This window comes from Flectobacillus roseus (genome assembly GCF_030056595.1).
Classification (GTDB): Bacteria; Bacteroidota; Bacteroidia; order Cytophagales; family Spirosomataceae; genus Flectobacillus; species Flectobacillus roseus.
The window spans coordinates 1-230686 of record NZ_JASHIF010000008.1 but is presented as its reverse complement, the minus strand read 5'-3'; the positions used below and the strand labels follow the sequence as shown (position 1 = coordinate 230686).

162 protein-coding genes (1 of these 162 cut by a window edge) are annotated in these 230686 nt (G+C 37.6%); 77 read left to right on the top strand and 85 right to left on the bottom strand.

Annotation, left to right across the window (positions count from 1 at the left end; all coding sequences use genetic code 11):
• Nucleotides 1-1525, top strand: partial view of a Tex family protein gene (locus QM524_RS09890; RefSeq protein ID WP_283344446.1) — the 3' portion only. Its footprint begins 593 nt before the window's first position; the window shows 1525 of its 2118 coding nt (coding positions 594-2118); its start codon lies off the left edge, out of view; it ends in the stop codon at nucleotides 1523-1525.
• A 220-nt stretch (nucleotides 1526-1745) separates the two neighbouring features.
• Nucleotides 1746-2378, top strand: a complete 633-nt coding sequence (locus QM524_RS09885) for a LysE family translocator (RefSeq protein WP_283344445.1) — start codon at nucleotides 1746-1748, stop codon at nucleotides 2376-2378.
• 76 nt (nucleotides 2379-2454) lie between these two features.
• Here the strand turns inward: QM524_RS09885 and QM524_RS09880 are convergent, their stop codons facing one another.
• The 3 genes from QM524_RS09880 to QM524_RS09870 are packed head-to-tail and all read right to left on the bottom strand — an operon-like array spanning nucleotide 2455 to nucleotide 6153.
• Complete coding sequence (locus tag QM524_RS09880) at nucleotides 2455-3321, bottom strand: DUF4249 domain-containing protein (protein WP_283344444.1); 867 nt, start codon at nucleotides 3319-3321, stop codon at nucleotides 2455-2457.
• A 34-nt stretch (nucleotides 3322-3355) separates the two neighbouring features.
• Nucleotides 3356-5698 (bottom strand): TonB-dependent receptor, encoded by a 2343-nt coding sequence (locus tag QM524_RS09875; protein WP_283344443.1) that lies wholly within the window; start codon nucleotides 5696-5698, stop codon nucleotides 3356-3358.
• Between the two features lie 5 nt (nucleotides 5699-5703).
• Complete coding sequence (locus QM524_RS09870) at nucleotides 5704-6153, bottom strand: hypothetical protein (protein ID WP_283344442.1); 450 nt, start codon at nucleotides 6151-6153, stop codon at nucleotides 5704-5706.
• 202 nt (nucleotides 6154-6355) lie between these two features.
• Between QM524_RS09870 and QM524_RS26010 the strand changes: the two genes are divergently transcribed.
• The 6 genes from QM524_RS26010 to QM524_RS09845 all read left to right on the top strand — a co-directional run bounded on the left by QM524_RS26010 (nucleotide 6356) and on the right by QM524_RS09845 (nucleotide 11453).
• The gene (locus QM524_RS26010) at nucleotides 6356-6550 is read left to right on the top strand and encodes a helix-turn-helix domain-containing protein (protein ID WP_374761212.1); all 195 of its coding nucleotides are present in this window, start codon (nucleotides 6356-6358) and stop codon (nucleotides 6548-6550) included.
• 26 nt (nucleotides 6551-6576) lie between these two features.
• Nucleotides 6577-7338 carry an AAA family ATPase gene (locus QM524_RS09865; RefSeq protein ID WP_283344441.1) on the top strand — a complete coding sequence of 254 codons (762 nt, stop codon included), beginning with the start codon at nucleotides 6577-6579 and terminating at the stop codon, nucleotides 7336-7338.
• Nucleotides 7339-7681: 343 nt separating this feature from the next.
• Nucleotides 7682-8236, top strand: coding sequence for a C40 family peptidase (locus QM524_RS09860; protein ID WP_283344440.1), 555 nt, complete (start codon nucleotides 7682-7684; stop codon nucleotides 8234-8236).
• 168 nt (nucleotides 8237-8404) lie between these two features.
• A complete protein-coding gene (locus tag QM524_RS09855) occupies nucleotides 8405-8908 on the top strand; it encodes a DinB family protein (RefSeq protein ID WP_283344439.1) in 504 nt (167 codons plus the stop codon).
• A gap of 242 nt (nucleotides 8909-9150) precedes the next feature.
• Nucleotides 9151-9522 (top strand): BlaI/MecI/CopY family transcriptional regulator, encoded by a 372-nt coding sequence (locus tag QM524_RS09850; RefSeq protein WP_095163991.1) that lies wholly within the window; start codon nucleotides 9151-9153, stop codon nucleotides 9520-9522.
• A gap of 2 nt (nucleotides 9523-9524) precedes the next feature.
• Complete coding sequence (locus QM524_RS09845) at nucleotides 9525-11453, top strand: M56 family metallopeptidase (RefSeq protein WP_283344438.1); 1929 nt, start codon at nucleotides 9525-9527, stop codon at nucleotides 11451-11453.
• Between the two features lie 124 nt (nucleotides 11454-11577).
• Here the strand turns inward: QM524_RS09845 and QM524_RS09840 are convergent, their stop codons facing one another.
• On the bottom strand, nucleotides 11578-12474 hold the full coding sequence (locus QM524_RS09840; RefSeq protein WP_283344437.1) for an EamA family transporter: 897 nt from the start codon (nucleotides 12472-12474) through the stop codon (nucleotides 11578-11580).
• Between the two features lie 330 nt (nucleotides 12475-12804).
• On the bottom strand, nucleotides 12805-13740 hold the full coding sequence (locus QM524_RS09835; protein WP_283344436.1) for an AEC family transporter: 936 nt from the start codon (nucleotides 13738-13740) through the stop codon (nucleotides 12805-12807).
• A gap of 256 nt (nucleotides 13741-13996) precedes the next feature.
• Between QM524_RS09835 and QM524_RS09830 the strand changes: the two genes are divergently transcribed.
• The gene (locus QM524_RS09830; protein ID WP_166578856.1) at nucleotides 13997-15211 is read left to right on the top strand and encodes a saccharopine dehydrogenase family protein; all 1215 of its coding nucleotides are present in this window, start codon (nucleotides 13997-13999) and stop codon (nucleotides 15209-15211) included.
• A gap of 477 nt (nucleotides 15212-15688) precedes the next feature.
• Here QM524_RS09830 and QM524_RS09825 read toward each other — a convergent pair whose 3' ends face one another.
• From QM524_RS09825 to QM524_RS09810, 4 genes are all read right to left on the bottom strand, one after another.
• On the bottom strand, nucleotides 15689-16816 hold the full coding sequence (locus QM524_RS09825; RefSeq protein ID WP_283344435.1) for a hypothetical protein: 1128 nt from the start codon (nucleotides 16814-16816) through the stop codon (nucleotides 15689-15691).
• A gap of 181 nt (nucleotides 16817-16997) precedes the next feature.
• Complete coding sequence (locus QM524_RS09820; protein ID WP_283344434.1) at nucleotides 16998-19616, bottom strand: right-handed parallel beta-helix repeat-containing protein; 2619 nt, start codon at nucleotides 19614-19616, stop codon at nucleotides 16998-17000.
• A 123-nt stretch (nucleotides 19617-19739) separates the two neighbouring features.
• Nucleotides 19740-20174 carry a nuclear transport factor 2 family protein gene (locus QM524_RS09815; protein ID WP_166578859.1) on the bottom strand — a complete coding sequence of 145 codons (435 nt, stop codon included), beginning with the start codon at nucleotides 20172-20174 and terminating at the stop codon, nucleotides 19740-19742.
• Nucleotides 20175-20384: 210 nt separating this feature from the next.
• A complete protein-coding gene (locus QM524_RS09810; RefSeq protein WP_283344604.1) occupies nucleotides 20385-21407 on the bottom strand; it encodes a LacI family DNA-binding transcriptional regulator in 1023 nt (340 codons plus the stop codon).
• Nucleotides 21408-22173: 766 nt separating this feature from the next.
• On the opposite strand from QM524_RS09810, the gene QM524_RS09805 reads away from it, so the two are divergent.
• From QM524_RS09805 to nspC, 10 genes are all read left to right on the top strand, one after another.
• On the top strand, nucleotides 22174-24516 hold the full coding sequence (locus QM524_RS09805) for a glycosyl hydrolase family 28 protein (protein WP_283344433.1): 2343 nt from the start codon (nucleotides 22174-22176) through the stop codon (nucleotides 24514-24516).
• A gap of 130 nt (nucleotides 24517-24646) precedes the next feature.
• The gene (locus QM524_RS09800; RefSeq protein ID WP_283344432.1) at nucleotides 24647-26575 is read left to right on the top strand and encodes a glycoside hydrolase family 88/105 protein; all 1929 of its coding nucleotides are present in this window, start codon (nucleotides 24647-24649) and stop codon (nucleotides 26573-26575) included.
• Nucleotides 26576-27141: 566 nt separating this feature from the next.
• The gene (locus QM524_RS09795; protein WP_283344431.1) at nucleotides 27142-28674 is read left to right on the top strand and encodes a tagaturonate reductase; all 1533 of its coding nucleotides are present in this window, start codon (nucleotides 27142-27144) and stop codon (nucleotides 28672-28674) included.
• Between the two features lie 254 nt (nucleotides 28675-28928).
• Entirely contained in the window at nucleotides 28929-30563 is a 1635-nt protein-coding gene (locus QM524_RS09790) for a UxaA family hydrolase (RefSeq protein WP_283344430.1), read from the top strand.
• A gap of 338 nt (nucleotides 30564-30901) precedes the next feature.
• Complete coding sequence (uxaC, locus tag QM524_RS09785) at nucleotides 30902-32302, top strand: glucuronate isomerase (protein WP_283344429.1); 1401 nt, start codon at nucleotides 30902-30904, stop codon at nucleotides 32300-32302.
• A gap of 52 nt (nucleotides 32303-32354) precedes the next feature.
• The gene (locus tag QM524_RS09780) at nucleotides 32355-33377 is read left to right on the top strand and encodes a sugar kinase (protein ID WP_283344428.1); all 1023 of its coding nucleotides are present in this window, start codon (nucleotides 32355-32357) and stop codon (nucleotides 33375-33377) included.
• An 82-nt stretch (nucleotides 33378-33459) separates the two neighbouring features.
• On the top strand, nucleotides 33460-34128 hold the full coding sequence (locus QM524_RS09775) for a bifunctional 4-hydroxy-2-oxoglutarate aldolase/2-dehydro-3-deoxy-phosphogluconate aldolase (RefSeq protein WP_166578865.1): 669 nt from the start codon (nucleotides 33460-33462) through the stop codon (nucleotides 34126-34128).
• A 5-nt stretch (nucleotides 34129-34133) separates the two neighbouring features.
• Nucleotides 34134-35417: an MFS transporter gene (locus QM524_RS09770; protein WP_283344427.1), complete on the top strand. Its 1284-nt coding sequence runs from the start codon at nucleotides 34134-34136 to the stop codon at nucleotides 35415-35417.
• Between the two features lie 402 nt (nucleotides 35418-35819).
• Nucleotides 35820-36158, top strand: a complete 339-nt coding sequence (locus QM524_RS09765; protein ID WP_283344426.1) for a cupin domain-containing protein — start codon at nucleotides 35820-35822, stop codon at nucleotides 36156-36158.
• A gap of 211 nt (nucleotides 36159-36369) precedes the next feature.
• The gene (gene nspC / locus QM524_RS09760) at nucleotides 36370-37503 is read left to right on the top strand and encodes a carboxynorspermidine decarboxylase (protein ID WP_095164008.1); all 1134 of its coding nucleotides are present in this window, start codon (nucleotides 36370-36372) and stop codon (nucleotides 37501-37503) included.
• Between the two features lie 70 nt (nucleotides 37504-37573).
• Here the strand turns inward: nspC and QM524_RS09755 are convergent, their stop codons facing one another.
• The 3 genes from QM524_RS09755 to QM524_RS09745 all read right to left on the bottom strand — a co-directional run bounded on the left by QM524_RS09755 (nucleotide 37574) and on the right by QM524_RS09745 (nucleotide 41079).
• A complete protein-coding gene (locus QM524_RS09755; RefSeq protein WP_283344425.1) occupies nucleotides 37574-38065 on the bottom strand; it encodes a DUF4199 domain-containing protein in 492 nt (163 codons plus the stop codon).
• A gap of 327 nt (nucleotides 38066-38392) precedes the next feature.
• A complete protein-coding gene (locus QM524_RS09750; RefSeq protein ID WP_283344424.1) occupies nucleotides 38393-39277 on the bottom strand; it encodes a pirin family protein in 885 nt (294 codons plus the stop codon).
• An 89-nt stretch (nucleotides 39278-39366) separates the two neighbouring features.
• Nucleotides 39367-41079, bottom strand: coding sequence for a cellulase family glycosylhydrolase (locus QM524_RS09745; RefSeq protein ID WP_283344423.1), 1713 nt, complete (start codon nucleotides 41077-41079; stop codon nucleotides 39367-39369).
• Nucleotides 41080-41478: 399 nt separating this feature from the next.
• Between QM524_RS09745 and QM524_RS09740 the strand changes: the two genes are divergently transcribed.
• Nucleotides 41479-44370 (top strand): triple tyrosine motif-containing protein, encoded by a 2892-nt coding sequence (locus tag QM524_RS09740; RefSeq protein WP_283344422.1) that lies wholly within the window; start codon nucleotides 41479-41481, stop codon nucleotides 44368-44370.
• A 143-nt stretch (nucleotides 44371-44513) separates the two neighbouring features.
• Here the strand turns inward: QM524_RS09740 and QM524_RS09735 are convergent, their stop codons facing one another.
• The 11 genes from QM524_RS09735 to QM524_RS09685 form a co-directional block, all read right to left on the bottom strand.
• The gene (locus QM524_RS09735; protein ID WP_283344421.1) at nucleotides 44514-45386 is read right to left on the bottom strand and encodes a glycoside hydrolase family 16 protein; all 873 of its coding nucleotides are present in this window, start codon (nucleotides 45384-45386) and stop codon (nucleotides 44514-44516) included.
• A 336-nt stretch (nucleotides 45387-45722) separates the two neighbouring features.
• The gene (locus QM524_RS09730) at nucleotides 45723-47252 is read right to left on the bottom strand and encodes a RagB/SusD family nutrient uptake outer membrane protein (protein ID WP_283344420.1); all 1530 of its coding nucleotides are present in this window, start codon (nucleotides 47250-47252) and stop codon (nucleotides 45723-45725) included.
• Nucleotides 47253-47563: 311 nt separating this feature from the next.
• Complete coding sequence (locus QM524_RS09725; RefSeq protein WP_283344419.1) at nucleotides 47564-50677, bottom strand: SusC/RagA family TonB-linked outer membrane protein; 3114 nt, start codon at nucleotides 50675-50677, stop codon at nucleotides 47564-47566.
• Between the two features lie 313 nt (nucleotides 50678-50990).
• Nucleotides 50991-51443, bottom strand: coding sequence for an SRPBCC family protein (locus QM524_RS09720; RefSeq protein ID WP_283344418.1), 453 nt, complete (start codon nucleotides 51441-51443; stop codon nucleotides 50991-50993).
• A gap of 359 nt (nucleotides 51444-51802) precedes the next feature.
• Nucleotides 51803-52075: a hypothetical protein gene (locus tag QM524_RS09715; RefSeq protein ID WP_229363134.1), complete on the bottom strand. Its 273-nt coding sequence runs from the start codon at nucleotides 52073-52075 to the stop codon at nucleotides 51803-51805.
• A gap of 59 nt (nucleotides 52076-52134) precedes the next feature.
• Nucleotides 52135-52878, bottom strand: coding sequence for a helix-turn-helix domain-containing protein (locus QM524_RS09710; protein ID WP_283344417.1), 744 nt, complete (start codon nucleotides 52876-52878; stop codon nucleotides 52135-52137).
• Nucleotides 52879-52913: 35 nt separating this feature from the next.
• Nucleotides 52914-53438: a DUF6630 family protein gene (locus tag QM524_RS09705; protein ID WP_283344416.1), complete on the bottom strand. Its 525-nt coding sequence runs from the start codon at nucleotides 53436-53438 to the stop codon at nucleotides 52914-52916.
• A 253-nt stretch (nucleotides 53439-53691) separates the two neighbouring features.
• A complete protein-coding gene (locus tag QM524_RS09700; protein WP_283344415.1) occupies nucleotides 53692-54207 on the bottom strand; it encodes a hypothetical protein in 516 nt (171 codons plus the stop codon).
• A 277-nt stretch (nucleotides 54208-54484) separates the two neighbouring features.
• Nucleotides 54485-54904, bottom strand: coding sequence for a hypothetical protein (locus QM524_RS09695; protein ID WP_283344414.1), 420 nt, complete (start codon nucleotides 54902-54904; stop codon nucleotides 54485-54487).
• Between the two features lie 466 nt (nucleotides 54905-55370).
• Complete coding sequence (groL, locus tag QM524_RS09690; protein WP_166579917.1) at nucleotides 55371-56996, bottom strand: chaperonin GroEL; 1626 nt, start codon at nucleotides 56994-56996, stop codon at nucleotides 55371-55373.
• Between the two features lie 157 nt (nucleotides 56997-57153).
• A complete protein-coding gene (locus QM524_RS09685; RefSeq protein ID WP_095164021.1) occupies nucleotides 57154-57432 on the bottom strand; it encodes a co-chaperone GroES in 279 nt (92 codons plus the stop codon).
• Between the two features lie 456 nt (nucleotides 57433-57888).
• Between QM524_RS09685 and QM524_RS09680 the strand changes: the two genes are divergently transcribed.
• Nucleotides 57889-58605 (top strand): hypothetical protein, encoded by a 717-nt coding sequence (locus QM524_RS09680; RefSeq protein WP_095164022.1) that lies wholly within the window; start codon nucleotides 57889-57891, stop codon nucleotides 58603-58605.
• Nucleotides 58606-58984: 379 nt separating this feature from the next.
• Here the strand turns inward: QM524_RS09680 and secG are convergent, their stop codons facing one another.
• From secG to miaB, 5 genes are all read right to left on the bottom strand, one after another.
• Nucleotides 58985-59344 (bottom strand): preprotein translocase subunit SecG, encoded by a 360-nt coding sequence (secG, locus tag QM524_RS09675; RefSeq protein WP_095164023.1) that lies wholly within the window; start codon nucleotides 59342-59344, stop codon nucleotides 58985-58987.
• A gap of 190 nt (nucleotides 59345-59534) precedes the next feature.
• Nucleotides 59535-60323 carry a hypothetical protein gene (locus QM524_RS09670; RefSeq protein WP_283344413.1) on the bottom strand — a complete coding sequence of 263 codons (789 nt, stop codon included), beginning with the start codon at nucleotides 60321-60323 and terminating at the stop codon, nucleotides 59535-59537.
• 157 nt (nucleotides 60324-60480) lie between these two features.
• Nucleotides 60481-61002: an LptE family protein gene (locus QM524_RS09665; RefSeq protein ID WP_095164025.1), complete on the bottom strand. Its 522-nt coding sequence runs from the start codon at nucleotides 61000-61002 to the stop codon at nucleotides 60481-60483.
• Nucleotides 60983-62353: a sigma 54-interacting transcriptional regulator gene (locus QM524_RS09660; protein ID WP_095164026.1), complete on the bottom strand. Its 1371-nt coding sequence runs from the start codon at nucleotides 62351-62353 to the stop codon at nucleotides 60983-60985. The genes QM524_RS09665 and QM524_RS09660 overlap by 20 nt, the downstream gene beginning before the upstream one ends.
• A gap of 129 nt (nucleotides 62354-62482) precedes the next feature.
• Nucleotides 62483-63901: a tRNA (N6-isopentenyl adenosine(37)-C2)-methylthiotransferase MiaB gene (gene miaB / locus QM524_RS09655; protein ID WP_283344412.1), complete on the bottom strand. Its 1419-nt coding sequence runs from the start codon at nucleotides 63899-63901 to the stop codon at nucleotides 62483-62485.
• Between the two features lie 556 nt (nucleotides 63902-64457).
• Here miaB and QM524_RS09650 point away from each other — a divergent pair.
• Nucleotides 64458-66365: an AAA domain-containing protein gene (locus tag QM524_RS09650; RefSeq protein WP_283344411.1), complete on the top strand. Its 1908-nt coding sequence runs from the start codon at nucleotides 64458-64460 to the stop codon at nucleotides 66363-66365.
• A 196-nt stretch (nucleotides 66366-66561) separates the two neighbouring features.
• Here the strand turns inward: QM524_RS09650 and QM524_RS09645 are convergent, their stop codons facing one another.
• The 11 genes from QM524_RS09645 to tamL form a co-directional block, all read right to left on the bottom strand.
• Nucleotides 66562-66990 (bottom strand): hypothetical protein, encoded by a 429-nt coding sequence (locus QM524_RS09645; protein ID WP_095164029.1) that lies wholly within the window; start codon nucleotides 66988-66990, stop codon nucleotides 66562-66564.
• A 176-nt stretch (nucleotides 66991-67166) separates the two neighbouring features.
• Nucleotides 67167-67595: a hypothetical protein gene (locus QM524_RS09640; protein WP_283344410.1), complete on the bottom strand. Its 429-nt coding sequence runs from the start codon at nucleotides 67593-67595 to the stop codon at nucleotides 67167-67169.
• A gap of 346 nt (nucleotides 67596-67941) precedes the next feature.
• The gene (locus tag QM524_RS09635; protein WP_283344409.1) at nucleotides 67942-68184 is read right to left on the bottom strand and encodes a hypothetical protein; all 243 of its coding nucleotides are present in this window, start codon (nucleotides 68182-68184) and stop codon (nucleotides 67942-67944) included.
• Between the two features lie 332 nt (nucleotides 68185-68516).
• Nucleotides 68517-69881, bottom strand: coding sequence for a c-type cytochrome domain-containing protein (locus QM524_RS09630; RefSeq protein WP_283344408.1), 1365 nt, complete (start codon nucleotides 69879-69881; stop codon nucleotides 68517-68519).
• Between the two features lie 235 nt (nucleotides 69882-70116).
• On the bottom strand, nucleotides 70117-71226 hold the full coding sequence (locus tag QM524_RS09625) for a twin-arginine translocation signal domain-containing protein (protein ID WP_283344407.1): 1110 nt from the start codon (nucleotides 71224-71226) through the stop codon (nucleotides 70117-70119).
• A 26-nt stretch (nucleotides 71227-71252) separates the two neighbouring features.
• Complete coding sequence (locus QM524_RS09620; RefSeq protein ID WP_283344406.1) at nucleotides 71253-72755, bottom strand: DUF1501 domain-containing protein; 1503 nt, start codon at nucleotides 72753-72755, stop codon at nucleotides 71253-71255.
• Nucleotides 72756-72898: 143 nt separating this feature from the next.
• On the bottom strand, nucleotides 72899-76120 hold the full coding sequence (locus QM524_RS09615; protein WP_283344405.1) for a DUF1553 domain-containing protein: 3222 nt from the start codon (nucleotides 76118-76120) through the stop codon (nucleotides 72899-72901).
• A 474-nt stretch (nucleotides 76121-76594) separates the two neighbouring features.
• The gene (locus QM524_RS09610) at nucleotides 76595-79165 is read right to left on the bottom strand and encodes a phosphatidylglycerol lysyltransferase domain-containing protein (protein WP_283344404.1); all 2571 of its coding nucleotides are present in this window, start codon (nucleotides 79163-79165) and stop codon (nucleotides 76595-76597) included.
• A 98-nt stretch (nucleotides 79166-79263) separates the two neighbouring features.
• Nucleotides 79264-80703 (bottom strand): AcvB/VirJ family lysyl-phosphatidylglycerol hydrolase, encoded by a 1440-nt coding sequence (locus tag QM524_RS26070; RefSeq protein WP_283344403.1) that lies wholly within the window; start codon nucleotides 80701-80703, stop codon nucleotides 79264-79266.
• 379 nt (nucleotides 80704-81082) lie between these two features.
• Nucleotides 81083-81568, bottom strand: coding sequence for a PH domain-containing protein (locus QM524_RS09600; protein WP_283344402.1), 486 nt, complete (start codon nucleotides 81566-81568; stop codon nucleotides 81083-81085).
• A gap of 109 nt (nucleotides 81569-81677) precedes the next feature.
• Complete coding sequence (gene tamL, locus QM524_RS09595) at nucleotides 81678-84155, bottom strand: translocation and assembly module lipoprotein TamL (protein ID WP_283344401.1); 2478 nt, start codon at nucleotides 84153-84155, stop codon at nucleotides 81678-81680.
• Between the two features lie 60 nt (nucleotides 84156-84215).
• Here tamL and QM524_RS09590 point away from each other — a divergent pair, with 60 nt between their 5' ends.
• A complete protein-coding gene (locus tag QM524_RS09590; RefSeq protein WP_283344400.1) occupies nucleotides 84216-84953 on the top strand; it encodes a TrmH family RNA methyltransferase in 738 nt (245 codons plus the stop codon).
• A gap of 58 nt (nucleotides 84954-85011) precedes the next feature.
• Here the strand turns inward: QM524_RS09590 and QM524_RS09585 are convergent, their stop codons facing one another.
• Nucleotides 85012-85887 carry an aldo/keto reductase gene (locus QM524_RS09585; protein ID WP_095164042.1) on the bottom strand — a complete coding sequence of 292 codons (876 nt, stop codon included), beginning with the start codon at nucleotides 85885-85887 and terminating at the stop codon, nucleotides 85012-85014.
• Nucleotides 85888-86210: 323 nt separating this feature from the next.
• On the bottom strand, nucleotides 86211-87251 hold the full coding sequence (locus tag QM524_RS09580) for a DNA/RNA non-specific endonuclease (RefSeq protein WP_283344399.1): 1041 nt from the start codon (nucleotides 87249-87251) through the stop codon (nucleotides 86211-86213).
• A gap of 241 nt (nucleotides 87252-87492) precedes the next feature.
• Between QM524_RS09580 and QM524_RS09575 the strand changes: the two genes are divergently transcribed.
• A complete protein-coding gene (locus QM524_RS09575) occupies nucleotides 87493-88713 on the top strand; it encodes a BaiN/RdsA family NAD(P)/FAD-dependent oxidoreductase (protein WP_283344398.1) in 1221 nt (406 codons plus the stop codon).
• 309 nt (nucleotides 88714-89022) lie between these two features.
• Here QM524_RS09575 and QM524_RS09570 read toward each other — a convergent pair whose 3' ends face one another.
• The gene (locus QM524_RS09570; protein ID WP_283344397.1) at nucleotides 89023-89406 is read right to left on the bottom strand and encodes a LytR/AlgR family response regulator transcription factor; all 384 of its coding nucleotides are present in this window, start codon (nucleotides 89404-89406) and stop codon (nucleotides 89023-89025) included.
• A 306-nt stretch (nucleotides 89407-89712) separates the two neighbouring features.
• Here QM524_RS09570 and QM524_RS09565 point away from each other — a divergent pair, with 306 nt between their 5' ends.
• Complete coding sequence (locus QM524_RS09565) at nucleotides 89713-92742, top strand: sensor histidine kinase (RefSeq protein WP_283344396.1); 3030 nt, start codon at nucleotides 89713-89715, stop codon at nucleotides 92740-92742.
• Between the two features lie 26 nt (nucleotides 92743-92768).
• Nucleotides 92769-93602, top strand: a complete 834-nt coding sequence (locus QM524_RS09560; RefSeq protein ID WP_283344395.1) for a LytR/AlgR family response regulator transcription factor — start codon at nucleotides 92769-92771, stop codon at nucleotides 93600-93602.
• Between the two features lie 230 nt (nucleotides 93603-93832).
• Here QM524_RS09560 and QM524_RS09555 read toward each other — a convergent pair whose 3' ends face one another.
• From QM524_RS09555 to QM524_RS09545, 3 genes are all read right to left on the bottom strand, one after another.
• Nucleotides 93833-95098, bottom strand: a complete 1266-nt coding sequence (locus QM524_RS09555; RefSeq protein ID WP_283344394.1) for a hypothetical protein — start codon at nucleotides 95096-95098, stop codon at nucleotides 93833-93835.
• 116 nt (nucleotides 95099-95214) lie between these two features.
• A complete protein-coding gene (locus QM524_RS09550; protein WP_283344393.1) occupies nucleotides 95215-95592 on the bottom strand; it encodes a hypothetical protein in 378 nt (125 codons plus the stop codon).
• Nucleotides 95593-95800: 208 nt separating this feature from the next.
• The gene (locus QM524_RS09545) at nucleotides 95801-96130 is read right to left on the bottom strand and encodes a tetratricopeptide repeat protein (RefSeq protein WP_283344392.1); all 330 of its coding nucleotides are present in this window, start codon (nucleotides 96128-96130) and stop codon (nucleotides 95801-95803) included.
• 182 nt (nucleotides 96131-96312) lie between these two features.
• On the opposite strand from QM524_RS09545, the gene QM524_RS09540 reads away from it, so the two are divergent.
• From QM524_RS09540 to QM524_RS09485, 12 genes are all read left to right on the top strand, one after another.
• Nucleotides 96313-97047 (top strand): electron transfer flavoprotein subunit beta/FixA family protein, encoded by a 735-nt coding sequence (locus QM524_RS09540; RefSeq protein WP_283344391.1) that lies wholly within the window; start codon nucleotides 96313-96315, stop codon nucleotides 97045-97047.
• A gap of 153 nt (nucleotides 97048-97200) precedes the next feature.
• Entirely contained in the window at nucleotides 97201-98166 is a 966-nt protein-coding gene (locus tag QM524_RS09535) for an electron transfer flavoprotein subunit alpha/FixB family protein (RefSeq protein WP_283344390.1), read from the top strand.
• Between the two features lie 331 nt (nucleotides 98167-98497).
• Nucleotides 98498-99088: a bifunctional nuclease family protein gene (locus QM524_RS09530; RefSeq protein ID WP_095164053.1), complete on the top strand. Its 591-nt coding sequence runs from the start codon at nucleotides 98498-98500 to the stop codon at nucleotides 99086-99088.
• Between the two features lie 168 nt (nucleotides 99089-99256).
• A complete protein-coding gene (locus QM524_RS09525; protein WP_095164054.1) occupies nucleotides 99257-100141 on the top strand; it encodes a cell division protein FtsX in 885 nt (294 codons plus the stop codon).
• 87 nt (nucleotides 100142-100228) lie between these two features.
• Nucleotides 100229-100432: a DUF3098 domain-containing protein gene (locus QM524_RS09520; RefSeq protein WP_095164055.1), complete on the top strand. Its 204-nt coding sequence runs from the start codon at nucleotides 100229-100231 to the stop codon at nucleotides 100430-100432.
• 150 nt (nucleotides 100433-100582) lie between these two features.
• Entirely contained in the window at nucleotides 100583-101386 is an 804-nt protein-coding gene (locus QM524_RS09515) for an undecaprenyl-diphosphate phosphatase (RefSeq protein WP_095164056.1), read from the top strand.
• A 169-nt stretch (nucleotides 101387-101555) separates the two neighbouring features.
• Entirely contained in the window at nucleotides 101556-102263 is a 708-nt protein-coding gene (gene truB, locus QM524_RS09510; protein ID WP_283344389.1) for a tRNA pseudouridine(55) synthase TruB, read from the top strand.
• A 62-nt stretch (nucleotides 102264-102325) separates the two neighbouring features.
• Entirely contained in the window at nucleotides 102326-103252 is a 927-nt protein-coding gene (locus QM524_RS09505) for a bifunctional riboflavin kinase/FAD synthetase (protein ID WP_283344388.1), read from the top strand.
• A 511-nt stretch (nucleotides 103253-103763) separates the two neighbouring features.
• Nucleotides 103764-105119, top strand: a complete 1356-nt coding sequence (locus tag QM524_RS09500) for a Gfo/Idh/MocA family protein (RefSeq protein WP_283344387.1) — start codon at nucleotides 103764-103766, stop codon at nucleotides 105117-105119.
• A 439-nt stretch (nucleotides 105120-105558) separates the two neighbouring features.
• On the top strand, nucleotides 105559-108729 hold the full coding sequence (locus QM524_RS09495; protein WP_283344386.1) for a SusC/RagA family TonB-linked outer membrane protein: 3171 nt from the start codon (nucleotides 105559-105561) through the stop codon (nucleotides 108727-108729).
• Between the two features lie 100 nt (nucleotides 108730-108829).
• A complete protein-coding gene (locus QM524_RS09490) occupies nucleotides 108830-110323 on the top strand; it encodes a RagB/SusD family nutrient uptake outer membrane protein (protein WP_095164062.1) in 1494 nt (497 codons plus the stop codon).
• A 270-nt stretch (nucleotides 110324-110593) separates the two neighbouring features.
• A complete protein-coding gene (locus QM524_RS09485; RefSeq protein WP_283344385.1) occupies nucleotides 110594-113683 on the top strand; it encodes a lantibiotic dehydratase in 3090 nt (1029 codons plus the stop codon).
• Nucleotides 113684-113897: 214 nt separating this feature from the next.
• Here the strand turns inward: QM524_RS09485 and QM524_RS09480 are convergent, their stop codons facing one another.
• Together QM524_RS09480 and QM524_RS09475 are read right to left on the bottom strand one after the other, a co-directional pair.
• On the bottom strand, nucleotides 113898-115646 hold the full coding sequence (locus tag QM524_RS09480; RefSeq protein ID WP_283344384.1) for a cytochrome-c peroxidase: 1749 nt from the start codon (nucleotides 115644-115646) through the stop codon (nucleotides 113898-113900).
• 95 nt (nucleotides 115647-115741) lie between these two features.
• Nucleotides 115742-117229, bottom strand: coding sequence for a PhoX family protein (locus QM524_RS09475; RefSeq protein ID WP_283344383.1), 1488 nt, complete (start codon nucleotides 117227-117229; stop codon nucleotides 115742-115744).
• Between the two features lie 338 nt (nucleotides 117230-117567).
• Here QM524_RS09475 and QM524_RS09470 point away from each other — a divergent pair, with 338 nt between their 5' ends.
• The 6 genes from QM524_RS09470 (at nucleotide 117568) to QM524_RS09445 (ending at nucleotide 123718) form a co-directional block, all read left to right on the top strand.
• On the top strand, nucleotides 117568-118728 hold the full coding sequence (locus QM524_RS09470) for a homogentisate 1,2-dioxygenase (RefSeq protein ID WP_283344382.1): 1161 nt from the start codon (nucleotides 117568-117570) through the stop codon (nucleotides 118726-118728).
• Nucleotides 118691-119575, top strand: a complete 885-nt coding sequence (locus QM524_RS09465; RefSeq protein ID WP_283344381.1) for a phenylalanine 4-monooxygenase — start codon at nucleotides 118691-118693, stop codon at nucleotides 119573-119575. Before QM524_RS09470 ends, QM524_RS09465 begins: the two co-directional genes overlap by 38 nt.
• Nucleotides 119562-120692: a 4-hydroxyphenylpyruvate dioxygenase gene (gene hppD / locus QM524_RS09460; protein WP_283344380.1), complete on the top strand. Its 1131-nt coding sequence runs from the start codon at nucleotides 119562-119564 to the stop codon at nucleotides 120690-120692. The genes QM524_RS09465 and hppD overlap by 14 nt, the downstream gene beginning before the upstream one ends.
• A gap of 141 nt (nucleotides 120693-120833) precedes the next feature.
• Nucleotides 120834-121280 carry a MarR family winged helix-turn-helix transcriptional regulator gene (locus tag QM524_RS09455; RefSeq protein ID WP_283344379.1) on the top strand — a complete coding sequence of 149 codons (447 nt, stop codon included), beginning with the start codon at nucleotides 120834-120836 and terminating at the stop codon, nucleotides 121278-121280.
• 224 nt (nucleotides 121281-121504) lie between these two features.
• On the top strand, nucleotides 121505-122773 hold the full coding sequence (gene fahA / locus QM524_RS09450; protein WP_283344378.1) for a fumarylacetoacetase: 1269 nt from the start codon (nucleotides 121505-121507) through the stop codon (nucleotides 122771-122773).
• Nucleotides 122774-122881: 108 nt separating this feature from the next.
• On the top strand, nucleotides 122882-123718 hold the full coding sequence (locus QM524_RS09445; RefSeq protein ID WP_283344377.1) for a flavin reductase family protein: 837 nt from the start codon (nucleotides 122882-122884) through the stop codon (nucleotides 123716-123718).
• Between the two features lie 283 nt (nucleotides 123719-124001).
• On the opposite strand, the gene QM524_RS09440 is transcribed toward QM524_RS09445, so the two are convergent.
• On the bottom strand, nucleotides 124002-124718 hold the full coding sequence (locus QM524_RS09440; protein WP_095164170.1) for an SDR family oxidoreductase: 717 nt from the start codon (nucleotides 124716-124718) through the stop codon (nucleotides 124002-124004).
• 239 nt (nucleotides 124719-124957) lie between these two features.
• Here QM524_RS09440 and QM524_RS09435 point away from each other — a divergent pair, with 239 nt between their 5' ends.
• From QM524_RS09435 to QM524_RS09425, 3 genes are all read left to right on the top strand, one after another.
• Nucleotides 124958-126076, top strand: coding sequence for an alpha-amylase family glycosyl hydrolase (locus tag QM524_RS09435; RefSeq protein ID WP_283344376.1), 1119 nt, complete (start codon nucleotides 124958-124960; stop codon nucleotides 126074-126076).
• Between the two features lie 95 nt (nucleotides 126077-126171).
• The gene (locus tag QM524_RS09430; protein WP_283344375.1) at nucleotides 126172-127461 is read left to right on the top strand and encodes an MFS transporter; all 1290 of its coding nucleotides are present in this window, start codon (nucleotides 126172-126174) and stop codon (nucleotides 127459-127461) included.
• A 1303-nt stretch (nucleotides 127462-128764) separates the two neighbouring features.
• Nucleotides 128765-131563, top strand: coding sequence for a TonB-dependent receptor (locus QM524_RS09425; protein ID WP_283344374.1), 2799 nt, complete (start codon nucleotides 128765-128767; stop codon nucleotides 131561-131563).
• Between the two features lie 388 nt (nucleotides 131564-131951).
• Here the strand turns inward: QM524_RS09425 and QM524_RS09420 are convergent, their stop codons facing one another.
• Nucleotides 131952-132593, bottom strand: a complete 642-nt coding sequence (locus QM524_RS09420) for a response regulator (RefSeq protein WP_283344373.1) — start codon at nucleotides 132591-132593, stop codon at nucleotides 131952-131954.
• Nucleotides 132594-132621: 28 nt separating this feature from the next.
• Between QM524_RS09420 and QM524_RS09415 the strand changes: the two genes are divergently transcribed.
• The 4 genes from QM524_RS09415 (at nucleotide 132622) to QM524_RS09400 (ending at nucleotide 139404) form a co-directional block, all read left to right on the top strand.
• The gene (locus tag QM524_RS09415) at nucleotides 132622-134340 is read left to right on the top strand and encodes an ATP-binding protein (protein ID WP_283344372.1); all 1719 of its coding nucleotides are present in this window, start codon (nucleotides 132622-132624) and stop codon (nucleotides 134338-134340) included.
• Between the two features lie 281 nt (nucleotides 134341-134621).
• Entirely contained in the window at nucleotides 134622-137009 is a 2388-nt protein-coding gene (locus tag QM524_RS09410) for a glycoside hydrolase family 31 protein (protein WP_283344371.1), read from the top strand.
• A gap of 53 nt (nucleotides 137010-137062) precedes the next feature.
• Nucleotides 137063-138796 (top strand): glycoside hydrolase family 9 protein, encoded by a 1734-nt coding sequence (locus QM524_RS09405; RefSeq protein ID WP_283344370.1) that lies wholly within the window; start codon nucleotides 137063-137065, stop codon nucleotides 138794-138796.
• 206 nt (nucleotides 138797-139002) lie between these two features.
• A complete protein-coding gene (locus QM524_RS09400; RefSeq protein ID WP_166578027.1) occupies nucleotides 139003-139404 on the top strand; it encodes a hypothetical protein in 402 nt (133 codons plus the stop codon).
• A gap of 205 nt (nucleotides 139405-139609) precedes the next feature.
• Here QM524_RS09400 and QM524_RS09395 read toward each other — a convergent pair whose 3' ends face one another.
• Nucleotides 139610-140653, bottom strand: a complete 1044-nt coding sequence (locus QM524_RS09395; RefSeq protein WP_283344369.1) for a hypothetical protein — start codon at nucleotides 140651-140653, stop codon at nucleotides 139610-139612.
• A gap of 161 nt (nucleotides 140654-140814) precedes the next feature.
• Nucleotides 140815-141750 carry an AraC family transcriptional regulator gene (locus QM524_RS09390; RefSeq protein WP_283344368.1) on the bottom strand — a complete coding sequence of 312 codons (936 nt, stop codon included), beginning with the start codon at nucleotides 141748-141750 and terminating at the stop codon, nucleotides 140815-140817.
• Nucleotides 141751-142093: 343 nt separating this feature from the next.
• On the opposite strand from QM524_RS09390, the gene QM524_RS09385 reads away from it, so the two are divergent.
• The 3 genes from QM524_RS09385 (at nucleotide 142094) to QM524_RS09375 (ending at nucleotide 144813) form a co-directional block, all read left to right on the top strand.
• On the top strand, nucleotides 142094-143614 hold the full coding sequence (locus tag QM524_RS09385; protein ID WP_166578030.1) for an aldehyde dehydrogenase family protein: 1521 nt from the start codon (nucleotides 142094-142096) through the stop codon (nucleotides 143612-143614).
• Nucleotides 143615-143742: 128 nt separating this feature from the next.
• On the top strand, nucleotides 143743-144078 hold the full coding sequence (locus tag QM524_RS09380) for a DUF779 domain-containing protein (protein ID WP_283344367.1): 336 nt from the start codon (nucleotides 143743-143745) through the stop codon (nucleotides 144076-144078).
• Nucleotides 144079-144399: 321 nt separating this feature from the next.
• Nucleotides 144400-144813: a type II toxin-antitoxin system VapC family toxin gene (locus QM524_RS09375; protein ID WP_283344366.1), complete on the top strand. Its 414-nt coding sequence runs from the start codon at nucleotides 144400-144402 to the stop codon at nucleotides 144811-144813.
• 275 nt (nucleotides 144814-145088) lie between these two features.
• Here the strand turns inward: QM524_RS09375 and QM524_RS09370 are convergent, their stop codons facing one another.
• From QM524_RS09370 to QM524_RS09335, 8 genes are all read right to left on the bottom strand, one after another.
• Nucleotides 145089-146105: a zinc-binding alcohol dehydrogenase family protein gene (locus QM524_RS09370; protein WP_283344365.1), complete on the bottom strand. Its 1017-nt coding sequence runs from the start codon at nucleotides 146103-146105 to the stop codon at nucleotides 145089-145091.
• 178 nt (nucleotides 146106-146283) lie between these two features.
• The gene (locus QM524_RS09365) at nucleotides 146284-149250 is read right to left on the bottom strand and encodes a TonB-dependent receptor (RefSeq protein ID WP_283344364.1); all 2967 of its coding nucleotides are present in this window, start codon (nucleotides 149248-149250) and stop codon (nucleotides 146284-146286) included.
• 330 nt (nucleotides 149251-149580) lie between these two features.
• On the bottom strand, nucleotides 149581-151224 hold the full coding sequence (locus QM524_RS09360; protein WP_388045047.1) for a M1 family metallopeptidase: 1644 nt from the start codon (nucleotides 151222-151224) through the stop codon (nucleotides 149581-149583).
• 283 nt (nucleotides 151225-151507) lie between these two features.
• A complete protein-coding gene (locus QM524_RS09355) occupies nucleotides 151508-152875 on the bottom strand; it encodes a M56 family metallopeptidase (RefSeq protein ID WP_283344363.1) in 1368 nt (455 codons plus the stop codon).
• A gap of 174 nt (nucleotides 152876-153049) precedes the next feature.
• Complete coding sequence (locus tag QM524_RS09350) at nucleotides 153050-153412, bottom strand: BlaI/MecI/CopY family transcriptional regulator (RefSeq protein WP_095164088.1); 363 nt, start codon at nucleotides 153410-153412, stop codon at nucleotides 153050-153052.
• Between the two features lie 125 nt (nucleotides 153413-153537).
• A complete protein-coding gene (locus tag QM524_RS09345) occupies nucleotides 153538-154032 on the bottom strand; it encodes a hypothetical protein (protein ID WP_283344362.1) in 495 nt (164 codons plus the stop codon).
• A gap of 156 nt (nucleotides 154033-154188) precedes the next feature.
• Complete coding sequence (locus QM524_RS09340) at nucleotides 154189-155514, bottom strand: rhamnogalacturonidase (protein WP_283344361.1); 1326 nt, start codon at nucleotides 155512-155514, stop codon at nucleotides 154189-154191.
• A 393-nt stretch (nucleotides 155515-155907) separates the two neighbouring features.
• Nucleotides 155908-156849 (bottom strand): hydrogen peroxide-inducible genes activator, encoded by a 942-nt coding sequence (locus QM524_RS09335; RefSeq protein WP_095164091.1) that lies wholly within the window; start codon nucleotides 156847-156849, stop codon nucleotides 155908-155910.
• 196 nt (nucleotides 156850-157045) lie between these two features.
• On the opposite strand from QM524_RS09335, the gene QM524_RS09330 reads away from it, so the two are divergent.
• Together QM524_RS09330 and QM524_RS09325 are read left to right on the top strand one after the other, a co-directional pair.
• A complete protein-coding gene (locus tag QM524_RS09330) occupies nucleotides 157046-157597 on the top strand; it encodes a peroxiredoxin (RefSeq protein ID WP_095164092.1) in 552 nt (183 codons plus the stop codon).
• A gap of 355 nt (nucleotides 157598-157952) precedes the next feature.
• A complete protein-coding gene (locus tag QM524_RS09325; protein WP_283344360.1) occupies nucleotides 157953-158537 on the top strand; it encodes a carboxymuconolactone decarboxylase family protein in 585 nt (194 codons plus the stop codon).
• 278 nt (nucleotides 158538-158815) lie between these two features.
• Here QM524_RS09325 and QM524_RS09320 read toward each other — a convergent pair whose 3' ends face one another.
• The 10 genes from QM524_RS09320 to QM524_RS09275 form a co-directional block, all read right to left on the bottom strand.
• Nucleotides 158816-159850: a hypothetical protein gene (locus QM524_RS09320; RefSeq protein WP_283344359.1), complete on the bottom strand. Its 1035-nt coding sequence runs from the start codon at nucleotides 159848-159850 to the stop codon at nucleotides 158816-158818.
• A gap of 25 nt (nucleotides 159851-159875) precedes the next feature.
• The gene (locus QM524_RS09315) at nucleotides 159876-161282 is read right to left on the bottom strand and encodes an MBOAT family O-acyltransferase (RefSeq protein WP_283344358.1); all 1407 of its coding nucleotides are present in this window, start codon (nucleotides 161280-161282) and stop codon (nucleotides 159876-159878) included.
• 78 nt (nucleotides 161283-161360) lie between these two features.
• Nucleotides 161361-164009, bottom strand: a complete 2649-nt coding sequence (locus tag QM524_RS09310) for a hypothetical protein (RefSeq protein ID WP_283344357.1) — start codon at nucleotides 164007-164009, stop codon at nucleotides 161361-161363.
• Between the two features lie 204 nt (nucleotides 164010-164213).
• On the bottom strand, nucleotides 164214-165605 hold the full coding sequence (locus QM524_RS09305; protein ID WP_095164097.1) for a protoporphyrinogen/coproporphyrinogen oxidase: 1392 nt from the start codon (nucleotides 165603-165605) through the stop codon (nucleotides 164214-164216).
• Nucleotides 165606-165746: 141 nt separating this feature from the next.
• A complete protein-coding gene (locus tag QM524_RS09300; protein ID WP_095164098.1) occupies nucleotides 165747-166487 on the bottom strand; it encodes a glycosyltransferase family 2 protein in 741 nt (246 codons plus the stop codon).
• 249 nt (nucleotides 166488-166736) lie between these two features.
• Nucleotides 166737-167849 (bottom strand): acyltransferase family protein, encoded by a 1113-nt coding sequence (locus QM524_RS09295; RefSeq protein ID WP_283344356.1) that lies wholly within the window; start codon nucleotides 167847-167849, stop codon nucleotides 166737-166739.
• A 327-nt stretch (nucleotides 167850-168176) separates the two neighbouring features.
• Entirely contained in the window at nucleotides 168177-170156 is a 1980-nt protein-coding gene (locus tag QM524_RS09290) for an OmpA family protein (protein ID WP_283344355.1), read from the bottom strand.
• Between the two features lie 51 nt (nucleotides 170157-170207).
• Entirely contained in the window at nucleotides 170208-172142 is a 1935-nt protein-coding gene (locus tag QM524_RS09285) for an OmpA family protein (RefSeq protein WP_283344354.1), read from the bottom strand.
• 458 nt (nucleotides 172143-172600) lie between these two features.
• Nucleotides 172601-173260 carry a ribulose-phosphate 3-epimerase gene (gene rpe, locus QM524_RS09280; RefSeq protein ID WP_166578047.1) on the bottom strand — a complete coding sequence of 220 codons (660 nt, stop codon included), beginning with the start codon at nucleotides 173258-173260 and terminating at the stop codon, nucleotides 172601-172603.
• A gap of 48 nt (nucleotides 173261-173308) precedes the next feature.
• Nucleotides 173309-173863 (bottom strand): porin family protein, encoded by a 555-nt coding sequence (locus QM524_RS09275; protein WP_283344353.1) that lies wholly within the window; start codon nucleotides 173861-173863, stop codon nucleotides 173309-173311.
• A gap of 210 nt (nucleotides 173864-174073) precedes the next feature.
• On the opposite strand from QM524_RS09275, the gene ligA reads away from it, so the two are divergent.
• From ligA to QM524_RS09255, 4 genes are all read left to right on the top strand, one after another.
• Nucleotides 174074-176077, top strand: a complete 2004-nt coding sequence (gene ligA, locus QM524_RS09270; RefSeq protein ID WP_283344352.1) for an NAD-dependent DNA ligase LigA — start codon at nucleotides 174074-174076, stop codon at nucleotides 176075-176077.
• A 68-nt stretch (nucleotides 176078-176145) separates the two neighbouring features.
• Nucleotides 176146-177027: a 4-hydroxy-tetrahydrodipicolinate synthase gene (gene dapA, locus QM524_RS09265; RefSeq protein ID WP_166578050.1), complete on the top strand. Its 882-nt coding sequence runs from the start codon at nucleotides 176146-176148 to the stop codon at nucleotides 177025-177027.
• Between the two features lie 166 nt (nucleotides 177028-177193).
• Nucleotides 177194-177496 carry a Dabb family protein gene (locus QM524_RS09260; RefSeq protein WP_095164106.1) on the top strand — a complete coding sequence of 101 codons (303 nt, stop codon included), beginning with the start codon at nucleotides 177194-177196 and terminating at the stop codon, nucleotides 177494-177496.
• Nucleotides 177477-177971 (top strand): hypothetical protein, encoded by a 495-nt coding sequence (locus tag QM524_RS09255; protein ID WP_283344351.1) that lies wholly within the window; start codon nucleotides 177477-177479, stop codon nucleotides 177969-177971. The genes QM524_RS09260 and QM524_RS09255 overlap by 20 nt, the downstream gene beginning before the upstream one ends.
• Nucleotides 177972-178083: 112 nt before the next feature.
• On the opposite strand, the gene QM524_RS09250 is transcribed toward QM524_RS09255, so the two are convergent.
• The 9 genes from QM524_RS09250 to QM524_RS09210 all read right to left on the bottom strand — a co-directional run bounded on the left by QM524_RS09250 (nucleotide 178084) and on the right by QM524_RS09210 (nucleotide 192718).
• Entirely contained in the window at nucleotides 178084-179010 is a 927-nt protein-coding gene (locus QM524_RS09250; RefSeq protein ID WP_283344350.1) for an alpha/beta hydrolase, read from the bottom strand.
• 290 nt (nucleotides 179011-179300) lie between these two features.
• A complete protein-coding gene (locus tag QM524_RS09245) occupies nucleotides 179301-180377 on the bottom strand; it encodes an adenylate/guanylate cyclase domain-containing protein (RefSeq protein WP_283344349.1) in 1077 nt (358 codons plus the stop codon).
• A gap of 61 nt (nucleotides 180378-180438) precedes the next feature.
• A complete protein-coding gene (locus QM524_RS09240; RefSeq protein WP_283344348.1) occupies nucleotides 180439-181782 on the bottom strand; it encodes a TolC family protein in 1344 nt (447 codons plus the stop codon).
• On the bottom strand, nucleotides 181772-184882 hold the full coding sequence (locus tag QM524_RS09235) for an efflux RND transporter permease subunit (RefSeq protein WP_283344347.1): 3111 nt from the start codon (nucleotides 184880-184882) through the stop codon (nucleotides 181772-181774). The genes QM524_RS09240 and QM524_RS09235 overlap by 11 nt, the downstream gene beginning before the upstream one ends.
• Nucleotides 184883-184890: 8 nt before the next feature.
• Nucleotides 184891-185910, bottom strand: a complete 1020-nt coding sequence (locus tag QM524_RS09230; protein ID WP_283344346.1) for an efflux RND transporter periplasmic adaptor subunit — start codon at nucleotides 185908-185910, stop codon at nucleotides 184891-184893.
• 231 nt (nucleotides 185911-186141) lie between these two features.
• The gene (locus QM524_RS09225) at nucleotides 186142-186522 is read right to left on the bottom strand and encodes a hypothetical protein (RefSeq protein ID WP_283344345.1); all 381 of its coding nucleotides are present in this window, start codon (nucleotides 186520-186522) and stop codon (nucleotides 186142-186144) included.
• 96 nt (nucleotides 186523-186618) lie between these two features.
• Nucleotides 186619-187179 carry a Crp/Fnr family transcriptional regulator gene (locus tag QM524_RS09220; protein WP_283344344.1) on the bottom strand — a complete coding sequence of 187 codons (561 nt, stop codon included), beginning with the start codon at nucleotides 187177-187179 and terminating at the stop codon, nucleotides 186619-186621.
• A 484-nt stretch (nucleotides 187180-187663) separates the two neighbouring features.
• The gene (locus tag QM524_RS09215; RefSeq protein ID WP_283344343.1) at nucleotides 187664-190234 is read right to left on the bottom strand and encodes a glycoside hydrolase family 2 protein; all 2571 of its coding nucleotides are present in this window, start codon (nucleotides 190232-190234) and stop codon (nucleotides 187664-187666) included.
• Between the two features lie 18 nt (nucleotides 190235-190252).
• Entirely contained in the window at nucleotides 190253-192718 is a 2466-nt protein-coding gene (locus QM524_RS09210; RefSeq protein ID WP_283344342.1) for a glycoside hydrolase family 95 protein, read from the bottom strand.
• A gap of 214 nt (nucleotides 192719-192932) precedes the next feature.
• Between QM524_RS09210 and QM524_RS09205 the strand changes: the two genes are divergently transcribed.
• On the top strand, nucleotides 192933-197087 hold the full coding sequence (locus QM524_RS09205) for a hybrid sensor histidine kinase/response regulator transcription factor (protein ID WP_283344341.1): 4155 nt from the start codon (nucleotides 192933-192935) through the stop codon (nucleotides 197085-197087).
• A 354-nt stretch (nucleotides 197088-197441) separates the two neighbouring features.
• Nucleotides 197442-198308 (top strand): AraC family transcriptional regulator, encoded by an 867-nt coding sequence (locus QM524_RS09200; RefSeq protein ID WP_283344340.1) that lies wholly within the window; start codon nucleotides 197442-197444, stop codon nucleotides 198306-198308.
• 275 nt (nucleotides 198309-198583) lie between these two features.
• Here the strand turns inward: QM524_RS09200 and QM524_RS09195 are convergent, their stop codons facing one another.
• Nucleotides 198584-200128 (bottom strand): RagB/SusD family nutrient uptake outer membrane protein, encoded by a 1545-nt coding sequence (locus QM524_RS09195; RefSeq protein WP_283344339.1) that lies wholly within the window; start codon nucleotides 200126-200128, stop codon nucleotides 198584-198586.
• 16 nt (nucleotides 200129-200144) lie between these two features.
• A complete protein-coding gene (locus tag QM524_RS09190) occupies nucleotides 200145-203261 on the bottom strand; it encodes a SusC/RagA family TonB-linked outer membrane protein (RefSeq protein WP_283344338.1) in 3117 nt (1038 codons plus the stop codon).
• A gap of 651 nt (nucleotides 203262-203912) precedes the next feature.
• On the opposite strand from QM524_RS09190, the gene QM524_RS25990 reads away from it, so the two are divergent.
• The 6 genes from QM524_RS25990 to QM524_RS09165 all read left to right on the top strand — a co-directional run bounded on the left by QM524_RS25990 (nucleotide 203913) and on the right by QM524_RS09165 (nucleotide 209079).
• Complete coding sequence (locus QM524_RS25990; RefSeq protein ID WP_388045141.1) at nucleotides 203913-204143, top strand: DUF5958 family protein; 231 nt, start codon at nucleotides 203913-203915, stop codon at nucleotides 204141-204143.
• A gap of 172 nt (nucleotides 204144-204315) precedes the next feature.
• A complete protein-coding gene (locus QM524_RS09185) occupies nucleotides 204316-205044 on the top strand; it encodes a CPCC family cysteine-rich protein (RefSeq protein ID WP_283344337.1) in 729 nt (242 codons plus the stop codon).
• 36 nt (nucleotides 205045-205080) lie between these two features.
• The gene (locus QM524_RS09180) at nucleotides 205081-205617 is read left to right on the top strand and encodes a hypothetical protein (protein ID WP_283344336.1); all 537 of its coding nucleotides are present in this window, start codon (nucleotides 205081-205083) and stop codon (nucleotides 205615-205617) included.
• 374 nt (nucleotides 205618-205991) lie between these two features.
• Nucleotides 205992-206828 carry an FEKKY domain-containing protein gene (locus QM524_RS09175; protein ID WP_283344335.1) on the top strand — a complete coding sequence of 279 codons (837 nt, stop codon included), beginning with the start codon at nucleotides 205992-205994 and terminating at the stop codon, nucleotides 206826-206828.
• Between the two features lie 239 nt (nucleotides 206829-207067).
• On the top strand, nucleotides 207068-208024 hold the full coding sequence (locus QM524_RS09170; RefSeq protein WP_283344334.1) for a hypothetical protein: 957 nt from the start codon (nucleotides 207068-207070) through the stop codon (nucleotides 208022-208024).
• 47 nt (nucleotides 208025-208071) lie between these two features.
• Entirely contained in the window at nucleotides 208072-209079 is a 1008-nt protein-coding gene (locus QM524_RS09165; protein WP_283344333.1) for a hypothetical protein, read from the top strand.
• 843 nt (nucleotides 209080-209922) lie between these two features.
• Here QM524_RS09165 and QM524_RS09160 read toward each other — a convergent pair.
• From QM524_RS09160 to QM524_RS25985, 5 genes are all read right to left on the bottom strand, one after another.
• Nucleotides 209923-210573 (bottom strand): GIN domain-containing protein, encoded by a 651-nt coding sequence (locus QM524_RS09160; protein WP_283344332.1) that lies wholly within the window; start codon nucleotides 210571-210573, stop codon nucleotides 209923-209925.
• Nucleotides 210574-210581: 8 nt separating this feature from the next.
• Entirely contained in the window at nucleotides 210582-212384 is a 1803-nt protein-coding gene (locus tag QM524_RS09155) for a serine hydrolase (RefSeq protein ID WP_283344331.1), read from the bottom strand.
• 533 nt (nucleotides 212385-212917) lie between these two features.
• Nucleotides 212918-214552, bottom strand: a complete 1635-nt coding sequence (locus QM524_RS09150; RefSeq protein ID WP_283344330.1) for a serine hydrolase domain-containing protein — start codon at nucleotides 214550-214552, stop codon at nucleotides 212918-212920.
• 79 nt (nucleotides 214553-214631) lie between these two features.
• Nucleotides 214632-215828, bottom strand: coding sequence for a helix-turn-helix domain-containing protein (locus tag QM524_RS09145; protein ID WP_283344329.1), 1197 nt, complete (start codon nucleotides 215826-215828; stop codon nucleotides 214632-214634).
• 786 nt (nucleotides 215829-216614) lie between these two features.
• On the bottom strand, nucleotides 216615-216710 hold the full coding sequence (locus QM524_RS25985) for a glycosyl hydrolase family 95 catalytic domain-containing protein (RefSeq protein ID WP_388045032.1): 96 nt from the start codon (nucleotides 216708-216710) through the stop codon (nucleotides 216615-216617).
• Between the two features lie 251 nt (nucleotides 216711-216961).
• Here QM524_RS25985 and QM524_RS09140 point away from each other — a divergent pair, with 251 nt between their 5' ends.
• The 9 genes from QM524_RS09140 (at nucleotide 216962) to QM524_RS09100 (ending at nucleotide 229693) form a co-directional block, all read left to right on the top strand.
• A complete protein-coding gene (locus QM524_RS09140) occupies nucleotides 216962-217579 on the top strand; it encodes an RNA polymerase sigma factor (RefSeq protein WP_283344328.1) in 618 nt (205 codons plus the stop codon).
• 68 nt (nucleotides 217580-217647) lie between these two features.
• Nucleotides 217648-218748 (top strand): FecR family protein, encoded by a 1101-nt coding sequence (locus tag QM524_RS09135; protein WP_283344327.1) that lies wholly within the window; start codon nucleotides 217648-217650, stop codon nucleotides 218746-218748.
• Between the two features lie 75 nt (nucleotides 218749-218823).
• Nucleotides 218824-218982 (top strand): hypothetical protein, encoded by a 159-nt coding sequence (locus QM524_RS09130; protein WP_283344326.1) that lies wholly within the window; start codon nucleotides 218824-218826, stop codon nucleotides 218980-218982.
• Between the two features lie 4 nt (nucleotides 218983-218986).
• Complete coding sequence (locus tag QM524_RS09125) at nucleotides 218987-222388, top strand: SusC/RagA family TonB-linked outer membrane protein (protein WP_283344325.1); 3402 nt, start codon at nucleotides 218987-218989, stop codon at nucleotides 222386-222388.
• A gap of 26 nt (nucleotides 222389-222414) precedes the next feature.
• A complete protein-coding gene (locus QM524_RS09120) occupies nucleotides 222415-224076 on the top strand; it encodes a RagB/SusD family nutrient uptake outer membrane protein (protein ID WP_283344324.1) in 1662 nt (553 codons plus the stop codon).
• A 66-nt stretch (nucleotides 224077-224142) separates the two neighbouring features.
• Nucleotides 224143-225921, top strand: coding sequence for a hypothetical protein (locus tag QM524_RS09115; protein WP_283344323.1), 1779 nt, complete (start codon nucleotides 224143-224145; stop codon nucleotides 225919-225921).
• 3 nt (nucleotides 225922-225924) lie between these two features.
• Nucleotides 225925-227085 (top strand): glycoside hydrolase family 88/105 protein, encoded by a 1161-nt coding sequence (locus QM524_RS09110; protein WP_283344322.1) that lies wholly within the window; start codon nucleotides 225925-225927, stop codon nucleotides 227083-227085.
• A 143-nt stretch (nucleotides 227086-227228) separates the two neighbouring features.
• Complete coding sequence (locus tag QM524_RS09105; protein ID WP_283344321.1) at nucleotides 227229-228341, top strand: SGNH/GDSL hydrolase family protein; 1113 nt, start codon at nucleotides 227229-227231, stop codon at nucleotides 228339-228341.
• The gene (locus QM524_RS09100; protein ID WP_283344320.1) at nucleotides 228338-229693 is read left to right on the top strand and encodes an alpha-L-fucosidase; all 1356 of its coding nucleotides are present in this window, start codon (nucleotides 228338-228340) and stop codon (nucleotides 229691-229693) included. Before QM524_RS09105 ends, QM524_RS09100 begins: the two co-directional genes overlap by 4 nt.
• Nucleotides 229694-230686: the final 993 nt, after the last annotated feature.

Genomic DNA, 230686 nt, shown 5'->3' with positions numbered 1-230686 from the left:
AGGTGTCAAGTACAAAGATTACTACGATTTTAGCGAACCTCTCAAAAAAGTACCTTCACACCGTCTATTAGCCATTCGTCGTGGTGAGGAAGAAGGTATTTTATCTGTTTCTATTTCGCCAGATGAAGATAATGCTTTGGGCGCTCTCGACCGTATATTCTTGCGAGGAATGTCTGAACCTAAAAAGCAGGTGGAAGATGCTATTACTGATTCATACAAACGATTGATGAAGCCATCTATCGAAAATGAGTTTTCTAATTTGTCTAAAGAAAAAGCAGATAGCGAAGCCATCAGAATTTTTGCTCAAAATCTTCGTCAACTATTATTGGCTTCTCCGCTTGGACAAAAACGTACTTTGGCCATTGACCCTGGGTATCGTACTGGTTGTAAGGTTGTTGTATTAGATGCTCAAGGCAACTTGATTGCTGATACAGTTATTTACCCATTTGATAAAACAATGGAAGCACAGCATACGGTGTTGTCTTTAGTTGAAAAACATAAAATCGAAGCAATTGCCATCGGTAATGGTACTGCAGGTCGTGAGACGGAGGCTTTTGTAAAAAAACTAACTTTCTCGACACAACCACAAATCTTTATGGTCTCGGAGCAAGGAGCGTCTATCTATTCAGCGTCAGAAGTGGCTCGTGAAGAGTTTCCTGATAAAGATGTGACGGTTCGTGGTGCTATTTCTATCGGTCGTCGCTTGCTCGACCCATTGGCTGAATTAGTAAAAATCGACCCAAAATCTATTGGTGTGGGTCAATATCAGCATGATGTAGACCAACCTTTATTGAAAAACTCCTTGGATTCGGTAGTAGAAAGTTGTGTAAACACAGTTGGGGTAAATATTAACACTGCCTCAAAACACTTATTGAGCTACGTAGCTGGTTTAGGACCAAGTTTGGCGGCTAACATTGTTAAATTCCGTAAGGAAAATGGAGATTTTAAATCAAGAGCACAAATCAAAAAAGTACCTCGTTTGGGCGACAAAGCCTTTGAGCAATGTGCTGGTTTCTTGAGAATTCCTCAGTCAGATAATCCGCTAGATAATTCAGCAGTTCACCCGGAGAGTTATCAAGTAGTAGAACGTATGGCAAAGGATTTGAAATGTACCGTAAAAGATTTGATGACAAGTGCAGAGCTTCGTAAAAAACTCAACTTGCAACAATATATTGGTGAAAATACAGGTTTGCTCACACTTCAAGATATTTTGAAAGAGTTGGAAAAACCTTCGCGTGACCCACGTGAGCAACTCACTGCTTTCGAGTTTGATGCCAATGTAAAAACGATTGAAGATTTATACGAAGGAATGGTTTTGCCGGGTATCGTTACTAACATCACAGCATTTGGTTGCTTTGTGGATGTGGGAGTAAAACAAGATGGGTTAGTCCATATCTCGCAACTAGCTAACCAATATGTCTCTGACCCGAATCAAGTGGTTAAACTACAACAACAAGTGCAAGTAAGAGTCGTAGAGGTAGATATTGCTCGCAAGCGCATTGCCTTAAGCATGAAAGCGGTTTAGGAGAGGAAAGGGAACAGGCACAAAGGCATAGAGTGTTTTTGAAGTGGCAGAGGGAACGGGCACAAAGGCACAGAGTGTTTTTTAAGTGGTAGAGGGAACAGGCACAAAGGCACAGAGTGTTTTTTTTAGTGGCGCAGGGAAATATTCTCTGTGCCATTTTTGTAAATTGTGAATATCTATATGCACACAACTCAACATTCACTAAATAAATAATAGAGATATGCTGACATTTCAAGAATTACTTTTATTTACTTTAGCAGCGTTTGTGCTGGTCATTAGTCCAGGACCGAATATGATTTATCTGATTTCCCGCTCGATTACCCAAGGACGAATGGCAGGCTTACTTTCGTTGGCAGGCGTAATGGTAGGATTTTTATTTCATATCATTATGGTATCATTTGGCTTGACGGCTATTTTGGCAGAAGTCCCTTTTCTATATGAACTAATCAAATATTTGGGAGTTGGTTATTTGCTTTACTTAGCTTTTCAGGCGATAAATCCCAATGGAAAATTTGTGTTTGAAGCTCGTCAAGATTTGACCAATGATTCTCCCAAAAAGCTTTTTACGATGGGACTACTCACCAATATGTTGAATCCCAAAGTGGCGATGTTTTATCTATCATTTTTCCCACAATTTATCAAACCAGCGTATGGAAATCCTCTTTTGCAAAGCTTACAATTGGGCATAACTCAAATGCTCGTAAGTTTTTCCGTCAATTTCTCTTTAGTGCTCACAGCATCACAGATGTCTCATTTTTTTGCACAAAATCCTTTTTGGATAAAAATACAAAAATGGTTTATGGCAAGTATTTTGGTGGCATTGGCAGTGAGGATGGCGAAAAGCAAAGCTTAGGGGATAGGGGTGAGGTAAGGAGGCATTAGTCATAATTTTAAAATACTATACCCTAGTGCCTCTTTGCCTTACCCCTCTACCTAAAATACGTCACCGCCTTGGTATATCCTGCCATTACGCCGAAGCCTCCTTTGATGTTGGAGTATAGCAATACTGGCTCAGAAAAAGGATTTTCGTCGGCTTGTTTGGCTATTGCATAGTCTTTGTGGAACTTATAAAAATGAATATCAGTATTGAGAACCTGTACTTGCCAAATATAGAGACGGTCTTTCGCAGGAGAGTTGGGTTTAGTTAACAAAAGCGATTCCTGGGTTCCTACTGTCAAACCATCTCTTTCGACATCATCTATACCATGCAGGTATCGCTCATTGTTTATTTCTGCCGTTTTTTTTGTCAAATCTTGTAGCTCCGAAATCGTATAAACCGCATAATAATTGACTTGATTGGGAATATCTTTCCACGAAATCAGATAGCTTGTATTCATATTTGAGGCATTCCCAGAGACTAATTGGTAAGATATACTGGTCGTATCCACTACGCCTGTCGGAATCGTGCAATTCGCTTCTGCTTTTTTGCCATCAAATGTGCTTACATTCAGGTAATAAGTTTTTCCTGATTCTACTTTAAAGTTTTTGGCACTGATTTTAAAAACGCCTGTTAAAAATGAGTCTGGAATGAGTTTTACCGTTTGAGTACCATTGCTTAAGGTAACCGTCGATTTTCCTACATTTTGTTGCCAAGTAGCATAAGGATTATTTCCAGCGGCTGGTCGGGTATGATATAGTGTTACTGTATGGACGGTGTCTTGTGGACTCAAAAAAGCGGTAACAATGGGCGCATCACTACTCCGAATTACCCCCGTTTCTTCTACTGTCAGAAAGTCTCCGCTACAACCCCAACAAAATAGTAGCATCGAACATATATAGATAAATTGTTTTTTCATAAAATCATTTGAAGTTTCTAGGAAGGTTTTTTTCTTAAAACTTAAAGCTGTAGGTAATTGATGGAACAATAGGGAATAGTCCTTTTCTGTATAATTTACTATCTCCCATTTGTCGTGTGGATGCATCATACACTTGATTAATTTGATAGTAAAAAGGATTCACGCGATTGTAGGCATTATATACGCCAATTTCCCAAGCTCGTTCTCCATGTTTTTTCTTTTTACTAAACTTCATCGCTAAATCTAGTCTATGATAAGCTGCTGCCTGAAAAGCATTTTGATTATCATACAACGAAATTTGTGAATTAATACCTGTGTGGTCAAGTCCATTAAAATTTCCTTCAGCAATAGGCACATTCAAATGATTTCCTGTACCATATACCCAAGTCGCTGAGAAAGTTACCATTGGTTTTAGTTGATAAATTCCCACAATCGAAATGTCATGGCGACGGTCGTAACGTGGCAAAAACTCTTTTCCGTCATTCAGTTCTGCAAATTGGTGTGTTACTTTTGACAAAGTGTAAGCAATCCAACCTGTGAGTCTACCTGTTTTTCGTTGTAACATCAATTCTAGTCCGTATGCTTTTCCTTGTCCTGAGGTGACATTCTCTTGCCAATCTATCGAATTTATTTTTTGAGGGTCAGGTCCAACGTCTAGCAACAAGAAACTAGCGCCCTGTTTGTAGCCAATGATGTTGTCCATTTTCTTGTAATATCCTTCAATGCTTAAAGAAAAATTCTTTTCGGAAAAGTCTTTTACATATCCTAACGCAACTTGCTGTGAAGTTTGCGGAGGAACTCGGTCTGTCGCCGAAACCCACAAGTCAGTTGGCAAACCAAGTCCAGAATTAGATAATAAATGAATGTATTGATTCATTCGAGCAAAAGACGCCTTAATCGCGGCATCATTTGGTAGCCTGTATGCCGCCGAAAATCTTGGTTCAAGATTCAAATAGTTTTTCTGGTTTACTGAAAAATGACTCAATCTTAGACCCGCATTAATACTGAGTCTTTCATTAATTTTCCATAAATCCTCCACATAAACTGCCGATTCTAAGGCATTGATATTAGTGCTTTGAACGGAAGCTGTATCCACCCTAGAGTCTTTGAGAACCAATGCTTTCGGGGAAAAACGATGTGCAGTTACCAAAAAACCTGCTTTGATACTATGCTGATAATTAGGTAAATAGTCAAAATCAGTTTTCAAGGAAAAATCCCTAATTCCTGATTCATATTGGTAAGAAAAAAGTCCTTTGTTGGATTCCTCCGTATTAAAAACCTTGAAGTCGAAATTGGTAAAAATGAGGGATGTATTGCTAAATAATTTTTCATTGAAAAGGTGATTCCAACGCAAGGTCGTGGTTATATTGCCCCAATTAAAGCCATTCTCATTTTGGGTGGCATAATTGTAATTTTGTTCTTTTGAACTAAAGGCATCTCTTCCTAAATACCCACTCAAGTAAATCTTATCTTTTGCGCCGAGGTCATAGTTAATCTTCATATTGAGGTCATAGAAATACATATTTGGAAATTCGCCTCCACTGATGGGTCGCAATAGCGCATCGGCGTAGGTACGTCGTGCAGCAATCAAAAATGAGGTTTTTTCTTTCTTGAGAGGACCTTCCAAGGTCAAACGGCTCGACAATAAGCCAATGCCAAATTCACCCGTAAGTTTTTCTTTATTCCCTTCTTTCATTTGCATATCAATAACCGATGAAAGTCGTCCGCCATATCGTGCTGGAAAACCGCCTTTGGTCATCTCAATGCTTTTGAGGGCATCGCCGTTAAATACCGAAAAAAAGCCAAACAAATGATTGGCATTATACACCGTAGCATCATCCAAAATCAATAAGTTTTGGTCGGGGCCGCCACCACGTACATACAAGCCAGTAGAGCCTTCACGTCCTTTTTGTATCCCTGGAAATAACTGTAGGGTTTTCAACACGTCTTTTTCTCCCAAAAATGCTGGTACTGCTTTTACTTGTGTGACAGGTAAAGAAATAAGACTCATTTGGGTTTGCTCACTCAATTTCTCTTGTTGAGAGCTATTGACTTTGACCTCCTCCAAAACCACATTTTTGACACTTAACTCAACCGTAATTTGTTGGCTTTTTTGTGCACTGATACTGATTGTTTTGACTTGGTATCCTACCTGAGAAATTTCCAAATCAAGTTGTTCCTTTGCAGGAATTGTCAAGGAAAAAAAACCGTAAGCATTGGCAGAGGTTCCGATATTGAGAGTGGGAACTCTCACCGAAACATAAGGCAAAATCTCTTGACTTCCTTTTTCACGAACAAAACCACTGATGGTAATTTTTTGTGCAAATAAAGTACAGGAGCAAAGCGTAAATAGTAACAGGAGGTAGACTTTTTTCATAAGGATTATTTATACAATTGAATTTTTATTTTTTGACCTTTATAGTCTATGATGTTTTCTTGAGGTCCACTAAGTGTCATTTGATTTCCAGAACGAGTTATGGTGTAAGCTCCTCGTAAATTGATGAATTTGGGAAAAGACGACATTATACTAATAAAGGTTTGATTTCTAGCTGCGTTGGCATTGTAGACGATACTTACCACTTCACTATTTACTAATTTGTAAAACCCTGAGCATTCTCTAATGCTCCCAGTGAGCTGACAATTATCAAATTGCAAAACACCCGAAGGATATTTTACGACTGAATCTGGCACAGCGTAAGGATAGGAGGTGTAGGTGATTTGATCGACTTTCCATACGCCAGAAATATTGTTGAGGAGTTCTTGGTTGGCATCTTTGCAGGACAATAAGCTAGATACCAAAGATAAAATGCAGAAATAGGAGAGTTTTTTCATAATAAGGTGATGTTGTATGTGACAAACGCTTAAAGATATAGGTTAGAAGAGACGAAATAAGTGTTTTTAAGCAAAACTTTATGCGTATTTGAATAAAATTTATTTTTATATTTACACAATATCAAAACGCTCAGTGTATTTTTTACGCGCAAGTAACCTATTATAATGCTTTATCGTTTTTGTTTCTAAATCTAATAAATGTATGTTCAACCTAAATAAACTCCGTCAAACGCGCCTAGCACTTGGCTTTAAACAAAGCTACATTTCACATCTGACAGGCATTCCACAATCCACAATTTCGCGTATAGAGAAAGGTGAACGAAGCCCGACAATAGACGAGGTCGTCAAAATCATGCAGGTGCTAAATATGAAACCAGTTGAAATCTTGCAAGCCTAATTATTTATCCTAATACAACAAATTTTATGTACAATAATGGTGCAAGTATATCTGAATTAGAATTCAGTTTTGACATTGGATTGAGAAATCAGTATCCATTCAATATTCCTGCTCTTTCAGGTTTAACAAAACTTCAATTACATCCACAAGTAACCTTTTTCGTGGGCGAAAACGGTACAGGAAAATCAACGCTGATTGAGGCAATTGCCGTAGCATTAGGATTTAATGCTGAGGGTGGGACAAAGAACTTCAATTTTAGCTCACGAGCTTCGCACTCAGACCTTTACAAATATTTGAAAGTTCCATTTAGAACCAAGCGACACAAAGATGGTTTTTTTCTACGAAGTGAAAGTTTTTTTAATCTAACAACCCAAATTGAAGATTTGGATAGGGAGCCCTCTGCTGGTAGGAGAATTATCGATTCTTATGGAGGCAAGTCCTTGCATGAACAGTCTCATGGAGAATCCTTTTGGGCTTTATTTCTTCATCGGTTTTCGGACGATGGATTGTATATTTTTGACGAACCCGAGGCTGCTATGTCGCCTTCAAGGCAAATGGCGATGTTGTGTCGGATGCAACAAATGATAGAAAATGGCTCACAGTTCATTATTGCAACACATTCACCGATATTAATAGCCTATCCGAATGCTTTGATTTATGAATTTAGTCAAGATGGAATTGTGACAAAATCTTATAAGGAAACAGAATTATTTAATTCCTATTATCATTTTTTACATGATAGTGACAATTTTATGACTCATTTACTTCACCTTAAAGAGGAGGACTGAGTTTGAATGGGAATGCTTATCTACTAACAGATTCTAATCATGATATTGTAGTAAAACACAACTGGCTTGTAAGAGGCAGTTCTGTTTAGGGTATTTGTTGGAGGTCTTACTCATATTTAATTAACAGTAAGGCAGTATACTTTCTTTACCATCGAAGAGTTGCCTCGATCAAAGCAAGCTCATCAAATACAAGATTTATTTGAGACATTTCGTTAGAAACTCAACCAGTCTTGCCGAATGATAAAATACCATGCACTTGTGGTGGAATTACGCTTGGTGAAAATGGGGAATTTTGTAAATTGCTCTTAGAAAAATTTACCCAGATTAAATCCTTACCAATCTCATGAAAACGACTACCACATCCATTTATGCCAAGCTTTTACTGATTGCAATACTTCCAGTTTTATTAGATTCTTGTGCACTTTTTCGCAAAAAAGAAGCTACTAAAACCACGACTACCACCAAAAGACCTACAAGTCCGAGCAGACCTGTAGTTATTTCGTCGAAAGAGGTCAGAAGGTTAGTTGATGCATCAAGGCAGTATTTGGGAGTTCCTTATCGTCCAGGCGGTATTGATTCCAAAGGGATGGATTGTTCGGGGTTGTTGTTTGCCACTTTCAAAGAAATGGGCGTAAATATTCCAAGAAGGGCTGTTCAGCAATCAGGCTATGGAAAAGAAGTGAAAGATTTGGACCAGTTGCGTCCAGGCGATTTGGTATTTTTTGTTACAGATAAAGGCAATGTTGCAGAAGTTAATCATTCGGGTATGATTACCGAAATTCGTGGTCCAAAAGAAATCTATTTTATTCATGCTTCATCCTCAAAAGGCGTTCGTGAAGATAACCTCATTTCGACCTATTGGATGGGCTGCTATGCCACCGCAAGAAGACCCTTCTGATTTGGGATTGCGGATGTTGGATTGCTGAATATACATTAATCAACAACGTCATTACTAGTTCAAGACTTAGTCTTGGACTTATTTTTTTTACAGTTTTAAACTGAAATATAATATTTCAAATTTTCAAATCCCCAAATTTTCAAATTCAAACAAATCTTCAATTTAAAAATGTCTGCTCCCTTAGAAGTTTGGATGCGAGGACCTATTGATGGTGTCCCTGCCTTATTACAACCCGCAGCCCATGCTGTGTTACAAGTTCAGGAAGAATTACATGAGTTGTTGAAAGACTTTTCTGATGATTTACTTTGGGAAAAACCTCATGGTGTAGCTTCTATTGGTTTTCATTTACAACATCTTGCAGGTGTTTTGGATAGATTACAAACCTATGCCGAAGGCAATACTTTATCCGCAGAGCAATTTGATTTATTAAGTCTTGAAAAAGTAGCTCCGCAAGAAAATCAAACAGTTGCTACCTTTCTAGATCGATTTGATTTACAAGTAGAAAAATATATATCCTATCTCAAACAACTTTCCGAAGCAGACTTATTACAACCCAGAGGTATCGGTCGCAAACAAATTCCTACCAATGTAATAGGATTGATTTTCCACGCTGCTGAGCATACCACTCGCCATTTTGGTCAGTTATATGTGACTGCCAAACAGTTGGTATAAGAGTAACAGGCAATAGGCGTGAGGCGCTAAGCATTAGGCAAATAATTTTTTGAGAGAATCACATCCTGTTTTTTACTAAAAGCTCAAAGCGGAAAACCAATCGCTAATTTTTATTTTTTATATAATAGTCTGTCTTACAATTCATTGTATTTATCTACGAAAAATTTCGTAGATAAATTTGCAATTACGAATCTTTTCGTAGTATCTTTGTTACGAAATATTTCGTAGTAAACTTTTTTATCATGATAAAGCCAACAGAATCAGAATTAGAAATTTTACAAGTATTATGGGCGCTAGGCCAAGCAACCGTAAGACAAGTAAACGACGAACTCAACAAAAAGCGAGAGATAGGATATACCACCACGCTCAAACTCATGCAAATTATGTTTGAGAAAAAGCTGGTCACACGTACTGAAGAAGGTCGTTATCATTTATACCAAGCAGCAGTTAGCGAAGATGAAACCCAACAACAGCTACTTGATATTTTCGTGGATACTGCTTTCAAAGGTTCAGCGATGAAGCTAGTGATGCAAGCTTTAGGAAATCATCAATCTTCGGCAGAAGAGCTCGACGAAATCAAGAAACTCATTGCACAACTTGAACAAAACAATTAGCCATGCAATACTTTGAATCTCCTTTGTCACCACAAACGATTTATGCCTTGGCATGGACCTTGGTGCATTCGCTATGGCAGCTAAGCCTATTCTTTTTTCTTTATAAATTCATCAGTTCTTTTTTTCGTCAAAATGCTTCAGTGCGTTATTGGACTGGAATTGGTGTATTGTTGGTGCAATTTTTGGTTTCTGGTATCACTTTTTGGAAAAATTATCCTAGCGAAGCGCCAGTAAAGGCGATGAATTTCTCGGTACAAAATTCTCCAATCGCAAATAACCTTTCAACCTCTGAACCTATCAATCAAGCGCCATTGGCTCTGAGTTCTATATGGGAACAAACGGCTATTTGGCTTAATTTACATCTCGATTGGCTGGTAATGTTGTGGATTCTTGGCATGTCCATTATGACCATAAAATTAATTGGAGGCTATTTTTATGTGCAAAAACTGCGCTGGCAGTGTACAAATCTAGTAGAAACCGATACAGAAAACCTCTTTAAACAACTTCTTAATCAATTTGATATTTCTCGAACCGTCGAAATACGTGAATCTCAGTTAATAGAATCACCACTTACGATAGGTTATTTACAACCTTTGGTACTTGTACCGATTGGGCTTCTAACAGGTTTGAGTCAGGGAGAAATTAAAGCGATTTTTGCACATGAATTAGCGCATATCAAGCGCCACGATTATCTTATCAATATTATCCAGTCAATGATCGAGATTCTATTTTTCTATCATCCTTTGGTTTGGGTTATCGGTGAATCTATTCGCCAAGACCGTGAAGACTGTTGTGATGATTGGGCGTTGGAGATTTGTCAAAATAAATTGTATTTGGCAAAAGCCCTAACGTTTGTAGAAACCTTTAGACAACAATCAAAAACATCATTGACTATGGCTTTTTCAGGCAATAAACCTCAGTTATTGGGTCGCATCCAACGTATTTTGGGTGTGCAACAAAAGGAAACTACCAATCCCGTTGGTATCATTAGTTCGGTAGTTGTATTAGCGCTAGCATTTTGCTGTCTCAATTTTACGCAAGTAAAAGCTCAGGCAAGCAAATTATTTAACAAGTCGATAAAAACCTTAGCACAAACTTCTAAAGAAATTCTTTCTTCAGAAAGCATATCGACTAGCAATGTAGAAGAGACCAAAAGTATTGCACCATCTGGGGAAGAACCAGAAGAGAATAAATTATCTCAACTGCCTACTATTCAGAATGATTATAGTGATCCTGATAGTTTAAAAGTAGCTATGCACGAGCAAGAAATTGAAAAGTTGCAAAAGAAAATGGATCCATATTTAAAACAAATCCAAGCGCTCTCTGCTCAAATGGGTGTTTTAGGGGCAAAAATGCAACTCGAACAAAAACCATTTCAACAGTTTTCTGAGCAAATCGGAAAATTGGGGGGAGAATTGGGTACCTTAGTAGGTAAACAAGTACAGTTGGAGATGACAGTTGCTAACCTTGACAAAAAATCTGATGAATATAAAAAGGTTCAGAAAGAGTTGAGTGCTATAGAAAAACAGCGAGTAGAAATTGAGAAAAGGATGGAAAAGGCTTCTAAAGAAATGGAGTCAATGTCCAATAAAATGGAAGTCCATTCTGCCCCAATGGATAGTCTAGGAAAAGAAATGGATAAGCTTTCAAAGCCTATTGAAGAGATTGGTAAAGAGATGGAAGTGCACGCCAAGGCAATTGAGGAAATAGACCCAGAAGGTAAATATTGGTCAAAAAATAGACATTATGGTTCAGGGTATCGCTTGCCAAAGCCTCCTAAACCTCCCAAAGCGCCTAAGGCACCAAGTGCGTCTTCAGCACCAAAACCACCAAAAGCTCCAAGCGCTGCTTCAGCACCAAGTTTGCCACCGCCACCAACGCCACCGTTGGCACCCGTAAAATCGGATAAGAATCAGGACAATAATTGGTAGGAATGGGTTTAGGAGTCATTTTAAATTTAGTGAATGGTGGTTGAGTGATTTAGTGATTATTTTAAAAATAACTCAATCACTCAACCGCTCAATCACAATTCACTAAATCATAGCTAAGTCTATCTTAGTTTTTTCTTCCAAACAATGCCAGTACACCAATCGTAAGCATAATCATGAAGCTTCCGAGCATATCTATTTTACCAAATGGAGTGTTTAACCAGAAAATAGCCATTGCTGTAGATGAAAGTGGCTCTGCGCAGGCAAGCAAACTACTCGTTTGTGCGCCAACTATTGTCACTGCTTTCAAAAAAGCATAAAATGCTGCCAAACTCCCTAATAGTAAAATAAAGCCTGTGTAGGCAAAAGACTGCGAATCCCAAGTTCCTGATACCTTCCAAGGCGCAAATACACAACTGAAAATGATACCTCCTACAAACATCGCCCAACCAATTACAGTAGTCACTTCGTAGCGATTCATCAAGCCGACTGGTAATAAACTATAAACCGCCAAAGCAACTGCGGAGGCAATTCCCCAAAGAAGACCTTCGGTAGAGATGGCTAAACTGCCAAATTTGCCATGTGTAACCAATAAAAATGTACCTGAAAGTGCTAAGATAATCGCCACAAATTCGATAAAATTGGGTAATCTTCTTTGTTTAAAAGCCATATAAATCGCTATAAAGACAGGTCCCATATATTGTAAAACGGTAGCAGTGGCAGCATTTGACTTATGAATTGCCTCAAAATAAGTGTATTGCACCGCTACCATTCCGAGCACACTAAATGCCAGAAGCAATAGGGTATCGCGTTTATTACTCCATATTTTCCATAAATCTAAGCCACGAAAAAGGGCAATCATCAATAAAATACTACCCGCCACCAACAAACGTAGCGTTACGAGCCAACCGGGATTAATACCTCGTTGACTAAATAAAAACTGTCCAAATGTTCCTGAAACGCCCCATGTAATGGCGGCAAAAATGGCTAATCCAAACCCTGCGATTCTTTGCTGACTATTCATAATGTAAGATTTGTCTGTTGACAAAAGTATTTTGAGGTCGCAAAATTAGAGTTATCTAGTGGTTTATACTTAATAGTTTTAGAAAAATCCAAAAACAAACTCTAATAGTAATATTTCAAGTTGAAATTAGTGATAAAATCACTTAAACGTCTGTTTTTCAGGAAGATAATTTAAGGAGTAGGGTGGATTTCTGATTACTGGACAAAATTGAAGTTCCTAGTTCAAGACTTAGTCTTGTACTTACTTTTTTAAACAGTTTTAAACTGTTTTTCAAAATTCAGTGAAAAAGGACAAAGGACAACTCCTCACTCAAAACTCCCAACTCAACACTCATCTCAGTCCCATGCCGAGTACCAAGCCCCACATCAATACAAAGCTGATAATCATCGAAATATTGACTAAAAGCCCAGCGATTTTGGAATCATATCCAAGTTCATCAGCAAATGGGAGTAGTGTCATCCCTACTGGCAGAATCATGCAGATTAATACAATGCTTCTGTAGAGTGGTTCAAAAGGAAGATTGTAATATAGAAAAAAGCCTAGTGTTAAACCAACAGCATAACGGATAACCAATACACTTACGATTTTTTTGAAGATTTCTGGTTTTAATTCAATGCTCAAATAAATACCCATAATGAGTAATACAAGTACCTTATTGCCCTTTGCCAAAATATCAATAATATTGACCAGTACCTCTGGTAATTCAATTTTAGTTAAGTTAACAAACAAGCCTAATAACATCGCTTGAAAGGGTAGGAGGGTAAAGATTTTGAGAAATGCTTTTTTGAGTTTCTCCCTTTTTCTTACTACTTGAGCCTCATTGGTTTCTGCAAAAATGACGCCTGTTCCATATACCATACAAAAAACCACAATAGAGTTTCCTATATCAAATAGCGCAGCAAAGACCATCCCTGCGGGTCCCCAAATACCTTCTATCAATGGAAAAGCAAATAACCCTAAGTTAAATCCACCACTTGCCATGGTCAATAAACCACGAAGTCGTTTGGTTTGACTTTTAAAAAGCAAGCCTGCAATCGTCATCGAAATAGCACTGAAACTGATACAGAAAACAGGAAGCAATAATAAATCTGCCTCGATTTTTACTCGCATAATAGTCACGAAAACCAGCGCAGGAAAGGTGGTATGTACCAGAAGCTTTGTGATAATTTTACCTTCTTTCTCAGTTATAATGCCTTTATATTTGAGGAAGAAGCCAAGCCCGATAATAGATAAAGCAGTTATAAAAACAGCATTAGTAGGATTCATTGCGAAGGGGATATATGTCTTTTATGCTAAAAAGACGCAAAAGTAAGGGATTTACTGGTAAAAATTGTACCTCAAGGTATCTCTGGGTTGAGCATCATGGACATTTTTAGAAAACTGGTACAAATTGCCTTGAATAGGAAACACTTTTTCCAAAAACAAATTTAACAAGCTCTTAATGCGAAAGCTATCTTGAAATTATGTAATTTTACGCCAATATTTTCATTCATAACTCAATCATTTACATTTACATTAAGGAATGGGCAAGAAAGTTTTAATCATTGGTGCTGGTGGTGTAGGAAATGTGGTAGCGAAAAAATGTGCCATGAATCCCGACGTGTTTTCGGAGGTCGTATTGGCGAGCCGTACCAAGAGTAAATGCGATGCCATCGCAGAAGAATGTGCTAAAATAGGTTTGCCAACACCTGTGCAAACTGCACAAGTAGACGCTGACAACGTACCTGAATTGGTTGCACTTATCAACGAAGTGAAGCCTTGGATGATCATCAACGTGGCATTGCCATACCAAGATTTGACCATTATGGATGCTTGTCTTGAAACAGGCGTACACTATATGGATACCGCTAATTATGAGCCAAAAGACGTAGCTAAGTTTGAATACTCTTGGCAATGGGCTTATAAAGAGCGTTTCGAACAAGCTGGTTTGATGGCTTTGTTGGGTTGTGGTTTCGACCCAGGTGTAACACAAGTGTACACTGCCTATGCCAACAAGCATCATTTCGACGAAATGCACTACTTGGATATCATCGACTGTAATGCTGGTGACCACGGTAAAGCATTTGCTACTAACTTCAACCCTGAGATTAACATCCGTGAGATTACTCAAAACGGTCGTTATTGGGAAAATGGAGAATGGGTAGAGATTCCACCAATGTCAATTCACAAGGCAATTGATTATCCTGGTATCGGTCCGAAAGAATCGTATGTATTGTACCATGAAGAGTTGGAATCTTTGGTGAAAAACTTCCCAACGATTAAACGTGCTCGTTTCTGGATGACTTTCGGTCAACAATATTTGACTCACTTGAACGTACTTCAAAATGTAGGTATGACTTCAATCGAGCCAATTAAATTTAAAGGTATTGATATTGTACCTTTAGAGTTCTTGAAAGCGGTATTGCCAGAGCCAGGAACTTTAGGAGAAAACTATACAGGTGAAACTTCTATTGGTTGCCAAATCAAAGGTATCAAAGATGGTAAAGATAGAACTTACTATGTTTGGAACAACTGTAAGCACCAAGACTGTTGGAGCGAAGTTCAAGCTCAAGGAGTAAGTTATACAACAGGTGTACCTGCTATGCTTGGCGCTATGATGATGATTACAGGCGAATGGTTCAAACCAGGCGTTTGGAACTGCGAGGAAATGAATCCAGATCCATTTATGGCTATGTTGAACGTTCACGGTTTACCTTGGAACGAATTGGTTGACATAACACTTCCACACGAATATTAGAATTAAAAAATCCCTTCAGCTTCAAAACTGAAGGGATTTTTTTTCAATTTGAAAATAGGTCGATTTGAAAATTTGAAAATGTGCTGTTTTGAAAAAAGTATAGATTTGAAAATTTGAAAAAAGTGTAGATTTGAAAATTTGAAAAAAGTGTAGATTTGAAAATTTGAAAAAAGTATGGATTTGAAAATTTGAAAAAAGTATAGATTTGAAAATTTGAAAAAAGTATAGATTTGAAAATTTGAAAATTTGCTGATTTGAAAATGGTTTTGATAATCAATGGCATTAAAAATATTTTGCTTTCAGCCCTAGGTATTTGGCAAAAATATATCTATCGTTACTAAAAACAATTTAACACTCTTTGCCTTGTGCCTGTTGCCTTGTCCCTAAAATAAGATTTGACCAATTGAAGATGTAAGAGATTGGTAATTAAAATTTTACATTCACAATTCATCACCCACAATTCATCACTCATAATTACTAAAGAATGGCTTTTTGGAAAATTCTATACTTTTTATAAACCTTCCCATTCAATTTTTCAGCCTCCCCGCGCATGGTATGATTTGTTTCCAAAATCAAATGCGTATCCATAAATTCCATTTTCCGTTTTTGCGCAGCTTGTATCATGCTTACGCCCAAAAGCGTAGTTAATCCCAAACCTCTGTAGTTCGGTTTTACAGCACCTAACAACAAATCCAATTGCTTGTTGTTTCGTGCATCCAACAGAATATGAATAAAACCAAAAGGAAATAATCTGCCTCGCGCTTTTTTAAGACCTTTACTCATATCGGGTAATCCTACCACAAAAGCAATAGGCTCATTTTTTTCATCAACTATAATTTTGACAAAATCAGGGTCTAGGATTGGAAGATATGCTTTAGCAATTTTTTGCATTTCGGCTTCCGAGAGCGGCACAAAGCCCAGCAAGTCTTTGTAGGTTTCGTTGACCAACCGAAATATTGGCACTACATAAGGTTTTAGTTCTTTTTTGGAAGTAAAATTAAGGAGCTTTATTTTGGGGTTACGCTGTGCTCGGTCGAAAATTCTTTGATAAAATGGAGGTATTTCAGCAGGAATGTCAATTTTATAAACCACACAATCTGTCAATTTATCAAAACCTAATGTTTCTAAGAATTGAGGTAAATAAGGTGGGTTTGTGGCAGTAGCGATGACAGGTAAATATTCAAACCCTTCTATTTGGAAGCCCTGTGGGTCTTTTTCTGAAAAGCCAAACGGACCTACTAAGGTTTCCATTTGCTGAGCTTTAGCCCAACTTTGAATAGCATCAATGAGCAGTTTTACCACTTCGATATTTTCAATACTATCCAAATGAAAAAAACGAGCCTCTTTAATCTGCTGAAGTTCGTTGTATTCACGATGAATAATACCCATAATCTTGCCGACAGGTTGATTATTGATATAAGCCAAAAACAAAATTGTATCAGCCACTTCGTAGGCAGGATTTTTTTTGTGATCAAAGAAAATCCATTCATCTGCATAAATCGGAGGAACCCAATTGGGGCGATTCTCATGTAGCTTTTCAGAAAGATAGACGAATGTTTTGAGTTCGCTTGGACTTATAACTTCTTTGATAACAATATTTTGCATGCGTGAGTTAGGAAATTCAAAAGATAGACAATTGTTACTTTTTTGTTAAAAGTCAATAAAAAAAATCATTTTCCCAATATTTAAGAGATGATACTTATCTCTTTTTACATAAAAAATCCTCATGTTGTGACATCAAATCCAATCACAACATGAGGAAAAATGGGTCTATTTACCCAAATTATCAACCTCCCGGAGGAATCAATTCATATGCACCAATGTCATGCGAACTACCATAAGGTCTTACGTTATTATCTCTATCAAAAGAGATACCCCAATTTAGAAGGTTTTCACCTGTATTGACCAGCGGTGAACCAACAATAGGGTAGTAGTTACCATTACTAGGATTGTTGAGTTGTGCTTGACTTATATCCAAGGTTTTGAAATTATTACGCTCGTTGACAATCACAGGGCTGCCCAATTTAACGATATATTTTCCAGTGGCTGGATTAGTAATCAAATTATTGACTACCTCGTGCGTATGTATCAAACTGTATAACTTAATAGCATCGCTGGTAGAACCAATGATTGAATTATTGGCTATTCTTAAATAGGTATTAGGGATAGAACAAGAACGAGAGTCTGCAAAAATACCATTATAGCCCGAATTGACTATGACATTATTGAATACAGATTGGTTACCCAAAAATCCTACCATAATAATACCTGTTCCTCTGGCATTCACGACTTTATTGTTATAACATAGTCCGCCTGAACCTCCGCCTATCTGTATACCATTAGCCTGATAAGCATCAAATGGACTAATACCTGTATCTATCATAGTATTGTCATGAACTAAGGCATCCACCGAACATCCGTATTGAATCCCTTCACATCCCGACCGTTCGATTTGGTTATTGTAGATTTGTAAACCATAAATATCGTGTGGGAACATGGCTTTGCTTGTACCATTACAAGTTACAGTCATACCATTGGCAGCAAATGAATTGCCTATATACAAGCCTTCTCCAGGGACATCATGAATATAGTTATCATGAATTTTGACATTATACATGGTGAAGTTACCCTTCCAAGTCGTCGAATCGCAACTTGGGTCTGTTTTGGCCATAATACCCGCAAAACCAGTATTAGAAATTTCAACTCTTTCAATTTCGCAATCACTACTTTTTCCTCCAACAGTAATACCCATGCCTCCCGAGCCTGTTTTGGCTACTTTTAAGCCATAATAAACATTTGGGTCGCCAGTGCCTGTTACTTTGAAGTAGCGGCAGTTATCAAAATTTATCCCGTTTTGGTTGTTGGTTGTATTCTGAAAAACTACCTGACCACCAAGGTTTCTGTAAATAATTGGTTCGCTAGGACTACCATTTAGACCAATAAATTTGAGACCAGTGTAAGTTCCAGCCTGAATACAAACAGTATTGCCAGGTCCTGCACTTAAATTCAATGCCGAATAGTCACCGCTTTGAATAACGGTATAATCGCACGAGCTTGGTACATAAGTAGCCACCGCCGATGCCGATTCAAAACAGCCAATATCAAAGTCCCCACCGTTTGGTCGAGGCTGGTCGGTGATATCAGTTGTAATGCCCCAAGCGCTTAAGTTTTCACCTTTATTGATCACAGGAGCTTGACTGAGTGGACGGTAATTTTCAGCAGCAGTATTTTCATAAAATGAAGCATCCACTACACCATTGAGGTAATTTTTGCGAGCATTTATTCTTACAGAGGCGGAAAGCGGAGAGATGAATTTTCCTACTCCTGAGTTCAACATAATATTATTGACAATCTCATAATTATGGATTGAGCTATACAGTTTCAAAGCTTCCGCTTGAGGCGAAATAATCGTATTTTGAGCAATTCGCAAATAAGTATCAGGTATTGAGCCGGGGCGTGAGTCTGAGAAGATAGCATTGCCTTTTGGTCTGACAATAAGGTTGTTATAAATCATTTGGTTGCCCAAGAAACCAAACATTACAATGGCGGATCCTTCAGCATCCAAAATCGTATTATTGTAGAAATTCCCTCCAGCTCCGCCATTAATCGCTACGGCATTGTTGAGAGTGCTTGAGCTCGGTACTTTCCCACAATTTTTAATCATATTGTGATGAACCTGAGCATCGGGAGAGTTGGCATATTGTATGCCTCTACTACCTGTACGTTCAAAGATGTTATTGTAGATTTCAAGACCTACAATGAGGTGAGTAAACTTGGAGATACTTACGCCATTACAAGTTATCGTCTTGGGCGTGCCATAAGAAGGCTCACCAACTGAAATACCTTCTCCAACTACATCATGTACATAATTATCATGTATTTTGATAGCATTCATAGTATAATAATCTCTCCAAGTGGTGCTATCGCATGCTAGCTCAGTACGCGCAACTATACCCGCACCTTGAACATTTTGAATTTCAACTTTTTCTACTTCAATATTACTACTTTTATCTGCTATATTGACGCCTCTACTGTTATTACCTGTACCTGCTACTTTGAAGCCATAGTTAGCACTGGCGTCACCAGTTCCTGATAGCTTGATAAATTTACTCTTTGAGAAGTTGATAGCTACAGCATTGGTTGTATTCTGAATGACTACTTGCCCACCGCAATTTTTAATAAGGATGGGTTGACTAGCTGATCCTTGAAAGCTATTAAATGAAAGGTTTGTATAAGTGCCAGCTTGGACGCAGATAGTTTGCCCGGGTTGAGCATTGAAATTACTTGGACTGTAAGCCCCGCTCTTGGTAATCGTAAAATTACATCCACAGGATTGAGCATATACGGAAAGCGAAGATAGCCAGCTACAGAGTATAACCAGCAAACCAATATATAGTGTTTTCATTAGGTATGCTATTGATAATTATGAGTTTATCAAAGTTACTTGATTTTTGGAAAAGTGTTGACTAAAAACTAAAAAAGCCATGCTTTCGAAGGCATGGCTTGATATTCTATGGGCGAGTATTTTTTAATTCAAATTTTTTACTGCTTGTCGAGCAAGTAATTTCCAACCTCCTTTTTCCTTACTCCAAACCGTCAATATAAATAATTTCACTGTTCCAGGTTTACCACCATCTAGGGTTTCAGCCGCTAAACTATGACGAACGATAGCTGTTTTGCCATGAATACTGATCGTTTGGTCTGTCAATTGAATCGATTTGAAATCTGATTTGCCACTTACCAAAGCTTCTACAAATTGCGCTTTGTTTTCGATTTTACCCCCCGAATGTCCATACGATAAATCCTCTGTAGCTATACTTTCGAGAGCTTCTTTGCTTGGGTCAATCATTGCTAAACGTAATTTCTCAACAGACTCAGCTACTGCTTTTTCATCTTTTGACTGTGCGATGCTTCCCAAAGTTGCCATAACTAATAATAGAAGTGTGATGCTTAATTTTTTCATGATGTTTAGATAAAATGGGCTTTGACAGCCTATGAAGGTAAATACTCGTTTCTAATTATTACTCAACGAAGAAAGAGGAGGATTCTTTTTTTCTACTTTATCAAATGGAAAAATAAATAGAAATACCAAATTATGAACAAAATTAAAAGGGACAAAAGCATTACCGATGAGGTGTTTTGCTTTTGTCCCTTTCATGTCAATATTGGGCTATTACTCAGATGCTGTTTTAGTAGAATCGCGAATAACCAACTCTGTAGGAAGTGTAACGGTTTGATAAGCAGGTGATTTGCTTTTCTTTTCTACTAAGTCTAGTAGTAGCTCTGCTGCTCTTTGTCCCATTTCCAAAGCTGGTTGAATCACCGATGTAAAAGATGGGGAAAGTAATTCTGCCACTTTCAAATTGCTAAAGCCCATCAGTGCCATGTCTTCAGGAATGCGGATATTACGTTTTTTCAAAATCTTTAAGCATGCCATCGCTAATCGGTCGCTTACTGTAAAAATGGCTTCAGGAAGAATCGGTTGTGACAAAAGTTCATCAATAACCTTTTCCATGTCCTCAATGCTAAAATTGCAGTATTTAACAAAGTCCTCGTTGTAAGGAATACCGTGCTTTTCTAAGGCTGCTTTGTAGCCACTAATACGCTCACGAGTGATAGAAAGCGTAGGAGATGCCGCTAGATGCGCAATGTGTTTTTTACCAGAATTAATCAAATGCTCTGTTCCTTCAAATGCACCTTGGTAATTGTCAGCAACAACTTTATGAGTATTAATTTCGTCCGAAAATCTATCGAAAAAGACGATAGGCATTCCTTTAGTGTGTAACTCTTTGAGATGCTCGACATGGGTTGTTTGTCCAGAAAGAGAAATCAATACACCATCTACACGACGTGACGCAAGGTGTTGGATATTAACTACTTCACGGTCATAAGATTCATGACTTTGAAAAATTACAACATGATAACCACGATTATAAGCGATAGCCTCAATGCCATTGATAGCTTGAGAAAAAAATGGATTGTCGATTTCGGGTACTACTACACCAATAGCACGGCTACGGTTTTCTTTGAGACTTAAGGCAATAGGGTTGGGGCGATAGTTCAGTTTTTCGGCACATTCCAATACAATTCTTTTTGTTTCGGGGTTGATTTCATAACTGCCCCTCAACGCTCTTGAAACAGTGGAGGTCGATAAATTAAGTGCCTTTGCAATATCTTTTATAGTTGCGGTTTCCAAAGCTAATCTTGTTTTTGTACAATTTTTCACAAAGATAACTTGCTTCTCTGTAAAACTATTCTAATCTACGATTTTCAAGGTAATATCCCAAATATTATTAAATAAATCAAAAATCCTGATAGATTGACAACGTTACCGACAACGATTGCGTAAATATTTTCCTGTAAAAATTTGCCCTTAGATTTGGACAATTCTAACTTGACACCGTCTTACAGCAACTATATAGTAGAATTGTTACTACTATTTCCCTGAAAAAGTCAAAAAGAAATATTCAGAGATACAGTGTTCTTTAGGGAACAACTCAATAGCCATCGTATGTATAATTAGTTTTTGGATAGATAGTTTGAACCCTCTAAACCTCGACCCTGCTTCTCCCTTCTCTTGGGAGGGAGGAAGCTAAGGGAAATTAAGTAATTCTGACTAAAATTTTGAATTAATATTTTCTGAAAAAGCCATTTTGAATCACATACATTACTTAGAGAATGTTTAAAATTTCTAAGTTATTAAAAATGAAAGAGTTTGTTTTTTACTGAAATCCTGTTGTTTGAGCCGTAGGCGAGGTGGGTCGCCACTCCGATTAGGATTTCTTGACTTTCTTTTGCGGCCGCCGCGCGGTTACTTTTCTTGTGTCAAGACAAGAAAAGTAAGGAGTGGCGAATGGAAATTTCGTTTTTTATGTGAACTGAATAAAATTATTAAACATACTCAATTGCCAGAAGAACCCCTAGGGTTAGCTCCATTAGGAGTTTCAAATAAACAATAACTAATGAAAAAAGTCCTTTTATTTACCTTCACGCTTCTTACCATATTTAGCTTCAAGCTCGAAGATACTCGTACTACTATTTTTTTGTGTGGAGACTCAACCATGGCTGAAAAGGCTGCAAATGCCGCACCCGAAACTGGTTGGGGAATGGTTTTACCAGAATTTTTTACGAATGAAATCAAAATTGAAAACCATGCCGTAAATGGTCGTAGTACCAAAAGCTTTATTAACGAAGGTCGTTGGAAAACAGTAATAGAAAAGGTAAAAAAAGGTGACTGGGTTTTGATTCAGTTTGGGCACAATGACCAAAAAGTGAACGATACGACTCGTTCTGCTCCTTCACAAACGCTTTACAAACAAAACTTGACGCGTTTTGTCAATGAAACTCGTGCTAAAGGTGGCAACCCAGTGTTGATTACACCTGTGATGCGTCGCAAATTTGATGAAGCAGGAAAGTTTGTTGACCAACACCAAGACTACCCAGATGTTGTAAAAGCTTTGGCAAAAGAGTTGAAAGTACCCATGGTTGATTTACACCAAAAATCGCAGAAAGTGATTGAACAACATGGTGTAGCTGGGTCAAAGAAACTTTTCTTACATTATCCTAAAAATGTATATGCTCGCTATAAAGAAGGTGCATCTGACGATACACATTTCTCTAGATACGGTGCTGAAGTAATGGCTAGCTTGGTTTGTGAAGATATGGCATCTTTAGGTTTACCACTGAAATCGTTTTTCAAAAAGTCGGTATATCCAACCAAATTTATTTACGAATTGCCAAAGGTATCAACGCCAGTTTTCAAGAAAGATACTTTTAATATCATAAACTTTGGTGCCATTGCAGATGGACAAACACTAAATACGAAAGCTATCAACAAGGCGATTGTTACTTGTAGCGAAGCTGGTGGAGGTACCGTAATTGTACCATCAGGCGTTTGGTTGACAGGCTCAATTGTGATGAGAAGTAATGTTAATTTGCATTTGCGTAAAGGTGCATTGATTCAATTTAGCAATCGTTTTGAAGACTTTGATTTGATTCGTACTACTTACGAAGGCTTGACTGCTGCTCGTTGCCAAGCACCTGTGTATGGTATTGACTTGGAAAATGTAGCGATTACAGGTTTTGGTGTTTTGGATGGAGCAGGCGATGCGTGGCGTCCAGTAAAACGCTCTAAAATGACCCAAGGCGCTTGGGAAAAACTCATTGCATCAGGTGGTTTGTTGAGTCCTGACAAAAATAATTGGTATCCAAGTCAGAAATCATATTTAGGTTCTACAGTACAACTGCCAGGCGTATTGAAAGATGGAAAAGAGGTTAAAGATTTTGAATATATCAAAGATTTCCTTCGTCCAAACATGTTGTCTCTTACGCGTTGTTCGAACGTGTTGCTCGAAGGGATTACTTTCCAAAATTCACCTGCTTGGTGTTTGCACCCATTGTTGTGTGACAATATTACTTTGAAGGGTGTGAAAGCTAAAAACCCTTGGTACGCACAAAATGGAGATGGGATAGATTTGGAATCTTGTAAAAACGCTTTGATTGAAGATTGTACTTTTGACGTAGGCGACGATGGTATCTGTATCAAATCTGGGCGTGATGAGGAAGGTCGTAAACGTGGTGTTCCTACCGAAAATGTATTGATTAATAATTGTTTTGTGTATCATGCTCATGGCGGTTTTGTGATTGGAAGCGAGATGTCTGGCGGTGTCAAAAACATGTTTGTCAACAACTGTACATTTATGGGAACAGATATTGGTTTGCGTTTCAAGTCAGCGCGTGGTCGTGGAGGAGTAGTGGAAAATATTTATATAAGCGATATTGGAATGACCAATATCCCTGGCGAAGCAATTTTGTTTGATATGTACTATGCTGCTAAGGATCCAGTGCCTGTGTATGGCGAGAAGACAGATATTCCTGAGATTAAATTTGAGCCAGTTGGAGCAGGAACACCACTTTTCAAGGATTTCTACATGAAAAATATCGTATGTCGTGGTGCCGAAAAGGCGTTGTTTATTAGAGGTTTGCCCGAAATGCCTATCAAGAATGTTTGGTTAGAAGATGCTATTTTGGAATCTGATAAAGGAATGATTTGTACAGAAGCTGAGAATATCAATCTCAAAAATGTGAGTATTCTTTCAAAGGATGCTACAACAATTCAAATTCAGAATGGACAGCAAATTACCTTGGACAATATTCAGTATAAAGGTGCTTCGACTGACTTATTATTGAAAATAACGGGAGAACGTAACAAAAGTGTTCGTTTGGTTAATACAGATACCAAGCAAGCTAAAAAAGACGTTGAACTTGGAGAAAAAGTGCCTTCAAGTGTTCTTTTGAAGAAATAAACAAAAGATTGATAAGATGTTATAAAGAGTATCTTATTTCGGAAAGATCCTCTTTATGGAAACTAAAGTCTCAACGCTTTGAAAGAACGTATCTCTCAAAACATTCTAAAACATTCAAAAAACAAAACCTATGTTCAAAACAACTGCAAAAATATTGACAGTTTGCGCATTGATGGCGAATTCGGCTTTTGCTCAAGTACAGCAGTCGTTGCCTTGGTCAGAACGAATGGCAAATACAATGCTAACCGTTCACAAGGATACCATTACTTACAGTGCTGAAAAGAAAAATGCTCATTGGGAGTACGAAATGGGCTTGATGATGAAGTCACTCGAAAACGTTTGGTATCATACAGGCGACGCAAAATATTTCCGTTATATCAAACAGGTAGTTGACCAGTTTGTAGACGACAAAGGGAACATCCGTACATACAAACTTGATGATTACAATCTTGACATGATTACACCTGGTCGTTTGTTGTTGACAGTGTATCATGAAACAAGTAAAGAAAAATATCGCTTGGCTGCAGATAATTTAATGAAGCAGTTGCACGAACAACCTCGCACTAAAGAGGGTGGTTTTTGGCATAAAAAACGCTATCCAAACCAAATGTGGTTGGATGGATTATACATGGCTGAGCCTTTCTATGCAGAATATACGGCAATGTTTGGCCCTTCCAAAAACTTTGATGATATCATCAATCAGTTTGTTTGGATGGAAAAAAATGGTCGTGACGATAAAACAGGTTTGCTATATCACGGATGGGACGAAAGCCGTGAGCAGATGTGGTCAGATCCTAAAACAGGTAAGTCTCCAAACTTCTGGAGCCGTGCAATGGGCTGGTACACAATGGCTTTGGTAGATGTTTTGGATTACATCCCTGCCAGTCATCCACGTCGCGGGGAATTAGTGGCTATCTTACAACGTATCATTCCAGCCGTTATCAAGTTCCAAGATCCTAAAGAAGGTTGTTGGTATCAGGTAACTGACAAAATAGGTGGTAAAGGCAACTACTTAGAAGCTTCTGGTTCTTCGATGTTTGTGTATTCGATTGTGAAAGGTGTTCGTTTAGGCTATTTGAGTCCAGCCTACATGGTAGCGGCACAAAAGGGATACAATGGTATTTTGAAAAACTTTATTTCTACAGATGCTAATGGTTTGATTCACCTAGAAAAAACAGTGCAGGTGTCTGGTTTAGGTGGCACCCCTTATCGTGACGGTAGCTACGAATATTACTTAAGTGAAAAAATCCGTCAAGACGATTTAAAAGGCGTAGGTCCATTCATCATGGCAAGTGTGGAGATGGAGACATTCCCTACTTTGTCGATTGGCAAAGGGAAAACAGTTATGTTAGATAACTTCTTCAACCGTGAATATCGCAAAGGATTTACTGGTGAAAAAGAAACCTATCACTATACTTGGTACGACCGTAAGGATTCTGGTTACTCGCTTTGGGGCAAAATCTTTAATGAATATGGCGCTAAATTAGGTACCTTAGAAGAAGCTCCAAGTGCTCAAAATTTGAAGAATGCCAGCGTATTTATCATTGTTGACCCAGATACACCAAAAGAAACGCCAGCACCAAACTATGTTCAAGAGAAGGATGTAAAAGTAATCGCTGACTGGGTAAAAGCAGGTGGTGTATTGGTCTTGTTGGCCAATGATACCTCTAACGCAGAAATTAGGCATTTCAATCAATTGACGAAGGCGTTCGGTATTAGTTTTACCAACAAAAACCGCAATATGGTGAAGAATGACCAATTTGAGCAAGGTAAATTTGAATTCAATAATCATCCAATTTTCAAGGATGTGAAGAAAATTTATGTAAAAGAATTGGTAACCCTAGAAACAAAAGCACCAGCAAAACCGATCTTGGAAGAAGGTGGCGATGTGATTATGGCAACAGCCAAAGTTGGTAAAGGTACAGTATTTGTCCTTGGTGATCCTTGGATTTATAACGAATACCTCAATGGCAAACGCCTTCCTTTGCAATACGAAAACTTTAAAGCTGCTAAATACCTAACAGAATGGCTTCTAAAACAAGCCACCATTAAAAAGTAAGTCGAGGGCGGTGGTGAGAATATCTTACTACCGCCTTTTTTTTGAGTGCAGAGTTGTGAATTATGAATTGTGAGTTAGTATTGTAAGGAGGATTTCCAACAATTGCGGATTTGGGATTTCTGATGTCGGAAATAAATTAGAATACCTTTATTTTTTACAAAAATAAACAATTACACTTCCAAAATCCCACAACCGATATCCGAAATAGACAGTTTTTGAGTCCTTCGCATTGTTCCAGTGCTGAGTTGTGAATACGAATGTTGATAATACTTAACATTACTACTCAAAACTCCTCACTCAAAAAAAACCAACAGTTTCTATTCTTAAAAAAATACAAATCCTACTTTCTGGACGATTAAGTGTAATATCTCTGAGTCATGGAAAATTGACGGAGGGAATAATTTTCGGGAACGATGCCGAAAACGATTGCGTAAAAACATTCTCCTATTCACTTGCACGAGCTAAACATTTGACATAAACTTATTTTACAAAACTATATAGTTTTAAACGTATCCTTGGAATAATATCATTTTTAGGCATAATGCCTTTTGAATAAAACGACTGCTATGAAAGATATTTCATTTTCACAATTGGATTCAATTGTGCCTCAATGTGCGGTGAATTTACCAAACCTTAACGACCTCAATCTTCCAGAAAAGGTATTGCAATTTGGTACAGGAGTATTACTCCGTGGTTTACCAGATTATTTTATTGACAAAGCCAATAAGCAAGGCGTTTTTAACGGCCGCATTGTGGTGGTAAAATCTACATCAGGGGCATCCGATGAGTTTGACCAACAAGATAGCTTATACACGATTTGTGAGCGCGGGGTACAGGCAGGAGAACAAATTGAGTCATACACTTTGAGCTCGGCTATTAGCCGTGTGATTTCAGCGCAATCAGATTGGAAAAAGGTGTTGGAATGTGCGCATAATCCTGAAATGCAAATTGTCATTTCAAATACTACCGAAGTAGGTATTCAATTAGTGCAAGACGATATTAATAACAATCAACCTCCTGTGTCATTCCCAGGAAAGTTACTAGCGTTTTTGTATGAAAGATATAAGGCGTTTAATGGCGACAAATCAAAAGGTTTGGTGATTGTACCTACGGAGTTGATTCCTGACAATGGTAAAAAATTGGAATCAATTGTGTTGGAATTGGCACATTTGAACTCTTTGGAAACCGACTTTTTGGATTGGTTAGAAGTATCTACCACTTTCTGTAATTCGTTGGTAGACCGTATTGTACCTGGCAAACCAAAACCAGAGGTGAAAGAGGCGATTGAAGCTCAATTGGGTTATACAGACCAATTACTAATTGTTTCTGAGGTTTACCGACTTTGGGCTATTGAGGGTAATGAGCATGTGAAAGAAGTTCTTTCGTTTGGACAAGTAGACGAAGGTGTGATTGTTGAGCCCAACATTGATTTATACCGTGAGTTGAAACTACGATTATTGAACGGAACCCATACTTTAAGCTGTGGACTAGCATATTTGGCTGGTTTCAAAACAGTATCTGAAGGTATGGAGGACGAATATTTAAGCACTTTCGTAAGTAACTTGATGTTGGCTGAATTAGCGCCTTCTATTCCATACAAAGTGTCAATTTTGACAGCAGAACGTTTTGGTCGTCAGGTACTAGACCGTTTCCGTAACGATAGTATCCAACACAACTGGTTGAGCATTACAATGCAGTATACTTCTAAAATGAAGATGCGTAATTTGGCAACCTTGTTACAGTATTATCAAAATTTCCCGTGTGTTCCTGAATATTTTTCGGTAGGATTTGCAGCTTATTTGCTTTTTATGAAAGCAGAACTTGCTGCAGATGGAAAATATTATGGTACAAGCAACGGAGAGAAATACCTTATTCAGGACGACAAAGTGGCTTATTTTGCTGAAAAATGGACTTCATTATCTCCCGAAGAATTAGTGGAATCTGTACTTTCTGATAAATTTTTGTGGGGAACAGACCTTGCGGCACTCAAAGGATTTTCTGCTATGGTCACAGAGTACTTATGCAAAATGACTAACGAAGGTGTATTGAGTACCCTGAAAATATTTGTACGTAAAGGTGAAGATACCTTGGTAAGTTAAGTATTAGTGCAGAATTATGAGTTGTGAATGTAAAATTTTAATTATCAATATCTTACATATATAATTGATTAAATATAATTCTGCACGATTACTTAAGTTGATGGGTAAAATTAGATTAAAGTTGTCAGGCACTGGCAATATGCACAAGGCAAAGAGTTAAGGTAAAGTGTTGTAAGTTAATATTTCACATTCACAATTCGCAACTCGTAATTCCTCATTGTCCTTCTTCTGTAACCAGTAAACATTCTCAAAAAATGAAAGCAAAAGCTATCAAAATCAATCCTAGCGACAATGTCTATGTAGCTTTGACAGACCTCAAAAAAGGGGAGGTGCTAGAAGGAATAGAATTAAAAACAGATGTTCCTGTTAAACATAAATTTGCAGAATTTGACTTCGCTATAGGCGATTTGTTGAAAATGTATGGTCTTACCATTGGAAAAGCAGCTCAGCCTATTCAACAAGGAGAACATATTACTACTTTCAATGTAAAACACGTAGCCGAATCATATGGAGAGCGTGTGCCTAATTTGGAGTGGCAAAAACCAGATATTTCAAAGTTTGAAGGACGTACTTTCAACGGTTTTCATCGTGCAGATGGTCGTGTGGGTTCTGCTAATTATTGGTTGGTAGTACCAATGGTGTTTTGTGAAAACCAAAACGTCGAGGTAATCAAAAATGCGCTTTTGAATGAATTAGGATATGCTAAGGCATCACAATTCCAAGGATATACGCAAAGCTTGATTAATGCTTACAAAAACGGAGTAGATGTTTCGGCATTAGTTTATGAAGAAACCGAACAAACTGAAGATGGGCGTGGTAAATTATTTCCACAAGTAGACGGTATCAAATTCTTGACACATACTGGTGGTTGTGGTGGTACACGTGAAGATGCACAAGTATTATGTCAATTGTTGGCAGGATATATCACGCATCCAAACGTAGCTGGTGCAACGATTTTGAGTTTAGGTTGTCAAAATGCGCAGGTAAAATTATTGCAAGATGCCATTGCTAAAGTAGACCCTCAATTCTCAAAGCCTCTTTATATTTTCGACCAACAAGCTATCGGAAACGAAGAGCAAATGTTGCGTCAGGCTATCAAACAAACCTTTATTGGATTAACTATCGCTAACCAAGCGAAACGTGAACCTGCACCACTTTCACACATTACTTTAGGGGTAGAATGCGGTGGTTCAGATGGTTTTTCAGGAATTTCTGCTAATCCATCAGTAGGATATTGCGCTGATTTGCTTTCTGCTTTAGGAGGAAAGGTAATGTTAGCTGAATTCCCAGAATTATGTGGTGTTGAACAAGAACTTATCAATCGTTGCGTGAGTGATGATTTAGCAGATAAGTTTACCACTATTCAGGCAGCTTATGCACGCAGTGCGGAGGCGGTTGGTTCTGGATTTGATATGAACCCTTCTCCAGGAAATATCAAAGATGGCTTAATTACTGATGCGATGAAATCGGCAGGTGCCGCTAAAAAAGGAGGAAATTCTCCTATTTTTGACGTATTGGATTATACTGAACAAGCGACTAAGTCAGGCTTAAATTTGCTTTGTACTCCGGGTAACGATGCCGAATGTACGACAGGTTTGGCTGGTTCGGGTGCCAATGTAATCATGTTTACAACGGGCTTAGGTAATCCAATGGGTAATCCTATTTGTCCTGTTTTAAAAATTTCTTCTAACTCTGCTTTAGCAGAAAGAATGTCTGATATTATTGATATCAACGCAGGAACGGTTATTACAGGAGAAAAGACTATTGCCGAAATGGGCGAGGAGTTGTTGGAATATTGTATCAAAACTGCCTCGGGTGAGTACACGCCAAAGGCTGTTGCTCTTGGACACGACGACTTTATTCCATGGAAACGTGGAGTTTCTTTGTAAGTGTTGAGTGTAGAGTTTTGAGTGCGGAGTTTTGGAATTTCTAAAACCATTTCTAAAAGCTGATAGCTCACAGCCGACATACTTGCCCTCGTTGGAGTTTTCTCCAACGAGCTAAGCGCTAACTATAGAGCATTGTTTTTTGCTTACGCGAACGGCTTCTGAGTGCTGAGTATGGAGTTTTGAGTGCGGAGTTTTAGATGACTGAGCCTCCAAAACCTCTGCCGACAGCTCAAAGCCGAAAGCCGACAGCTCACAGCCAAAATATTATCCAAATACAGTCTCTTGCTTGAGTCAGCTAACTTTAAGCAATTTTTTTGAACTACTATCAATTTCAAAAGATGAAAAACTTCTTAGACGACAATTTTCTATTACAGACTGAAACAGCTCGTACTTTGTATCATGAGTATGCGAAGCAAATGCCAATTATTGACTACCACTGCCATCTCCCACCAGACCAGATAGCGGAGGATAAGTCATTTGAGAACCTTGCCCAAATTTGGTTGTATGGCGATCACTACAAATGGCGTGCTATGCGTACAAATGGCATCAACGAAGCTTATTGTACTGGAGATAAGTCGGATTATGAAAAATATGAACAGTGGGCAGCAACGGTACCTTATACCATGCGTAACCCTTTGTACCACTGGACCCACCTCGAATTACAGCGTTATTTTGGGGTAAATGAAATTTTGAATCCATCGACTGCCAAGGATATTTACGAAAAATGTACTGCCCTTCTTCAAACACCAGAATATTCGGTGAGAGGTTTGTTGAATAAAATGAATGTAAAAGTGGTATGTACAACCGATGACCCGATTGATTCTTTGGAATATCACCAAAAAATCAAAGCTGATGGTGTTGAGGTAAAAGTATTGCCTACTTTCCGTCCAGATAAGGCAATGGCGGTTGAGAATGTGGCAAATTTTGTGGCTTATGTGGCAAAATTAGAAACAGTTGTAGGTCGTAGTCTTTCCACTTTGGAAGAATACCTAGGTGCTTTGAAAGAGCGCCATGATTTCTTTGCTGAAATGGGTGGCAAACTCTCTGACCACGGTCTTGAGCAAATTTATGCGGAAGATTATACTGAAGATGAAATTGCTGCTATCTTCTTGAAAATCAAAGGAGGAAGTGAGTTGACTTTAGAAGAACAATTGAAGTTCAAGTCTGCAATGTTGATCCATTTTGCTATTTGGGACTGGGAAAAAGGCTGGACTCAGCAATTTCACTTAGGTGCATTGCGTAACAACAACCTTCGTGCGATGCGTGAATTGGGCCCAGATACTGGTTGGGATTCAATTGGTGATTTTGACCAAGGTAGAGCCCTTTCGAAATTTTTAGGTAAATTAGACGAAAACAACCAATTGGCTAAAACTATCCTTTACAACTTGAACCCTCGTGATAACGAATTGATGGCTACTATGATTGGTAACTTCAATGATGGTTCTGTAGCTGGAAAAATCCAATTTGGTTCTGGTTGGTGGTTCCTCGACCAGAAAGATGGTATGGAAAAACAAATCAATGCGCTTTCAAATTTGGGCTTGTTGAGCCGTTTTGTAGGTATGTTGACAGACTCTCGTAGTTTTCTTTCTTTCCCTCGTCATGAGTATTTTAGACGAATTTTATGTAATATATTAGGTAACGACGTTGAAAATGGCGAATTACCTAACGATATTCCTTGGATTGGAAAGATGGTTCAAGATATTTGTTACAACAACGCCAAAGAATACTTCGGATTTTAATTGACTCGGCTAGGTATCTCAGAGGTATCTAGCCGCTTTTTAAAATAGATATATGCAAAAAATAGTGTGTTGTTTTGGAGAGATTCTTTTACGTTTTTCTCCTCAGTTGGGTGGTGAATGGATTAAAAATGCCACAATGCCCGTGTTTGTTGGTGGTGCCGAATTGAACGTAGCCACAGCTTTAGCTAATTGGAATGTGCCTGTGCAATATACAAGTGTATTGCCTGACAACCAGCTTTCGGTTGAATTGAAGCAGTATATTGAAGAAAAAGGTATTTCTGCTGATAAAATGCCTTGCTTCGGTGACAGAATAGGTACTTATTACCTTCCACAAGGTGCTGACCTCAAAAATGCAGGCGTAATTTATGACCGTGCTCATTCTGCTTTCTGGACTTTAGCACCCGGTAAAGTAGATTGGGATAGCATTCTCGAAAATGTCTCTTGGTTTCATTTCAGTGCTATTAGTCCAGCTTTGAACGAAGACGTAGTGGATGCCTGTGAGGAGGTTTTGAAAATTGCTAAAAGCAAGGGTATTACCGTATCGGTTGACCTCAACTATCGTGCAAAGCTTTGGAAATACGGCAAACATCCTGTCGAAATCATGCCTCGCTTGGCGAAATATTGCGACGTCATCATGGGTAATATTTGGGCGGCTGATTGGCTATTGGGTATTCCTGTAGATGCAAGTATCAACCCCGATTCAACACAAGAAGAGTATTTAGCGCATAGCATTCGTACTGCCGAAGCTATTCAACAACAATACCCTCAATGTTCTGTGGTAGCGCATACGTTCCGTTTTGATGCTCCTCCGAAAGGCATTTTGTATTATACCACACTTTTTACCAATGGTCAACAATACGTTTCTCCGACTTTCACAATTGATGAAGTTGTAGATAAGGTAGGCAGTGGTGACTGTTTTATGGGAGGATTGATTTATGGTTTATACAATGAAAAATCACCTCAAGAAGTAATTAATTATGCAGCTGCAGCGGCATTTGGCAAGCTGAATGAGTATGGCGATGCTACCAAACAAAGCGTATATCAAGTAGAAAATCTACTGGCTAGGTTTTTATAAGCATAGAAATCACTGAGAAAATGATCTCGGTGATTTCTATTATCTTTTATTGTTCCTCTCAATTTTAATTAAGAAATATAAAATGGCCCTTTTTAATAGTGCAACGGTTGATCAACTCATCGCAAATTATCCCGTTGTTCCCGTTTTTTATCATGAAGATTTAGCATTAACACAAGGTATCATTAAAGCTTGTTACGATGGTGGAATGCGTGCATTTGAATTTACTAATCGTGGTGAAAGTGCCTTGGCAACTTTTACGGCTTTAGTGCCTTTTATTCGTGAAAATTGCCCAGATATGGCAATTGGTATCGGTACAATTTTCAAAGCTGAACAAGCTGCAAAGTTTATTGAAGTAGGCGCAGATTTTGTGGTACAACCTGTCACTACTGCTGAAGTTGGTGCATTGTGCCAAGAAAAAAATATTGCTTGGTACCCTGGTGCTTGTACCTTGAACGAAATTTATCAAGCAACAGAATTAGGTGCTACTGTGGTTAAAATCTTCCCGGGTAATGTTGTTGGTCCAGGTTTTGTAAAATCTATGAAGGGTCCAATGCCGAAGGTGAAAGTAATGGTAACAGGAGGAGTAGAACCTACAACTGAAAGTCTTACAACATGGTTTAAAGCAGGTGTAACTGCTGTTGGAATGGGTTCACAATTGTTTCCAAGTGCCGTTTTAGCAAATAAAGATTTTAATCAAATTCAACAAACCGTAGCTAGCTTGATGGAAACGGTGGCAAGCTTATCTAAATAAAAACTATGGAAAAAAAGGTAGGAAGTTATCGTTGGGTCATTGTAGCCCTTTTGTTTTTTGCAACAACCATCAGTTATCTTGACCGCCAAGTAATTGCTTTATTAAAGCCAACCTTGGAAAAAGAATTTGACTGGAATGAAAAAGATTATAGTAACCTAGTGATGGCATTTCAAGCTGCTTACGCGATTGGTTTGGTGTTATCTGGTAGTATTATTGATAAAATTGGTACGAAATTAGGCTATTTGGTAGCAGTAATTTGGTGGAGTGCTGCAGGTGTTTTAACTGCTGCTGCTACCAGTACCTTTGGTTTTGGTGCATTCAGAGCTTTATTGGGCTTGGGCGAGGGAGGAAACTTCCCTGCAGCTATCAAGAGTGTAGCTGAATGGTTTCCTAAAAAAGAACGTGCATTAGCAACGGGTATTTTTAACTCTGGTGCTAATATCGGTGCTGTGGTAGCACCATTGATGGTACCTTGGATTTTGGCCGTCTGGGGTTGGCAAGTGGCGTTTATGGTAACGGGTGGTGTAGGTTTTATCTGGGTGATTTTCTGGGTAATGAGCTACGACAAGCCAACAACGCATAAATCTGTTACGCCTGAAGAATTAGCTTATATCCAGAGTGATGAAGATGAAGTTGCCGAATCGGATGAGAAACCTGTAAAATGGGCTCAATTGTTCGGTATTCGTCAAACTTGGGCTTTCGTTTTTGGGAAAATGTTAACTGACCCAATTTGGTGGTTCTTCTTGTATTGGTTGCCTTCATATTTTGCTGAGACTTTCCAATTAGACTTAAAAAAGCCATCATTAGAACTTATTATTGTTTATACTGCAACAACTATTGGTAGTATCGGTGGTGGATATGTATCTGGTTTCTTGATCAACAAAGGGTGGCCAGTTTTCAAAGCACGTAAAATTGCGATGTTGAGTTTTGCCTTGGCTGTTGTGCCAATTATGGCTGCTCAATATTGCTCAAATATTTGGCAAGCGGTAGTATTGATTAGTATTGCGGCAGCGGCTCACCAAGCGTGGAGTGCCAACATTTTTACGACAGCTTCAGATATGTTCCCTAAAAAAGCAGTTTCTTCTGTTGTAGGTATCGGTGGTATGGCTGGGTCTGTTGGTGGTATCCTTTTTCCATTAATGGTAGGTACTATTTTGGATTCATACAAAGAAGCTGGAAATATTACAGCAGGTTATAATATCATCTTTATTGTGTGCGGTTTTGCCTATTTATTAGCATGGGGCTTAATGCACTTGTTTGCTCCGAAAATGGAGAAAGTAGAATTGTAAAAAGCAAGTGGACAAAGTTTGATTTAAGGTGTTAGGCTATAGGTAAAGAGTGTTAAAATGTTTTTTTATTAACGATAGATATATTTTGCCGAATGCTCAAAGCTGAAAGCCGAAAGCTCAAAAATTAAATTTTACTTTGCCCATTAACTTAATAAAATCTTGTTAAAAACGTGAATGGATTAGCCAGTGATGCTTGTATGTGTTGCTGGCTAATTTTGTAAAAGGGCAATGTTACTATTTCGGATATCGGATGTTGGATTTCGGAAGTGTAAGAAGACCATATTCCATGGTAAATAAAGATATTTTACTTTATCTCCGAAATCAGAAATCCCAAATCTGAAATTGTGAGAAACCCATCTGTCACTACTTATTCACCATTCAAAATTCACAATTAAATCAGCTATGTCACAATTTGAAAAAAGATTTGTTCATGACGAAGACCTTGCCTGGGAAACAGTAGGTGAGGGGTTACGTCGTAAAATTATGAGCTATGACAATAATGTCATGATGGTAAAAGTAGCCTTCGAAAAAGGTGCTGTAGGTTCGTTGCATAGCCATTATCATACGCAAATTAGCTATGTCGAAAGTGGAGCTTTTGAGATAACCATTGAAGGTAAAACCGAAGTGCTTAAACAAGGCGATACTTATTATATTCCGCCTCATATTGTACACGGGGCAGTGGCTTTGGAAGTAGGAGTGTTGGTGGATGTATTTGCACCGTTTCGAGAAGATTTTGTTTAACATATTGTTAGTTACTCAGGGCGAAATCTTCGCCCTTTTGTTTTGATTTTCATCATTTTTCAAATTCTTAATCTAAGGTTCATAGATTCTTGGTAATTTTGCACCTTATTAGCAATTGGGTACTGAACTAATTTAGTTAAAATAGGTTTATCAATTGAAACCAATAGTTCAGTTCAACAACAAACCATTTCAACCAAGAATATCTTATCAGATGATTGATTTTTCACAAATTCCTTCGCCTTGTTATGTAATCGAAGACCAACTTTTGAGAAAGAACCTTACACTTCTCAAATATGTACAGGAGCAAGCAGGAATCGAGATTATTTGTGCGCTTAAAGGCTTTTCAATGTATAGCACTTTTCCAATGGTACGTCAGTATTTGGCTGGTGCTACGGCAAGTTCACTCAACGAAGCCCGTCTTTGTTTTGAGGAAATGAAAGCGAAGGCTCACGTATATGCCCCCGCTTATTTGGAACGTGAATTTGACGAATTGATGTCTTATTCGAGCCATATCACTTTCAACTCGTTGAATCAATATAATACTTTTGGGGATAGAGCACGTGCTAATGGTATTAGCTGCGGTTTGCGTATCAACCCTCAATACTCTGAGGTTGAAACAGATATGTATAATCCATGTATTGCTGGTTCGCGATTGGGAATTACTCGTAATCAATTAGGAGATACTTTGCCAGAAGGTATTGAAGGTTTGCACTCACACACCCTCTGCGAAAATGATTCATATACATTAGAGCGTACTTTGAACGCTATTGTAGAACGTTTTGGCGATTTATTGGAACAAGCTAAATGGTTGAACTTGGGTGGAGGACACTTAATTACTCGTGCTGATTATGAGCCAGAGCATTTAATTTCTGTGTTGAAAAACCTTAAAGCTCGTTTTCCACATCTAAAAATAATTCTAGAACCTGGCTCGGCTGTAGGTTGGAGAACAGGTTATTTGACCTCAACGGTGATGGATATCATTGATTCGCAGGGAATTAATGCTGCCATTTTGGATGTGAGTTTTGCAGCACACATGCCAGATACCCTAGAAATGCCTTATAAACCAAGAATTTTGGGAGCTCACCACGAACCTGTGGAGGGCAAACCAACATATCGTTTTGGCGGTATGACTTGTTTGGCAGGTGACTTTTATGGAGATTACTCGTTTGACCAAGAATTGAAAATTGGAGATTCTATCGTATTTGATGACATGATTCACTACACGATGGTAAAGACAACGACTTTCAATGGCGTTAACCTTCCTTCAATTGGTATTTGGAGAGAAAACGATACTTTTGAATTGGTTAAATCTTTTGGTTACGAAAGCTTTAAAGATAGATTGTAAGTTCGAGTAACGGAATTACTTTTTAGAGAATTTTGAATAATGTCAAAGCCCAAAGCTTTGACATTATTGTTTAAACCCTTTCTTGCTTTGTCCCTTTCACAAAGAAGCCTACAATAGCCGTAGTCATCATACCCATAATCGGGGCACCAACGACACTCTGAATCATATAGTTTTTCTCATTGAATTGATTCAAAGCTTCTTCCTTTGTCATCATATTGTGAGAAATGACATATCGAATGACATTTGGAAAAAACTCTGGTGTGATGATATGCGTCGTAATCCACTGTGTTAGTGGTGCCAAAATCGTAACCACCAATGTAATATAAAATCCACTCATCAAAGCTTGTTTGTAGGTCATATTACCTCCAAAGTCTTTGAAACGTTTTTCTCTAAGGGCAAATACGTAAAGCGTTATGGCAGGAATAGCAATGAAGTTGGTATAAATCGGATGCTTGTCGATATATACATCGTGCAAGCCCGCAACTTTTTCGAGCGTCATCCATAACAGAGTCATTAACGAAAAATAAATACCCCATTTGATTTCAGTAGAGATAGCTTTCATATCGAGATTTAGTTTTATTTCTCTTTAAGTTAAACTAAAATATGAAAGATTTCAAGTAATTGCTTATTTGGGGTTGCTGATTTCGGAGTTTAACTTATGATTAGCAGAAAGGATTAAATCAATTGAATGTCTGAGGTGTAGTTTGATTGTAATGTTTTGATTATGAGGGTATTCAAATAACAATTGTACGATTAACCAATAACCTCTTCTGATTTAATGAAATAACTTCCTAGTTCAAGACTTAGTCTTATTTTTTTATCAGTTTATAAACTGAAACAAAAGTTAGTCCGAGACTTAGTCTCGAACTAGGCAATTCATCATAAATACTTAAGAAACTTTTCCAATCACAGGCAAAGGAACAAAGCCTGTTTCGCCTTCTATTTTGGGGAATAACTGGTCTTGCCAACGTTGTTTAGCCTCTTCTAGCATTTCTTTATCACTTGCTACAAAATTCCAAAACATAAATCTTTCTTCTGGAAATGGCTCTCCACCAAAGATATAAATGGTTGTATTTTCACCTATCGTAAATTCACAAAGTGAAGCATCTTTGGCCACTAGAATTCTTTTGGGTTCATACACATTCCCTTCGCTTTCCACACTTCCCTCCAAAATATACATGGCTGCCTCGCCAAAAAGAGAACTACCGATTTTGACCGTTTTTTTAGCTGTAGATTTGATTTCTAGTAAAAAAAGAGGACTATATACTGGTACGGGAGATTGATGCCCTAAGGCTTCGCCTGCAATGAGTTTGTATTGTACGCCATCTTCTTCCCATGCTGGTAAAGTGTCGGCTTCGGCATGGAAAAAGCTAGGCTCCATTTGTTCCAAATGTTTGGGTAATGCCACCCATATTTGTAATCCATGCAAAAATTTAGGTGAATTTCTTAGATAATCTGGCGTGCGCTCGGAGTGAACAATTCCGTTGCCTGCGGTCATCCAATTGACTGCACCTGGTTGAATTTCCATCTGCGTTCCTAGGCTGTCTCTGTGCATTATACTGCCTTCAAAAAGATAGGTGAGGGTAGACAACCCAATGTGAGGATGCGGTCCGACATCGAAGTTTTCATAATCTTGGAGCTGTGTTGGCCCCATGTGGTCGATAAAAGTAAAAGGACCCACCATTCGCTTGGTACGAAATGGAAGCAATCGACCTACCCAGAAGTTCCCAACTTCGTGCGGTCTTTCTTCGATAATATGGCTTAGATTTGACATATACAAAGATAAGTTTTTGCCTTATTTTACAAAAAATAAGCCAGTCCAAAAATGAACTGGCTCGACATAGAACGAAGGGTTATTAAGTATTAATTGAGTTGGATAGTTCTAAATAAAATATTTCCTTTCACAAATTTGATTCGAAGCTGCTGGGTACCTTTATTTAACGGGATATTACCAGCTTTCACCCATTTCCAATTTTTGTCATTGCCTGTAGGTTTGATTTTTGTAGTAGACAACAATTGATCATTGCTCCATATTTCTATTTGACCTTCTGCTTCTTTTGAGGCTACTTCTAGATTTATTTGATATTTTTTGGCTTTTTCTACCTCAATCGTATAGCCCAACCATTCATCATTTTCAATCGAAAATACCTGATATTGCCCATCTTCTAATTGAATGTCTACACCATCGTTGCGATATGCTTTTCCCCGATTTCCTTGTGTATTGACGCCTGGGGTATAGTGATAACTAGCAGTATCTTTATCATAATACCCAATTCGTTGCCCTCCTAAGTCAAAATCAACCGCAGGAATGGTAACCGATGAGCCGATGCGATGTGTTTTGAAAGCCACAGCTTTATGCTCTTTTACTTGTCTAAACATCGCATCAATCACGTCGGCGTGGGGTTGGTTATTAGGAAGTTGGATGAGTGAAATAAGTTCGTCTAAAGAGGTTTGTGCTTCTTCTTTGCTCGGCTTAGGACCTTTGTTGTTCCAGTAATCCAAAAGCTTTTGGTAAGAGGGCGTTATTTTGATTTCCCAAGGGTTATTAATTCCCATTTTCTTGGATTGCCACCATGCCCAACCAATATCATTGGATTCGACCAAACGGATCGCTTCAGTAAACCAGTTGTTAGAGTTTTCGCCCGATTCGCCTAACCAAAGCGGTACATTGTATTCCTCTCTAAGATTCAAGAAATTTTGAATAGCGGCCTTGGTATTAAAATTTCCATATTTGTGAAAACTCAATACCATATTATTGTCCCACGTAGGCAGAATTCCACGGTAATTATTCCCAAAACCATTTCCTTCAATAATGATAATATGATTGTTGTCTACCTCACGGATGGCTTTCGTAATTTCTATCATCAGGTTTCTTAGTGGAAGATTGAGTTTTTCTTCTGTTCCTCTAAAATCCTTTGCATCCTGAAAGCCCCAATTGGGTTCGTTGATAATGTCATAACCTCCAATCCAAGGTTCGTTGGCGTATCTTTCTGCTAGCTTTTTCCAAAGTGCAATTACTTTTAATTGATTATCACGACTCTCCCACAAGGAAGGCAAACTAGGATTACGATCAGAAATAGCTAAGTCATTCCCTTGTCCGCCAGGCGCTGCGTGTAAATCTAAAATCAAATACATTTTATTGGCTTTGCACCAAGATAATAGGCTATCAGTCATGGCAAAACCCTTTTCTATCCACGTGTTTTGTCCTGCAATGGGTTCTTTTTCTACCGAAAGGGTATATAAATCATAGTGCATCGGCAACCTGATAGAGTTGAAGCCCCATGCTGCCATTGAATCAATATCTGCTTTTTGGGTATGTTTTTCGAGCCATTGTTGATAAAATTTATCAGTGGCGTCTTGTCCAACAAGCTCCTGAATTCGGGCTTTGATTTGATATTGCTGACCAATATTTCCAAGTTTAAACATATAGCCTTCTTGCAACATCCAGCCACCCAGCCCCATGCCTCGTAAGATTATCTTGTTCCCGTTCGAGTCGGTGATAATTTTTCCTTTAGCTTTCAAAAATCCTTGAGCCTGAGCGATTACCGAGATAATCGCTAGGACAAGAGTTAACATACACTTTTTCACTGTTTTGTTCTGAAGGGTTATTAAATCCTTATGTTTTGGGGCTAACTATGAATTAAAACCCTAATCTCCAACTAGAATTAACGCCAGAAGACCCAAATCATAATGACAATGAATTTATAGTTTTTAAAGAAATTGGATATATAAAAAATTAGCAAAACTTATTTTCAAGATTTTAAACAGGAGTAAAGGTTAAAACACTACAGATATATTTATTGGAATAGGTACTAAAGTAATTGTTTGTCAAAAGTAGAAATACTCTATCAGGATTAATAAAATTGTGCCCCTACATTACCCCAACATTAGGACAATAAGGATAGAAAACTATAATATTTTGGACTTTTTGCCAGATATTTGTCTTAAAATATACACATCGCCTGTAATTGTTTTATGAACCGACTAATCCTATCAATCATATTACTTCTTTCCATATCTATCTCATTTGGGCAAAATACCATTGGTTTGCCAGAGATAAATAACTATACCAAAAATCAATATCTTGCTGGAACGCAAAACTGGGGTATTCAACAAGATGCTGCTGGACGGATGTATTTTGCTAATAATGAAGGTCTTTTGACTTTTGATGGTAACTATTGGCGAAAGTATCATTTGCCTTCCAAAACCAAAGTTCGTTCCTTGGCGATTGCTTCGGATGGTAAGATTTATGTGGGCGGTGAAAATGAAATTGGCTACTTCAGTCCAAGTGAAAATGGGGTATTGGCATATCATTCTTTAAAGCAACTCTTGCCTGAAAAAGACCAAACTTTTTATGATGTTTGGAATGTTTGTGTGTGGAAAGAATCCGTTTTTTTCCGTTCTAGCAGTCGCATTTTTGAATACAAAGCCAATAAAATTTCGGTGTATAGACCTTCTTCTCACTGGCGTTTTTTAGGTAAAAGTTCAGAAAAACTAATCGCACAAGATTTTGATAAAGGATTATTGTATTTCGAAAATGGACAATGGATACCTTTTAGTACAGATTTGCAATTGTTGGGCAAACAGCTAGTTACCTCCATTGTACCTATTTCAAAGGAATTATCATTGATTTCAACTTTTGAGAATGGGCTGTATTGGCTAAATACACAGCGCGTTCAAGCATTTGCTACATCATTTATTACCGAAATTAGCAAATATCGTATCTATCATGCTGTTCAAATTAATGCTACTCAAATAGCGCTCTCGACGAGCCTGAATGGTTGTTATATCATCGATATTCATGGAAATTTTATTCAACACTTTTCAAAAACTGAAGGGCTAAATAACAATAATATTCTCAGTAGCTTTTTAGATAAACAAAAAAATCTTTGGTTGGGCTTAGACAACGGAATTGCCTTCGTGGCGACCAACAATGCCATCAAAAGCATTTCGATTATGCAAGATGCTGATGCTGGAGGATATGCTTCGGCCTTGTATCAAGGAAATTTGTATTTGGGAACTGCCAACGGCTTGTATGTGGCGCCCATTAAGGAACAGGGTGATTTGAGTTATGAAAAAAGTGCCTTCCGAAAAGTCCCTAACTCGACTGGTCAAGTATGGAATTTACAAGTCATTAATCGTCAGCTCTTGATGGGGCATCATGAGGGAGCATATATAGTAAACGCAAAAAGTGCTCAAAAAATAGATGATAATGGGGGGTATTGGACTTTTGTGCCACTTTCGAGTTTGCAACCTACCGCTCGATTGGTAGCAGGAAATTACAATGGTTTGAAGTTTTGGAATTATAAAAATGGACAATTTTCGGTAGATAAAAGGGTAGATAATTTTCATATTTCTTCTCGTTTTGTCTGTATTGATCCCAATAATGACAAAACTATTTGGACATCGCACCCCTATAAAGGTGTTTTTAGAGTTTCGATGAAGGATTCTTTAAAAACAGAAGTGAAGTTATACGGTGCGCGAGAAGGTTTGACTCTTTCAGAGAATAACAGCTTTGTATACCGTCTTAAAAATAGGGTGATAATTGCTTCTGAAAATGGCATTTTTGAATACAATATTCATACCGACAAATTTGTTCCTTGTTCTTTATTAATGCCCTATTTTAAAGGAATGAAAATGTATTATCTCAAAGAAGACCAAGATGGAAACGTCTGGTTTATCGCAGATAATAGAATTGGGGTCTTGGACTTCTCTAGCAATAAGCCACAAGTAATCTATTTTCCTGAATTAAATAATCGTTTAGTCTCGGGCTTTGAGTTTATCAATCCCATGAATCTAGAAAATGTTATCGTAGGAGGGGAGAAAGGCTTTTTTCATATCAATTACAAAGCGTATCGACAAAAGCTGAGTAAGGTAAATGTGCTGATTAGTGAAATTAGTGCTTCGGGGAAAATAGATAGTGTCTTTTTCGGTGGAATCAAAAGTACAGAGAAGGCAAAAAATACCGAGATAGACAGTGATTTTGACCGATTAACATTCGAATATTCCTCTACACTTTTTCATCAACTCCAAACGGTAGAATATGCTTGCCAGTTAGAAGGTTTTGATGCTACATGGTCGGCATGGACCAAAAAGACAAGTAAAGAATATACCCAATTGCCAGCAGGAACCTATTTATTTAAGGTAAAAGCAAGAAATAATTTGGGGCAAGAATCTGACATTACGTCTTATCAAGTGATTATATTGCCACCTTGGTATTTGACTATCTGGGCTTATATTTTCTATCTTTTTCTGCTATTCCTTGCCTTTTGGAGATTGTTTCGTTGGCAACAACAAAAATTTATCGACCAGCAAGTCTCGTTTCAAAAAGAACAAAAGCAATTGATGTATATGCACCAATTGGAATTAGATAAAAATGAAAAAGAGATTGTCAGCCTAAAAAATGAAAAATTAGAGGCAGAAATTATCCATAAAAATGCCGAACTGGCTTCCTCAGCGATGTATTTAGTTCAAAAAGCGGAATTACTGACCAAGCTCAAACAAGATTTGGGTAAAATGTATAAGTCTGGCAATGTGGAGGAAATCAAGGAAGATTTGAAACGCATGATGAAAACGGTTGACGATGAGAATACAGTTGAGACCGATTGGAACCAGTTTTCGATGCACTTCGATAGTGTTCATAGTAATTTTTTGATGGTCATCAAAGAGCGCTTCCCCAATCTAAGCCCAAGTGAACTAAAGCTTTGTGCGTATTTAAGAATGAACCTTTCTACCAAAGAAATTGCTCAACTCATGAATATCTCTGCAAGAAGTGTTGAAGTAAGTAGGTATCGTTTACGAAAGAAACTACAACTACCTTCTGAGGTTAATTTCTTTAGCTATTTCCTGAGTATTTACGAAGAATAGATTTCGATTGTAGATTTGGGATACTGGATTTCGGATTAAAACCTGTAGAGACGTTGCATGCAACGTCTCCAAACAAATTTTCAAATTGAAAAAAGGTTAGACCTGTAGCGTTATGGACAAATCATATTGGGTATATACCTATGTTATTTGTCAATCATCTTGTAAACACGTACATAATCAATATCCATTTGGCAAGGGAATATTGAATTGTCTACGCCTTTGGCACCGCCCCAGTCTCCACCAATGGCAAGATTCAATAAAATATGGAATCTTTTATCAAACGGCCATTCGGCATAACTTTTGTTTTCATTCACAAATTCAAAAATCTTCTCATTGTCAATATATCCTCGAATAGCATAAGGAGTCCAATCTACCCGATACAAATGATAGTCGGTTATAGCAGTGGGGATTGTTTTAACGGCAGTTTTTTGTGTATTGATTTTGAAGTAATATGCCAGAGAATGGGTGCTAATATGTACGACATTTGGGTCATAACCCACATGTTCCATAATGTCAATTTCACCAGAATTTGGCCAACCACCATACGCCCAATCTGTAGGAAGCATCCAAATAGCAGGCCACGTGCCTAAGCCTTTCGGAAGCTTCGCTTTGATTTCGAAACGACCATAGAGAAAATCCCCTTTTTGTCGAGATACTAATCTGGTTGAGGTATAATCTTTACCTCCCAATGATTCTTTTCTGGCAATGATACTGAGTTTACCATCCTTTACCAAGGCATTGTTGGTGCTGTTGGTATAGTACTGAAGTTCGTTATTGCCCCAACCTGTTCCACCAATATCATAGTCCCAAAGCTTGGGATTGGGTGCTCCAGCATAGTCAAATTCATCTGCCCAAATGGGAGTCGTTTCAAAGTCCCAAGCTTTATCTACCAATGGAGGAATCGTTACCACAACAGGAGAAGGCGTGGGTTTGGGTTGCCCTGAGCAGGAGTAAAGTGTGTTTACACCCAAAATGCACAGTGCGCCAATAGCTTTTTTTATGACTATGTTTTTCATAGAAAAAGGGGTTATAATTTGAAAATTTGGAGATTTGAAGATGAGAAGAAAAAAAGCTAGTCTCGAGCTAGAGAGTACGAATGTAATAAATGTCTAGTTCAAGACTTTTTCTTGGACTTATTTTTTTATACAGTTTAAAACTGGAACAAAAGATAGTCCGAGACTTAGTCTCGGACTAGAAGGTACTAAGGCAACTTATGCCTAGTTCAAGACTTTTTCTTGAACTTATTTTTTTATACAGTTCATAAACTGAAACAAAAGCTAGTCCGAGACTTAGTCTCGAACTAGGGAGTAATATAATTCTTTTGTATTTTAAGCTAATGTTTATCAATTAATCTACTTTGTACCTCCCCATTCTTTGCTTTGTTGGATTTTGGTGTTATCCATTTCTAACAAAGGAATAGGTAAAATTTCATGTTTTCCAGCTTGGAAACCACGACTTCCCAATACTTGAGGTGCAATTTTCCAACGTACCAAGTCAAACCAACGGTGACCTTCACCAGCCAACTCCAAACGACGTTCTTTAATGATATTTTCGAGGGTAGCTGCTATGTTACCAGTTGTGCTTTTGTAGGCACGATTACGAACGGCATTCAGCAACGTAGCCGCACGTTTTAAGTCTCCACCACCTCTAACTAAGGCTTCCGCTTCGAGCAAATATGTATCCGCCAAGCGAATTTCGTACATATTTTGTGGGAAATTCAACTCCATATTACCTGCGCCAGTCCATTTGAATGAGTTACGACCTGCAAATTTTTCCAAGAAATAACCTGTATTCATATAGCCTTTTTCGTAGCCAGCAATCCCGTTTTTCTCTAAACTATCCAAGTTCGCAATCGTAGAATTTAAGCGTGGGTCATAATGCATGGCATTAAATAAATCTGGTGTTACAACTAAAAAGCTCCAGCCCGAAACATAGTCAGGAGCATCAGATTTTAGTGAACGATAGCCACGTGGACCAACCAAAATATTCAATAAATTCCCCTCTGTACAAGCTACGCAGTTCCAGTTTCCTGCCGAAGTATTGGTATAGGCAATCTCAAAAATTGATTCGCTATTGTATTTATTAGTTACTTTCCAAAGGTCAGAAAAATTGTTGAGTAACTTATAACCATACTGATTTGAACCACCAGGTGTGCCATTTACGAGGGCAAATTCTGAAGCAGCCTCTGTGAATTTCTCTTGTTGCAAATACACTTTACCCAAAAGTGCATGAGCAGCACCTTGTGTAGCACGACCACCTTCAGTAGCCACTGGAACGGTAGCAGGAAGGTCTGCTAATGCCTCTTTTATATCCTTCTCAATCTGTGCATATACTTCACTAGGAGCAGCTTGTACTACATTGTACATCTGGCTAGCTTCTACAGGTTTGGTAAATAGTGGAATATTTTTGAAAAGACGTACTAAATCAAAATAAAAATACGCTCTCAAAAACTTTCCTTCAGCTGTGTAGCGCTTTTTCAAGGTTTCGTCCATTGGAACGCCAGGGAGCTTGGTAAGGATAGTATTGGCACGAAAGATACCAGAAAACCCTTTTCTCCATAATTCTCCCTGTGGACCACGGTCAGGGGTTAAAGTATAGTTAGAGATGACTTGAAAGTCTGAAATATCATTAGGTCCACCACCACCAGCGTAGTGGTCGTCAGACGCGGCATTCATAGCACCCACTTTGGTGACATAACCGCCTCCTTGCCAACCAACCACATCGTATGCCGCCACTAATCCGTTGAACGCTTCAGTTTGATTACGATAATAGTTAGCTTCGAGGTTGGTTCCTTTGGGAGTTACCTCCAAAAATTCAGTGGTACAAGCCGATAACAACTGGCTACCAATGAGTAATGTTGCGATATATTTTTTTACTGACATCTTGTTAAATTTTAGTTGTTAAGTATTAAGTGATCGTGCATAATAAGATTTAACCAATGTGTTTAGGCACTAGGCATCAGGCACAAGACAAAGAGTGTTAACATGTTTTTTAATAACCACTGCCATGCTTTTCCTCAAAGCCCACCGCCGAAAGCCGTTACCTGAAAGCACAATCTTAAATTTTATTTTGCCCACTAACTTAAGTAGAAGGAAAGGTTATTTTAATGATATATCTGCCGTGTAAATTTATGTTATCGTATTGATTATGAATAAATTACAATAACTGATATACTTTTAGCTGATAACCTCTGTTAAAATCCTAAATTTAAACCTACCATCCATGAACGTGCTTGTGGATAGATACCACGGTCGATACTCATGACACCTCCGCCAATTTCAGGATCATAACCACTGTATTTGGTGATTGTCAAAAGGTTTTGACTCATCACATAGAATCTTGCCTTGCCCAAACCCAATTTACTTGAGATAGTTTGTGGTAAAGTATAACCCAATTGAAGTGTTTTGATACGGAAATAGTCACCATTTTCAAGGTAGAAATTAGATGGGTTACCATAGTTTTTATTTGGGTCGCCATTTACGACTCTTGGCATGCTGTTGGTAGAACCTTCGCCTGTCCAACGATCCAAAACTTTGGTTGACCAGTTAGCATTTGCAATGTCCAAACGACGTAAACCTTGGAAGATTTTGTTACCGCCCGCACCTTGTCCAAATAACACAAAGTCAAAGTTTTTGTAACCTAAATTAACCGTAAAACCATAGGTTACCGTTGGCATTGGGTTACCCAAGAACACACGGTCTTTTTCTGTAATGACGCCATCACCATCTGTATCTTGCCATTTAAAATCGCCTGGTTTGGCATTAGGCTGAATCTTTTTGCCATCTTTAGCATATGCTTCGACTTCGCCCTGATTTTGGAAAACGCCTAAAGTCTGGAAGCCAAAGAATGAGTTGATCGGTTGGCCAACGGCTGTACGAGTAATAGGGTAGGTGCTCGATTGGAATGACTGACCACCTGACAAATAGGTGATTCCGTTTCCTAGGTTTGTTACTTCGTTTTTGATAAATGAAGCGTTACCATTTACCGAGAAGTTTACCTGACCGATTTTTTTACGATACCCTAATTCAATTTCAAAACCTGTATTTTGCATATCTGCCACGTTGGCTGCTGGGTTTGAAATAGCGCCTACATAACTTGGAATACGTGGGTTTTGAAGAATGTTTTTCGTTGTTTTCTGGAAATATTCTAAAGTCACAGAGAGGTTGTTGAACAAAGTCGCATCTATACCAATGTTCGCTTGACTCGTTTGTTCCCATTTTAAATCTGGGTTGGCTGGCGCATTTGGACTATAACCAATAATATAGCTTCCAGAGTTACCAATAGCGTAATTACGACCACTTCCGATTGTAGATAAGAACGCAAAATCCCCAATCGCATCGTTTCCTACTACTCCATAACCACCACGTACTTTCATAAAGTTGACAAAAGTATTTGTTGGGAAAAATGCCTCACGAGAAGTAACCCAACCTAATGATATAGATGGGAAAATACCATATTTGTTATTAGCGCCAAAGCGAGACGAACCATCACGACGAACTAGACCTTGAATCAAATATTTTTCGTCAAAACTATAATTCAAACGAGCAAACAATGAGGATACATTATGTAACTGTCCTTCACCAGAATCAGAAGAACGTTGGTCGTTTGGTACTTTGAAGTTCATCGACGCATCGTTGAAATTATCTACAGGGATATTATAGAAAGTTACACTCGTCGAATAGGTTCTGTTCTCAGAGTAAGCACCCTGACCCAACAATACACTTACATTGTGTTTTTGAATATCACGCGTATAAGAAACGGTATTTTCTAAGTTCCAATCAAAGCGAGAGTTCAAACCACGGTTATATGAAGTTTGTGACGTAATATTTGACGAGTTTAACCAAGAAATAGGCGTAAAGCTTTCATTGCCATAATACGCTACTTTCGAACCAATTGTTGAGCGGATTTTTAATCCTTGGATCGGACTAATTTCCAAATAAGCATTTCCAACAATGTTATCACTCCATCCATAATTGCCCAAACGGGTAGAGATATACGCCAATGGGTTAATCATCTCTTGTCCCACTGCTGTAGAGATACCATAAGGAAAACCATTGGCATCACGACGAATCCCTGTATTGGTGTACGGTGGAGCATTGTATATAGATGGGTCTGTTATGACAGCAGCAGTAATAGGGTCGAGGTTGATGGCAGAACTTAAAGGACCTCCAAACTCAGAGTTTGTATTTCCCAGACCTACAGATTTGTCATGTGCATAGCCTAAGTTCTGTCCAAAAGTTACATATTTTGAAATTTTGTGCGTGCTATTCAAACGGATATTCGCACGAGTATATTTCGAAATATCTGTAGCCACAATACCTTCCTGATCCAAATAACCAAAAGAAGCATAATAAGTAGAACGCTCACTACCTCCACTCAAACTAAGCTCATGATTCTGACGACGAGCACTATTATTAAAAATCAATGCTTGCCAGTCAGTACCCGTACCAAACGATTGAGGATTAGCATATACAGGTTGCGCACCAGCATTTACAGCAGCCTCATTGCGAATCGTCGCATACTGTGTAGCATTCAACAAATTGAGTTTTTTTGCAGGTGACGAAATACCATAAAAACCATTGTAGCTCACTTGTAGCTTACCCGCTTTTCCTTTTTTCGTAGTAACCAAAATTACCCCAGCGGCTGCGCGTGCCCCATAAATTGCCTGTGACGCAGCATCTTTTAATACTTCAATCGATTCGATGTCTGACTGATTCAAATAACCAATACCACCATTGTCGATTACCACTCCGTCCACTACCCAAAGAGGATCGTTGTTATTGAGTGTTGTTACACCACGCACACGTACTGTTGCCCCAGAGCCTGGCTGACCAGAACTAGAGGCAATCGTTAAACCCGAAGTACGACCTTGTAATGCTTCCTCAACACGGTTGATAGGCATAGTCTGTAAGTCAGAAGCCTTTACCGATGAGATAGCACCCGTTACCACACTTTTCTTTTGAGCACCATAACCTACCACAACCACTTCATCGAGTTTGTTGATGGCTTCCTCCATCACAAAATTAATGACGGTTGTATTGGCCTTGACACTCACACTTTGAGCCGAAGCGCCCAAATAATTGGCTACCAAAATAGCTCCTTGGTTTGCCGAAATACTGTAGCGCCCCAACGAATCGGTAATCGTAGCCTTCGCTGTTCCCATAATAGATACACTGGCGCCAATTAATGGTTCTCCAGAGTTTTTAGAGGTAACTTTACCAGTAACTCTAATACCTTGAGCTAGGAGTACATTTACGCTACCCAAAAGTAAAAGAATACTAAAAATTAGTAGATGTTTTTTGTTCATTTTGCAAAAGCATTTTGGAGTATAATGAAAAATAATTGGATTAATCCGATAGTGATAGGCTTATCGAACTGCTTTTCGCTTTTGCAAAAGTAGGAGGAAGGACTTCAAATAGTCCAATTAGGTGTTACTACATTACCACTACAAAACCTTTAATTTGGCTTTTAAAGGCATTTTTTACCCCAACATTACCACAACATGATAAGTTAAAGTACAAGAAATATTCATTTATGGTAGAAAAATTTGTATTAAAAAGCGTGGAGGAAAATATAAAGTAAGGAGAATGGATGTGATGTATAATAAGCGTATTCAAACGTTAAATTTCAGCTTGGTACTTAGCAATGGCAATGGGTAATTTTTGAGAAAGTAGCCGTTGCCAAGTCTTTAGTAAAACGGCGTAAGGAATCAGGTTTTTGAAGCCAATAAATCCATCTTGTTTGAGTTTCAAAATAGTTTGATTAGTAGATTGACTTTGCAATGTCCAAGTAACAGTGGTTTCTAGTTTGTGTTGTTCACGGGAGAGTATTCCCTGCCAAGTGTAGCTAATTTCAGAATGCTGTTTTAGTTTAAGAATTTGGCAGGTGATTGATCCTTCAAAGCCAAGTTTGACTCGTGATTTGGTTTTAAACTGGAATTCTCTACCTTTTTCAGGCGTAATGTTGTTGGGCATTAGCCATTCGGCTAGCAGACTAGGATTTGTCAAGAAGCCCCAAACAGTTTCAGGTGTTGCTGCCAATTGCGTTTCGATCGTAATTGTTTTGTTTATCATATCAAGGTAGATGCAATAAGTTAAAGGTAGTATGTGACTTTTCCCCTAATATGAGAAATTATTCTATTCATGAATAATAATCCCCCTAGTTTTTAATGAATAAATTGATAAATGGTAAGTTTTTAGCCCTGAAATTCTGCAATAAACTGTATTATTGGTTATTGGTAGATTTCAATTTGGAAGGGGGGGAGGAGGGTATGATAGAGGATAAAAGAGACTTTGGTATTGAAAAAAGAGCGATAATGTAAAAAATGAGTCATCCCAAATTTTTGGGGAAATACTGAAAAATGTCTCTTCCACCTTTTCCGAATAGGGTGCGACTTAAGTCGCACCCTATTCGGAAAAGGTGGAGCATGATATTAAAATTGCTTATCCACCCCAAGGTATTCAACTTTTGACATGTAGGGAAAATAAGGCAGTATCTCTATCATTTCCTTGCACTTGGTTTCGTCGATGTCTTTAAAAATGAGAACCGCTTCTTTTTTGGTTACAGAAATATAAAAGCTTTCCAAAATACCTTCGTTCTTCCAAAGATGGACATATTCCATTTCCTTTTTAGGAAGTTCTGGTGTTGATTTGATGGTGTCGATTCCACTATCCGACAATGCGATTGAAACAATGATTCTGTACATTTTTTAGGTTATTTTAAAAGTTATGATTGCTCTAGGTTACTAAATTTGGTACCATAAAATTAGGCAGTCACAATTGCTAAAAATTGTATCAAATCACTTTTTTGCTTCAGTTTGGAAGGTGAAATGCCAAACAATTGGTACATATATTTAGTCATTTGCGAAGAGTCGTAAAAACCACTTTCCAAAGCAATCGTTGTCAGATTTTTGTCTTTCGCAGTTAAAATTTGAAAAATCGCATTTCTCAATCTCGTCCACAACAGGTATTTGCTAATACTGCTACCTATTTGTTGTTTGAACAATGTGGCTAGTCGAGAAGGGGACAAGAAAACATGATTAGCAACATCCTGAGTCGAGATGTTTTCCACTTTAAAATGCTTATGAATAAATGTGATGGAGTCCTTGATTCGGGTATCCAAAGGCTGAATCAATGAGTTTTGGAGATTCAAATCAAGCAATCTATCTAATGAAAAGTCGCCCTCCTGCATACCTAAAAAATGTTGAAATTCAACTTTAGTGTAAAAGACAATAGCATTTTTATCACCTAATTGTTCCGCAATAAGCTTCCCCAAAATGGAATATGGTTCGATATTTAGAATAACTACATTTCCTTGGTTACACACACAGGCATGCGCTACTTGAGGTTTGATTACAAACCCAAAGATATCTGGATACTCCTGACTTTCGAGTGTGGTACTAAAGGGATAGTCATCAGTAAAAACTATCTGAAAAGCCGCATGTTTATGGATTTCAACATTCGACTTTTTAGCTTTTAGCGCTAGTAGTAGTGGGTTGTGATTAGGCATTTTTTTGGGGTGGGGTTGAGGTGTCAGCTTGATAATTATAATTCAAATACGTTCTTAAAATGATGATGAGCCATTTTAAATATTTTATCGAAAGTTCCCGTTGTCACAGGCAAAAAAACGTAAGCGTCCCAATCCAATTTTAGAAACAGAAGTCTAACATTTATAGACTTTAAATCTAAATCAATTGCCTGAAACAGTTGTATAATAAATTTTCCATCCCTTTGTTTGTTTAGCATTACCGACTTTCTTAAAGCATCTGAATTTTTCCATATAATACTTTGCTGAACTTGCTTATCAATGAAATCTTGTATCTCAAATTCATTTTCTTCACCTTTCCAATCAGTTAAACCTAATCTCTGATTTATGCTTCCAAACGATTGGATTAACTCTAACGGAGAAAGCTCCATATTATTCACCTTTAATTCTTGATACTGTTTTTGAAAACTAACTTTATCTGTAGCGTAGAGCTCTAAAAACTCATCAAACTTTCTAGTTAAGTCTGGAAAGAGTAAATAGCCAACTTGTTGGATGTCAAAATCAGCATTTGGGCTGGTTTTCATCTTGCGCTTTTTTTTATCTGACAGAATGAGATATCCAACTTTAAAAGGGAACGAAAAAAAATGATACAGCAAGGTGAATGGGTAGATAATAATAAACCAAATTCTCTTAAGCATTGAAATAGTTTCTTGATAGGTAAGTGTTTGATTTCCGTTGTTGGGCTAACGACTAGGTCTTGGTTGAAAGGGAGCAATTTTAACAAAAATGTTTAATCAAAGATATTTACTTTTGACAAAATTTTGTTAACCATTCAAATTATTGCCTTGCATCGAATAGGTTCTCAATTATTTTATTGATAATCGTCTTTGTAAGATGAGTATTGTCTATTTGTAAATGCTTTTGAAGTCTTGTTGCTACTATTTCGGGCTTGGGATTATCAATTAGTTTGGGTTGAATTTCTCGCATCCATAATGATTGATTGAGCCTTTCACCAACAGTAGTACAAAACATTATTCCGTCCAATGCGACTAAACATAAAGGTCGTCCAGCGCTTAGCCACTTTTCAGCTCTGCTCCAACTTAAATATGAACTTGCAACCAAATGTCCCCAATTTTGACCTATATTAACTGTGCGATGAATATTGATTTCAATCCAATCGAGAACTTTGTCGTTCCGAATTAGACTTAAAACTGTAATATATTCATTGAAATATTGATCTTCACAGTCTTCAATTTCTTTGGTAATAATACTAAAAGCTTCTTCCTTGTCAACCTTTCCTATAAGTTCTTCTGAACGGAAGAAAAATTCATCTACTTTATTTTGATCATACATATTTTTAAGTGTAGTTGCTGACTGTGGTTGTTAAGATTATTTTGCAAAATACTCTTAGATTTTCCTAAATTAAGGTTCTAGTGCTAATCTTCAGGTATATGAATAATGAGCCATTAGAGAATTTTATTTTGTATTAGTGGAATAAAAGGAAATTTGTATTCGCCTCTGCTTACTTTTTTGTCTGGTATGTTTATCTCACTAAAAGTCATGTCAAAATAGATTAAATTCCTAAATTACCATTTGTGTGATTAGAGGAGATTCTTGACCTTCAAAGAATTCACTCAGCAATTTCTATTTTTGTAAGTTCAAATAAATCCCCACAATTTGATTCATTCAAGCCTGGTGCCACTCTAATATCTCCGCTAAAAACTACTCTCAAATTACCTATTTTGAAACATTTAGGCAAATTTATCGGTGTAAGGCTATTTAAGCCATTTGGTTTTAGACAAAAAGTCGAATCATCCTCTTGGGTAATTATGCCTTTTATATTTTCTAAACGCACTTTAAATTTCATGGTAAGTGTATCCCGATTATCATTGCATTTTCTCCAGTCATATCTCTCAATATTTTCACAATAGGTCCAGTCTACCTTTTCGAGTACAATATTTTCACAACCATATTCAGGTTCTTGGTCAATATTTTTACATGATGAGATGTAAAACGAGAAAAACAATATTATTTTGAATAGGTTTCTCATAATTTTCAAGTTTTGTAACAATACGGCTCTTAAATAACTTAATGATTTATATAGCTTCAAATATTTTTAAAAACATTCATGAATGCTGAATATTAAAATGTCAGTTTTTGAATTTACTATTTTCGAATGATAGTTATATTATTTCCAACAAGATTCTTTCGCACCTACGGCGCTCTTTTAATAGGTCAGGAAATGGATTCACGACTACCTACCAAACTGTCGCTCCTACGGAGCTAATACCATGATTGTTTTCTGAAAAAATCCAATAAACAGGCATATCTATGTTGTAACGATGATAAAGTTAAACTACCTAAATTACAATTAGCTTATATGTTAGACAACAAAAAAACAGCTTATCAAAGCCAAATACTCTAAATCATTCACCACTCACTCATCCACTCAATAGAATAAAAAAAGGCCTCTTCCCGTAGAAAGAGGCCTTTGATTTATAAGCAGAAATTGATGATTACATCATTCCGCCCATTCCGCCACCGTGTGGAGCTGCTGGAAGGTCTGCTGCTGGTTTGTCAGCAATCACACATTCAGTAGTCAACAACAAGCCTGCGATTGAAGCTGCGTTTTCAAGAGCCAAACGAGTTACCTTAGTAGGGTCGATGATACCAGCTACTAACATGTTTTCGTATTTGTCTTCACGAGCGTTGTAACCGTAGTCACCTTCGCCAGCTTTCACTGCGTTGATTACTACAGAACCTTCACCACCTGCGTTTGAAACGATTGTTCTCAATGGAGCTTCGATAGCCTGACGGATGATGTTGATACCAGTAGTTTGGTCATCGTTTTCACCTTTCAAACCGTCTAATGAAGAGATAGCACGGATTAATGCTACACCACCACCTGCAACGATACCTTCTTCTACAGCAGCGCGAGTTGCGTGTAAAGCATCGTCAACACGGTCTTTCTTCTCTTTCATTTCTACTTCAGTAGCAGCACCGATGTAAAGGATAGCAACACCACCTGACAATTTAGCCAAACGTTCTTGCAATTTCTCACGGTCATAATCAGAGGTTGTATTCTCGATTTGAGCTTTGATTTGGTTTACACGAGCTTGGATACCATCTGAAGAACCAACACCGTTTACAACAGTTGTGTTGTCTTTGTCGATGATGATTTTTTCAGCTTGTCCTAAATATTCGATAGTAGCGTGCTCTAATTTGAAACCACGTTCTTCAGAAATTACAGTACCACCAGTCAAGATAGCGATGTCTTCCAACATAGCTTTACGACGGTCACCGAAACCTGGAGCTTTAACAGCAGCAACTTTCAATGCACCACGGATTTTGTTAACTACCAATGTAGCTAAAGCTTCTCCGTCAACATCTTCAGCGATGATCAACAAAGGACGACCAGTTTGAGCAACACCTTCCAATACTGGTAACAATTCTTTCATTGAAGATACTTTCTTCTCAGAAATCAAGATGAATGGACGCTCTAATTCAGCTTCCATTTTCTCAGTGTTTGTTACGAAGTATGGAGACAAATAACCACGGTCAAACTGCATACCTTCTACAGTTTTAACTTCAGTTTCAGTACCACGAGCTTCTTCAACAGTGATTACACCTTCACGACCAACTTTGTCCATCGCGTTAGCAATCATGTTACCAATTTCAGCATCAGAGTTAGCAGAGATTGTAGCAACTTGAGCGATTTGGTTTGAAGTTTCGATAGCTTTAGATTGAGATTTCAATGAACCTACAACTGCACTTACCGCTTTGTCGATACCACGTTTCAAATCCATTGGATTTGCACCAGCAGCTACGTTTTTAGAACCGATTGTGTAGATAGCCTGCGCCAATACTGTTGCAGTAGTAGTACCATCACCAGCTTGGTCAGCTGTTTTAGAAGCTACTTCTTTCACCAATTGAGCACCCATGTTTTCAACTGCATCTTCCAATTCGATTTCTTTCGCTACCGAAACACCATCTTTAGTGATTGTAGGAGAACCGAATTTTTTATCGATGATAACGTTACGACCTTTTGGTCCCAAAGTTACTTTTACTGCATTTGCTAAAGTGTCAACGCCTCTTTTCAATTTATCACGAGCGTCGGTGTCAAAAAATAATTCCTTTGCCATTGTTGAAATTTGTTATTAGTTATTGGTTGTCTGTTGTCAATAATAGTGAACTAAATGACGTGCAGAGTAAACAACTTTTATAATTTTTTTTGCAATTATTTTGAGTTAAAGCGTTTTGTTAAAAGATAACCGTTCACGCCTAACAGATAACTGAAAATTAAACGATTGCGAAAATATCGCTTTCGCGCATGATTAAATAGTCTTTTCCTTCTACCGCGATTTCAGTACCAGAGTATTTACCGTATAATACAGTGTCGCCTACTTTAACAGTCAACGGCTCATCTTTCTTGCCAGCACCTACTGCTACTACTGTTCCTTTTTGTGGTTTTTCTTTCGCTGTGTCAGGGATGATAATTCCGAATGCAGTTTTTTCTTCTGCTGCTGCTGGTTCAACTAGAACTCTGTCAGCTAATGGTTTGATACTAACTGTTGACATTTGTTTTTGTAAGAGTTATTTTTTGTTTATGTAAATTTTAGGTCAGAGCCAGCCATAATTACTACTTGGCTGACATGGCATCTGTGTACATTTTTTGTGCCATTGGGCATTTTGCTGAAATATTGTCAGGTTTTGGCTTCAAACTCTGTCATACTCTATTCATTTGTCAATTCAACCTGAAATTTTGTCTCCTATTTTGTACTTATTTTATGACAAATTGACTTCAAACAGGTTTCTTCATTATGCCAATTTCAAAAAACTACCTGAATATTTGTTTTTTTCGACGAAGTTCTTAATTTCAAGTGTAGGTGAAATCGACAAGAAAATCTATGACTCTATAAAGATAATTCATCTATGTACAGCGCGAAGCAACGGATTTCTACAGCTAGAGTCATCTTTAACATCATTCACCATTCACTAATTCACAAACTCACCACTTAAGAAAGGAGGCCCAAGATGAGAAATTTAGAAAAAGATTGGCTCACCGCAGGTTTAATTGACTTCGAGTACAAAAAATATTTGTTGCTCGCCTACCTACAATCTGTCAAAACTAACTTCAAAGAAAAGAAGCTTTACCCTGACTTATCTGATTTGCAGCGTCATTATGAGTATTCGATGTACTTTAAGGACGGTCTACAACAAATGGCGAAAAATTTTCCGAAGAGGATCAAAGGACTAGATTCGGATGCATTGCAAGTCAATTATGAAGAAGTAAAACAGCCCGAAAACGAAGTTATATCCGAAATGCAAAGTATTATGGAATATGCTTTGCCAAAATTTAAGTACTCAATTGAGGAAGGAAAAGAGCTTTTATCAAAGGTTGAAAAAGGTATTTCAATTGCGCCTATTGGCGTTTTGCCTTTGTACAAAAATGAAGGATACCTGTTTTTGTATGAGCCTTGTATTCAGGAAACACGGATTTATCAATTCAATCTGACCATTTTTGAAAACAACCACGAAAAATGTAGAGGACTAAAAACCTTTTATGTGGATACCGTTCGTCGTTCGATGGCGAATACTTTCGAAAATATGAAGATTGATTTAGTCAAAAAATATAGACACTTGCCCAACCCAGCCACATTTTTGGTTGAGTCTTCCAGTATTTTACCCTTGGAGGAAACCTTCTTGCCAATAGCTCAACGCAAGGTGGTCGAAATGGTATCGGCAGCGTAAATAGGAGTTTTGAATGTCGAGTTTCGAGTGAGGAGTTTTGTGCAAGCTATATTCTCAAGGAGAAAATATGTTTTCGGCTTTCAGGTATTGATATTCGGCAAAAACATGATAAAACTCTTTGCCTACTGCCTAAAGCGCAAAATTAAGTTGGAGGGATTAATGAGATAAAATATTAGTAATCATAAAATTATACTCAAAACTCATTACTCACAATTCAGCACTCATACATATCATGTATTTGTGTTAAAGTCAACAATTCCATTTAGCGGGTGAATTTATTCACACTTAACGAAAATGATTAAACCGTTGCAAGGTCAACAAAAAAAGTCGAGCAAGATTTCTTGCTCGACTTTTTTATTGTATCCGTACCTACGAAAGATTATTTCGCTGGTGCAGGCGCTGGTGCTGGAGTTCCTGAAGCTGGAGCAGCAGGAGCTGGTGCAGGCACAGCTGCAGGAATAGTTTTAGTAGCTGCTTTTTCAACGTTCACAGAGTTGATTCCTTCAGAAGCTGTTGGAGTCAAAAACTTAGAACCCAATGTTAACAAAGCAATTAGAATCGCTCCACCCCAAGTAATTTGTTCAAGTAGGTCGCCAGTGCGTTGTACACCGAACATTTGGCTAGCGCCAGCCGAACCGAATTCACCCGATAAGCCACCTCCTTTAGGGTTTTGCACAAGTACTACGAACACTAACAATACCGCTACGATACAAATAATTACAATAACTGCTCCGAACATTTTTTACTTTTACTTTAAATGTGAATATTTTGTATTTGGAAATGAATTACTAACGCTGTAAGCAATAGCAGTAGGCATTAGGCCAAATTAAGACGTGTCAGACGATAAGCTCAAATCGCAAGCTCATTGCTTTGAGAAGAACTTATTGAATGCTTGAAATGCTAAATTTAGTCAAGTAAATAAACTCTTCCTACTGTATGGCCTTAATTTTATCCGCAAAGTACGCTTTTTTTTCTGGGAATTTCAAAATTAATTTTTCATACACCTCTACCGCTTTTTCTTTGCGCCCTTGCATCGTCAAAATTTTGGCATAGCTTTCTGTGACAACTTCTTTTTCTGCTTTAGTGCTTTTGGCAGATAAATCTATATGGTTCACAGGGGAATCTATCTGACTTTTAGAAGTGCGAATCAAGCCTGGGTCTTTCTCAATAAAGGAATTGATAATGTCGAGTTGTTTTTGTTGTTTATTCAAAATATCATCCAACAATGCATCTTCATAAGAGGCCGAGAAAGCTACTAAATCATGATTTGCAAAGGTTTGAGGTTGCTCTTCTGCCGTTGCTTGTTCTATGATTTTATCTACTTTATTGATGTATTCGACTGTGCTAGGAGAATTTTGAGGAACCAGATTTTCGTTCACAAAACTTCCATTTATTACTTTTCTTAAAGCATTGCGATTGAGCGCATATATGGCAGCCTTACGAATTTTTTCGTTGGCTAATTCTTCTGCATAATTGGCATGATAGCCTTTTGCTACTAAGGTATGTGCTAATTGAAAGAATGGATATTCTTCCAAAATAGCTTCCAAAGACTCTACATCCTTTTTGGAAACCTCATTGGGATTGGTTACTAAATATGAAAAAGCTTCTTTAGTCATCGAGAAGTTATAGGTAAAAGGAGTGATGAGTTTTTTGAGTTTTGAGTTAGGAGTTTTGAATGGTGAGTTGAGAATTAGGGTTGTGCGAAGGACTTCAAACAATTTCAGATTTGGGATTTTTGATTTCGGAAATAAAGTAAAATCTCTATATTTTTTACATAATATAGAAGCTTACACTTCCGAAATCCAATATCAGATATCCGAAATAAACAGTTTTACTTAGCGCAACCCTAATTCCCAACTCATCACTCAAAAGCTTTTACCACTCTCCTGCGGTTTTGTTAAAAATATCCAAAACAATTTGGTCAAATATCTTCGGAATCAAATCTTTTTCTACTGCCGTAACGGTTTGATTTTGAGGGAAATCTTGGTAGAAAGAAAACTCTTGGTCAAAGTTTTTATTCTCGTCTTTGGCATTAGTAAACTTTACTTGAACTCTGATAGTTAGGCGGTTAAGTCCCCCTTTATCGGATGAACTAGTAGCTTTTGCTTCGACATCATATCCTGTAATACTTCCTTCAAACATCAAATCTGGATTGATATTGGCCATTTTCAATGAAGTATTTCGCTGAAAGTATTCTTTCATTTTTTCATTGAAAGTCAAGGTAAGGTTGGTTGGACCACCTGCTGCTTGTGTCGTAAAGTTTTGAATCTGAATGGTTTTCAAATTCGGGTCTAAACTGGCCCCACGAAACGTATAGCAAGCCTGTAACAAGCTTGCGATTCCTACAAAAAGTAATATACCAGAAATTTTCCAGAGATTATTCTTCTTCGATGTCATATTGCTTGATTTTGCGATAAAGCGTTCTTTCGGAAATACCCAAATCCTGAGCGGCGTATTTGCGTTTATTTTTATTTTTTCTCAAGGCTCTGATAATCATATCTTTCTCTTGTTTTTCTAAAGATAAAGATACCTCCTCGGCCACATGAGTAATATCGTAAACATCGTTAGCGGTATTGTTATCGTCGAGTGAAATAATTTTTAACTCATTATCACTTGGCGAAACATTGACATTTTGATAGCTAGGCTGATCAAAATTTGGCGTACTTGGAGGCAAAATTCGACTAGGGTTCATTTCAGGAGCTTGAAAGCTATTGCCATAACTGGCAGGAATACTTTCACCCTCTAACCCTTGGAATAAAGTTTCATGACCCTTCAGGATATCGCCAGTCATTTCACCATTATTTTTAAGCACCTCCAAAAACATCTTTTTGAGTTCGGTCACATCGCGACGCATATCAAAAAGAATTTTGTAGAGTAATTCACGCTCATTAAAGTTATCTTTATTCTGTGCTTCAAAGTCCTTTCTAACGAGCCCGTTACCTACTTGTTGACCACTATTCATTTGTAAATAATGAGTCAATTTGTTGGCATCAACAATACGGTCATCGACTTCCAAAATAGAGATTTGGTCAGCCAAGTTTTTCAACTGGCGGATATTACCAGGAAACCTTTGTGACAACAAAATATTCTGAGCATCTTGGGTCAGCTGGATAGGTTTGATACGATACTTTTCGGCAAAATCGGTAGTGAATTTTCTAAAAAGCAATTCGATATCTAAACCACGATCACGAAGTGGAGGCACAAAAATTGGAACGGTATTTAGACGGTAGTACAAGTCCTCACGGAATTTGCCACGCTCTACAGCCTGCATCAAGTTGATGTTTGTGGCCGCTACAACTCGAACATTGGTACGCTGTACTTTGGAAGAACCCACTTTAATAAATTCTCCATTTTCGAGTACACGTAACAAGCGAGCTTGAGTACCAAGAGGCATTTCGGCAATTTCGTCCAAGAAAATGGTACCGCCATCGGTCACTTCAAAGTAACCTTTACGAGCATCTACTGCACCAGTAAAAGCTCCTTTTTCATGACCAAATAATTCTGAATCAATCGTTCCTTCGGGTATTGCACCGCAGTTTACCGCAATAAACTGACCGTGTTTTCGTGCCGAAACATTATGTATAATTTTTGAGAATGATTCCTTTCCCGAACCACTTTCGCCTGTAATCAGCACGGTCATGTCGGTAGGAGCAACCTGTGCAGCTACTTCGATGGCATGGTTCAAGGCGGGGGAATTGCCAATTATACCAAATCGGGCTTTGATGGATTGTAATTCGGAATTAGTCATATATTTATAGGATTTGGATAGGTTGATTGAATCAAAGAATTGTGAGTGAGTGAATGGTGAATGAGGTGTTGTTAAAAACAATATTTAACACCATTATTCACAATTCACTCATTCAACATTCACAATTCTCTAAACCACCGCTTCTCCAATGAGGGTTGCTGCGGTACATTCTTTGATAAGAACGTTTACGTAGTCGCCTTTTTGGAAGTTTAATTTAGGGAATACCACCACCTTGTTTTGGTCGTTGCGTCCTTGTAAGAAATCGTCTGAACGTTTTGAGAAACCTTCTACCAATACCTTCTGAACCTTACCAATTGACATTTGGTTTCTTGCCAATGAGTGTTGTTGTTGAAGGGCAATGATTTCATTTAAACGGCGTTTTTTCACGTCTTCTGGAATATCATCTTCCAATTTTTTGGCAGCAGGTGTTCCTGGTCTTTCCGAATAAGCAAACATATAGCCGTAGTCATATTTTACATATTCCATAAGACTCAATGTATCTTTATGCTCATCTTCTGTTTCGGTACAGAAACCTGCAATAAGGTCATGCGAAATACCACACTCTTCGCCCAAAATAGCACGAATCGCATCGATACGATTCAAATACCATTCACGGTCGTAGGTACGGTTCATGATTTTCAAGACTCTCGAGTTACCTGATTGTGCTGGCAAGTGAATATAGTTACAGATGTTTTCATACTTTTTCATAGTATGCAAAACTTCATCGGTAATATCCTTAGGGTGTGACGTAGAGAAACGAACACGTAGTTCTGGACTAATCAAAGCTACTCGTTCCAATAATTGAGCAAAGTTGACTGTTTCTGAGCCATCTTCAGATGACCATTTGTATGAGTCTACATTTTGTCCCAAGAGTGTAACCTCTTTGAAGTTGTTGTCATGTAATTCTTGACACTCTTTTAGGATTGAATGTACGTCACGTGAGCGCTCACGACCTCTTGTGAAAGGTACTACGCAGAATGAGCACATATTGTCGCAACCACGCATGATACTTACAAAGGCCGTAACACCGTTTGAGTTCAAACGTACAGGTGTAATGTCGGCGTAAGTTTCGTCACGAGAAAGGAATACATTGATAGCTTTTTGACCTTCGTCAACCTCACTGAAAAGGTTAGGTAAATCACGATAAGAGTCAGGGCCAGCGACCACGTCAACGATTTTTTCTTCTTCCAAAAATTTCGTTTTCAAGCGTTCCGCCATACAACCCAATACACCAACCACAACCTGAGGTTTTTTCTTTTTGAGTGGTGTAAAGTTTTTCAGACGATTTCTCACTTTTTGCTCCGCATTTTCACGAATGGCACAAGTGTTCAACAAGATTACGTCAGCTTCTTCGTATTGGCTTGTAGTGGCATAGCCTTGTTCTTGCAAAATCGAAGTTACGATTTCACTATCCGAAAAGTTCATCTGACAGCCGTAACTCTCGATGTATAATTTCTTTTTACTTTCCTTGCCAGTTTCGTCCACCGAAATGCGGGCTACTTCTAACGCTTCTTTGTCTTCGTCTTTGAGTATTTCTAAGCTTCTCATCTTTTGATTAAGAATAATATGATTCGAATAGGGTGTTGGGCGCAATCAGAATACTTTTGTTCATAATTGACCGCCTCATTCGTTTTAATCTACAAATTTACGGATTTTTCTTGTCAATCCTGCCATTATGTCAGACTTTTGTGGAATTGTGCTATTTCTTGAGTTTATATCCTAGCATGTACCGATTTGACATGATAGTAAAATAGCCTTTTCACAGTTTTAGTTCAACCTTAAGGTTTCATTTAAGAAATTTTAGGAAAATTTAAGCTTTTCATCATTCAATGATGTTGTTACTAGGAGTGAATATTTTCTTGAAAATAAATAATCAAGAAATCAATTATGGAATCTTAATACTCTGTGCTAGGGCTGTACGAATGATTTCAAACTATTGCAGATTTGGGATTTCAGATTTCGGAAATACAGTAAAATACCTTTGTTTTTTGCAAAATATAGAAGATTATACTTCCGAAATCCAACATCCGATATCCGAAATAAACAGTTTTTATAATTCTTCGTATAGTACTAACTCTGTCCTCATCATTCATAACTTATTCTAATGTCATATTTTGAAAATTTAACATCCTTATTACAAATAGAGCGGGAAGAAGACCGTACCCAATACAAACAACTGACCGAAAGCACTAGCGTAAGCGAGCGACGCGCTAATGGACTTACGTGGTATCCAGTGGCTATTCGTGGTACAGAGTTGACAAAGGGCGATTATATAAGTGTGGAGTTGGAACGTACAACGCATCATGATTTGGCGCATTTGTTTCGTTTTGGCGTTCCTGCAACGCTGTTTAGCAATCATAATCCTTCGGATGATAGGATAGAAGGGCTAGTTTCCTATCAAGGGGGCAATAGGTTAAAGTTGACCCTAAAAACCGATGAATTGCCCGATTGGAGTCGCGATGGAAAGTTGGGGGTAGATGTACTTTTTGATGAAAATAGCTATGATGAAATGTTTGCGGCTTTGAAAGTAGCGCAAGTGCATCTCAATGATAGTAATTCGCCCAAAGCACACTTGATAAAGGTGTTGACGGGGCAAACTATACCAACATTTGATGAATATATACAGGCTAAGTCTAGTCCAAAACTCAATGAGTTCCAGAATAAAGCGTTAACCAAAATCCTTCAAGCGCAAGATTTGGCCATAGTGCATGGCCCTCCAGGGACTGGAAAAACTACAACCTTGGTAGAAGCCATTCAGCAATTAGCCCAAAAAGACCAAGGACCGATTCTGGTGGTAGCACCTAGTAATGCGGCTGTAGATTTGTTGAGTGAAAAGTTATCGCTGGCAGGGCTTAATGTGTTGCGAGTGGGCAATCCAGCTAGAGTTTCGGATGCTTTGATGACATTGACTTTAGATGCTAAAATGACGGAGCACCCCGCCATTAAAGAAATCAAACGCTTTAAGAAACAAGCGCAGGAGTTCAAAAACATGGCGCATAAATACAAACGTAATTTTGGCAAAGCTGAGCGTGACCAACGTAAATTGTTGTTTGAGGAGGCGCATAAAATCATGAAGGAGGTAGAGCGCACGGAGCAATATATGATTGATGATATTTTGACCAAAACTCAAATTGTGACGGCAACAATGGTAGGGGCAAACCATTATACAGTCAGAAAATTGCAGTACAAAACCGTAGTGATTGACGAGGCAGGTCAGGCGCTAGAGCCTGCCTGTTGGATTGCCATTTTGAAGGCACAGCGAGTGATATTGGCGGGCGACCACTGTCAATTGGCACCAACCATCAAATCAAATGAAGCTTCGCAAAAAGGATTGAGTAAAACACTTTTAGAAAAATCTGTAGAAGCCCATCCCGAATCTGTGGTATTATTACAAGAACAATACCGTATGAATGAGTTGATTATGGGATATTCGTCGCAAGTATTTTACCAAAATTTATTGAAAGCGCATGAGTCGGTCGCACAAAGAACCTTGTTTGATGGAGAAATTGCCTTGAATTTTGTAGATACTGCGGGTTGTGGTTTTGAGGAAAAATTAATTGGCACATCAACGATCAATCCAGAGGAAGCACAATTGTTGGTAAAACATCTTACTCAATTAATAGAAAATTATAAAGCCGAAAAACCTGATGGCGCAGCACCAAGTATTGCGGTGATTTCACCGTACAAGCAACAAGCGTTGGAATTACAACAATTAGTACAACATTCGGGAATTGAAGAGAAGTTTTTGAAAAGAATCTCGGTTAATACCATAGATAGTTTTCAGGGACAAGAGCGCGACATAGTGTATATCAGTATGGTGCGAAATAATGCAGAAGGAGAAATAGGATTCCTATCCGACATTCGCAGAATGAATGTGGCTATGACTAGAGCTAAGAAAAAACTTGTGGTAATTGGTGATAGTGCCACCTTAGCACAATTTGATTTTTATGCTAAGTTTATCGAATATGCAGAAAATGCTGGATCATATCTAAGTGCGTGGGAGTTTATGTGATTTTTTAACTACTTTCTGAAATTTTGAAAACGAAAATTCAACATTCTTTGGGTTGAATGTGGTAAGCCAAAATAATAAGATAGCTGGTAAGAAATACGAAATAACGGTAGTCATTATGCAAGATAGTTAGTGATAGCAATTTCTATTCAAACTTACAAAAATAAGGCTTTACTTGTGCGCAAGTAAAGCCTTATTTTTATTTTACTCTCGTATATCTATAAGTTGCATTCGGACACTGATATATTTCTAAGGTTTCTTCGCTTAACTTCTTGATAGACCATCCTTTACAAGTAGAGTTGAGGCATAAGGCATTAGGACAAGGTGTACCAAAGTTAGAGAAGATAACCATGTTGTTTTCCACTTTGTACTGACTTCCGATATAACCACAACAATCGCCTTCTGAGCCTGGTCGGTTGTTTATAAGAAATTTTCCATCTGAAGTAAATTCAATGTTGGGGAGTAGCATATACGATAGAATGACCTCCCATTTTTGAGTACTATCATTAAAAATCTCATAAGTAGGTCGCCATTGACCAATGAGGTTTTTGGGCTCAATATCATTCCCGTTTTTACAAGAGATGAAGAGTACGATAAATACGGTTGAAATACTGATAAATGCTCTCATACGTAAGTTAGTGGGCAAAATGACATTCAACTATTTGGCTTTCGACTTTCAGTAATGGGCTTTCGGCAATAACATATCTGTAGTTACTTAAAAATATGTTAAAACTCTTTGCCTAGTGCCTAAAGCACACAACTTATATCTAATTTTGCACGATTTCTTAGAGGGAAAGATGACAATTATTTTACTCTTTTGTATCTCATGATTCCGCCTGGACATTGAGCTATTTCCATGATATCACCTTCTAATTTTCTGACTGTCCAGCCGTCACAATGTAAAGCATAGCAGCTTACGTTTGGACATATCTTAAAGTCTGAAAAAGTTATTTTCCCATTTTTAAATGCATATTTGTTTCCGATAAATCCACAACAATCTTGGTCGCCTGCTGGCTTGTCGTTTTGAAGTACACGTGCATCTGACGTAAACTCATAAGTAGGGAGAGCAACTAACGTTTGGATAGAACTCCATTTTTGGGTAGACTCGTCGAATAGTTCATAAGTCGGTGCCCATTTGCCGACAATACTTTCCTGAGTGCCAATCGATTGACCATCTTGTTTGCAACTTACCACTGCCAATGCCATCAAAATGGCTACAAATAATGTTCTCATAGTTTTAGAATAAATTTTGAATTGAATTTTAGATAAAGGAGGTTTACTTATTGTTAAAACTGGATTATGAATTAGGGCTGTACGAATGATTTCTAACAATTTCAGTTTTAGGAGATAAAGAAAAATATCCTTGGTTTTTACAAAGTATTAGAAGCTTATACTTCCCCAAACCAATATCTGGTATCCGAAATAAATAGTTATATAATCCTACATACAGTACTAATTATAAGTTGTGAATTTTAAATGTAAATAATTGATTTTCAGTATTAATGTATTCGAGAGTCAAACTATTGGGAAAAATAATCCAAATTTTTATACTGACTAAAATGCCAAGATTTATTGCTTTTTATTTTGAGGAAACTAGTAAAATTGTTCTTTTAAAACGATAAATCCCGTCGGGACATTGATTGATTTCGAGAATATCACCGTCTAGTTTTCTGATACTCCACCCAGTACAATTGACTACTTGCGCACATTTGACATTTGGACAAGTGATTCTATCCGTAAATTTGATTACTCTATCCTCAACCGTGTATTTATTGCCAATGATTCCACAACAATATTCTGTAGAACCAAGAGTATACAACATTGAGAAACTGCTGTCAGCTCCGAAACTTAGTCCGGGTAGTGGGGAAGTTGTTTTAATTGAAGTCCACTTCTTTTCTATCTCATCAAATTTTTCATAAGTTGGTAGCCAGGTACCAACAATATTTTCTGGGGTTATAATCGATTGACTATCCTGTTTGCAACTCAAGATAAATAACGATATACATAAGGTAGAGAGTAAAGTTTTCATAGTGCCAACATAATTTTTAAACAGATTTTAAATAAAGAGTAGCGAGATATAAAAAAGGTTGGAATGAATAAAAAAAAATACCCCGATAGCTCTAAACCATCAGGGTATTTAAGGAGTAATGGGTGCTATTTACTGATAATTTTTAAGGCATGAGCGTTAGTGTCATTAGGCTGAGTCTCTAAAACTTTGGTTCTCCAAACATAAATATGTTGTAAAGATTTTAACTTTTTCAATTCATTGACTGTCACATTACTTACCTGTGTTTCGTTGAGGTTGAGGGAGTTTAAGTGCTGCAGTCCAATCAAATCGGAGGCAATGCCATCGCTAATGTTATTTTTTTCTAAACGTAATTTTTCAAGGTTCGACATCTGTGCAATACTCGCCCCAACTTTGTTAGAAAGGTTTAATTGATTGAGGTTTAACCATACAATATTTTTAGCCAAAGGCACAAGCAATGCCAAGTTTGGCGTAGCTTTTTTATCTATAAAACTCACATCCAACATTACTGGATTATGGTTCATCAACCGAATATTAAAACCTCCAGCAATGGCATTTTGCAATGCTTTTTCATCTACTTGCTTTGGAATGTTTGGATTGGTAAAAGTTTGTATGGATGTGTTTTCTTGTGGTAAAACCGCTCCTGCAATACCCAAAATAGCAGAGGCTACAGCTGTCATTTTTTCGTGATGAGGCACGGCGGTAAAGCTCAGGTTTTCTGCTCCTTTCCCCTCATCTAACCACCATTTTAGCAAGGCTATTTCTTCGGGTGTTAAAGCGGGTTTGCCGTCGGTTGGCATAAATTCTTTGTGGTCGGCAGGCAAGGTTACTCGTCGGAATAGCTCACTTTTCGCCGAAGAACCTAATACAATCGCTGGCCCATTTTTGCCTCCTTTCAGTAAATCTTGATAATTTACCAATAATAAATCGCCTTTCTTTTTGCCTTGCTGATGGCATTGTTGGCATTTGTTTTCTAAGACTGGTAAAACCAAATCTTCAAAAACTTTGGCTTGGCTCAAACTGCTTACTTGTACTTTCTCTTTTTGGGTAATTTGACTAAAACTTAGGTAATCAGCCCCATGCGTAAGATTTCCGCCTTGATGTCCTGCATAGCTCAATAGGCACATTTGTGCCAATAATAAGCCTGAAAATGTTTTATCAGAAAGCTGAAAAATAGCTTGTAAGAAACGGCTTTTTAAGCCGTAAAAAATAAAGGAAACTGCGGCTACACTGATACCTGTATATTTGTGATTTCTTAATATGAGATAGTCGTAATCGCCAGTTTGTGATAAAAACCATCCCATTACGCAGGCAATTGTAGCCGAGAAGCCTCCCAAAAGCAAAATGAGCGGCACAGCAGGTTTTAGAAAAGCATAGTTAGACTTATAGGTTAAAAGGTCGAAAACAGCAGCGAGTACCAAAAAACCAATCGGCAAATGCACCACCAAAGGGTGCATTCGTCCGAGGTAAGAAAAAATATCCAATAAGATCATTTGTATTCAGTTAGTGAGCTAAATTAGGTTTGAGATTTGTATTTTAGGCACAAGGCAACAGGCACAAGGCAAAGAGTGTTAAATTGTTTTTTAGTAACGATAGATATGCTTTTGCTGAATGCCCATAGCTGAAAGCCGAAAACTCAAAAAATATATTTGATAGATTGACGAGGTAAAGTATTAGTAATCATAAAATTGTACTCAAAACTCATCACTCACAATTCAGCACTCATATTTATACCGTTCGTGTTAGTTTGATTGGGGCTGTGTGGTTGGCATTCCATTGGCACACATAAATGCTATCGTCTTCGTCGATGCAAACATCATGACCATGACTAAAAATAGGATTTTCTGTTGAAAATACCGTTTGCAACTTTCCATTTTGATACACAGGAGCATTACCACCTGGATTACTAACGACTTGGTTGTTTTTATCTAAAATGGTGACAAAGCCCGAATCGCCCCAGTTTTGTTTTCCCTCTTTATCTTTACTCCAACAAACACCAGCGTAGAGGTTTTCTCGATGAAATACTGCCCGACAAACATACATTCCGGGCAATTCTACTTTATATAAATATTTGCCATCAAGGGTGAAAAACTTAAAACAATTTTCTTCTCTCGAAGAGCAAACCACTTTCGGATTTTTGGGGTCACGTAGGTCGATTGAAACGCCATGTGTATTGACTAAATTATGCTCAGGATTGGCGTTGTGTTTGCCTCCAAAATGCCGAATGTATTGCCCTTTGCTATTGTATTGAATAATGTAATCGCTGCCATAGCCATCGGCTACATAAATATCGCCATTAGGAGCTACGGCGGTTTCGGTGGGCATAAATGGCTCGTTGTCTTTGTAAACGCCAATGGTTCGAGGATGACCAATCGTAAAAATTACTTTGCCATTGGTATCGGTTTTGATGACTTGTCCTGCTTGGCTTTTCCATTGACCACTGCGGTCTTGGTACCAACCGCAATCGGTAATTAGTAAAAAATCTTCCGAGCCTTCTTTTGCCAAGCTCAATCCATGTGCTCCCTGAAACGCTAACGTCCAGTTATACAACAACTTACCAGATTTATCGAAAATCAAAATATTATTGGCTACGTGGTCGCCAACCATAATTAATCGACCTTGTTGGTCTTGCACCATTTCGTGACAATTGAACAAAGGCGTGCGATTGACGGTGAGTTTAGCCCAGTTTTTATCTACTTTATACCGAAAATCGTTATGTCCAATGACAAGCTCCTTGGTACTTGTATGAGCCAACGTAGGTTGTTGGCTCATGCCCAATGCTCCTACGGCAGCCGTTAAACCTGTATTTTTGAGAAAATTTCTTCTATTGTAATTCATAGTCTATAAAAAGGTTACATTTGGTTTTAGGCTAAAATATCTTTTACTACTTTGCCACTCAGGTCGGTTAGTCGATACCTACGGCCTTGGGTTTTGAAGGTAAATCTTTCATGGTCTATGCCCAACAAGTGCATCAAAGTAGCCTGAAAATCGTGTACATGCACAGGGTCTTTGACGATATTATAACTAAAATCGTCGGTTTCGCCGTAGCTTATCCCTGCTTTTACACCTGCACCAGCCATCCACATACTAAAAGCTCTTGGGTGATGGTCACGTCCGTAATTCTCAGGCGAAAGTTTGCCTTGTGAATACACCGTTCTACCAAATTCTCCGCCCCAAATCACCAAGGTATCTTCTAATAAACCTCTGCGTTTGAGGTCGGTAATGAGAGCCGCACAACCTTGGTCAACCTTTTGGCATTGGCTTTGAATACCATTAGGCAAAGCAGCGTGGTGGTCCCAATCTTGGTGATAGAGTTGTACAAATTTGACATCTTTTTCCAGTAATTTTCTCGCCATTAGGCAATTAGCTGCAAATGTCCCTGATTCTCTCGAATCTTTTCCATACAATTCAAACACCTCGTCGGGTTCGTCGCTCATGTCCATTACTTCTGGAATAGACGTTTGCATACGAAACGCCATTTCGTATTGGGCCAATTTGGCATCTACTTCGGGGTCTCCGTAATAATCGGCTTGCAGGCTGTTGAGTTTGTTGAGGTAATCAAGCATTTCACGGCGGTCGGCTCCGTCGTAATTTTCAGGATTGTTGAGGTACAAAACAGGGTCTTTGCCATTTCTAAATTGTACACCTTGGTGTTTGGTTGGCAAAAAACCATTGCCCCAAAGACGAGAATACAAGGGTTGTCCGCCTCCATTTTTCGTAACCAATACAATGAATGAAGGTAAATTTTGGTTATCAGAACCCAAACCATAACTCACCCAAGAGCCAATCGACGGCCGTCCCGGCAATTGGTGTCCTGTTTGAAAAAAGGTAATAGCAGGGTCATGGTTGATATGCTCGGTGTACATCGACTTGATGATACACAATTCATCTACAACTTTGGCGGTATGCGGCAACAATTCCGAAATCATGGTATTGTTTTGTCCATGCGCATTGAATTTGTATAAAGAAGGAGCAATCGGAAAACGGCTTTGGCTGGCACTCATGCCCGTCAAACGTTGGTTGCCTCGCACCGAGTCGGGCAGGTCTTGCCCAAGCATATTGTATAATTTGGGTTTGTAATCAAACGTTTCAAACTGCGAAGGGCCGCCACTCATAAACAAATACACGACTCGTTTGGCTTTGGGAGCAAAATGCGGTAATGCCGCCAAAACATCTGCTTCGAGGCTACCAGTATTATTTTTTTGGGCATTGGCAAATAGCTCTGTTCCTGCCCACAAACCGCCAAGAGCTAGTGCACCAAGTCCTAAAGAAGTTTTGGTTAGAAAACGTCTTCTATCATATTTCCGATTGAGTTCGTCAAATTCGCCTCCCTGTAGGCGAAATTCCTCATCATGCTGATGTGCCATCTGTTTAATTGTGAATTGGTGAGTTGTGAATGAGTGATTTTTTATATCGGATTTGGGATTGCGGATTTCGGAATAAAATTTATTCGTCAATGACATAAAATTATATTTCCGAAATCAAAAATCCCAAATCCGCAATCCGATGATTATCGTTTAGTAATAGATGCGTCGGAGTTGAGAATGGTATTAGCTACTATGGTATTGGTGGCTATCCAATCTTGGTCTAAACGGCGGTCTATCGGATAAAGTCCCGTATTGAGCCAACTGTCTTTCTTTTTTGGATTCGCCTTAAACTTTTGATACAAAGCTTTTTGCTGTTGTAAAAGCAAGGCTAATTCTGCTGGAATTGGTTTGCGACCCGTAATTTTTCTAAAAACATTGACTAATGCCCTTGGCGTATTGCCTTCTTTTACCATGTTTTCCCCCATTACTTTACACGCTTCAATAAAAGTAGGGTCGTTCATTAAAGTTAATGCCTGCAATGGCGTACTCGTTTTTTGTCGCCTTACGGTACATGACGACCTTGCTGTGGCATCGAACGTGGCTAAAGTAGGATGTGGCACAGAACGTTTGATAAGCATATACAAGCTTCGTTTGTATATCTCGTCTGTCGTGTCGGGGATGTAAATATCGCCATTGATGGCCCAAAGTCCTTCGGGCTGATAAGGTTTGATGCTTTTGCCACCTATTTTATTTTTAAATAAACCACTTGCTACCAGCGCATTATCTCTTATCATTTCGGCGGTAAGGCGATTGGCTGGGCCACGTGCCATGAGGCGATTGTCGGGGTCGAGTGCCAATAATTCTTTACTGGCTTTAGAGCTTTGTCGATATGTTGCCGAAAGCACAATTTTACGCAAAAGGGCTTTTACATTCCATTGGTTTTCTCTAAAGTCAACCGCTAAATAATCGAGTAAGTCTTTATTAACAGGTAATTCTCCTTGGTTGCCAAAATCTTCGGTTGTTTTGACGATACCTATGCCAAAAAGCATTTGCCAGTAACGATTTACAGCTACTCGTGCCGTAAGCGGATGCTCGTCGTCCACCAACCAATCCGCCAAGCCAATGCGATTTTTAGCAAATTTTTCTTTAAATGGTAAAATGCTTTCGGGGGTATTCGGAAAAACTTTTTCTCCATGACTATCATACAAACCTCTTTCCAAAATATAGGCTTGTCGGGGTTTGGGCATTTCTTTCATGACCATGTACTCCCGAATTTTTTCGGAACTATCGTTTTGAGCTTTACGATAACTGGTGATTTCTTTCAACCATTGTTTGCCAACCGTCGATTTGGCAGAGATAAAATAGCCTTTAAGGGCATTTTTTCCTGCCTCGTTGAGCATGGCAAATGGCTTGGTTAGCAAGTTGTTCCAACTAGCCTTTTCGGCTAAAACAGCTATTTCGTAAGGCGATACCAAGCGATTATATACTTTTAGCTCGTCCACTTTTCCATTTTTAAACCCTAAACCTCTGCCCCAAGCACCCACTTGTAAAGTTGGTTGTACTTTATAGGTATGCTCAAAAAACACAATATCCCTTGTCAGGTTATCATTGATGACATTGAGCGGAGCAGCTTGCCCATTTACATAAATTTTTGCCCCTTTGGCCGACGAAGAACCATCGTAACTAATGGCTAGATGAATCCATTGGTTTTTGGGAACATCGTTTTGGGTATGTACAATAATGGCATTATCGGGAGCGGTGCGAGCCAAATTAAATTCGAGTTTGTTGTTTTTTACTTGCAAATGATAGCCTCTAAAACCATACAAAAGCCCCGAAACACCCCGATGTAGGATGACTCCTTCTTTGAGTTCTTTCGGAATATTTACCCAAATAGATACGGTAAAAGGCTCGTAGCGATGAAAAGCCCCAACGCCTTGGGTATCAAACCAAAGGTCGCCTTCCATCCAAAGTCCTTTGCCTTTTTTTCCTGCGATGTACGTTGCTTTATCTTTATCGGTGCCACCCACATCACGGGCCATTTTGGGCTTATGGGCTTTGTTGCGAAGGTTGAGCAAAGCATCATCGAAGGTATAATATCCTTGTAAGCCAACGGTATCGGGCTGATTGGCTAGGTCTTTTTGGTATTGTTGGCTACGAATCCATTGCTCAAACTCCGCATTGATTTTAGCAGGATACGCTTTGTTTTGAACCGTTGCACTGAGTTTGGTTTGAATGTATTTGACAATGGCTTGTTGTTGGGCGGTAGGCAATTGTAAGGTTGGCACGGGCAAGGCATCGTCCCAAGAGATTTGTCCAGCTTCGTTTACATTATTGAAGAAACTAAACAATTGGTAGTAATTTTTCTGCGAAAGCGGGTCATATTTATGGTCGTGGCATTTAGAGCATTCGAGGGTCATGCCCAAAAATGCTGTGCCAAGGGTATTGGTTCTGTCCACGACGTATTCTACCCGAAACTCTTCTTCAACAATCCCTCCCTCCATGTTTTGTTGGTGATTGCGCAAAAAACCCGTAGCAATTTTTTGGTCTAAAGTAGCATTAGGTAATAAATCTCCAGCCAATTGATACTTGATAAATTGGTCGTAAGGTAAATTTTGGTTAAAAGCCTTGATAACCCAATCCCTAAAGGGACTCATATCTCTTACCCTATCGACCGTATAGCCGTGCGAATCGGCAAAGCGAGCCACGTCCATCCAATCGGTAGCCAATTTTTCGCCATAGTGTTGCGAAGCGAGTAATTTATCCACCACTTTTTCATAAGCATTAGGCGATTTATCAGCCAAAAAAGCATCTATTTCGGCAATGCTTGGCGGTAAGCCTGTCAGGTCTAAATACACCCTGCGAAGCAAGGTTTCTTTATCGGCTTCGGGTTGTGGTTTGAGTTTTTGGGCTTCGAGTTTGGCTAAAACAAAATTATCAATGTCATTTTTTACCCAATCTTCCGCTTCTACCGAAGGCACACGAGGTTTTTCGGGTTTTTCAAATGCCCAATGAGCTTTGTATTCAGCTCCGTCTTTAATCCATTTGATTAGAACAGCTTTTTCCTTCTTACTCAAAGAAAGGTGAGATTCGGGCGTAGGCATGATTTCTTTGGGATTCGACGTAAGGATACGACGCACCAATTCGCTATCGCTGAGGTCGCCAGGGTCGATGGCTACTTTGCCCGGATTTTCGGGCAAATCTCCGTAAGCTGCTTCGGCGAGGTCGAGGCGTAAACCTGCCTTTTGTTTCTTTTTATCAGGGCCATGACAGGCAAAGCATTTATCCGAAAGGATAGGCTTTACGTCCATGTTGTAATCAAGTTCATTTGGTAATAGAGCGATTTCCGCTTTAAGTTCTTCTGGCACACTGCTGCCGCAAGAAGATAAAATTATGATAGGGAAAAATACAAGAAGAAGTTTCTTCATTTGTTACTAGGTTTATTCATAAATACAGGGCAATTACTTGTACCTTATTGGTAAAAAGTTGGATGAAATTAATTATACTCAATACCAAAGTAGGATAGGATAAAATGCTACAAGTATTGGCTAATTTTCCACAAAAAGATGGGGGAGATGTTTAGAAATGAGGTACTTAAGTTAGTGGGCAAAATGGAATTTAATTGTTGTGCCTGAGGCTTTCAGGTATCGGCTTTCGGCGGAGGGCTTTGTAAAAAACATGGCTGTGGTTATAAAAAACATTTTAACACTCTTTGCCTTGTGCCTGTTGCCTTGCCCCTATTAAATATAATTCTGCACGATTACTTAAGAGGGTAAATTACTAGTTCAAGACTTAGTCTTGGACTTATTTTTATTCAGTTTGTAAACTGTGGCAAAACCTAGTCCGAGACAAAGTCTCGAACTAGGTAATAATAACTCATAGCCGAAAGCCAAAACTAAGACCTATGGTTTCATCACTTTACCCAAAGCCATAGGAAGGCTTATTAAATCATAGTGATTTTCGTAGACTAAATACTTATTGACCCATGTTGGATTAAACTTATCTTTAAAATCTCTCAATCCATGATAATGACGGAACTGTTGGAGCTTTTCGTAGGCAAATTTCACTGTCCATTCTGGGAAGTCCTTCGGCTGGTCGATACCCGACATAGGTGCTACGCCCATGTTGAGGGCGCTCAATCCTTGTTCTTTGAGCTGGGCGATAAGGGCAATAATCAGCGCATCCATCGAGCCAGAGGGTGCATCCTCAGTTTTTCTAACCAAATCATATGTTCCCTCATTGGGTGTATAATCGGGAATGATATTGAGAAAAGAAACGATTTTTTCATCGCTGTTTTCAATGGTAATAATGGTTTGATTTTTCAACTCATTCCAATTGAACATTCCTTGCGAAAAAACCATTTCCTTTCGATCTAAAGAGCGTAGCCAGTCATCTGAAACGTGTTTGAGTTTTTGCAAAAGGCCATCTTTGATTGGCGCTTGATGAACGACTGTTTTAAACCCTTTTTTCTCCAAAGCATTTAGGGCATTTCTCAACGATTTTTTGTCTTTTCCTTCCAAAGTAAAAGTCTGTAAATTCACGATAGCCTCTTGACCGATTGGTAATGATTTTTTTCCAAAAGACTCAAAAAGTGATAGTTTGCTTTCATCAATTTTGTAATACGCGGTTTTAAGACTATTTCTTTTACAAAAAACTTCAAATTCGTGTAACAATTTTCGCATACTTTCGGGGGAATCCTCACATACGGGCTCACCCAAAGCTATGGCAAAACCAGAGGCAATTTTGTAAGCGATAAATCCCTCGATTTTAGTGCCGAAAAAGAAAGTTTTATCAGTATCTACTTTGAAATGGTCGTCGGCTGTGTGACCATATTTGGCCAATAATTCAAGTGCTTTTGCTTGTTCTTCCTCATCTGAAGAATAGTGAAAAATATAAGGTTTGACAAAAGCATAGATAAGCAAACCCAAGGACAAACTTCCCAAAAGATTGATAGAATGAATAAAACCTTTGGCAAAACGAGTGACAGGAGAGACCGTTGTTTCGAGAAGGAAAAAGCTTCGTATACTGTTTTCGATGGAATTACTCAAAGAAAAGTCAATGCCAAATTCCTTTTTGTCCAAAAAGTAAAAACCAATGACGCCATAAACTAATACCATTCCTAGGATTAAACCTGCCAAGCGTAAACCAAAACTTTGCAATTTTCTATCGCTTCGTACATAGTACTGTTTTCTAGTAAAAAGTAAAATAATCAGCGTAAAAAGCGCAAAAATAGATTCTTCGTAATCAATCGCCTTGGTCAAATGACCAACTAATGATATAATACTGAGCAGTACCGCCATCAACCAAGCGTTACGCTGTCCTCTCATCAAGAATGCCGCACAAATCAACATAGAAATACCCGCCATCAAAACCGCCTGATTTGATAGATGCACAGTGGCAACAGGTAAGAAATTTTCTAATAATTGAAGACGTTCAACAAGGGGAGGGGTGAGCACCGAAATAATATTGACAATACCCAACAACACCAGTAGCATGGCAGGAAGTATTCTTAGCAGGATATTTCCACGATTCAATAAAAAACTGCCAATACCTGCAACCAGTGGTAACCAAAACTCGAAGATTCGATAAAGAATGGTGATAGAAATAGCTTGGGTTTCGCTAAATCCATAAGATGTTATCAATAAAATCATGGAAACTTCTACCGCTCCCAAACCTCTCAAAAATGGAGAAATAACATAGAAAAGTGTTGCTATCACATAGCCTGCGATGCAACTTTCGATGCTGGCAGACAATCCTAGAGCCTTCATGGCAATACCTAAGTGTAGCATCCCTGTGATTTCAATACCTACCGAAAAGACTAGTACCATCAGTATTTCTTTTACCGAAAAATTCCCTACATTGATTTCTTCGGCTAACATTTCAAACTGCGGACTTACTTTGGTTAATTGCTTGTACACCCATCCTTTTTCCAGAAAAGACCATGTAGCCCACACCAATAATGCCACAAGCACGACAATTCCCCCAAAGGCTAACCACGAACTAGCCGTAGAGCTGCGGACTATTGCCAGATAAACTAAAACAGGGAATGCCACCAATGCAAGAGAGGCAATGCCTACAACAGCATAGATGTATGAGGCAAAATTAATTCTAGTTTTACTTACGCCTTTTCTTTCAATTTCTTGATTGAAAAAAGCCAAGGAAGTAACGCCCCCACCCGGCAAAAATACACTGATAAGATTTCGTTTCAGAAAGAGCTTTAGTCCATCCGTGAGTGTGATATTGCTATGTACTGCTCGAAAGGCATAAACATACATTAATCCATTTAATAGGATATACAACACGGTGACTAATAAGCCTAGGAAGAAGTAACTTAGTTCAATATTTTTTAAAACATTCACAGACTGCACGATATCAGACTGTTGTTGTCGGAAGAAATATATTGCTAATAGTAGAAACAAAAAAGCAAGAATTTCTTTTAAATAGTAGTTTCGAGATTTAAGGAGGTTTTTCATAGAATTATGAGATTTTTTGACGGACTCAGAAATATATTATTATCGTAAAGTTCTTAGCATTAGCCACTTTATGCCTCTGCTATTCTCTGCTTTTACACCTAATTTTCTAAAACTTTATTAACTATACTTGTATAGGCATTGTCAAAGTGATGCCCCCCTGGGAGAATTTCTACTTTGGCACCTGTTTTTCTAAAAGAGTTGGTGATGTCTGCATCTTCATCGCTTCCAAATAGACAAAGTCGTTTTAAGGAGTGCGATAATTCCATTTCTTTGACTACATCATAAGGGTCGTTATTACCTCCCAAACTAAGCATATCCGCCACATGAATTTCAAAATCTCCCTTGGTATCAGGTGAGAGTAGGGTTAGACTAGATAGTTTTTCTCGAAGCGATTCAGGAAGTTTATTCGCAATAAAAGGAGCTACGCAGGCCCCAAAAGAATACCCCATAATACGGAATGACTTGACTTCTTTATATTGCAAATAATATTGCGCAATTTCTGCAATTTTCTTTGCCGTTTCTTCAGGAGTTCGAGCATTCCAGAAATATTTCTGTGAGTCTAATCCTACTACAGACACGCCTTTATCTGCAAAGACATTGGCAATACCTTGGTCAAAACTTGTCCAGCCGCCATCCCCCGAAAGGAAAAATACTAATTCATTACTAGCATTTGACTTCGGTTCAATAATATCAATAGGTAAATCTGTTTTGAGACTTACTGGTAATGCTTTTGAAGTCGTTGCTGCTAAGGAATTGTAAGCTTGTTTAAACTGAGGTAGCCAATTTCCTGTGTACGAAAATCCATGACCTACCTTTGGCAAAGTGATGAGCTCTACATTTTTGATACCTTTTAAGAAAGAAGCAGTAGCATCGTAAGGACAAGTTTGGTCTTTTACCCCGTTGAGAACGATAAATGGTGCAGGAAGTTTTTCAACACGGTCAAAGTAATACGATTTGCCTTCTTTAAGTACATGATACAAAAGTCCATTGCCTTTACAAAAAGGTTTTTTGAGGTCTATGTCTGGACAAAAACCAAGCGAAATACCTCCTTTGAATGTACCAGCAGGTGCTTGTGCAATAAGTCCGTAAATGAATACTGCGCCATAAGAATATCCCACAAGAATAGGTTTTTGATAAGAAGCAAAATGGTACTTACGTTGAAGCATCATACTTAACTGCTCAAAATCTGCGGCAGGATACGAACACGCACCCTTGTCTTTTGCCATAGTAGCGGCAAAAGTTTTGGCGTCAATTCCTGCCACTAAGGCTCCTTGATAGGCTAAATAACGAGCCATGCTCAACACGCCAGATTGCCAGCCACCATCGCCCGACACGAAGAGAACCAATGAATTAGGCGTACCCGATGGATGATACATCGTTAATTTACCGAATTTCCCATAGCGTAAACTGTCTATGCTTATGGGTTTGGGATCTGTGAAAGAATAGGTTTTTACTTGAATGAAAAGAGTACAAGCGGTAAAGAATAACACTTTTTTCAAAAGCGAAATTCTTTTGAGAGTTGAAGCAATCATAGTCATGACTAAATTTAGTTTTAGCGATGTTTGACCCAGTTAAAGAAATATGTATGCTCGTGTATGAGCCTAAATATTCAGTAAATTATTGCTTCATAAGGTGATTGTTGGAAATGAGAATATAACGCTTTGATAGATTAGATGCAGAAATGTTTAATCGAGCAGACGTTTTTTTTCAAATAAAGAAGCTACTTGAATTGTTTATTTTGCTAAAAAAAGGTGTTGAGGTTGAAGTTTAAAAGGAACGTAAAACAATTTCGGATATCGGATGTTGGATTTCGGAATTGAAACCTTCAGGATTTTGTACAAACAATGATATTTTTCTTTATTTCCGAAATCCGAAATCTGCAATAGTTTGAAGTCTTAACTCACAATTCTACATTAACTAAAGTGTTAAATCTGATACAAAACCTATGGCATCGTCGGGAGTAAGGACGATTTTTTTGTTTCCTTCAAGGTGAATCATGACAAATTTTTCACGTTGGGTCGCGTACCAAAGCATGGAACCTTGATTTTTACTGGAGAAATAGCCAAAGTATCCAAATAAACCTCCGACGCCAAATGTACGAATGGCAAATCCCATCTGCTCATTGCTTAGCATTTCAACCTTTTCGATTTTTCGTCTTTCATATTTAGCATTATAAAAGAGTCGATTGATCACAAGCATATCTTCTGTAATTTGATAGCCTCGTGGACTGTAGCCCAAACTGATTATATAGGTAGCTATGATTAAAACAATGGTTAGTACAGTCACCCAAAGACTTTCTTGTTGAAGCATTGGAAAAAGAAAAATTGCCATAAAAGCAAATAATAGCGTAACACTTATCGAAGTGATTTTTGCGAGTTTGTCTAATGAGGCTTTGTAGATCATGGTAGTAAAATTTAAGGGTCAAAATAGATTACTTTAACTATAATATGGTAGTAAAAAAGCTCGTTTCTGTCAAGCTTCGCTGATATTTGTCAATAGAAAATCAATCCGCTTAAAATGGATATCCAATACCAAAATTAAGAGTCAAAGGGTTTGTATACGGTTGTTCGGGATAGAGTGGACTTTTGAGGTTATCTCTCAAAAATACCCAATTATCACCCTTAAAGGCAGGGTCGAGGACGCGTACTGCCCAGTCAAATCGAATCACGAAAAATGATAAGTCATAGCGCAAACCAAAACCAATATCCATCGCAATTTCTTTGTAGAAGCGATTTAGTTGAAAATCTGAACCTGTTAAACCAGCGGTGTTTTGGTTAGGAAATCTCCAAACGTTACCAGCATCAGCAAAAAGAGCTCCGTTTAGGTCTCCATAAAAACGAATAATTTTGAAACGTAACTCCGCACTCGTTTCAAGAATAATACTCCCTGGGTTATCGAATGACCCTGTAAATGAACCAGGTCCCAGTCCTCTAGGTCGCCATGCTCGCAAGCTGTTTGGTCCACCGATAAAGAAGTTTTTTTCATAAGGTAAATCCTTGTCAGCTCCATACGCAAAAGCCGCACCTGTATTGATTCGATAGGCCAAAAGGGTTTTATCGCTACGACCAATAGGAATATATTTTCGGTAATCGGCACTGGCTTTGATAAATCGATAGAATTGCAGAGAATCTTGTAAAAGATTGGTCAAGAAACCAAATTTATTCCCCTTTACTAAGTTCAAGGTCGTACCTCCAGACTCAAAAAATAGCTTTAAGTATTTCCCTTGTTTGAGTTGCCCATACGGGTTATCCGTATACGTGTATGTGGCACTCATACTGGAGATGAACGATTGTTGGAAACTTCGTTTGAGGTTGTTCCCGAGACGTAACAAACTATCCAAAAAGTTACGAAATGCAGGCGCTTGGTTACTGGTATTGACAAGATTGACATCAAAAAGGGATACTTGCCAGTATTTGTTGGGCGACGGACGCCAGTTGAAAGTACTAGCCACTTTAAAACCAAAACGGTTATATTCTTGGCGACCAATAAACTCGCCTCCCACACTGATACGAGTTTGTGGAGAATAGTTCTCGAAACGCTGGGCAAGACCTTCAGGTAATAATATTTTGGGAATGATAAACGAAGTATTTAATCCTAGCTCAAGATTTCGGTTTACTGAATCTGGGCGTAAAAAACCAGCTTGAGCCTCAAATCCAAATCGAAAAGTTGTTTCGAAGGAATTGACACTATTATTGATATTTCTAGCTTTGAAAGAAGTATTCAAAAAAGGACCTGGCACTAAGTTGTTGAGACTTCCTCCTGCAAATACACTTCCACCTGTTTCGACCGAAAATTCGTATTTATCTAAAGGTTTGGCATAAATGGAAGCGTTTATGACACCTTTGGTGGTATCCAGATTGATACGAGTAAACTGGAACTGCTCCAAACCGTATAATTTCTTTTGGGTTTGGTTGATTTTTTCTTGACTAAATACTTGATTTTTTCTTAAGTCAATTTTTGTATCCAATACACTTGGTGAAAACTTTTTATTTACGAAAATGTATTGAATATTAGGACTATACACCGTATCGACCGTAGTACGATAAGCATTGGCATAGGTACCATCGGCAATAAATTGAATATTCCCAATATTATATGCCGTTGAGTAATTGTTGCTACGAGGAGTACGATCAGGACTTGGAATGTAGGTGATTACCTGTAGTTTTCCAGTTTTAGCGGTATCTAAAGCATTGATTTTTAGACTTAAAAAATCTTTAGAGAAAGCATAGTAGCCATTGTTTTTCAATAAGCTTTCTATTCGGTCTTTTTCTGCATTATAGTTTTCAAGGGTGAGTCTTTCGCCTGATTTAAGAAAACTTTGCTTTTTGTTTTTTTCTAATAATTGTAAAATTTTATAATCTTTTACTACCAGCGAATCATTGCTTCCAATAGGGTAACTCACTCCCTCGTTGATAACGTAGGTAACAGCCACACTTCCTTTTTTGATAAATAAAGAATCGACTTTATAAGAAACTTGCGTGAGGAAAAAACCATGATTTTTATAGTAAGTTTTAATTTTTTCGACATTTTTCTCTGACTCATCCTTGTAAAAATAAGAGGGTGGTTCTCCGAATGTCCGCATGGCCCAGTTGCCCTCAGCGATGGCTCTGGTAAGTTTTTGTGCCTTTTTTTCTTTCTTTTGAAGAAGTTTATTGTATTCGTTTGAATTAATATCAAGTCCTTTTATTTGTTCCTCAAAATCCTCATTTAACTTTGTAAGTTCATATTCCCATTGAAGTTTCTTTTTCGGAAAATCTTTAGAAAAAAGCTGATAAAAATACAAACCGGGCGTGATAGGAGTTCGCAGAATTTTTTTGTTCGGTTTTTGGGGCAATAGGGGCTCTAGATTCTCAGTAGTAATCTTTCTGTTGCCACGAAAGTTTTGAGAATAGAGCAATGGGTCAGAGAATATATTAGAAGTAGTACAGCTGGAAAGCCAACTACCGATACTAATCAATGTGAGATATAGGCAAAAATGTCTCAAAGTCATACTTAATATATGTAACAAGGGTGCTGATATACAGCGACTAACCTTTTAAAATATTGCTTTATGTTGTCAAAAAACCAGATTAAATACATTAATTCTCTTCAGCAAAAAAAGTTTCGTCAAGAATACCAATCTTTTGTAGTAGAAGGCGCCAAAAGTGTGGTTGAGCTACTTTCATCTGATTTTGAGCTGGAGTCGTTGTATGTTACTGAGGATTTTTACAAAGAAACTAAACCTCTATTAGACAAACAACCTTTAAGAGCCGAAATTGTAGGACAGGCAGAATTAGAAAAGGCTGGTACATTTAGTTCGAACAACGCAGCGCTTGCGGTTGCGAAGATGAAATCTAATCAAGAGTTGCTATTGAATGACACCGAATACGCCTTAGTATTGGACGAAATTCGTGACCCCGGCAATTTAGGAACTATTATTCGTATTGCAGACTGGTATGGTATTCAAAAGATTATTTGCTCAGAAGGTACTGTGGATTTATATAATCCCAAGGTTATATCTTCAACGATGGGTTCTTTTACGAGGGTATCTTTGTTTTATACCGATTTGGTAAAATATCTAAAAGGACAGCAAAAACCGATATATGGAGCATTTTTGGACTCAGAAAATGTACACACGCTGAAATTTGCACCAAGTGGCTATATCATCATTGGTAACGAAGCTAACGGGATTTCTGAAGCAGTGGGGGAGGTCGTAACGCATAAAATTACTATTCCAAGATTTGGTGGTGCAGAGTCACTAAACGCTGGTATTGCGACTGCTGTTATTTGCGATAATTTGAGAAGATAGTTCTTTAGAATTTTTGCTGTTGTTGGAGCTCTTTCCAACAACAGCAAAAAAAATCAATCTATTTCATCAAGGCTACATTATAAATTTCATACCAATCTTCGTGGTTCAATTTGATTTCGGTAGCGCTCACAGCATTACGAATACGTTGCTCTGATAATGAACCAATAATTGGTAAAGTACCTAGCTGAATCAACCATGCTACAGCGGTTTGTTCGATATTAGCACCGTATTTTTGACCAACTTCCGCTAATTTTTCTTTCAAAATTGCCGATTTGAAATCTGTTCCATCAAGGATTTTTCCACCTGCTAACGGCGCCCAAGCCAATGGTTTGCTAAAGCGTTGTTTGATGAAGTCCAAACGACCATCCTCAATAGCAGAAGTATTGGCTAAGTTTAGTTCGATATGATTGGTAACGATTGGTTTGCGTAAGTATGATTCCAGTAATTGGTGTTGGAATACCGAAAAGTTACTCACCCCAATATGTTTGATTTTGCCGATGTTAACCAACTCACGAAGCGTTTGAGCCGTTTCTTCTGGATTGCTAATCATGTCTAATTGATTCAACAAGAAGATATCCAAGTAGTCTGTACCAAGGCGTTTCAAAGAGTTATCTACACTTTCCAAAATGTATTTTTCAGAGTTGTCAAAATACGTATATCCTTTGGTTGATTTACGAACTCCACACTTACTGAACAACACAATATCTTCTCTTTTGACCCCTTTATTTTTGATTAATTTACCAAAATATTCTTCGATAGAAGAATTACCATAAATGTCAGCGTGGTCAAAAGTATTTACTCCTAATTCGAGGCAAAGATTTACGATTTTTTCCATCTGGTTGATGGTTTGCTCACCATTGTTAGTCCATCTCCAAAATCCATAAACCGCTTCTGAAACTTTAGGACCCGAATCACTCAAATAAACTTTGTTCATAAAACAGGGGGTTAAAACACTTAAGTACTTGTTGGTTTTTCAACCGTTTGTTGGTTAGTATAAAATCAAGTTAAGGAAAAAATACCAGAAATTTTTTCTACAGTTTCCTCAATTTGCTTTTTTGACAAAGATTCAAAAAATCTCTTTAACCCAAAAATATAGCGTCTATAATTTATTGAAATGATAAAATATGCTACGAATTTTATGGTAAATGAGCCTCTCGATCGAGGCTAAATTCGTGTTGACATATCTTTAGACGCAACGTATTGCGTCTCTACTACTGAAATAATCGCCACATACATCAATCTCAATTCGCACAATTTTTAGAACCAGTCATCTACATTTACTTCAGACTCTATTTGCTTTTGGAGAGACTCGGGAAGTTTGGCAAAAAAGTCTATTCCTGTCTTTTTCTCAATACTATCAATGCTCACGGCAAAAGAGCGGACAGTTTCGTAAGAAGCTTGATTAGGCATCAAAAAAGCTATCGCCTGTTTTTCTCTTGGGTCATACACTATTTTGTAATAATATTCGGGTACAGCGATTTGATTTCGTTTTCCGATAAATTCCAAACCTTGACGCAAAATAGGGCCAGTTACAACAATCAGATCACCTCTATCTTGTGCCCATTTGCGAACTCTTGTCTCCAAATCACTCCAGATACCACGGTTAAAGTCGGGCGCTTGTGGACTCATATTGGACATATAAAAAGTCTCGTTTTGCAATTCGTGATCATATTTAAAATCTCCCGCAGGACAAAGGTGTCCTCTATCATAACCCGATCGAGAGTAATCCTGAGTGACTGCCGAACCTGTAGATACTTCGGGGTCGGCCATAAACTCATTCGAACGAGGTTCAGTACCTTTTGCCGCCTCTGACTTTAATAAATGCAATACCCAAGATGCCTGCTCATAGTCCTCCTGATAACTCAACATATAACCAGTATGGCGTACAATTTCCTTGTCTTTCGAAGAGTAAGGTTTGTATTTGTCAAGGTCCTTAAACACGACATTCGAGGAGCTATTATCCTTGAAAACCTCATCTTTAATATTGGGTAAAGTTTTGGTGCCTTCTTCTACGGCATCTTTTAGAATATCTACAATAGAGTTATCTTTCTTAGAAGAGCTTTTTGTGTCACTTGCTTCATTGTCAGTGGCTTCAGTGTCATTTTCTTTTGTGTCGCTTGCCACATTATCTTCACGTCCTTCACGAGTCCAAGGTTCTTTTTTCTTTTCATTTTTACCGTTGAAAATGTTTGAAACATCGTGTTTAAACTGCTGAAAAGGGTGTGGTTGCCCCCAATAATATAGAACGATTCCGAGTACCACTAGAAAAAATAAGAACTTAATTTTACTGGTTTTCATAATACAATTTTACTGGGTTTTTCTAGACCCATTTTGGTATGAATAGCATTGATTGGAGCCAGATGCTCCAAAGCGATTTTTTGAAAGTAATTTCAGAATAGGCTTTTAGGATTGAGCTAAAAGACTACAATTTTACTAATTTCGTACTAATTAACGTAAGAGTCTAGGGCTTTTTGACTAAAAAAACGAGAAATAAGCTCGAACAGTATCAGAATTGAAAAGTCTTAGATAAAAAAATCAAATGAGTCGAAAAAAAATAGTCGTAATAGGAGGAGGAGCCGCTGGATTTTTTGGTGCCATCAGAGCTGCCGAACAAAATCCTGCTGCTGAGGTTTTGTTATTGGAAAAAAATAGGACGGTTCTCAACAAAGTTCGGATTTCGGGCGGAGGTCGTTGTAATGTGACACATGCATGTTTTGATGACAAAAAGTTGGCAAAGTTCTATCCAAGAGGAGGGAGCTTTTTGAAGCCACTTTTCAAAACCTTTAACCCTCAAAGTACTATTGACTGGTTTCAACAGAAAGGTGTTGCTTTAAAAATCGAGTCAGATGGACGCATGTTCCCCACCACAGATAGCTCCGAAACCATTGCATTATGTTTAGAAAATGAAGCTATTAGAAAAGGAGTTCAGGTAAAAACTTCCACGGGTGTATCCAAAATACACCCGAAAGAAGAGACTGGATTTGTCCTTGAATTATTAGATGGAAAAAACCTTGAAGTCGATGCCGTGCTGGTAACTACGGGAGGGAACCCCAATGTAGAAGGTTATCGTTGGCTGGCAGATTTGGGCTTGAATATTTTGAAGCCCTTACCTTCGTTATTTACTTTCAATACCCCAGAAGGAGTTTTTAAGGATCTCTCAGGTGTAAGTGTGCCCAATGCTAATGTTAAAATTGCAGGAAGGAAGCTAAAGCAGGACGGGCCGTTGTTGGTGACGCACTGGGGTTTTTCTGGTCCAGCTATATTGAAGTTATCGGCTTGGGGGGCAAAAGAATTAGCGGAGGTAGAATACAAGTTTTCGACCTTGATCAATTGGTGTGGAGAAACAACTGAACATGAAGTGCGCGAACAGTGGGCTTTGCAGAAAAAATCACATCCGAAAAAAGTCATTCAATCAAATCAATTATTGGGTATTCCTTCACGTCTGTGGAAACGCCTTTGTGAATTAGCCGAAATAGATGAACAACTGCGCTGGATTGATGTTTCAAACAAACAACTCAATAAACTTACTGAGAACTTGATCAATTGTAATCAGACAGTGGCTGGTAAAACTACTTTTAAAGAAGAATTTGTCACTTGCGGTGGCGTAGATTTAAACGAAATCAACTCCGACACAATGGAGTCTAAGAAAATCAAAGGACTGTTTTTTGCTGGAGAAGTCCTAGATATTGATGCTGTAACTGGAGGATTTAATTTTCAGGCTGCATGGACAACCAGTTATGTGGCTGGGTCGAATATTTAAGTTTTTAAGCAATAGGCTTTAGGCATAAAGCCATAATCTAGAGAACAAAAAGGTGTTTTTTATGAAATTATTAAAACCTTTAGCCTAAGGCTTACGGCTTTCAGCTTTGAGCATTCGCCAAAAACATATTTATCGTTACAAAAAAACAATTTTACACTCCTTGCCTAGTGCCTTTCGCCTAATGCCTAAAGCAAACAATCTTACTTACTATCTTTAAGTTTTGAACTCATTTGCCTAATTATGAATGATTGACTGCCGAACTGATAGCGTGTTTAGCAGTCAATCCCAAAGTTCTAATAATACACTAGACTAGCCTTTAATGTCAAAACTTGGATTGAGGGTCGTACTATATCTAAACCTTCTTCTGACTTCACTGATTTTTCTGCGGCTCACCGCTAAAGTTTGACCATTGGAAAGCTTTACTTCTGGCACAGGACAGGCAACTACATAATTTGGATTAATGATAGATGATTTATGAATTCTTATGAAGCCAAGATTACTCAGAATTAAATCATATTTTTTTAGGGTTCTTGCTGAAATATATACTTTTCCATTTGCGAGATGGATTGAACTGTAATTACCGTCTGCAATAAGTGAGACAATTTGATCACTTGAAAAATATTCTTTGTCAATACAAAAAATTGAAGATTGATTTGCCTTGACGGAAGGCATTGGATATTTGAATGTTAGCATAAGTAATGAAGCAAATAGTGTGAGAAAATATTAATTTCTTGAATTTCTTAGATAATAATCAAACTCACAAACGGTAACAGATAACTGGTTCACTTTAACCAACATTCGGTTATTCACCTCAATAATTGGTCATCTGCACTGTATACCAGTTATTCGATGTACTGTCCAAATAGTTGTTTTTTTTGACCGTATCATGGTTATTCGCCTTTTAAATAGGTGATTATTCGCTATACTTGCATTGTTTCCTTTCTCGAAACGAAAATCATTAATATTTCTACCTACTAAGAAGCTCTACAGTATCACTTCATGAAAAAGATTTTTTTACTCATTTACCTTTATTTGATTTTCGGAGGAAATATCTCGTTAGCTCAAGATTTCCCACTTTGGAAATACACACCACAGGATGGTTTGGCACAATCCCAGGTTTTATCATATCTAAAAGATAGTCGAGGGATTATATGGGTGGGTACGTATGGAGGACTCAGTAGATTTGATGGTGAACATTTTACCAATTATACAGTAAAAGATGGCTTACTTGGCTCTACCGTAACTCACATTCTAGAAGATAGTAAAGGTTATATCTGGGTACTATGTAGAGAACTAGGCTTTGTTCGGTTTGATGGAAAAAACTTTGAGCAGTTTCCTCTGGACGAAACTGCTAAGAACTGGTCTAAATTAATCCTTCTTAAAAATGGGGAGTTAATTGTAAGTTGGGGAAAAGAAGTCTTGAGATTTAATGGGAAAAGTTTTGAGAAACATCCAAGATATAAATTCTCTAATCCTATTGGATCAATATTCTATTTGAAAGAATCAAACCAGCTATTTTTCGAAGATGTTAATCAGAATTTTTTTCAAGAAACCTCAAAGGGAATATTGCCAGTGAAGGATCTAAGTGGTTGGGTATTTCAGGGCATAACATTCAACGATGTTATTGTATTTGAGTCCATGCCAATCAATGAAATGATTCGTTATTTCATTTTTGATGGGTATTCACTAAAACCTTTTCTGAAAATTAGCCCGAAGCAAAAAGAAGTGATAAACACCTTCAAATATGACTTTATTTTTTCAAATGAGGGCAAAGTATATTTGATTAAGGCAGAAAGTAAGAAAATAGATATAGTAGGTCATAACTTAGTACTTATTGATATTATAGATCAAGGGTCAGATAATAAAAAATTAGCATGGCTACCAACCGAAAAAGGATTAGTTAGGCTTACTAAAAGAGGATTTCGACAATTTTCTGAGTCACAAGTACCCAACTGCTGGAGTGTCGTGCAAGACAAAGACAAGCAATTTTACTTTTCTAATTATTCTCTTTCCCTTCAAAAGTATGACGGAACGAAAATTGAAAAAGTACCTAATGAGTTGCACCGAAATGTCATTAACCGTACTTACCGACAGTTAAATATAAAGGATTTTGCCGATCAAAAGTCTTCAAATTATTGGTATTTTAAACCCATTCGTTCTACAAATAATGACCTTTGGTTTCCCTCTAATCATGGGATTTTACGCTTGAGACATAATAAATGGACACTTTTTACCAGCCCAAATGGTGAAAAGCTGGTATTTTCACAAGCCTATGATACGCTTAGGGGTAAGATTGTAGGTACCTCGATTGGGAAAATTTTTAGCTTGAATATTGCCAAACCCAATCAACTTGAATTTTTGCAGGACACAACCGCCATCTTATTTAAAGGTCTTATCCTGTGCGCAGCAGTATCACCTAAAGGAGAATATTGGCTCGGAGGTAAATGTATCGGTCGTTATAACCCCGAAACAAAACGATATAGATATTATAAATATGCTTCCGATGGCTCCAAGTTATGTAAGATGTTAGGCCTCACTTATGATTGGGATAAAAGACTCTGGGCCTATGATTTTATAGGTGGAGTATATGTATATAACGAGAAAAAAGATAGTTTCGACCGTGTATTCAAAAGTTATTTTAATACTGCAGTGAGTTTTGTTGAACAAATTGACCATCGACATTTGGCTTTTGGCAATTCTACAGGTATTCATATTTTAGATTTATCCATTTTTAAGAAAAATGGGAATGGCTTCGTTCAAGTATTCAATCACCACAATGGATATAATGGTATTGAACCTAATCAGTTAGGCTCATATAGAGATTTTGATGGAAATATCTGGATTACTTCTGGGACGATTTTATCGAAAATGATACCTTCTGAGCTTGATTATAGCCTCCAACCGCTCAAAATTCATGTGTTGTCCATCGGTGGAGAGAGGTATCCTTTTATTAAACAGACTCAAGTGTATGAGTTGCCCAATCAACAAAATAGTACTACGTTTACCTTGGAGTCCATCGGTGACAACAAGCCTTTTCGCTCACAATATAGCTTTAGAATCAAAGGGTTTATAAATGAGTGGAGTGAATGGCAGGAGCAGAATAAAATTATGGTCAATAATCTTCCTAATGGGGAGCATATCATTGAGTTTCGGACTCGAATGGGTAATCTTTCGACATCTAGTTCTTCGGTTATGGCTATTAATATCAGGGTCAATGCGCCATTTTATAAATCTCCTAATTTTTATAAGTATGCAACCATTACTTTTTTTCTATTGATGGTTGTGATATTGATTATTGCTATTCGTAGTATTAGACAATCTCGTAAGTTGGTATCACAAAGTCAAAAAATAGGAGAACAAGAGCATAAAGTTCGTTTTTTACAGGTGCAAACCATTCAAGCTCAGATGAATCCTCATTTTACCTTTAATGTGCTTGGAACCTTGCAACACCTAATTCTGAATAACGAAACCCAAAAAGCAAGTGAAAATTTGTTGAAACTCTCTACGCTCATCCGAAATTACCTAGAAGCCTCTTTGCTGACAGATAACAAAAATGGTTCATTGTTTAGTCACGAGATTCAATTGTCAAGAGAGGTTGAATTATTAAAAATGTATATTGAGTTTGAACAACTGCAATACGTAGATAGGTTTGAATACGAAATTTCTTTGGATGGTAAACTCAATACTGAAAACTACCGTGTACCTCCCCTTATTTTACAGCCTTTTGTAGAAAACGCTATCAAACATGGCTTGTTATACAAATCGCCTTCCGAAAAAGGTATGTTGTTGATTAGGTTTATTAGTTTGAATGAGGATACTTTAATTTGTACGATTGAGGATAATGGGGTTGGTCGAACAGAAGCAAATCTTATTCAAACTCGATCACTCAAAAAATACAAGTCTCGTGGGACCGAACTCGTCAAAAGAAGGGTTGACATTCTTAATGAAATGGGATATGATATCGCTATTACGGTTGATGATGGAATTACAGGAGGAACAGTTGTGACAATACAAATAGGTTATAAATAAAGTTAAGGTTCTAAAATTTAGAAATTATGAAGGCAATCATCATAGAGGATGTTTTACCCGAAGCCACCATGATAAAAGGGATGCTCAATAATAGTTTTCCTACCATCGAGATTATCGGCATCGCAAGCAGCGTAGACGAAGGGATCAGTATGATTTTAAGAAATAAGCCAGACTTCGTTTTGATGGATATTGAGATTATGGGAGGTACAAGCTATGACATTTTGGCAAGCCTACGACAGTATAGTATTCCACTAGATTTTGAAATTATTTTTCTCACAGGAAATCGCCGATTTGATTATGCAACTCGAGCGTTTGAATACACTGCTTTAGATTTTTTAACTAAGCCTATCGATACAGTTGCTTTCGATAAAGCCATTACTCGAGTTATGGAACGTAAATCATCAAATCAATTGAATGGTGCTCAAATGGGCTTTTTTCTAGAAATGATTAGTTCTTCAGAAAATATACTTCCAAACAAAATGGCGGTTACCAAACTGGGAGGGGTGGTTGAGTTTGTAGAAATTAATCAAATTCTATACCTAGAGGCAGCTCGAGATGTTACGATTTTTGTATTAAAAAATAAACAGCGACTTACAGCCTCTAAAAATTTGGGATATTATGATAACATTCTCGTGAACCATAATTTTTTCTCTATATCAAGTAGCTTAATAATTAACCTCAACGAACTTAAGTCATACGATCATAGTCAAAAATTGGTGCTAATGGTCAATGGAATACAATTATCAGCCTCTCGCAGAGGAGGACAAGATTTAAAAAGCTACATTTCTCAAAATCCTAATTTAGAGGATAAGTTTCGAACCAAATTGATGGAATTTATTAGGAAATTCTTTGGTAAATGATAATAGGTAGCGTGTGTTATGGATATAGCTTTTTTCTTAAAAACTGTAATTCCCAACCTAACGCTATGGCTTAAGTCTCTATGCTTAAGCAGAATAGGAGATACATTGTTAAACTAGTCATCAAACAGGAGTCATCCCTGATTTTGTGATTGTGTGCATGAGTGATTATTTTGAATTAATCACTCATGCACACAATTTTGACTCACTAAATTGAGAATGACGAACATCCATTAACGATGTCTACCGCCACCACCGCCAAAACTTCTACCTCCACCAGAAAATCCTCCAGAACGGAATCCACCACCATAATTGCCTCCATAGCTAGGGCGACTACCTCCGTTGAAACTGCTACCTCTTGATGCGGTGAAGTGATTATTCATCGTACCTCCAAAGGTATTACCACGGTAATAATTTGGTCGACTAGCAACTACATTACGGTAATAATTTCCGTAATGACGATACAAATTAGGGTAATTCATGTAATACCCGCCATTAAAGAACCAGTTTGAGAATCCGTATGCAGGAAATAATCCGTAGCCCCAGCCTCCAAAACCGTAAGTCATACCAAAACTTCCCCAATAAGCTCCGGGATACCACAGTGCTGAGCCGTACCAATAAGGATACCCAAACCAATATGAGTAAGGGTTGGCATAACCATATCCACTACCATAAGCGATTTGACCATTGGGCAGAATGTAACCATTACTTCTGGCAAAATCCTTAGCTGCTTGGTTCAACTCTTGTTTGGCTTGTGGATTTTTGTCAAGCTCACGTTTGTAAGCCGCCAATTGTGCTTGATTTTGTACCACCAAACTGTCGTGTGTTGCAGCTAGCTCAGTTTTCAAACCGTTTTGATCTGAGATGTACTTTTTGCCTAATTGTTGGGTAATGTCCAAATTGTCATTCAAGAATAACATGACATCAGGATATTTTGCCAATGTAGTAAAAGAAGATTGTGCAATTGGGTCAAGCGGTTCAATCGTTTTCTTGAAACTATCCTCGGCTTGTTGGTACAATTGATCTACTTTATCCAAATCATCTTCGTGATGGCGATAGAGCTTCCATGCTGCGGTCGCAAGATTTTCATCTTTGTTGGGCAGTAAACCTTCTATTTCATCACGGCTTTTTCCACTAGGGGCTGTGGCTAGTGTGTGTAACAAGTCAGGATAACGAGTTAGCTCATAAAACCAACCTTGTTTCTTTTGACTAAAGTCCTTAATAACGTTTTGAAATGAATTTTGTGCTTGGTTATGTACATTTTGAATGTTGACTAACACGACAGGATATTGACTGGCTGTTAATACCGCTTCGCGCACATCAGCATCGTAGGATGCAACAGTCTGTTGCATTCCTTTGAGGGTTTCTAATTGGTTGCTTTGACCAAAGATATTGCTTTGAAACAAAGTCAAAATAAGAGCTGTAAAAGCAACAATTGATTGACGGAAGCTCATTGCTCCAAATGCTTCCATTCCTCTGAAAAGCTTGTTAGTTTTCATGGCTTTAAATACTATAATGATTAGAATAAGAAAATAGGACTTTCTGGAAACTGAAAAACAGATTCCAAAATCAATGGTTGTAGTGTCAAGCGACTACAACGTATTAAAGCAAGCAATTAGAAATGTAAATATTTCCACTCATGGAAAAGCACGTAGAGGTGATTGATAGGATAGAGAAAACTGTTGACATTATGATGCGACATTACCCAATTTTCAGGTAACACAAAGGCATCAAAAAATAAACTGAATTCTGGAAGAAAACCAGCAACAGATACAAAGTCTGAGGTCTGTTCTGGCTCTGTTTCGTTGTCATCCGCCAAAACAAATGATGGGCTCGTATTTTTTACTGCACCATTAGTACCAGTAATATTTGTGACTGCCACAAACGCTTTTCTTCCTGAATTGACGAATGAAGCAGATTTCATTCCCCAAGCCAAGCATCCATAACCAAGAGTTAGGACGAAGAAAAGCAATATGTGTTTTTTGCAGTTCATGACTTTCGTTGTGATTTTACTAACTAACGCTCCGCATCGGAGTTTGTTATATTTCTTAGAATGTTTGAAAAAGGAAAGGTTTAATTGGATTTGGGATATCGGAGTTCAGATTTTTTTAATTTGAATTAGATAAACTTTGGATAATCAAAAAAACAAATTGACCATTTTACGAAAAATCCAAAATCTGATATCCCAAATCCGTAATGGTTTACCATTCCTCTCGCTCATCTAAAAACATTTGATAAGCTCCTTTTAGTTCTTTCAAGGCCTTTTCATTTTGGAGATTGCTAGTTATCTCAATACCTTTTTGATAGGTCTGTTCAGCCAACTCAAATTCTTCCAAAGTAGTGTAAAGTGCGGCCGCATGATAATAAGTTGCCCAATAATTGGGGTGTTTTACTAATAATTCTTCAAATAATTGTCTTGCTGCCTGTAGGTCAAACTTCAATAACTCTGTAGCCAACGCATACACATTAAAAGGGTCGTTGGGTTCTTCTTCATAAAAATTACGCAATTGTTCCAGGCGAAATTGGTTCATCTTGTTCGAATTAAAAGGGTTTGTAAAAAACTTTTAAAAAAATATTATGCTTGCATACTATTTTTAAAACTTTTCGTTAATATTGCATCAGGATATTGTTCGAAAAGTTAAAAATATCCTCGGTATAGTGAAAAAATAAAACTGTACGATTAATCTACTGTAAACATAATATTTTAATTGTTATGAAAATCTTAGTATGTATTACCAATGTCCCTGATACCACCGCTAAAATCTCTTTTACTGATGGTGATACCAAGTTTAACAAAACGGGCGTACAATATATTTGCGGACCTTACGACGATTATGCCTTGTCTCGTGCAGTCGAACTCAAAGAACAGCACGGCGGTACCGTAACAGTTTTGAACGTGGGGGAGGCTGAGTCTGAACAAGTAATTCGTAAATGTTTGGCGATTGGTGCCGACGATGCTATTCGTGTAAACACCGAACCGACTGATTCGTATTTTGTTGCAGAACAAATTGCACATATTGCTTCTCAAGAAAATTACGACTTGATTATGATGGGTCGTGAATCTATCGATTTCAATAGTGGTGTGGTGCATGGATTAGTAGGAGAGATGTTGGGAATTCCATCGCTTTCGCCAGTCATGAAATTAGAAATTGATGGGGGCGTTGCTAAAATAACTCGTGAAATTGAAGGAGGAAAAGAAGATATCGAAGCTTCATTGCCATTGGTTTTAGGTTGTCAAGAACCTATCGCTGAGTGGAAAATTCCTAATATGCGCGGTATTATGTCGGCTCGTACTAAACCGCTAAAGGTTGTAGAGCCAGTTGGGGTAGGGTTGACTATTACAGAGAAATATGCGCTTCCTGCGCCAAAAGGAGCCGTAAAAATGATTCCTGCTGAAGAGGCAGAAAAATTGATTGATTTGTTGAAAAACGAAGCTAAGGTTTTGTAAGATTCTCAGTCAAATATTTATTCAAAGCATTTAACCGTGTTAAGTAAAAGCGTTTAAAGTGAGATAGTTATTTAGAAAATATAAAATTCCTAATAACAGATACACAATTAACAGATAACTACTTTTACAGATTAACACACAAACGATATTAACATGAGCGTTTTAGTTTTTGCCGAATTAGATAACGGCTCAATCAAAAAATCATCATTAGAAGCCATATATTATGGCTCAGAAGTGGCCAAAGCAAAAGGTACTTCTACCACAGTACTTGCCATCGGTGAGTCAAATAGCGATGCTTTAGCTATTGCAGGCAAGTTTGGAGCAAATAAGGTATTATGGGCATCAGATACTCGTTTAAATAGTGCCTCAATACAGGCCTATTCAAGTGTACTGGCGGAGGCTGTGGGGGCTACTTCTGCGGAGTTTATAATCCTTGCAAAATCGTCGCTAGGGGATGCAGTTTCGGCACGTGTATCAGCTAAATTAAAAGCATCCATTGTGTCGAATGTGGTTGATCTACCAGATTTTTCTAACGGTGTCACGGTAAAAAGAAGTATTTACACAGGAAAAGCCTTTGCTTCAGTGGTATTGACAGCCGACAAAAAGGTGATTGCCATTAAGAAAAATGCTGTGAATGTGGTTGAGGGTGATGGGAGTGCATCAGTAGAAAGTTTTGCGCCAGCCTTAAACGATGCTGATTTTGCCGTAAAAGTAACGGGGACACATAAAGCTTCAGGACAAGTATCTTTGCCAGAGGCCGACTTGGTTGTATCTGCTGGTCGTGGATTGAAGGGACCAGAAAATTGGGGAATTGTGGAAGACCTTGCCAATGCGCTAGGAGCGGCTACGGCTTGTTCTAAACCTGTTTCTGATTTGGATTGGAGACCTCACCACGAGCACGTAGGTCAAACAGGTATTAAAGTTTCTCCTAATTTATATATCGCTTGCGGTATATCAGGAGCCATTCAACATTTGGCGGGTGTTAACTCATCCAAAGTGATTGTGGTAATTAATAAAGATCCAGAAGCACCTTTCTTCAAAGCCGCTGATTACGGTATTGTAGGTGATGTATTTGATGTATTGCCTCGTTTGACAAAGGCTATTCAAGCCTCTAAATAGCAATATATACTTCGATATAGTTATTTTAAAACCAAAATTTCTTGCTATTATAAGGAAAGACCTATCTCAAGCTTGGGGTAGGTCTTTTTTGTTGATTATCAGTATGAAATATAATTGATTATACGTATATTTCTCCTACAGGAAAAAATCCTATTCTGAATTTAGCAAAACAAAGAGAAAGAAAACTTTTTTAAAATTAATCAGGTTTATATCTTTGTTATCAGCATAAATCCTACTGGTTATGACAAATTGACATAAAATGTCTGTTTGGCAAGGTTGTAGACAATGTTGGTAGGAATTCAACCGTTTATTCATTATAAGCTCTTACAAAGTGGAGAAAATAAGACTAGAAATATTGGGATTGTCGCCAAGTTCATCACAGACAGGTTCTTTTGCACTTGTACTAGGTGAAGAATATGGTCCTCGTCGCTTACCGATTATTATTGGAACTTTTGAGGCACAGGCAATTGCTATCGAAATAGAAAAAATTGAACCTAACCGACCAATGACTCATGATTTATTCAAATCTTTCGCAAAGTCATTTGGCTATTCCGTAACCGAAATAACTATTACAGATATAAGAGAAGGTGTGTTTTTTGCCAAGATTCTTTGTACTGATGGACTGAAAAGTGTGACAATTGATGCTCGTCCTTCAGATGCAATTGCTATCGGATTACGCTTTAATGTACCAATCTATACCACCGAACATGTCTTATCAGAAGCTGGAATCTCTGTAAACGAAACTTCCCATCATGAGGAGGACGAAGAGGCGGTTGAAGAAGTTTCGCCGAAAAAGTCTTTTGGAGAAATGCTCAGGGATAATCCTGTAGAGGTACTCAACAAAATGCTTGAGGAAGCTATAGAAAGTGAAGATTACGAAAAGGCAGCTAAAATTAGAGACGAAATCGAACGTAGAAATTAGAGATTATAGCCCCAAGGCCGTTTGAGTTTATCAGACGGCTTTTTTGTTAAAAAGCGTTAAATGTATATTATTGCAATGAAAAACAAGTAATTTTGTCTGGATATCAATAGAACTCACTGATTACTTGCGTAGCATTGAAGATTATTCTCCAAATCGCACTGTAAAATCATGCCAAAAGCTAAAAAACTAGGAAATACCCCTAACCTGATGGTAGTTGTAAGTTTAACAATTGCCTTGTTCTTGATTGGTCTTTGTGGACTCTTGACGCTCAACGCTCGTAAATTGGCAGAAGTGGTGCGTCAAAATGTAGAGGTGCAGGCTTATCTTGACAACGATTTGTCCAATGCCAAACTGGATTCGATTTACAAACAAATTGCTAAATATCCATTTGTCCTTTTTAAGGATAACTCAGCACAAATCAATTTTATCTCTAAAGATGCTGCGGCAAAGCAGTTCATTGAGGACTCAGGGGAGGATTTTCATAAGTTACTTGGTAAAAATAATAACCCGTTGCTGAACTCTTATTCCATCAAAATCAAAGAGGAATATTTCAGTGAAAGCAGATTGAAAGAAATCAAAAAGTCTTTGGAGCGCATCCAAGGAATCAAAGAGGTGGGATATGTAGAAAATTTTGTGGATGAGGTCAACAAGAATATTTCTAAGATTTATCTCATTTTATCAGGTTTTGTATTGTTGTTGTTGGTAATCATCATCATGCTTGTCAATAATACCATCAAACTTGCACTATATTCACAGCGCTTCCTGATTCGTAGTATGCAATTGGTTGGAGCTACCGATTCGTTTATCCGTAAGCCATTTGTATCGAAAGGTGCTTTGCAAGGTCTAATTAGCGGTTTTATTGCAAGTACTTTGTTGATTGTAACCCAACAATTGGCCGTGAATAAAGTCGATGGCTTGGTGATTTTACAAGAAATAGATAAGATGGTTTTGTTGATTCTTATCATTTTGATGATTGGCGTAATGGTGGGAGTAACAAGCACTTTCCGCTCAGTCGATAAGTATCTTAAATTGTCGCTAGATGACCTTTATTAAGGAGTTTTGAAACTTATTTTAAGGGATAAATTATAAAAATGAACTACTAAGCCAACTTGGCTTTTATACCAATAAAATTCGAAAACTATGTCAAATTCATCAAAATTACCATTTGGAAAAGCCAACTATACACTGATGTTGTTGGGTATTGTCGTTGTTCTTGCAGGATTCTTCATCATGAGTTTGGATAAAGAAGAATTCGGTTTTGGTTTCCTAGGATTAACTCTTGGGCCATTGGTAGTATTGGCAGGGTTTACAATCGAGTTTTTTGCTATTTTGAAAAAATCATAGACGAAAAGAAATATTCTAGGTGTAAATCATATTGATATTTACCGTTAAAAAACAAAAAGAGGAATTCTGTATATGAAAACAGGTTCTTCTTTTTGTTTTTTGTATTTTTGACCATTAATATTTCCTACTTAAAAGATACTTAAACATTATATGTCTATTATTCAATCCATTATTCTAGCCATTATCGAAGGACTTACCGAATTTTTACCTATTTCATCTACTGGACACATGGTTTTGACCAGCTCGATTCTTGGAATTGAGAATGATAAGTTTACCAAACTTTTTGAAATATGTATTCAATTGGGAGCTATTTTGGCGGTTGTTGCCTTGTATTGGAAAAAGTTTTTTGACTTTTCTAAATGGCAATTTTATGTAAAATTGATGTTGGCAGTAGTACCAGCCTTAATTTTTGGCAAATTATTCGATGATTTAATAGATGAACATTTAGGCAATCCAGCATTTATTGCAACGGTTTTATTGGTCGGAGGTATCATTTTATTGTTTGTTGATAATTGGTTCAAAAAACCAATTTTTGACGAAGAGGCGGATATTACTAATATCACTGCCATCAAAATCGGGGCTTATCAGTGTTTGGCGATTATGTTCCCAGGGCTTAGTCGTAGTGCTGCCACTATTATTGGTGGGATGCAACAAAAATTGACTCGTAGCTTAGCAGCAGAATTCTCTTTCTTTTTAGCGGTTCCGACCATGGCTGCAGCTACTGGATACAAACTGTTGAAATTTATTAAAGAAGAAGGGGCTATCACTTCTGAGCAAGTAAAATTATTGGCTATTGGAAATGTAGTGGCATTTTTTGTGGCAGTATTAGCTATTAAATTCTTTATCAGTATTCTCAACAAATACGGTTTCAAGTACTTTGGAATTTACCGTATTATTGTTGGCTTAACCATTTTAGGATTATTGGCAACAGGACATACGCTTAGTGTTGTCTAGACCCAATGATGTGAAAAATCAAAATTCTGGAGTTATTTTTGTCATAAAAGTGTTTTTCAGTCATTATGATGGTTGTAGTATGAATTATTTGTAATGAAATATACATTTGAAGGTAGAATGAGATGGAAGTTTCATTAAAACTATTCCAACTCCAAGAAAATAAATTTTTATGAATGAAAATCAACAAAATCAGCCTGTACAAGATCCTGGAGAGGTGTTGCTGATTGATAAACCGCTTACTTGGACATCTTTTGACGTAGTTAAAAAATTGAAGTATGCAGGTAATTTTAAAAAAATAGGTCACGCAGGTACATTAGATCCATTGGCAACAGGTTTGCTAATTCTGTGTACTGGTAAGATGACTAAGCAAATAGACAGTTTTCAAGCCCAAGAAAAGGAATATTCTGGAACACTAGTTTTAGGTAAAACAACACCTTCAATAGATTTAGAAACTGAATTTGATGGTGAATATCCTACCGAACATATTACCGAAGAAATCATGCAAAATGCTTTGGCGCAATTGACAGGTCCAATTTTGCAAATTCCACCGATTTATTCTGCGATTTCTGTTGGAGGAAAACGTTTGTACGAATTGGCAAGAAAAGGAAAAACAGAAGATGATATCGAAATAAAATCGAGAGAAGTCGAAATCAAGAAATTTGAAATTGATAGCTCAGAGTTCCCAACGATTCATTTTCGAATTGTATGCTCAAAGGGTACTTACATTCGCAGTTTGGTACGCGATTTTGGACTAGCTTGTCAGTCAGGCGCTTACATGAGTGCACTCCGTCGCGAGCGCATCGGAGAGTTTGAGGTCGCTAATGCCCTGACTATTGAAGAATTTGTGAATCAAAGAGCGGTTGCTCCTGTAAAATAGCTTATTATTGGATTTGTGGTGCGACTGTGTCGTACCACATTTTTTTCGACTAACTTTGTGATATGAAGGTATATTACGGAATTCAAGAATTTCAAAAACTAGAAAACGCAGTTGTTACCAGTGGCACTTTTGATGGCGTGCATCTGGGACACCAAAAAATATTAAAAAGGCTTGCTGAAGTAGCGCAACAAACAGGAGGGGAAAGTGTAGTTATTACTTTTTACCCGCATCCTCGCACGGTGGTGTCAGCCGATAATCAAGAAGTAAAACTCCTTTCAACTTTGGATGAAAAAATAGAATTGTTGACCCAAAATGGCGTCCAACATCTATTAGTGATTCCATTTACTAGAGAGTTTTCAGAACTTACCTCTGAGGAGTTTATCCAGAAAGTAATTATCAATACGATTGGTACAAAAACTTTGGTGATTGGCTATGACCATCGCTTTGGGAAAAACCGAGAAGGAGGTTTTGACTATCTAGTACAAAATGCTAGTCGCTATGGTTTTGGCGTTGAGGAAATTTCACGCCAAGATATCGACCATATTGCGGTAAGCTCATCCAAGATTCGTAAGGCTATCCAAGATGGTGATATGACCCAAGCACAACATTTTTTAGGTCGTAATTACGATTTGAATGGCTTGGTGGTAAAAGGCAAACAAATAGGTCGTACCATTGGTTTTCCGACAGCTAATATCCAAGTGCGTGAACAAACCAAGCTAGTTCCTCAAGATGGTGTCTATGCGGTTTGGGTATACTACAATGCCGAGAAATTGAGAGGAATGCTCAATATTGGTAACCGACCAACGGTAGATGGCACTTACAAAACGATTGAAGTGAATATCCTAGATTTCAACAAAGAAATTTATGGAGAAAACCTAAAAGTAGAATTTGTTCAGAAAGTTAGAGCCGAACAAAAATTCAATGGATTAGATGCATTGAAGGCGCAAATCGCTCAAGACAAACTGACCGTTTCTGATATCTTGAAATAATGAGTTACCATTTTCTCAATTAGCTGATGATTTATGTTGTCAGATAATTGAATATAAGCAGGAATACGTTATGAGTTAATCCTGCAAGTAAGATTGTATTATAACCTAGTTCGAGAATTAGTGTCGGACTGGGTTTTGCTTCAGTTTATAAACTGTATAAAAATTAAATCCAAGACTAATTCTTGAACTACTCAGCATTAGAATCACTTCTAAACTTTTAGTCTAACGAGCGCCAACAAGAAGCGTTTGTTAAATAGATGTCCCCTTGCTTTTCTCTCACAGTCTACACTTTTTTACTTCAAATAATTTTAACCAATCAATATTTATTGTACTATTTTAAGAATATTCGGTATAAACAGGATGGGGCATGATGGTTCATCCTGAGACAATAGGTTATTTTACAATAAATAATTTGTAAAGTGCAAAGTGAAAACAGTGGATTTTAACTGTTTCTACTTACAAAAATTACTTTGCAAACTTGTGTTAACCGACAACAAAAGACCTTATCGAAATGGAAAGTCAGGAAAACAATCTCAACAGAAGAGCATTTTTACAACAAACATCACTGGCATCAGCGGGCTTGCTTATGGCAAACTTGTCTGAAACACTTGGCAATAATACCACCAAACGCAAAGTAGCCATGGTGGGTACTGGTCATCGTGGAACGGGTATGTGGGGAACCCCAGTTGTAAAAGAATTTGGTGATGTAATTGAGTTTGTTGGTTTGTGTGACATCAATCCAGGACGTGCCGAAACAGCAAAGCAATTCTTGGGTGTAAATTGTAATGTTTACACAGATTTCGAGAAAATGATGAAGGAAACCAAGCCCGATTTATTGATTGTAACCACAGTCGATGCTACGCATGATAAGTTTATTATTCGTGGGATGGAATTGGGTGCTGACATCATTACCGAAAAGCCGATGACTACTGATGAAGGAAAATGTCAGGCTATTTTGGATGCCGAAAAGCGTACTGGCAAAAAGGTGACGGTTACTTTTAATTATCGCTATTCGCCTCACCGTCAGAAGATTTATGAACTTTTGCGTGAAGGTGCTATTGGAAAAGTTACTTCTGTAGATTTCCATTGGTATTTGGATACTCGTCATGGTGCAGACTATTTCAGACGCTGGCACCGACTTCGTGAAAATTCTGGTTCGTTATGGGTACACAAAGCCAGTCACCACTTCGATTTGCTGAACTGGTGGTTAGAATCAGAGCCTGAATCCGTATATGCACAAGCGTCGCTTGAGCACTATGGAAAAAATGGCGAAAAACGAGGTAACAATTGTCGTTCGTGTGATTACAAGTCTTCTTGTAATTTTTATTGGGATATAACAAAAGACACCCGCTTAACGAAGCTTTATGTAGAAAACGAAAAGCATGACGGCTACTTGAGAGACGGTTGTGTGTTTAAAGAAGATATAAATATTTTCGATAAAATGGCCGCTACCATTCATTATGCTAACGGTGTCAACGTTGCCTATTCTTTAACCACTTATTCGCCTTACGAAGGATACAGAATAGCGTTTAACGGAACCAAAGGTCGCTTGGAGGCATGGATTAAGGAGTCGGGCAAAATGACCATTGAGAACTATGATGAACTGATGCTTTCTCGCAATTTTGGCGACATCGAATACATCAAAATTCAACAAGCTGAAGGACATGGCGGAGGAGATGCACGCTTGAGAGATAAGATTTTCCGTAATCCTACTGCCAAAGATACCTATCGTCAGGCTGCGGGAAGTCGTGATGGAGCAATGGCTATCTTAGTTGGGATAGCAGCAAGAAAAAGCTCAGACACAGGACAACCTGTAAAGATAGCCTCATTGACCGACCTAAAACCATTGGCGGTAAAATCGTATTAAAATGCTTGAGGCTGTAAGCATTAGGCAAAAAGATTCAATTATTTCGTGAGAAATACTTTTCAACTTTTAGCCTACAGCATAAAGCCTAGAGCTTAATAAAAGTAAAATTTAAAATGTGCTTTATGCTTTCAGCCATGGCATTCGGCAAAACATATCTATCGTTACTAAAAAACTTTTTGACACTCTTTGCCTTGTGCCTGTTGCCTTGTCCTAAAATAAAAAACTTAAAATACCAGACTTCTAAATATTTAATTCTAAGACACTATTTGCGCTAATGAAAAGCTTTCCAGAACCTTTATGAAAAATAAAGGGGCTAGGCTTTTCATTGCCTTTTTGTACCTAGTGCTCCAAAAATTATCTATTAAAAGACTGATTATAAATCGTAAAACAGAGGCTCGAACCCTTCATTATCTTTTAATCCAAATTAAAAACAGACTATATGAGATCAATTAGACAATTTGTATGGATCGTTTTGTGCTTGCTTTCTTATGTTGGCTTGGCACAAGAACGAGTGGTGACTGGTAAAATTACCGACGCATTGAATAACCAAGGAGTTCCTGGTGTGAGTGTCTTGGTGAAGGGAAGTCAGCGTGGTGTTACTTCTGATGTAAATGGTGGTTATTTTATTTCGGTTGGAAAAGGTGCAGTGATAGTTTTTACTTCGGTAGGTTATGAGAAACTTGAAGTAGCGATTGACGGTCAAACAAAGCAAGATGTAAGTTTAAAGCCAGATATTAAATCGTTGGATGAGGTTGTGGTAGTTGGATATGGTACCCAGAAAAAAGCGAACGTAACAGGCGCAATGGCCAATTTCAATGCCAAAGATTTGGATCAACGTCCGATTGCTCGTGTTGACCAAGCTTTGGTTGGACAATTAGCTGGGGTACAAGTAAAACAAACTTCAGGTACACCCGGTAAAGGTTTTAGTGTGCAAGTACGTGGCTCAGGTTCAATTTCGGCTAGTAATGAGCCTTTGTATGTAATTGATGGTTTTCCATTAGAAACTTCTGGACAAAATGCCTCAGGTGGTTTCAGTACAGGTAACCCATTAGACAATATCAACCCAAATGATATTGAAAATATTCAGGTATTAAAAGATGCTTCTTCTGCCGCGATTTATGGTTCAAGAGCTGCCAATGGTGTTGTTTTGATTACTACGAAAAAAGGTCAGGAAGGAAAAGCAAAAATTACTTTTAATGCTTATTCGGGTATTACGAAAGCCGTTAGAATGTTGGATATGTTAAGTGCTGACGAGTGGGTTGACCGTGCAACAGAGATGATCAATGCCCAGTGGGTGGCATCTGGTGTAGGTCGTACGGCATCGCAAACTACGGCCGAAAGGAGAGCTATCTTAGGTTTGGCTTCTACAGCAGTAAACTCAAACTTGATGTTGGATGACCGTTGGGCTCAAGCGGGTCACCCAGGATTAAATTATATCGACTGGCAAAAAGAAGCTTTCAGAACAGGTAAAGTAAACAACTATCAGTTGTCTGCAAGTGGAGGAAATAACTATGTGAAGTACTATGTGTCAGGTAACATGACTCACCAAGATGGTACAGTTTTGAATACCTATTACCGTAACTACTCAGCTCGTGCAAACGTAGAAGTAAAAGCAAACGAAAGATTAAAGTTTGGTGTAAACTTAGCCCCATCATACTCGGAAGCAAATGACCCAGGTGTTGAAGGGAAAGATGCTATTTTGCATATTGTAGCAGGTATGACGCCAGTACAAGAAAATGGTTTGGATGCTAACACGGGTCAATATGGTCAATATCCATGGAGTGTGAGCCGTAACAGTCCTATTCGTCAATTGGAAAACAACATTGGTCTTACGAAGACATTTAGAACGATTTTCTCAACTTTCGTAGATTATCAATTGGCAAAAGGATTGACATTCAGAAGCTCTATCAACTTTGACAATACTGATTTGTCGACCAAAAGATACAGTCCAGACTGGGTAAATGGCAGTTTGTCTGCACGTACTACAACACCAGGTTTGTCTACTTCTGGTAGTTTCTCTACTTTGAAAAAACAGACTTTGGTTAATGAAAATACTTTGTCTTACTCTACAACTATCAACGAAGATCATGATATCTCGGCTGTAGCGGGTTATGCCTATAACTTGACAAAAATTGGAACGTCAACGATGTCATCAAACGGTGGTTATAACAGTAGTACCATTACAAGTTTGAATGCGGCAGTAAGTGTAACAGGTAATACCAACGAAACACAAAACGTATTGTTGTCTTATTTTGGTCGTGTGCAATACGGTTACAAAGGCAAATACTTATTATCAGCTAGTGTTCGTCGTGATGGTTCTTCTCGTTTTGGCGATAACAACAAATGGGGTTTATTCCCATCAGCTTCTATCGGTTGGAGATTGAGTGAAGAAGATTTTATGAAGAGTGTTTCTTCTGTGAGTGACTTAAAATTGCGTGCAAGCTGGGGTAAAGCTGGTAACTATAACATTGGTGATTATAGCAGTATTTCTACTTTGGGCTTCTATAACTACGATTTTGGCGGTGCTCAGGCAGGTGGTCAAGCACCAAACCGCATTTCTAACCCAGATTTAACTTGGGAAAAATCACAAACAATTGATGTAGGTTTGGATGTTGGTTTCTTGAAAAATCGTTTCACTGCCTCGTTTGACTATTACACAAAACGCAATACTGATTTGTTATTGAACGTACCTGTTCCGCAAGCTACAGGTTTTGCTACCTCACTGACTAACATCGGTGAAGTATTGAATAAAGGTTGGGAATTAGAGATAACTTCTCGCAATATCAACAACTCATCTTTCCAATGGACTACATCGGTTAACTTGAGTCATAACGAAAACCAGGTGGTTCACTTAGGGGCAGGTGACGCAACGATTTATATCCCATCGTCATTTGATATTCCTCACAGTGTATTGCAAGTTGGCGAGCCAATGTATGCTTACCACTTAGTAAAGCAAGTAGGTATTTTGACACAAGCCGATATTGATAACAAAGTAGCTTTATTCGGTACACAAACTGTTGGTGATCCTAAATATTTCGATGCTAATGGTGATGGCAAAATCGATGCTAATGACCGTGTGTATGCAGGCAAGCCGAACCCTGATTTGGTATATGGTATGACAAACACCTTCAAATACAAGGGTTTTGATTTGACTGTATTAGTGCAAGGTCAATCAGGTGGATATGTATATTCATTGTTCGGTCGTGCGGTTGACAGAACTGGTCAAGGTTATACTGACAATGCTTTGGGTATATACAGAGACCGTTGGCGTTCGGTAGATAATCCAGGTGCTGGTTTGAGGGGTAAAGCTTATTCTACATTTGGACGTATCAAGAACACTGACTGGTTGTGGTCATCGGATTACTGGAGAGTTCGTAACATCACTTTAGGATATGATTTGGGTCAAGTAATCAGCAAAAAATATGTAAAAGGTGCTCGCATTTATTTCACTGCCGAAAACTGGTTTGGTGCTGACAAGTACAAAGGTGGTTGGAACCCAGATGCTGTAAATACTAACTTAAGTGGTGACAACTCATTTCCACAAGGCGGTGATTACGGCGGTTTGCCATTGTCTCGTTCTTTGATTTTAGGTCTTAACTTGACATTCTAATTGGGCATTGAGGATTGGATGTTTGTTGAAAAGTACCCAACCTCCAACCTCCACCCAAAGCCAAAAGATCATATCCTTTACAGATAATTTTATTGACAACATGAAAAAAGTATTTTTATATATAGCATTGGCCGCTTTAGGGTTGACAAGTTGTACAGATGAACTTGACCAAACACCTATTTCTAGTGCCACAACTTTGACATTTTACCAAACAAACAACGACTTCTTGCAAGGCATCAATGCAGTTTATGCTTCTTTGTCCGCCTATCCTGAACGTCAGTTGAATTTATCAGAAACTCGCTCAGACAATTTGTATGCAGTATCTGATGGCGGTGTGCGTGACTGGGAAGGTATCAACTCTTTCCATCAAACGATTTCTTCGAACCCGTACATTGCTGAGGCTTGGAGTGCCAACTACAGTGGTATTTTTAAGGCGAATAACTTCTTAGACCAATTGACAAAAAATGGTTCTGTGATTACAGACCCTGCTTTGAAAACTCGTTTTGAGGCAGAAGCACGTTATTTGCGTGCTATGTTCTATTTTGACTTGGTGCGTTGGTTTGGTAAAGTACCTGTGATTGATAAGGTTGTGTCACAAAACGAAGCACTATCAATCGGTCGTTCTTCGGTAGCTGATGTTTACAAATTAATTATTTCAGATTTGCAGTTTGCCGCAACCAATTTACCAGTAAGTTATACGACGACCAATGTTGGTCGTGCTACAAATAATGCTGCAAAAAGCTTATTGGCTTTGGTTTATATGACTCGTTCGGGGGCTACTTATGGTATCGAAGGACCAGGTATCAACTCAAATGAATGGTCACAAGCATTAACCTTGTTGAATGATGTGATTAGCTCTGGAAAATATTCACTTCAAAGTACTTATGCGGGCGTTTTCTCTTACACAAATGAAAACAATAGCGAAGTAGTTTTTGATGTGCAATATATCAGTGGTGGCTTGGGCTTAGGAGCAAGTTTCCCTTGGATGTTGGCTCCAGATACTTATTTTACAGCCAATGGCTTGGGTGCACAAGGTGGTTTGACCATCCGTCCAGTTTCTTCAGATTTAGTAAGTACCTATGAAGCAGCGGATGTTCGCAGAACATTCTCAATCTTGACTGGATATACTTCAAATGGTGTACAAGAAACACGTCCATTTTTCAAGAAATATCTTGATTTGTCAAAATATGGTAAAAGCCGTACTGACTGGCCTATCAACTTTATCGTGTCTCGTTATGCAGATATCTTATTGTTAAAAGCAGAGTGTCTATTGCGTACAAATAACGGTGTTGCCACTGACGAAGCTATTGCCTTAGTGAACCAAGTTCGTAAACGTGCTGGCTTGGCAAACGTTACTACTTTGACTTTGGACGGACTTTTGGCAGAGCGTCGTAAAGAGTTTGCTGCGGAAGGTTCAAGATGGCATGACTTAGTACGTTTTGGCGTAGTTGATAAAGTGATGGCTGCATGGATTCCTAAAGAAGATGTGTTGAAGCAAATGAAATCATTTACTACTAACTACATCATCTATCCAATTCCTCAAACAGAAATTGATGTAAAAACTGGTCTATATACACAAAACGCGGGATACTAGATTGTCAAGAAGTTGTGAATGAGAAGTTGTACTTTGATTTCCAAGTTTAATACACTTATCTAGTTTGGGGCTTGAATTTAGTTTTTATGATTTTCTAAAGGCTAATTTCCTAATATACCTCCGCTATCTTCACGACGGCTTGAGTTGAAATGACTCAAGCCGTTTTTTGTAGGTAAGAAATTACAGTTCTCGAAATAAATTCCTTCTAAATCTTTATTTTTCGTCGATTAACTATAAATTGCGTCAAAAGTAAAACTGAGCATTTGACACATGACAACTAATTATCAATTCCTACCCCAACTCATAATTCGTACACCTGCATTTGCTTTTAATGATGATTTTGATGAAACTTTTCTTTTTCAATTATTAGAAAATCCTCAATTCACTGAAGCCTTGTATTTAGCATCCCCTGTACTTTTTGAAGAAGCCAAAGCTTTAAAAAATCAAGAAAAAGTGGATGCCAAGAAGAAGCAAAAAGTCTTATTTTCTTTATCAAAATATTACACACGGATGTGTTCGAGGTGTACGCCATTTGGACTCTTTGCAGGTTGTGCTATCGCCGAATGGAGTGACCAAACTTCTATCCAATTTGCAGAATCTTTCCACCGACATACTCGCTTAGATATGCACTATGCTGGCGCTTTGGCACAGCGTTTAGCCGAAATTCCAGAGATTGCCCAACGAATTCTTTACTATCCCAATTCGAGTCAGTATAGACTAGGAGAGGAGTTTCGCTATGTGGAATACCGTTATGTAAATGGAAAGCGACAGCATCAGATTTCGGCCATTGATTATTCGCCCTATATCGATTTTATTTTGCAAAAAGCTCAGTCGGGTGCTACCTTACTCGAACTGGCGTTATCTTTGGTAGAAGATGAAATTACGCTGGAACAGGCGCTAGATTTTGTGGCAGAACTGATTAACGCTCAGCTCTTGGTTAGTGAGTTGGAACCTGCCATTACGGGTGACACTTTTACACAACAACTCATTACGATTCTTGCCCGAATCAATCACAACGGAGATTTAGAAGGGATTTTATCAATTCTTCAAAAGGTTGAAGAAGCTTTACAGAATATTGATAAACAGTCTTATAATCCTGTTGAGTCTTATGCTCAAATTATGGAATTACTCAAGCCTTTGGGTATCCCTTTTGAGGAAGGCAAACTCTTTCAAACTGACAGAATCAATCAACTCGAACAGACTTTCATTCAAAAAGATATACAGGAGGATATATCGGAGGCGATAGAGCTTCTGTATAAAGCACAAACTCCAAGCGAAAATGGTACGCTAAAACAATTTATCGACCAATTTTATGAACGATACGATGCTCAGGAAGTACCTCTGCTAGTAGCTTTGGATACCGAGGCGGGCATAGGATATGGCATAACTGGCAAAAATCAGTTGACGCCCATCGCAGAAGGCTTGAGTGCTAAAGGACAGGTATCTTCCACAAAATCGTGGCAAATGGGTGATTGGGAGCAATATCTGTTTCAACAATGGCTCGAAGCTTATCGCCAAAGCGCCTTTCAAATTGACCTACAGGAAAAAGAAATTGCACAACTATTTTCGGATAAACCTCCTATGGCAGCGTCTATTCCAGTCATGTTTCGTTTGACGGGAGATAGTCAATATCCCATGTATCTCGAAAATATTGGAGGTTCGAGTGCTGTCAATATCATTGGTCGTTTTGCGCATGCTTCTGAGGAAATATTGTCTGTAGCGAAGGAAATCACCGAACAAGAACAAGCTCAAAACCCTGAGGTTATTTTGGCAGAAATTGTACATCTTCCCGAAAATCGTGTAGGAAATATCATTCTTCACCCTGCCTTTAGGCAATACGAAATTCCTTATTTGGCAAAATCTTCGGTAGGATCAGTCTATCAACTGTCTTTGGATGATTTGATGGTGTCGGTGGATATTTTGGCTAGAAAAGTGATTTTACGCTCAAAAAGGTTACAAAAAGAAATAGTGCCAAGATTGAGCAATGCCCATAATTATATCCATAATGCTGTTCCTGTATATCGTTTTTTGGGCGATTTGCAGCACCAAGGTCAGACAAATTCTGTAGGTATCAACTGGCAAAAAGTTTATCCCGAAGCTTCTTTTTACCCAAGAGTTTGTTTTAAAAATATGATTTTAGAACCAGCTACTTGGCAATTGCAACGCAAGGATTTTGAAAAATTACTCAAGCAACCAGAAAATCAAGAAGCGTTAGATTTATTCCTTGAAGAATGGAAACTACCTCAACGATTTGTTTTATCCGATTCAGATAATGAGTTATTGGTCAATACACAGAATCCTTTGAGTGTTCAAACATGGTTAGATACGATCAAAAATAGGTCAGAAATTATTCTTAAAGAGTTTTTGTTCAATCCAAATTCTGCCATTTTTCAAAATAATCAACAAAAAGGCTTTACCAATCAGGTAGTTGCATTTTTAGTAAAAAAAGAAAAGCACTATACTTCAAAGCCACTTCTCGTTAAGCCTCTTGAGTCTACACAAAGGTCATTTGCCCTAGGTTCTGAATGGCTCTATTACAAGGTTTATTGTGGTGTGCAGTCAGCGGAGGTTATTCTTTCGGAGGCGATTACACCTGTGCTGACGTACTTAAAAGACGCTCAATTGATTGATAATTGGTTCTTTATCCGTTATGCGGATCCCGAAAAACATATTCGATTGCGGTTCCATTTGAAAGATGTAAATGCTATTACCCAAGTATTGACAGCTATTAATCGGGCACTTTTGATTTTTAAGGAAAATAATCGAATATCTCAAATTTTGGTCGATACCTACGAACGGGAGCTTGAAAGATATGGAGCAAATATTATAGACGAAACCGAACAATGGTTTGGGGCTGATAGTGATATGGTGCTTGGGTTTATCAATGCAACTTCGAAAGAAAATAGGGATGATTTACGATGGATATTTGCTTGTAAGGCATTGGATATTTTGTTAAATGATTTTGATTGTACCATTCAAGCCAAATATTCTTTGATGGAGTCGATGAGAGATAGCTTTGCCAGAGAATTTAATCTGGACAAGCCTATGAAGTTATTGTTGGATGCAAAATTTAGGGAAAACCGTAAAGTACTCGAACAATTTTTGGTTTTGGAATTAGAAGACGAGCACGAATATGCGCCACTTTTATCGCTCATTCAAGCTCGTTCGATGAATACTACCAGTATTGTCAAAGTAATTGTAGAAAAACAGGATATTGCTTACCGTTCCAAATATCTCAGTGATTTGATTCACATGACCATCAATCGGATATTTCCAGATGGTCAGCGCACGCATGAGTTATTGATATATGATTTTATGAGCCGTTATTACAAATCGCTCATGGCTAGATCTAAGCAGTAGGCAATTTAGATGTTAGGTTAGTACTGTACGAAGGAATTTTAACAATTTCAGATTTGGGATTTCTGATTTCGGAAATAAAGTAAAATGTCTCTATTTTTTACAAAACATAAAAGATTATACTTCCGAAATCCAACATCCGATATCCGAAATAAACAGTTTTCATATTCCTTCGTACACTACTAACTCATCATTCACAATTCATCATTCACAACTCCTATCGATCTGTGAGCGTTTTGAGGAAAGCAATCAAGGCTGTTTTTTCGGCTTTGCTCAATTTGAGTTGTTCATCTGAAAGGGTTTGATTTTCTAGCTTTATACCCAAACCCAATGCACCGCCATGATCATAAAAGTCAATGACGGAATTCAAATCTTGATAGGCGCCGTTGTGCATGTAAGGTGCTGTTTTTTCAATATTGCGAATGGTGGGTGTTTTGAAAGCAAAATGCCAATCAGCAATTTGTGGATTGTACGTGCCACGTCCTAAATCTTTATCTATTGTTTTGCTCCGAGGTTGGTCAAAAACACCCAAAACTTCTGATTCTGTTTTCTGAAAATCAGGAGGAACAGTTCCGTTAAATAATGGGAAAAAGTGACAAGTACCGCATTTGGCTTTTCCCATAAACAAATTGAAACCTACTTTTTCCGTTTCATCCAAAATGCCTTTTCCCTTCATATATTGGTCAAAACGACTATTGAAAGGAGATAGCGAGCGAACGTAAGACGCTATGGCATTTCTCAAATGTCTAGTCTCTAGTTTACTTACTTTTGGAAAAGCTTTTTGAATAGCCTGCTTATATTTTTCATCCTTTTCGATGAGAGACAAGGCTTTTTCCAAATTCCCTTTCATTTCTAAAGGATTATGCACTACTTTTTCTGCTTGTTCTTCTAGGCTACTGACACTCAAATCATAAAATTGCTTGCTTTGTAAGCCCGCGTACATGAGGGTAGGGGTATTGCGTTGCACTTGTTTTCCTGAAATACCTTTGGCTTTTTTGAGTCCATCAGTAAAAGCTTTATCAGGTTGATGGCAAGTACCACAACTGATGCCATTTCCATTAGAAAGAACAGGGTCGAAAAATAGCATTTGTCCCAATTCACTTTTGGCTGGATTGGAATAGGATTCGGCATTATGCGTATAAAAATCGCCACTAAAAGCATTAGTGTCAAAATATGAGCTTGCTTCGACAGAAAGAATACGTGTATCCTTCATTGGTGCTATTTCTTGGAGCTTTTGCCAATTGACCAGACTTTTAGTCAGCGGTTGGATATACTGTTTGATGCACGTCATGGCATCGAAACTTTCGCTTTTTTGCGTTTCTAAAAATTGAATGCTTTCAGAAAATGTTTGTGCTAAATCCTTATCCACTTCTCCAAAAATATCTAAGTATTTAGGCAAATGAGCTAAGGCAGCTTTACTTTCGGCAATTTTGTTTTGCGAAAGAGGCGTATCAAATCCGCTTAATCCTAATGAACTTATTCTAAATAGCTCAAGTCGTGCCGCATCTAAACATTGGCTTGGCAAGTATTCTAAATCCTGTAAGGTTTGGTATCTTTTAAGTTCTGTTTGAAGTTTGTTGATTTGATGAATTAGTTCTTGATGATTAGCGGTATCGATTTTCGGGAAAACATATTCTTCAATCACCTGAAAACCACCAGGCTCATTAATCATATTTTCTTCTATTTCAATCTCATTCAAGGGTGCGCCATTGACCAATCTCGTGGCAGAAGGCATGAAGTATTCGGTAATAAATTCAATTTTTTTATAGGCTATTCTAGCTTGAAGAAAGGCGTTTTGTATAGAATCTTGTGGTTGTTTGGTAACTACCGTTTGCTGTAGTTTTGATACTTTCTCATTCAAAATACCCAAATCAACTGCCATTTGTTTCTTGAAAGCAATGGTTGGATCTTCTGGTTTACAAGACCATAGCAAGGAAATAAAGAAAAGTAACGTATATTTTTTCATAATACTATTGAGAATAAAAATTGCCCCTGATTAAAATAACCAAGGGCAATATGACTAACGAGAGATTTTATTTATGATTGATCTAGGATTTTCGTTTATCTTGGTACGCCAGACAAAATTACAACTTGTCCGCCTTCCGCGTATGATCCTGTGCTACTATCTGTAATACTTTTTGCAACAGTTGAGTTACTACCATCAGCATTACTGTATTTCATATCACGCCAAGTATGTGGGTGAATGTTCAATAAAAATGTGCCAGGAATACCTACAAGGTCAGAAATATCGTGCATAGCACCGTATTCCCAAGAGCTCAGAGTGTTCACGCTGATTGGGTTATATTTTGCATTGAAAGTGGCGTCTGTACGACGGTGGTTCATTTCAATCATTGGTTTCAATGCCTTCGTAGCGATATTGTATTGCCACACACGACCATCATGCTTATTGTCAGCATAGAATGAGTCACCATCTTCCTGAATGTAAACATAGTTTTCAGTTACACAAAGGTTGTCAGGGTTTACAATGCTGTTACCTGGGTCAACAACGCCGTCTACCAACGCTTCCAATGTTCCTTTTAATGGATTGCTAGCATCAAGTGCTAAGTGGTACACACGTCCCCACATGGTTTTGCCAGCTACAGGAGTTTTCTTGTCACTTTGGCTTACACCAGTCGCAGTAAAGTAAATATCACGATTTTTTGAAGCAGAACCTTTTCCATAGTCAACATCCTCTACACGAGCAAATTGAATGGCATTTTTAGTAACTGAAAGTGCAGCGATCTGAGCACCTGTCAAGCTTTTAGCATTTTCAATTTCTACAAATTCTACATCATATTTCTGTCCAACAGCAATATTGGTCTCGATAGGGTCATTGTTGGTTCTTTTCAAGAAATATAATTTACCATTTGTCAAATCTCCAACCGTATTAGAAACATAGGCTATCAACTGACCATTGGTATCATCTTCTCCGATAATAATAACAGTTTTGCCCGCAAAAGCTTCTTTGGGAAGTGGTACGGCATTTTCCATACTAGCTTTACCCAAAGCTGGCAACACTCTCGAAGCATCTTTTTTACCTGAAATATCAGCAAGAGGACTAATTCCATGTACTAAAGATTCGGCACCGCTTTCGCCAGCTGTCAAAAACATTGGTCCAAAACCATGAATTTCTGGTGTAGCTAATGTTGCTGAACACAAACGCCATGTTCCTCCGTCACCATCAAGAATGTATTCACCTTTGGTTGGTTTTAAGGTTTTGTCTAGATAAACTCTTGAAACCGAGCGAATAATTTCATGGTTGTTAATCAAAATAAAACCTTCGCCAGATGGATTTTTCATCAAGCCTGCACCGTCTGGTTGTGCACCAAACACAAAATTTGGAGAGTCTGTCAGTTTGTCGTCTGAGCTAATAAGGGTATTGATTTTAACAGCATCAAAACCAGAAAGTGTTGTTACCAATGATGGGTTTACAGAATAGTCTTTGATGACAACAGGCGTACTTGGAACACCATTTTCATCTTTTTGACACGAAGTTAAAACAGCCAACGCCAATGACGATGCTAGAGAGATAGATAATAGTTTTTTCATAAATTATTAAATGCTTGTATGTGGTTGGGTTTCCAACCTTCATTTTGAATTTCGCTAGCAAAGGTAGGTCTACACTTTAGCCCAAAGTTTAGAGAAATATTAAGGGAATGTAAATCTATTGGGGCCTACATGATTGTTTATAGTTATTTCAGATTTAGGATTGCTGATTTCGGAGATATCAAAAAACTTCTTAAACATACTTTCACTATCCTTCCATCATGCAATTTTAGCTTTTTAAATAATTTTTAATCAATTTTTTCTTGGAATTAATCAATATAAATTTTAAAATTGCATACTAATATTTGTTATGACAAATATTAGTAAAAACAATAATAGCCATGCCAATATATCATCGTTTGGGGAATATTCCCTCCAAAAGACATATTCAGTTTGAGAAACCTACTGGAGGTTTGTTTTACGAAGAATTATTCGGAACGATTGGTTTCGATGGAATGTCTTCATTGTTGTATCATCACCACCGACCGACGCAGGTAAAGGAGATTCTCGAGAGTATTTCAACAGCTCCTAAAATTTCGGTTGATAAAAACATTGCTTCTCGCAAACTAATCGGATTCAATGTTGCGCCTGCACAAGATTTCTTGGACAGTCGAGTTACTTTGATGGTTAACAATGACTTGCACATTGGTGTGGCGGCTCCACAGCAATCACTTCGCACTTACTATTATAAAAATGCAGACGCAGACGAACTTTTATTTATTCATAAAGGAACGGGGACTTTGCGTACCATGATGGGAAATATCCCTTTTGAGTATGGCGATTATCTCGTGATTCCAAGAGGGATGATTTACCAAATTGATTTTGACACAGCAGATAACCGTCTGTTTTTTGTGGAATCATTCCATCCAATTTATACCCCAAAAAGATATCGCAATCATTTTGGGCAAATGATGGAGCACTCACCTTTTTGCGAAAGGGATTACAAGTTGCCTCAACAGCTCGAAACACACGTTGAAACGGGTGATTTTTTGATAAAAATCAAAAAGCAACAAACACTGCATTCGGTGGTATATGCTGCTCACCCCTTTGATGTAACAGGTTGGGATGGTTATAACTATCCATGGGGATTTTCGATTCACAATTTCGAACCGATTACAGGGCGTATTCACCAACCACCGCCAGTGCATCAAACCTTCCATACCGATGCTTTTGTGGTTTGCTCGTTTTGTCCAAGGTTATACGACTATCATCCAAAGGGTATTCCAGCACCTTATAATCATTCCAATATCGACTCTGACGAAGTTTTGTATTATGTAGATGGTGATTTTATGAGTCGAAATGATATTGCTCAAGGACATATCTCACTGCACCCTGGGGGTATCCCACACGGACCACATCCAGGAGCAATGGAACGCAGTATTGGTAAAACCGAAACTCATGAATTGGCTGTGATGGTAGATACTTTTAGACCGTTGATGCTGACGGAGGCCGCCATGAAAATTGATGATGGAAAATACTACCAATCATGGCTTGAAAAATAATAATGTAGCTCACAACTCACAACTCATAAAGAAAATGGAATACGATTTTAAACCTTTTTCAATGTCGCAAGACTATGATTCCTACACATCGGATGATAGAGAAGTTTGGAAAATTCTTTTTGAGCGACAAATGGCACAACTGCCAAAGGTGGCAAGTAAAGAATATCTTGCGGGCTTAGAACGTGTGCAGTTTTCGCCCGAAAAAATCCCCAACTATGCCGAAACCAATGTATTGCTTAGAGGATATACGGGTTGGCAGATTCATGTGGTGCCAGGGCTGATTGCAAATCGACCGTTTTTTGAGTTAATGCAGGCCAAAAACTTTTGTGCTTCTACTTGGCTTCGAAAACGTGAGCAACTCGACTATTTGGAAGAACCAGATATGTTTCATGATATTTTTGGTCATGTGCCTCTACTTTCAAATCCTTCCATTTGTCACTTTTTGGAAGAATTAGCACGTATTGCCTTGCGATTTGTAGATGATCAGGAGGCAATCGAATACATCGCTCGATTGTATTGGTATACCATTGAGTTCGGTTTGATTAGAGAAGATGGAGAACTGAAGATTTATGGAGCAGGAATTTTATCATCTTCTGGCGAAAGCGTGTATTCATTGAAAGCCGATACTGTGGAGCGAATTCCCTATGATATTGTCAAAATTTTTGATACTCCTTATATCAAAGACCATTATCAAGCCCAATACTTTGTGATTGATTCCTACGAAGATTTATTCCACTCTATTCCTATGATTGAGCAAGAATTAGAGAAACGAATGAATCTAAAACATAAGAAAAATACTTTTACTTTTCACGACTCAGAAATCGGACAACATTATGCTAGTATCTGAAAATACCCTCGTGCCAGCCATGGCAAATACCGACTTTTTGCCACTTAATGGCACAGATTACATCGAAATGTATGTGGGTAATGCTCGCCAATCGGCGCATTATTTTCAAACTGCTTTTGGTTTTCAACCATTGGCGTATGCAGGTTTGAGCACTGGTTTGAAAGACCGTGAAAGCTATGTATTGATACAAGATAAAATTCGTTTGGTGCTTACGACTCCTTTGGTAGCTAATACTGAAATTGGTCGTCATATCGATTTGCATGGCGATGGAGTCAAAGCCGTTGCATTGTGGGTAGACGATGCCAAAAGTGCCTTTGAAGAAACAACGAAGCGCGGAGCAGTACCCGTTTTTGAACCTACTGAAGAGTCTGACAAAAGTGGTTCTGTGGTTCGTTCTGCTATCAAAACTTATGGAGATACCATTCATGTTTTTGTAGAGCGCAAAGCATACCAAGGTATTTTCTTACCAAACTTCGTTGCTTGGAACCCGAGCTATCAACCATCAGAATTAGGTTTGAAATATGTGGATCACATGGTTGGCAATGTGGGTTGGAACGAGATGAACACATGGACTACTTTTTACGAAAAAGTAATGGGCTTTACCCAGATGGTTTCGTTTGACGATAAAGATATTTCGACAGAATATACGGCGCTGATGAGCAAGGTAATGTCAAACGGAAACGGTAGAATCAAATTTCCGATAAATGAACCTGCCGAAGGAAAGAAAAAATCACAAGTAGAAGAATACCTTGATTTTTACGGAGGTTCTGGCGTGCAACACATCGCTGTGGCGACCGACAATATTCTCGAAACGGTACAAGGAATGATGGCAAGAGGCGTAGAATTTTTGCAAGTACCTTCAAATTACTACGATTCTTTACTTGAAAGAGTTGGGCAAATAGATGAAGAAATTGAGTCACTTCGTGCCCTTAATATCTTAGTAGATAGGGATGAAGAAGGCTATTTATTGCAAATTTTTACCAAACCTGTAGTTTCAAGACCTACGGTGTTTTTTGAAATTATCCAAAGAAAAGGTGCCAAATCCTTCGGAAAGGGAAATTTTAAAGCACTTTTTGAGGCAATTGAAAGAGAACAAGCATTGAGAGGTACCCTTTAATCAATAGATTGGTGGTTTATTAGAAAAGCGTTGGTAGGTTATTGAGATTTTCTATTATATTTGAACACTAACAGTTGTTTTAACAAATACAACTTTAGCCATAACAAACTATCGCAATAATCATATATACCTTTTTCTGATATGACTACCAATCCAAGCGACTCACGTGCGTATTTCTTCAAAATAGATACCACCATGAAAAAAATACGGCAGAGTCTCCAGAAAAAACTAGACGATGCCCAGCTTGATATTACGGTTGACCAATGGGTTTTGTTAGACCACATTTATAGAAGTCAAAAGAATGGCATTAGCCAAAACGAACTAGCCGAAATGACGGTAAAAGATGCGCCCACCGTTACCAGAATTATTGATCTACTGGTAAAAAAGGGGCTTGCCGAGCGTGCTATGGCCGAAAATGACCGTCGTCGATTCAACATTACTTTGACTGCTGATGGAGAGAAGAAATTTCATGACGCTTTTCCAATCGTGGCCGAAGTAAGACGCAAGGGTTGGGGTGATTTGTCAGAAAATGACTACCAAACTTTTGTTCGTATTCTTGATTCTATTTATAACAATATAACTGGTTAATTATAGAGAAACATCTCCTACAAACTCAATCGTTATCAGTAAACTCTTCTTTTCATGGTGGTTTGTGGTTTAAGTAAAATGTTCTGTTCATAAGATTTGTAAATGTCTTCAATTCTTTTGATTTTCAGGTAGTTATGTTTGTGCGTGATTTCCTTCTGGTAATTGCACACAAACGTCAAACTGCCTTTTCCTATTTTACTGACCCCTTAATTTCATCCAAACTAATGATGCAAACCATTCCAACTTGGCTAGATATACCTGCCGATTCAGATTTTAGTATTCATAATTTACCATTTGGGGTCTTTTCAACCGAAAATAAGCCTTTTCCTAGAATTGGTGTGGCTGTAGGAGAATATATCCTCGACCTTCATTTTTTGGTATCTGAAGGTGCTTTGGATGGCTTGGGTTTTGACCTAGAAATTCTTCAAGAGCCTGTCCTAAATTCGTTTATGGCTTTGGGCAATGAGGCTGTAAGAGAACTTCGCGGAAGGTTACAGTTTTTGTTATCACAAGCTACTACCGAAAGAGAGGCGATAGAGGAGGAGGGGTTAACTTTGCAAGTGGATGCTACGATGCACTTTCCTTTTCTGATTGGTGATTATACCGATTTTTACTCGAGTTTGGAACATGCCCAAAATGCTGGGAAATTATTCAGGGATCCAGACAAAGCATTATTCCCTAATTGGAGACATCTGCCTGTAGGTTATCATGGACGAGCTTCTTCGATTCAGTTGTCGGGTGTGGATTTTTATCGTCCTTGCGGTCAAATAATTGATAAAGAACTCAGCACGCCAGATAATCCTATTCCCAAATTTAGTCCTACACAGGCGCTTGATTTTGAGTTGGAAATGGCAACCATTATCGGAAAACCATCAGAGCTAGGAGAAAGAATTACAACAGAAAAGGCTGAAGAACATATATTCGGCTTTGTACTATTTAATGATTGGTCTGCCCGAGATATACAACGTTGGGAGTACCAACCTCTAGGCCCATTTTTAGGTAAAAACTTCTTTTCGGCTATTTCTCCTTGGGTAGTTACGTTTGAAGCATTACAATATTTTAGAGTTGAAAGTCCTGTTCAAGACCCAAAGGTTTTAGATTATTTAAAGACTAGTGGTGAACGAAATTTTGATATACACCTGTCTGTTGAGATACAACCAGAAGATGCTGAACCTACTGTTGTTACGCAAACCAATTTTAGGCATATGTATTGGAATGTAGCTCAGCAAATAGCGCATCATACTGTTAACGGCTGTAATCTCAATACGGGAGACTTGCTGGCGTCGGGTACTATCTCTGGCTCAGAATTGGGAAGTTATGGTTGTTTGCTAGAAATTACTGAAAATGGTAAAAAAGCCTTGACATTAGCCAATGGTGACAGCCGCATATTTTTGCAGGATTTCGATTCGGTAGTGATGAAAGGCTGGGCTGAGAAAAATGGAATTAGGGTCGGCTTTGGAAATTTGCACAACAAAATTTTACCCGCTAAATAAAACTTTTGACATCGCCATTACTGTTCTTTCAATAGAAAATATTGGTTTAAAGCCTGATAGATTCAAAAATATTCATAATTCACGACTCAAAATTCAGCATTTATACTTATGTTATCTCTCAACCCTAAAGATATGGCGGCGCGAGTATTTTACTCGTATATGACCACATCCATTGCCCCTAGACCAATTGCATTTGCTTCTACGGTCGATGCCGATGGAAAGGTAAATTTAAGCCCTTTTAGTTTTTTCAATATTGTTGGTATTGACCCTCCGCTATTGGTTTTTTCTCCCAATAATAGAGGTCGTGATAATTCGAAGAAGAATACTACCGAAAATATTGAGGCTTTTCCCGAAGTTGTCATCAACTTGGTGGATTATGCCATGGTGCAACAGATGTCTTTGTCGAGTTGCGAGTTTCCCAAAGGAACCAACGAGTTTATAAAGGCTGGTTTTACAGAACAAGCATCTGTTTTGGTAAAGCCTCCAAGAGTCAAAGAAGCGCCAGTGCAGTTTGAATGTAAGGTCTTAGAAATAAAATCTTATGGGACGTCTAATATTGCTATTTGTGAAATTGTGATGGCACATATTGCAGAAAATTTATTGGATGAACATGGGAAAATCGACCAGCTTAAAACTGATTGGGTTGCCCGTATGGGTGCAGATTGGTACGCACGTATTACTCCTGAAGCAATGTTTGAAGTACCCAAACCAAATGTACATTTGGGTGTAGGCGTAGATAGTATTCCTGAATTTGTCAAACAGTCAACGATATTTGATGGCAATGATTTCGGTAAATTAGGGAATGAAAGTAACCTTCCTTCCGAAGAGGATAGTAAAAACTATCTTTTAAATCTTGAAGAAAAACCTAGTTTGACTTTAGCGAAGACGCTCCTCGACCAAAATAAAATCCAAGAAGCTTGGGCTGTGATTTTGGGATTAAAATAAAAAATACCTGCTTTAGGCGGTTATTAAGTGTTAGTGCTGAATTGTAAATGTAAAATTTTAATTATCAATATCTTACATTTACAATTCAGAATCAGAACTGTAAGAAGGAATTCTAACTATTGCGGATTTTGGATTTCTGATTTCGGAAATAAAGAAAAATACCTTTTTTTTTACAAATTATGGAGGTTTACACTTCCGAAATCCAACATCCGATATCCAAAATAAATAGTTTTAAAATCCTTCGTACACTCCTAATACAGAATTCATCATTCTACACTATTGCTTAATATTCCTGAGAAATTGGGTGAATCATTAGCTCATCAATTACCACATGTTCGGGTGCTGAAAGAATAAAATAGATCGAATTTGCCATATCTTTTGACGAAAGATATTTGGCTTGATATGGATCTCCTTCTTCTCTTTTATGAAAATGTGTGTCAACCACTCCTGAATACACCACTGAAACTTTGATTTTATCTTTTCTTACTTCTTTTCTCAAGGCCATCGAAAAAGCATCTTGAGCGTATTTTGAAGCACAATACAACGAACCTCCATCAAACACTCGTTTGGCAACATCCGAAGCGATATTGATGATATGTCCTTTACCTGCACTTTTCATCAGAGGCACAGCTTCACGGCAAAATAAGAAAGTCCCTTTGACGTTTGTTTCAAATATATTATCCCATTCTGAAGTACTTATTTCGGTTGCTTGTTTGAATACCCCAAAGCCTGCATTATTGACCAAAGCATCAATTTTACCGAACTTTTCTGCTGTTTCGGCTACTACATTTTTTACAAAATCTTCGTCAGCAACACTGCCAGCGAAAACTGCCACTTGAGCACCCAAAGATTCTGCTTCTTGTTTTACAGCTAATAATTCTTGCTCGTTGCGTGCAACTAAACTAAGATTTGCACCATCTTTAGCTAAAGTGATTGCTAAAGCTTTACCTATGCCACGGCTAGCGCCCGTGATCAGGATTGTTTGATGTTGTAATGACATAAAGTTTTCTAAATTGTTTATAAAAATGACTTTTCTGTAAATGTAGAGCTTATTCCGCAAAATATTGATATTTCTAAGCTTGTGTACAGTATTCAAATTTAATGGAAATATCTGCAGAAAATCGCCTAAAATATATTTTGCCGTTGGGATACAAAATATTGCCTTACAGATAAAAACAACCACAAAATATTCTATTTTAGCTAATTTCGCCACATAAAATTTTAAGTATTTATAAAAACATGAGCAGTATTAATTCAGGGAGCGAGTGGTGGAAAGAAGCAGTTTTATATCAAATTTATCCCCAAAGTTTTAAAGATTCAGATAAAGATGGCATTGGCGATTGGCAGGGAATTATCTCAAAATTAGATTATCTCCAATCTCTAGGTATCGATGCTATTTGTTTTCGTCCGTTTTTGTCACAATTTTCTCAGCAAGATAGTGCTTTTGAGCAACTCGTGAAGGAGGCCAATAGTCGTGGACTAAAGGTGATTGCGTCACGAGCAGACTTGCCCATTAGTTTTCAGACCGATCATTTGATTTTACGCGAAAGTTCTAATTTCCTAAATCCTCCTCCAGCGCTAAAACTGTCGGAATTAAAACGTATTTTTCGTAAAAGAGAACAAGCCAAAGATGATTGGAATTGTGTGTATTGGGGCGATCATGACACTCCAAGGGTATTATCAAGATTTGGGAATACTTCCAAATTTGAAAATGAATCGGCCAAAATGCTTGGGATGATTTTGCTTACCTTAAAAGGTACTCCGCTTATTTATCAAGGCGATGAGCTTGGGATGAGTAACTGTATTTTTAATGCTATCAAAGAATTCAGAGATGAAAAAGTAGGCGAGGTATATGAGTCTGTCATCAAAAAAATCGGAATAGATGAGCAGGCTTTTTTGAGAGTTTGTAATCAAATCTCGGTGGATCATGCTCGTACGCCCATGCCCTGGGATAATACCGAAATGGCAGGATTTACAGAAAGTACCTCTACTTGGCTAAAAATTAATCCTAGTAATACCCGTATCAATGTAACCTCACAAGAAAATAATACAGATTCGATTTTGAGTTTTTATAAATCATTAATCCATATCCGAAAAGAACACCCTGATTTGGTATACGGAGATTATAACGATTTACGACCAAATTGTAATAAGATTTTTGCGTATAAGAGAATTGGAAAGGATTTTACGTATCTTGTGCTCAATAACTGGACAAATAAAACACAAAGTTTTTCAGTAAAATGTAAGGCTTCTGTTCTAAATTTACTTCTCAGTAATTATCCAAATGAATCGCAATACGAAAGCCATACATTTGAGTTACAACCTTATGAGTGTAGGATATATGAATATGCCAATTAGCCATAAATTATCAGCTTTTGGCATTGTTTTTTATATCCCAAAAGCTGACAGCCCAAGGCTGCTCGCATCAAATTCATTAACTTATCTCTCTTTTTATGCAAAAAAATAATCCTAAAGTATTGAATGCTTGGGCAATGTATGACTGGGCAAACTCGGTACATTCATTGACAATTACCTCTGCGATTTTTCCTATTTATTTTCCTGCAGCAGCCGTAATGATGCCTAGCAAAAGTACCAAGCTAGACTTTTTGGGCTTGCAACTCGAAAATACTGTTGTGTATTCTTATGCGGTGTCGATTGGCTTTTTATTATTGGCATTTTCGGTGCCTTTTACTTCTGCTATTTCGGATTTTACAGGAAAGAAAAAGGCCTTTTTGAAACTTTATTGCTACTTAGGCTCGCTAAGTTGTATGTTGTTGTATTTCTTTGAAGAAGGACGCTACTATTTGGGAACGTTTGCCTTTTTGTTTTCAATTGTTGGCTGGGGCGGAAGTATTGTATTTTATAATTCCTATTTGCCCGAAATTGCTACCGAAGATCGGTTCGATAACTTAAGTGCCAAAGGATTTAGTTTAGGATATATCGGGAGTGTGATATTATTGTTACAAAACCTCACTATGGTACTAAAACCAGAATGGTATGGAGGTATCACAAGTGGACAAGCTTCTCGTATTTCGTTTTTATCGGTCGGCATTTGGTGGATTATATTTGCGCAAATCCCTTTTTCTATTTTGCCAGAAACCAAAAAGGAAAAGAAGAAAGAAGGCGGCTGGATTTTTAATGGTTTTAGAGAGCTAAAGAAAGTATTTCATGAATTACAAGGTTTGGAGTTTACCAAGAAATTCTTGTTAGCTTTCTTCTTTTATAATATGGCAGCACAAACAGTTATGTATTTGGGTGCCTTGTTTGGGAGCGAAGAATTACATTTGCCCGACGATGCCTTAATTATCACCATTTTGTTGATTCAGTTGGTAGCCATTCCTGGGGCGTATTTGTTTGCCAAAATCTCTAAAAAAATCGGTAATACAGCCTCTATTTCTTGGATTGTAGTGATTTGGATTGTGATTTGTATTGCAGCATATTTTGTTTATACCAAAAATCAATTTTTCTTATTGGCAACAGGTATTGGTTTTGTGATGGGAGGGATACAGTCCTTATCACGCTCTACTTATGCCAAGTTGATTCCTGAGAATACCCACGACACAGCATCCTATTTTAGTTTTTATGATGTGTGCGATCGACTTTCAACGGTGATAGGAACGTTTATGTTTGGGTTAGTCAACCAACTCACAGGCAGTATGCGTATAAGTGTATTGGTGCTGTCGGTGATATTTTTGATTGGCTATATTTTGATTAAGAGGATTCCTTCGAAAACGATTTATTAGCGCTATGCTCATAAAAAATGCCGTTAGAAACTACACTAACGGCATTTTTTATGGAAAAGACTTTATTGCAAGCTGACCTTTAATATCCACAAATGGAATTAAAGTAAAACAAATTGAAGAACGATATTTAGTTAAGATATCCTATCCGCCAGTTTCTTCAAAAAGGTACATACAATGACTGACTTATAGTTTATCAGTCAATATCTCTTTTTTCTCAATTGATGTAGAGAAATATTTGGTTCCACAATTCAAACAAGTATAATACTTGAGATTAGGTATAAAAAACAAGAACACCTTCAAAAATACGCCTCTTTTGGTACGGGTACCATAAGGGTTTCCACAACTAGGACATTTTCTACTACTTGATTTCCTAAAAAAGAAGTAGACTAAAATCGCTAACTGTACAACTAAGTACAAAATCACGATTAGGATTAAAGGATTAATAGATTCTTCAAACATACCACTTAAATATAATATTGTGTGTTAAATATAGAACCAAGCCGACAAGGTTATTCTTGGTTTCATAATTCACGATGTATAGCAAGAAAGTTATTTTAAACTGGACTGCACCTCTAAAAGGCGGTAAATAATTGATTTGAGGACAGTTTTTTTGTAGATAATGAGGGTATCAATTCAATAAAGCATTTTCTGATGGTCAAATTGTAAAAAAAAACGATTAAATCCTATGTTTTAGAATGGATTTTTATTCAGAAATGAGCGAATGGAAACAGCTGGATTAGTTTACAAAGGACTGCTTTAGGAAGATTATTAGATATTAACGAAGAATTACAGTAATAATTGGGGTATTTGGAAGGATAATTACACAATAATAAGTAGTCGTCCAAGAGTTCTGAATTATAAAATACATTGATAAAGTACAAAAATGATTTTTATCATTTTTTCAATTATTGATACATTACCTGTTTGACAGCGTAAATTTTAAAATCAAAAACCACATTTATTTACTTAATTCTTGTAATAACTAAAGATCAGCCTAGTGAACAATTAGTTATGTTATTTGTTTGATACTTTGTAAATTATGTTGTTTAAATAGGCGGGTTTTATGGTCTAAATTCTATTGGTTTTTTAGGTTTTTAAAGTTTTGAGCCAATCCTACAAAAATTTTGAACTACATTCTATCTACACAAAAAAAAGATTGGTCTATGCATAAATTCCATTGGTCTATAACGACCCATTAAATAGCCTTCTTCGTATTTCTTGCACTAAACAAAAGCACTTCTAGGATAGTCTAAGCATCAAAAATCCGAAAAGATATAATTTCATCTTTATCTAAAATAAATTTATGAAAACCTATTTCCGAACCGCTCTACTAATTTTGATTAGTTTTGGAGCTTGGGCACAAACGAGTCGTCTTACTGGAAAATTTGTGGATGCCAAAGGCGAAGCCCTCATTGGCGTAAACGTAGTGTTGACGAACCCCAATGATGCGAAAGATAAGCATTTTGGCCCTTCCGATGTGAATGGTCGATTTATAATCAACCGCATTCCTTTAAATACCACATACCAACTTAAAGCAACTATTGTCGGTTATAAAGAATTAACCAAAAGCGTGACCATTTCTAAGGAATTTAATAACCTTGGAGATATCGTTTTACAAGAAAGTACCAACGAACTCAATGAAGTTGTTGTAAAAGGAAAAGCTGCTACCATGGTTCAAAAAGGCGATACTTTGCAGTACAACGCTAATGCCTTCAAAACAGCGCCAGATGCTAATGCAGATGAATTGGTGAAAAAGTTACCAGGGATTACGGTTGAAAATGGTCAAATTAAAGCACAGGGCGAGAACGTAGCTCAGGTGCTAGTAGACGGAAAACCATTTTTTGGTGATGACCCAAACATTGCTTTGAAAAACTTGCCAGCAGAGTTAATTGACAAAATCGAAATCATGGATCGTTTGAGTGACCAATCTCAATTGACAGGTTTTAATGATGGCAATACCTCTAAAACAATCAATATCGTAACAAATCCGAATAGACGTAATGGTCAGTTTGGTAAAGTATATGCTGGATTAGGAACGAATGATAACTACACAGTTGGTGGAAATATCAACTTGTTTAATGGTGAAAAAAGATGGTCTATCGTTGGGATGAGTAATAATATCAACCAGCAAAATTTTTCAAGTCAAGACCTGCTAGGAATTAGTAGCAGCGGCGGTGGTGGCGGTGGAAACCGTGGCGGCGGTGGTGGAAACCGTGGCGGTGGCGGTAACTTTGGCAGTTCTGCGGATAATTTTTTGGTTGGACAACAAACGGGTATCAATACGACCAATTCATTTGGTGTAAACTATACCGATAACTGGGGGAAAAAGCTAGCTATAAAAGGAAGTTATTTCTTCAATAATAGCAACAATAGTAATACTCAGTCAACTTATCGTACTTATTTCTTGAGTCAGGCTGCCAATCAGTATTATGACGAACAATCGAATAGCTCAAGCAACAATTACAACCATCGCTTGAATCTTCGTTTGGAATATACGATTGACCCGAAGAATACCATCATTTTTACCCCAAGGTTAAATCTCCAGAATAACAATTCAACCAGTATAGTTGATGGTTTGACGACGGATGCAAATAATCAGAAACTGAATCAGACCTCTAATAACACTACTGCTAAACGTACAGGATATACTTTCAACAATGATATCTTGTATCGTCATAGTTTTGCCAAACGTGGGCGTTCAGTTTCTTTGAATTTGAGTACCGCCCTCAATGATAGAAATGCCAATAGCAACTTGGTATCGAACAACCAATATTATACCAGCAATACAAGTTCGGCTACAAAGCAAATTTCAGTAACAGATACTAAAGGCTATACTTTGTCGGCTAACTTAGTTTACACAGAACCAATCGGTAAGGGATTGTTGCAAGGTACTTATAACGTGTCGTTCAACAACAATAAGAGCGATAAGGTAACAAACAAATTTAATCCGACATCTAACGAATATTCGGTGTTAGATTCCCTATTGTCAAACAAATTTGATAATGACTATCTTACGCATCGTGCTGGTTTAGGTTATAACTTGAGAATGAAAAATGGTAATTTAAACTTAGGGGCTAATTATCAATCAGCTGAGCTTTCGGGACAGCAGTTGTTCCCTAGAACCACACAAGTAGAAACAAGTTTCCAGAATGTCTTGCCTTATTTGCAGTGGGATTATCGATTTACACAGGATAGCCGTATTCGTTTCAACTATCGTACCTCTACTAATGCACCAAGCATCACGCAGTTGCAAAATGTGTTGGACAATACCAATCCTTTATTCTTGACAAGTGGTAACCCAAATTTGGCACAAGAGTATAGTCATAATCTGAATGCTCGCTATACCTTTAATATTCCAGCAAAGGCATTGACATTTATGGTATTGGGTAACTTTGGATACACAAAAAATCCGATTGGAAATGAGGTAATTATTGCTCAACAAGACATGGTTATTGACAGGGGTGTAACCTTGAGAAAAGGGGCTCAGTTGACTCGACCTATCAACTTTGACAATTCATTGAATATGCGTTCGTTTATGGTTATTGGTTTCCCTTTGTCATTTATCAAAACCAATGTCAACTTGACGTCTAGCTACAACTACTCGAAACTGCCAGGTAAAATCAACAACCAGTTGAACAACAGTAACCAGTATAATTTCAACCAAGGTATTACCTTTGCGAGTAATATTAGTACCAATGTCGACTTTAACTTGACTTATAATTTAGGTTACAATCAAGTAGATAATACTTTACAGCCACAGTTGAATACCAAATATTATGTTCATAATGCTACAGGCCGTTTGAATTTAATCTTTGGTAAAGGCTTTGTATTCCAAACAGATTTGAGCTACTACAGATATAATGGTTTATCTGATTCGTTTAATCAGCAGTTTATTTTATGGAATATGTCTGCAGGTAAGAAGTTCTTGAAGAGTCAACGTGCAGAAGCAAAAATTACAGTATTTGATGTGTTGAAGCGTAACAATAGCATTACTCGTACTGTAACAGATACTTATATTGCAGACGTTCGCTCGAATGTTTTGACCCAGTATTTTATGCTTACTTTCACTTACAATATTCGTAATTTCAAAGGGAATAGCTAGGAAGTAAGTTTGTGAGGGAATAGGCGCAGGAAACTTATTGAGTGATTTAGTGCTTGAGTGAATGGGTGATTATTTTTTAATAAATTTCACTGCTTGAGATGCAATGTTTGCGTCTCAAGCAGAGTCAGAGATAGCATAGAAGTATCAAAAAAGGCGGTCGAAAAACTAATTTCGATCGCCTTTTTAGTAAAATTTATAGCAACATCTTAGTTCTCCAATTCGGCTTTTTGAAATGCTAAAATTTGTTGAGATTTTGAGTAGAAAATCAAAGAATCCAAAATTTCTTAAGCCCAAAGCCCAAAGCCCAAAGCCCAAAGCCCAAAGCCCAAAGCCCAAAGCCCAAAGCCCAAAGCCCAAAGCCCAAAGCCCAAAGCCCAAAGCCCAAAGCTTACTTCACATATCCATACTCCAAGGCAAGTTTTAGTAAGCTCACCATATTTTTTACATCGAATTTAGCTAGTAAATTACTGCGATGTGTTTCTACTGTTTTTTCGCTAATACAAAGCGTATTGGCAATTGATTTGGTCGTTTGTCCTTTGGCAATTAATTCCAAAATCTCTTTTTCTCTTCTGGTAAACTTCAATTCGTGTAGATTCCGCTCTTGATTCTTTTGACGACTCAAGCCATTCATAATAATTTCTGTTACGGCAGCGCTTTGATAATTTTTCCCTTCACTAACTGCCCTAATAGCCTCTAAAAACTCCTCTCGTCCAGTGTTTTTTAATAGATACCCTGTAGCTCCATTTTTCAACATTTTCGTAATAAAACTTTCCTCTTGATACATCGAAACTGCTATCACTCTGGCCAAAGGATACTGTTCGGTAATACTTTTGCATATATCCAGTCCACTTTCATTGCCCAAATTTATGTCGAGTAATACCACTACATTTTCGGTAGGATTCATTATTTCAAAAAGCTCTTTGGCTGATTGACACTGTCCCACGACGCTTATGTCTGACTCCAATCCAAGGATATGTGCGAGCCCTTCAGTAAAAATTTTGTGGTCATCTACGATTATTACACGAATCATCTGTTTTTTTGTCAAAAATCTATTGGTTATGAAAAGCTATTTACGATATATACTTTTGGCGCAGAGCTTATTGATCTTAAATCATCTCAGGGCTCAGCCATTGCCCCATCCTGATTCGCTCTACGAAAAGTCTACTTTGGAGCGATACATGAAGGAATTTCATGAAAAAAATAACATCAAAGGTTTAGCTATGACGTATTTGGCTAAAGCCAAAAGTCAAGAGCGATGGAATTTGCCCGACGAATCTCCTATCGAGAGTTATCGCAAAAGTATGGATTATTTCCGAGTCTTAGGTGATTCACTTCATTACTATGAGGTAAAAGGCTCGTTGGGAACTTACTTTATGGATCGCCCTATTTTTGCCAGTTATGCTAATGAATATCTGTCGAGTGCGGTTCAATATTTTCGTAAAATCCATCGACCAGATATGGAAATCGGGCATTTGATTAACCTTGCTAATTTGGCTATTCGTCAGAAAGAAATGCAAAAGGCAAAACAATATCTTGTCCGTGCCGATGAATTACCACAATCTGCTATTTCAAAGGGTAGAAATGATGCCGCTTGGGCAGATTGGTATCGGAGAAATGGCTTTTACCAAGAAGCTATTCAAAAGGCACATTCGAGTTTATCTATTGCTCAAAATATCAAGGTGGCATGGTTAGAGGCCGTGTCCTATTTCTACTTGGGGGCTTCGTATCGTAAGGTGGGTCAAAATGAGGAGGCAATTCAATCATTGAATTTGGCACAAACGATTACCGAAAAGTATTTTAGTATGCTTTTGCTTCGCAAGGCGATTTATGAAGAATTGGGTTTGGTTTATGAGACAAAAAGGCAGTTTAACAAGGCTTTTCAATACACTTCTTTGGCGTATCAGACTTTTCAATTACTCGAAAGTTCGAAGCTAGAAGTGGAAGTTCGACAATATCGTGAGTATCAATTATTAGAAGAGCAGCAGGAGAAAATTTCAAAAATTGCTCTCGAAAAGCGCGTTGCAGAAGCGGAATTAGTATCATTAAAAGACTCGCAAAGGATTTATCTTCTGACTATTTTAGTAGCCTTTTTGTTGCTAGTCATACTTTTGTATGCCTATTTCTCGAAACAAAAAGTTGCCAAACTACAAGCTGATAGAGTATTCAAAACCGCACAAATCGATACTTTGCAAGCATTGATTAATGGACAGGAGCAAGAGCGACTTCGGATTTCTCAGGATTTACACGATGGGGTAGGGACCTTGCTATCGAGAATCAAAATGATGATGGATGCACCTTTTTGGAACAATGTTCAGCTACAACATTTACTTGATGATGCCTGTAAAGAAGTACGAAATATCTCAGGAAATTTACAACCATCAAACCTCCAAAATTTTGGATTGATTGCCGCTATTGAAGATCTGGTTAGTAAAAACCATTCAGAAGAGACTGAAATCATTTTTCAAGTTTATGGACAAAGTTTTGATTTTGGCAAAGAAAAAACCTTGATGATTTACCGAATTGTACAGGAGTTATTGGCAAATGCCTTGAAATATGCTGAAGCTACGGAGGTGCTTATCCAATTAAGTTTTCAAGAAAACCATATTCATTTGACTGTCGAAGATAATGGAAAGGGTTTTGATACCAACATAGCTCAAAAGTCTGTGCGAGGGTGGCAAAATATTCGTTCCAGATTAGATTACTTACAAGGAACTCTATCTATTGAAAGTGATCGACAGTTTGGTACTTCGATAAATATAGAAGTGGAAGGAAAATAATAATAGCTTATCATAATTTTCGAAGCTTTTCAGCAAAACTCAGGGTTTTCCCTGAGTTTTGTTTTTAGGGATTAACCCTGAATGATATAAGATAAAAAAAATAGAATTTTGTATTAAATAAAGACTGCTCAAGTCTACACAACAGGTTGTATCCAAAAAACACATAAATATAGATTGAAAATTGAATTGGGAGCTGCATTTTACTTTTGGGCATAGGTCATATAACTATGCCTAAAGTAAAATCTCCTATCCGCTATTAGTCAATGGATTACAGAAAAGATATGCATAGATTTACAAAAAGAGTTTTGGTTCTTTTATCACTACTTTCGTCTGTAACGACGACATTTGGACAAAGTAGTCCAGCTTTACAAAATGAACCATTTGATTTAAGCCGTGATTTTAGAGATTTTACCAATACCTATTTTTTAGCAGATAGTTTGGCTGGTTTTAACCCTTCTACTGGACAAGGACAGTTGAAATGGAGACGAAACCAATACTATCCTCAGCATGCATTTAACAATACGATGGGGGGTATTCACAAAGTGCCTGGAAATGAATTTCCCGGTATTGAATATGCTGCCGATCCAGTACTTCCATTTAGTATTGAGTTTGTTTCGCCCAAAACGATTCGCATCAAAGCCCAAACGGGATATGTAGCGCCAATGACGGAGCCATCCTTAATGTTGGTCAAAGAACCGAATAAAGATGCTTCGTGGGTGTATACAAAAATTAAAAATGGGCATCAATACAAGAGCGCTTTTGGTACTGTAGTAATTACAGAAAATCCTTGGGCAATAGAAATTCATGATGCCAACGGAAAACTGCTCACTAAAACACGCCATCAAGTAGATGGAAAAACTTCCTTTACGCCCTCATTACCTTTTTCTTTTGTTCGCCGTGCCGCTGACTATTCTAGAAGTGTAGCGGCAGTATTTACGTTATCGCCTGACGAAAAAATCTTCGGCTGTGGTGAGTCGTTCACCCGCTTAAACAAATATGGACAAAAAGTAAATCTTTATACCACAGATCCTAATGGTGTAGAAACCAACGGGATGTATAAGCCTATTCCATTTTTTATGAGTAGTCGTGGATATGGAATGTTTATGCATACCTCTTCGCCAATTACTTGTGATTTTGGGGCAACATTTGGTGCCTCTAACGCTCTGTTGATTGGAGATGAAAGTCTGGATTTGTTTGTCTTTTTGGGTGAACCCAAAGATATTTTAGATGAATACACCAACATCACAGGCAAGGCCTCTATGCCTCCATTATGGTCGTTTGGGTTGTGGATGAGCCGTATTTCATATTTTTCAGAGAAAGATGGTCGCACGGTTGCCAAGCAGTTGAGAGATTATAAAATCCCTTCAGATGTGATTCATTTTGATACAGGTTGGTTCGAAACAGACTGGCGTTGTGATTATGAGTTTTCGAAAAATCGTTTTCAAGACCCAGTCAAAATGATTGCCGATTTGAAAGAACAAGGATTCAGAACCTGTTTGTGGCAGTTGCCTTATTTTGTTCCGAAAAATGAGTTGTTTTCTGAGATTGTTTCTAAAGGATTAAGTGTCAAAAATGCCAAAGGAAATCTCCCTTACGAGGATGCGGTACTAGATTTTACCAATAAAAATACGATTGAATGGTATCAGAATAAAATTGGTAATCTACTAAAAATGGGTGTGTCGGTCATAAAAGTTGATTTTGGTGAGGCGGCGCCGTTGAATGGCATTTATTCAAATGGTCGTACAGGTTTCTATGAGCATAATCTATATCCTTTGCGATATAACAAAACGGTAGCAGATATTACCAAACAGATTACTGGCGACAATATCATTTGGGCTCGTAGTACTTGGGCTGGTAGTCAGCGTTATCCATTGCACTGGGGTGGCGACGCCGAGGCTTCAGATATGGGTATGGAAGCTCAGTTGAGAGGAGGCTTGTCTATAGGTCTGTCGGGTTTTAGTTTTTGGAGTCATGATGCTGGTGGATTTGCTGCCCAAACACCAGAGGATTTGTATCGCAGATGGGCTCCTTTTGGCTTATTTACTTCACATTCTCGTTGTCATGGTCAACCGCCGAAAGAGCCTTGGGCGTACAGCGAAAAGTTTTTGAATACTTTCAGAAAAGTAGCAGAAACGAAGTACAAATTGATGCCATATATCTATGCTCAAGCAAAAGTAGCTTCCGAAAGAGGATTGCCCATGATGCGTGCGCTTTTTGTAGAGTATCCTGAAGATCCGGGAGCATGGCAAATTGAAAATGAATATCTTTTGGGACAAGATTTATTGGTAGCTCCAATTTTTGAAACGGGATCGAATGAAAGAAATGTATATTTACCAAAAGGTAAATGGATTGATTTTCAGGGCAATAAAGTATATGAAGGTGGGTGGCATAAAATTGCTGGAGGTGAATTTTCAATTGTTGTACTAGTAAGAGAGGGTACTGTATTGCCTCAAGTAAAATTAGCACAGTCGACTGCACAAATCGACTGGTCACAAATTGAATTAGTCAGCTATGCCATTAATGGAACGGCTAAAGGGAAAGTTTATTTGCCAAATGATAGCCAATGGCAAGAAGTCAGTGTTTCGACAAAAGGGAAGAAAACTCAATTACTCAAAGATCCTTACAATAAAAAAGTGAAATGGAATTGTGTGAGTTTTCTTGAAAGATAATACTATTTAATTCTTCGGTCGTTAGCGACTATTTATCCAATTAATTTAATACTATGAATCAAGTTAGTTTTCGCTACTTGGCTGGATTTATACTGGCAGGATTTGGGTTATTTGCCCAAAATCCTGCCGACCAAATTCGGCTCAACCAAGTTGGTTTTTACCCCAATGCACCCAAACAAGCGGTAGTGGTTGGTAAAAACTATGAGAACTTTAAACTTATCGACCAGCAAACAAAAAAAGTTGTATTTAGAGGAAAAATAAAGGAGGCGATTAAAAGTCCATTTTCTGAAAAATACACTCAAGAAATAGATTTTTCTAGTTTTCGAAAAAAAGGAAAATATCTGCTCTCTGTGGATAAATTGGGAGAGTCTCATCCTTTCGAAATCAAAGATAATGCACTTAGTTCCGTAGCTAAAGCCGCTATCAAAGGGTATTATTTTCAACGCGTTTCTGAAGATTTACCTGAGAAATATGCAGGAAAATGGGCTAGAAAAGCAGGTCATCCTGATACCTCGGTATTGGTTCATGCCAACGCCGTCTCATCGAATCGTCCTGAAGGTACTCGTATCAATTCTTCAAGAGGGTGGTATGATGCTGGGGATTACAACAAATACATTGTCAATTCGGGTATTACCATGTGCACGCTATTGGCAGCTTTGGAGGATTTTCCCAAAGTTGCTAGCGAATTAGAGTTGAACATCCCCGAAAGTGGTAATTCCTTACCCGATCTTTTAGATGAAATTTTGGTCAATCTCGAATGGATGTTGACCATGCAAGATCCTAACGATGGGGGTGTGTATCATAAGCTTACCAATGCCAATTTTGACGGAATGATTATGCCAGACAAGGCGACTCTTCCTAGATATGTGGTTCAGAAAAATACCATTGCAAGTTTAGATTTTGCCGCAGTAATGGCTCAAGCCTCAAGAATTTTGCAGCCTTATAATACTGAGTTGTCAAGTACGTGTTTAAAATCGGCGGAAAGTGCTTGGAATTGGGCAAAAGCTAATCCTAAAGTATTCTATCGTCAGAATCAGAATAACGAAAAGTTTAAACCTGCTATTACGACTGGTGGATATGAGGATAATAATGATACCGATGAATGGTTTTGGGCATCAGCAGAGTTGTTTCTAGCCACACAAAAATCCCTATATTGGGAAGGTATCGCTAGTACTGATGTGTATTGGCTTCCGATTCAATCTTGGAATTCGGTGATGCCATTGGGCGCTTTTTCTTTGTTAAAAGCACAAAAAACTTTGCCTTCATTTACCACTAATAAAATGGCACAAATTCGAAATACTGTTTTGAAGCAAGCAGACGAAATGGTGAAAGATTTGGATAAGCCATTGTTTAGAACAGTGATGGGTAAAACAGCCAATGATTTTATGTGGGGTAGTTCGTCCCATGCGGCTAATCAAGCAATGTTTCTACTTCAAGCTTTTCAACTAAACCCTAAGAAAATCTATTTGGAGGCGGCTTTGGGAAATATGGATTATTTGTTGGGACGAAATGGTATTGGCTACTCATTGCTAACGGGTTATGGGAGCAAATATCCTATGCACCCGCATCATCGTCCATCTATTGCGGATGGAGTAGACGAACCTGTGCCGGGACTACTTTCGGGTGGGCCAAATCCTGGTCAGCAAGACCAATGTAAGTACGATTCGAAGGTTCCAGATGAGTCTTTTTCTGATTCGGATTGTTCGTATGCTTCAAACGAAATTGCTATCAATTGGAACGCTCCATTGGTATATTTGACAATGGCGTTAGAACATTATTTTCACTAAAATGCACTTTCATACATTTGTTAATACGAATAGTTTTATGCCTATTTTTTGAAAACCGTAAAATAACTTCCAGTGGGGTTAAGTTGTTGATTAATAGCTTATTGTTTTGAATTTCTGTTGCAAAAGACCGAAATGGTTGCTCAAAAAGTTCTTTGGGTTGTACCTTTGTTATAACAAACATTATTAAAACGAACCCTTAAATTATTATGAAAAAGCTTTATAGTTTTTTGACCCTATTTCTATCTATTGCCCTTCTTTTTGGTTGTAGTTCTGACGATGACAATACCAACACTGTTCCAACTGTAGACTTCGATGTAGCCATTGGCTCATACACGCTTCGTTCTATTACGAATACGGCTGGTCAGGCTGTAACTGGATCAGGAACTTTGACGGTAAAAAGAGAAAATGGTAATACTGCTGGATTTACGTATGCTGTGACCTTGAAGAATGGAACGTCTACCTCAAACGTAAACATTACCAATACTTACACAGTATCGGTCTCGGGTACAAAGATTAGTTTTGGTACAGATCATTACTACCAGTCAGGAACGTTATATGCATCAATTCCAACTGGTTCAGGAATTTATACAGCTGTATTTACAAAATAACAGCTTCTATAAAGTAAGGATTATAATTGAATTTGATTAAAACCTTCTCAAATTTTGGGAGGGTTTTTTCATGTAAATGGATTTCAAAACTATAACCCTTTTGAGAAGTAAGTAAAACTATCAAAGAGAGTCCAAGACATAGTCTTGAACTAGGATAGTAATCATGAAATCACACTCAAAACTCATCACTCATAGTTCAGCACTCCTACTTATCTCCTTTTAAGAACTCTAAATTCCAAATCTTCTCTGCCTTTTGACCTAAAAACCAAAATGATACTGCAAGGATTAAGAAGAATACAGCTTTGTGAACTGAGTCCCAGAAGTATTCGAAAAATTTAGTGTAAAGATTGATAAACAGAAAGGTAATCCCGAAACTTCTCGAAGTATAATCGTCTTGTTTGAGTCCATACCAAATCGCCAAAATAGCCGCTCCTGCAAATAAGATTCCCCAGTGAAATAGCTCTATTTGTTTGACATGATACCAAGAATCCATATCGCCATAATTGCCAAAAATAGACAATATCCAAAGTGAAATAAAGAGGTATAAAAGTCCTAAAACATAGGTAGGATGCTGGAAATCGTCCAGTTTTGATTTTTTCGGAATAAAAAAACTAGCAATAGTTAAGAGTAATCCAAACAGCACAAATCGCATAGGATAGTTCATGCCAATAAAATAAGCTCCCCAGCCTGAGGCGTAGCCTGTTTCAGTACCAAACCATGTTCCGAACGATAATACGGCAAAAATCCAGACTAGCGTGGAGGGAAACCAGAACCCTAAGCCTGCATATATCAAGGTAGACAGTAAAAATAACATAGAAAAATGCCCGCTGCCATTGTCGATGACTTTTCCAAAATAACCTACTGCAACTGCCGTAGCCAACACGCCTCCTAGAAAGATAGTCTCATTGCTAAACAGATTTTGTGGATGATTTTTGCGACGATTTAGTCCCCAAGCATAAAGTCCAGCGGCAATTCCAATAAAACCAATACAAATAGCGGTATTAGAAGAAGTAAAAAGTTCGGTAATGAGTTCGATAAGACGATTGTCTTTGAGTGCAGTAGCAACTGAAATAATGATACAAATCATGGCAATCCAAAAGGCATAGATAGCCAATTTCATCCAATCAAATGGACGGATTTGAACCTCGGATTTAAGTTTCTCGGCGGTTTCATAGTTGATGGTTCCTCGCTTTTGCCACTCTTCAATTGTTTCTAGGAGAAACTCACCTTGTTTTCTGTTATAATTCATGCAAGAAAGGATTTTATGAACGAATAGTTGAATCAGTCAATTTCATTCTGGTGCAAATCAAAACATGAATTTTCCACTCCTTTTGCGTAAAAGCAAATTATTTGACAAATAATCTGTGCTGATGAATAGGGTAGCGACGAAACATTGTTATGAAATCAATCTCATGAAGCTTTTAGAATAGGAAGATTTTTCTTGAAATAGGTCGGTGTGGTTCCCTCATATTTTTTGAAAATCGTACAAAAATAATTGACATTTTGAAAGCCCACTCGATAGCTCGCATCTGTTACGCTAGTACTTGGGTCGGCGAGTAGCTTTTTGGCCAACTTTACTCTTTCTTGAATAATAAATTCGACAGGACTTAAACCAAACTCACGTTTGAAGCTACGGAAAAAATGCGCTTTTGACATACAAGCCATATCGCTCAATTTTTCAATCGTGAGGTTTTCAGCTAAATTTTCACGGATATATTTTACCACATGAGCGAAGCGATTGGTATTGATGTATTGCATATAATTGTCAAAAATCAACACACGAGCTTGCGTTTGCATGAGGCGAAGCAATAATTCTTGTAAAGCGAAATTGGCAAAAAGGTCTTTGGATACATTATTTTCCTTGGATACATGTACCAAGCGGTCAATAGTGCTGGCTAACTCTTGGGTATTTTTGATATGAAAACGATCGAGGTCAATATTCCAAAGTTCATTTTGCTCAACTTTAGCGTATTTCTCATTCAGCAAATCCACCGTCTCCTTTATTTTCTCTTCATCAATCGCCAAAGCAATACACTGCGTAGGTGTATGTAAGCTGGCTTCTGGAAAATCGATAATCATCTCTTCGTTGGAAGGTACAATCACCGACTCGCCTGGCAGGTAGTCAAAACGCTTGTCTCCAAAAAGATTCATCACCTTTTTGCCTCGAAGCATAGCAGTAAAAACCAAGTCATTAAATTTCAGACTGACTCTTTCGCTTTGCTGATGCGTTTCGAAGATATTCAACTCACAATGATTCAAGTTGAATGTCGAACGATGCTCTACTAGCGTCTGGAGTTGTCTCAAACTGGTTAATGCTTGGGTTTGTGGCGCAAATTTCTTTTCCATGACCAGAATATCTCTTTAATTATCGGGGATTGATAACATTCAAAATGAGGAATACTACTCCTTTTTGAAAGCTAACACACTGTTTATAAAACTCACAAAAACAAGATAAGATTGTATTTGATGGTACAATTTACTACCAAAATACCTTTTTTGTCTGTGAATACGTCTTTTTTATTTCCTATTTCAGCTTTATTCTATACAATTTAACAAATAGTAAGTTGTCAAGATTAAATATGATATTTTATTGTAGAAACATGATACGATAGTGAAGATTGAAGTGAGAATAAAATGAGAATTTTGAAACATCAAACAACACAAAATCCTTTTAACTCAATTTAACAACATGGAAACAACAGTAGAAGTGAGCAATTTGGTGGCACGTCCACAATTCAAAGAGAGATATGAAAACTTTATTGGTGGAGAATGGGTAGCACCCGTGAAAGGTGAGTACTTTCAAAATTCTTCTCCGGTAGATGGTAGCACTTTCACTGAGGTAGCCCGTTCGAGCAAAGAAGATGTTGAGTTGGCGTTGGATGCAGCTCATAAAGCTTTTGCTACTTGGTCTCGTACGTCGGCGACATATCGTAGTAATATTTTATTGAAAATTGCTGACGTAATGGAAGCAAATCTTGAATATTTGGCGGCAGTAGAAACCATTGACAATGGCAAGCCTGTTCGTGAAACAATGGCGGCTGATATTCCTTTGGCAATAGATCACTTCCGTTATTTTGCAGGTGTTTTGCGTGCAGATGAGGGAACAATGTCAGAGCTAGATGCCGATACAATTTCTATGCACATTCATGAGCCAATTGGTGTTGTGGGTCAGATTATTCCTTGGAATTTCCCACTTTTGATGGCTGCATGGAAACTTTGTCCAGCTTTGGCTGCTGGTTGTACCGTAGTTATGAAACCTGCTGAACAAACACCAGTTGGTTTGCTTGTCCTGATGGAGTTGTTGCAAAATGTACTTCCAGCAGGTGTAGTAAACGTCATCAATGGTTTTGGTGTAGAAGCAGGAAAGCCTTTAGCGCAATCGCCTAGAATAGCAAAAGTAGCCTTTACAGGAGAAACCTCAACAGGTCGTTTGATTTTGCAATATGCTTCTGAAAACATTATTCCTGTAACGATGGAGTTGGGTGGTAAATCTGCCAATATTTTCTTCCCAAGTATTATGGATGCGGATGATGAGTTTTTTGACAAATGTTTGGAAGGTGCAGCGATGTTTGCCTTGAATCAAGGCGAAGTTTGTACTTGTCCATCACGTATGTTAGTGCATGAAAGTATTTATGAAAAATTCATCGAAAGAGTAGTTGAAAGAGTAGAAAAAATCAAAATGGGACACCCGCTTGACCCAAATACGATGATGGGTGCTCAGGCTTCGAAAGAACAGTTTGATAAAATCTTAGGTTATATCGAAGTCGGTCAAGAAGAAGGTGCTGAGTTGTTGACAGGTGGTGCTTCACAATACATCGATGGCTTGCCAGAGGGTTATTACATCAAACCAACGCTTTTCAAAGGACATAACAAGATGCGTATTTTCCAAGAAGAAATCTTCGGACCTGTTGCTTCTGTTGCTACTTTCAAAACTGTTGAAGAAGCTATTGCCATTGCCAATGACAGTTTGTATGGTTTGGGTGCTGGTGTTTGGACACGCGACGCACACGAATTATTGACCGTGCCAAGAGAGCTTCAAGCAGGTCGTGTTTGGGTAAACTGCTACCATGCTTATCCAGCACACGCTTCGTTTGGAGGATATAAAAAGTCAGGTTTTGGTCGTGAAACGCACAAAATGTCATTGAACCAATATCGTCAAACGAAAAATATCTTGTTGTCAAACAACAAAAATAAACTAGGGTTCTTTTAAACAATGAGTTAGTTGTGAATGGTGAATTGTGAATAGTTGCAACAAATACTGCATAGGGGTACTATATACCTTCTTTATGTATAATTTGTAATTCACAATTCACTCATTCAAGATTCAAAATTGAAGTTATGAATCAAATCAAGATAACAGCTTTGGCAAAAGATGTGGTTCGGCAATTGCAGAATCGACATGGGCGATTGATGTTCCATATTAGCGGAGGCTGCTGTGATGGAACTCAACCCCAATGCTACGAATTAGGAGAGTTTCGGTTAGGAGAGGTGGATATTAAATTGGGGGATGTGTGCGATTGTGCTATTTATACCACCAACGACCAGCTGGCTTTTTGGAAGGATACCGAACTAACGTTGGATGTATCGCCAGGTAAGGGGGGAGGCTTTTCGCTAGAAGCACCTCTAGGAGTAAGGTTTATTATGAAATCTAGTAAATGTGCATCGAATAGTTGATGAGTTTGTGTTTTTTAAGCCAATTCTGATTTGCTATTTCTAAAGTTATTCGGTGTGAGGAATGATCAAATTTAAGATGTAGTTATCAGGTAGGTGCTAGTTTATAAAAGTCATGACAAATTTAAAAATATCGCTATATTTGTAGTACAAAAATACGAAATAGTTATGACGGTCAATCCTCAAAATAAATCCTCAAAGAAAAGTCCTTACAAGGGGCTATTGGAAGAGCATGAACTCCATACACCTGAGGAGAGAAAAAAGAATACCGAAAGGCTTAAAAAAATACATCAACAGAATTTACAGAAGCTACAAAAACAGTAAATGGCTTACCTATTAGATACAAACATTATTATTTTTATTCTGAATAATGATAGTTCTAGACTTTCAAAATCTCAAAAGGATATATTATCCTCAAAATCCACTCTTTGGGCAAGTATTGCAAGCTTTCATGAAATGGCAGTTAAAATTAGAAAAGGTAACTCGCCAATCGAATATTCTATAGATGATGCCCTAAATAAAATTCAAGACTTAGGAATAAACATCTTATCTGTAAAAGAAGAGCATATAGCGAAAATTACAGAGATACCTAAAATTTATCCTAAGCAAGGTAGTCTAAAACCTCATGGAGACCCATTCGATTTACTGATTATCTCACAATCTTTGGTAGAAAAAATACCTATACTTAGTACTTATGAGTACTTCCCGATTTATGATGGTCTTGAGGTAATTGATTAGACGAAAAATTCCGTTGTTTAGGGCTTTGCGCAAGGGTAAAGTTTGATAACATAAGTATTAATTTGCTTAAAGAATGTCTCAAATATCTACGTCTTGACTTACGCAAAACCCATTAACAATATTTCTTAAATGGATGTCTTAAGTAATAGGAAAGATTAAATTAATAGTATATCTGAGGCAAAATTTGATCATAATCTTTTGATTATGAATATTTTCAAATAACCAATATACTTTTGACTAATAACGTTTTCCTACTTATCCGAAATATGAATATTTTACTCCCAAGAAATAATAGCTTTTACAAGCGAAGGTTCTGTATATAATTTCGGTAATTGTTCTGCCACTTCTTCAAAGGTAATACGATGTGAAATCCAGCTATCTACTGATAATTCGCCTGTTTCCATGGCAGCAATAATTTCTTTGAAATTGTTCGGTTTGCTATTGCGACTACCCATGATTGTCAATTCTCTTTTATGAAAACTTGGGTCATTGAACTGATAGTCACCTTGATATAATCCCACAAAAACTAGTCTTCCGCCTGCTGCCAAATAATTGAAGGACTGGTGCATAGAAGCAGGACTTCCTGTCGCATCCAAAACTACTGTTGGCATTTTTCCACCAAATACTTCCAAAATTTGTTCTACTGTTTGGTCATTGGCAATGATACTAGCATCAGCTTTTTTATGTTCTAAACAAAAATCTAATCGTTGTATATTTCTGTCAACTACGGCTACTTTAGCACCACGAAGTTTGACAAATTCTAGTACCGATAAACCAATTGGACCTGCGCCGACTACCAATACTAAGTCGTTGGATTGCACATTGGCTCTTTCTACCGCATGAGCACCAATTCCAAGGGTTTCAACCAATGCCAACTGCTCATAATTCAGTTTATCAGAAACATGAAGTTTGTGAGCAGGCACTTTGATGTATTCACGCATACCACCATCTGTATGTACGCCCATCACCTGAAGGTTTTCGCAGCAATTGCCCAAATCACGTTCACATGCCCAGCATTTACCACAATTTAGATAGGGTTCTACCGCACATTTTTGCCCAGTTGTTACTTCTGTAACTTCCGAGCCAATAGCGATTACTTCAACACCCAATTCATGTCCCAAAATACGTGGATATTGGAAAAAGGGTTGTCTGCCCCAAAAAGCATGATAGTCGGTACCACAAATTCCAATTTTGTGGACTTTCACTAAAACTTCATTAGGAAGGAGAGAAGAGGGTTTTTCTGTATCAGAATACGCAAAAGATTCAGGTTGTAATAAGGTAAGTGTTTTCATTAAAAATTTAACATTGAGAACAGCCGTTTATGCTGGATGATGGAATTACCGATTATTAAGTGTTTTAACTATAGGGCTCAAGAAAGGATTATATACTCAAAATAGAACGTCGTGAATAAAAAAACGGGTAAAAGATTTCTCCTTTACCCGAATAGATGTGTTAGTTTGTAAAAAGTGTTTATTTTGTCAACTCATCAAATGTTAATGACAAGAAGTAGGTTGAACCTACATTTGGATTACCATAAGCTGTGAAGTATGATTTTCCTAGAATATTCGTTGCACCTAGTTTTAGGATAGACTTTAAGCTAGAAATTTTCTTCGAAATCTGTGCATCAAAAGTAGAAATAGCTGGAACAATGGTAGCGTTCGAATCATATCCTGCAACGATACCCGACTGCCACAAAAAGGCATCTTGGTAACGCCAAATTACGTTGAAACCAATGCCAGATTTGCCAAGTTCACGGTTAGCAATTGAAGCAGAATACTTGAATTTCGGCGTATTGAATGCCGCTGTTCCTCCTTGGTCAATGATATTTTGGTCAAACTCTTTCAACGAGTTATAAGAAACGTTACCACCAATTAAGAAACCTTTTGGCAAACGATAATCTACACCAGCCGCAAAACCTTCAGTCACTGCTTTACCTTGTGAAGAGGCAGGCATCGAGTAAATTTGACGAGTACCTTCGCTTAGTAAACCAAGTGGCGTTCCTGTAGTAGATTGCATCAAGGTTTCTTGATAGGCAAAATTCTTGAATTGATTGTAATAATAACTGGCATCGATATACAAAGCATTAGCAATCAAACCACGATACCCAATTTCATAAGATTGTACAATTTCGGGCTTGTAAGGTTTAAACTCGTATGGTTTTAGGACACCCGAAGCAAAAGCCGCTTGTGTTCCTTGTTGAGTTGCTAGTTTAGTCGTCAAATCAGCAATAGACGCTGCCGATGGTGCTACGCCATATTTGTTGGCAAAGGCTTGAGGATTGGCTTGCGCTTCTGCTTGCAAGCCTGTGGCAATACTAGGAGCTAAGGCTGTAGCTCTTTCTTGAATTTGAGCACCAAAAGCTTTAACAGTAGTTACAGTATATGCAGGATTTGTTGTTGAATTCAGACTATATTTGGTCGCATAGTTACCCAAACCACCAATAACAATCGCCTGAGGTGCTTTGATGTCTACATACTGCGACTGAATCGTTGGAATTCTAAAACCTGTTTGGTACGATACTCTGAAAGAATGCTCTTTCCAAGGAGAAACTACTGCAGCTACACGTGGAGAAAATTGTCCTTCGAAATTTTGGTTTTTGTCATAACGACTTGAGGCTACAATTTTCAATTTCTCGTCGAAAAACGATTTCGTTGCTTGTAAGTATGCTCCCCACTCATTTACTTGAATACCTTTTCCATCTTTATCAGGATAGAATGTACCCCCAGAGTTTAGGTCATACATACGGTAGTTACTTCCTACAATTACCTCAGCAAACTTAATCTCATTTTTGAAGTTGTACATACCTTCCAACTGATACATGTTGGTTTTGTCATAAAGGTGTGCACCTCCATATGGGTATGATACATTATCAGTTGCCGCAATATTCACATTTTTAATATCGGCTGTTAATGCGTTAAATACAGCAGAACCTGGTAGTGGTCGACCAGTATCGGCTACACCACGAGCTAGATTATGTGCCGTAATGGCATTGCTTCCTGATTGTAAAGCTTTCAAATAAGCTCCTACGTAGGTTGGATACCAAGTAGCACTTCCTCCGCCCCAACTTTCATTGAGAATTTGAGATAATACACCCGTTGCAAAGGTATTACCTGAGCGTTCTTGTGTAGTATATCCACGCACATAAAAGTTAGAACCTTTCAACTCAAGTTTAGCTTGTAAACCATCGAAGTTATTAAGTGAATAACGGTCAGAACCCATATAAACAGACGTTCCACTACCATACATAAATTGTCCAATAGCTTCAATATTTTCGGTCAATCGGTAATGCAATGCCACGCTGGTACGAATATTTTTCGCTTCAGGTTTAACCAAATCTAATTCATTATATCCTGTACGACTCACCATAGTACCATACGGAATCAAAGACGCTGATGAAGCTGGAAGAAGATTTGCCGCTACCATTTTATCTGCTATTGAACGCAAATCTTGTGAAATTTCATCTCCATATACATTGACACCGTTGTAGTTTGGATCTGTCATACGATTCGTTTTACCCGTCAAACCATCATTCATATTCAATGTATTACTTACTGCCCAGTCTCTTGGCACAGCAATGTACCAGAAGTTAACTTTCATCGCAAACTTATCGTTGAACGATTGTGCCCAACGCATACTGAAATCATAGAATGAACTGTTGGGTTGACTACGGTTGCTCTCATGCATGATACCCGTTTTGAGGTTGGCACTTAAGCCTTTGTATAAAAATGGACTTTTGGTATTCATCAATAAAATACCATTGAGTGCATTTGGTCCATAAAGCGCAGAGGCTGCCCCAGGCAAAAATTCGGCACTTGCTAAGTCAATATCAGAGGTTACTACAATTGTTCCTACCGAGAAGTTGGTCCCGGGAGCTTGATTATCCATACCATCCACCAATTGTACTAGTCGGTTGTTTCCATTGGCGTTGAAACCACGAGCGTTGATAGAGGTGAAAGACATAGATTGCGTTGTATAATCAATCCCTTTGAGGTATTTCAAACTTTCTAAAAAGTTGAATGAAGGATTAGATTGAATCGAACGAATGTCAATTTTTTCAATAGTTACAGGTGACTTCATTACACTTTCCTCCACCCGGGCAGCCGATACAACCACCTCTTCTCCTTGGGTAACTTGTTCTGTCATAGCGATATCTAATTTCGCTTGAGAATCAGTTATGGCAATTTCTTGGGTTTTGTAGCCCACGAAAGAAATAGCTAGTTTGAAAGGTAGAGGAGCGTGGGTATAAAGTGTAAATGTTCCATCAAGGTTGGTAGTTGTACCCGTCACTTTTCCTCTAATCATAATGTTTACGCCTGCCATTACTTCATTAGTGGATGCATCGGTTACTTTACCTGTGATTTTGGTTTGAGCAAATGACGCAAAAGCGCATAGCATCAATCCCAAAGCAAGGATGCTTTTAGTAAAGATGTTTTTCATTGGTTGTTTAATAAAAGGATGAATAGAGTAGTACTCCCTCGAACCGAAAGGTAAGGATGGAAATTAGTTCAAGAATGTACAAAATGAAGATTCGAGAATTCCTTAGCGGTTAGTGGAACTGTCCAAATCTAGGCGTCGTCAGATAAATTATTAAGAATAAGTATTGATAGGAAATATCGGAAGTACAAAAATATGTATCTACATGGAATAACTCAAGATATATTACACTCATGTAGGAATATCCACTTCGATGAGGATTATTAGAGGTGAATTTTTTATAGGGTAAAACTAAAAAACTGCGTTAAAGATGTCTATAACGCAGTTTTTTGACTATTTGTTAAGATTTTTAGAGTTTATATAAAAATTCTCATCGACACTTATGTTACTCACGTTGCTATCTTCTACAGATTGCCATTGGGTACTAGGCTTTACTTTTAGATAAGTATTATCTGCTTTTTTAAATCTGACTGGCATATCAAAACCATCAATACAGGTAGTCCAACGGTATTCTAACTTGTTTCCTGATACTTTATATTCCAGTGTAGGAATTTGTACTGTTCTAAGATACTGATCAAAAACTTTACTCAAATTAACCCCACTTTGTTGTGATAAGAAATTTTCAATTTCTTCGGTTGTAACGGTTTTATGATAAAATACTTGGTTCATCCCACGCAGAATATTTCTCCATTTTTCATCATTATCAATAATGTAACGAATCGTGTGAAGCATATTACCACCTTTGTAATACATATCTCCCGAACCTTCATGATTGACATTATAAACGCCGATAATTGGGCGGTCATTACTGATGAGTTTACGAGTTCCTAGTACGTATGCGTGTCCAGCTTCTTTTCCGAAATGATACTCAGTAAATAGGTTTTCAGAATAGTTGGTAAAACTCTCATGAATCCACATGTCTGCTATATCCTTATAAGTAATATTGTTGGCAAACCACTCATGTCCAGACTCATGCACAATGATAAAGTCCCATTTAGTTCCCCAGCCTGTACCCGACAAATCACGACCACGATAGCCATTTTGATAGCCATTTCCGTATGTTACTGAACTCTGATGTTCCATTCCTAAATACGGTACTTCTACCAACTTGTATCCATCTTCATAAAACGGATATGGCCCAAACCAGTGTTCAAAAGCCTTAAGCATATCTTTAGCCTGATTGAAATGCGTCATGGCTTTTTGATAGTTTTCAGGAAGAACATAATAGTTTAGATCTAGCGGGCCTTTTTCTCCAAAATACTTATCCGTAATTCTGTAATAGTTCGCAATGTTTAGATTTACACCATAGTTGTTGATTGGATTTACCACAGCCCACACAAATGTGGTAGTATTGTCGCTATTTTCTTTCACACTTCTCAAACGACCGTTTGAAACATCCATTAGACCTTTCGGAACCGTCACAGCAATACTCATACTGTCGGGTTCGTCGTACATGTGGTCTTTACACGGCCACCATACAGACGCACCAAGTCCTTGACAAGAGGTTGCCATGAACAATTTACCGTCTTTGTCTTTGCTCCAAGATATACCACCATCCCAAGGTGCACGCTTGGCAACTCTTGGTTTTCCTTGATAATACACTGTCAAACTTTCAGTTTTGCCTACTTTTTGAGGTTTTTGTAGTGTCACAAAAAAGGCATTTCCATCTCTTTTGAACTTGAGATTTACCCCATCCTGCACAATTTTGCTAATGATTAAAGGTTGTTGTAAATCTACTTGTAAAACTTGTGATGGCTGCAATACTTGATAAGTAATGGTATTAAAACCGCTAAAAGTACTGTCTTTGGGCTGTACACTCACATGTAAAGCATAATGTTTTAAGTCCCACCAAATACGCTCTTTGGTAATCGAGCCACGAAGGGTATCATCGTGAGTAAAAGTAGGTTTGTTGACGAGTAGCTGTGCATTTACGCCAAAACTGGCCATAAATAACAAGCAAAAAAGGAGTTTTTTCATGTAAAAATAATGAGCGAAATCAAAAATCTTGACCGCAGGCGGAGGGTAAGATTTTTAAAACAAAAAGGTTTAATGATGACAAAAGTACAAGCTTGATTTGGCTTAACGAAACAAATTACCGAATTGGTGTCGATTTTGCGTTATATGGCACGGTGTTTTTGAGAAGTATTTCAATTCAGGCTAAAATAAGAATATTGGCGGTTAATTTTGAGATAGAAAAGCCCTAAAAACAAAAATCCCTCGACTATTTGGTCGAAGGATTTTTGTGTAGGTTTAGAGAATGTTATTTTTTGAGCGTGACAATAATCACCCCGTTGCGTCCTTTTTCACCATAAGCATCTGTGGCATGTTTATCCTTCAAAACGCTGATTGACTCGATCGTACTAGGGTCGATTCCAGTTAAGCCTCCTGTCCCATAAGAAACTTCTTTTCCATTGACAATGCAGAGTGGGGCATTCATAGGCGAAGTGGCTCTCATATTGATTCTCGAAGTAGAATCATTCACAACGGTGAAAACATTGTCTTCATTTTTTACCAAAAGCATATCTTTTACCGCAATGAATTTCGTAGAAGAGTCAATTTTCGCATTCCCCATTCCTGTAAGTTTAATCGTAACTAGGGTACCTTTGTCTTTAACCTTGACAGAATCACCTTTGTAAGGCGTTCCTACAACGACTACTTCGCTTAATTGGATCAAAGGCAGTTTTTCAGCTTTTGGATTTTCGACTTTCACTGTCTGTATTTGTTTTTGCAAATAGTCATCGATAGCACTTGTCGTTTTTTCGATAATCTGTTCAGAACCTTTTGTGGTTTGAGTTACAGTAAAGGCCGTTAGACTGGTGAGTAGGATAGGCGCCAATAAAAAGTACCTTCTCAAATCTTTGTTGCTAGAGGATTTTTTGTTCATCATTGAAATACGGTGTTTTAGTTCTTGTACATTAAATGAATTTGAAAGAGGTATAGAATTTTGTCCCATGGCTACGTAGAGCAATTGCATTTGGTACTGCTTTTTGTCTTGCCCAGAGCCTACGACCAGACTGTCTGTTTGATACTCAATGTTTTCTTTGACGCCACGTTTGAGAAGCCATACCGCGGGATTAAACCAAAAAATCACTGATAGGATTTCAAACAATAATACGTCTAATGTATGTTTTTTCTCTACATGTATAGCCTCGTGCGTTAAGATGGCAGGTAGGTCTTTTATTTCATGTTTTTGAAGATTACAAAAAATATCATTCCAGAACGAAAAGGCACTATCTATTTGATCACTATGCCAAAAACGAATACTCTCCCAATCATATACTGTTGCTGTTTTTTTGATTTTTTGAATCTGTAAAACAGACAATACTATTTTCAATAAAAGACTCATTACTACAAGTCCATAGAATATCTGTACCCACGAATAATCAAATTGTTTTTCCTGAATCACAGGTAAATACAACACCAAATTATTGGCTGGTACGGTAATTTGTGGCACAATCGAACGATTATGTAACAGGATTGGAGCTATCAATGAATACAGGGTCGTCAACAAAAAATACCACCGATTGTAGGTATAAAAAGTTAATGGACGTAGTAAAAAACGATATCCCAAATAGAATAAGGCTAATGATAGTTGCATTTGTACTACCATGATAAGCGTCTGATTCATAAGCTTTTCTAGTTTTGAATAGCTGTTAAATTTTCATAATTATCAGGTGTATGTTTGCCTTACAATACAAACATACGAAGAAATCGAATATCTACGAAATTTTCGTAGATATTTTTTAAAAATAATTTTAAAAGGCGAAAAGAGGAAAAAATAGGATGTTGAGAAATTGAAAAATTAAGATTTGCCGTTTTGAATCATGTTCAAAATTTCTTGCAAATCATCTGGTGTAATTTTTTCTTCTTGGGCAAAAAAGCTTACTAATTCTTTGTATGAGTTTTTGAAATAACCAGACACAACATTTCCTACGTGCTCGCGCTTGTAGCTTTCTTGTGGAATTGCAGGTTCGTAACGAAAGGCATTGGCATATTTTACTGCCTTGACAAATCCTTTTTTCTCCAAATTTTTTACTGTGGAAGCGAGGGTAGTATAGGGAGGTTTTTCACCTGAAAGACCTTCTAAAATATCTTTGACAAAACCTCCTTTTTTACTCCAAATTACCAGCATAGCTTCCTCTTCGGAAGGTGTTAATTTTTCCATTATGTTAAAGTTTGATTGATACAAAGGTATAAAAAAACAAATACCTACGAATGTTTCGTAGGTGTTTGTTTTTGAAATTTTAAAATATGTAAAAATAAAGCTATTCCTTCTGATCGATTTTGGGTTTATTTGATTTGAAATGTACCATTTATCGTTTCAATCGTTGTAAAAATAGGAATAGAAAGAATCGTCCAGTCTACCTTTGCTGAAATGGCGTAATTAACTTTTTGGCTTTTAGTATCTTGATACGCAGTGATACTAGTGGGTTGCCAACGAACGCCAGTATTCCACCCTGATTCCATGCCTTGCACAGCTAAGACTTCGATTTTTTGATGCTTTTCATAGTAAAGAATCACTTCTTTTTTGAAAAGTTTGTAGTCTTCCACAGAGAAAACTGTAGTAAACATTCGGCTGGGATCATGACCTTTCGCCATCTCAAAATACTGAGGAGGAGCCTTTTTTGTGCCTGCTTGGCTCAATGTACCTGGGAAAAGGATGAAGACTAAAATAGCTGTCAACGTGCCATTTTTCCGTGAAATGTTACGGAGGGAGAAGAAAAGTAATCTTAGATAGAGGACAATAAGAGCGAGATTCAAAAGTCCCCAAAATAGGTAAAGCATAAAAATTGGGATTTATTGTAGAAAATAGATTTCATACAAATTAACACTTGCAATTTGAAGAATCCATTATAAATATGATAATCGGTAAATATAAAAAATCCCTTTGTTTGGCATTTAAACCATCACAAAGGGATTTTTATATGATACTAGAAGAAATTACTTAATCGCCACACCATTCACTACTACATTTTTCAAGGTAAACCCTTTTACTACTGATTTGTCGAAAGCAGGGTTTTTACTTTCTACTTTAAAGTTTTCAAAAGTAAAATTGGAAAGTTTATCGTATTCCGACACGGCTACATCGTAGAATATATCACATTTTACTTCTATATTTTTCAACGTAACATGGTCTGAATAGGAGAGAGGCACATCTTTACGTCCTTGTAAGTCAAAAAATTGTTTCCAAGGTTTAACAAACAATAAACTATGAGAATTTCCTTTGACATTTTCAACCAAAATATACTCGTATAATTGTGGCGTGTCAGGACGCATTTTGAGCCATAAAACTCTGGTTGCTTCATTCACATAGCATTTGCGCATGATGATATTACGATTGTGAATGGCCTCACTACCGCAGGTAAGGGCAGAATGGCAAAAGCCAAACTCACAATCTTCGATAATGATATTTTTGTTGGCACCATTGTTTGGCACTTTATCTGCCCAAGGACCTTTGCCACCTTTTAGCGCAATAGCATCGTCATTTACAGAGAGATAACAGCCTTTGACCAAAACATTGATACAGGCATCTATGTCAATGGCGTCGGTACTTGGGGCTTTTACTGGTTTTTCTGGAGAGAAAATGTGTGCATCCAAGATCTTTACGTTATTACACTGATATAAATGAGTTGTCCAGAAACCTGAGTTATGCAATTTTACATCTTGAATCTGTACGTTATTTGATTTCCAAATAAACACCAATCGAGGACGAGAAACCTCCAAATTGGTACAGTTCGGATTCTCTTTTCTTCTTTGCCAAAATGCTTGCCAATATTTCAAGCCATTTCCATCAATAGTGCCTTTTCCCGAAATGGTAAAACCATCTACTTGATAAGCATTTACCAAAGCCGTGAAATAATCTAGGCTTTGTCCCTCCATACGTGAAGGTAATTTGGGATAATTTTCAATGTTATCAGAGCCTTTCAATTTACCCCCTTCTACCACATGTAGATGTGTTTTGGGTTTGAAAAAAAGCGCTCCACTCAAAAAAGTACCTTTTGGAATGACAATGACGCCACCTTTTTCAGTTGCCATATCAATAATTTTCTGAATGGCTTCTGTTTGTACTAAAGTGCTATCGTTTTTGACGCCATAATCGGTAATAACGTAAGCTTTTCCAAGTTGTGGTAAAGTGATTTTTTTATTAACAGTAAACCAGCTCGAAATAGGAGTGCCATCAGGAAACAATTGCGTAGTGTTTTTTTGAGCATTGATTGAACTCAATCCCACCAGTGAAAATGCCAAGGCAAGCAATATTTTTTTCATTTTGTATTAAAGCTATTATAAGTTTCAACTGGCAATATGTCTCCAAAAATCCATTTAGCCGTCCTGCTTCCTCGGCTGATGGGATAATAATTTGTGATTGAATGAATGAGTGATTTAGCGATTATTTTTTAATATGATTTAACATCAAACATGAGTCATCCCGAATTTTTAGGATTGGATTATTCTCCACGTTTTTATCAAAAAAGCGGTCGATAAATGTTTTTCGACCGCTTTTTGATGCTACTATGCTAGATATGAATGGCATGAGACGCAATCATTGCGTCTCTACTGATGGAATACAAATTTTCACATAATCACTCATTCGCTCAAGCACTCATTCACTCAATTACACTTCGCTCACAACTCACTCAATAACAGAAAGTGAAAATATCCTTACTGTTTAATCTGGATAACCGAACGAGGTTTGGTATTTTTGATTGACTCGGGCAATGATGCCAAAATACTTTTTTTCAGGGCGTTCAAAACGGCAGTTTTGGCGAAGTTTTTATGTGCTACCAAACTCACCTCACGCACAGGAGCAGGACTAGCAAATTGTCGGATGAGACCTTTATGTTTTTCCTCAAAATCTAGCGTTGCAAGTTCTGGTAATATCGTAATTCCTTGATTTCTTTCTACCATTTTACGCAGTGTTTCTAAACTTCCTGCTTGGTATTCAAACTGTCCAAAACCAATTGTTTTACGCTTTAGCTCACATAAATTTTCAATTTGTGAGCGGAGGCAGTGCCCTTCTTCCAAAAGCCATAATTCTTTCGGATCAATATCTTCAGAAAGGGCGTATTCTTTTTGGTACAAAGCATTTTGCTTTGATACATATAAGACTAGTTCCTCATAAAAAATATGGTGCTCGATAATATTGGGCTGTTGGAGTGGTGTCGCTAATAACCCAATATCCAAATCATCATTTTTGAGTCCTTGAATAATTCGTTCAGTGGTTAACTCCTTAATTTTAAGCTCCAGTTTAGGGTATTCTTCCAAGAAACTAGACAAAAATAAGGGTAATAAATAAGGAGCAATGGTGGGAATTACACCTAAGCGAATTTCTCCAGAAACCTCGTTTTTGCCAGAATTAACGACCTCTTTGATTTTACTAAATTCGGCTACCGTGATACGGGCTTGTTGGATTATTTCGGCACCAATCTGAGTAGTCACTACAGGTTGTCTACTACGGTCAAAAATTTTCACTCCTAGTTCATCTTCCAGTTTTTGTATTTGCATACTTAGCGTGGGTTGGGTAACAAAACAGCTTTCGGCAGCTTGTACAAAATTTCGAAGATTTTCGACCGCAATAATGTATTCTAACTGAGTGATTGTCATAGTTTTAAAAGTTAGTATTGATAATCTTTATAGGGTTATAAATAATATCAATTTGTATCGAGAAAGTTTTGTGATGACCTTTGTATCATCAAAACGAAAATAATACTTTTCAAATACGATATTCAGTATTAGTAGTGAAATTATATATTTGAATTGTACAATTTTAATATTTATTCAATCATAAATTTACAAAAAAATGTCTAAAATGTTAGGTTTAGGTGCTCAATTCCCAGCTTTCAAAAAATCTGCAGTTGTATCTTTAGAAAAAGGTAAAGAATTCTATGATATCACTTCTGAAGACCATATCAACGCAGGTAAATGGATGGTAATGTTCTGGTGGCCAAAAGATTTTACTTTCGTTTGTCCAACTGAAATCGCTGCATTCAACGCTAAATCTGAAGACTTTGCTGACCGTGATGCAATTTTGATCGGTGCTTCAACTGACTCTGAATTTGTTCACTTGGCATGGAGAAACAACCATGACGATCTTCGTGGTTTGAAATTCCCAATGTTGGCTGATACTTCTAAATCTTTGGCTGAAGAATTAGGTATCTTGGAAGCTAACGAAAAAATCGCTTACCGTGTAACTTACATCGTTGATCCACAAGGTGTTATTCGTTGGGTATGTGCTAACGACTTGTCAGTAGGACGTAACGTAGACGAAGTAATCCGTGTATTGGATGCTCTTCAAACAGACGAACTTTGCCCATGTAACTGGAAAGCTGGTGAAGAAACTTTGTCAGTTTAGTTGATATAAAATTATCTAGCATTGTTTGAGTAATCAAACAATGCTATTTCTCCTAAATACCTTCCCAAAGGTACTTGAGCGAAGCAATTTATGGTATGTCAATTGATAAATATCACTAAGTTTCGCTTTACCACCACTAAAATTATACTCGTTTTAGGCTTTAAGCATTAGGCAAAATGTTTCCAAAAAACAGGCCTACTTTTACTGAATGCCCATAGCTGAAAGACAAAAGCAAAATCGTTTGATTTAATTTCGCACGATTACTTAAGTTTTTAAAATAATACATTGGGCTAACATGATTATGTTAGCTTTTCTTCAAATAAGACTTTCAGGATTTTATAAATAACATCATAACATGTTTGGAACTACAAGTGAAACAAAAAAGAACTTGTTGGCAGAATTAAACTTGCCTACAGATTTAGCTTCTGTGTTTTTGGATAGATTAAACTCGGCAGATCACCGTTATATCAAAGACCTTAAAATCAATGTAAGTAACTCGTTGAAGGCATCTACTTTGTCTGAAAAAGATGCAGTTCTTTTGGCTTTGGGTGTAGCAATCAACGAAAAATCTTCTTTATTGGTAGCTTCTTTGGAAGAGTTGGCAAAAGCAAAAGGTGTAGAAGAAAAAGAGTTGTTGGAAGTAGCAAGTTGTGTTTCGTTGATGAACGCCAACAACGTATTCTACCGTTTCCGTCACTTCATGGACAAAGAATCATACAATAATATCCCAGCAGGTATTCGTATGTCAATCATGATGAATCCAGTTTTGGGTAAAGAATTTTTTGAATTATTGAGCTTAGTAATTTCAGCTATCAACGGTTGTGAAATGTGTGTTACTTCTCACGAAGCATCTGTAAAAAGTCATGGTGCTAGCGAGCAACGTATATTTGAAGCGGTTCGTTTGGGTGCTATATTGAAAAGCTTTATTTTGCTATTGTAATCAATAGGGGCATTTTCCTAATGAAATTCTAATACAATAACTCACTCAGTTTGAGAGTTATATAATCAAATTCTCCAAGATAGATTTTACTATCTCGACCATTTGGAAAAGGTTTTAGGTTTGTATCTGTAAAGTAATCGTGGAATAGATTGATACAAAAAGGTTGATAGAAGTACGCTTCTATCAACCTAAACCTAAGGCTTCATATATCTACCGTCACAAAATACGTTTTGGGACGGTTTTTTTATGTCTTTTAATTAGCTTTTACAGTTGTTAAACTATTGGAGCATTGTGTTTACTTTACTTAACCACAATGCTTTACCTTCACAATTCCAGTGCGAATCTCCTTTGAGGTAGTACATTTTTCCTAAATTATTAAAATCTCTAAAAATCTCAATAAAAGGTACTTTCAAGTTCGGGTTATACTGTATTTTTTCAATCAGATGATTATAATTTCCTAACTCTGGGTTAGTTACGCTTACTTTGTTAGGTATTAAGGCCAAAACAACGTGGTCGAAACCTGCATTTTGATAATGTGTCACAGAGCTATTGATTACCTCTACCATTTTGTTTACCTCCTGATTTTCCAAAGGATAGAAAGAAGAGGTTTTTTCTGTTGCTTTTGCTTCGTCTCGATAAAATAAAGCTTGTTTGTCAGGCGATAAAACCACACCCGATTCTACACGACCAAATACTTTTTCATTAAAAGATGCTTTTGCTTCTCTGAATTCTAAAAAGAAATCGTAATTAAATAACGTATGTTGCAAGCGTTCTTCTACCTGAGCAGGAAATAACCATGTCAAAAACTCCTCTGATTTTTGGAACAAACGTCTTTTCCAAGAAAGTTGTGGGGTTTGTACTTCAGCAATTGTATCATGTCCAATAATTTGGTAGTTATCGACTTTCTCACTAAAATGCTCACGTGCCGTACGTTCAACAGACTCAAGAATGAGAATATTATGATAGTTGGTGTCCAACTTAATTTGGCTACTATTCGCCCAATGCAAATACGTATATTTATCTGCCTTGAGCATCGAAGAATCAACACGAGCAGGTTCTGTAAAGCTATCGCCAAGGATATACAAATGCACTGGCTTTTGAGTTGTTTTTGAAGATACTTTTGCGTCTGTACAAGTTTTAACTGGGTCTTTAAACTCAGGTAAATAGGAGAGACGATACAAATCGCCATTACGATAATCGTCTGGAAAAAAGCCCAAAGGTCCTGTGGTGCGATATACCACAGGCGAATAAGCCTGAATCCATAAAAATATGGCGACGAATAAACAGCTATATTTTAATACTTTAAAAATCATAAATTTCTCAATTATTACCTCAAAACTAGAACTGAAAATAGATAAACTGATTGGTTTCAAATACGCCTAAGAAATACGTCAGAAATGCCAAACCACCTGTCAGTAACCAAAATTTCTTATTCGAGCTTGTATCCACATAAAAGAACTTCCAGTCTTTTAACATCAATAAACCAATAAGCATAAAACAGAAAACCAGTTCAGCCTTATTTAGCGGACTTTGCAAGGTATCCGTCAGCGAGGTAAAGCTGATTTTATGCAAAATCACAGTAGCATCATGTATATTTTTAGCTCTAAAAAATACCCATGCAAGCATCACTAAGAAAAATGTGCTGAGCACATTAAGTGTTTTTCCCCAGAGGTTTTGGGGTAGTTTTAAGCTAGGTAAATATTTATTTCTGAAAATGGCAACAATCAAATAGAAACCATGTAGCGAGCCCCAGATGACAAAGGTCCAGTTAGCACCATGCCACAATCCACTGACCATAAAAACAATAAACTGGTTTAAATATTTTCTGAACTCTGACACACGATTTCCACCTAACGGAATGTACAGATAGTCTCTAAACCAAGTTGATAAGGAGATATGCCAGCGTCGCCAAAACTCTGAAATAGAACCTGAGAAATAGGGACTATGAAAGTTTTCCATGAGCTCAAATCCCATAACACGAGCTGTTCCAAGTGCAATTTCGGAGTATCCAGAAAAATCGCAATAGATTTGAAAAGTGTAAAAGAAGGTTGCTAGAAGGAGCGAAAGCCCATTTTTATTTTCGGGTTGGTTATAGCAATGATCAACCAACATGGCAAGTCTATCAGCAATAACTACTTTTTTGAAAAGTCCAAAAGCAATTAAGAATAAGCCACTTTTTACTTTTTCCCAATTGAATTGATGAAATTGATGAAACTGATAAAGCACATTTTGTGGACGCTCAATCGGTCCTGCAACCAACTGCGGATAGAACATCACATATAAGGCATAAATGCCAAAATGACGCTCAGCCTTATGGTTTCCTCGATACACTTCTATCGTGTAGCTCATCGCCTGAAAGGTATGAAACGATAAGCCGACAGGAAGCAAAATATCTAAAGCCTTGATAGGATTGGTCATAGATGCCCAACTCAAAACTTCGGTAAGGCTATCATTCAGGAAGTTGAAATATTTAAAATAGACAAGAATACCAATATTAGAAATCAGACTTATGACTAGCAACAGCTTTCGTTTTACAGCATTTTGTTCATTTTCAAGAAGTATCCCAGCAATGTAATCAATGATGATGGTACTTAGCAATATCAGAAAATAGATAGGCTTGAATATCATGTAGAAATAGCAACTTGCCAACAAAAGCAATCGCCATCTACCTGACCAACCAAGGCTGAAGTACGCAAGCGTAACTATGACAAAAAAGATTAAAAAATGTACAGTATTAAATAACATAGTTTATAATTTGTACCTATCCAACCATCGGGTTTGGGTGTTGTGATGATACTACAGCTAAAGTTTTGAGATACGAAACTACTTCAATTTGATTGACCATGTTTCGATATTCTGATTATTATGCGTTGTTATGATAAGTTTATTGTAAGAATCCGAATACTGAATGATAGGGGCAGAGCTTGAAATAATAGGCTTGTCGGACACCTTCTCGCCTTTTTCGTTATACAAATAATAGGATGACCAGCCGTTGAAGATGGCATAAAATCTACGACCGCTTCCTAAATTGTAGTATTTGAGGTATTTACGTCCAAAAGCAAGATCTTTTATGGAAAAAAGCTCCTTATCATTTTTGTCCAAAACAGTCACTACTTTGTTATTTCCGCGCATTACAACCCAGTCGTTGGGTTTATCGGAGGCACAAAGTTGGAATTTATATTCAGTATCTGGTCTAAAAAACTGATTTTTTTGAACCACCTTCCCTGACATATTAACTTTAAAAAATTCGCCTTTTTGCCCCAAAACTAATATGGCAATTTGCCCATCAGTTTGGTCTAACACAGGTGCTGAGAGGGTTGGAACGCCCATTTTTACTGGAAATCCAGTGGTAAATTCTCCCTTTTCGTTCACGATACCCAACAAACCATTTTCTGTAAGACCTACAGTATAAACTTGTCCCTTATAGCCAATTGTTGGGAGTGGACCGATACAATTTTCAAGGGATTTTTGTTTAAAGCTATGGGTTTCCTCTAAATCATCTGATTGTAAACTTACACAAAGACCGTTTGAGGTTATAATATGGATTTGATTATTGGATTCTGCAACAGCCCAACTAGTTAAATTAAGTCCTGAAATGTTCGTACTACTATTTATCTCAAAACCATCTTCCTCTCGTTTTAGGATATAGGCTTTTTGGGTAGTAAGCACCATTAATCGCTGTTTTTTATCGCTACTAGTTTTCAAAAATTGTGGTTCACCCAATATTTTTCCTTGAACTGAGGTAGACCATATTTTTTTGCCTTCATTTAATAAAACAAGTTGATTTCCAGTAGTTTGGAATAATAGTTCTGAGGACTTGGTGGTTGGGTTGACCAACATTAGCGGTTTTCCTGCAACATTATAACCATACTGTTTGAGTTTTAGTAATTTATAATCATATTTTCCAGAGGAGCTTCCCTTGTACGAATCACCCTTTAAAAAAGAAAACTTAGATTTCTCTTCGTTAGACTGATATACTAAAAAGGTGATACCTGAAGACTCAAAGGTTTCTTTTGACATTTCGTACCAAGGAGAAGGTAGCAATGCTTGAAGACCAGTTAGGGCTTTTTGAGGTTCTGAAATCCAAACTAAATTATTTTCTCCAAGTTTTTTGAGTAGTGACTGATGACGACTGCTACTCGACCAAACCTCATTTCTACTAATACTAAGTAGATATTCTTGTAAAGTACTTAAATCACTTGCTAGAATAACAAAATCCTTATATTCCGTAAAAATACAATTACTAAAACCTGAAAAAATAGGTCCTAAAACCATTGCTGGAAACTCTCGAACGCCCAAGGCAGTAATCGTGAACGAACCATACGGGATTGCATAAGGTTTTTGTCCTTTGGCATTGGCCACTTTTAGGGTAACCTCCTTAAGTAGGTTTTTGATTTCTTTGTTTTGAATAAGTACAATTTTATTGGCTTTGCTAGGATCGCTACCTTCAAGATTTAACAAACTGACACTATTTTGAACATTATCCTGAATAGCGTCAAAATCTATGTCAAAATCGCTTTTAGCAGAAGTCTGAAGTTTGGATAAATATTCATCCGATTCAATTTGTTTTTGACAATTATCCTTCAATTCACTTGATTGGTCAACACTAATATTCAGTGCCATGGAGCAAGAATTAGGAATCATATTGCCTACATCAAATTTTTTGGCTGATTGTGTTCCGAAGATTTCTGGATTAGGGCTGACCGAGAAGGCCTCAACGCCATAGTTGGGGAAACTATCTTTGAGATACCAAGTCCACGATTGAGGTAAAATACTTGCCAAATACGGAGTCGAAGTACGTTTTTGCTCTACAACTTTTACACCAAATTCTTTGATGGCATGAGCATTCACATGGGTGGTCATCAAAGTAGATTCTGTAAAAGTTGATAAATCCTTGAGTGGTAAATTCTGTGCCCAATCATGTTTTTTACTCAAAAGGATTTCCTCTAATACCAGGGTAGAAGGACTAATGATGAGAAAATTATCTTTGATGAAAAATGCAATTTCAGTTTTGGTAGAATTAAAAAATATTTCGTGAATCTTTTGTTTCGCCGTAGTATGAGTAATCAAACGTAAGCCTTCACGGGTTTTGTCCAAGTGAATCAATTGGTCGAGCAGAGGCTCATCTTCAGAAATGAGAGGAATAAAGTAGGCCCAAGTAATACGTTCTTTGGCTTGTGGAATATAAGCAAAGTACAATAAGCGATTGGCAAACAGAGCATCGAGCCTTTCCCCTTTTAAACCATAATGTTCTAATTCTGTAGCAATTGGAAATAAAGAATCTGTGAAGGGTAACTCTTGTAATTTACTTTTAATGCTGGCCTCGTTGGGCTGGTAGGCTTCCAGCAATAACAGGGTATTGTCTGGAATAAGATCAGAAATGAGTTTGTTGGTGGCAGTGGTGTTTCTATAAAAGAAAAAACCGCCTATTCCTAAAAGGATTGCAAGTAGGATGAACCAATTTTTTTTCATTCTGATAAAGCAAATTTGAACGTATGTATTTAGAAAGCCAAAGATAAGGCTTTTGTAGGGGCTATCAAAAAGCAAACGAGAACAGCTTCAGATGAAATTCCCAAAACTGTTCTCGTTTATATATTTTGTTGTAGGTAAATGGATGATTTACTTAAGAAAAGGTATTCTATTTCTACGGATTATCGGCCACCCCAATACTCTTATTTATTTTCCCCACATTGCATTGGCCGTATCTGGGAAGAACAATGTCAATTCAGGAACACCATGTGCCATTCTGTTGGCCCACTCAACACCTTGCATCAACGAGTGATCTTGGTTAGAAACTTCATATTTCCAAGCGCCAAAACGTCCACGTGAATAAATGTCGTATTTCTCGAGGGCTGGAAGTACTTCTTTCAAAATACCATCACGCTCAACAGATGGTGTTGGATAACCATAGTTCGTTGAGAAGATAAATTCTGAAATAATATCATCCTCAGATTCGATGAGTTTATCTTCCAACATCGCACGAACCGTATCTTTAATCAAAGTTTCTCTGTCCACAGGCTTACATTCCGATTCACTTACCTCTGCCATCAATGACCATTGATTTTCGATATCTGGAACGTTGTATGGGCTATAGTTTGAGAATACCGTAATACGATAATATGGGCTATTCTTTTCTGGGAAATACATCCAACATTTAGTAGCCAAATCAGCTTTTGGTTTACCTTTCAAACCAATACCAATCACGTTGGTAGAAGAGTGTTTCAGACCTTGTGCCTTGGCTGTAATTGTTTCGTCCAAACCTTCCACTTTGGTAGTGAAAATATCCAACGGCATTGTGTTCATCAAATAGGTATATTCGATTTCACGACCGTCTTCCAAAATCAACTTTTTAGCAATAGGGTCTACTTTGGCTACTTTAGCGTTTGTCAAGATATTTTCTTCACCTACCAATTTACCAACGTTTTCCCAGATAGCTCCTGTACCACCATGCTTAGGGAATTGGAATGTATTGTTTGGACCCCACGAAAGGTCATCCTTATCGAATAGAATATTTTGGGTAACACGTTGCAAATCAGTAACAGCAACACGCTCACCAACCCAACTTGCATTCATTTGTGCAGGAGGGAAAGCCCAAACTTTGAAGTTGTATGGCAACATAAATACCTCAGCGAGACCTTCGCCAAATGTATTCATAATCCACTCATGAAAGTTGGCAGGTTTTTTACTAGAAGGGTTTTTGTACAACTTAATCAAACCCTCTAAGCATTTCCACATCGTTTCTTTGCTAAGATATTTGATGTTGTTTTGGAACGGATATGGTACAAAACGGTCTTCAATCCAAACCCATGATTCACGTTGGTGAGTCAACCAGCCATCTTCGCCCAATGCTTTCATCATTAGGTCATCGAAATACTTGTAGTGCGAAAATTGTACGTGACCACCCACATCCCAAGTAAAGCCTTTTTCATCTACGAAACTGGTGGCCAAACCTCCGATATAATTTTCTTTTTCAAGTACGATAAAGTCCTTGATACCAAGTTCTTTCAAGCGATACGCTGCGCCAAGACCTGTTGGTCCTGAACCAATGATGACATATTGATATTTCATACAATAATTGCGGCCGAAGTCTTTAGCCTGTTTGTTGTAATTCAGTCCTGTTGTTTGAGGTAAAAACAACAGCAAAAATTTGACAAAAGAAGTGAATAAAAATTGAGAATTGGCTTAAGAATAATTCCTAAGCCAACCTTACTATTTCAATTTTTTGATTTTCGTATTTAGTTCCAAGCGGAAATTCAAAAGCTCTTTGAAGCTCTGCCAACATACTTTAAGGAGTTTCATTTTTCGGATTGAAACTTCCCCTGTAAGTCGCTCTTTATGAACAATTGGAATGTTGAAAAGCTCCTGACCTGATTTTTTTGCCATGATAGCAATAAAAATATTGGGTGCAAAAGGCGTTGGACTTGGTAATTGTTCCAACAATTTTTTCAAGAAGCTTCCTTTAATCAAACGGAAAGGAATATTTGAGTCAAGGATGAATGTTCCATAAACCAAGAACATACTCCAACGTAATATACGGGTGATAAACAAACGGAAAACCGCATCATGACGCACTTGACGATAGCCTAAGATAAAATCAGATTGGGTTCTTTTATCCCAAAGTTTTTTTACATCTTCAGGAATAAATTGGTCGTCTGAGTCTGTTTGGAACACATATTCAGCACCAATTTCTACTGCTTTTCTATAAGCGTGAACTACCGCATTACCGTGTCCGCCATTTGGTTGGTGAACGACAATTAATTTAGGATACTGTGGCTGAATTTCGTCAAGAATTTTACCAGTATTGTCTCTTGAACCATCATTCACTACGATCAAGCGGGTATTTTCTCCTGCAAACTCTGTGTCTAAAAGGTCACTCCAGATTTTTACTACGTCTGCCATGCACTCTTCTTCGTTGTAAGCTGGCATGACGATGGCTAATTTAATACTCATTAAAGATTTTGTTTGTCCAAACAGTTTTGTGCAATCATTTGCATTGCAAAAATACCTAATTCAGATTGATTTTTGTAATGTAAATTTTAAAAATGAAGAAAACTTAATGCTGTTTTTATCAAACAGGTGTTTGACTTCATGATACACAATTCCATTTTAAGTGATCGATTTGTGTTGGTTAGTTAGTAAAAACTGCTGAATGTGAGATTTGATTCTTTCAAAACACTTGTTTCTTCAGCGCCTTTCGGGTTAATAATTAAAGTATTTTTTCAAGTTGTTAACTGGTTTTTCAACGAGAAACCAAGACAACGTTGCTACCAAAACAGTGAGCGTAGCATACACCAAGAGCTCAAAGGCAAATCGATGTGTGATGCTTGGTGCAAACTGTTGTAATTTATGTAAAATTCTAACAGTTGGGTGTGTTGGGTAATTAGTGTGATAGAAGTTGTAAACAAAATTATGATACAAATATAAACCATAACTAATACGCCCAATGTAGGCCGTTACTGGATTTTCGAGACAAAATTTCATGATGCCTCCGTAGCCTGATACGGCTCGTAAAATCAAGAAAAAGCTCAGGATAGACCCAAAGAGTCTGTCTAAAACCACATAAGTAAAACCGTGATGAACATCCATTTTTAGGGCAACAATATACCCAATATATAACGCAAGGCTCAGGAATAAGTAACTGTTCTTATCTAATTGCTTGAAAATAGAATCCCTCTTATAAGTAAACAAATACGCCATTACGCCTCCCAAACCAAATGAATCTAAGCAGGTTGGCATCAAAACATACTGGGCAGTCCAATCTGCATGAAGGAAGAAAAATAATAACCTTAATCCCAATGATAAGGCGATCATTCCTGCAAAAAGCTTAGTGAAATATTTTCTAGGAAGAAATAAAATTAAGTAGGGAAAAAACAAATAAAACTGTTCTTCCACCGCTAATGACCATAAGTGGTCAATAACACCAATCCATTTATGATAGATGGCAATGTAAAAATTAGCCGAATACAAAAGCGACCAGCCTATCGTAGCTCTGATGTTGGGCACATCGAAGATAAAAAGTAGAAATAGTGCCAGATAGTATATCGGGAAAATTCGAATGGTTCTTCGAACAATAAATTGCTTTACTGTAAACCAATGACTTCTGCCAATGGCATCGTCTTTTTCTTTTCCTAACATCAAAATTCTGATAATTAGAAAACCACTCAAAACAAAGAACATGGCTACGCCCAATGAACCTAATGGAAGGGTATTTCTTTCAGCTAACCAGTGGTCAATTAGCACAAGGCCTACAGCAATTGCTCGAATGCCATCTAATTGCCCAAAATAGTCATGTTGATTTTTTGTTTGCGTCATCCTTTTCAGAAAATTGAAGTTAACTCGTTCGGGAGAGTTAAATACAGGTATTTAATAGACAAAAATAGCTTGTTTTTTGTCCTCTGACAAATCTAAAATTTGACTAGACGTTTACAAAGCAATGTTTGATTCATAGTAAAAGCGTGTTAACTTATTGATAGAAAGTATTCTAGCTATCAAGATGTTCTCTAAGTGTGGTAGACCGTTCACTAAATTTAAGTAAAAGGGTCATCAACATTACCCGTACAGGATTGAGTTAGTAAACTAAAAAATAAACGCTGTGAAAGAGGAAAATTATTGAAAAGGTGACAAGCTCGTTTTGTGATACTATTTTTTGATAATCGTAAACTCTACTCGTCTATTCAATTTTCTTCTTTCTTCTGTGGCATTACTTGCAATAGGTCTTGTTTGCCCCCAACCTTTGGTCTGTATTCTATCTGCCAGAATACCTTGGCTAACGAGGTATTTTTTAGCATTTTTTACTCGATCTTCCGAAAGTTGAAGATTTAGTTGAAAGTCACCAAGGTTGTCGGTATGTCCTTCAAAGAGAATTTCTAGTGTCGGAATTTCTTTCATAGCCTGAGCAATTCTATCCAAATCGCGAAGAGCGGCCTCTGGTAATTCTGCTTTTCCTTGACTAAAAGTTAAGCTGTTGAGAATACCTTTATTCCCCACCTCTAGTGGAAGAAGATAGAAGTTCTTCTTAATTTCTTTAAATTCATTTTCGTTCGTTAAATCAAAATAATCAGTGATGGTTAAATATCCTTTTTTGACAGGGACAATTTCATATTGCTGGTGTAATGGCAGAATTATTTTGAATAACCCCAGACTTGGATTAAAATGGGTTGAATTCTTTTTCTTATAGTTTTTATTGGTGTACCATTCGACTTCACATTCTACCGCTTTCTGATCTGAGGTTGAGAGAATTTCTCCCATAAGTACCCACACTGGCTCAGGCTGTTTGTCTTCTGGTAAAAGTAGTCTAAAAATATCTTCCTTTTGCGAACTACCCTCGTATGTACACATATAGGCGTATTCGCCTGAAGCAGGAATGGTGAAGAATCCATCCCAATTTGGGGTATTAATTCCTTCTCCTAAATTCTGAGGCTCAGACCAATTAAGCCACGTTTCGTCTAGTCGGGTGGATTTAAAAATATCATTATCCCCAAACCCAGAAAAACCTCTAGTCGAAAAGTATAAAGTTTTACCGTCCGCCGCAATAAATGGCGTTACATCATGTTCACTTGAATTAAGCGTGTTTCCCATATGTCGCGGTTCAGTCCATTCTTCATTATTTTTCTTGAAAGAAACATACAAATCCCTTTTTCCTTTGGTAGTCATACGTTGAACAGACATCACCATTACACGACCATCTGCTGAAACGGCAAACTCTGCATTGGGGCTATAATTATAAAAGTTGTCAATTTTAACTTCCTCTGGGAATGACCAACCGTTTGGCGTTCGTTTAGAGCGGGAGATACCTGGCGCTAATTTCCCGTCTTTTTGATATTTGTTCATCAACAAAACTTCTCTGCCATCAGAAGAAACGGCAAATACGGCATTGTTGTCATCGGTATTTAATGGAATGCCAAGATTTTGAGCCTTCGACCAAGTGCCGTCGCTATTTTTGGTACTGTACCAGATATCTTGATCTTTTTCTTTACCAAATAAGCTGATATAATTACGGGTATAGTAAAGTGTTTTTCCATCGCTGGAAATGACAGGCGCAAACTCAGGGTTTTTGGAGTTGATGGTTTTTCCTAAATTTTCACGAATAACTTTTTTGGGAGCATCAGAGGCTACTTTCACATACTGATTAACCACCTGAGCACTACTAGAAATACCTATGGCTTCAATTTGTTTGGAAGTTTTCAACGCACTCTTCCGTAGTACAAGTCGAATGGCTTGAACTTTGTATTCTGTCATTTTGGGTAAAATAACATTGAATAATTTATCCTTTCCAGGAATTAGAGAAGCGTCTTCTGATATTTCAAAAAGGAGATGTTCTTTCGAAAGGGCGTCAATGGCCCATACTTGTGCAATCGAACCTTGAGGCATCAATTCTGATACCATCACTTGTTTGATACTGAAAGCTGTATCAAATTTCATGGCTAAGGATTCAAATTCGGAAGTAATGGGGGAAAACTTTAAGGTCGTAGTTGCTGTTTTGGCACGTAGAGGTAAAACAAATTCAGACGAATACTCGATGACAGTATTAGCCCATTTGATAGTTTGTGATGATGCTTCTTGGGTGAATATGAACAGTGTAACTACTAGAGCAAAACGAAAAAAGAGAGTATTAACCATAATATTAAATTAGTTAAACTCTCTTTTACAAAAATAATACCAGAAAGGAGCTTAGATTTTGACAATCGTCACCTCAACTCTTCTATTAAGCTTTCGTTTTTCTTCCGAATTGTTGCTTGCTACAGGTCTTGTAGAGCCATAGCCTTGGACTTGGATGCGTTTTTCTTCAATACCATTTTTGACAAGGTAGCCTTTCACTTCGGTGACACGTTGCTTCGAAAGCTTTAAGTTTTCGTTCCAATCTCCTTGATTATCAGTATGTCCTTCGAGCATAATTTCCATTTTGGGATTTTCTCTCATGGTTGCCACAATATGATTTAACTCTTGGAAGGAGGCGGGCAATAATTCGTATTTACTTTGTTCAAAAAACACACTGTTGAGCGTAATTTTTTGTCCAGCAGCAATAGGGAATAGGAATAAATTCTTTTTGACTTCATGAAAATCTTTTTCATTCTCAAAATCAAGTACTTCTGAGGATGATAGATAGCCTTTTTGTGAGGCAGAAATCGTATACTTTTTCTTGGTTGGAAGCATAAACTTATAGTCCCCCGTAGCTGGGTCAAACGTTACACATACCGTATCTCCGTCCATCGTAGACTGTACTTTCACCTTGGCACCAACAGGCTTTTTATCAGCAGAATTGTACACCCCACCCGACACTTGTACGACTACTTCAGGTTTGATTGCCTCAGGAATTTTCAATTTGAAGATATCTTCTTCTCCGAGTGATTTTTCTTGAGAAGAAAAATACCCATAATCACCTACGGCAGAAATTGTAAAATATCCATCCCATTCAGAGGTATTAATCATCGGACCAAGATTCTGTGGTTCTGACCATTTTGTCCAAGAATCATCTAGTCTTCTTGTAACAAAAAGATCGTTGTTGCCGTAGCCAGGGAAACCTTTCGTGGAGAAATACAAGGTTTTAGAATCCGCTGCGATAAAAGGCATTCCTTCATCTTCGGCGGTATTGACACTTTTTCCCAAGTTGACGGGTCTAGACCATGATTTGTTATCTTGTAAAAAGCTTACATACAAATCTTTACCTCCTTCAGTATCGTCCAATTGTGCTGAAATAAGGAGAATTCGACCATTGGGAGCTATGGAATATTCGGCATATTCAGACTTGTTTTTGAAGTCGATAATTGCTACCTGCTCAGGAAATCCCCAGCCTGAAGCTGTCTTCTGAGAAATAGAAATCCCTTTACTCATTTCGCCATTGGGCATATACACATTGTTGAGCAACAAGGTTTTACCATCAGGGTAAATGGCACAAATAGCGTTGTGCTCCGAGTTGTTTATGGGTTCAGGAAAAGGTTTGGCTGGTCCCCATGTTTTGTCGGCTTGAAGCTCAGAAAACCAAATATCTTGCTTTTTGGCATAACCCACATTGGCTGGGTGTTTCCAACGAGTATAATACAAGGTTTTTCCATCGGGAGCAATCACAGGCGCTAATTCACGAAATTCTGAATTCACATTTTTCCCTAAATTTTCTTTCACAATCTGACTTGGCATATTGTTGGCCAAATTGATGAAGGCTTTGATGGGCTGGTCAGACTGCGAAATAGCAATAGCATCAATTTGATTCCATCCTTTTACTTTTGAAGTATTAAGACTTACTCTCACCGAACGAACTTTGAATGTTGTCATTTGATTAAGTATCAAATTCAGCATTTTACCGAGTTCATTTGTGGGAGGGGTATTATTGATCCAGATAGGATGGATATTATTATTTTCATCAAAAACATCAACATGTGTGATAGCACCCTGACCAAAGTTTTCGGCAATTGCAATTTGGCGGACTGGCATGAGGGTATCAAAACTAACGATGATGAATTCCTCGTTGATAGAATTATTTTGGGTCATGGGTTGCCACGCACAAACCGAATAGCCCACTTGAGGTAGTTTGTTGGGTTTTCCTAAAACTTGTATTGCACGATTTTCTTTGGTAGTTTCTTTGTCTGCATACTCGCTCGAGAATGCCACGACTTTACTGGCCCAAAATGTTTTTTGTGCAAAAAGAGGAAGATTTATAAATGCAAATAGTATAAGCAAACAGACTCTATTCATAGATAATCATGAAGACGAAGAGGCTTCGATATTTAATGACTTTGGCGTAACCTTAAAAACTGTGCCAAGGTTGTACATCTAAGAGGTAAAGTTAATGTAAAAAAACTTTTATTATGCTAAAATGATATAATTCTGCGAGGGATTTAACTATTTTTAATGGAATGCGGAAAGATAAAACGAAAATAGATTTTCCGAAAAGAACGGCTTAAATGAAGATAGAAGGATAAGGAAGTTTTTGCTGAGTAATGATGCTATTGAGGTATGATTGTTTTGGGAGGAATGCTTTGACGAGAAATTAGCTTGAAGATTATAACTTAGTCGTATGTGCTAGGCTTGAGCTTACGGCATAAAGCCTAGCGCATACGACTGATAGACTATATCTGAATATTTTTCAAATTCGCAATTGTTGCTTGTGGGTCTGGAGCGTTAAAAACAAAGCTTCCTGCTACTAAGGCGTCGGCACCTGCCTCAATCAACTTAGTACCAGTTTCTTGATTTACTCCACCGTCGATTTCAATAATCGTATTCAAACCTCTTGAATCAATCATTTGACGCAAACGACGAACTTTATCATACGTAGATTCAATAAATTTCTGACCACCAAAGCCAGGGTTTACCGACATCAACAATACCATATCACAGTCAGGTAAAATTTCATCAAGTACCGAAAGCGAAGTGCCAGGGTTTAATACCACACCAGCGACACATCCCAATGATTTGATTTGTTGTAATGTACGGTGAATGTGCGTACAAGCTTCATAGTGAACGGTAATATTGGTTGCACCGATTCTTTTGAATTCCTCCAAATATCTATCAGGTTTTTCAATCATCAAGTGTACGTCCAAAGGTTTTTTTGCATGACGATTAATGGCCTCAATTACAGGCATACCAAAAGAAATATTTGGCACAAAAGCACCGTCCATCACGTCGATATGAAACCAGTCTGCTTGCGAGTTGTTGACCATTTCTACATCTCGCTGAAGATTCGCAAAATCCGCCGCTAATACCGACGGAGCAATAATGATATTTTTCATGCCGCAAAATTAAAGGAATCTTGTGCAGGAAAAAAGAAAAAAGCGGTATTATCGAATGAGATAAAGGGCAGAAAGGGTGACTTGCGTTAGACGATAGCCTTCGCCCATAGGTCTTGGAGCTGTCCATACGTTGGCAGAGGTTTGAAAGATTGCTTCCATTCTCAAATGTTTCTGGATTTTAAGACCAATCCCTAAGTTTCCTCCGAAATCATACGTTTTTTGAGAGGTTGTATAGGTAAATTCTCGCTCGAGCTGATAGCTGGTATAAGGACCAACAACACAATAGGCTTTGGAATCGCCAAGATTAATTTTTGCTAATAATGAAAAGTCAATATAGGGAGATTGAAAGGTAATTCCTCTTCTTTTAAACCCTTTTTTCGTGTATAAAATTTCGGGACTTAACAGTACATCACTAGTCAATGGGAGTTGACCAAAAACGCCAAAATGGTAAGTATAAATATTATTGTTGGGATCATTCAATAGGCCTGTTCCTGCATGTGAGGTGGCATTGCCACCTGCTTTTACCCCAAAATTGACACCATCTTGCGTGAAAGCAGTCCAACAGACTCCGAGGAGGCAATAGATCAGTATAAATTTTTTCATAAGGATTTTTATTTTCTACTTGGCACTAAACATAAAAGGTTCGAACAAAAGTATTTTCAAAGGTCTTGTAATCAGCACTTCTCTCATGATTAAGCCTTTTTGCTTAAAGTATTTGAAGCAAAAATCTGATTTTTGAATTATCTTGGTCAAAAATTAGACCGAAAACATGAATCTATCTCAAAAAATAGATTTTACTAGAAATATACGAAAATGAGTCCGCAAGAACAGATTAATTTCCTTACAGATCAGATAAATTATCACAATCATTTGTATTACATGAAGTCAGAAACAGAAATTTCTGACTTTGACTTTGATCAATTGCTTGTTCAGTTAAGAGCTTTGGAAGAGCAATACCCCGATTTAGTGCGTGAGGATTCGCCCACACACAGAGTGGGAGGGACTATTTCAAAAGAATTCGAATCTGTAACGCATCGTTTTCCGATGCTTTCTTTAGGGAATACCTACAATGAACAGGAGCTTTTGGATTTTGATGAACGAGTACAAAAAGGATTGGAAGGACAATCTTACGAGTATATCTGTGAGTTGAAGTTTGATGGCGTGGCTCTATCAGTTTGGTACGAAAACGGAATCATTACTCGTGGTGTGACCCGTGGTGATGGCGTTCGTGGCGATGATATTACGGCCAACGTAAAAACGATAAGAACATTACCTTTGAAAGTAATGGCAAACGAACTCCCAGCGCAATTTGAGGTTCGTGGAGAAGGGTTTTTACCTTTGGCGTCATTTGAAGCAATCAATAAAGAAAGGGAAGACATTGGCGAAGCTTTATTGGCAAATCCAAGAAATGCGGCCTCGGGTACTTTCAAAATGCAAGATTCTTCCGTGGTTGCCAAAAGAAAACTAGATTTTTATGTATATCAATTTTTGTCTGAAGAAACGGTTTTTGATACACATGAAGAAAGTTTACATTGGTTACATTCAGTTGGGTTTAATGTTTCTGATACTTGGGAAAAGCACGATACCATTCAAGGCGTTTTAGGATTTATTGAAAAATGGGAAGAAAAACGTCATGAATTGCCCTTAAATACGGATGGGATTGTTATTAAAATCAACTCTTTTGCCCAGCGCGAAGAATTGGGTTTTACGGCAAAGTCACCAAGATGGGCAATTGCCTATAAGTACAAGGCAGAATCTGCCACTACAACGCTAGAGTCGGTAAGCTATCAAGTGGGTCGTACAGGAAATATTACGCCTGTAGCCAACTTAAAACCCGTTTTGTTGGCAGGAACAGTTGTAAAGCGTGCTAGTGTTCACAATGCTAATGAAATAGAGCGTTTGGATTTGCATATTGGCGATACGGTTTTTGTTGAAAAAGGAGGAGAGATTATTCCGAAAATTACTGGTGTAGATATGAGCAAGAGAACCGAGGCACTCGAAGCCGTTCATTTTCCGCACCTCTGCCCAGAATGTAATACCGAACTGATTCGCAAAGAAGGAGAAGCCAATCACTATTGTCCGAATGAAAAAGGCTGTCCTCCGCAAATCAAAGGCAAAATCGAGCATTATATTCAGCGTAAAGCGATGAATATAGAAAATATTGGATCCGAAACGATTGATACTTTTTATACAAAAGGGTTACTTAAAAGTCCTGCCGATTTGTATGATTTGAAATACGAGGATATTCAAGGAATGGAAGGGTTTAAAGATAAATCTATCAAAAATATTCTTTCTGGCATTGAAAAATCTAAAGAGATTCCATTCAAACAAGTATTGTTTGCCATAGGCATTCGTTTTGTAGGGGCAACGGTGGCAGAAAAACTTACCGCACATTTCTTGACTATTGAGGCGCTTGCTGAAGCTACTTATGAGCAGTTGATTGAAGTGCCAGAGATTGGCGACAGAATTGCCCAGAGTATTATTGCTTACTTTGCCGATGCTGACAATCGCCAGTTTATTGCCCGTTTGCAACAAGCAGGATTACAATTTGAGCACATTCCTACTGAAATTGTTGTCGAAGGAAACACTTTGGAAGGAAAATCTTTTGTAATTTCGGGTGTTTTTCAAAATTTTGGAAGAGATGAGCTGAAAGTAAAGATAGAAGCCAACGGAGGTAAAGTACTCAGTGGGGTATCTAAAAAGCTTGATTTCTTGCTAGCAGGCGCTGAAGCGGGTCCTTCAAAAATTGAAAAAGCACAAAAAATGGGTGTAGCTATTATTTCTGAGGAGGATTTCTTAGGAATGCTTGAAGCCTAAAAACGAGAATTTTATTAAAATTTCTGGGGTATTGAAAACAATACTCTACCAAACTCAAATCAATTATAATGAGACCAAAATTTCATGGTGTAGCTCCCGCATTAGTAACGCCAATGCATGAGGATGGGAGTATTAACTACGATGGGTTAAAATCTTTAATCCAACACGTAAGCGACGGAGGTGTAGATTATTTGGTTGTTCAGGGAACAACAGGTGAGTCAGCAACAACTTCTAAAGACGAGAAGAAACGTATATTGGAATTTGTCAAGGAACACAACTACAAGAACCTTCCAATCGTGTACGGTGTAGGTGGAAACAACACGCCTGAAGTGGTCAAATATTTGAAGGAAGTAGATTTGACAGGTGTAGACGCTATCTTGTCAGTATGTCCATATTATAACAAACCTGGCGCTCGTGGTGTGATTGCACACTATACTGCCATTGCAGATGCTTCGCCAGTTCCTGTGATTATGTATAATATTCCAGGTCGTACAGGTATTAATATGTCTGCATCAACAACCTTGACGTTGGCTCAGCATCCAAACATTATCGGTATCAAAGAAGCATCTTGTATTATCGAACAATGTATGGAAATCTACAAAGGAAAGCCTGAGGACTTCTTGTTGATTTCAGGCGATGACGTGCAGGCGGTTCCAATTATTGCTTGTGGTGGTGTGGGTGTTATGTCGGTTATCGCTAATGCTATTCCTACCAAATTTACTAACATGATTCACGCTGCATTGGATGGTGATTTCAAAGGTGCTCGCGATGTTTTGGGTGATTTCTTGGCGATTGACCCATTGTTGTACGAAGAGGGTAATCCAGTAGGAGTGAAGAAGATTCTTGAAATTAAAGGTCTTGCAGAATCTCACGTTCGATTGCCACTTGTGAAAGCTTCGGAAGAACTAGGCGAAAGAATGAAAGTGGTTTTGGCCAACGATAACTTGTAATATTTTTGTCGCCTCATGCTTTTGCTTGGGGCGATTTTATTTTGTAAATGTTGAGTAGTGAGCTGTGTGTGAGTTTACCAAATGCTTTTTTACTTAAGGCCTACGGCTTACAGCTTACAGCTCTATCATGTAATAACATTTTGTTACCTATAAATAAAAATTAACTATGTTCGTTCATATTGTAAACTTCTGGTTGAAACCAGATTTGTCGGTTGAAGACCGTCAGAAATTTGTAGAAGGGGTAAGTTCACTTGGAACTATTGAAGGTTTGGTAACTTTTAATGTAGGTACACCTGCTGACACCGACCGTCCTGTGATTGATAGAAGCTACGATTATAACCTTTTAACAGTTTTTAACAACATAGAAGGACACGATAAATACCAAGTTGATCCAATCCACCTTAAATTTGTGGACGAATGTAAACATCTCTGGGATAGAGTACTAATTTATGATGCAGAAAGTATTTAATAATTCAATTCTAAAAGGGCTGGCTTCGATATTATTTATCGGCTTAGTGTTGTCTTGTAACAAACCACCCTCAACGAGTTCTTACTATCGTCCGAATTATGAAAGAGGAGGTTATGATTCTGGTGTTGGCTTAAATTTTGGTATAGATGAAAAATATCCTATCGAGATTTTGCAAGGAACAGACAAACCTGCAAATGCTTTTGAGGAGATAGAAAACCTGAAAATTGAGGGTGAATATCCGCTTACAACTGACCAAGAATATAAAGGTCGTATGTTGAAAAGAGGAAATGATGAGCAACAAAAAAGAGACTTGTTGAAGCAAATGGTTGAAAAGGCACAGGATTTAGGCGCAAGTGGCTTAATGAATGTGAATTATAAAGTGTTCTCTACTGCTACAACATCAGGCTATATTTTGACAGGAAAAGCTTTCCGATATGTCATAAAACCGCAACCAAAGCCTGCTAAAAATTACTAGAAGTCTTTATTTTTTTGAATGAATGGTGATTTAGAGAATGAGTGATTATTTTAATATGAGTTTTAAAATAATCACTCATTCTCTAAATTAGAGATAACATAATTACCCTATCTTATTTACAAAAATTATATGCTGCTGATAAATGGTTCTTTTTACCAGTTTCAAAAATCGTATGTTTCTGATAAACTTTTCCTTTTAAAACATCATTCATAAAGGTTAGGATATACGCTTGATTTTTATTGAAAAGTTCGGCGCTATATTCATGCCCACCTCCACAATACGTGTACAAGTGTGTCATTCCTTTCATGCTTTTCAGGTGATTGAAAATGGAATAAGACCCAAACAGCATCAACCAACCCGATGAATTTACAGGGCAATAATGATGAGCAGCAGTTCCGTAAGGCACTGTTACATCTCCATTGCCATGAAAGAACAACATGGGCAGTTTATTTTCTTTGGTGATTAAATTCAAATCCATGATAGCTCCAGCACCAGAGATTAATCCTGCATATTTGAATCCTTCAGGAAGCGTTTTTCCGTACATCTTCATCAAATTCTGATTCCAAAAAGTGGCATGTAAAATAGTTTCCCCCCCCGCACTCGAGCCTGCAATAAAGATTTTAGCAGGGTCGATATGATATGAATCAGCCTTATCAATAAAAAATAGAGTAGAAAGCCATAAGTCATTCACCCCAAAATTAAACGCTTTTATTTTTTCTGGTAAAATACCGTCACAGCTAAACTTTTTGTTTTTCATGTATAAGGTATAGCTGATGGTTGCTGCAGCGTAGCCGTTCTGAGCCATGAATTTACAGAAAGCAAATCCGCCATCACGCGAGCCCCCAGAGAAACCTCCGCCATGTACAAAAATGACTAATGGAAGTTTTTCAGAAGATGATGCTTTTTCAGGAAGAAATAGGTCTAAGTCCAAACGCAGGGTATCGTTTTTATAATATGTCAAAGTTTGCTGTTTTTGAGCAAAGCTCTGGACGCCACAAAGAAATAGAAATGCTAAGATTAAATGTTTTTGGATTTTCATATGATGTACTGATTTTAGGTTATTCTGCAAGACTTTGCTTTAAGGTCAAATATACCAGCTTTTTTAGAAAGCCTTTCCCTGATTTACCCCAACATATACCAAACATTAACTAAAATAATTTCAGATCAAGATTGTTTGTTAGACACTTAATTAATTAACTGTGAAGGCTTTGAGTAGTTTTTGGGTGTTTGAAGAATGAAAACTTCGAATTTAATAAATAAACAAATGCTTACGCAAATGGAGCATAACAGTATTGAGGTAATTGGGTAATACCTTCTCTATCTATTGCATTATTTGGCTAACTGCCTTACCGTATATACCTCTGTTTCTTGTTCTCTACCTCTTAAAATCACCTTGTCGGCAAGGGTAATTTCGTACTTTTTATGCGTACTTGTCCAATTTTTGATATTTGCCGAAACCAAAATGTCAACGTTATATTGGCTACAAAGGCCCATGATTCTGGCACAAGTATTCAGCACGTCGCCGTGATAAACAATACATTTTTTCATTGATTTGATGACGGTTGCGGTAACAGTTCCTTCATGGATAGCAGCCCTAAAATGGGGTACTTCTCCGTACTTCTCCATGAACTCTTCTTTTTTACTTTCGATGGCTCGACAAAAATCAAAATATAAATGGATGGGTGCGGCGGTTTTACTGGCAAAATCACGTTGCCAAAACAAAACGGCTTCGTCGCCCACAAATTGATACAAATTTGCCTTGTGCTGATACAGGCAGTTGGTCAATAGGGCAAAACATTCGTCAACCAATTGGCTGTATGCTTTATGTCCGAGTTTTTCGGCTAAACGAGTAGAGGATTTTAAATCTATAAAAATAAAGGTTAAGTCTTCTTCTTGGGGTTGTTTGTATCGACCCACGAGCGAGTCTAAAATGGCAGCAGGTTCGAGGTACTCGGTAGCGGCTTCCCACATATTGAGGGCAATACTGAATACCAGTAAATAAATGAAAATAGCAATAAAAGTATCGCTTTTGATAAAATTAGGAAGGTCGTTGAATACCTTTTCTATCGGAACGTTTCTATTTTCTAAAAGAATAAATAAGCAAATTTCGCCCAAAATGATGGTAGCGACAATTAAACTATATTTATAAAGTACAAATTTTAGGAATGAATATTTTGTCCATTTTTCAAATAAAACCAATTCGGCTATTCCGATGACAAGCGATATAACAAAGCCAATGGCCATACTTAGTGGAACAATCACAAAACGAGAGCTTTGTTTAATCAGAAGGATTTCTTCTGTACCCAATAATTTTACGTAAAAGAATAATCCAATTCCGGCGGTGTATAAAGCCGAAAGTATCAGTATCGTGATGATTTTGTGGTAAAGGATTTCAACATTTGTCATACAACAAGTTAGCAACTAATACACCCAATCGTGTATCAGTTGCTAATGAAAAGTGAAAATTTTATTTGCCAATTAAATTATTCAGTTCGGCCACGGCTACCAAATAAGATAAGTCGGCGGCATAAAGGTCGGCTTCGGCTTGTGCTAACTGGGCTTGTGCTTCAAGCATTTCTGTGTTAATATTCATGCCTGATGCACTTTTGTCTTGTTGTTCTTTCAACGCATTGTTGCGGTATTTTACTACTTTTTGAGCCACGCCAATCAGGATTTTTGATTGATTTACTTTTCGCCAAGCTTTTTCTACTTCGCTATTCAACTGATTTTTGAGGTAGGAAATATTTTCTTCGGCTTGCTTTACTTGAAACGTTCTTTGGTTCATTACTTCTTTGTTGGTGAAGAGGTCTTGCAAATTCCATTTCAGGTTCAGCCCAACAAAAAAGTTTACCGTTGGTAAAATCGGATTACCGTATTGATACGAGTATCCAGCCACCGCACCTACGTCTGGAATATTGCTTTGTTGTACCGCTTTTACGCCAAGTAATGCTTTTTCCTTTGTAATTTCTGCGATTTGTAAATCAGGATTGGCGGCGGCATCGGCTTTGTATTCGTCTAATACTTTCAGTGATTCACTACGCAAAACAGTATCATTTATTATTAACGAATCTGTCTTGATATTGCTTAGGTAGCTCAAATCGCTGAGATAATCTTGTACTTGCATCGTCAGTTTCATGCTGTTTTGTTCTTCTTCGGCAATACTTGCCTGCAAACCTGCAATACTGGTGCTGATGATTTTTCCTGCATTCAATGCTCCTTCGGCATCATAAAGTTTGGCTTTGGCCAGTGCCAATTTTGCTTTTGATTCCTCTGTTTTTTTCTGAACGATTAATACGCCATAATACAGTTTTTTAATCGACAAACGCAATTGCTGACTGGCTTTGAGCTTTTCTTTTTCGGTTAATCGAATATCAAGACGGTTGAGGTCTAAACCTGTTTTGATTTTCCCTTGCTGGCTAATCGGCTGATATACAGACAAGCCCATGCCATACGTATGGCGTTCGCCAAGGGTAAATTTGCTGCTTTCTTGTGGCAACAATTGCTCTGTACCAGTATTGGTTGTTACCGAGCCAAGTACGCCGGCTGGGATAGACAATTCTGCTAATTTGAAATTGTATTGATAGTTTCCGTCTAAAGAAGCCGCAGGATATTTTCGGATATTATCTTCACGGAGTTTGCTCTTTTTTTCCAGAATTTGCCAATCTTTAATCGTCAGTAATTGATTAGTTTTCATGGCCGATTCTATCAATTGTTGTAGGGAATATGCTTGCTTCGACTGTGCCTTCAAGCCAAAAGCATTCATTAATAAAACGAGTAGCAATAAAATTTTGCTTTTGATATTAAGCTTCATGGGAAACAAGTGTTTTTGAATCTTGTGAAAATTGATTTTTGTCTTTGGGCTTTATCCAACCAATGTACAGTACTGGTACGGTTAGCAATGCCATAATCATACTCCAGACTACCCCAAAAGCGAGTACGCTGGCCAATGGTGCCCACATGGCAGATTTGGAAATAATCATGGGCATTACGCCAATGGCCGCCGCCATAGCCGTAAGGAAAATAGGACGCAAGCGACGTTGGGCAGCAAGGATGGCCGCCGTTTTTATGTCCATGCCTTGTGTTATCAAAATATTGGTATAGTCCACCAAAATAATGGCATTCCGAACTACAATTCCCGACAGGGCAATCAAGCCAATAAAAGCCGTGAAACTAAAGTTGTTTCCTGTGATGTACAAGCCGAAGATTGCTCCAAACAAACTCAAAGGAATGGTTAACATAATGATAAATGCTTCTTTGAGGTTTTTGAATTGGAAAAGTAAGATAAAGAAAATCAGTACTAAACTAATCAGCATGGCACTGACCATATCTACAAATACTTCGTCTTTGTTGGCTTCTTCGCCACCGTATTCAATTCGATAACCACTTGGCAATTGTAATTTTTCGATGTCGTCTTTTATTTCACCCAGCAATTCGGCAGGCAACACATTGGGCATGGTTTCGCTTTGTACCGTTAGGGTTCTTACGCCGTTGCGGTGCATGATTTTACCTGTTTGCCATTGCGGCGTTAAGTCGGCAATTTGTCGAAGGGGTACATCTTCATTGGTTACGGGCGATGTCAGGTAGGTATTTTCTACATCTTGTGCATCTTTTCGGCGGTCTTTATCTAAGCGTAATACAATATTTACAGGATTATTCCCTTCATAAATCGTAGAAATCGGATAACCGCTAAAACCTGTATAAACCATCTGAGCAATACTTGAAGTAGTAAAACCAAGCTTTTGGGCTTCTTCTTTTACTTTAATATCAATGCCATAGCTATCTTCGGCAAAATCATTTCTTACTAAAAAACTTCCCTTGCTTTTCTTCAAAATACTTTCGACCTGACTACCAATATTTTTAAGTTGAGCGATGTCTTCGCCTACAATTCGTACTTCAACGGGAGCAATCAATTGCGAACCTTGTTGCATGAGTTTTACAAAAAAAGTACCTTCTGTAGTAAGGGTTTTTACTTTTTCTCTAAGTTCTTCGCTGAGTTCTTCGGCCGTTTTTTCGTTGGTTGTGTTTACTAAAATAATCCCGTAATTGGTTGTTGGTACTTCTGGGGCGAAATTGTAATAAAATCTTGGTGCCGATGTACCCACAAACGTAGCGAAATCATTGACTCTTTTATCTTTTTTGATAAGTTTTTCAGCTTCTAAAATGACTTCTTGCGTTTTGGCTACTTTTGTGCCTGTGGGCATCCATACTTCTACGATAAACTGATTGCGTTCTGCTGGTGGGAAAAAGAGTTCTCTTACCCCATGAGTCATCAAAAAGTACGCCGCCACTACCGAAATCATACTTCCCAAAATGGTCAGTTTAGGGAATTTAACACACCAGTCTAATGCTACATTGTAGCCATCTTGCATATAGGTCAAGACCGATTTTTTTTCTTTCTTGTGGCTACTTTCTTCGCCATGGTTATGCAAACCTTTTTTGATAAAAGTATAGCACAACAAAGGCGTAAGTACCAACGCCACAAAGTATGAGGCAATGAGGGCAATGGCAACCGTAATGGGCAATGTAAAGATAAATTCACCCGTAGAACCTCTGAGTAAAACCATGGGCATAAACGAGGCAATAATAGTAATGGTAGCCGCCAAAACCGGAATGATGAGGTCGTAGGCACTTCGCCAAGCGGCTTCCCAGCGTTTTACGCCTTCGTCTAATAGTTCTACGTAATTATCAGCAATTACGATGGCATCGTCCACCACCATTCCCAGTACCAAAATCAAAGCTGCCAACGAAACTTGGTGTAATTCTATGCCGATGGTATTCATCAAGGCAAAAGTCAAGGCTACTGTTACGGGTATTGCCATCGCCGCTACCGAGGCAATTCTTAAAGGTAATAACAGAATTACAACTACAATTACCGAAACTATTGCCAAGAAAAACTCTTTGATGAAATGTGAAATATTTTTATCAACCAAAGTAGGTTGCGAAACCAAGGTGGTTACTTTGATATTGGAAGGAATCAACTTTTGGGCTTCTTTAATTTTGGCTTCAACTTCTTTGCCAAAATCTACGATGTTGTTGCCTTCGTGCATTTGGATAGAAAGCAACATGGCTTTGTTGCCATTTACGGTAATGATACTTTCTGGCTCGGCATAATCTCTTTGTAAAGAAGCCACATCGCCCAATTTCACCACTGCCCCAGCCGCAGAATTACCGATGATTTGATTCGCCAAATCGTTTTCGGTGCGGTAGTAGCCACTGGTATAAAGTGAAGTTTCCGCATTTTCGCTTTTTACTTTTCCCGTGGCATTGATGCTATTTTGTGATTGCAACAAATCGGCTACTTGTCCAAGGTTGATGCGATAACGAGATAATTTTTCAGAACTCGACGATACCACAATTTCTTCTTGCTGTTCGCCAATGCGTTTTACTTTTGAAGCCGCAGGCAAAGTACGAATGGCGGCTTCCATTTTTTGGGTATAAGCCTTTAGTTGTTCATACGTGGCACTGTTACTTTCTAAAGCAACTACCATCACTTCGGTATCGCCAAAGTCGGAGTCCACAAGGGGGCCTTGCACGCCTTTGGGTAAGTCCACTTCTTTTGAAATCAGCAACTGATGTCTGAGTTTATTCCAAAAAATATCGGGTTGTTTTACTTTTTCGGTAAGTTCTACATTGATAATCACTATGCCATCTTTGGTAGTAGAATAGGTTTTGGTTTTATCTACTTCTTCGTACTGAAAAAGGTATTGCTCCAGTTTTTTGGTTACTTGGTTTTCTACTTGTACGGGTTTTGCCCCTGGAAAAAGTGCAATCACAAGTCCCTGACGAATCGTCACTTTGGGGTCTTCTCGGCGAGGCATTTCGAGTAATGAATTTACGCCAATGGCAAAGAGCATCAACAAGACCGAGAGCGTAAGATGCTTATATTTAAGTGCTGCTTCTATAAAGTTCATGTGACTAATTATTTTGAAAGGGTGATAAGTGAGCCGTCTGAAAGCTTGGTTTGTCCTGATGTTACTACGGTTTCGCCCAAGGATAGACCAGCAACTATTTCAATTTTGTTGTTGACGATTTTACCGAGGCTCACATTACGTTTGAAAGCCTTGCCCGATGTTTTGTCCACTACATAAACATAGCTTTGGCTATTGGCATCATTACCAATGCAAGAAGAGGGCAATAAAATGCTTTCTTTGCTCTGGTTGTTATTCAATTTTACCTCAGCAATCATCCCCGGACGAATGTGTAATCCTTTGTTTTCTACGGTAATTTTTACGGTAAATGCTCTGGTAGCTGGGTCGGCAACGGCTCCCACTTCGCTTACTTTTCCTTCAAAAGTTTTATCCAATGCACCAATGTAAATCATGGCTTTTTGCCCAATTTTAATATGTTGGAGTTCTGATTCTGGAATAAATGCCGATACAAGTACTTTTTGGATTGATGAAAGTACAAATAGCGGTGTTCCTACGCCCACAATTTCACCCACTTCTGTTTGCTTACTTAGCAAAACGCCACTGATGGGCGAATACAACTTGGTATCTTCTACATTTTTGGCTTGGAGTTTTTGCTGTAATTGGGCTTCTTCCAGCGAAAAAGAAACTTTAGAGAAGTCACTTTCGCTAACGCTTCCTCTTGTACGTAACTGTTTCAAACGATTGTATTCATCGGTAGTGGCATTTACTTGTACGTCCGACAATTGCTTGGCAATCACATAATTACTGGGGTCTAAACTGGCAATTAGTTGTCCTTTTGAAACATTTTGCCCTTCTTTGGTATTGATACTCTTGATTTTACCGCCAACCATAAAACCCAAGCGAACGGTACTTGAGCCTTCAACGCTACCACTGATAGCAATGTCTGTTTTGATACTTGTGTTGGCTACTTGTTCGGTTTTTACAAGAATAGCTGACTCTTTTTGTACTTCTTTAGTTTCGCTGTTGCACGCTAAAAGCAATAGGGCTACAGGCATGATATAAAATTTCATGTGCTTGTGATTTGATAGATTTGATGAATTGATTGTATGGGGTACTATGTATTAGTGCTGAATTATGAGTTGTGAATAAAGTTTTTTTCTAAAAAAGTAATAGCACGCTTTTGGGCATACGCCGTAAGAATTGAGCAAAATAGCTCCTAGAAATGCAGGAGAGATATTTTTCCGAGAACCCATCACTGAATGCTGAAAGTCCAATAGTTGAATTATATTTTACCCATTAATTTAGGCCACAAAATATTGCTCTTGAATAATGATGTTATTTGCCCCCAAGAAAAGGAGTACATTTTTGATTCTTTCTGAAAAAAGAGGATTGCCCGAAATCGTGAAACACATATTGGGAATAGTGTTGGCATTGATGATTGCCTCGATGTTGTCATTTTTCAACAACCCTTTATGTTCGGTGTAATCGGATTCATAACTGATGTACAGCTGAGAATTAAAATGATATTGGAGTATCCCTAATTCTTTTTGAAAATCGTAAAGATGATTGGATGAATAGTAAAGAAGCGAAACCTGAGCATGATTAGCAAGTCTTTCCTTGATCAACGGAAAAACAGAAGCGATTCCTACCTGATGAGCTAAAAAGATATAATGAGTTTCCATGTTTCTATGCCTTTGTGATTGATTAATTACAATGCAAAGCACGCAAGAATTAGGATGAAAACTTTTCAGAAATCTTAAAAAATGAAAAAAGGTTCATTATTTTTTTCCTCTAATAACACTTAAGGTTTGTTGTGTAATACCCAAATAGGAAGCAATATGTCCTAGTGAAGTTCGGTGTAAGATTCCGGGGTTGGTTTCAAGTAGATTGGCGTATCGCTCTTCGGCTGTGTAAAATTGGAGATATTCAAGTTTGAGAGCATAGGCATTGAGGATGTCTAAGGAAACACCGAAAAAGAAGCGTTGAATGCTGGGATATTTGATAAATAAATCTTGCAAATCATCATATTGAATGACTCGAAGTGTTGTTTCCTCCAAAGTTTCCCAGCCATAAGCTTCCTCTTTGTTATAAAAAACACTGTTGAGTGGAGCAGTGAAAGTATCTTCATCAAAAAAGAAATGTGTAATATCTTTTCCTTCCTTGTAGTAATAACAGCGCAATAATCCTCTTTCAACAAAGTAAACCTTTTTTACAAAACTATTGGGTTGTACAACTGTAGTTCCTTTGGCATATATTTCTACCTTGAAAGCATTTGACAATACTTCGTTTTCTTCGTCGGTAAATTTTAGTTTATTATTGAAAAACTGAAGTAAGTCCATTGATAATTGGGATTTGATGTCGTCTTGTCTTTTGTGAATAATATTTAAAATAATAAAAGAGTACCTTGTCCTGTCAATCACGCCAAAGTAACTTTTTATGAACAGAACAAAGATATAGTAGAAACAGGTATAATTTGTTACTCAGCCCAAATAAAGAAAAGGCTTTGGTATTAAGTTAGTGGGCAAAATAGAAATTAATTTTTGAGCTTTCAGCTCTCAGCTTTTGACTTTCAGCTATGGGCATTCGGCAAAAACATATCTATCGTTACAAAAAAATTACCAATCTTTGCCTATTGCCTCAACACACAACTTGAATTTTCTTTTGCATAAGTACATGATGCCTAACTATTTACCTTTCAAGGTGTTGAATGATAGTTGTTCAGGTGGTAGGAGGCAATTTTATTCCTTGAATTACTGGATATAACAAAATAGGCTACAGGTAAAATCCGTAGCCTATCTGTCTCCCAATTTTCAATTCCATTTTTTAATTACCGTAAACTTCAAACTCGCTTAAACCGACGATTGAGTTACTGTTTGGTGTGTTAAAAGCAATGCGTACCAATCCCGCTTTTACTTTTTCTTTAAAAGTATGCGTAAGTAAGGTTTCTTTGCTTACTTGCGTGTGTTGCGTTGATAGGGTTGTCCAATTGATACCATCGTTACTAATTTGAATGCTGTAATCAATAGTTCCATCTTGCGGAAAGGCAAGTTTGATTTCTGTGAGATGGTAGGTATTTTCTAAGTCGATTTGTAACCATGATGATTTGCTACTTCCTTGTGCTTGCCAATAGGTTTGAAGCGAACCGTCGTTTACATAACGCCCTGTATGGCTGGCTTCTTCGCTTGATACCCTGGTTGGGCGGTTGAATACTAAATTCACTTTTCCTTTGCGTTCGGCAGGCACGATGTCGTCAAATTTCACATAAGGACGCTCTGCAATTTTTGGGGTTTTGCTCGCCAAATATACAGGGGCATTTTTAGAAATAATCGTGATAAAAGCATCGGGCAAACCAGCCGAAGAGGCTTTGATAACCGACGTACCAGCATAATGTGAGCGGAACTCAATCGCCGCTTTTCCATCTCTTATGGCAATATTAGATTGATTAGAGAAAGAGATGGATGAACCACCCGGAAACTCGCCTGGGCCAGAAACCAAGGTAAGCGTTACATCGGGCGAATTGCTCAATGCTCTGCCTTGGGCATCCAGTACTGTTACCAACAAATGTACGTCGTCGGTGCCGTCGGCTTGTTGAATCACAGTTTTATCGGCACTCAATTTGAGTTGAGCTGGTGTTCCTGCTACGGTTGGTGCTGGTGGTTCTATGCCTAAGTATGTTTTACGATACCAGTACCATTTGTTTTTTGGAATACGCTGATAATCAATGATTCCCATTTGTCCTAATTGCCCAGCGTGCGTACCATAATCAAAACCCGACCAAATGGCTTGTCCGCTTCTCCATTCAAATTGTGGCTGTGATTCCATATCGCCCCAACCAGCGTCGTATTTACCCGGACGAAAATCAATCACCGAACCATATTCACTTACCACACTGGCCACACCTGGTTTGATAAACAACCTTGCACCGTCGCCATTATAGCCAGCAATATCGCCCAATTTATCAATTTCACCTCGTTGCGAACCACCGATAGCCGCCGCCCGTGTTGGGTCGAGTTCGTGGCTATAAGCTACCAATTCTTTCAAAAGTTCACGTACTTTGGGCATGGTACTTTGATGTGTAAAGAACGGTTCGTTACACATACTCCAAGTAATGATAGAAGGGTGATTGCGATTGACCCGAATCATTTCTCTTAAACTGGTCTTCAAACTTTCGCCAAAAGGCTTGCTATCTTCATCGTAGTAAGGATAAGTACCTGGTCCTTGAAACCAACCACCTTCGCCCGTAGCACCGCCTACGCCCCAAAAGTTATTTTCCGACCAAAACAACATCCCCAATTTATCGCAAGCATCAGCAAAAGCTGGGTCGTGTGGGTAATGCGACCCACGGATAAAGTCGAATCCTGCGTCTTTGATTAATTGTACATCTCGGTAAAAACCTGTATTCGTTACGGCACTCGACCAACCAGCATGGTCTTGGTGTACGTTTGCACCCTTGAAATAATAATGTTCGCCATTCAAGAAAAAGCCTTTGTCGGCTGTCCATTCTACCCATCTGAAACCAAAAGGTGTTTCGTATTGGTCAAGCAAAATTTTACCATTTTCATATAATTTGCTTACCAATTTATACATAAATGGATGTTTTGGATGCCAAAGTTTGGGTTGAGCGATGCTATTACCTGTTTGCTCGAATGTTGCCAAAGTATTGGCAGGAATCGTTTGGGTAGAAGAAAATGTGTCAACCACTTTGCCCGTGGGGTCAAGCACCAACGTGCGAAGCTCTATTTTTTTACTGCTATTACTTTTGTTTTCTACTTCGGTACTTACAGCTACAAGGCCTTCTTTTGCCGAAACTTTAGGCGTTTTTACAAAAGTTCCGTACCATGTAACGTGCGTTGGATTGGTGACAATCAACGAAACGTCACGATAAATCCCCCCTGTAAAATTATGGTCGCCGTTGCGTGGGGCAATTCTCGGACTCCAGTGGTTCGACAAGCGAACAGCAAGGGTATTATCACCTACTTTCAGGGCTTTGGTAATATCTACAGCAAAGCCAGTATAGCCACTTGCGTGTGTACCTACCAATGTACCATTGACAAATATTTCGGCCTCACGGAACGCTCCTTCAAACTCTAAAGCAATGTTTTTATTTTTCCAAGAAGCAGGCACTGTAATCGTTTTACGGTACCAGCCAAAGCCCACATACCAGCGAGCTTCCTGAAAATAGGGCAAGCTAAAATTGTGTGGAAGGTTGATATTTTTCCATGATTTATCGCTGAAAGTGGCTTTTTCGGCTTGAGTTGTATCGCCTAAATAAAACTTCCACGCTCGGTTGATATTGATTTTACTCCTAACCGACTGTGCTTGCAAGTTGCTGCTGAAAAGGCAAAACAATGCCATAAACCCTATGGTTAGGGTAAACTTACTATTACATTTCATCTGTTAATAAAGATAATTTTAAAGTGATTCTACAATATAGACACGCCCTTTGGTGGTATTGAAAGTGGTGGTATAGCCGAACGAATCTTTAACAGATTTTATGGTAAGCCCCTTGATAGCTACTGGCGATTGCGTGCGAATTACACATTTTTCGCCCACCAACGATTTGATGGTAGCTTGTTTCAAGCTTACATTTTTCCACTGAATGGCCACTTCAAAGCCATTGCGTGCTTTCAAACCTTTCACCTCACCTTTTTCCCAAACGTTAGGAAGTGCAGGCAACAACTCTATTTCACTTCCGTGGCTTTGCAAGAGCATTTCGGCAATACCAGCCGTTCCGCCAAAGTTGCCATCAATTTGGAAAGGCGGATGTGCACAGAAAAGGTTGTAATACGTGCCACCAGCATCCGACATATTGATGGTGTTGTTGTAGGTAGGTTTCAGTAAGTTTTGCAATAATTGATGTGCTCGATTGCCGTTTTTCAACCTTGCCCAAAAGCTAATTTTCCAAGCCAAGCTCCAGCCAGTACCCACGTCGGTACGTACTTCCAACGATTTTTGAGCAGCTTTGGCGTAGTCTGGTGTTTTGTAGGCATCTATCCAAGTACCCGGATAAAGGGCGTACAAATGCGATACATGGCGATGGGTAATATCTCTTTCTTTAAATTCTTCTGCCCACTCCATCAACCTTCCATCTGTACCAATTTTAGGAAGCATCAGGTTGTCGAGGGCTGTTTTGATTTTACCTAAAAGCGGATTGCTGTCGTTGAGGTCTTTGGCGGCCAATAATACCGTACTAAAAATTTCCTGAATTACTTCTTGGTCATGCGAAGGAGCCATGCTCATCGAAACCACCGAGCCATCGGGGGCATAAAAATTGTTTTCGGGCGAGGAAGTAGGGCCAGAAACAAGCTTGCCCGTGCGTGGGTCTTGCACCAACCAATCCAAGTAAAACTCAGCCGACTTGAGTAGCGTTGGATATACTTTTTGTAAATACGTTTTGTCTTTGGTATAAGTATAATGTTGCCATAAATGTTGAGAAACCCAACCACCCGCAGCAATGTGCATACCCCAACTTGGATGCTCGCCCGGTGCTGTATAGCCCCACACGTTTGTTACAGGATGTACAATCCAGCCTTTGGCTTTGTATTGAACAGCAGCCGTGCGTTCGCCGGGTTTTACAATTGACTGAATCAATTCGAGGATAGGCGTATTACATTCGGCAAGGTTTGTTACGTTGGCAGGCCAATAATTCATTTGTGCATTGATGTTCACGTGGTAGTCGCCATTCCAAGGAGTTTGGATTTTATTCGACCACATTCCTTGCAAGTTGGCTGGCAAACTTCCTTTTCTCGAAGACGATACCAACAAATAGCGACCAAACTGAAAATACAATTCTTGTATATGCAAATCGTTGGCCGTAGCATTGTTGGTCAAACGCACATCGGTTGGAATGGTATCGGTGCTTATTTTTGATAAACTTAAACTTGCTTTGTTCATCAAAGATGAAAAATCTTGCGTATGGTTTTTTAGTACCAAGGCATAAGGCTTGGCTGTTACCTGAGCCAATTGCTTTTGCGTAGTTTCTTCGGGATTATCGCCAATAAAAGTTGGATATGCTTGTTTGTAATTGGTAGAAGCAACCACGTATAAAGTAACCTCATTGGCATTTTTCACTTCCAGCACGCCATTCTGATAAGCGATACTTCCGCCTTGGCTGAGGGCTTTCAAACGAGTAGCGTATTTCATGCCATCGCCTTTGTTGCCATTATCCATGCTACCTGTTATCAATAATTGGTCTGCTAAGGTTTGTACGGCAAAACGTTCTGTGCGAGAAAGTGATGCCTTAAAGCTCAAAGCTCCCTTTTTATTGGCAGTAAAACGAATGAGCATAGCACGGTCTGGGTAGCTCACAAACACTTCTCTTTTAAAATCAACACCTTCTTGGGTATAGGCAATGTTTACAAGCCCTTTGCGTAGGTCTAACTTACGAGTATAGTTGGAATAAGCAGCATTTTTTTCAAAATCAATTCTTAAATCTCCCAATAATTGATAACTTCCATAAGGGTCGTTTGTGCCATTACCTTTGCCCGTACCAGCACCTTTGGCGATTTGAGTTTTATTGGTAAGTTCGTTGGCTTCTTTATATTTGCCTTCAAAAAGTAATTGCCTAATTTTGGGCAAATAAGCCGATGCTTCGGGGTTGTCGTTATCGCTTGGACTTCCCGACCACAAGCTTTTTTCGTTGAGTTGAATGCGTTCTTGATTTACATCACCAAACACCATTCCACCCAAAAAGCCATTACCAATAGGAAAAGCTTTGAGCCATTCGGGGTCGTTGTTCCATCCTTTGTTTACGTCGGCTATCTTTGCATTGGCAGGTTGTTTGTACCATACATATAAAGGCGGATTGTTTTGCTGAGCAAAAATTTGATTGGAAAAAACTATCAACACAACCCAAGAAAAGAGGGTTTTTGAAAACATTTTTTTAGTTTTTGGGTAAAATATCATGATATGGAATTGAGGTAAATAATTTTTACTACAAATGGAGTTGTCCTGTATTATATTAGAATTATGCAAAAATACCTTATTATACTTCTCAAAGTAGGGGCAGTATTATCCAAAAGAGATGGGTATTTCATTCTAAGATAGGTATAATTGCCTCTTTTGTGCTTCTTATTCATAAACAGAGAAGAATATGTGGGAGAAACTTGGACGATTTTACAGCTTTATATTTTTGTTATTCAATCTTGGCGCTTCTCTAAGCGTATTACCTTCTTTTGCTCAATTTGACCCTAATAAATTTAGATTTGAAAAACTCACAGTAGAGGACGGTCTACCACACAGTGATGCCCTTGCGAGCGTTCAAGATAAGGAAGGTTTTATCTGGATTGCGACCAACAAAGGTCTTTGCAGATATGATGGTTATATTTTAAGAAACTACCTTTTACCCAAAGATGATGAACTGGCTCTTCCTAATGACCGCATTAAAACATTGCATGTCAGTTCTGATGGTAAACTGTGGGCTGGTACAGAAAGTAATGGGTTATATGTATACGATAGCAAATTTGATAAATTTTGTACCCTTGATTTTAGCGATTTATCAGCCTCAAAACTAGCTATTGCTAAGGTACTCAATAGGGCTGATGTCAGCAGCTTGGCTTCAGATAAGTATGGTTTTTTGTGGGTGGGCACTTACAGGTTGGGACTTTTCAAATTAAAGTTAGATTCAAAAGGACATATTACAGATATAAGCCGACCTAAAGTAGGGAATCAAGCTAGTGAAGCATTTCCCATAATTAATCTTAAAGTAGACCGATTTCAACAAGTTTGGATTGCGACAGATCGTGGATTATTTTTTGGCAAAAGTTCTGTCGAAAATTATGTTCCATGCCAACTACCCTTTGACAATCTCCAGCAATTTACCTTAGATAAATCGGGTAATATTTGGGTAGCCTCAAAAAATCAGCTCTATTGGATTTCGCCTAGTCAAACAGTTAAATTACAAGGTTCGTATCCTGAGGTACAAAATCTTCTCGCCGATAGTGATGGTAATTTATGGATTGCAAGCGAATCAGAAGGACTTATTATGATACCTGCTAAAATCTCTATGTCTGTAGGTAAACTGCCTGTTGACGAGGTAAAAGTCATTCATTTTAATCAATTGACACAGAGGAATGGTAGTTATCATCATCAAAGTATTCGTGATTTATACGAAGACTTCACCAAAACTATTTGGATTTCTTCACAGGCTATAGGGGTTAGTCGACTGGATTTGAGACAAAAACAGTTTGGTTATATTTGCCCAGATAATATAAGTGGATTGGCCATTAAATCATCGCATTATATCAAAGCGATTTATCTAGAAGAAGTCACTCAAAAGCTCTGGTTAGGGACTTGGGCTGGGATGTTTTCTTACGATATGCGGCATCAGACTTATGAGAAATATCAAGCCATCAACTCCTCCTTTAATGCTTTTAAGTCTGATATTGCCTCAATACTTAAGACTAAAAACGGAAACTTATATGTGAGTGCCTACAGTGCTGGTTTATTGAAATTAGGTGCTGACCACAAGTTCCATACGATACAGTCGACCACCACAATTGGTAGTTTATCGGCACTAGAGCAAGACCATTTGGGGCAAATTTGGGTGTCTTCTAATACACAAGGATTATGTTTGTTTAATTCTAAAGACGGAAGTATTCTTTCTGGAAAACAAATTGGAATTGATACACCGACAGGCATCATTAACAATCTATTAGTAGATCAAGAAAAGCAAATTTTGTGGGTAGCTACACGCAATGGGTTATTGAAATACCAAATTGGGTTGGGAAAAGTAGTATTAGTCAAAAGGTTTCTCCATGAAAAAGGAAATGTCAATTCATTGAAAATGAACTACATTTGGGCTCTATGTAAAGATAAAATAGGAAATTTATGGATTGGAACCATTGGTGGTGGTTTGCATAAACTTACTACCAATCAGAAAGGTCAGGATTTTATTTACCGATATGATCAACAGCTTCCAGAACAAGATGTAGAATCTATTCTAGTGGATGGAAATAATGAACTTTGGATTGGAGGTACTGGTTTGTACCATTTTCTTCCTAGTTCTAATCAGTATATTAGCTATGATGTAAATGATGGACTTCAAAGCAATTCCTTCAAAATTGGGGCTGCATGGAAGTCGTCACAAGGAACTTTGTTTTTTGGAGGTATCAAAGGAGTATCCTATTTTCAGCCTAATGTTATCAAAAAAGATAGGCGTGCACCTATTCCGCATATTGTTGGGCTGAGAGTTGGAAACCAACAAATAAATCCAGGTGATACACTAAATGGACGGGTTTTATTGATTGAAAGATTTTACAATAATACTTCCATTACGCTACATCATGATGAAAACGATTTTGCAATTTCATTCGTTGGTCTCAATTATGCCAATCCCCACAAGAATATTTATGCTTATCGACTAATTGGGAATAGTGATAATTGGATTACTATTCAACAGCAACGACTTGTCAATTTTGCCAACTTGTCCGCTGGTACATATACGTTTGAAGTAAAAGTAGCCAACGGCGATAGAGTTTGGTCTAGTAAAGTAGCAAGCATTCAAATCATTATTTTACCGCCTTGGTGGCATACTTGGTGGGCCTATTTACTTTACTTTAGCCTTATTTTCTTTTCTATCAGATACTATTTTAAAGAAAAAGAGACCCAAAGAAATCTTAAAAATCAAGTATTGATAGAAAGTTTAAAATACGAAAAAGAGAAAGAGCTTTCCGAAATGAAACTTACCTTCTTTACGAATGTTTCTCATGAACTTCGCACTCCTTTGACCCTTATTTTGGGTCCTATTGAAGAGCTGGTGAGTGCTATCAAAACTTCTGGAGGTCTATCTGAAAAAGCACACTTGGTACAAAAACAAACCAAAAAGCTATTGGATTTGGTAAATCAGTTACTCGAATTTCGTAAAGCGGAGTCGGGATTAATTACGCTCGTTTATCATCAGGTAAAAGCTGTCAGTTTTCTTTCAGAGATATTTCATATATTTAAACTAAAGGCCGAGGAACATCAAATTAAATATATTTTTAACAGTCAGATAGAAGAAATTCCTGTTTGGGTAGATAAAGATAAATTGGAAATTATTGTAATCAATTTATTGTCAAATGCTTTCAAGTTTACGCCTTCGAATGGCTCTGTCAGCATGAGTCTTGGGACACAAATACTTAACGATGAGCCTTATTTATCTATTAAAATTCAAGATTCAGGTATCGGAATAAATAATACTGAGCTTTCGCGAATTTTTGACCCTTATTATCAAGCACTTCATAGTAACTCGCTCAAAGTTACAGGTACAGGGATTGGATTATCTTTGGTGAAACAATTAGTAGATGCCCACTCTGGATACATTCAGGTACAAAGTGAGCCACAGAAAGGAACAACTTTTACGGTTTTGCTTCCACTTAAGAATGAACGTATTGCAGAAAATCAGTTTGTTCAAGAAGAGTCCTTTTTGCAAAACTCTAATACAGAGGTGTTTCATCAACCACAAGCCAATATTGAGTTAACGCAAGAGTCTACCCCTAATCAGGATTTACATATTTTGATTGTAGAAGACAACGCTGAGATTCGTTTGTACTTGCAGGTATTATTTGAAAAAATGTACAAGGTATCCGTTGCCACAAATGGGAGAGAAGGGGTTGAAAAAGCGCTTCAGTTGATACCTGATGTTGTATTAAGCGATATTATGATGCCTGAAATGAATGGGTTGGAACTTTGTAAAACCTTACGACAAAATGCGAAAACCAGTCATATCCCCATACTATTATTAACGGCACGGACTGCTTCGGTACATGAAATTGAAGGTTTAGAGCTTGGTGCTGATGATTATATCCATAAGCCATTTAATCCGTATGTTTTGTTCACAAAAGTTACTATGCTTTTACAAAACAGATTGAGATTGCGAGAGTATTACAGCAAGCAATTATTGCAAGAACCCACACAGGTCGTGATTCCTCAAGAGGAGAAAGTTTTTCTTGAGAAAGCCATGAAAATTGTGGAAGATAATCTTGAAACAGAATCCTTTAATGTTCAAGCCCTACAACGAGAAATGGGGATGAGTCAACCTGTTTTTTATCGAAAAATCAAAGGAATTACTGGCAAATCAGGTGTTGAATTCATTCGTGATATTCGATTAAAACGTGCAGCGCAGCTTCTAGGAACTTCCAATTATCGAGTTTCTGAGGTTGCGAGCATGGTAGGAATTGAGGATTTGAAATACTTCCGTCAACATTTTCAAGACCTCTTTGGTATGGCTCCTTCTGAATTTGCGAAAACAAAAAAAGTTAAAGAATAAAGCGATATAGGAGTGAGGGTAAAATCCTTCACTCTATCTTCCATTTGTGAGCCATAAATATTCAGTTTTTTTATAAGCTTTTCCATCAAATAGGACTTCCGATTTTTCCCAAAGGACCATTTTAAATTCAGGGACTTGCATTATTCATGCGGGTAGGATACTTCCTTTGTCACTCCTTTCAATTATTTACCATTAAAACAGAATCGGTATTATTTACCCTGCCTTTTTGAATAATATCCCCCCGACTTTTCGAAAATACACCCCTTAGATTTGCACTATTCAAATGATTAATTGTCTAAAAGGCAAGTAGGTCAAGCGAATTATTAGTCAAATTTTCTTAACCCCTTGTAAGCTATGAAACCTCATCTTTTACAAGTAGCGACTGTTCCCAATCGCTCATTTAGTATTCGTCAGGAAATGGTACCGAATGTCAATAGTCGCTGGCATTGCCATTCGGAAGTAGAGATTGTTTTATTTCACAGAGGAAGTGGAACCCAATTTGTGGGTGACAGTATTCGTCACTTTCAGGCAGGCGATGTAGTATTAATTGGTTCAGATCTTCCTCATTATTGGCATTATGACGAGTTTGAGGAGGATATAAATCTTTCTAAAGAACCTTTTGCGACTGTTATCCATTTTTCTGAAAATTTTTGGGGAGATAGATTCCTAAACTTACCAGAAAACCAACACATTAAAAACGCCCTTGAAAAAGCTAAGAGAGGTATTTTTTTGGAGAATACCTTAAAGGAAAAAGTTGCTCAAATTATTGAAAAGCTTTACACCGCCGAAGGAGCCTACAGACTTATTTTGTTGATGGAATGTCTGCTCAAGGTAAATCAATCAGATGAAAAGAGCCTTTTGGCTTCAATGGGATTTAGGCATGAAATTACAGATCGCGAAAACGAAAGAATCAACATTATTTACTCATTTACCTTACAAAACTTTAAGAACAAAATTAGTTTGGAGGAGGTAGCCTCACACGCAGGTTTGGCGCCAAACTCATTTTGCAGATATTTTAAATCCCGTACTGGAAAACAATATTCAAGGTTTTTGTTAGAGATTAGAGTTGGTTATGCCTGTAAACTACTATTGAATGGGCACTTGACATTAAAGCAAATTTGCTATGAAAGTGGCTTTAATAATTTTACTTGTTTCCATGAAAAATTTAAACTTCTCACAGGTTCCAGTCCTTTAAACTATTTGAAAATATATGGAAAGTAGCATTCTCTAGTTCGATACTTAGCGTGTTTATCAGTTTCTAACCTGTTAAATCGTTAGTCTAAATCTTGAAAAAGTCAAATAGTAGAAGCATTTTGCCTTAGAGCATTTAATGATTACTTTCTTTCTCAATTATTTCTTGCCTCCAAATAGAAAATACATAGCTGACATTAATGTCAGCTATGTATGAATCAAATGAAAGAAAAGGTAAAAGAATAGTGTATCAATTATATGTAGGAAATCCGGACAATTCCCTACTAACACTTCTATGTAAATGCCTAGTATCCTGTATTTTGAACCAAGCCTTTTGTACGGTCGATTTCAGTTTGTGGAATTGGCCAATAATCAAAAGTAGTTTTGTAAATTTTCTTTTTAAGGTTTGTATTGCCCGGTACAATTTCAAAACCATTCAGTTCTTGTACGGCAGTTCCCCATCTTCTTAAATCGAAATATCGGAAACCTTCAAGAGCTAATTCAACTCTGCGCTCGTGTCTGATTCTATCTCTCATTTGTGCTTGTGTCAAGCCTGTTGGTAAAGCAGGCATTCCAACTCTAGCACGAACCTGATTGATAGCCGCATAAGCATTGGCTGGGCCATTGGCTTCGTTTTCAGCTTCTGCGTAGTTCAACAACACTTCTGCATAACGCATCAATACAATATCTTGACTACTTACAGTACTATAGCCAGGGTCGCTTTGAGTAGGGTCTAAGGTTTTCTTGATAGCCAAACCAGTAGTGTTGCTGTTGGTATAAGCCTTGAACACACTTTGTGAACCATTGTATTTTTTCCAACCTTTAGAATCGTCGTCGCCATCTACAAAAACGGTCATTCTCAAACGAGGGTCACGGTTTTCATAAGGAGTAGCAGCATTGTACAAGGGCGAAGATGAAGTTGGTAAACCATCTTTACATTCGTACTCGCTGGCAAGGTCTAAAGTAGGTTGCAACGCCAACCAGTTACCAATAACCAAGTCGATACCTTGTACAGGATAAGAGTTTGGAGGTAAGTTCTTTACAGAGAAAAGAATTTCATTATTACCTGTTTGACCAGGTTTGTAGAAAATCTCACTAAAATTGGCTGATAGTTTGAATTTTCCTCCATCAATTACAGCTTTAGATATCGCAGCTGCCTCAGCATATTTCTTCTGGAATAACAAAACTCTGGCCTTCAAGGTTTGTGCCGAACCTTTTACCACATGACCATCCGAATAGGCTTGATCAGGCAAACCAGCAATGGCTTTATCCAAATCTTGTACTACCAACGCCAATACTTCATCTCTTGTTGATTTACCTTTTGGCTCTTTAAAAGTAGTCGATTCTGGAGATGTTGTAATAATTACATTTCCATACAATTGTGCTAATTGAAAGTAGAAATAAGCACGCAAGAAACTAGCTTCAGCCAAATACTTTGTTTTTGCGGTAGCGTCCATTGTAATATTACCAGCGTTGGCCAACAAATTGTTGATTGCTGCAATGGCTTGATAACTAGTCGCATACATATTATACACATAGCCACCTGTATTTGGAGTAGGCCCACTAAAGCTAATGTCCTGAATAGCAGCATCCCAAGGGTACTGACTAAATGCATCGTCTGTTAGGGCATCCCAACCTGTTGGGTAAAATAGGGAAACCGGAGCTCCGCCAGTTTTAAGAAAAGCATAACATGCGGCTAAGCCAGCTTGAACATCTGATTCTGTTTTCCAGAAAACAGAAGTCGATAACCTATCAAGGGGTGCTACTTCTAAGGCGTTTTCTTTACAAGATTGAAGTAAAGTGAGCGATAGGGCAAGTAAACAAGATACCTTTTTATATGTCTTCATCATAATGGAAAATCTAATTTTAGAATTGAGCATTTAAGCCAAATGTAAATACCTGGTTTTGTGGATATGACACATAGTTACCGCTAATGCTAGTACGCTCAGGGTCAAGTCCAGGGAATTTGCTGATGGTTAACAAGTTATCTCCAGCAAAATACACACGCAATGATTGAAGTTTAACTTTGTCAAGAATTACTTTTGGCACGTTGTATCCCACTTGGATATTTTTCAAACGAACAAAAGAAGCATCTTTTAAATAGAAGGTCGATGCGTAGTTTTGTACTGCTGGATAGCCATCTGCAATATAAATTCTCGGCATGGTAGTCGATGGATTTGTTGGTGTCCATCTGTTTCTCCAATCTGTTGTAGGTACTGAACCCTGTCTGAATGGCTCAACTCCCCAACCAGTTACATAAATTTTTTGTCCAAATGAACCGAACACTTGTGCCGACAAATCGAAGTTTTTCCAAGTAGCTCCTACATTAAAGTTATAAGAAGCAACTGGGTAACGTCCTGGTGTGTACGTTCTGTCATTAGCATCGATTTTTCCGTCGCCATTCACATCTCTAATCTTCAAATCACCCGGTTTAGGTGTGATTGGTTGTGTTGGCCATGCATCAATTTCAGCTTGATTTTGGAAAATTCCATCCCATTGATATAAATAGAACTCATCTAATGGGCGACCTTCTTCACGAATCGTGTTACTACCAATTTCACGTGAGCCATATTGTACTAGGGTGTTCTTGTAAGTTTGGATGTTACCGCCAATTTTATAACTCAAATCATCCGTAATTCTGTCTTGATACTGAATATCTAATTCAAAACCTGTATTTTTTACTCGACCATTATTAACTGTTGGTGCTCCGAGACCAACGTAAAGTGGTACTTGGTAGCTACGAAGGATGTTGAATGTCTGTTTATCATACCAGTCTGCTGTAATATTCAAACGACCATTGAACAAAGAAGCGTCAAAACCAAAATCAAGCGTTTGTGTAGTTTCCCAAGTAAGCGATGGGTCTACCAAACCACCCGCATAATACCCCGTTGTAAGTGAGCTTCCAAATGGATAGGCTGTTGCTGTTAGTACATTTTGATAAGGATATGTACCGATATTTTGGTTACCTAGTCTACCCCATGAACCTCTTAATTTCAAATCTGTAATCCAGCCTACATCTTTCAAAAATGACTCTTCTGATACTCTCCAGCCACCAGATACTGCATAAAACATACCCCAACGAGTATCTGTCGGAAGACGCGATGTACCGTCATAGCGCGTACTTAGCCCTAGGAGATATTTACCTTTGTAATCGTAGTTCAAACGGCCATAGTAAGATCTAATAGCCCATTCAGAAGCAGTACCACTATTGTTCATTCCTTCGGCAGGCCCCGCATCTAATTCTTGTACCAAGTTTGATGCGTACTCTCTTCTGAATGCGCTCAAAAATTGATCTTTGTTTTGTTCTTGTTGCGTACCTAACAAAGCATTGATGTGATGGTCTCCAAACGTTTTGTCATAATTCAATTGGCTATAAACCACTGTATATAAACTATTACCTTGAGCAACGTACAGCCCTAAAGTCCCTACATCGACACTACCTGCCGAACTTAAGTCAGAGTAAAGAAACATTGGGATTTTTGGTCTAAAATCATAGGTTTTGTAAAAACTAAAGTTAGCACCACCACGTGTTTCCCATACCAATCCTTTGGCCAAGTTTACATTAACATAACCATTTACCTGTGCGTAGTAATCATCTGTGGTTGCGTTTACGTTTTCAGCAATGGCCACAGGGTTTTTATTACCAGCTTCATTCGAGAAAGCTCTGAATGTATAACGACCACTACCATCCCAAAGCTTTGGTTTGTACAGCGGTGACTGAGCCAAGGTTGCTAGGAATAAATCGCCAGAACCTTGTCTCGCACCTGTACGCTTTCCATAACGGAGAAGCGTATTTGTACCGAATGAAATAAATTCATTCACTTTGGAATTTAGGTTAAACTGCAATGTATATTTTTTGTAATCAAAACCTTTCATCACACCCGGTTGGCTTGTATAACCCAAACCAACACTGTAGTTGGTGTTATCCTTACCACCACTAACATTCAAATAGTGATTTTGAACATTAACCGTTCTAAAAACATCGTCTAACCAGTTGTGGTTTGGATATTTTTCACGATCCGTAGCGTTTCTGTAAGTATCTATGGTTGCTTGTGAGTAGATAGGGTTCAAGCCTGAATTGACTCTAGCCTCATTATTCAACTCCATGAATTCCGCTGAGTTGGTAATTAAGTCTGGAAGTTTAGTGGCTTTTGTAATACCGTTATTATAAGTATAATTAAAAACTAGCTTTCCAGATTTCCCCTTTTTAGTAGTAATCAACAACACACCATTTGCTCCCCTAGCACCGTAAATCGCCGCAGAAGAGGCATCTTTTAACACCGATACTGATTCAATATCGTTCGGGTTGATTGAGGTAAGACTTCCCGGTAAACCGTCTACAATTACAAGTGGGTCGTTTCCTGCACCACTAAATGTTCCAACACCACGAATACGCAAACTCACACCTTCGTTGCCGGGCTCGCCCGAACTTTGTACCACTTGCAAGCCGGGTAACTGTCCCTGAAGCATTGTAGCAGGGTTGGTTGCGATTCGTTTATTCAATAATTCGCCAGAAGCTATTGCGATTGACCCTGTCATTTCGCCTTTTTTCTGAGTACCATAGCCGACTACCACCACTTCATCGAGCGCTTTGTTGGCCGAGACTAACACAATATTTAGAATAGTACGAGACCCAACGATTGTTTCTTGCGTAGTATAACCAATATATGAAAATACTAGCGTTGCAGTAGCAGACTCAGAAACTACAATCTTAAAGTTCCCACTATTATCCGTACTCGTACCTTTGCTAGAGCCTTTAAGTTTGATATTCACCCCCGGCAAAGGCTGACCCGACTCGTCGACAACTTTACCTGTAACTGTACGCTCTTGGACCGCCTGTAAAGGGTTATTTAAAATCTTATTATCATAATAAGGTTTTTTGAGGGAAGATGCTACTGATGGCACTGCGGTTAAAGCCAGCGATGAAACTACAACCGATGATCGCATCAGAGCATTCCAATGACGTAAAATTTTGTTCTCCATAGAATTACTTTGCTAATCAATAAATGAAAAATGCTGATTTTCAAATGATTACTTTAAAATATTCAGTCACTTAAACAAGGCCTTGATTTTGTGAAAATTGAATGATACAAAGAAAATATATTACAAAAATCCCATGGAGGGAATGTTAACCAATCATTCAGCTATTTTAACATATTCGTTGATTTTTAGCTTTTGTGATTGCCGAGTACAAACAAAGAAAAAGCCTCCGCAACCATTTCAAGAAGGTAATAATAAGCTTAGTTACAAGCTTTTAGCCAATTTTGACGGATAGGTTTGTTGGATAATAGGGTAGGAGCATGTGAAAAAGTAACAGAACAGTCGGAGCAAAATACCTCATAAGATGAACGGTTCCTCCATAACATATTGACTTTAGTTAATAAAACTAAAACCTATCCTTATATTCCTAAATCGCAGTGAATTCTCCATAAAGTTCAAGTAAATTGAAGAGGTATTTTCGATGAACGCAACACGATAATTATTATCAATCTAATAGCGCAAAATAGGTTAGATTTTGAGATTGGTTGCCAAACAATATTGAATGACCAATCTTTTGATTTTACATTAATTTTCACACAGGTAAAAAACTTTATTTCCAATTCAATTAGGGATAAATGAGGCTATAATTCGAAAATTTATCAAAATGCAATAAATACAATTCCTTTAAAACCTACTTATACTTCCGTTGTGATTTTGAAAACATTTTCAACTAGAATAGCATTTGAAAAACTTGAAAAACTCCCGAAAAGCGAACAGCACAAAACCATAATTGCATTGTTGTGGATCTTTAAAGAGGTAGATTCATTTACGCGAAATGTGGAATGTAAAAATGAGTGTAATCATAAGTGGTACAAGCTTAAATAGTAAGGCCTTTTCCAATACTCACTTTTAAAACGCTTTTCAAAATATAGGTTTCACAAATTGTTTTTAGCTTAGCTTTTTCTAATGATGACTATTACGCAATGGAGTTAACGTCAATCACTACCATGAATGTTTTTTATATTTTGAGCTATTTTAAAGACCGATGTAAAACAGTATGATAATTCTTTTGGATATAGATGGAGTTTTAGAAACTACTCCTGCTTGGCGTCAAGTAGAGATGCATTCAGACGGATTTATGAAACTGAATGAAAGAACGCTTGAAAATTTATCAATCTTACACAAAAGGACAAATGCTTCAATAGTTTTGACAACAACCCATAGAATCAATTATGACATTGCTCGTTGGAAAGAAATTTTTAGATTAAGAGGTCTAAATTTTGAAGTAATATCGAAACTCAATAGTAAGACAGATATAAGTCAATTTCTAGACAGAGGAACAGAAATTAAAGAATGGGTAGAGCAATATGGAGAAAAACAGAATTACGTAATCATAGATGATGATCAATCAATTAATGCTTTGCCTGAGAATATCAAAGAACGTTGGGTTGCAACTAGACCATTAATTGGTTTTGACAAAGAAGCATTGGAAAAGGCACTAAATATACTTATATCTAACTCAAAATCCACATGTATTTGTTGCGGTCACAAAACCTTAACAGAAAAGCCAACTGGTACTTTTGAGATTTGCCCCGTTTGCTTTTGGGAAGATGACCCAATTCAACGCTATGACCCAGATTATGAGGGTGGGGCGAATCCAATTTCTTTAAAGCAAGCTCAGTCAAACTTTATTGATTTTGAGGCTTGTGACCTAGATATGAAAAAATATGTCAGACCTGCCAATTCCGATGAACCCAAAGACAAGAATTGGAAAGTAAATAAGTAAATCAGAATTACCCAAACCTTTAAATTTTATATATGAATGAATTTGAGAAAAAAATATTTGGACAAACTGAGAAATGAGCAAATCTTAGCGAACTTTTATACTGACAACTATGACGAATCAGATTACGGGTTCGTCGTTGATTATAATGACGACTTTTTGCTCATCGAAAAGTTTGATGATGAATGCAATTATGATGGCTTCACCATTTTTTTCCTTTCTAATATTTCGAGAATAAGATGGTCTGGAAATGATATTGATAGTATTTCAAAACTCATCGACTATTCAAAGCGACAACTTGATAAAATAAATATTGACCTGACTTCTATTCAGACCATTTTAGAAGGTATAAGCAAGACCTTTAATCACTTAACAGTTCATGTTCAAGACCTAGATAAAGGTATTTGCTTCATCGGGAAAATTCATGAAATGGATGACCATTTTGTAGTAATTCACGAATTTGGGACTATGTCCTCCTTGGACAGAAAATTTATTCTACTTGGGATGGAGGATATTACACGAATTGACGCGTGTGGGCAATATGAAAACAACCTAATACGACTATTTAACCTGTGAAAATACTTTTTAGTGAAAGATAACTCTTTTCTAAAAACGCTTTTAATACATTAAATTCTTTAAATCAGGATGTTGTTTAAGGATTGGTAGTGAAGTCAAAGACATTAACCTAATAACAGTAGGCAAAACCGAGGGCGAAATTCTGTCTGGACTTTATAAAAAAAGAGTAGGAGAGTAGATGCATTTTATCTCGACGAGGGAATCCCTGAAGAAGTCATAAAAACTTGTAAGGTCGAAATAGCAAAAAGGATAGTCAATTTTGAGAATACTATCGTTCTTGAAACTAAACTAGGCATTTGACACGAAGACAATATTTTGTGGCTTCTAGACGATTAGGGAATTATTTCCCTAACGATCAAAATAGAGAATTCAATATGAAATCAAATCAACCTCAAAACTTTACATTGAAAAGAAATATCACATACGGACTTTTAATAATGCTACTTGTTTGTGGACTTTATTTAGGACTTCGTTTTGCATTTGGACTTTTTACGCCATTCAATTGTTGGACTGCTGGACAAGATATTAGAAGCGGAAAAATTCAAATTGTTGAAATTGGAGAGATACCATTGAATTTTGACCAAAAACAAAAATTAGCAAACTCCTACGGCTTTAATTTTCATCTATTCGGTTGCGATGTAACAAGGGACATTATCAATGGAACCGAATATTACAATAAGCAAATGGTTGACCATTTGGAACGTAAGTTTGGTTCTGGCTGGTGGACGAAGTTTCAAAATAAACTTGAAAGCATTGATAAAAAAAGCACAAAATTACAAAATCCGATTCCCAAAAAACTTCAATACAAGAGCCTATCAGATGTAATTGCTGACACTACTTACAACACTTGGGTAGAATTAAAAGATAGTAGTGCTTCATTGGCAATACACTTTATGCAAAAAAAAACATTGACTATTTCTTATTCGTCAGAATGTTGGTTGATGTTTCCGTACAAACTTGACGACACCAAAATCCTAGTCTATTGGGACAAAAATATTGACACTAAGTACAATGATTTCGACATATTAAAAGCAATTGACAAGATAGATAAAAAGTATATTGGAAAGACTTTTATGATTTTAGAACTTGACAACGATACAACATTAAAAGCTACTTATCCAATTCCTAACTTGATTCGGAAAATAAAAAGTTCAAGGAAAGAAAGAACTTTCTTTCCTAAGAAATATAACTTGGTTGACTATTACATATGAAGAAATTAAAAAACGATCTTTAATATGGGAATGTTGCACATGGAAGGGGATAAAAGTAATTGAACAGGATAATACATAATCCCGTTGAACATAGAAAAATAACTCAAGATTAGCAATTTAACCCCTAGAGCGTTACAAATTTGTATTTCACATTTACCAAAAACACGAAGTCTTTTCGTAGGTATCAAGCAGATGCCCACACACTAACAAACCTAGACATATCTCAAAACTTTAAAAGAATGAAAAAAATTAGTTACTCAGAAGCTAAAAATAATTACAAATTAATAGATGATTCAAACATGAGAGTTTTCTGGGATTATTGGACAGACGCAAACAAAGATTTTTCTTTTTTGCTTTATGATGGTGACACTGTACTCGACAATTTGAATTTAGATAATGAGAATTACGATAACGATATAATTGGGATATTAGTAAATGGAAATTTAGAAGTAAATAACATTTATAATTTTGAGTCTGATTACGGTGTTCATTTGGTAGTTCTAGGAGATGTGAGCGCTAAAAACATTATTGTCGCCGGACAAGATATCAATATTAATGGCAACTTAAATGTTGCTGAAGTTTTTTTAGGATTTTACAATCACGGGAGCATTTTTGTGGGAGGTGATATATTGTCTCCCACAATTATTATCTTGGACTATGGATTTGTAACATTTGGAAAAGCTACTGGAACCGTATATGGTAATGAATGTATTTATTACTCCAACAATACCGACGCACCTGTAACTAGCCTACTTTGTCCTAATCCAGGTTCAAATCTTGAAGATATTTTTGACGATTCAGTGTTTGAGGTTACTGAAATAGATTTTAAGAAAATTGCGCAGAGAGCGGAACAAAATCAACCAATTTTATCAGTTTATTTATTTGATGAAAAAGACGGAATAAACCCCAGTGATGTGAAAAAATGGTTACATCATCCAAAAGTAACTGCAAACATTACCAAATTAAAAAAGTGGGAGATGAACATAACGATTGTTAAGTCTCCCACTTTTGAGTGGATCCTTTCCGAATATGGAACCACTTACAAACTCATTTTAGAGAGTGACAATGTGACAATTTATTTCAATGACGAAAAGAACCATGACTTTCAAATTGCACAAAAAGGATGTGTTGAATACAGAAAGTTTAAAAGGATATTTGAAAACAGGACAAATAATATTGAATGGTATTTTGAATAAAAATAAACCCAAAAATAGAAGGTAGTCCTACAACTGTAACTCCCAAAATGAAGATAAGGCTAAAAATATTAGTTATTTGCTGTTGTCCGATATTCACTTTTGGACAGGCTGTGAGGTCACAAGTAAAATCTCTTGTCGATAGTATCGCTTCATATAACGCGCTGTGCGGGCTATATATCGGAGACACAGATATAAAGTCAAGTCAATATAAATTTTTAAACCGACTGACAAACATTTCAACTTCCAAAGAGCTTTTGGACTTGACAAAAAGCACGAACACTCTTGTTAAGTGTGCAGCTTTTCAAGCGCTCTGCGCAAAAGACAGCATTGAAATAATTCCAGTATTAAGACTACACCTTTACGACACAAGTTTAGTTTCAATACGGCAAGGTTGCTTTGGTTGGCGACAAATGACAGGCGATTATTTTCTACAAACATTTTATTACTTTCTGGCAACCAAAGACAGTACCTATTTCGTTAAAAACCATACAAATCTTGTAGCAATTGATAGCCTATTATTTTACGATCCCAAAATCCGCCTTGCCTATAAAGAAGGACAGATCAAGGGAACCAATGGCGACCCCTTGTATTATGATAGGATACGAGATATAGCGCTAAACGAAAGAGTTCCAGTGTCAGTTATAGCGTTGGCTAAATACAAGAAACAACAAGATAAGGAGATTATTGAAAGCTATTTTGCGAATGACAAAACATTATACCATGCAATTTGGGCAGTTAGAGAGTTTCCTGATCCTAAATTTTATCCATTTCTCATTAAAGTTTTTGAGGAAAAATGGAGACATAAACACTACAGCTTCCCCACATGGAGAATACTGTATCAGGCATTAGCCCAGTATCCTAATAACAAAACATTGGCATTATTTGACAAAACTATAGGCGCAAGAAACAAATTCAGACGAGAAACATTAGGAATGTATCTTGCAATTGCCATCACAAAGTACCCAAATCCTTTGTTTGACAAGTATCAAAACAAAATTCAAGTAGACGACTTTCATAAAGAGTTTTTAAACGAAGAGGCAAATCTGGAGAATTAGGGAAAACACTCAAAGTCGATATGCAACAACTATGTAGGAGGATTTTTACAAGAGAACACTATTTCCATTTAATATGTTTTCTTGCCTTTATAGCTTAGATGTTTAGAGCATAAATATTGATATCATAAACACATTTTTAGAAGTTGCACCCTTATCATTAAACGCAGACATAATAATATTAAAAAATGGGATTTGACATTAGTATTTAATTGAAGCTCTTGAGATTAGCAAGCTACAATGTTTGACAGAAATTTGTTGTTCAGTTAGATAGAATTGAGATCTACGGAAACTAAAATTTTTATTACCATATATCCCAAATCATAAATTGCGCAAGATAAAGATTAAGACTATTCATTAAACTGTGGCAGGTAAAAATCTAATATTCTGTTTAATTGTTACCTGCCACAGTTTTTTGTAGAGACAAATAACGATTTCGATGCTATTAATAAGGAGGCAATCAAGCAATTCAATTGAGTGGGCTTTACTATAGTAAATATTTATCAGGTACAGATGGCATTTTGCCTCCAGGCCTAAACACTTTTATAACCTGCTTTACAAGGAGAGTGAGAAAATCATCTATCTGAATCAAAAGCAATGATCGTAGTTTTGAATTGGAAACATCTTGTGAACGTGATGGCAGTCTTAGTCCTGAAATCGTTCCCAAAAGACAGATATTTCTACCTTTTTTCTGTACTCATCAGCGATACAGAAAATCATATACTCGATATCGATAATTAAAATTTATAATTCAGTACTAAAACTTAAATAATTTGGTATAACCATATTCACAATTCATACTTAATACTTAAAGCGAATGTTAGTATTATTCGATTATTAAGCTTCTCAACCTCTGTAAACAACTTTACCTGTACCACTTTGTTTTTTTAGCATAGCCTTTCCTTTACCATAATTTACGATGTCACCATTACCTGCCATTTCAACACTGAAATCGTTGTCTGTCCTGATATTAATATCTCCGTTACCCGATTTGTAAATATCTACTTTTTTTGCAATGATACTCTTGGTTTCAATATTGCCATTGCCGTTATTGTTTATTTGAAGGTAATCAATAACAGAACCTGCAAGAGATAAATTACCATTGCCTCTGTTTTCTACTCCAACGTATCGACCTATAAAATTTGTAACACTTACGTCTGCGTTTGAAAAGTTATATATCTTCGAAATCTCAGGCATTATAATCCTAACTTTTGTCACCTTTCTTTTTTTCCAATCGGTTTCAAACTTGCTATCCAATTTAACCAATAATCTATCTCCTGACTTTGTAATTTTAATCTGTTCTTGTGCGTTACCTTCTCCTGAAACAGTTATACGAAATGATTTACCTAACTCTATTTCAACCTGACCGTTTACATTTTCTATTTGTACTTTGTCAAAATCTTTGAAGTCATAGCTTTTTAGGTCGCTTTGTGTAGTTGCTATATGTGATACAAAAAACAAGCCTAATATGAGTAATAGTGATTTTACCTTCATCATGATAGTAATTATTTGGCTAAAGTTGTTAAATTCTCCTTTAATTGTTGGTCGTTAGGGTCGAGTTCTAGTGCTCTTTGATAACTTTTTATTGCACTCGCTTTGTTATTGATTTTTAAATAATAATCACCCCAACGGCTGTGAACCATCGATGAATTTGGGTGTTGTTCTAGGGCTACATCTAAAATCGTCTTTATTGCTTTTAAATGTAAAGGTTTTTTATTCATTAAATCGTAAGCTAAATAGGTAATTTGCCCTTCGTTCATATTCATTGCTGCAAATGCTTTTTTTGCTTCGTCGTACTTTTGCATACTCAAATATTCGCTTGGTGAAAATTCATCGTCTTTCATTTTTGGCATGGGTTTCTTCTGATATATATTTTGAAGCCCTATTACTTCATCCTTTTCGTTTCTTACAAAGAAGCCTTTTATATTGAAATCTGAAAAAATAATACTATCTTTTGATACAGGGAAGCAATAAATATCAAAACTGTTATTGATATTTTCTACTAAATAGTTTTTTTCTTTTCGTAAGTAGAGCACTTCATCCGTTGACATTCTATAACGTCCTACCAATTTATCTAATTCAATATCTGGCAAGTTGACTGGCTGAATTTCGGTTGGTAGAAAATTTGTCCAATTATAGACCTTTGCAACGGATCTCCTTATTTCTTTACCAATTCCATTTTGGTTATCCCCCGAATTGAGCATGATAATGACACCATTGCCACCTTCAACACTGGCCATTCCGTATGCTAAAAAACCTGCATTTACTCCAGTAAACTCAAAGAAAACTCCTTTTGGATCATTGTTGTCGGTTCTTTGAATTAAAAATGGACCAATTCCCATTTGTTCTTTGTAGCCCCCATCTGAAACATTTACTTGAGGTGTGAGCATCTCCTTTGCTATGGCTTGGCTCAAAACGGTTCCTTTTCCTAAATAAGACTTTTGAATGTCTATAAACAACTTTGCAAGGTCAGTTGGTGTGGAGTAAAGCCCAGCTGCTGCCTGTTGAGGGTAAACATAAGGCATTCCCTTAAACCAAGATGCACTAGAATAAGCCCAAGAACATTGATTGGAAAACTTTTTAGGTACGGGTTGCTCAAATGTAGAATTTTTCATTCCTAGTTTATCAAAAAGTATTTCTTGTGTAAGGTCTGAAAAACTTTTTTTAGAAATATCCATTAGAGCTAATTGTGCAATCATACTTCCTCCGCCAGAATAGCGAAATTCATTTGCTGGTTCACTGTTGACAACTACTGCTCTTGTTTGTGAAATTTTTGCACCACTTAGTATTTGAGTAATGCTAGGTAGGGGCTCGGCTGGGGTAAAGCCAAAATAAGAAGTTTGTGAAGTTCCCGCAGAATGACTTAATAACATTCTCAGGGTAATAGGTTTTTTTTGGGTAAAATCATTGTCAGCTATTTTCCAAGAAGTAAGATAAGTATTGATAGGTTTGTCTAGATCAATTTGTTGGCTATCAACCATTTTCAAGGCTGTCACTGCCATTAAAAGTTTACTAATTGAACCTGCTGAAAACATTGTTTCTGGAGTGACAGGCATATTTTTTAGGGTATCTGCCATACCATAACCTTTGACCCAATCAATTTTGTAGTCTTTGATAACTGCAATACTAAGGCCAGGTACCTTATAGTATTTCATTCTGTCGATTAAGTTCCAACCCTTAAATCCTTTTACTGGCACATATGGAATTAAATTGTTTTCTACTTGAGTGATCCTGTCTTGGACTTGTTTGCTTTGGGCAAATGATTGTCCTACTATAAGCATTAGAAAAAGTAAAATGATTTTTGCCATTTGGTCTTGAGGTTAAAAGACAGTTTATTACGTTAGATAACATTTTGCTCCGAATAGGAGGGGAGGAAACAAGCACTAAACTTCGTGAAATGCTAAAAATCTAAATTCATTATTCTTCTTTTAGCGAATCGGTGAAATCCATCTTTTGCAAAATGGTTTTTTCTGATGTACGACTTAAATCTATAAATAAACATAGACCTTTAGTTATACCTTAGAAAAAGGCTTGAATTGACTGAGACGAAAAATGATCAATGACATACATTTCTCTGTTTGATAATATTTATTTTAGTCTGTAATAGAATCTCAGAAAGTCTAGATGTTTTTATACAAAACTCTAATTTAAAGCATAAGTTCATTGAATTTAGCATAATTTAAAGATATATCTATTTGATATACAGTACTATTTGTTGTTTCGTAGATGGTTAATAAACATACTGAATAATTCGTCATAAAAAACGCACTCTGAGAACTTTTAGATTTGAGTGTCTTTTAGTTTTAAAGGAAACATTCTTTTATCTCCTTTGTGGAACTTGTCATTTCTGTACATATTTAACATTTTTTATTCTAGCTCCGTTTAGGAATAATTTCCCTTTTTGTATTTCTAAACTGTAAATGTCTACAAGCATTTTGTTTGTTGAAACCAATAAACCCTTTGTCTTGTAGTCATTTCGGAAAGTAATCTCATAATTCATTCCTTCAAGATATTCTATTTTTAGCGTGGTGTTTGTCTCTGAATTAATGTAATCCCCATTTATGGATCTAAAATCAAAGTTTTCTTTAATTCTATTGGCTTTTGTTAAACGGTAGGGAGAATGGTTTATATAGTATGCGGTTACTTGTAGTTCTCCTTTTGAGTTAACAGTGAATTCTTGTTTAAAAGCTGGGTCAAATTTTTGGTGAAAAATATTATTCGCTTCTCGCTCTAATTCAACATCGTTTCGACCAACTCTTTTTAAAAATATCTTATTGTTGATTTTCTCAAAGGTGAAAGCAAAATCACTTTCAGTTAAATAAGTCCCAAGTATTTCATCTTCTCTAATGTATGTACCTATGCTCATAGGTTGGGTTACTAAATATGTTTCATCCGATTTCAAGTTAAAGATGACATCAGCCATTTGTCTTGTTTGGTTGTAAGGGATTGACTTCCCTGTATTTGTCAGTGTTACAATAGATATATTATTTTGAGGAAACCTAATTGTAGTTGCTTTCCAAGCACCTGTTGCTCCTTCGTGAAAACGATAAGACAGTTCTTTGTATTTACCAAATTCAAGCCCGTAACCATAGTTTGTGAATTTTGAACCTTCAATTATTTTTTGACTTTGTGAAATAATTTTACTTTTAAAGCCCGAACTCCCTCTCCCAAGTGCTAATTTCTCCCATTGAATTTGGTCTTCTAATGTTGTGAAAAGATTTCCATCACCTACCACATTCCAAATCCAATTGAAGGTTGTCCAAGTTCCAAAGTTAAAATAGGCTCTTGCAATCTGTCCTCGAATACTTTTGTAGTTACTTTCAAATGATGTATTCGGCATATTTAGTTGATAAAACATCTCGTTTGTATAGTCAACAAAGGTTCTCTTCGTTACTTTTTCTAAAATTAATGCCAGTAAGATATAGTTTGTATTGCTATATAAATATTTTGTATCTGGCTTGAAATTCAAATCAGACTGTTTCTCTATTAGAGCCAATACGTCGTTGTTACTAAATGATTTTTCCCACCAAGTATAGCCTTGCAATGACCATAAATCATAACAATCTCTGACACCACTTGTATGATTGAGTAGACTTTGAATAGTAATTTTATCTTTTATGTCAGGGTAGATTTTTGGAAACCATTTTCTAATATCATCAGAAAGTTTAAGTTTCTTTTTGTCTATTAAGGTTAATATTGCCAATGCAGTAAATTGTTTGCCGTTTGAAGCGATGTTGAAACGAGAAGATTTATTGATAATAGTACTATCTGCTAAGTCAGCGAAACCTGCATACTTCTTATAAATTACTTTTCCATTTTGGATTATGGCTGTTGCAATTCCAGGTGCATTTTTGGGTACGTCTTGGCATGCAATACTGTCAAGACGTTTAATTTGTTTTGATGTCAAGGCGATTTGCGCTTGTCCAGTTGAAGTAAGGCTTGCAACAAGAAGAAAGGTCTGAGTGAATTTTCTCATTTTTTAAAATTCTTAATTTTTGAAATGGCAAAAATCATATCATATGACCCACAAGTCGCTTTAAATCCTGATTTGATACCTATTTTTTGTAATGTGTTTCAATATATTCTTTAGGATTTAGTGATGTAGCTTTTTTAAAAGCTCTGTTGAACGTGGATTTAGAATTAAAACCACATTCAAATGCAAGTCCAAGAAAAGTTTGAATATTATGTTCGCCTCCTTGAACTTTCTGAAGAAAGGCCTTAATTCTATATTGATTTATAAAGTCATTAAAGTTTACACCGAATCCTTGGTTGATTACTTGTGAAATTTTTTTGGAATGGGTTCCTAGTTCGCTACTTAAATCTGTAATGATAAGCTCAGGATTTTTGTACATTTCAGTATTGCACATCAGCGTTTCTAATTTTTCTTTCCAATTATCCAAGTCTTGAATTTCATTTTTTAGTTCATGTGGCTTACTTGAGGATTCAAATTCATTGGAATTACTTGTTTCCAACTCAAGACCAATAATTGAATCTAAAGAGTATTCTTTAAACGAGGTAGATGACAAAATAGAATTTGTATAACCACTTATGGATACATAATAGAAAAGGAATGAGAAGCTTACATAATACCAAAACTTTCTTCCAAACTCATTCCATTCGGGGTTAATCACAAAAAATAGTATTCGTAAAATAATAAGCATCAAAAAAGCTACAAGAAAGCGTTTTGTCCACCTAAACATTACCGAATCAGCAAAACTCACACTATTATAAGTCACAAATCTGTATCTGTTGTAGGTTTTGATAGATTCGACTAAATAGTAGGTTAATGAGATTAGTCCTGCAATTTGATACCAAGTTGAAAAATCTTTATCTTTCCCATCTTCATAGAAATATGCTTTTTTCAAAACGATAATATCTGTAAGGAAGATAATAATAGCATAAACCCAATAGGCTAAGGCTGGAGAAAAGTGAAGGTAATCCTTTTTTGAAAATTGAAAGGATTTATCCAGTAAAGTTTTGATGTAAAAGAAGAGTACGGGTGGTAATAAGAATAGTTGTTGAAATGGAACATAAAAAAGAATATTCCTGTAGGGTTGTTGTGAATACCATCCTGCATAACCTAGCATGAATGGCACTATATAAAAAGCACTCAATAGGGTAAATACGCCTAACCAGAGACTTGGTTTGTTTTCAGTTTGTAATCCTTTGAAAAGTAATAAAATGGAAAAGATTATGCCATGAAAAAAGAAAATTAGTAAAATGGAGCTTTTCAAACTAAAGGAAAAAAGCATATTGTCTGTTTAGTTAGTTTATCGAATGATTGGAAAGGAGGAAGTATTTATATGAGTGACAACTATTATCGCTTCTCGAAAAGTGGATATCAGGTATAAATACCTGATTTAATGCTAAGGTCATTCTGATATTGTAAAGTATCATATTGGATTGTACGAAGGAATTCTAATCTATTACGGATTTTGGATTACTGATTTCGGAAATAAAGTATAATACCTTTATTTTTTACAAAATATAGAAGTTTACACTCCCGAAATCCAACATCCAATATCCCAAATAAATGGTTTTGCAATTCCTCGTAAACTACTAAGTAGTGTATATGAATCTCAAATATATAAAAATATACTAATTACCTTGTTGAATATCTTTAACTTCGGAATAGCTTAAAAATGTGAGCCTTAAAGTTTTGAAAGAATATCAGAAAATGTTATTAAATCAGTCTCAAAGCCTTGTCAAGTCCAGATATTCACATTATAGTAAGTTAGTACGCAAAATAAAGTTTAAGATTATTCTTTAAGCTTTCAGGTATCGGCTTTCGGCGGTGGACTTTTGGAAAAATGCATGTCTGTGGTCGTTAAAATCATTTTAACACTCTGTGCCTTGTGCCTGTTGCCTTGTCCCTAAACACATAACTTAAATATTATTCTGCTCGATTACTTCTCAACAAAAAATAAAGATGCTCCTTTCAAAATTGGGTTGATTTCATTCAAATAAGCTCCTTTACCCGGCTCCCATAAATGTTGGCATAGCCATGCACCACCCATAGACCAAACACTCCGAAAAATTCAATCAACTGGTCCAGTGATACGCCAAATATCGGTGTTATGATGAGTAACCCATCTACAACATCCGTATATCACCTTGGCTGTTTCTTGACCCATTTCATATGTTTAATTTTGGGGGAAGCTCAGTAAACAGGATGAGTAGTTTATGACAAATATTTCTTTAATTTATTATATTATCAAGTTGGTGCGCAAAATAAAATTCAAGTTTTTGTTTTAGGCAACAGCTACAAGACAATGAGTGTTAAATTGTTTTTTAGTAACCATAGATATGTTTTTGCCTAGTGCCTAAACATATAACTTAAATCTAATTTTGCACGACTACATATTGTGTATTTACTTTTTTGACTATGATACCCGTTTCAAAAAGACAACTAAAAGAACAAGATGTTGATTATTTCTGGAATGCTTTCAGACTAGGAGATATCAACGCACTAGGAAGTTTGTATCAGTTATACAGTCAAGATTTGCTGTCTTATGGCTATAGAATAAGTAATGACAGACAATTAATAAAAGATAGTATTCAAGATTTATTTCTTTCCTTGTGGCAGCAACGAGCAAACATTGCAGATACTACTTCGGTGAAGTTTTATCTCTATCGTTCATTGAGAAATAAAATTATTCGTAATACAGAAGTGGCCAATGTGACTACAGACTATGAATCTTCGTCTATTGACACCATCATAGCAGACCTTCCTTTCGAGAGTATTATAATTGAAGAAGAGAATACGCAGAATATGATTCTCAAACTTCGACAAGCCATAGCATCATTGCCACAACGCCAGCAAGAGGTAATACAATTACGGTATTATCACGATTTTTCGAATGAAGAAATAGCCAATTTGCTCGAAATATCAAATCAATCGGTACGAAACCTTATTTATGAATCCATGAGCCGCCTAAGAAGACTTTTTGCAGGTGGAATACTCCCTTTCTATATCTTATTAGAGGCATTAAAAAAAATATAAAAAAAATTATATTAACAACAGTACAAACTACATGTTCTAATGTTTATAGTGTAAATGATAGACTAAAAATGTACCAGAAATATGCTTCTTATCTCTTGTTAGATTTTATATCAGATGATTTCTTTATTCATTCTGTCAAACACCCTTCGCCCAAAACAGAAGCGTTTTGGTTGGAGTTTCTGGAAGTGTTTCCGCATCAAGCGGATACCTTCGTTAAGGCAAAGCAAGCATTGCATCTTTTGAGCTTGTCAGCCAAACAAGAAACGAACTGGGAAGATTATAAGGAGATTTGGGATAATATTCAGACCGAGCTTGAAACTAAACCACAAAGAACAAGCCTTTACAAAAGCTATAAACCTTGGATTCGCTGGGTTGCCGCCGCAACTGTTGTGTTCATGATAGGTGTGTTGGGATGGTTGTATTATGATGAAAAAAACTCTGCAATCAACTACAATAACTTAGTCGATGCAGCCAAAAAACATCATGAATTAGAAGAAATCATCAATCATACTTCTTCTAATGTCAAAGTGAATTTACCAGATGGAAGTATGGTCACACTTGAAAGTAATAGTAAACTAAGTTATGTAAAGGGATTCAGAGATAACAAACGAGAGGTTTTTCTAGTCGGAGAAGCGTCTTTTGATGTAATAAAAAATCCTAGCAAACCCTTTTTTGTATACAGTAATCGGTTGATTACTAAGGTACTTGGAACAAGTTTTAAAATTGTTAGCATAGGTAATGACGGGGATGTGATAGTGGTAGTTAAAAGTGGGAAGGTGTCGGTTTACCCAAACGTTTCGTCCAATGAAACAAATACAATGGAAAGCAAGGGCGTTGTGATTACCCCCAACCAAATGGTACGCTATGTAGAAGCCAAAGAATTACTACAAAAATCTTTAGTTGAAGAGCCTGTGACGATTATTCCATTAGAGCAAAACAAAGATTTTGTATTTGATGATACGCCTGTAAAAGAAATCTTTGATAGGCTATCTAAGGTTTATGGTATAAAAATAGTGTTTGATGAGCATATTCTTGCCAAATGTACCTTAACCACTCAGCTTCAAACAGGAAATTTATATGATAAATTAAATATTGTGTGTGCAGGGATAAATGCCAGTTATGATGTTGTTGACACACAAATAATTATACATGGACAAGGATGTAATTAAACAAGGATATTCTACCTAAAAGTGAACTCTGCCTATGCATAAACGGTCATTTTATTAAATTCATCACTGAAAAAAATGCCAACAACGATTGCGGCGATGTTGGCAAGTTTGACTACCCATAATGCTTACGAAGCATCCATTTTCATGGATGGATGGGATTATTTTATCTTTTTCAAAATAAAAACATTTAAAGTTAATGAAAAAAATATTCCAAAAACAAATTATTTTTTATAGGCTCATGAAAATTTCCATCATTCAATTTTGTATTGCAGTGATGTTTGCAGGGGTTTCCTTTGCGAGAGTCGCAACGGCACAAGATTATCTGAGTCAAAAAGTAAATCTGACGATAGAAAATCGTGACCTAAAAGATATTATGTCTGTTCTTGAAAGTCAGACAAACATTAAATTTACCTATCGTCCTAAAATCTTAACCACTACTAAATATTCTTTCTCATTTAATCAAACATTACTTTCAGACGCACTGAACAAGATATTTTTGCCTCTTGGCTTAACCTACAGGGTTATTAGCAATCAGGTTATCCTTACCAAAGAATCTGAGCAGCTTACCACTTCTAGTGTGCTGCCAGTTGGTCAAGATATGGTATTTCAAACTGTTACGGGAAAAGTGACAGATGAGAATGGAAATCCAATGGCAGGTGTTACAGTGTTGATACAGGGTACTCAAAAAGGTACTAACACTGATAGTAAAGGCAACTATAAAATCAGTATTGAGAACGAAAAAGCCATACTTTTATTTTCCTTCATTGGGTATAAAAAGCAAGCCGTTGTAGTGGGAAGCAGAAGTGTTATTAACGTATCGATGGTTGCTGATAATACATCTTTAGAGGAAGTAGTCGTGGTTGGCTATGGTGAGTTGAAGAAAAGTGATGTAACTGGGTCTGTATCGAAGTTAAAAGTAGATGGTAACGAGGATAAACCCATTGCTTCGGTAGATCAGTTAATTCAGGGTCGTGTATCTGGTGTACAGATTACGCAAAACTCTGGTGCACCAGGTTCTGGTATGACCTTTTTGATTCGTGGTGCCAGTTCGGTAACAGGTTCAAACCAACCTTTGATTATTTTAGATGGCTATCCTATAGAAACAGACCAACGAAGTCTTACACCAAATACAGGCTCAAGTTTTTGGGAAACGTCTGTTCCTCCAACTAACCCTTTGGCTGCGATTAACCCTAATGATATAGAATCAATAGAGGTATTAAAAGATGCTTCATCCACAGCTATTTATGGCTCTCGTGGAGCAAATGGCGTTGTGTTGATTACAACTAAACGAGGTAAAAATAACAGAGATCAGTTTTCATACTCTTTTAGAACAGACTTTAGCAGACTACCCCGTACAATTGACGTGCTAAGAACCCCAGAATTTATACAGTATGCCAATGAGGGTGCAATTAATAGCAAGAGAGACTCTGTATATAAGGCCGCTCAAATACCAGATCTATTAAAGACAGACTCCTATTGGCAAGATGCAGTAGTACAGCAAGGTGTATCTCAAGACCATCAACTTTCGTTTACAGGAGGAGATGAAAAAACGAAATATTCTATTTCTGGTAATTATTTTACCCAACAAGGTATTATTAAAAATGCTCAATTTGATAGAGGATCAATTAGAATTAACCTTGACCGACAAGTATTGCCCAAATTAAAAGTATCGGGAAGTTTTAATGGAACCATAAGTGTAGATAGGTCAAGTCAGCAGTCAAATTCAAATGGAGATCAGTCTGGTTCAGTTATTACGGGTGCTTTACGATATAGACCAATCGTTCCAATATTTGCTACCGAAGGTGACGATGACCCCAATATTGGTGCAGAAGGTAATCCTCTCACAATAATATCATTAGGTAAAAACATTTCTAGGTCTAATGTGGTGTTGGCCAACCTTAAAGCAACCTACACGATTGTAAAAGACTTGACATTCTTGGTAAACACGGGTGTAAATAATACCAATGCTCGCAGAGATAACTTCCAGCCTTTTGGAACTTTTGCTGGTCGTAACCAAGGATATGCTTACTATGGAGAGTCGAGTGCTTTCAACTTTCTAATTGAAAACACTTTAAATTTCAATAAAACAATCGCAAAAAAGCACAGAATAAACGCAGTAGTAGGATATACTTGGCAAGAATGGAATAACAAGAGTTCGGGAGTTCAAGCAACTCAGTTTGTTTCAGAAGCATTAGCAGGGGCTAATTTACAGTTGGCAAGTACGGCTTCTGTACCTGTTACAACCAATCAAAAATGGGCTTTGCAATCGGTATTAGGTCGTTTTAACTATTCATTTGATAATCGTTACTTGTTTACCTTGACAGGAAGAGTGGATGGTTCTACACGTTTGGCCGAAGGGAATCAATGGGCATTTTTCCCATCTGTAGCCACAGGATGGAATGTTCATAATGAACCTTTTATGAAAACTCAAAAATTTATAAATGAATTGAAAGTTAGGGCAAGCTATGGTTTGAGTGGTAATCAAAGTATAGGAGTAGGTTCATCGAAAGACGTGGTAGGAACAACCAGAACAGTATTAAATGGGGCTATTATTACCGCTTTGGCTCCAACAAGCTTGGGTAACTCCAATTTAGGGTGGGAAATTACCCGTCAGGCTAATGTTGGTATTGATTTCACCATTTTAAATAATAAGTTAAAATTTGGTTTTGAAGCATATCATCGCAAAACATCCGATTTGCTCATCAATTTATCGTTACCTGGTTCAACTGGCTTTACAAGTTACGCTACTAATTTTGGTGAAGTAGAAAATAAAGGGCTGGAGTTTGAAGCAGACGTGATGATTTTAGATGGTAAATTTAAGTGGAATGCTGCTGGAAACATTAGTTTCAATAGAAATAAGGTAATTAGTTTGGGGAATGGCGTACAATTGTTTGGTGCTAGTTATCTATCCGTTGGGTCAATTGGGCTTGGACAACCAGCCAATACAGCATTAGCGGGTTATCCGATAGGTGCATTTTTTGGATACCAAGTAAATGGCGTATATCAAAATGCGGACGAAGTAGCAGCAGGGCCTAAAGACCCAACAAACCCAACCCCAGGCGATATTAAATATGTAGATACGAACGGAGATGGTCAAATTTCTGTTGCCGACCGTACCATTATTGGCAATCCTTATCCTGATTATACTTTTGGATTCACTAACGATTTTCGTTATAAGAATTTTAATTTGAATGTATTTTTCATGGGAAATATAGGACAAGATGTAATGAACCTGAATCGTCACATCTTAGATGCCCTAACATTTACTACCGGAGCAAACGTTAGAACCGAAGCTTGGGAAGGTCGTTGGCAAGGAGAAGGAACCAGTAACTACTATCCACAAGCTAGGAATGTAGGAAATGCTTTTAGAGGAAGACTTAGTAATTTCTACTTGGAAGATGGCTCTTTTATCCGTTTAAAAAACATCACCCTGAGCTACAACTTACCTGCTAAAACACTAAAATGGCTGAAAGGTGCAAAGGTTTATGTTTCTGCGACAAATTTGATTACGTGGACCAACTACAAGGGATATGACCCTGAAGTAAGTGCTAACGCTACGAGTTCTTTGACTCCAAGCGTTGATTTTGGAACGGTTCCCCAATTTCGAACTTATTCAACAGGTATCAATCTTACATTTTAATCCATTCGATTTTAACGCAAAATAAAATGAAAAATATATTCTATCTAGTTATAGGTTTATTCTTTGTATCAGGATGTAGTTTGAAAGAAGAAATTCTTGATACATTAACTTCTGATAATGCTATATCCAAACAAGCAGATGTAACAGCTTTTTTGAATGGTACTTATGCTACATTACAAACAGATGGAGGGTTTAAAGCAAACTATGCAATTTTTTGGTCAACAGCTGACGACATCAATATTCGTCCAGGTATAGCCACAAATCTTCCATATTCTATCAAAACACATGATTCAGCAACACCCGCCACTAATAATTTTTGGAATACCATGTATGCCACTATTAACCGTTGTAATTTCTTGTTAGAAAAAATAGAACCTTTAAATATCAATGCAGCCTACAAAACAAGAGTAAAGGGGGAATTATATTTCTTGAGAGCGTTCTCCTATTTTTACTTGGTTCGCCTTTTCGGGAATGTGCCGCTTCGCTTGAAGGCTACCGCTTTAACGGATGATTTGACACCTGAACGTGCTTCTGTAGATAAAGTTTATGAGCAGATTTTTGCTGATTTAAAGCTTGCCTCTAACACACTACTGACCCGAACAACCTTACCAGTGGCAGAGTTCGGACACGCCACCAAGGGTGCAGCTCAGGCTATGTTAGCAAAAGCTTATTTGACTTATGCCTCTCATCAAAGTTTAAAAGGAGTAGATGCTGTACAAAACTATACACTTGCCAAGGTATATGCCGATAGTGTAATTAATTCAAATCAATATAAATTGATAGCATCCTACAATGATCTTTTTGATATAGCCAAAGAAAGAGCAGCTTACGAAGAGGTTATTTTTGGGATTTCATTTACCAGAGATGCTCAATTAGGAGCATTAGGGTCGCAATTTGCAGGATTTTTCCTTCCTACAACAATGCCTAACGTTGCAGGACAAGGTACATCCAAAACAGGAATTGAAAACTATGTGGTGCAACCTTGGTTTTATGATAAATATTCTTCAGGTGATTACTTGAATGATTATAGAGTAGAACGCTCTTTTTTGACAACGTGGACAAATACTGCAAATCGTAAAACGATTACCTACCCTTTGTTAAGAGCCAGTACAACAAGCAATGAGGTTATTCAAACAACTACTGTTCAGCCATTTATATATAAATATGTTGATGGGGCGGGTATTACCAATTCCAATCAGGAAAACGATCTATTTATCATTCGTTTGGCAGATGTCTATTTAATTAAGGCTGAGGCTGAAAATGAAGTGAATGGTCCTACCCCTGCTGCATACGCCGCTTTTAATCTGTTAAGAGCAAGAGCGAGAAACGCCAACGGAACGATTAGAACAACGCCTGCCAATTTAACTGCTGGTCTTACTAAAGATGAGTTTAGAATGAAAGTTTTTGATGAAAGAGCCTTAGAGCTTTTTGCTGAAGGGCATCGTTGGTTTGACTTGGTGCGTTTTAAAGCTCCTAATGGAAAATCAATGATGGAGTATCAGTTTGGTACTTTTCTACCAACCTTAAAAGCAGGATTGCCAGTGTATAATAATACAGCACGCCGTTGGGATGGCGGTGTGACAGAACCTAATAGTCTTCCTGCTTTTAATGCAAGATTCATGTTACTGCCCATACCTCAATCTGAAATAGTGGCGAATCCTAAGATTACTCAGAATACAGGGTATTGATTTTTTATCTTCCAAGGAGATAGTAAACAAAGGGCTTTTGATAGCCCTTCATAATTGCATTTAAAAATGAAAAATATATTACTCTTCACCATTACAACTTTAATTTTGAGTTGTAGAGCAGTATCGCTTGTACCTCAACAAACGTACAAGGATACCAATATTAAGTTTGAAGCGACAAAATTAACCGACCAAGAAAAAGAAGCACTGGCTAAGTCGCTCATGGGCACACACCCCAATTACGACCCCGTTGAGAAAATGGTTTTGACTACCCTAAATGGATATAATTATCATACAGATGCTACTTCAGGCCGTTTTCATCAAGTAAGAGCTTCATTCTCATACGCACTCGACTTATTAGATTTGGGTGATAAGCAATACGAGCAGCGGGCTTTTGATATTCTTGAAAAGTGTATTTCACTCCAAGATACAATCAGTGGCTCTAAAACTAAAGGCATTTGGGGGTATTACCTAGAAGAACCCTTGGCAACTAAAAAGTCCCCCCCTGATTTCAACTGGGCAGATTTTAATGGAGCAACTTTATTGGAAGTTTGGATGGGACATCAAGCAAAAATACCAGAACGTCTGAAACCAATCATTCAACGCTCGTTGATTTTAGCCGCTCAATCTATTCAGAAACGAAATATCACCATGAGTTATACCAATATCGCTATTATGGGTACTTACGTGACGTACATGGTTGCTCATTTATTCAATGAGGTTGACATGAAAGCCTATTCTACCGAGCGTTTGAAGCGTTTTTATGATTATACCCTAGAAAAAGGAGGATTTACAGAATATAATAGTCCAGCTTACACCATCATTGCCATTGATGAACTAAGCCGTATGAAAGAGCATATCATCGAACCCAGTGCCAAGCAGATGATTGACAAATTGTACTATACAGGTTGGGAAATCATCGCCAAGCATTACCATTCTCTTACAGGTCAATGGGTTGGGCCACATAGCCGTGCTTATCACTCTACGCTTCAAAATTCATTTTATGATTTAATCAATCGAGCATCTAAAGGAGCTATTGAGCTAAAACCCAATCTTACCTTTACCTACAGCCGTCTAAAGCATAGTATTCCAACCGATTTGTATGCTTATTTTCAGTCGGGGACATATCCAAAAACGCAAAAAGAGGTTTTTGAATTAGTAGCCCCAAAAATAGAAGGTACTTCTTACATGACCTCACAATATGCTTTAGCTACAGCGACCCGTTCTTCGATGTGGAACCAGCGTCGTCCTTTTTTGGCGTACTGGGGTACAGTTCAACAACCTAAGTACCTACAAGTTCGTTTTTTACATGACAATTACGATTTCAGTTCTGCTAGTTTTTATAGTCAACAAAAAGATAACAAAGTGTTGGCAGCCATCAACCTGAATTTAGGCGGCGGTGATAAACACATCAGTATAGACCCCATCAAAACAGGGAAATTCACTGCCAAAGATTTGCGTATTCGTTTTGAATTTGGGAAACAGACAACAGAGGTTTTACCTGTAAAAAATGGACAAGGGATAGATGCTACGGTTGATGGATTGAAAGTGAGCGTACACCTGTATAAAGCCGTTTTTGAAAAATACGAAGGACGTTGGGAAAAGGGCTTCGACAAGAATGGAGCATGGTGGGATTACGTAATTTATAATGGTAGTGAAAAAGAGTTTGATTTGAATACCATTAAAGAAGCGGCTTGGGGGTTTACATTTTCCATGGGAAATTCATCGGAGACATTGCCTAGTGGCATACCATCAGTATCGGAAACTACTGGAAAGCTAAAAGCTACTTGGCAGGGCTTAGAATTGGAAATTCCAACGAACATTTTGCCTTTACCTAAAAATTTGTAGAAAATGAAACGATTAAAAACGATCCTTTTAGTTTTTCTAAATAGCTGTTGGGGTTTAACTGTTTTGGCTCAAAACACGAAACCTAAAACAATAGCTTCGTTTGAGAATTTCCCTAAAGATGCCAATCCAACGGAAATAGGCAAACGCTTATCAGAACGCTTTATGACTCGTCCACATAGCACTTTTGGGGCTTTTAAAGCAACACCGCCTACTGAAATCACCTATCCAGATGCTTGTGCATGGTATGGTGCTTTGACTTTTGCCAAACTAACGGACAATAAAGACTTGTCGCAAAGGCTGATAAACAGAGCCGAACTTCTGCTCAATGAAGAAGCACATTTAATCCCTTACGCCAAAGATGTTGACCGTGCTGTTATAGGGATTGTTCCTTTAGAAGTATATAATCAAACGAAGGATGAGCGGTTTTTAAAAGTAGGTTTAATACCTGCTGATGAGCAATTTAAAACCTTATCACCCGAAGAATATACCAAATTACCTGTTGAAATAAGAAACAGATATGCTAAAGGTTACAGTTGGCATACCCGTTTTTGGATGGATGATATGTATATGATAACTGCCCTCCAATCGCAAGCTTACCGAGCTACCAATAATTATAAATATATCGACCGCACCGCTCGGCAAATGATAGCTTACTTAGATACGTTGCAAACACCCAATGGCTTGTTTTATCATGCCAATGATGTACCCTTTTACTGGGGAAGGGGCGATGGCTGGCTGGCAGCAGGTATGGCCGAATTGTTGAGCATTTTACCCAAAGATAATGTCTATCGCCCTCGCATTATGCAAGGCTATAAGGATATGATGAAAACGCTCTTGAAATACCAAGATAAAAACGGCATGTGGCATCAATTGCTCGACGACCCAACTGCTTGGCCAGAAACTTCAGGTACTGCCATGTTTACTTTTGCCTTTATAACAGGTGTAAAAAAGGGCTGGTTAGATGAGAAAATTTATGGACAAGCAGCAAGAAAAGCATGGATTTCACTGTGTGGCTATTTGGATGAGAACAACGATTTGCGTGAAATATGTGAAGGAACGAATAAGAAAAATGACCGCCAATATTACCTCGACCGCAAACGCATCACAGGTGATTTGCACGGACAAGCACCTATGATTTGGTGTGCAATGGCGTTGGTGAAATAATATAAACAAATATGAAAAATTGTATTCAAATTTTAGGCGTAATTTTAATATTCTGCTTCTCTACAGCTGCTCAAAAAGATACCTTAATAAAGGTAAATGAGTTTTCAAAACGAAGTGGGCTACCTAATTTTTTTGATAAAGTTATGGCAGGAAAAAAAATTAAAGTTGCCTATTTAGGAGGGAGTATCACACGAGCTGATAAAGGTTGGAGAGACCAGACATTTGAATGGCTAAAAACAGAATATCCTAATACGCCATTTGAGCAAATCATGGCGGCAATCGGTGGAACAGGCTCGGATTTTGGGGCATATCGTCTTAAAAATCATGTTTTACAATACAAACCAGACTTGGTATTTGTGGAGTTTGCCGTAAATGACCATTCCAAAACTTCACAACAAGTGAAAGAATCAATAGAAGGAATTGTTCGGCAGATTTGGAAAGCAAACCCTAAAACGGATATTTGCTTTGTCCATACTTTTCAAAAAGTACAGTTACCTTTTTATTTCAAAGGGAAGTTTCCTGTTTCCGCTACAGCGATAGAAACCGTTGCCGATTACTACCAAATACCTTCTATTTGTATGGCATTGCCTGTTACTAAAATGCTTGAAGACGGTAAAATACTTATGCAAGGGAAAATCAAGGATTATCCTGATAAGATGGTCTTTTCAGAAGATGGTGTGCATCCTTTTGTAGAAACTGGGCATAAGATATACGCTGAAACGGTAAAAAAACACTTTAAATTATTACAATCAGTAGGGAAGTTGGGAAAACATACTCTTAAACCTGCCTTAATGCCCAATAATTTGCAAAAAGTGACAATGGTGTTGATGGCTAAAATTGAAAAAAGTAAAGGCTGGCAACGGGTGGACTCAGTAGTGCTAAATAAACCTTTTGCTTCCTTGATGCCACCCGTTTATGCGTCAGAAGATACCACTGATTTTATAAAAATAACATTTAGAGGTAAACGATTGGGTATAGTAGATGTTATCGGGCCAAGTAGCGGACAAATGGTGGTTTGGATAGATAACGCTCCCCCTCAATATATCAATCGTTTTGATGACTATTGTACCTATTATCGGATGAATTACAGCCTGATTTCGGGTTTATCAGAGGGAAAACATACGGCAATTATTAAAGTTTCTCCCCAAAAATTGGATAAAGCAACTATTTTGTCCAAAAGAAATAACATAATAAACAACCCTCAGCTATTCGCTAAACAAGCACTTTACATTGGTGCTATCTTAACCGAAAAATGAAAAAAATAATTATCCTTCTCATAAGTTTTTGTTTATCAGGCTTTTTACAAGCACAAACACCCCAAACGACTAATAAACCCGACCGAGTAAACTGGTTTCAAGATTTAGGGTTTGGTATGTTTATTCATTGGAATGTGGACGGTACACTGGGGGCAGTTATCAGCCATTCATTGGCTGGAGCTTCCGATGAATATGCCGAAAAGTACTTTTCAGAATTACTCAAGTATTTCAATCCCGAAAAGTTCAATCCGACTTCCTGGGCAAAACTAGCGAAGCTGGCTGGGATGAAGTACGTAGTATTCACGACTAAACACCATTCAGGTTTTTGTATGTGGGACACCAAAACGACGACTTTCAATGTGATGAACACGCCCTTTAAAAGAGATATTACCAAAGAAATCGTAGCGGCATATCGCAAAGAAGGAATAGCCATTGGACTTTATTTTTCGCCTGAGGACTTCCTCTACTTTTACCAAAACAAAATTCCATTAGGTCGCTTACAACATCCACAACATTATCCTGCAAACAATGCAGGTTTGATGGAATATGATAAAAAACAACTGAAGGAACTGTTTACTAATTACGGTAAAATTGACATTCTGTTTATCGACGGCCCAGGCGATGGGCTTCGAGAATATGCTTGGAGTTTCAACCCAGATTTAGTTATTACCCGTGATTTGATGAAAACACCTGAACAAAATACGCCGAATGAAGCTTTACCTCGCCCGTGGGAAGCCTGCTACACGATGGGAACAGACTGGGGTTATAAACCTACCAATGACTCCCATAAATCTGGAACGCAAGTTATCAATATGCTCACTGAAATCAGAGCAAAAGGCGGTAATTTCTTGATGAATATCGGGCCTAAACCTGACGGGGAAATTCAAATAGAACAGGAATCTATTTTGCAAGAAGTGGCTTTGTGGAATTTTGCTAATTCGGAGGCCATTTATAAAGTGAAGCCATTACCAGTGATTCGAGAAGAAAACGTTTGGTACACCCAGTCAAATGACGAAAAATACATCTATGCTACTGTTACCCGTCATAGCCCCGATGATTGGAAATATGGCGACAGAAAAGCTTTTGTTCTAACTCATATTGAAGGGAATGAAAAAACAAAAGTCAGTATTTTAGGCTATAAAAGCGAATTGGTAGAGTATAAAAAAGATTTTGATGCAAAAACATACGTAGCTCCAACCTCTATTGGCTTGGTCATCAGTGCTGTCAATGGGCAACGTTTTTATACCAATAATAAATGGCCTAACGCCATTGTTCTAAAAATTGAAAATGCAAAATTTAGAAAATTGAATGCCTTAAAATCAACACAAAGTGTTATAGATGGAGCTAAGTAATGTTTGCTTTTAATGGAAACCTACAATTGCTGTTAAGAGCATGTTTAAAAATTATATTTGTTGCTCATTCAAATAGCCAAAGAGTCACTGCTTCGTCAGAATTTACTGTTCATGTCGAGTGCGACCCCAGTATAGTCTTAAGAGTGTCTCCTCAAGAGGTTTAACTAACGGAAAGTTCGTTCATTGACACGCCTCCATTGAATGGCTAACCCCTTTTGCAGTAGTTGGTTTCGGCTTCCCTTGAAAATTACTTTTTTCAGCAAAGACCTACAAAACAAGAGTCATCCCGAATTTTGCTGTACGAACTAGATTCAGAGTATATTTTGGATGGCTGTTCTTCATCGATAAATCGGTGTTAAAGCATTTTGGCACCGATTTCCTGTTTTATGGGCATATTGCTTGACGATTATGTTGATAATAGATGGCCAATTCCTGATGAGGGTTGTAAGAAGGATTCTAAAACTGTCTATTTAGGATATCGGATGTTGGATTTCGGAATTGTAAGCTTTTATGTTTTGTAAAAAATGTAGGTATTTTACTTTATTTCTTAAATCAGAAATCCCAAATCCGCAATTATTGGAAATCCTTCGTACAACACTAATTCCTGATGAGCTTCATCAAGAAGTCGTAAATGAGCGTGACAATGGCTAGTAAGGGTATTCTCGAAGAATCCTAAACTAGGAGATTCAATAGCTTGCTCGGTTTTGTCGAATCTAAACGCCTGCTCGATATTCCATCAATGCATGTAGCTATTACATATTTCCCAAGCTTCCTTAGCTGATTCTACAGGCAATGAGGTTAATAAATAGGGTGGTAATTGGTAGTTTTTAGTATCTCTTACTATTCATTTGCATAACCACGGTCAAGCACATGCAGGATGCCTTTTCCTACTTGTTTTTGTAGTTTTTCTAGCATCCGAAACATAATGTTTCGACCATATTCCTTGTATTTACCTCTGGTAGTCCACCAACTCATCTGACATACACTTACAGA

What these genes read in the sequence shown, in the direction of transcription:
- QM524_RS09885 (WP_283344445.1), top strand. Translation starts at nt 1,746, where the DNA reads ATGCTGACATTTCAAGAATTACTTTTATTTACTTTAGCAGCGTTTGTG.
- QM524_RS09880 (WP_283344444.1), bottom strand. Translation starts at nt 3,321, where the DNA reads ATGAAAAAACAATTTATCTATATATGTTCGATGCTACTATTTTGTTGG.
- QM524_RS09875 (WP_283344443.1), bottom strand. Translation starts at nt 5,698, where the DNA reads ATGAAAAAAGTCTACCTCCTGTTACTATTTACGCTTTGCTCCTGTACT.
- QM524_RS09870 (WP_283344442.1), bottom strand. Translation starts at nt 6,153, where the DNA reads ATGAAAAAACTCTCCTATTTCTGCATTTTATCTTTGGTATCTAGCTTA.
- QM524_RS26010 (WP_374761212.1), top strand. Translation starts at nt 6,356, where the DNA reads ATGTTCAACCTAAATAAACTCCGTCAAACGCGCCTAGCACTTGGCTTT.
- QM524_RS09865 (WP_283344441.1), top strand. Translation starts at nt 6,577, where the DNA reads ATGTACAATAATGGTGCAAGTATATCTGAATTAGAATTCAGTTTTGAC.
- QM524_RS09860 (WP_283344440.1), top strand. Translation starts at nt 7,682, where the DNA reads ATGAAAACGACTACCACATCCATTTATGCCAAGCTTTTACTGATTGCA.
- QM524_RS09855 (WP_283344439.1), top strand. Translation starts at nt 8,405, where the DNA reads ATGTCTGCTCCCTTAGAAGTTTGGATGCGAGGACCTATTGATGGTGTC.
- QM524_RS09850 (WP_095163991.1), top strand. Translation starts at nt 9,151, where the DNA reads ATGATAAAGCCAACAGAATCAGAATTAGAAATTTTACAAGTATTATGG.
- QM524_RS09845 (WP_283344438.1), top strand. Translation starts at nt 9,525, where the DNA reads ATGCAATACTTTGAATCTCCTTTGTCACCACAAACGATTTATGCCTTG.
- QM524_RS09840 (WP_283344437.1), bottom strand. Translation starts at nt 12,474, where the DNA reads ATGAATAGTCAGCAAAGAATCGCAGGGTTTGGATTAGCCATTTTTGCC.
- QM524_RS09835 (WP_283344436.1), bottom strand. Translation starts at nt 13,740, where the DNA reads ATGAATCCTACTAATGCTGTTTTTATAACTGCTTTATCTATTATCGGG.
- QM524_RS09830 (WP_166578856.1), top strand. Translation starts at nt 13,997, where the DNA reads ATGGGCAAGAAAGTTTTAATCATTGGTGCTGGTGGTGTAGGAAATGTG.
- QM524_RS09825 (WP_283344435.1), bottom strand. Translation starts at nt 16,816, where the DNA reads ATGCAAAATATTGTTATCAAAGAAGTTATAAGTCCAAGCGAACTCAAA.
- QM524_RS09820 (WP_283344434.1), bottom strand. Translation starts at nt 19,616, where the DNA reads ATGAAAACACTATATATTGGTTTGCTGGTTATACTCTGTAGCTGGCTA.
- QM524_RS09815 (WP_166578859.1), bottom strand. Translation starts at nt 20,174, where the DNA reads ATGAAAAAATTAAGCATCACACTTCTATTATTAGTTATGGCAACTTTG.
- QM524_RS09805 (WP_283344433.1), top strand. Translation starts at nt 22,174, where the DNA reads ATGAAAAAAGTCCTTTTATTTACCTTCACGCTTCTTACCATATTTAGC.
- QM524_RS09800 (WP_283344432.1), top strand. Translation starts at nt 24,647, where the DNA reads ATGTTCAAAACAACTGCAAAAATATTGACAGTTTGCGCATTGATGGCG.
- QM524_RS09795 (WP_283344431.1), top strand. Translation starts at nt 27,142, where the DNA reads ATGAAAGATATTTCATTTTCACAATTGGATTCAATTGTGCCTCAATGT.
- QM524_RS09790 (WP_283344430.1), top strand. Translation starts at nt 28,929, where the DNA reads ATGAAAGCAAAAGCTATCAAAATCAATCCTAGCGACAATGTCTATGTA.
- uxaC (WP_283344429.1), top strand. Translation starts at nt 30,902, where the DNA reads ATGAAAAACTTCTTAGACGACAATTTTCTATTACAGACTGAAACAGCT.
- QM524_RS09780 (WP_283344428.1), top strand. Translation starts at nt 32,355, where the DNA reads ATGCAAAAAATAGTGTGTTGTTTTGGAGAGATTCTTTTACGTTTTTCT.
- QM524_RS09775 (WP_166578865.1), top strand. Translation starts at nt 33,460, where the DNA reads ATGGCCCTTTTTAATAGTGCAACGGTTGATCAACTCATCGCAAATTAT.
- QM524_RS09770 (WP_283344427.1), top strand. Translation starts at nt 34,134, where the DNA reads ATGGAAAAAAAGGTAGGAAGTTATCGTTGGGTCATTGTAGCCCTTTTG.
- QM524_RS09765 (WP_283344426.1), top strand. Translation starts at nt 35,820, where the DNA reads ATGTCACAATTTGAAAAAAGATTTGTTCATGACGAAGACCTTGCCTGG.
- nspC (WP_095164008.1), top strand. Translation starts at nt 36,370, where the DNA reads ATGATTGATTTTTCACAAATTCCTTCGCCTTGTTATGTAATCGAAGAC.
- QM524_RS09755 (WP_283344425.1), bottom strand. Translation starts at nt 38,065, where the DNA reads ATGAAAGCTATCTCTACTGAAATCAAATGGGGTATTTATTTTTCGTTA.
- QM524_RS09750 (WP_283344424.1), bottom strand. Translation starts at nt 39,277, where the DNA reads ATGTCAAATCTAAGCCATATTATCGAAGAAAGACCGCACGAAGTTGGG.
- QM524_RS09745 (WP_283344423.1), bottom strand. Translation starts at nt 41,079, where the DNA reads ATGTTAACTCTTGTCCTAGCGATTATCTCGGTAATCGCTCAGGCTCAA.
- QM524_RS09740 (WP_283344422.1), top strand. Translation starts at nt 41,479, where the DNA reads ATGAACCGACTAATCCTATCAATCATATTACTTCTTTCCATATCTATC.
- QM524_RS09735 (WP_283344421.1), bottom strand. Translation starts at nt 45,386, where the DNA reads ATGAAAAACATAGTCATAAAAAAAGCTATTGGCGCACTGTGCATTTTG.
- QM524_RS09730 (WP_283344420.1), bottom strand. Translation starts at nt 47,252, where the DNA reads ATGTCAGTAAAAAAATATATCGCAACATTACTCATTGGTAGCCAGTTG.
- QM524_RS09725 (WP_283344419.1), bottom strand. Translation starts at nt 50,677, where the DNA reads ATGAACAAAAAACATCTACTAATTTTTAGTATTCTTTTACTTTTGGGT.
- QM524_RS09720 (WP_283344418.1), bottom strand. Translation starts at nt 51,443, where the DNA reads ATGATAAACAAAACAATTACGATCGAAACGCAATTGGCAGCAACACCT.
- QM524_RS09715 (WP_229363134.1), bottom strand. Translation starts at nt 52,075, where the DNA reads ATGTACAGAATCATTGTTTCAATCGCATTGTCGGATAGTGGAATCGAC.
- QM524_RS09710 (WP_283344417.1), bottom strand. Translation starts at nt 52,878, where the DNA reads ATGCCTAATCACAACCCACTACTACTAGCGCTAAAAGCTAAAAAGTCG.
- QM524_RS09705 (WP_283344416.1), bottom strand. Translation starts at nt 53,438, where the DNA reads ATGAAAACCAGCCCAAATGCTGATTTTGACATCCAACAAGTTGGCTAT.
- QM524_RS09700 (WP_283344415.1), bottom strand. Translation starts at nt 54,207, where the DNA reads ATGTATGATCAAAATAAAGTAGATGAATTTTTCTTCCGTTCAGAAGAA.
- QM524_RS09695 (WP_283344414.1), bottom strand. Translation starts at nt 54,904, where the DNA reads ATGAGAAACCTATTCAAAATAATATTGTTTTTCTCGTTTTACATCTCA.
- groL (WP_166579917.1), bottom strand. Translation starts at nt 56,996, where the DNA reads ATGGCAAAGGAATTATTTTTTGACACCGACGCTCGTGATAAATTGAAA.
- QM524_RS09685 (WP_095164021.1), bottom strand. Translation starts at nt 57,432, where the DNA reads ATGTCAACAGTTAGTATCAAACCATTAGCTGACAGAGTTCTAGTTGAA.
- QM524_RS09680 (WP_095164022.1), top strand. Translation starts at nt 57,889, where the DNA reads ATGAGAAATTTAGAAAAAGATTGGCTCACCGCAGGTTTAATTGACTTC.
- secG (WP_095164023.1), bottom strand. Translation starts at nt 59,344, where the DNA reads ATGTTCGGAGCAGTTATTGTAATTATTTGTATCGTAGCGGTATTGTTA.
- QM524_RS09665 (WP_095164025.1), bottom strand. Translation starts at nt 61,002, where the DNA reads ATGACATCGAAGAAGAATAATCTCTGGAAAATTTCTGGTATATTACTT.
- QM524_RS09660 (WP_095164026.1), bottom strand. Translation starts at nt 62,353, where the DNA reads ATGACTAATTCCGAATTACAATCCATCAAAGCCCGATTTGGTATAATT.
- miaB (WP_283344412.1), bottom strand. Translation starts at nt 63,901, where the DNA reads ATGAGAAGCTTAGAAATACTCAAAGACGAAGACAAAGAAGCGTTAGAA.
- QM524_RS09650 (WP_283344411.1), top strand. Translation starts at nt 64,458, where the DNA reads ATGTCATATTTTGAAAATTTAACATCCTTATTACAAATAGAGCGGGAA.
- QM524_RS09645 (WP_095164029.1), bottom strand. Translation starts at nt 66,990, where the DNA reads ATGAGAGCATTTATCAGTATTTCAACCGTATTTATCGTACTCTTCATC.
- QM524_RS09640 (WP_283344410.1), bottom strand. Translation starts at nt 67,595, where the DNA reads ATGAGAACATTATTTGTAGCCATTTTGATGGCATTGGCAGTGGTAAGT.
- QM524_RS09635 (WP_283344409.1), bottom strand. Translation starts at nt 68,184, where the DNA reads ATGTTGTATACTCTTGGTTCTACAGAATATTGTTGTGGAATCATTGGC.
- QM524_RS09630 (WP_283344408.1), bottom strand. Translation starts at nt 69,881, where the DNA reads ATGATCTTATTGGATATTTTTTCTTACCTCGGACGAATGCACCCTTTG.
- QM524_RS09625 (WP_283344407.1), bottom strand. Translation starts at nt 71,226, where the DNA reads ATGAATTACAATAGAAGAAATTTTCTCAAAAATACAGGTTTAACGGCT.
- QM524_RS09620 (WP_283344406.1), bottom strand. Translation starts at nt 72,755, where the DNA reads ATGGCACATCAGCATGATGAGGAATTTCGCCTACAGGGAGGCGAATTT.
- QM524_RS09615 (WP_283344405.1), bottom strand. Translation starts at nt 76,120, where the DNA reads ATGAAGAAACTTCTTCTTGTATTTTTCCCTATCATAATTTTATCTTCT.
- QM524_RS09610 (WP_283344404.1), bottom strand. Translation starts at nt 79,165, where the DNA reads ATGAAAAACCTCCTTAAATCTCGAAACTACTATTTAAAAGAAATTCTT.
- QM524_RS26070 (WP_283344403.1), bottom strand. Translation starts at nt 80,703, where the DNA reads ATGACTATGATTGCTTCAACTCTCAAAAGAATTTCGCTTTTGAAAAAA.
- QM524_RS09600 (WP_283344402.1), bottom strand. Translation starts at nt 81,568, where the DNA reads ATGATCTACAAAGCCTCATTAGACAAACTCGCAAAAATCACTTCGATA.
- tamL (WP_283344401.1), bottom strand. Translation starts at nt 84,155, where the DNA reads ATGACTTTGAGACATTTTTGCCTATATCTCACATTGATTAGTATCGGT.
- QM524_RS09590 (WP_283344400.1), top strand. Translation starts at nt 84,216, where the DNA reads ATGTTGTCAAAAAACCAGATTAAATACATTAATTCTCTTCAGCAAAAA.
- QM524_RS09585 (WP_095164042.1), bottom strand. Translation starts at nt 85,887, where the DNA reads ATGAACAAAGTTTATTTGAGTGATTCGGGTCCTAAAGTTTCAGAAGCG.
- QM524_RS09580 (WP_283344399.1), bottom strand. Translation starts at nt 87,251, where the DNA reads ATGAAAACCAGTAAAATTAAGTTCTTATTTTTTCTAGTGGTACTCGGA.
- QM524_RS09575 (WP_283344398.1), top strand. Translation starts at nt 87,493, where the DNA reads ATGAGTCGAAAAAAAATAGTCGTAATAGGAGGAGGAGCCGCTGGATTT.
- QM524_RS09570 (WP_283344397.1), bottom strand. Translation starts at nt 89,406, where the DNA reads ATGCTAACATTCAAATATCCAATGCCTTCCGTCAAGGCAAATCAATCT.
- QM524_RS09565 (WP_283344396.1), top strand. Translation starts at nt 89,713, where the DNA reads ATGAAAAAGATTTTTTTACTCATTTACCTTTATTTGATTTTCGGAGGA.
- QM524_RS09560 (WP_283344395.1), top strand. Translation starts at nt 92,769, where the DNA reads ATGAAGGCAATCATCATAGAGGATGTTTTACCCGAAGCCACCATGATA.
- QM524_RS09555 (WP_283344394.1), bottom strand. Translation starts at nt 95,098, where the DNA reads ATGAAAACTAACAAGCTTTTCAGAGGAATGGAAGCATTTGGAGCAATG.
- QM524_RS09550 (WP_283344393.1), bottom strand. Translation starts at nt 95,592, where the DNA reads ATGAACTGCAAAAAACACATATTGCTTTTCTTCGTCCTAACTCTTGGT.
- QM524_RS09545 (WP_283344392.1), bottom strand. Translation starts at nt 96,130, where the DNA reads ATGAACCAATTTCGCCTGGAACAATTGCGTAATTTTTATGAAGAAGAA.
- QM524_RS09540 (WP_283344391.1), top strand. Translation starts at nt 96,313, where the DNA reads ATGAAAATCTTAGTATGTATTACCAATGTCCCTGATACCACCGCTAAA.
- QM524_RS09535 (WP_283344390.1), top strand. Translation starts at nt 97,201, where the DNA reads ATGAGCGTTTTAGTTTTTGCCGAATTAGATAACGGCTCAATCAAAAAA.
- QM524_RS09525 (WP_095164054.1), top strand. Translation starts at nt 99,257, where the DNA reads ATGCCAAAAGCTAAAAAACTAGGAAATACCCCTAACCTGATGGTAGTT.
- QM524_RS09520 (WP_095164055.1), top strand. Translation starts at nt 100,229, where the DNA reads ATGTCAAATTCATCAAAATTACCATTTGGAAAAGCCAACTATACACTG.
- QM524_RS09515 (WP_095164056.1), top strand. Translation starts at nt 100,583, where the DNA reads ATGTCTATTATTCAATCCATTATTCTAGCCATTATCGAAGGACTTACC.
- truB (WP_283344389.1), top strand. Translation starts at nt 101,556, where the DNA reads ATGAATGAAAATCAACAAAATCAGCCTGTACAAGATCCTGGAGAGGTG.
- QM524_RS09505 (WP_283344388.1), top strand. Translation starts at nt 102,326, where the DNA reads ATGAAGGTATATTACGGAATTCAAGAATTTCAAAAACTAGAAAACGCA.
- QM524_RS09500 (WP_283344387.1), top strand. Translation starts at nt 103,764, where the DNA reads ATGGAAAGTCAGGAAAACAATCTCAACAGAAGAGCATTTTTACAACAA.
- QM524_RS09495 (WP_283344386.1), top strand. Translation starts at nt 105,559, where the DNA reads ATGAGATCAATTAGACAATTTGTATGGATCGTTTTGTGCTTGCTTTCT.
- QM524_RS09490 (WP_095164062.1), top strand. Translation starts at nt 108,830, where the DNA reads ATGAAAAAAGTATTTTTATATATAGCATTGGCCGCTTTAGGGTTGACA.
- QM524_RS09485 (WP_283344385.1), top strand. Translation starts at nt 110,594, where the DNA reads ATGACAACTAATTATCAATTCCTACCCCAACTCATAATTCGTACACCT.
- QM524_RS09480 (WP_283344384.1), bottom strand. Translation starts at nt 115,646, where the DNA reads ATGAAAAAATATACGTTACTTTTCTTTATTTCCTTGCTATGGTCTTGT.
- QM524_RS09475 (WP_283344383.1), bottom strand. Translation starts at nt 117,229, where the DNA reads ATGAAAAAACTATTATCTATCTCTCTAGCATCGTCATTGGCGTTGGCT.
- QM524_RS09470 (WP_283344382.1), top strand. Translation starts at nt 117,568, where the DNA reads ATGCCAATATATCATCGTTTGGGGAATATTCCCTCCAAAAGACATATT.
- QM524_RS09465 (WP_283344381.1), top strand. Translation starts at nt 118,691, where the DNA reads ATGATGGAAAATACTACCAATCATGGCTTGAAAAATAATAATGTAGCT.
- hppD (WP_283344380.1), top strand. Translation starts at nt 119,562, where the DNA reads ATGCTAGTATCTGAAAATACCCTCGTGCCAGCCATGGCAAATACCGAC.
- QM524_RS09455 (WP_283344379.1), top strand. Translation starts at nt 120,834, where the DNA reads ATGACTACCAATCCAAGCGACTCACGTGCGTATTTCTTCAAAATAGAT.
- fahA (WP_283344378.1), top strand. Translation starts at nt 121,505, where the DNA reads ATGATGCAAACCATTCCAACTTGGCTAGATATACCTGCCGATTCAGAT.
- QM524_RS09445 (WP_283344377.1), top strand. Translation starts at nt 122,882, where the DNA reads ATGTTATCTCTCAACCCTAAAGATATGGCGGCGCGAGTATTTTACTCG.
- QM524_RS09440 (WP_095164170.1), bottom strand. Translation starts at nt 124,718, where the DNA reads ATGTCATTACAACATCAAACAATCCTGATCACGGGCGCTAGCCGTGGC.
- QM524_RS09435 (WP_283344376.1), top strand. Translation starts at nt 124,958, where the DNA reads ATGAGCAGTATTAATTCAGGGAGCGAGTGGTGGAAAGAAGCAGTTTTA.
- QM524_RS09430 (WP_283344375.1), top strand. Translation starts at nt 126,172, where the DNA reads ATGCAAAAAAATAATCCTAAAGTATTGAATGCTTGGGCAATGTATGAC.
- QM524_RS09425 (WP_283344374.1), top strand. Translation starts at nt 128,765, where the DNA reads ATGAAAACCTATTTCCGAACCGCTCTACTAATTTTGATTAGTTTTGGA.
- QM524_RS09420 (WP_283344373.1), bottom strand. Translation starts at nt 132,593, where the DNA reads ATGATTCGTGTAATAATCGTAGATGACCACAAAATTTTTACTGAAGGG.
- QM524_RS09415 (WP_283344372.1), top strand. Translation starts at nt 132,622, where the DNA reads ATGAAAAGCTATTTACGATATATACTTTTGGCGCAGAGCTTATTGATC.
- QM524_RS09410 (WP_283344371.1), top strand. Translation starts at nt 134,622, where the DNA reads ATGCATAGATTTACAAAAAGAGTTTTGGTTCTTTTATCACTACTTTCG.
- QM524_RS09405 (WP_283344370.1), top strand. Translation starts at nt 137,063, where the DNA reads ATGAATCAAGTTAGTTTTCGCTACTTGGCTGGATTTATACTGGCAGGA.
- QM524_RS09400 (WP_166578027.1), top strand. Translation starts at nt 139,003, where the DNA reads ATGAAAAAGCTTTATAGTTTTTTGACCCTATTTCTATCTATTGCCCTT.
- QM524_RS09395 (WP_283344369.1), bottom strand. Translation starts at nt 140,653, where the DNA reads ATGAATTATAACAGAAAACAAGGTGAGTTTCTCCTAGAAACAATTGAA.
- QM524_RS09390 (WP_283344368.1), bottom strand. Translation starts at nt 141,750, where the DNA reads ATGGAAAAGAAATTTGCGCCACAAACCCAAGCATTAACCAGTTTGAGA.
- QM524_RS09385 (WP_166578030.1), top strand. Translation starts at nt 142,094, where the DNA reads ATGGAAACAACAGTAGAAGTGAGCAATTTGGTGGCACGTCCACAATTC.
- QM524_RS09380 (WP_283344367.1), top strand. Translation starts at nt 143,743, where the DNA reads ATGAATCAAATCAAGATAACAGCTTTGGCAAAAGATGTGGTTCGGCAA.
- QM524_RS09375 (WP_283344366.1), top strand. Translation starts at nt 144,400, where the DNA reads ATGGCTTACCTATTAGATACAAACATTATTATTTTTATTCTGAATAAT.
- QM524_RS09370 (WP_283344365.1), bottom strand. Translation starts at nt 146,105, where the DNA reads ATGAAAACACTTACCTTATTACAACCTGAATCTTTTGCGTATTCTGAT.
- QM524_RS09365 (WP_283344364.1), bottom strand. Translation starts at nt 149,250, where the DNA reads ATGAAAAACATCTTTACTAAAAGCATCCTTGCTTTGGGATTGATGCTA.
- QM524_RS09360 (WP_388045047.1), bottom strand. Translation starts at nt 151,224, where the DNA reads ATGAAAAAACTCCTTTTTTGCTTGTTATTTATGGCCAGTTTTGGCGTA.
- QM524_RS09355 (WP_283344363.1), bottom strand. Translation starts at nt 152,875, where the DNA reads ATGAATCAGACGCTTATCATGGTAGTACAAATGCAACTATCATTAGCC.
- QM524_RS09350 (WP_095164088.1), bottom strand. Translation starts at nt 153,412, where the DNA reads ATGGAAAAATTAACACCTTCCGAAGAGGAAGCTATGCTGGTAATTTGG.
- QM524_RS09345 (WP_283344362.1), bottom strand. Translation starts at nt 154,032, where the DNA reads ATGCTTTACCTATTTTGGGGACTTTTGAATCTCGCTCTTATTGTCCTC.
- QM524_RS09340 (WP_283344361.1), bottom strand. Translation starts at nt 155,514, where the DNA reads ATGAAAAAAATATTGCTTGCCTTGGCATTTTCACTGGTGGGATTGAGT.
- QM524_RS09335 (WP_095164091.1), bottom strand. Translation starts at nt 156,849, where the DNA reads ATGACAATCACTCAGTTAGAATACATTATTGCGGTCGAAAATCTTCGA.
- QM524_RS09330 (WP_095164092.1), top strand. Translation starts at nt 157,046, where the DNA reads ATGTCTAAAATGTTAGGTTTAGGTGCTCAATTCCCAGCTTTCAAAAAA.
- QM524_RS09325 (WP_283344360.1), top strand. Translation starts at nt 157,953, where the DNA reads ATGTTTGGAACTACAAGTGAAACAAAAAAGAACTTGTTGGCAGAATTA.
- QM524_RS09320 (WP_283344359.1), bottom strand. Translation starts at nt 159,850, where the DNA reads ATGATTTTTAAAGTATTAAAATATAGCTGTTTATTCGTCGCCATATTT.
- QM524_RS09315 (WP_283344358.1), bottom strand. Translation starts at nt 161,282, where the DNA reads ATGTTATTTAATACTGTACATTTTTTAATCTTTTTTGTCATAGTTACG.
- QM524_RS09310 (WP_283344357.1), bottom strand. Translation starts at nt 164,009, where the DNA reads ATGAAAAAAAATTGGTTCATCCTACTTGCAATCCTTTTAGGAATAGGC.
- QM524_RS09305 (WP_095164097.1), bottom strand. Translation starts at nt 165,605, where the DNA reads ATGAAATATCAATATGTCATCATTGGTTCAGGACCAACAGGTCTTGGC.
- QM524_RS09300 (WP_095164098.1), bottom strand. Translation starts at nt 166,487, where the DNA reads ATGAGTATTAAATTAGCCATCGTCATGCCAGCTTACAACGAAGAAGAG.
- QM524_RS09295 (WP_283344356.1), bottom strand. Translation starts at nt 167,849, where the DNA reads ATGACGCAAACAAAAAATCAACATGACTATTTTGGGCAATTAGATGGC.
- QM524_RS09290 (WP_283344355.1), bottom strand. Translation starts at nt 170,156, where the DNA reads ATGGTTAATACTCTCTTTTTTCGTTTTGCTCTAGTAGTTACACTGTTC.
- rpe (WP_166578047.1), bottom strand. Translation starts at nt 173,260, where the DNA reads ATGAAAAATATCATTATTGCTCCGTCGGTATTAGCGGCGGATTTTGCG.
- QM524_RS09275 (WP_283344353.1), bottom strand. Translation starts at nt 173,863, where the DNA reads ATGAAAAAATTTATACTGATCTATTGCCTCCTCGGAGTCTGTTGGACT.
- ligA (WP_283344352.1), top strand. Translation starts at nt 174,074, where the DNA reads ATGAGTCCGCAAGAACAGATTAATTTCCTTACAGATCAGATAAATTAT.
- dapA (WP_166578050.1), top strand. Translation starts at nt 176,146, where the DNA reads ATGAGACCAAAATTTCATGGTGTAGCTCCCGCATTAGTAACGCCAATG.
- QM524_RS09260 (WP_095164106.1), top strand. Translation starts at nt 177,194, where the DNA reads ATGTTCGTTCATATTGTAAACTTCTGGTTGAAACCAGATTTGTCGGTT.
- QM524_RS09255 (WP_283344351.1), top strand. Translation starts at nt 177,477, where the DNA reads ATGATGCAGAAAGTATTTAATAATTCAATTCTAAAAGGGCTGGCTTCG.
- QM524_RS09250 (WP_283344350.1), bottom strand. Translation starts at nt 179,010, where the DNA reads ATGAAAATCCAAAAACATTTAATCTTAGCATTTCTATTTCTTTGTGGC.
- QM524_RS09245 (WP_283344349.1), bottom strand. Translation starts at nt 180,377, where the DNA reads ATGACAAATGTTGAAATCCTTTACCACAAAATCATCACGATACTGATA.
- QM524_RS09240 (WP_283344348.1), bottom strand. Translation starts at nt 181,782, where the DNA reads ATGAAGCTTAATATCAAAAGCAAAATTTTATTGCTACTCGTTTTATTA.
- QM524_RS09235 (WP_283344347.1), bottom strand. Translation starts at nt 184,882, where the DNA reads ATGAACTTTATAGAAGCAGCACTTAAATATAAGCATCTTACGCTCTCG.
- QM524_RS09230 (WP_283344346.1), bottom strand. Translation starts at nt 185,910, where the DNA reads ATGAAATTTTATATCATGCCTGTAGCCCTATTGCTTTTAGCGTGCAAC.
- QM524_RS09225 (WP_283344345.1), bottom strand. Translation starts at nt 186,522, where the DNA reads ATGGAAACTCATTATATCTTTTTAGCTCATCAGGTAGGAATCGCTTCT.
- QM524_RS09220 (WP_283344344.1), bottom strand. Translation starts at nt 187,179, where the DNA reads ATGGACTTACTTCAGTTTTTCAATAATAAACTAAAATTTACCGACGAA.
- QM524_RS09215 (WP_283344343.1), bottom strand. Translation starts at nt 190,234, where the DNA reads ATGAAATGTAATAGTAAGTTTACCCTAACCATAGGGTTTATGGCATTG.
- QM524_RS09210 (WP_283344342.1), bottom strand. Translation starts at nt 192,718, where the DNA reads ATGTTTTCAAAAACCCTCTTTTCTTGGGTTGTGTTGATAGTTTTTTCC.
- QM524_RS09205 (WP_283344341.1), top strand. Translation starts at nt 192,933, where the DNA reads ATGTGGGAGAAACTTGGACGATTTTACAGCTTTATATTTTTGTTATTC.
- QM524_RS09200 (WP_283344340.1), top strand. Translation starts at nt 197,442, where the DNA reads ATGAAACCTCATCTTTTACAAGTAGCGACTGTTCCCAATCGCTCATTT.
- QM524_RS09195 (WP_283344339.1), bottom strand. Translation starts at nt 200,128, where the DNA reads ATGATGAAGACATATAAAAAGGTATCTTGTTTACTTGCCCTATCGCTC.
- QM524_RS09190 (WP_283344338.1), bottom strand. Translation starts at nt 203,261, where the DNA reads ATGGAGAACAAAATTTTACGTCATTGGAATGCTCTGATGCGATCATCG.
- QM524_RS09185 (WP_283344337.1), top strand. Translation starts at nt 204,316, where the DNA reads ATGATAATTCTTTTGGATATAGATGGAGTTTTAGAAACTACTCCTGCT.
- QM524_RS09180 (WP_283344336.1), top strand. Translation starts at nt 205,081, where the DNA reads ATGAATTTGAGAAAAAAATATTTGGACAAACTGAGAAATGAGCAAATC.
- QM524_RS09175 (WP_283344335.1), top strand. Translation starts at nt 205,992, where the DNA reads ATGAAATCAAATCAACCTCAAAACTTTACATTGAAAAGAAATATCACA.
- QM524_RS09170 (WP_283344334.1), top strand. Translation starts at nt 207,068, where the DNA reads ATGAAAAAAATTAGTTACTCAGAAGCTAAAAATAATTACAAATTAATA.
- QM524_RS09165 (WP_283344333.1), top strand. Translation starts at nt 208,072, where the DNA reads ATGAAGATAAGGCTAAAAATATTAGTTATTTGCTGTTGTCCGATATTC.
- QM524_RS09160 (WP_283344332.1), bottom strand. Translation starts at nt 210,573, where the DNA reads ATGATGAAGGTAAAATCACTATTACTCATATTAGGCTTGTTTTTTGTA.
- QM524_RS09155 (WP_283344331.1), bottom strand. Translation starts at nt 212,384, where the DNA reads ATGGCAAAAATCATTTTACTTTTTCTAATGCTTATAGTAGGACAATCA.
- QM524_RS09150 (WP_283344330.1), bottom strand. Translation starts at nt 214,552, where the DNA reads ATGAGAAAATTCACTCAGACCTTTCTTCTTGTTGCAAGCCTTACTTCA.
- QM524_RS09145 (WP_283344329.1), bottom strand. Translation starts at nt 215,828, where the DNA reads ATGCTTTTTTCCTTTAGTTTGAAAAGCTCCATTTTACTAATTTTCTTT.
- QM524_RS25985 (WP_388045032.1), bottom strand. Translation starts at nt 216,710, where the DNA reads ATGGGTCAAGAAACAGCCAAGGTGATATACGGATGTTGTAGATGGGTT.
- QM524_RS09140 (WP_283344328.1), top strand. Translation starts at nt 216,962, where the DNA reads ATGATACCCGTTTCAAAAAGACAACTAAAAGAACAAGATGTTGATTAT.
- QM524_RS09135 (WP_283344327.1), top strand. Translation starts at nt 217,648, where the DNA reads ATGTACCAGAAATATGCTTCTTATCTCTTGTTAGATTTTATATCAGAT.
- QM524_RS09130 (WP_283344326.1), top strand. Translation starts at nt 218,824, where the DNA reads ATGCCAACAACGATTGCGGCGATGTTGGCAAGTTTGACTACCCATAAT.
- QM524_RS09125 (WP_283344325.1), top strand. Translation starts at nt 218,987, where the DNA reads ATGAAAATTTCCATCATTCAATTTTGTATTGCAGTGATGTTTGCAGGG.
- QM524_RS09120 (WP_283344324.1), top strand. Translation starts at nt 222,415, where the DNA reads ATGAAAAATATATTCTATCTAGTTATAGGTTTATTCTTTGTATCAGGA.
- QM524_RS09115 (WP_283344323.1), top strand. Translation starts at nt 224,143, where the DNA reads ATGAAAAATATATTACTCTTCACCATTACAACTTTAATTTTGAGTTGT.
- QM524_RS09110 (WP_283344322.1), top strand. Translation starts at nt 225,925, where the DNA reads ATGAAACGATTAAAAACGATCCTTTTAGTTTTTCTAAATAGCTGTTGG.
- QM524_RS09105 (WP_283344321.1), top strand. Translation starts at nt 227,229, where the DNA reads ATGGCAGGAAAAAAAATTAAAGTTGCCTATTTAGGAGGGAGTATCACA.
- QM524_RS09100 (WP_283344320.1), top strand. Translation starts at nt 228,338, where the DNA reads ATGAAAAAAATAATTATCCTTCTCATAAGTTTTTGTTTATCAGGCTTT.